The sequence below is a fragment of the Pseudomonas asiatica genome (assembly GCF_009932335.1).
Lineage (GTDB): Bacteria > Pseudomonadota > Gammaproteobacteria > Pseudomonadales > Pseudomonadaceae > Aquipseudomonas > Aquipseudomonas asiatica.
This window is the reverse complement of sequence record NZ_BLJF01000001.1, coordinates 628,981-858,049: the sequence shown is the minus strand read 5'-3', so window position 1 is coordinate 858,049 and position 229,069 is coordinate 628,981. Positions and strand designations below refer to the sequence as shown.

Genomic DNA, 229,069 nt, shown 5'->3' with positions numbered 1-229,069 from the left:
ATCACCGACGGTGCCAACAACGGCGGGCAGATCCACCCGCTGACCGCCGCCCGCCTGGCAGCCCAGGAAGGCGTGCGCATCTACACCATCGGCATCGGCGCCAACCCCGAAGCCAGCGGCACCCCCGGCCTGCTCGGCCTGAACCCGAGCCTGGACCTGGACGAAGCCTCGCTCAAGGAAATTGCCGATATCACCCACGGCACCTACTTCCGCGCCCATGACGGCGCCGAACTGGACGCCATCGGCGACACCCTCGACCAGCTCGAACCGGTGGCCCAGCAACCGACCCAGGCGCGCACGGCCAAGGCCCTGTATGCCTGGCCCCTGGCCCTTGCCCTGCTGCTGAGCGTGCTGCTGGTGCTGGCCGTGCAATGGCCCGACAACCTGCTGCACCGCCTGCTGCGCAAGCCGCGCTTCCTGCAACCGCACCCAGAATGGCGCCAGCGCCTGAAGCGCCTGCGCCTGAGGAGGCGGCGATGATCGAACTGTGGCCCGAATGGTTGCGCCCGCTCTGGCTGCTGGCCGTACCCCTGCTCGCCTGGCTGCTGTACAAACTGTGGCACCGGCGCAAGCGCGCCGGGCGCTGGCAGATGATTCTGCCACCGGCGTTCCATGGCGTCCTGCTCGGCGGTGGCAGCGGCAGCACCAGCAAGCTGCCGTGGGTGGCGCTGGGCCTGGCCTGGGTGCTGGTGATCCTGGCGCTGCTCGGGCCGAGTTGGCAGCGCGTGGAAGAAAGCCGCCAGCGCCCGGCCGACCCACTGGTGATCCTGCTCGAACTGACCCCGCAGATGCTCGCCGAGGACAGCCCGCCCAACCGCCTGGAGCAGGCGCGGCGCAAAATCCTCGACCTGCTGGAGCACCGCCGCGACAGCCAGACCGCGCTGGTGGTCTACGCTGGCTCCGCACACACCCTGGTGCCGCTGTCCGATGACTTGGCCACCAGCCGCAACCTGCTCGAGGCGGTCGACCCATCGATCATGCCCAAGCCCGGCCAGCGCGCCGACCTGGCCGTGCAAAAAGGCCTCGCCCTGCTTGCCCAGAGCGGCCTGGGCCAGGGCCGCCTGCTGCTGATCGGCTCGTCGCTCAGCGCCCCGGAGCGCGAAGGCATCGCCCAGGCCCTCGGCCGGCAGGGCCCGAGCCTGTTGATGCTGGGCATCGGCAGCAGCGAAGGCGCACCGGTGCGCCAGGCCAATGGCGAATACCTGAAGGACGACCAGGGCGGCATCCTGTTGCCACGCCTGGACAGCGCCAGCCTCAAGGGCTTCATCAACGGCACCGGCGGGCGCTACCGGCATGCTCGCATCGACGACCTCGACCTGCGAGGCCTGGGCCTGTTCGACAGCCCGCGCACCGGGCGCAATGATGGCCAGACCCTGCAATTGGACAGCTGGGCCGACCAGGGGTACTGGCTGCTGCTGCCGCTGTTGCTGCTGGCCGCCTGTGCCGGCCGACGCGGCTGGCTGTTCTGCCTGCCGCTGCTGCTGGCCCTGCCCCAGCCCAGCCAGGCCTTCGAGTTCAACGACCTGTGGCTGCGCCCCGACCAGCAAGGCCAGCGCCTGCTGGAGCAGAACCGCCCGGCCAGCGCCGCGCGCCAGTTCCAGGACCCGCAATGGCGCGGCATGGCCCTGTACCAGGCCGGCGACTATGCCGGCGCTGCCGAAGCCTTTTCCCAAGGCGACACCGCCGCCGCACACTACAATCGAGGCAACGCCCTGGCCCGCAGCGGTGAGCTGGAAGCCGCGCTGGACGCCTACGAACAAGCCCTGGAACGCCAACCCGACCTGCAAGCGGCGCTGGACAACCAGGCACTGGTGCAGCAACTGCTGCAACAGCGCGAGGCCACTGCCGAGGAACAACCGGCCAGCAGCGATACCCAAGGCACGCCCGGCAGCGAAACCGAAGGCAACAGCAGCTCGGCCAGCAGCCCGGCCCAGGGCACGCCCGGCAACGACGAACAGGCCAGCGCCGAACAGCCCGGCGAAGGCAGCAGCAACAGCCAGGTAACGCCCGGCAACCAAGCCGGCGCGGACGACAGCGTCACCCAGCCGCCGCAGCGCCCGGTATCGACCAGCCTTGATACCGAACAGCGCCAGGCCCTGGAACAATGGCTGCGGGAGATCCCCGACAACCCGGCGGAGCTGCTGCGGCGCAAATTCTGGTATGAACAGCAATTGCATCAGGAAACCTCACGATGAGTCGCTTCGGCGTCTTTCTCCTCTGTCTGCTGTGGGCCGTGCTGGCCCAGGCCGAACCGTTGCTGCGCGCCAGCGTCGACCGTACCCGCCTGGAAGCCGGCGAAAGCCTGGAGCTGACTCTGGAAAGCCAGGACGTCACCCAGTTCGGCAAGCCCGACCTGCGCGCGCTGGAGGGTGACTTCGAAGTGCGCGGCACGCGCCAGCTAAACAGCCTGCACAGCCTCGACGGCGAAACCCGCGCCAGTACCCGCTGGATCATCACCCTGCTGCCGCGGCGCAGCGGCAGCCTGCGCATCCCCGAACTGCAACTGGGCCAGTCGCACAGCCAGGCCATCGAACTGCAGGTGCTGCAGGCCGATGCCAGCCGCCAGGACAGTGCCTCGCAGGTGTTCATCGAAGCCACGCTCGACAGCAGCGAGGTCTACGTCCAGGCCCAGGCCGTGCTCACCCTGCGCATCTACCATTCGGTGGCACTGTACGACGACAGCAGCCTCAGCCCGCTGCAACTGGAAAACGCCAAAGTCGAACCGCTGGGTGAATCGCGCACCTATGAAAAGGAAATCAACGGCGTCCGCCACGGCGTGATCGAAACCCGCTATGCCGTGTATGCCCAACAAAGCGGCACCCTCGACATCCCACCGTTGACTTTCACCGCCACCGCCGCCGCTAGCCAGGACGAGGCCCCGCAAGCCAACGGCACGGCCCGGGCCGGCCACCAGGTGCAGGTCAGCTCGTTGCCATTGCGCCTGGCCGTGCGGCCGATTCCGGCGGCCTGGCCTGCTGGCGTGCCCTGGCTACCGGCCCGCAGCCTGACACTTGAAGAGCACTGGAACCCCGACCCTGGCAACCAGCAGGTGCAGATTGGCGACTCGCTGACCCGCAACATCACCCTGCGTGCCGAAGGCTTGTCCAGCACCCAGCTGCCACCGCTGCCAGCCACAGAAATCACCGGCCTGCGCCGGTACCCCGACCAGCCATTGCTGCGCAACGAAATCAGCGAACGAGGGATGATTGCCAACCGCGAAGAGCGCGAAGCCTTGGTGCCGACCCACAGCGGCGCGCTGGCCCTGCCGGCGCTGGAAGTGGCCTGGTGGAATACCCGAGAAGACCACCTGGAGCACAGCAGCCTGCCGGCGCGCACGCTGAACGTGCAGGACAACCCGGCGCTGAGCGCCGACACCCCGGTCGGCGACAACAGCAGTGCCAGCAGCTTGCTGTGGCCCTGGCAGCTGGCCACCCTGGTGTTCGCCCTCACCACCGTGCTGGGCTTTGCCCTGTGGTGGCGCGCCCGCTCGCAGCCAGCGGTGCTGCGTGCCGCGCAGGCCGGGCCGAGCCCGCGTACCTTGCTGGATGATCTCAAGCGCGCGTGCCAGGCCAACGACCCACAGGCAACCCGCCAGGCGCTGGACGCCTGGGCCCGCCAGCAGCCGGAGACCCTGGCCGAGATGGCGGCGCGGTTCGTGCCGTTGTCGGATGCACTGGATGGGTTGAATGGGGCGCTGTATAGCGAGAGCGGGCAGTATTGGCAGGGTGAAGATTTGTGGCGGGCGATCGGTACGATTCCCCCGGCTGAGCAGGTATTGCTGCCGACCGGCGAGAACGGCAGCCTGCCGCCGCTCTATCCCAAGTGATGTGCTGCCTGTGCAGGCCTCTTCGCGGGCATGCCCGCTCCCACAGTGACCGCGCCGGCCTGTAGGAGCAGCCTTGTGCTGCGAAGAGGCCATGACTGCCACAGACAGTCTTCTGTCATACCGGCCTCTTCGCAGCACAAGGCTGCTCCTACAGTCATTGGCTGCTTACACCCCCCCTGTGGGAGCGGGCGTGCCCGCGAACACCGGCGCAGCCGGTGCCACCGTAAGATATTTCTGAACCTGCCCCCCAATGCTTCAGGATCAACCCGCTTAGGAATTATCCTACGCGCGCTGCCGAACTATCACTGTTGTCGGGGAAACACCTCACGGATAAAGCTTCCGGGGCGCTTCGGTGACCGGGTGTGAGAACCCGACGATAAGCAAATTCCGTCAGCTTTCATGGCGGCCGCGCGCGGGCAGACTTCGGTCTGGCCGAGTTTTCCTTTGCTTCCTCGGTTTCTCACCCCGCGCACGGCTGCCACCTAAACCCGTGAGAAGGTTGCGGTGGTGGCATTCTCTGATCAAGCAAAGGGTTTGAATCATAAAAAAGGATCGTCCCCGATCCACCCGTAAAACTAACGGCCCGTCCCTTCTACACCATCAACCAGGACACACCCTCGGTTGACGCCCTGATCCACACCCTCCAGCTGATGGCCGGCATCGAAGACTCGCTGGACGAATACATCTGCGCCAATGCCGGCGAGCCCGGCATCAACATGCTGGTCAACGCGGTGCATCACGTACAGATGACCAAGGCCTTGGCCGAGTTGCTGTTGCACCGGCAAACCGGGGATATCACCCGGCACTGACTACACAGCCCCAAGACATGCGCGACCCCTGCAGGAGCGGCCTTGTGTCGCGAAAGGGGTGCGAAGCGCCCCCAGGATCTGCGCATCACCGCAAAATCGCCGGGGCCGCCTTGCGGCCCTTTCGCGACACAAGGCCGCTCCTACAGAGACCGTGATCAGGGCTTCATCAACCTGCGAGCACCGGTTGAACTGGCTGACGGCTCAGATGAACCGCTGCCCCTCGAACGGGTTCCAGCTCTGCTGCCCTTTGGTCTGCTTCAGGTAGTAGGCACGGTTGGTCAGGAAGCTGTACAGAAACGCAAACGCCATGCTGATGCCGTTATCCACCGGGCGCGGGATCTCGCTACCCGTCGCGATCTCGTAGTAGCTCAGGAGAACGCCGATGGCGATCATGATGGCCAGCATGACCAGGTTCTTCTTCCACAGCCCCAGCACGAACCAGTAGATCGGGCCGAAGAAAAAGGCGATGAAGTTGTTGTTGATCAGCAGCTTCTTGCCAAATGGCAAGGCGCGGAAAGCGGCTTTGTAGGGCTCGGAGGTGGGTGCGCCGTACTGATCGAAGAAAGCGAAACGCTCCCGCCATTTTGGCTTGAGGTTATCTGGGGTGGATTGGGTTTGTGGGATGCCTTCCATTGGTGACTCCTGTGATCGTCGTCCGTGAGTGTCGAATAGCCATGATCATGGCCGGTTCGGAGGGTAAATCAGCATGCCTTTGAGGGCAAGCTTGATACCTCCCGCAAAGCGAGAGCCAAGTCACGAAACACTCAAGGCTTCCAGATCGGCGCGATCAGAAATTCGTTGTTCACCAATTGATGTCGGTCAGGCGACCCAGCGGGTGGTCGTAGTGCAGGTGTACGCGGGTGCCGCCGGTGGCGCTGATGTCGGTCAGCGTACCGTCAGGCGTGCGGGTGAAATGCAGGAAGTGGCCGAGAACGTTCTCGATGCGTTGCAGCGGCACTTCGGTGTTGGTGTCTGGCACTTCGCCGAAGTAGAAGAACAGGTTGTCCCGCGTTTGCAGGATGTAGTGGCCGCCCTCGGTGCACACCAGGTACACCTGCTCGTGCGGGTTGCGCTGACCGTATTTGCCCTAAAAATATTTGGCTCCGCCAGCAATTTGGCAGAGCCAGTCTATTTTAACTGTTAAAGATCACGCCATCAAAGTCGTACAACAAAAAATTTACACAGAAAATAACTCTCGGGAAAACTCGACGGCACAGGCATCTAATCCTTAAACTGCACCCCGCGCACCAAGCCATTCTCCAAAACAGACTTGACGCGAGCAGTCACCACAATCGTAGGGCTGTCCTCTTCAGCCCTAACGACATCACTAGAAAGCACCGCCTCATTATCCAAAACTATCTTACTGAACCACCTCGGACCATCTGGCATATAGCTAAGTAACGGCTCACTAACAGATTCTTTCAAGTTAAAGGCTGGTGATTTACCTATAACATTGAATATCTTGTAACCAGTATAGGAAGCCTCACCTATCAGTAGATCCGCATCCACAAACTGAACACCAGAAATACTTTCTCTCCTCATTAGTTCGTAGAGCCGCGGCGAAATCAAATTGGGCCCATCACTGAAAAAAAAATCATAGCTAAGGAGCTTGGAAGTACTGACCCTTTTCGGCCCCTCGAAACAGACTTTTATATCCTTGCTTACAACCACGCACTCTTTGAAAATCCCAGAATCCTCACCAGACAACATCTTTGTCTTCAGCCAATAACTTTCAGGATAGTCATCTGAAATAGAAAGTATAAAATTTTTAGCCACAAGTCGCTCCCCGAACAGAGTTTTTATTCAGCATCGTTTTACCTGCACGCAGACCTTTTCTCTCATCAACCATGACTCCGTGAATAGCCTTCTGGTAGTCCGCTTTGGTCCAGCCATTTTTCTTGCCGTATTCGTGAATAATATCCAGTTTCTTCTCTACAGCCGAATTATATTGCGCGTGAGAGCCACGATGCACCGTTCGCACCGGATGGTTCTCCTCATACTTAGGCAGATAAATAATATTGGACAGCTTATGAATATTCACCTCGCCCGCCTGCATGGCCGCATGATTAGATAGCTGCTGCGGGATAATATGATGCTTCTGGAAACCATCTATCGCAGGCATCGTATTATAGGTAATCCATCCCAAAGGATCCAGCCAGCTAACAGGGTTCGGCGCATATTGATATAAGTTTATTCCGCCTAACAAGCCTATTGGGTCATGCGATATATATTTACCGACCTCCGAATCATAGTAGCGGAACGTGTTGTAGTGCAGTCCCGTTTCGCTATCAAAGTACTGACCTTGGAAACGCAAATTCTGCTCGATCTCATTGATCGGCAGACCCTCTATTGCCCCCCACGAGCGATACGTCGCCTGCCAGACGATCTTACCGTCACTGTCCGTGACCTCCAGCGGCGTACCAATCTGGTCAGTATGGAAATAATAAAGCTTCTGCTCCTCTCCTTCCGCCTGATCAACCCGCGCCAACGGCGCATAGCTACCCGGCTCATACAGGTACAGGATGCTCTGCCCGGGCGTTTCCTCGCGCAGCATCCTCAGCCCTTGCCAGAGGAAGCGCTTCTGCTCGACCTGCCCATTGATCTCAGCCAGCTTGGCCACCCGCCGCCCCAGGCTGTCATAACGGTAGTGCCCGGCACTCTCCAGCTTGCCATTGCCCCATGTCTCCGCCCGCACCAGCCGGTTTTCACCGTCATAACCGAAGCGCTGCAACCGGTTGCCATATTCCGAGCATTTTTCGATCAGGTTGCCCCACGGGTCGTAACGGTACTCCTGGTCCCGCCAGTGTGTGATGCGGTTGTCCCTGGACTTGGCAAATTGCCGGGCATTGAAATCCAGGCGGTTGCCCGCAGGGTCGTAACGAAACTCTTCGCTGCCAACCAGCGAGCCCGTATCGCGGCTGCGCAACTGGCCTTCGCTTCGTACTCGTACTTGATCTCGCCACACAGCTTGTCGAGCGTACGCACCAGTTCACCTGCCGGGTCGTACTGATAACGGCGGTGAATCGGGTTGTAGGCATGCTCCACCAGCAGCGAGGTATTAATGCCAGTGTTGTGCACTTGCGACAGCTTGTCGGCCGGCAGCATCGATGCGTATTGCCACGCCTTGCGCCCCATCGCGTCATAACCGAAACAACTGGTGAGCTTGCCCTGGGTCCGGTAAACCTCGCGGTGCAGGTCATCACGCTCCATGTCGCTGATCACCTGACCGTCCAGGTTCAGTTGGTGCAGATGCCCACTGCCGTAGTACAGGTGATTGACCTTACGACCATCCGGCAGGGTCAGCGTAGTCAGGTTGCCGAGCGGATCGTACTCGTAGCCGAGCGTGCCGTCGGGGGTGATTTCTTTGGTCAGCCGCCCCAGCAGATCGTAGGCGTACTCCAGCTTCTCTTCCGTGATCCCTAGCTGCTTGCCGATCCCGGTCGGCTGCCGCTCGATGCTCAGCAACCGGTCTCCGTCGTCGTACGCGAAGGTCTGGCTCGCATCGCGGTTGATCTTGGCGACCAACCGGCCAATGCTGTCACGCTCGAACAGCGTATGCCGCTCCGGCCGCTCGGCATTTTCGCCATAACCAATCTCATCCAGCCGGGTCAGATGGCCGCCGAGGTTGTAGCTGAAACGCCGGGTCAGGTTATCCACCCGCACTTCTTCAGTCAGGCGGTCCGAGGCGTCATAGGCAAAGCGGTACGTGGCGTTGTTCTCGTTCACCAACCCGGTCAGGCGCCAAGCCTTGTCGTACTCGTAACGAACCACACCTCCTTTCGGGTCCCGGCGGTTACTCGGCAAACCACGGGAAGTGCGTAGCAGGCGGGTGATCTGGCCTTTGCCATCGGTGTGGTCGAGCACCTGACCAAGGTCGTTGTAGGTGAAAGTTTCCGCCGTGCCGTCGGGATGGCTGATGCGCAGCACCTCACCGTCGGGCTTGCGCTCCAGCGTGGTGGTCTGGTTCAGCGCATCGGTTACCGCGACGAGGTGCTGGCGTTCGTCGTAGCGGTACCAGGTGTTCTTGCCCGAACAATCCTGGTAACGCTCGACCTGGGCCAAGGTGTTCCACCACAGGTACTTGGACTTGTAGGTCGCGTCGATGATGGTGTGCGGCAGGCCGTCATCGCTGTTCAGGTATTCGGTCATTTGACCCAGGGCATCGAATTCGGCGAGCAGGTTGCCCTTGGCGTCGTAGCGCGCCCGCCAGGTGCTGCCATCCGGGTAACTGACCTGGGTCACCAGCGTGGTCAGGTGGTGATATTCGTAGGTGGTCTTGCGGCCCAGCGGGTCGGTCTCTTCGAGCAGACGGGAGAATTCGTCGTACTTGAATTGCAGGCAGCTACCGTCCGCCAAGGTCAGGTCGACCATGTTGCCATTGTCGTCTAGCTCGGCGGCGTAGCGTTCGCCGCCGTAGTCGCGGCTGGCGATCACCCGGTGGTCGGGGTTGTACTGCACTTCCAGCTCGCGGCCGAGCACGTCGGTGGCCCAGCTGGTACGGGCATCGAGGTCGTAGCGGAAGTGGTAGTGTTCGCCATCGGTGGTCCAGTGCTCGACCACCCGCGGCTGGCCGCCGAGGGTTTCCCAGCGGTAATGGCAGCCCAGGCCCAGCGCATTGCTGTGGGTCACCATCAGGCCTTCGGCGTAGCTGAAACTGCGCACGGTGTGGCCGTTGCGGTTGATCACCGCGCTCAGCTGGCCGTGTTCATCGTAGCGGTACTGGGTGAGCGTTTCGACGGCCTGGTCGTTCACCACGCGCTTGATGTCGGTCAGGCGGCCCAGCGGGTGGTCGTAGTGCAGGTGCACGCGGGTACCGCCGGTGGCGCTGATGTCGGTCAGCGTACCATCGGGCGTGCGGGTGAAATGCAGGAAGTGACCGAGAACGTTCTCGATGCGTTGCAGCGGCACTTCGGTGTTGGTGTCTGGCACTTCGCCGAAGTAGAAGAACAGGTTGTCCAGCGTTTGCAGGATGTAGTGGCCGCCCTCGGTGCAGACCAGGTACACCTGCTCGTGCGGGTTGTAGATCCGTTCGCCCGGTTGCAGGGTCACGAACGGAACTTTGCGGCCTTGGTTGTCGGTGAGGTAAATGAATGAGCCCCGCCGACGCAGACTTTGCTCCCAGGGCAGCACCCAGCCGCGCCCGAGCACGCTGTCGACGGTAAGGTCGCTGGCGTAGAAACGTGACCACTCGATCGGCATCAGCCCGGGCAGGCTGAAGTCGATCTCGTCGGGGATCAGCTTGCGACCGGTGGTGAGGTCGACCGGGTTGCCAACCAGTCCACCCAAAACCCTGCGTGCCACGGGTTCGACCATGTAGCGGGCGGCCACTTCGCCGGCAATGAAGCCGGCCGTGAATTTCAGGGCACAAGGTAGGGCGGCCTTCATACCGGCCTGGGTACCCATCTTGAGCACATTCGCGAGGCCACTGGCTGCGCCAGCAATCGCCATCAGCACATCCACGGTGGTGCGCAGCCACTCCGGGACTTCGTCATCCACGGGCAGGTAGCGGTAAGTGCCACCGCCGATGAAGACGTTGTTCGAACCCCCGGAAATGGTCGCGCCGCAGGTCAGCTTGTCGCCCTTGCGCGCCGCCGCGACGCCATTGATGAAGACATTGGTCGAGCCTTCGGCGATCTGCACCGGGCCAGGATGTTTGTCGCAGGTGCCGATGCTTTTTTCGACGCGGGCGGCCTTGCGGCTGTTGATGAACACGTTGGGTGAGGCAGTCGTTATCGTCCCTGAGGGGGATGAGAACAGACTTCCCAGTGCCTCGCCGGCAGCGGTCAGCAAGCTGCCCCCGAGACCTGCTGCGAGGCCGGCCAGCAAAGCCACGCCTAACCCGCAGGTGAAGGTGGCGATGGCCACCGTGGCCACCAGTGCGATACCCAGGGCAGCGCCCAGCAGAAAGCCGCCCAATGCGCCGGTGTGTGAAATCTCGTCGCCAAACCTGGCCGCTTCGAACATGAGGGGTTACTCCTGTTCGGCCAAGTTGTGCAACGTGAATGAACGACAAGACTGAAGCAGCGAGCGCTCGGTCAGATCCTTGATCATTGTTGCGTCCTTGAGGCTTGAAACCCAAGGACGCTAGGAAAACGCCGTTAGGCCGTCAATGAACAAGGCGTTCAGTGCGCGGACCTGCTTGTAGGAAAGCACTTACCCGCCAGGAGCGACTGCCTTGCCGCATAGGCTTGGGTTACCATACCGCCCTTGCGGAACACCCATCACCCAAGCCAAGCCCCCGCTTGCTCGACTCGACACCAACAGGTCATCCATGCGTCTGTTTCATACCTCCGACTGGCACCTGGGCCAAAGCCTGCACGGCCAGGAACGCGACTTCGAACACGCCTGCTTCCTCGACTGGTTGCTCGGCCAGCTGCGCCTGCGCCAGCCGGATGCGCTGCTGATCGCCGGCGATATCTTCGACACGGTCAACCCGCCGGTCAAAGCCCAGGAACGTCTCTACGACTTCATCGTCCAGGCCCACGAGCAACAGCCGAAGCTGGACATCGTGATGATCGCCGGCAACCACGACTCCGGCTCGCGCATCGAGCTGCCCGCGGCGCTGATGCGCCGCCTGCGCACCCATGCCCTGGGCCGTGTGCACTGGCTGGACGAGGGCCAGCTGGACGCCGAGCGCCTGCTGATTCCGCTGACCAACGGCCGCGGCAAGGTCGCCGCCTGGTGCCTGGCCCTGCCCTTCCTGCGCCCGGCCGAGGTGACCGGCCCGCAATTGGGCGACGACTACCTGCAAGGTATCACCCAGGTGCACCAGCAGCTGATCGCCGCCGCGCAAAAGAAGCGCAAGAAGGACCAGGCGCTGATCGCCATCAGCCACGCGCACATGGCCGGTGGCGCGGTGTCGGAGGACTCCGAGCGCAGCCTGATCATCGGCAACGCCGAGGCGCTGCCGGCCAAGCTGTTCGACAAGGCCATCAGCTACGTCGCCCTGGGCCACCTGCACAAGCCGCAGAAGGTCAACCGCGAAGAACGCATCCGCTACAGCGGCTCGCCGATCCCGCTGTCGTTCGCCGAAATCAACTACCCGCACCAGGTGCTGGAAGTGGAGCTGGACGGCACTGGCCTGGTCAGCGTCGAACCGCGCCCGGTACCGCGCGCCGTGGCCCTGCAACGGGTCGGCCCGGCACCACTGGGCGAACTGCTGGAGCAGTTGGCCGAGCTGCCAGTGATCGACCTGCTCGAAGACCCCAACCGCCAGCCCTGGCTGGAGGTGCGGGTGATACTGGATGAGCCGCAACCCGACCTGCGCCAGCAGATCGAAACCGCACTGCAAGGCAAGGCCGTGCGCTTGATCCGCATCAGCGCCGAATACGCCGGCCGCAACAATGCCGAAGACGATGACCTGGCCTTTGTCGAACTGGCCCAGATGACCCCGCAGGACCTGTTCAGCCGCGCCTGGGAGCAGGCCTATGGCAACCCCGCCGACGAACAGGCGCTGGCCGACTTCGCCCTGCTGTTGCAGGACGTGCAGCAGGAAGAGGAACAGCCATGAAGATTCTCGCCATCCGCCTGAAGAACCTGGCATCCCTGGCCGGCCCGGTCGATATCGATTTCACCGCCGAACCGCTGGCCAGCGCCGGCCTGTTCGCCATCACCGGGCCTACCGGGGCGGGCAAAAGTACCCTGCTCGACGCCCTGTGCCTGGCGTTGTTCGGCACCGTGCCACGGCTGAACGACATTGGCCGCGAGGCCAAGGTGCCGGATGCAGACGGTGAAATCCCTACCTCCGACCCGCGCAACCTGCTGCGCCGCGGCACCGGCAGCGGCTTTGCCGAAGTCGATTTCGTCGGCATCGATGGCCGCCGCTACCGCGCCCGCTGGGAAGCCAACCGCGCCCGCGACAAGGCCAACGGCAAGCTGCAGCACAGCCGCCAGAGCTTCTACGACCTGGACAGCGAGCAGGTACTGGGCAGCGGTAAGAACGAGTACAAACAACTGGTCGAAGCCCGCCTGGGCCTGAACTTCGAACAGTTCACCCGCGCGGTGATGCTGGCCCAGAGCGAATTTGGCGCCTTCCTCAAGGCCGACGACAAAGAACGCAGCGAGCTGCTGGAAAAGCTCACCAACACCGCCATCTACACCCGCCTGGGCCAGCGGGCCTTCAGCAAGGCACGCGAAGCCGGCGAGGCCCACAATGCCCTGAAGGACCGTGCCAGCCACCTGCTGCCGATGGCCACCGAAGCCCGCGCCGAGCTCGACCAGCGCCTGGAACAGGCGCAGCAGCAATTCAAGGCCGACCAGGCCGGCGAGCGCCAGCTGGAACAGCAACGCAACTGGCTGAACGAGCAGCGCCAGCTGCAGGCCCAGCACGCCGAAGCCGGTACCGCGCTGCAGGCCGCCGAACAGGAATGGCAACAACTGGCTGACCAGCGCCTGGACCTCGTGCGCCTGGAGCGCCTGGCCCCGCAGCGTCACCAGTTCCACCGCCAGCAGACACTGACCGCGCAACTGGCACCGCTGGCAGCGAAGATCGCCGAGCAACAGCAGCAGCAAGCCGAGCTGCAAGTGCGCACCAGCGAGCTCGAACAGGCGCTGGACGCCGCGCGCCAGGCGCTTGCCGTCAGCCAGGCCCAACACAGCGAGAACGCCCCTCGCCTGCGCCAGGCCTTTGCCGCCCAGGACAACCTGGCCCGCCTGGACCAGGAGCTGGCAGCACAGCGCAGTGCCAGCCAGCAGGCCGAGCAGCAGGTCGCCGAAGGCCAGCAGCACCTGCAGCAGCTGGAAGACAACCAGCAGCGCAGCCTGCAGCAACTGGCGCAGATCGACACCGCGCTCGCCGACAGCCAGCACCTGGCGGGCCTGGCCAACGCCTGGCACGCCTACCTGCCGCAACTGAAGCAAGTGATGCTGATCGGTGGCCGGCTGGCCAAGGGCCGTGAAGAGCTGCCCGGCCTACAGGCCCAGGCCAGCCAGGCCAATGCGCACTTGCAGGCCGAGCGCGATGCCTTCGAGCTGCTGTTCCGCGAAGCCAAGGCCGAACCCCAGGCCCTGGCAGAACAGATCGACCTGCTGGGTGGCATGCTGCAGGACAACCGCAAGCAGCAGCGCGCCGTGGAAGAACTGTCACGCCTGCATGGCCGTGAACTGGAACTGCGCCAGCAGCTGGAGGCCGTGCGCCTGCGTCAGCAGCAGGCCATGCAGCAGCGCCAGCAGCTGATTACCGAAGGCACCGCCGCCAAGGCCGAGCTGGAGGCCGCCGAGCAAGCGCTCAACCTCACCCGCCAGTTGCTGGAACGCCAGCGCCTGGCACGTAACACCAGCGTCGAAGAGTTGCGCGGCCAGTTGCGCGACGGCGAACCCTGCCCGGTGTGCGGCAGCGCCGAGCACCCGTTCCACCAGCCTGAAGCGCTGCTGCAAAGCCTGGGTCGCCATGACCAGGCCGAGGAAGACGCCGCGCAGAAGCAGGTCGAAACCCTCAACAGCAAGCTGGTGGAGCTGCGCACCCAGCTGGGCGTGGTCAACGCCCAGCTCAAGGATTATCAGCAGCAACAGCAGCAACTGGGCGAACAGCTACAACCGCTGGTGGCCCAGGTGCAGGCGCACAGCCTGTGGCCCGCCCTGGCACCGCAGGACGACAATGCCCGCAGTGCCTGGCTCGACAGCCAGCTGCGACGCCTGGACGAAGAAATCGGCCAGGACGAGAAACGCCAGAGCGCCCTGCTCGCCCTGCAAAAAGATGCAGCCCGTCTCAACCAGCAATTGCAGGCCGCCCAGCAGGCGCAACAGCAGGCCCAGCGCCACCTGGAGCAACAGCACCAGGCCCTGGTCAGCGACGAGCAGCAGTTGCAGCAAGGCCTTGAGGACCTTGCCGGCGTGTTGCCCGAAGAAGCCCTCAAGGCCTTGAACGACGACCCGGCCAATGCCTTCCTCGCCCTGGACCAGCAGATCGCCCTGCGCCTGCAGCAACTGGAGCAGCGCAAGGACGAACAGGAAGAACAGCAAGCCCGCCAGGCCCAGCTGGACAAGCTGCGCGACCAGCAACAGGCACGCGTGCAGACCCAGCAGCAGTTGCAGCAGAAACTTGCCGCCCTCGACGAGCAGCGCCAACAGGCCCAGGCTTCGCTTGGCGAACTGCTTGGCGGGCATGCAAGCGCCGAGGCCTGGCAACAGCATATGGACGCCGCGCTGGAGCAGGCCCGCGCCCTCGATGCCGACACTGCCCAGCGCCTGCAGGACTTGCGTACCCAAGGCGTGCAACTGGCCAGCGAACTCAAGGCCAACACCCAGCAGCAGCAGGCGCTGGACGCCGAGTGCCAGCAGTTGCAGGGCCAGATCGCCCAGTGGCGCGCAGAACACCCGGAACTGGACGACGCCGGCCTGGATCGCCTGCTGGGCATGGAGGACGCGCAGGTAAATGAGCTGCGCCAGCGCCTGCAAGGCGCCGAAAAGGCCATCGAACAGGGCCGCGTGCTGCTGCAAGAACGTGAACAACGCCTGCAGCAACATGCCGCGCAAATGACTGTGGACACCTCGGCCGACGCCCTGGAACAGGCCCTGACCGAACTGCGCGAACGCCTGGCCGGCCATGAGCAGCAATGCGCCGAACTGCGTGCACAGCAGGCCGATGACCAGCGTCGCCAACAGGCGCACCAGGCGCTGGCGGCGGAAATCGAACAGGCCCACCAGCAGTGGCAACGCTGGGCTCGCCTGAACGCCCTGATCGGCTCGGCCTCGGGCGATGTGTTCCGCAAGATCGCCCAGGGCTACAACCTCGACCTGCTGCTGCACCACGCCAACGCCCAGCTGCGCCAGCTGGCCCGCCGTTACCGCCTCAAGCGCGGCGGCAGCGCCCTCGGCCTGCTGGTGCTGGACACCGAGATGGGTGACGAACTGCGTTCGGTGCACTCGCTGTCTGGCGGGGAAACCTTCCTGGTGTCGCTGGCCCTGGCCCTGGGCCTGGCCTCGATGGCCTCCAGCACGCTGCGCATCGAATCGCTGTTCATCGACGAAGGCTTCGGCAGCCTCGACCCCGAGTCGCTGCAACTGGCCATGGACGCCCTCGACGGCTTGCAGGCCCAGGGCCGCAAGGTGGCGGTGATTTCCCACGTGCAGGAAATGCACGAACGCATCCCGGTGCAGATCCAGGTGCGCCGCCAAGGCAATGGCCTGAGTGACGTGGAGGTGTGCGGGTGATCCTCTACTCGTTCCGCCGCTGCCCCTGGGCCATGCGCGCGCGCCTGGCCCTGCGCTATGCGGGGTGCGAGGTGGAGATTCGCGAGGTAGCGATGAAGAACAAGCCGGCAGAACTGCTGGCCCTGTCACCCAAGGGCACGGTGCCGGTACTGGATACCGGCGCCGGCGTGCTCGAAGAAAGCCTGGACATCATGCGCTGGGCGCTGGCGCAAAACGACCCGCAGGACTGGCGGCTGCAGGCCGACCCTGCGGCGGCGCAGCAGGCTGAAACACTGATTGCGCGCAACGACAGCACGTTCAAGGCGCAGGTGAACCTGTACAAGTATGCCGAGCGCTACCCCGAGCATACCCGCGAGCATTACCGCCAGCAGGCCGAGGCCTGGCTGGCGGAGCTCGAAGGCCTGCTGGCGGGCAGGCCCTACTTGCTGGCCACGCACCCGAGCATTGCCGATGCCGCGTTGCTGCCCCTGATGCGCCAGTTTGCCGGGGTCGAACCGCAGTGGTTCGCCGAGGCGGCTTATCCGCGGGTGCGGAGCTGGCTGGAGGGGTGGTTGGCTTCGGAGCTGTTCAGGTCAGTCATGGCCAAATGAACGCTGTTTCCTGTACTGGCCCTATCGCCGGCAAGCCAGCTCCCACAGGTACGGCGCTGGACCTGAGGCCTGCTCAACCCCTGTGGGAGCTGGCTTGCCGGCGATAGGGCCAGTACAGGATTCAGTGGTTGTGTTTGCCACTCAATGCCGCATGGAAGTTGGCACTCTGGCGCAGGTACTGTTCGGTGTAGCTATGGGTAGCAGACGCCTTGCCGCTGCTGTCGGCATGGGCATGCGCCGGCAATACGACCGAAGCGGAAATGGCGGATGCGGCAATGACCGGGAAGAGATTGAAGTTCATCTGGGCTGACCTCGACGGCGGTGGTTTGACGTTGGCCCGTTTGGGCCTTGGGTCAAACTTACGCCGCCGAAGCCGCAGGCAAAAATTCATTGCGGCAGTATCGATTATCACGCCGATCGATATCACTCGATGAACTTCAGGTCCGACGGTGCCTCCTGCTTCAGCTTCTGCACCGTCTCCAACAACTTGCCGCTGCGCGGATCGCGGCGTATCACCACGATCTGGTTGCTCTTCTGGTTGGCCACCAGCAGGAAGTTGTCACTCGGATCGAGGGCGAACTCGCGGGGATGATCCCCCTCCACCGAACGGCGCTGCAGGAACGTCAGTTGGCCATCCTGCTTGCCCACGCTGAACGCCACGATCTCGTTGGCCGTGCCGCGGTTGCTCACATACAGAAAGCGCCCGTCTGCCGACAGGTGCAAGCCACCTGCCGCTTTCGCCGCAGCTTCCTTGCTCTCGGTCAGGGGCAGGCGCTGGCGTTCGACCAGGTTGCCCTCCTGCACGTCGAACATCACCACTTCGGCACTCATTTCCAGGGTCAGGTAGGCGTGCCGACCCTTGGCGTCGAACAACAGGTGGCGCGGCCCGCTGCCCGGCGGCAGGTCCACCGACGCGGGGATCGCTGGCGTCAACGGGTGGTCTGCGCTGGCACCGTCGTAGCGGTAGATGAACACCTTGTCGGCCCCCAGGTCGCTGGCATACAGGTGGCGGCCGTCCGGTGACAGCACCAGCGAATGCACATGGGCGCCAGCCTGGCGCTCGGGGTTGACCCCGCTCGCCTTGTGCCGGGCCTGTTGCACCACCGGCTTGAGCTTGCCGTCCTTGGCCACCGGGACTACCACCAGGCTGCCGCCGGGATCGGGCTTGACCGCGTAGTTGGCCACGAACAGATAACGCTGGTCCTGGCTGAGGCTGGCGTGGGTCGGTTCGTCACCTTGGCTGGTCACCTGGTTGAGTGCCTTGATCTCGCCTTTTGCACTGACGACGAAACTGCTGACATTGCCGTTCGGGGTTTCGTTGACCGCGAACAGTTGGCGTTGATCGGCCGACAGCACCAGCCATGAAGGGCTGACACTCTCCACCACCTGCTGCGGCGACGGGTCGATATGACCGGTCTTTTCGTCGAACCCGTAGCGGTAGATGCCCTCGCTGGCGCCATCGGTGTAACTGCCCACCAGCAAGGTGGCGGCGTGGGCATGGATGGTCAGGCTCATCAGGCTAGCGGTCAGCAGGCTCGTCCAGATCCGATTCATCTTCGTCATCATCCGGGGCGCGAAAGGCACTCATACAGACTAGTCGATGCGCGCCGTCGGCATCGTCGAGTTGCCACTCGTCACCCACGGCGATGGCAGCTGTGATCTGCTCGGGGGTGAAGGACCAGCGGCGGAGCTGGCGGCCGTCCATGCATTCGATGGTGAGGCCGGATTCATCGGAGGTGAAGTCGAAGGCGTGCAGGCCGTCGATCAGGAGCATGTCGCAGGACTGCAGGGCGGTGGCGAGGGGGGACATGGGGGTACCAATCTGAAATGAGTCGGCATTATAGCCCTGGGGCTGCTTTGCAGCCCATCGCGACACAAGGCCGCTCCTACAGGGATCGCATCAGCCTGCCGATACGCGTTCCCCTGCAGGAGCGGCTCCCTGCGGTCAATGAGCGAAAATGGAGCCCCCCTCCTTGCCCACCATCTTCTCAGGCTTGATCAGGAACCTTGCCAGCGCCGGCAGCAGCCACAGCGCCCCGAACATGTTCCACAGCAGCATGAAGGTCAGCATCAACCCCATGTCCGCCTGGAACTTGATCGCCGAGAAAATCCAGGTGCACACGCCGATGGCCAGGCACAAGCCGGTGAACAGCACTGCCTTGCCGGTCGAGCGCAGGGTCTCGTAATACGCCTCCTGCAACGGCAACCCGGCGCGCAGGAAGCTTTCCAGCCGGCTGTAGATGTAGATGCCATAGTCCACGCCAATGCCCACACCCAGCGCCACCACCGGCAAGGTCGCCACCTTGACCCCGATGCCCATGTAGGCCATCAGCGCGTTGCCCAGCACCGAGGTCAGCACCAGCGGCAGGACGATACACAGGGTGGCGGCGAACGAGCGGAAGGTAATCAGGCACATCACCGCCACGCAGATGTACACCAGGATCAGGATGGTCAGCTCGGCCGACTTGATCACCTCGTTGGTCGCCGCTTCGATCCCGGCGTTGCCCGCCGCCAGCAGGAACTGCAGGCCTTCCTTGTTGTGGCTGTCGGCAAACGCCTTGGCCACGGCGGTGACCCGCTCCAGGGTTTCGGCCTTGTGGTCGTTGAGGAACACCAGCACCGGTGCCAGCGAGCAGTCGCCGTTGTACAGGCCATCGGCGCGGGCGATGGAGTTGTTGAGGATGTCCGGGTTGCGCGACAGGGTTTCCCATTTCAGGCTGCCCTCGTTCATGCCCTTGATCACCTGCTTGGACACGGTCACGAGGGAAATTGCCGACTGCACGCCCGGGGTGTTCTGCATGGTCCACATCAGCTCGTCGATCGGCGCCATGGTCGAGTGGATCGAGCAGCTTTCCGGCGGGGTCTTGACCATGATCACCAGCACATCGGAACTGGTCGAGTAGTTACTGATGATGAAGTTGTTGTCCTGGTTGTAGCGCGAATCGGGGCGCAGCTCCGGTGCGCCCTGGTCGAGGTCGCCGATCTTCAGGTTCTGGCTGTACCACAGGCCACCGGCGAAGGCGACCAGCGCCAGGGCCACCGATACAGGCGCCACCTTGGCACTGGCGAAGTTCGACAACAGGCGCCAGAACGGGTGCTCGCGGGTGGCGTCCTGCTTGCTGCGCTCGACGGCCTTCTTGCTGATGCCGACGTAGGAGATGGCTACCGGCAGCAGGATGAGGTTGGTGAACACGATCACCGCCACACCGATGGAAGCACCGATGGCCAGTTCACGAATCACGCCGATGTCGATGATCAGCAAGGTGATGAAGCCCACGGCGTCGGCGAGAATGGCGATCATCCCAGGCAGGAACAGCTGGCGGAAGGTGCGCCGGGCAGCGGTCAGGGCGTTGTCGGCATCACTCGACTGCAGGGCGATACCGTTGATCTTCTGCACCCCGTGGGAAATGCCGATGGCGAAGATCAGGAACGGCACCAGCATCGAGTACGGGTCCAGGCCAAAGCCCACCGCATGCATCAGGCCCAGCTGCCAGACCACTGCCACCAGGGTGGTGATGAGCACGGCGATGGTGCTGCGGATGCACCAGGTGAACCAGTACAGCAGCACCCAGGTGATTGCCAGGGCGACGCCGAAGAACATCGCCACCATCACCAGGCCGTCGATCAGGTCGCCGACCTTCTTGGCGAAGCCGACGATGTGCACCTTCACGTTGGGGTTCTGCGCCTGGAACTTGTCACGGATCTTTTCTTCAAGCTGGTGCGAGAACTGCTGGTAGTCCAGCTTCACCTGCTTGCCCGGGTCCTGCGGGTCGGGGTAGCTCTCCAGCAGTGGCACATCGACGATGCTGGACTTGAAATTGTTGCCCACCAGGCGCCCCACCTGGCCCGACTTGAGCACGTTGTCGCGCAGGGTGTCGAGGCTGTCCTGCGAGCCGTTGTAGGTGTTGGGAATCACCTCGCCACCCGAGAAGCCTTCCTCGGTGACCTCGCTCCAGCGCACGCTGGGGCTCCACAGCGACTTCAACCCGGCACGGTCGACGCCCGGGATGTAGAACACCTCGTCATGGATCTGCCGCAGGGTCTCCATGTAGTCCTTGTCGAAGATGTCGCCATTCACCGCTTCCACCGAGATGCGCACGGTGTTGCCGAGGTTGGCCAGGTCGTTGCGGTGCTCCATCATCTGCTCGATGAACGGGTGCTGCAGCGGGATCATCTTCTCGAAGCTGGTGGACGGGCGAATCTGCGTGGCCTGCCAGAACAGGAAGATGCTGACCAGCACGCACAGGGCGATGACCACGGGGCGATTGTTGAAGATCAGGCGTTCGAGCAACGTGGCCTTGTCCTGGTGATGCGGATGCATGGTGATGCTCTCCCTGCTGGTCATGGACGCACCTCTTGGTCAGCACCCTGCGGGTCAGCCAGGTGCACGCCACCCTGCCCTACCAGCAGCAGGCCGCCATCGGCCAGGCCGCTGACGCCGGCCAGGGCAATGCGGTCGGCGCGGTTGTAGACACTGAAGGTCTGGCCGTCATCGGTACTGCGCAGCACGCTGCCGCCATTGCCGACCAGCACCAGGCTACCGTCCTCGACAAGCGTAGCGCCTGCCAGGCCGAATTCGAGGGTGCCACGTGCGGCCTTGAGCTCGATCGGTTGCCAGCTGTCACCGAAATCGGTGGAGCGGAACAGGTTGCCGCGCAGGCCGTAGGCCAGCAATGTGCGCGGCTGTGCAGTGCCGATCACGCCGAACAGCGAGCCCTCGTAGGGGCCTTGAACCTTGGCCCAGGTCTGGCCGTTGTCGGCTGAGCGGAACATGCCGCCCTGCTCGCCGACAATGAACAGGCCCGCGTCACGCACCTGGGCGATACCGTTCAGGTGCAGCTGGTCGGGGTTGTCCAGGCGCTCGGCCACGTCCTGCCAGTGCTGGCCGCCGTCGGTGGTTTCCAGCAAGGCGCCGTAGGCACCTACGGCAAAGCCGTGCCGGGCGTCGAGGAAGGCGACATCGAGCAAGGGTGCTTCGCGGGGCAGGTCTTCGAACTGCTTGCTCCAGGTGGCACCACCATCGCTGCTGGCGAGCACCAGCGCATCGTGGCCGACGGCCCAGCCGCGCTTGTCGTCGAGGAAGAACACCGCGGTCAGCAGTTGCCGGGTGGGCACCCGCGCCTGGGTCCAGGTTCTGCCCTGGTCGTCGGAGAACAGGATATGACCGCGATCGCCCACCACCACCAGGCGCTTGCCGGCATGGGTGGCGTCGATCAGCAGGCTTTGGCTGGCCTTGGCCGATTCGGTGGAATATTCGTCGGCGGCAGCGGCTTGCACGTTGTCAGCCCACACGCCGAGCCCCAGCGCCAGTACCGCGCTGGCTGCCAATGGCCAGGCAAAGCGCCTGTTCTGTTCCCTCATGACTGTCCCCCTGTTGTGTTCTTGTCTGGTGGGTCAATGCACTGCAGGTACTGCGAAAAGCCTGATCTAGAGGCCCGCAATAGCTTGAGGGGATCGTAGCGGGGATATTTGCGGGAACACAACGGGCGGGGTGTTATGTTTTGTTGTCGGCTGTAAAAAGCCGGGGGCCGCTGTGCGGCCCATCGTCGGCAAGCCAGCTCCCACAGGGACAGCACATGCCTTGACGGCAGTGGAGTACCTGTGGGAGCTGGCTTGCCGGCGATGGGCTGCAAAGCAGCCCCCTTCGCCCTTAAGCCAGGCTCTTGCTCACCACTTCATACACATCACTGGACAGCTCACCAGAAGCCAGAATCCGCTCCAGCTCGCCCTTCATCAGGGCCTGACGCGCAGCGTCATACTTGCGCCAGCGGGTCAGTGGTGCCAGTTGCCGCGAAGCGATCTGCGGGTTCAGCGCATTCAGCTCGATCACCAGGTCCGCCAGGAAGCGGTAGCCCGAGCCATCCGCCGCATGGAAGTTGACCAGGTTCTGCCCGGCAAAGGCGCCGATCAACGCACGTACCTTGTTCGGGTTCTTCAGGGTGAACGCCGGGTGCTGCATCAGCGCCTTGACCCGCGCCAGCCCGCCCGGCAGCGTACTGGCCGCCTGCACGCTGAACCACTGGTCCATGACCAGCGGGTTGTCCTTGAAGTGCTCGGCAAAGGCTTCCAGCGCCTTGGCCCGCTCGGCCTCGAACGGCGAGTTGACCAGCACGGCCAGGGCGGTAAGGCGCTCGGTCATGTTGTCACAGTGCTCGAACTGCTCCAAAGTCGCCTGCAGCACCTGCGGCTTGCCGCTCTGCATCAAGTACGACAGCGCGATGTTCTGCAGGCTGCGGCGAGCGAAATGCTCGGCCGAGGCCACGTAGGCGGTGCTGCGCGACACTTCGCGGTTGGCCTGGTAGCGCGCCCACAGGGCGTCGAACAGCTTCTCGGCGATCTGCTGGCGGGCGAACTCGCGGGCGGCGTGGATGGCGTCCACGTCGGCCACCTGGCTGATCTCGGTGAGGTAGGCCTCACCCGGCAGCGAGAGCATTTCGGCAACCATGGCCGGGTCCAGCGACTCGTTACCGAGCACAGTGCCCAGGGCAGTGATCAGACGCTGGTCGAGCTTGAGCGTTTCGCCGCGCTGATGCTGACCGATCAGCTCCTGCAGCACCTGCACCGACAGCTGCTGCCCCGCCTCCCAGCGGTTGAAGCCGTCGCTGTCGTGCTGCATCAGGAACATCAGCTGGTCACGGTCGTAGGGGAAGCTCAGCTTGACCGGTGCGCTGAAACCACGCAGCAGCGACGGCAGCGGCTTGGCCTGGATACCCTGGAAGGTGAAGGTCTGCTCGGCCTCGGTCACCGACAGCACGCGGCTGGTGCCCTGCGCCGTATCTTCGCCGGCCAGTTGCAGCGGCAGGTCGTTGCCTGCAGCATCCAGCAGGCCAAGCTCCACCGGGATCACAAACGGCAGCTTTTCGGCCTTGTCCGGGGTCTGCGGGCAGCTTTGGCGGAAGGTCAGGCTGTAGGTTTGCGCGGCCGCGTCATAGGCCTCGCTGGCTTCCAGGCGCGGGGTGCCGGCCTGGTTGTACCAGCGCTTGAACTGGGTGAAGTCGACGCCGTTGGCGTCTTCCATGGCCTTGATGAAATCGTCGGTGGTCACCGCCTGGCCATCGTGGCGTTCGAAGTACAGGTCGCTGCCCTTGCGGAAGCCGTCGGCGCCCAGCAGGGTACGAACCATGCGCACCACTTCGGCGCCCTTCTCGTACACGGTCAGGGTGTAGAAGTTGGAGATCTCGATGAAGCTGTCCGGGCGCACCGGGTGGGCCATGGGGCCAGCGTCTTCGGCGAACTGGTGAGTACGCAGGTAGGCCACGTCTTCGATGCGCTTGACCGTGCGCGAGTTCATGTCGGCGCTGAACTCGGCATCGCGGAACACCGTGAAGCCTTCCTTCAGCGACAGCTGGAACCAGTCACGGCAGGTGACGCGGTTGCCCGACCAGTTGTGGAAATACTCGTGGGCAACCACGCCTTCGACGCGCTGGTGGGCGGCATCGGTGGCGGTTTCGGCACGGGCCAGCACACAGCTGGAGTTGAAGATGTTCAGGCCCTTGTTTTCCATGGCGCCCATGTTGAAGTCGTTGACCGCGACGATCATGAAGATGTCCAGGTCGTACTCGCGGCCATAGACTTCTTCGTCCCAGCGCATGGACTTCTTCAGGCTGACCATGGCGTGGTCGCACTTGTCGATGTTCTCGGGCTCGACATAGATGCGCAGGGTCACGTCACGGCCGGACTGGCGGGTGAAGCTGTCCTCGACGCACCACAGGTCACCGGCCACCAGGGCGAACAGGTAGGCCGGCTTCATGAACGGGTCTTCCCAGGTCGCCCAGTGGCGACCATCGTCTGCCGGCCCGCTGCCGATCGGGTTGCCGTTCGACAGCAATACCGGGTAGCGATGCTGCTCGGCGATCACCGTGGTGGTGAAGGTGCTCATCACATCCGGACGATCGAGGTAGTAGGTGATCTTGCGGAAGCCTTCGGCCTCGCACTGGGTGCAGAACATCTTGCCCGACTTGTACAAGCCTTCCAGCGCGGTGTTGCTCTCGGGGTGGATCTTCACGCTGGTGTCGAGGGTGAAGCGCTCGGCCTTGGGCTGCACGGTCAGGCTGTCGGCGTCGAGCTGGTAGTCGCCCGGCTGGAGTTCCTGGTCATCCAGCGAGGCGCGCAGCAGCTCAAGCTGCTGGCCATCGAGTACCAGTGGCGGCAGGCCGGCACCGCGTGCCGGGTTGCGGCGCATGACCAGTTGCGCGTGAACCAGGGTATGGTCCTCGAACAGCTCGAAGGTCAGGTGCGTCTCGTCGATCAGGTACTCGGGCGCCTGGTAATCCTTGAGGTAGATCACTTGCGGTTGTTCGGTACGCATGTGCAGGTCCTTTTTACTGGAGTACGGCCAACTGGTAGGCCGTGTACTTGCGAATATTGATCACACCGGTGTCGAAGATCAGGTACTGGCCCTTGATGCCCAGCAGCGTGCCTTCCACTACCGGGTCCTTGTCGAGGTTGAAGCTGACGATCTTCGATGGGTAGGCCTCGACCGGGTACTTCATCTGCACCACTTCGGCATCGGCCAGCGGCTGAACCGCCTGCAGGCCGAAACGCCCCTGCAGCTCGCGCAAGCCATCGGCACAGGCGTCGAAGACCTGTTCACGAATGGCCACCAGGTCGAGCTCCTCGGCATCGCCCTTGAGCAGGGCGCGCCAGTTGGTGCGATCCGGCACCTGGCTGCGCAGCAAGTCTTCGACCAGGCCGGACTGCTGGCGGGTGGCCACGCGCACGATCGGCAGGGCCTGGCTGGCGCCCTGGTCGAGCCAGCGGGTGGGCAGCTGGGTGGCGCGGGTGATACCGACCTTGATCCCCGACGAGTTGGCCAGGTAGACCACATGGTCGGTCATGCAGAACTGTTCGCCCCACGACGGTTCGCGGCAGGTGCCGGCGTCGTAGTGGCACTTTTCCGGCGCCATGATGCACACGTCGCACTGGGCCAGTTTGGTCATGCACGGGTAGCAGTAACCCTGGCTGAAGCTGGTCTTGGTGCGCTTGCCACAATGGCTGCAGTGAATGGCGCCAAGGTACTCAAGGCGCAGGCGCTGGCCGATCAGCGGGTTGACCGGCACCTGCGTGTCATCCAGGCGAAAGCTGTACTGCACCACTGGCGCCTGCAGGCTTACCGCCATCTTGCTCAACGAGCCACGAGCGAGTTCGATCAATGTACCGAGTCCGACTTGAACAGAATGTTGGCGATCGGCGCGGACTTCGAGGCGCATTCCTGCGGGCCCATGTAGCCGGTACGCTGGTCTTCGGGCAGGTTTTTCATCTCCCAGGCGATTACCGCCTGCAGCGACAGCTCTTTCTGCTCGGCAGTGAGCTTGCGGCCATCCGACCATTTGCCGATTTCCACGGCCAGTTTCAGGCTCTCGTAGATTTCCGGGGTGATGTTTTCGATCATTTGCGCGAAAGTGGACATAGTGTCTCCTGATTCAAGCCGACAGTTTACGCCGGGCAAGCGCCCCACCCAAGAGCCCGGTCAGGCATCCGATGAGCAGCCCGCCGACGTGGGCGGCGTTGGCGATCTGGCCAAGGCCCAGGGTGTCGATCACGCCGCTCAGGCACACCACCAGCCAGATCAGCATCATCACCAGCACGCCCTTGGGCAGGTTGAAGTAACGGTCGGGTGCCAGCCACTGGTACAGCCAGATGTGCCCGAGCAGGCCGTACAGCACGCCGGACAGGCCGCCGAACAGGCTCGGCCCGCTGCTGTAATGCTGGGCCAGGTTGGACACCAGGCTGAACAGCAGGGTCAGGCCCAGCAGCGCCCACGGGCCCTGGCGCAGTTCGATGCGTTTGCCCAGCTCCCAGTACCACAGGCTGTTCATGGCCAGGTGCAGCACGCCGAAATGCAGCAGCATGGGCGATACCAGGCGCCACCACTGGCCTTGGTCCAGGCTTTGCGCCAGCGGGTTGAAGTACAGGTAGTCGCCCTGGACGCGGAAATCGAGGAAGGTGAACCAGCTGATGGTGGTGAAATTGTCGCCAAGGCCGGTGAGGCCGGCGACGATGAAGCACAGCAGCAGGGTGATAGTGGTGACTTTGCAGGCTTTGGCCTGTTCTGCCAGGGAGGGTTGTGTGGGGCTATTCGCGGGTAAACCCGCTCCCACAGGGTCCTGTGCAAGTTCGAGGTCGGCGTTGCCGTCGGGGTAGCGCTGGTAGAGTTCGCGGACGTCCGCTGCCAGGGTGTCGGGGGCCCACAGCACCTGGGCATCGCCCTCCTCGCTGACCCGGTGCGGCACCTGCAGGCGCTGCAGCAGGTGAACGAAGCCGCTGAGGTCGACCGACAGCGGCAGGCGCATCACTTCGATAATGTTCATTGGTTGGCCTGTGGGCGGTCGACGTCGACCCAGACGAACTTGTGCGGGTCGATGCGGGTTTCATCATCCAGCCGGTAGGCTGCCAGCTTGCCGTAGAGCACGGCGCTGTAGTCCAGGCAGGCCAGGTTGGCGCGGATCGGCGCCGGGCGGCCGCTGCGCCAGTAATGGCCGACGAACAGCATGGGCTCGTCTTCGGCATAGCGCAGCAAGGCGTTCTTCTGGCTGTGACTGAGCGGGGTGCTGGCCACTTCCGCGGGCAGGGCGTCTGGCTGGAACACGATGTCACCGTAGGTTTGCGGGTCTTCTTCCCAGAACTTGGTACGGAAGAAGGCACGGGTCAGGCCGTCGCCACCGGTGAGGGTCAGGCCGTCCGGCAGGCGCATGTCGGTACCGCGCAGCAGGCGGTTGCACACGGTGGCGGCAAAGCTGCCGTTCACCGCCGAGGCCTGGATGAAATGCTCGTCGATACGCCCGTCGGGGTACTGCTGGCGCAGCGGCTCGATCAGCCGCGGGTCCCAGCAGGCATGCACCAGGCGGAAACGCCCGGCGTCGACGAACAGCGGCAATTCGTAGAACCAGTTGACGAAGTCGTGCCAGTCAGCGGGGTGGTGGGCGAACTGGGTCAGGGTTTCGTCGATCAGCCGGGCGTGGCGTGGCGTATGCTCGCGCACAAAGGCCTTGCCGCTGCCAGGCAGTGCCGGGGTGACCCAGCCCAGGGCGTTGTACTCGTGGTTGCCCATGATGCAGAACGCCTGGCCGGCCTCGACCATGTCGTGGACGATGTGCAGCGCCTCGCGGATGCGTGGCCCGCGGTCGACGATGTCGCCAAGGAACAGCGCCTGGCGCCGCGGGTGGCGCCACACGCCTGCCACACGCTTGTAACCGAGGGCGTCGAGCAGGCGTTCAAGGGTCAGCGCACAACCGTGCACGTCACCGATGATGTCGAAACTACGCGCCGGATCGAGCATCAGTCGTCCCTGCTTCCCAGCCGGCTGCCCCAGCCGAGCTTGGTGCGGCAGACCTCGTAGTAATTGTGGTCCAGCGGGTGGATCAGGCGCAGCTTCTGCGGTTTCTTGCTCACCGTGATGGTGTCGCCGGGGGCACAGGTGAAGTGGTTCTGGCCGTCACAGGATACCTGCGGGTAGATCTGCAGGTCCTTGGACACCACGATCTTCAGTTCGCTGTTGCCGTCGACCACGATCGGCCGGCCTGACAGGGTGTGCGGGTACATCGGCACGATGACGATGGCGTCGAGCTTGGGGTGCATTATCGGGCCGCCGGCCGACAGCGCGTAGGCGGTGGAGCCGGTGGGGGTGGCGACGATCAGGCCGTCGGCCTTCTGGCTGCAGACGAACTGGCCATCGATGTAGATCTCGAACTCGATCATGCGCGTGGACTTGCCCGGGTGCAGCACCACATCGTTCAGCGCATCACCCTGGCCGATGGCTTCGTTGTGGCGGCGTACCTCGGCCTGCAGCAGGAAGCGGTTTTCCACCAGGTAGTGGCCGTCGAGCACTTCGGCGACCTTCTCTTCCAGCTCGTCGGGGCGGATGTCGGTGAGGAAGCCCAGGTTGCCACGGTTGATGCCCAGCACCGGAATGTTGTGCCGGGCCAGGGCGCGGGCGGCGCCCAGCAGGCTGCCGTCGCCGCCGACCACGATGACCAGGTCACAGACCTCACCCAGCAGCTTGCGGGTGGAGGTTTGCAGGCCATGGCCAGGCAACACTTCGGCGATGGTGTCCTCGAGGATCACGTGCAGGTGGCGCTCGATAAGAAATTTTTTCAGTCGGCGAATGGTGTCGAGCACCTGGGAGCTGCCAAGGCGGCCAATGATACCGATATTGCGAAATTGCTCCATGGGGCTCCTGCGAGGCTCTGCGGCGGGTGACTATGCCGCGATTATGGGCGAAACCACCGGGTAGCGGCAAACCGGCTATGCTCGCAGGATGATGCCATTCGCCCTGCTCCACGACCTGCCCCGGCAGCTACGCCGCCCCAACGTGCGCGACCTGGCCTGGGCCCTGCTGTCGCCCCCGTTGCTCAGCGCCCCGCCCTGCCCCCAGCGCCACCCGCTGGCGGGTAGCCTGTGGGCGGACCAGCCACAGCGCCTGGCAGACTGGCTGCGGGCGCTGGATGACGATGATCGCCCACTGCGCGACTGGCTGGCGCAGCTAGGCAGCCGGCGCCTGGGGCACTACTACGAACGGCTGTGGCAATTCGCCCTGGGCCAGGCCCCGGGCATCGAACTGCTGGCAGCCAACCTGGCGATTCGCGAAGGCGGGCGCACCCTGGGCGAGCTGGATGTGGTGCTGCGCGACCGCGATGGTGTGCACCACCTGGAACTGGCCATCAAGCTGTACCTGGGTCCGGAACACCCCGGGCACGACCCCGACACCTGGCTAGGGCCAGGCTGCCATGACCGACTGGGAAGCAAACTGGCGCACCTGGCACGGCACCAGTTGCCCATGTCGGCGGGGGCGCACAGCCGCGAGGTGCTGGCCCGGCTGGGGGTGGAGCAGGTGCAGGCGCATGTGTGGCTGGGTGGCTATCTGTTCTACCCGTGGCCCGGGCATGCGCAGCCACCACAGGGCGCCAACCCGCAGCACTTGCGCGGGCGCTGGCTGCGGCGGCGGGACTGGGTCATGGGCGAAGGTGAGCAATGGCAGCCGCTGCAACGGCATGCCTGGCTGGCGCCGGCGCGGGTCGAGGCGCATGAGTGCTGGGCGGTGGAGCAGTTTGCGGCGTGGCTGCATGTGCTGGAACGGCAGGCTCCGGCGCAGTTGCTGGTGAGGTTGGAGCAAGAGGCTGACGGGGCGTGGCAGGAGGCCGAGCGGGTGTTTCTGGTGGCTGACAGTTGGCCATCTACACCCGAGGCATGATGCCAGCTGTACCGGCCCTTTCGCGGGCTTGCCCGCGAAGAGGCCGGTGCAGACAACACAATTTTCACAGACCTGGCGCAAAGATTTGTTCCCCCGCAGCCATTACAGTACTTCCTGAGCGCCGGCAAGAGCGCCATTCCGACCTGATGACGAGGACCGATCATGGTTTCATCCACCCCCGCGACCCATTACGCGCGCCTGTCCATTGCCCTGCACTGGCTGATGCTGGTGCTGCTGGCCGCTGTCTACGCCCTAATCGAACTGCGTGGCCTGTTCCCCAAGGACAGCGTCGAACGCAACCTGATGAAGGACCTGCACTTCATGCTCGGGCTCAGCGTGTTCGTGCTGGTCTGGTTGCGCCTGGCCATCCGCCTGAGCCGCCCGACCCCACCCATCGTGCCCAAGCCTGCGGCCTGGCAGACCGGCCTCGCGCACCTGATGCACCTGGCGTTGTACCTGCTGATGATCATCCTGCCGCTGGCCGGCTGGCTGATCCTCAGCGCCGCCGACAAACCAGTGCCGTTCTTCGGCCTGGAGCTGCCGCACCTGATCGGCCCGAACCCGGATCAGGCCAAGTTCATCAAAGGCTGGCATGAACGCATCGGCAGCTGGGGCTACTGGCTGATCGGCCTGCACGCGCTGGCCGGGCTCTATCACCACTATGTGCAGCGCGACAACACGCTGCTGCGCATGCTGCCCTACAAGTAACCGCGCCGGCCCTGCAGGCCGCCGGTGTGCACCACGATCAGGCGGGTGCCGGGCGCGAACAGCCCGGCCTCGACCTGCTCACGCAGGGCCAGCAGGGCCTTGCCTGTGTAGAGGGCTTCGAGCGGCACGCCGGTGTGCCGCTCGCAATCAGCGATGAACGCCAGCAGATCAGCGTCGAATTTGCCGAAACCGCCACGGCAGGCGTCGTGCAGCTTGTAGCCATGCGCGCCGGCCAGTGCTGCTACCGCCTCCGGCACGCCATGGTCCCTGGGTACCGCCAATGCACCATGCACCACATGTGCGCCCGCCTCGGCCATTACCAGACCGGCCAGGGTAGTCCCCGTTCCGGCAGCCAGCCACCAGGCGTCGTAGCCCGACCAGCCCAGTGCCGCGATCTGCGCCCGTGCCTGCTGCATGATCAGCGCGCAGCCCTGTGCACCGGCAAGCCCGCCTCCCCCTTCGGGGATGCAGTGCCAACCCGGATAGCGTGCCTGCCAAGGGTCCCAGAAACCCGCTTGGTTTCGTGCGCGGTAGCCGCCATAGCCCAGCCAGTGCAGTTCCATACCCAGCGCCTGCAGGTCACGCACGGTTGGCGTGTCCTGGGCGTGACCACGCAGCAGGCCGGCGGTGGCGAAGCCGAAGCGCTTGCCGGCAGCGGCCAGGGCGTGCAGGTGATTGGAATGGTTGCCGCCGAGGCTGATCAGGCCCGAGGCGTTGCTGGCGCTGGCCTGTTGCAGGTGATGGCGTAGCTTGAACCATTTGTTGCCGCTGATCAGCGGATCGATCAGGTCCAGGCGCAGGATGGCGGCTTCTACCTGGGCTTGTTGGAGCCAGGGCAGGATCAGGGGCTGCAAGGGGGGTTGGGGGAGGTCAAATTGCATCGCGCGAGTTTACCAGTGAAGGCCTGGGGGCTGCTTTGCAGCCCATCGCCGGCAAGCCGGGCTCCCACGGGTACAGCGCCAACCTCAAGCATCACGCTGTACCTGTGGGAGCCCGGCTTGCCGGCGATGGGCCGCAAAGCGGCCCCGGCGATCTCAGAGCTCAGCCGCCAATCTCGAACCCTGGTTGATCGCCCGCTTGGCATCCAGCTCGGCCGCCACATCGGCCCCACCAATCAGGTGCACCGACTGCCCCGCCGCCACCAGCCCGTCCTGCAGCTCGCGCAGCGGTTCCTGCCCGGCACAGATCACTACGTTGTCCACCGCCAGTACCTGCGGCTCGCCATCGGCCACGCGAATGTGCAGGCCCGCATCGTCGATGCCCAGGTACTCGACGCTGTTGAGCATCTGCACCCGCTTGTTCTTCAATCCGGTGCGGTGAATCCAGCCAGTGGTCTTGCCCAGGCCGTCACCCACCTTGGATTTCTTGCGCTGCAACAGGTACACCTGCCGCGCCGGGGCATGCGGCTCGGCCTTGATCCCGGCCACGCCACCACGCGCCTGCAGATGGGTGTCGATACCCCACTCCTTCCAGAACGCCTCACGGTCCTGGCTGGTGGCAACGCCCTGATGCACCAGATACTCGGAAACGTCGAAACCGATGCCACCCGCGCCAATCACCGCGACAGCCTTGCCCACCGGCTTGCGCTCGAGCAGCACGTCGAGGTAGCTGAGCACCTTGGCATGCTCGACACCGGGGATGGCCGGTGTGCGCGGGGCGATGCCGGTGGCCAGGATGATCTCGTCGTAGCCACCGTCCACCAGGGACTGCACATTGACCCGGGTGTTCAGGCGCAAGTCCACGCCCGTGCTTTTGACCTTGTTGCGGAAGTAACGCAGGGTTTCATGGAACTCTTCCTTTCCCGGTACCCGCTTGGCCACATTGAACTGCCCGCCGATCTCGCTGGCGGCATCGAACAGGGTCACCGCGTGGCCGCGCTCGGCCGCCACCGTGGCCGCCGCCAGGCCGGCCGGGCCTGCGCCGACCACGGCAATGCGCTTCACGGTGCGCACAGGCAGGTAGTTGAGCTCGGTCTCGTGGCAGGCACGCGGGTTGACCAGGCAACTGGTCAGCTTGCCGCCGAAAGTATGGTCCAGGCAGGCCTGGTTGCAGCCGATGCAGGTGTTGATCTCGTCGCCGCGACCGGCAGCGGCCTTGTTGACGAAGTCCGGGTCGGCCAGGAACGGGCGTGCCATCGAGACCATGTCGGCATCGCCTTCGGCCAGCACCGCCTCGGCCACCTCCGGAGTATTGATGCGGTTGGTGGTGATCAGCGGAATGTTCACCACGCCGCGCAACTTGGCGGTGACCTTGCTGAATGCCGCGCGCGGCACCTTGGTGGCAATGGTCGGTATACGCGCTTCGTGCCAGCCGATGCCGGTATTGATCAAGGTCGCGCCGGCCTTCTCGATGGCCTTGGCCAGCAGCTCGATTTCGTCCCAGGTGCTGCCGCCCTCGATGAGATCGAGCATCGACAGGCGGAAGATGATGATGAAGTTCGGCCCGACCGCGCCGCGCACCCGGCTGACGATCTCCACCGCCAGGCGCATGCGGTTTTCATAACTGCCACCCCAGCGGTCGGTGCGGTGGTTGGTGTGGGCGGCGAGGAACTGGTTGATGAAGTAGCCTTCCGAACCCATGATCTCGACGCCGTCGTAACCGGCGCGCTGGGCCAGCACCGCGCAATTGACGAAGTCGGCGATCTGCTTCTCGATACCCGCCTCGTCCAGTTCCTTGGGCTTGAACGGGTTGATTGGCGCCTGGATCGCGCTGGGCGCCACCTGGCGCGGGCTGTAGGCGTAGCGCCCGGCATGCAGGATCTGCAGGCAAATCTTGCCGCCGGCAGCGTGTACCGCCTCGGTGACGATGCGGTGCTTGTCGGCTTCTTCCTCGGTGCTGAGCTTGGCCGCCCCGGAATACACCCCACCCTCATCGTTGGGCGCGATGCCGCCGGTAACCATCAGGCCGACACCACCGCGGGCGCGCTCGGCAAAGTACGCCGCCATGCGCTCGAAGCCGCCCGGGCGCTCTTCGAGGCCGGTGTGCATCGAGCCCATCAGGGTGCGGTTGCGCAAGGTAGTGAAGCCCAGGTCCAGCGGTGCGAGCAGGTGCGGGTAGCGGTCGGCGGCCATGGAAAGGTCCCCAGGTGGCGTATTCACGGAATGCGGGTGCCTCACCGGCTGGCGGACCCCGTCGTTTGTCTGCCTGCGACATTAAACAGACGTTTGAACGGGCTCAATGATCGAAACTGACAAGTTATTGATCCTCGCGCACAGCGCGACTACCCTAGGAAACTCTTGTTTCCAAGGCGCTGTCCTGCTTCATGCGAAAACTCCTGGCAAGCGCCCTGGCGCTGGTGATGATCGCCGCCCTCTGCGGCTACGGTTTCTGGACCCAGCAGCGCCCGGAAGGCCATTACCTGTCCGACCTGCGCATCGAACTGGCGCTGAACCATGGCGTGCCGGGCGAGCACGGCAACCTGCTTGGCGTCGAACCGCTGCTGTTCCCGGGCGACTACCAGAACCTGCAGCGCCTGCACCGCAAGCTCGCGGCCTACCTGGAGCAAGCCCGCACCCAAGGGCTGGTCGGCCCGCGCACGGTGGTGGTGCTACCCGAGCACATCGGCACCTGGCTGTGGGCGCGTGGCGAAAAAAACGAGCTTTATCAAGTCACGCAAAGCCGCGAAGCTCTGCAATGGCTGGAACTGAGCAACCCGCTGCGCTATGGCCTGGCCATGCTCCGTGCCGACGGGGACGACTGGCGCGCCGACGCGCACCTGCGCATGAAAGCCGAGCAGATGGCTGCGGACTACCAGCAACTGTTCGGTGGCCTGGCCAAGGAATTCAATGTCACCCTGGTGGCCGGCTCTATCGTACTGCCCGCCCCCTACGTGAAACAGGGCGTGCTGCATGCCGGCAGCGGCCCGCTGTTCAACAGCAGCGTGGTGTTCGCCGGCGACGGCTCGCTGCTGGGCCAACCGCAACGCCAGCAGTTCCCCGACAGCGAAATGCGCCGCTATGTACATGATGGCCGCCAGCACCCGCTGCAGGTATTGCAAACCCCTGCCGGGCGCCTGGGCGTGCTGGTGGGCAGCGACAGCTGGTACCCGGAAAACCACCAACAACTGGCCCAACAGGCAGTACAACTGATCGCCAACCCGGTGTTCCTCAGCGGCAAGGGCAGCTGGCAAGCGCCCTGGCGCGGCAATCGCCATCAGGATGCCAGCGCCGGGCTGCCCTTGCGGCGCGGCGAAGTCAGCGAACAGGCTGCATGGCAGCGACTGACCCAATCGGCCGGAACCAGCGTCAGCAGCATGAGCGTGTTCATGCGTGGGCAGTTCTGGGAACAGGGCAGCGACGGCCAGGGCTTTGCCCGCCAGGCGGGTGAATTGCTGGCAGGCCCCCCCAGCCCTGGAGCCCGCCTGTTGAACCTGTGGTTGTAAGCCCATGGCCCGCCCCCGCGTGCGCCTGGGTGACCTGTCGGTTGGTTTTGTCCAGCCGCTGACCGAGGCCCTGCGTGAACTGGGCCACGACCCCGAGCCGCTGCTGCGCCGCTATGGCCTGGACGCGGCACGCCTGGGCGAAGCCGGTGCGCGCTTGTCGATCCCGCGCTACATGCACCTTGGGCACGCTGCCATCGAGCTGTGCGGCGAGGCCGCACTGGGCCTGCACATGGGGCGCCTGAGCCGCCTGGCGCATGCCGGCCTGGCCGGGGTCACCGCTGCCCAGGCACCGAACCTGGGCGAGGCGGCACGTACCCTGTTGCGCTTTGAGCCGCTGTATGCGGCCAACTACCGAGGCCACTCCAGTTTTCAGGAAGATGCCCAGGGCGCCTGGCTGCGCTTCTACTCCATCAGCCCCTACAACGCCTACAACCGTTTCGTGGTCGATTCGCTACTTGCCGGCTGGCTCGCCCAGCTTGCCGACCTGGCCGGTACGGCGGTGCAGGCCGAACATATGGACATCGAGTTCGCCGCACCCGCTTATGCCGCGCGCTACCAGCCGCTGTGCAGCACGCCCGTGCAGTTCGCGGCCGCTGGTAACCAGCTGCGCCTGAGCCGGGCCACGCTGCAGCTGGCCAACCCCAGGCATTGCCCGAGCACCTGGCAGCACCTGCTACAGCTGTGCGAGGCGGAAATGCTGCAGCGTACGCGGGTGCGCAGCCTGGGTGAGCGCATTACCCACCTGCTGGGCCCGTTGCTCAATGGTGGCCGTGAACCGGACCTGGAAGAAGTGGCGCTGCACCTGCAACTGCCGACCTGGACCTTGCGCCGCAAACTGGCCGAGGAAGGCACGCGCTTTCGCGACCTGCTCAGTGAAACACGGCGCGACCTGGCCGAGACCTATATTCGCGATACGGAGTTGGCCTTCGGCGAGATTGCCTATCTGCTGGGGTTTGCGTCGGCCGAGGCCTTCCAGCGCGCGTTCAAGCGCTGGACGGGCCTTACACCGGGAGAGTTTCGCCGCAGCCAGCGGCGGGCAGGCTAGAGCTCTGTAGCGTCGTCAGCCGGTTCCGGGGTGTCCAGTTCATAAGCCTGGAATTCGAGAAGTTCTTCTTGGTATTCGTCCATAGCCCTAAGCCCTCTTCATTCATTTTTCCTGGTAACTGTCGCCTCACCCTAGGCAGGAAGGATGAAGGAATCATGACAAGCTTATGATCCGGTGCCCAGCAATCGTTAGCCCCGTGCTACTTGATATTAGCCGTTTGTAGGTCATGCAGGCTTTAGACGGCAGGCCCAAGCCGAACTACGCGTGCGCAGTGCTGGCTGCGCTCCCCGTGCGGTGCGCGAGCATGCCGTAGCCATTTCTGTCGCAGGTGTGCCCCATGACAAGCTCAGCCTGGCACTAAGTGCTCTGGCGACTGCGCACTCAGCGCCCTTTTCAACACTTCGTAGAGTTTGCCGTCACCCGATTGAGCAACGTTGAAGCGCAGGAAATCCCCCGCCGTCATGGATTGGCTGAACGCATTACCGGGCGCCAGCACTACACCTTCATTCAGGCAGGTCCTGGCCAGCGTTGCTGCATCCTTGCCTTGAGGGAGCTGGCACCAGAGGTACATGCCTGCCTGGGGAATTATCCACGGCTTGATACCAATGGCCTGAAGCCTCGGCACCGTTCTGTCCATTGCCTCGCCTAACCGGTGGCGGACACCTTCCATGTGTTTTCGGTACCCGCTATCCGTAATCGCTTGATAGATGATGTCCGCGGCCAAGCGTCCGCCGCCGAAGGTGGTCGCGATCTTCAGGTCGACCAGGCTCTCGATCCATTCACCACGGGCGGCGATGTAGCCGCATCGGATTGAAGCAGAGATGGTCTTGGAAAAGCTGCCTATCTGAATCACACGCGAGAGGCCGTCGAAGGCAGACAGCCGTGGCGCGGGCGTATTCTCGAAATCCGCGAAGATGTCGTACTCCACGATCACCAGGCTAGAGGTGTCGGCCAGCTTCAGCAGCCTGTGCGCGGTGACCGGGGACAGGCTGGCCCCGGTTGGGTTGTGGATGCCGGAATTGGTGATGTACAACCTGGGTGCGTGCCTGAGCAGGGCTGCGCCGAACGCCTCGATGTCCGGGCCTGTCTGCGTGTAGGGTACCCCGACAATGTTCACCCTGTGGGCTTTGAGCAGTGCGTGAAAATTGAAATAGCAGGGGTCGTCGACCAGGACCGTGTCCCCCGGTTCCAGCAGAAAACGGCAAATCAGGTCGATGGCGTGGGTGCCCGATTCGGTGAGCATGATCTGTTCCAGCGGGGCTTCGATGCCGATGCCAGCCAGCCGTCGCGACAGGAACTGCCTGAGCGGCGGATGCCCGAGCGGCGACGCGTACTCGGCCAGTTTTACCGTGTCGGAACGGGCAGCGACTCGCAGCGCTTTACGCATGCCGGCTTCGTACATCCAGGAGGCAGGCAGCCACCCGCACCCTGGTTTCAGCGCATCGCTGGAGGTTTCAAGAGACTGGCGCGAGATCCACAGCGGGTCGACCTCACGATCGAGCCTGGGGCCGAGTTCGGTCAGTGCCAAGGGCGCCACGGGCCCTGCCACGTAGTAGCCAGAGCCAGGGCGGGCGCTGAGCACCCCCTCTGCCATCAACCGTTCATAGGCCTCAAGTACGGTAGAAACCGATACCTGCATGGCCTGCGCCATTGCCCGGACCGAAGGGATCCGCGTACCGGGTGTGTAGGTCCGGGAGGCTATCCTCGCCTGCACCTCACCCATGACGGTCCGAATCAGCGTTCCACTGCGTTTCATCGCACCCTCAACTGTGCTGGATTAATGTGCATAACAGTTCGGTCAAACTGTATTGGATTGTACATGGCCTTGGTGAGCGCGTCAGTGATGTACTGAACCCAGACTTATCGAGGACTGGGCGATGGAAAAATCAACAAGCGGATGGATCAACGGCTTTATAGGCGTCGCCATCTTCGCCGGCTCGCTGCCGGCCACCCGTGTGGCAGTGACGGCCTTCGAACCGACGTTCCTGACCTGTGCCAGGGCAACGATTGCCGCTCTGTTGGGGGCGCTTTTCTTGCTTGTGCTGCGCCAGCCTCGCCCTGAACGCGGTGACCTGTGGTCATTGGCGGTAACAGCGTTGGGCGTGGTAATCGGTTTCCCGCTGCTGACGGCACTGGCCCTGCAGCATGTAACCTCTGCGCATTCCATTGTCTTTGTCGGGCTGCTGCCGCTGTGTACCGCAGGGTTTGCCGTGCTGCGGGGCGGTGAGCGACCTCGGCCACTGTTCTGGTTGTTCTCGTTGACGGGTGCCGGAATCGTCGTTGGTTATGCGCTTATGAATGGTGGGGAGGCATCGGCGCTGGGCGATTTACTGATGATGGCGGCGGTCATCGTCTGTGGGTTGGGTTATGCCGAAGGGGCGCGGCTGTCGCGGACGTTGGGGGGTTGGCAGGTGATCAGTTGGGCGTTGCTGGTGGCGTTGCCGCTGATGCTACTACTGACAATCACTAATCTTCCGACACCAGATGCCTTCGCCAAAGTAAGCGCCCCTGCGTGGTTCAGCCTCGGCTACGTTTCACTGTTCAGCATGCTGATCGGTTTTGTGTTCTGGTACCGAGGGCTGGTCCAGGGTGGCATTGCAGCAGTGGGCCAGTTGCAACTCTTTCAGCCGTTCATGGGGCTTGGGCTGGCAGCGTTGCTGCTGCACGAACAGGTCAGCTGGATGATGCTTGTGGTGACGCTGGGGGCTGTCATCTGTGTTGCCGGGGCCAAGAAGTACGCCTTGTAGATGTCGATCCAGAAAAAAGCGCATTGGGAAGGCTTCGCCAAGCCGCAGCGCGCCTTGGGGACCTCCGTAAGCTGTTCGCACCGGGGCAGTTGCACAGCACAGGGCCAAGTTCATGGGCACGGAGGATTTTGCCCCATGGCGGTACTGCGCAGATGTTGAGAACTGCGTAGTACCTGTGGGAGCGGGTTTACCCCTACAGGCAAGCCATCAGAGGGCGGGGGACGCGGGCTCAGCGGCCTCGGCAGGCTGTGCTTGCTGTTGTACTTCAATAGGCGCAGCCTCAGCCGGCGGTGCCACTGGCTGCGAGCCCTGGCTGTCATCCAGCACCGGCGCTGCTACCGCCTCGCTGGCCGGGGCTACAGGGGCCGGGGCTGGCGCCGCATCAACCAAAGGCTCAGCAACCGGGGCCGGTGCCACCGGCGCTGCGGCGGCCGGCTCCGGCAGCCCCAAGGCAGCCGCTGGCGCGTCGACCTGCGGTGCGGGCTCCTCGACCTTGGCCTTGCTCTCCTGCCTAGCCTTGGGCTTTGGCAAGTAGCTCTCAACCAAGGCGAAATAGCGATCATAGAACTGCGCCGCTGTCACAGTCTCGCTGGCCACCTTGACCATCGAGTCGTCGCTGGAGCCGATCGGCATCGATACCGACCCCAGTACACCAACCCCCAGGCTGGCGGAGGTGTTGGACTTTTTCAGCGCGTAGCGGTCCTGCAAGGCGTTGGCGAACATGGTCGAACGCTGCTCGTCGCTCACATCCGGCGCACAGGTGACGTTGAAACTGATCTGCAGGTGGTTCTCGCTGTTCTGCTGGAAGCTCTTGTTGCCCACCACCTGGTTGGCGCCGCTGCTGGTGATGATGTAACCCTGGCTGAGCAAGGCGCGTCGGGCGGCCTCGCAGGAGCCGGCATCGCTCACCGGGAAGCTGCGCGAGAAGGTGCCCGAGTCATCGAAGTTCTCGTGCTCGTAGACGGCGGCTTTTTTCGAGGAACAACCGGTCACGCCCGCCAGCACCAGGGCCAGCCCGAGCGCACCAAAGACGGAAGATCTGGTCATTGCGAATTCCGGGTAAGTCAAGAAGGTGCCTATTGTGCAACACAGCAGGCAGGCACAGGAACCGCTGATCGGTGAAGAGTCTGTCAGGTTCGTGTAAATCTGGGTCAAGGGCGGCAATTGCCAGACGCAGAAACGAAAAAAGCGACCCTAAGGTCGCTTTCTCGTTGCTTCGAGACGTTCAAGGGGCCTCGAAGCGAAGATGGCGCAGCGGACGGGACTCGAACCCGCGACCCCCGGCGTGACAGGCCGGTATTCTAACCGACTGAACTACCGCTGCGTATCATTCAGGCTTGCGCCCGATTGAAACCTGGGTCTACCCTTCCGGCGTGATGGCCTCAGGACAGGCACAAAAAAAGCGATGACGTGATCGCTTCTTTTGTGTTTGCTTCAAGGTGTTCAAGGACCTTGAAACGAAGATGGCGCAGCGGACGGGACTCGAACCCGCGACCCCCGGCGTGACAGGCCGGTATTCTAACCGACTGAACTACCGCTGCGTATCGTTCAGGCTTTCGCCCGATTGAAACTGGGATCAGCCTAAGGCGTTTACCTTGTGGCTTCAGACCGGTGCCAGGCACCCATCTGATACTGAAAAATGGCGCAGCGGACGGGACTCGAACCCGCGACCCCCGGCGTGACAGGCCGGTATTCTAACCGACTGAACTACCGCTGCGCAGTGCGTTCCTCTCTGGCTATCGGTTTCTTGCGAAACCTGAAGCACCAGGAACATCTCAGGAAGTGGTGGGTGATGACGGGATCGAACCGCCGACCCTCTGCTTGTAAGGCAGATGCTCTCCCGGCTGAGCTAATCACCCTCGCGATGTTGCTTGTTGCGTTTGCTTCGCTGAGGCCGCGAAATTTACGCAGGTGGCGAAGCTAAGTCAATAGCCCCATTGAATTTTTTTCAGAAAAGCGCAAAAGCGGTGCGGTTGCCTGTGGCGGCCTCTTCGCGGGTAAACCCGCGAAGAGGCCGGTACAAGATATGCACAAGGCTCAGGTGTAGATCATCTTGCGGGTCATGCCGCCATCGACCACGAACTCCTGGCCGGTGACGAACGCCGCTTGCCGAGACAACAGCCAGGCAACCATGGCCGCCACGTCTTCCACCGTCCCTACCCTGCCCGTCGGGTGCTGGGCATGGTCCGCCTCGGTCAACGGCTCGGCACGGCGCTGCGACGGATCACGGGCATCGATCCAGCCCGGGCTCACCGCATTGACGCGAATCTCCGGGCCCAGGCTCATGGCCAAGGCATGGGTCAAGGCCACCAGCCCGCCCTTGCTCGCTGCGTAGGCCTCGGTATCGGGTTCGGATTGCCGCGCCCGGGTGGACGTGAGATTGACGATCGCCCCATTGTGCGCACGCAGGTACGGCGCACAATGCTTGGCCAGCAGCATCGGGCCGTTGAGGTTGACCGCCAGCACCCGGTTCCACTGCGCCAGGCTCAGGCTTTCCAGGGTCTGGTTGTGCGGGTTGGCGATGGCCGCATTGCACACCAGCGCGTCCAGGCGACCAAACTGCCCCAGCACCTCCGACACCCCGGCGCTGACCTGGGCCTCGTCGGCAACGTCCATGGTGATGAACCAGGCATTGTCACCCAGCGCCTTGGCCGCCTTTGCGCCGCGCTGGCGGTCAAGGTCGCTGAGCACCACCTGCCAGCCTTCGCAGATCAACCAGGCGGCAATACCCAGGCCGATGCCGCGTGCGGCACCGGTCACCAGGGCTACCCGGCCGTTATGGCCGGGCGTACCGCCGCGGATTTCAATCACAGTGCCGCCAACCCGCGCGCCAGGTCGGCCTGCAGGTCGGCCACATCTTCCAGGCCCACGGCAACCCGGATCAGGCTGTCGCGGATACCCGCGGCTTCACGCTCCTGCGGCGTCAGGCGACCGTGGGAGGTGGTGGCCGGGTGGGCGATGGTGGTCTTGCTGTCACCCAGGTTGGTGGTGATGGAAATCACCCGGGTAGCGTCGATGAAGCGCCAGGCGCCTTCTTTGCCACCCTTCACCTCGAAGCTGACCACCGCACCGAAGCCACTCATCTGGCGCTTGGCCAGTTCGTGCTGCGGGTGGCTCGGCAGGCCGGCGTAATGCACCTTCTCCACGCCCTCCTGCTGCTCCAGCCATTCGGCCAGCAGTTGGGCGCTTTCGCAGTGCGCACGCATGCGCAGGCGCAGGGTTTCCAGGCCCTTGGTGAAGATCCAGGCGTTGAACGGGCTGAGGGTGGGGCCTGCGGTACGCAGGAAGCCCACCACTTCTTTCATCTGCTCGGCACGGCCGGCAACCACGCCACCCATGCAGCGGCCCTGGCCGTCGATGAACTTGGTGGCCGAGTGGAACACGATGTCGGCACCCAGCTTCAGCGGCTGCTGCAGCGCCGGGGTGCTGAAGCAGTTGTCCACCACCAGCATGGCGCCGTGGGCATGGGCGATTTCGCTGAGCGCGGTGATATCGACCAGCTCTGCCAGCGGGTTGGACGGCGATTCGACGATCAGCAGCTTGGTATTGGCCTTGATGGCCTTTTCCCAGCCGGCGAGGTCGACCAGCGGCACGTAGTCCACCTGCACGCCAAAGCGCTTGAAGTACTTCTCGAACAGGCTGATGGTCGAGCCGAACACACTCTGCGACACCAGCACATGGTCACCGGCACTGCACAGCGACATCACCACGGCGAGGATCGCCGCCATGCCGGTGGAGGTGCCCACAGCCTGCTCCGCGCCTTCCATGGCCGCCAGGCGCTCCTCGAAGGCACGCACCGACGGATTGGTGTAGCGCGAATAGACGTTCCCCGGCGTTTCGCCGGCAAAGCGTGCGGCCGCATCGGCAGCCGTGCGGAACACATAGCTGGAGGTCAGGAACAGCGCTTCGCTGTGCTCGGCCTCCGGTGTACGGTTTTGACCAGCGCGCACCGCCAGGGTGTCGAAACCGACACCCTCGAGGTCACTGTCCAGTCGTCCGGCATCCCATTGATCCGTCATGCCGTCGCTCCCGAAATCAGTTGTTGTAGAGGTCGATGATCGCACTGACCGCCTGGTTCTTGGCCTTGGCCAGGTCGTTACGAGCCTGCTCGATGCGGTCGAGGTAGGCTTCGTCGATATCGCCAGTGACATACTCACCGTTGAACACGGCACAATCGAACTGATCGATCTTGATCTTGCCGCCACCGACCGAGTCGATCAGGTCCGGCAGGTCCTGGTAGACCAGCCAGTCGGCGCCAATCAACTCGGCCACCTGTTCGGTGGTACGGTTGTGGGCGATCAGTTCGTGAACACTCGGCATGTCGATGCCGTAGACGTTGGGGTAGCGCACGGCAGGAGCTGCGGAGCAGAAGTAGACGTTCTTGGCACCGGCTTCACGGGCCATCTGGATGATCTGCTTGCAGGTGGTGCCGCGCACGATCGAGTCGTCCACCAGCATCACGTTCTTGCCGCGGAACTCCAGTTCGATGGCATTGAGCTTCTGGCGTACCGATTTCTTGCGCGCGGCCTGGCCTGGCATGATGAAGGTACGGCCGATGTAGCGGTTCTTGACGAAACCTTCGCGGAACTTCACGCCCAGACGGTTGGCCAGCTCCAGGGCCGCGGTGCGGCTGGTGTCCGGGATCGGGATGACCACGTCGATGTCATGCTCGGGACGTTCGCGCATGATCTTGTCGGCCAGTTTTTCACCCATGCGCAGACGGGCCTTGTACACCGACACACCATCCATGATCGAGTCCGGACGGGCCAGGTAGACATGCTCGAAGATGCACGGCTGCAGCTTTGGTGCTTCGGCGCACTGCTTGGTGTACAACTGGCCTTCTTCGGTGATGTACACCGCTTCGCCCGGCGCCAGGTCGCGGATCAGGGTGAAGCCGAGGACGTCCAGGGCCACGCTTTCCGAAGCAATCATGTATTCCACGCCTTCGTCGGTGTGACGCTGGCCGAACACCACCGGGCGGATGCCGTTGGGGTCGCGGAAGCCGACGATGCCGTAGCCGGTGATCATCGCCACCACGGCGTAACCGCCAACGCAGCGGCTGTGCACGTGGGAAACCGCGGCGAACACGTCTTCTTCGGTCGGCTGCAGCTTGCCACGCACCGCCAGCTCATGGGCGAACACGTTCAGAAGTACTTCCGAGTCGGAGTTGGTGTTGACGTGGCGCAGGTCGGACTCGTAGATCTCCTTGGCCAGCTGCTCGACGTTGGTCAGGTTGCCGTTGTGTGCCAGGGTGATGCCATACGGCGAGTTGACGTAGAACGGCTGCGCCTCGGCAGAGGTCGAGCTGCCCGCCGTCGGGTAGCGCACGTGGCCGATACCGATGCTGCCGACCAGGCGCTGCATGTGGCGCTGCTGGAACACGTCGCGCACCAGGCCATTATCCTTGCGCAGGAACAACCGGCCGTCATGGCTGGTCACGATACCGGCAGCGTCCTGGCCGCGGTGCTGGAGGACCGTAAGCGCGTCATACAGCGCCTGATTGACGTTCGACTTACCGACGATACCGACGATGCCACACATGCGACGCAACCCCTACTTTGACGAAACTTGAGTGAATAGTGCTCAGGGCTTTGCCGGCCCGAGCAACTGTTCCTTGAACGGAAGATCAGCTGGAGTGCCGATCAGCCCACTGGGTGTCCACTGGCCGGTAAAACCCAGGATCAGGTTTTTCGACCAGTCGGCAACCAAGAGAAATTGTGGTATCAGGCGTGATTCCTGCCACCAGGTGTCTTGTTGAACCGGCCCCAGGCTGATCAGCCCGATGGCCACCACCACCAGCAAGGCCCCGCGCGCGGCGCCGAAGGCCATGCCCAGGAAACGATCGGTGCCGGACAGCCCGGTCACGCGAATCAGCTCGCCGATGAGGAAGTTGATCATGGCCCCCACCAGCAAGGTGGCGACGAAAAGAATGGCGCAGCCGGCGATGACGCGCATCGACGGCGTCTGGATGTAGCTTTCAAGATACACCGAGAGCGAACCGCCGAACATCCAGGCAACCGCGCCGGCAATGATCCAGATGAGCAAGGACAAGGCTTCCTTGACGAAGCCGCGCTTGAGACTGATCAGTGTGGAGACGGCGATGATCGCGATGATCGCCCAATCAACCAAGGTAAATGCCACGGTGCTGCCTGCAGACGTTTGAGGCGGCGCATTTTAACAGAGCGGCGGGCTGGGAGTAAGCAGAATGTCGGGTGGATTAGCATGCGCACTTCTGTAGGAGCGGCCTTGTGTCGCGATCGGGCCGCACAGCGGCCCCAAGGGTCTCGGACACAGCCAAAATCGCCGGGGCCGCCATGCGGCCCGATCGCGACACAAGGCCGCTCCTACAAGGGTCCGAGTCAGCCAGACTCAGCTGCGCTCAGGCTGGAAGCGCACCACGAAGCCCTTGAGGCTGTTCTGGCGGTTGATGGCGTCGCGCACGCGCTCGGCCTCGGCCCGCTCGATCAGCGGCCCCACGTACACGCGGTTCATGCCACCCGCCGAGCGGATATAGGCGTTGTAACCCTGGCTACGCAAGGTTTGCTGCAGCTTTTCGGCCCCGGCACGGTTGGACAGGCTGGCCAACTGGATCGACCAGCTGACCGGCAGGCCATTGACGTCGATCTTCGATGGCGCCGTCGGCGCGGCCGGCTTGGCTGCCGGCTGAGGCTCGACCTTGGCCACAGGCGCCTGCGGCTTGGCAGGCTGAGGCTGGGGCTGCACCTGCACTTGAGGCTGGGTCTGCGGTGACGGTGCAATCGGCTGGCTGGGCGTGCTCGCCGGCGCGGTGGACTCGTCCACCACCACCGGTGGCTGTTGCGGCTCTTGCGCAATGGCCTGCGGCTCCGGCACGGCGACCGGCTCCACCTTCACTTCCGGCAGGCTTGGCATGGCCGGCGCCTGCGGGGCATCGACGCGCACCTGACGCATCTCGTCCTCGCGGGTGAACAGCATCGGCAGGAAAATCACCGCCAGCGCCACCAGCACCAACGCACCCACCATGCGCTGTTTCATCCCTTTATCCAGCACTGCCATCTACTCCACCCTCCTGGGCGTGCCGCTCCAGCCATTCCAGTGCCTGGGCAACACAGAAAAACGAACCGAACAGCAAGATCTGGTCATCCGCCGTTGCCTGCGCGCATTGCCCTTCAAGGGCAGCATCGACGCTGGCATAAGACTTCACCGCGGCGCCGACGTTCGTCAAGGCCGTGGCCAGCTCCGCAGCCGGGCGGCTGCGCGGGGTATCCAGTGGCGCCACTGCCCAGTCGTCGACCAGCCCCTGCAGCGGCGCGACAACACCGTCCAGGTCCTTGTCGGCGAGCAGGCCGAACACCGCCAGGCGGCGCCCCTTCAGCGGCCGGGCCGCCAGGCGCCGGGCCAGGTACTCCGCGGCGTGCGGGTTGTGCCCGACATCCAGCAACAGTTCCACCGGCTTGCCCTGCCAGCTCAGCTGGCGACGGTCGAGGCGACCCGTGATTCGGGTATCCAGCAGCGCCTGGCGAATCTGGCCGGCGTCCCAGGGCAGCCCCATCAGCAGGTAGGCCTGCAGGGCCAGCGTGGCGTTTTCCATGGGCAGGTCGAGCAAAGGCAGGCCAAGCAGCTCTACCGGCGCTCCATCAGCCGCAGTACCCCGCCAGTTCCAGCTGCCATCGGCAATGGCCAGGTCGAAGTCACGACCACGCAGGAACATCGGCGCAGCCAGTTCGGCGGCCTTGTCCAGCAGCGGCTGAGGCGGATCCAGGTCACCGCACAGTGCCGGCTTGCCCTGACGGAAGATGCCTGCCTTCTCGAAGGCCACCAGCTCGCGGGTATCACCCAGGTAATCGACATGATCGACGCCGATGCTGGTCACCAGGGCCAGGTCGGCATCCACCACGTTCACGGTGTCCAGGCGGCCACCAAGCCCCACCTCCAGTACCACGGCATCCAGCTGCGACTGGAAGAACAACCAGAACGCGGCCAGAGTGCCCATCTCGAAGTAGGTCAGGGAAATTTCGCCCCGCGCCGCCTCGACGGCGGCGAAGGCTTCGCACAGGCGCCCATCGCTGGCCTCTTGGCCATCGATCAGCACCCGCTCGTTGTAACGCAACAGGTGCGGCGAGCTGTACACGCCAACCTTCAACCCCTGGGCACGCAGCAGCGAGGCCACGAAGGCACAGGTCGAGCCCTTGCCGTTGGTGCCGGTCACCGTCACCACACGTGGCGCCAGCTTGCCTAGCGCCAGCCGGGCAAGCACCTTCTGCGACCGCTCCAGGCCCATGTCGATGGCCGAGGGGTGCAACTGCTCGAGGTAGGCGAGCCATTCGCCCAGGGATCGTTGTTTCATCACGCGACGGCAGCCGCCTCACGCGCTTGCTCCGGGGTTTCCTGGCCAGTCATCTGCGCCAGCAGGCGGGCCAGACGCGGGCGCAGCTCGCCACGAGAGATGATCAGGTCGATGGCGCCGTGCTCCAGCAGGAACTCACTGCGCTGGAAGCCTTCCGGCAGCTTCTCGCGCACGGTCTGCTCGATCACGCGCGGGCCGGCGAAGCCGATCAGTGCCTTCGGCTCGCCGACGATCACGTCACCGAGCATGGCCAAGCTGGCGGAGACACCACCGTACACAGGGTCGGTCAGTACCGAGATGAACGGGATGCCTTCTTCGCGCAGGCGCGCCAGCACGGCCGAGGTCTTGGCCATCTGCATCAGCGAGATCAGCGCTTCCTGCATGCGTGCACCGCCCGAGGCGGAGAAGCAGACCATCGGGCAGCGGTGCTCCAGGGCATAGTTGGCCGCGCGCACGAAGCGCTCGCCGACGATGGCACCCATGGAGCCGCCCATGAACGAGAACTCGAAGGCGCTGACCACGATCGGCATGCCCATCAGGGTGCCGCTCATGGAGATCAGGGCGTCCTTCTCGCCGGTTTGCTTCTGCGCGCCAGCCAGGCGGTCCTTGTACTTCTTGCCATCACGGAACTTCAGGCGATCGACCGGCTCCAGGTCGGCGCCCAGTTCGGCACGGCCATCGGCGTCGAGGAAGATGTCGATGCGCGCACGTGCGCCGATGCGCATGTGGTGGTTGCACTTGGGGCAGACATCCAGGGTCTTTTCCAGCTCCGGACGATACAGCACGGCCTCGCAGGCCGGGCATTTGTGCCACAGGCCTTCAGGCACCGAGCTCTTCTTCACCTCGGAACGCATGATCGAAGGGATCAGTTTGTCGACTAACCAGTTGCTCATGCTTTCTTTCTCCAGTATTGGCAGGCGTGGTCCGGTGTCGCCGGCCCTACCCTGCCCTTGAGCTCAAAATCTTTATGAAACGATGATGGACCGGCCGCCGGGACTACCAGCGCGCCACCCCACCGCTAATGTGTTGTGTTGCCGCCACAGGCGCAGGCGGCTGCCCCACAGGGCTGCGAAAGCTATGGACGATGGCGCGCAGCCAGCCGTCACATCTGCCATCACGCCTGTTTCACCGCACGCATGAAGGCCTCGATCTTCGCCGCATCCTTGATGCCCTTGGCTTGCTCCACGCCGCCACTGACATCCACCGCGTACGGCCGCACCTGGGCGATGGCCTGGCCGACGTTGTCGGCAGACAGCCCGCCCGCCAGAATGATCGGCTTGCTCAGGCGCGCAGGTACCAGCGACCAGTCGAATGCTTCACCGGTGCCTCCGGGTACGCCCGGCACGTAGGTGTCCAGCAGAATGCCGCGGGCACCAGCGTAAAGCCGGCAGGCCGCCTCCAGATCGTCGCCCGGGCGTACGCGCAGGGCCTTGATCCAGGGGCGGTGGTAGCCTTCGCAGTCCTGTGGGGTTTCGTCGCCGTGGAACTGTAGCAGGTCCAGCGGAACCACTTCGAGGATCTCGTTCAGCTCGCAGCGCGAAGCATTGACGAACAAACCGACCGTGGTCACGAACGGCGGCAGCTCGGCAATGATCGCCCGCGCCTGGCGCACGTCCACGGCGCGCGGGCTCTTGGCATAGAAGACGAAGCCGATGGCATCGGCCCCCGCTTCGGCAGCGGCCAGTGCGTCTTCGATGCGGGTAATCCCGCAGATCTTGCTGCGAACATTGCTCATGGACAGCGAACCCTGCTTGTTACGGTGAAAGGCCGGATGTTAGCAAATGACTTTTCGCCCGTCAGTCTGCCAATGCTTCGTAACCGGTCAAAAAGTGTGGACCGATGTAACGCTTGGGCAGCGCGTACTCCTCGGGGTACTCCACCTGCACCAGGTAGAGGCCGTATGGGTGCGCCGTGACCCCACCTTCGCGGCGGTTGCGCCCTTCCAGCACCTCACGCGCCCAGGTGACCGGGCGCTCTCCGGCACCGATGGTCATCAGTACACCGGCAATGTTACGCACCATGTGGTGCAGGAAAGCCGTGGCGCGCACGTCCAGCACGATCATCTGGCCATGGCGGGTGACGCGCAGATGGTAGATGTGCTTGATCGGCGACTTGGCCTGGCACTGGCTGGCGCGGAAGGCACTGAAGTCATGGGTACCAAGCAGGTACTGCGCGGCTTCGGCCATGCGTTCGACATCCAGCGGGCGGTGGTTCCAGGTGACTTCCTCGGCCAGATGGGCCGGGCGGATCGGGTCGTTGTAGATGACGTAGCGGTAACGCCGGGCGCAGGCCTTGAAGCGGGCATGGAAGTCGGCCGGCATCGGCCGCGACCAGACCACGCTGATGTCATGGGGCAGGTTGAAGTTGGTGCCCATGGTCCAGGCGCGCTCATCGCGCACGGCGCGGGTGTCGAAGTGCACGATCTGCCCGCAGCCATGCACACCGGCGTCGGTGCGCCCGGCGCAGATTACCGAGATGGGCTCGTTGGCCACCTTGGACAGCGCCTGCTCCAGGGCCTGCTGGACACTGGGCACGCCACTGGCCTGGCGCTGCCAGCCACGGTAGCGCGCGCCTTTGTATTCCACGCCCAGGGCGATGCGGGAGTAGCCTTCGGCCGCGGACTCGGCGGCGGCGGTGTCGATGATGTCCAAGAGCATGAAACCTGTGGGGGTGTACGGAATGGCGGGGATTATAACGACAACGGCAGCCGTGTAGGGCTGCCGTTGAATATGCACTGCCTTTCAGGGCCTCTTCGCGGGTAAACCCGCTCCCACAGGGCCCGCACAGAATTCGGACCTGTGATGAACCTGTGGGAGCGGGTTTACCCGCGAAGAGGCCGGAGCAGGCAACCTCAGACCAGCCGGGAGAGCATGTCCTCGGCCTCCTGACGCTGGCTGTCGTCGCCATCCTTGACCACTTCATCGAGAATGTCGCGTGCGCCCTGGTTGTCGCCCATGTCGATATAGGCGCGGGCCAGGTCAAGCTTTGTGGCCACTTCGTCGCTTCCGGAGAAGAAGTCGAAGTCCAGGTCGTCCAGTGGCTCGGGCTCGGGCTGGGCAGCCGCATCCTCGCTGGTGAAATGCGGCTCCAGCGACGGCGACTCGAGGCTCTGCGACAGCTTGTCCAGCTCAGCGTTGACGTCGTCCAGCTCCGAGGTAAAGCTCTTGGCTGCCGGCGAATCGTCTTCCAGCGACAGCGAAAGATCGAAGTCGGATGGCAGATCGAACTCGGAAAGCGGGTCGAACGCTGGCTCGCTGTCGAAGGCAGCCAACTCGGCGGCGACATCCACCGGGGTTTCGTCGACCGCAGCCGGGGCTGCCGGGGCAACCGGCTCGCTGATGTCGAGGTCGAAGTCGGACAGGTCCACAGCGGGCTGTGGCTCGGCCTGCGCCAGCATGGCCTCGAATTCGGCGTCAGCGTCGGCCTGTAGCTCGGCGTCCACCGCAAACGGCTCGTCTTCGGGCTGAGCCGATTCCAGCACGGGTTCATCCAGTACCGGCTCTTCGACTACAGGTTGCTGGGCCACAGATTCGTCCAGCAGCGGCGCTGCCAGCGGGTCTTGCTCGGGCAGGTCGTCACCCAGGCTCAGGTCGAAGGCACTGTCCAGGTCCTGCTCGTCCAGGCCCGGCGCATCGAGGGTCGGCACTTCATCGAAGGCATCCAGCTCAGCATCCAGGTCAACTTCGGGTTCGAGCGCTGCTTCAGGTTCCGCCAGAGCAACGGCCTCTGGTTCAATCGCCACCTCTGGCTCGACCGCCGGCACTTCCTCCGGCGCTACATCGGCAACCACTGGCGTATCAGGCTGATCCTGCAACAGCTCCTGCACGTACTGCTCATCCATCTCGGCAGCCAGGGCCGCCGCGCCCAGGCCGGCAGCAGCCAGGCCGAGCATGGCCGGGTAGCGCTCTTTCAACCCGGCAACCGCTGCACTGTTCTGCTCACTGGCCGGCAACTTGCGCTCCTGCTCGACGAACGCGCTCTGGTCACCCTGGCGGGCGTACACATCCATCAGTTTCAGGCGCAGGTCGTCACGCTGCGGCGCGGCGGCCACGGCAGGTTCCAACAGGTCGGTAGCGCGGTTCAGGCGGCCTTCGGCCACGCACTGCTCGACTTCCGCCAGCAAAGCGGCGTGGGGGTCGGCTTGCGGTTCAGGTTGCGCTTCGACAGCGGGTGCCGCCGTTTTTTCCGCGGCGGTGGCGGCGGCAGCCGAAGCGGCGACCACGGCCGGCGACAGGGTTACGCTCGGCGCCGAGACTTCTACGCCATCGAAGCTTGCGCTATCGCTGTCAAAGCCTGCGCCCTGCTCTTCTTCCAGCGCCCGCGCCATGCGCAGGTGCTTTTCAGCCTCCTGCTGGGCCTTGCGCTTGCGCGCCAGCAACAGCAGCAGAAGCAGCAGTACGAGGAAGGCGCTACCGGAAATCAGCCCGAGCAGCAGCGGGTTGCCCATGATTTCGTCGATCACGCTGTCAGGCTGACCGGCAGGTGCGGCCTCGGCGGCGGGCACCGGCTTGGGTGCGGTATCGACGGCGGCAGGCGCAGGCTTGGCGACCGGTTCGGCCGGTGCAGCCGCCCCCTGGGCTTCAAGGCGGGCCAGCTGGTTGTTCTTCAACTCGATCAGACGCTGCAGCTTGTCCAGCTGGCTCTGCAGGTCGGCCATGCGGCTCTTGAGCTCTTCGTTGTCGCGACGACTGGTGTCCAGGCTTTCCTGGGCCACCGCCAGCTTGTCATTGAGGGCCTTGGCCTGGTCGGCACCGGCCTGGTTGCCCGGGCTGACCAGGCGCAGGTTGTCGCCCTGGGCGATACGCGCCGGAGCTGCCTCGGCGGTACCGCGGCGAGTGGCGTCCAGCTGGCGGGCACGCGGGCCCAGGCGACGACCTTCACGCCAGGCAGCATACTGCTCGGCCACCTCGGCGGTCGCCTCGCTCTGCGGGATGTTCTGGATCTGCTGCTGGTCGGGCAGGCGCAACACCTGGCCAACCTTCAGCTGGTTGATGTTGTTGCCGATGAAAGCGTCCGGGTTCAGGGCCTGGATCGCGATCATGGTCTGCTGGATCGAGCCGCCCTGGGTATTGCGCGCGGCAATCTGCCACAGGGTGTCCCGGCGCTGGGTGGTATAGCTGCCGGCAGCGGTCACCGCTGGCGCGACATTGCCTGCCGCAGGCTTGTCGCCCTGGGCCTTGGCCTGGTCGAGCAGCACGCTGTAGTCACGCAGCAGGCGGCCCTGCGGCCACATCACCTGGACCAGGAACTTTACCACCGGTTCCGGCAGCGGCTGGCTGGAGGTAACACGCAGCACGCTCTTGCCGTTGGGGTTGATCACCGGCGTGAAGGTTAGGTCTTCGAGGTAGGTTGGGAATGCCACCCCGGCCTTGCTGAAATCTTCCGGCGGCGCCAGGCTCGGTGCCACTTCGGCAGCGGTGAGGTCGCGCACGTCGAGCAGTTCGATCTCGGCGTCCAGGGGCTGGTTCTGTGCCGATTTGAGGGTCAGTTCCCCCAGGCCCAGGGCATTCGCCATGCCCGACGACAGCGCCGATGCTGCAGCCATGGCCAGAACCAGTTTGCGAATTCGAAGCATGACCTCTTCCCTTGTATGAAGCGTCCTGAAACCTGCATGCAGAGCAGGACAATAGTGCTCGCCAGTATCTTTTACAGCATGTGTTTAATCAACAATTGCGCCACTTGCACAGCATTGAGCGCGGCGCCTTTGCGCACGTTGTCGGTGGTCAGCCAGAGGTTGAGCTGCTGGTCTTCATCAACACCATGCCTTACACGACCAACATAGACCACGTCCTGGCCTACTGCGTCGCCTACCGGAGTCGGATAATCGTCGCGCTCCACCAGTTCGACGCTGTCAGCCGCCTCGAGGGCCTGGTTGACCGCCTCCAGGTCGACCGGGCGACGGCTCTGTACCGCCACACTGAAGCTATCGCCGAAAAATACCGGGACTTGAACGCAGCTCACGGAAATCTTCAGTTCAGGCAGGCCCAGCAGCACACGCAGCTCACCGACCAGGCGGCGCTCCAGGGCGGTGTGGCCTTGCTCATCGGCGGCACCGACCTGGGCCAACACGTTGAACGCCACCTGGCGATCGAAGAAGCGCGGCTCCAGGGGCCGGGCATTGAGCAGCTCGGCAGTTTGCCGGGCGAGTTCGTTGACAGCTTCCCGACCTTGTGCGGACACCGCCAGCGCGGCCATCACCTGCACCCGCTCGATATCCAGCAGGCGCTTGAGCGGTGCCAGAGCAACGGCCAGGGCAACCGCGGCCGAGCACGGGCTGACGATGCGCGCGGGCAATGCCAGGTCAATCAGGCGTTCGGCGTTGGCTTCGGGCACCAGAGCCAGGGCGTCGTCCAGACCAGCGGACAGGTCGATGACCGTGCAGCCTGCCTGCAGCGCCTTGCTGGCAAAGCTTCGGCTGACTGCGGCGCCTGCGGCGAAAAAGGCCAGCTTGACCTGGGCAAAGTCGAAGCTGTCCACCTCACGTACCTTCAGCTTCTTGCCGGCGAACATCACGCTACTGCCCGCCGATTCCATGCTGGCTAGCAGGTGCAGGGTGGCGACCGGGAAATCCAGCTCTTCGAGGATCTGCACCAGGGCTTCACCGACGCTGCCGGTGGCGCCGACGACGGCGATGTCCAAAGGGTGTGTCATGGAAGGGATCCTTTTGCTGAAAACGGCGGGGGGCGGCACTTTACTCGGATTGTAGAGTTTTGTCTGTGCTGGCCCAAACCTAGAGCTGCGCTGCTCTTGATCTTGATCTTGATCTTGATCTTCGCGACTTCAGGAGGCCGAGCAGAGGTCTTGCGGAGGGAGGTGACGGGCATGGATGCCCGTCAAGCGCTGAGGCCCCATGGATGGGGCCTGCAGCGCGTGCTCCCGGGAGCAAGACCGGCGCGAGGGAACCCCGTAGCGTAGCGGAGGGGCCGGATGATGGGAGCGCAGCGTTTTTTGGTTACTTTTTGTCGCGTTTGACAAAAAGTGACTCGCCGTAAGGGCGAAAAGGTGAATCAGCGTCGCCATCGCAAACGGACTGTTCGCCATATCAAAACCGTCGCTTAAGCTTTTTGGCTTTTTGGCTTTTTGGCTTTTGGATGTGGGCATTCGCATCGAGTAGACATTCATTCGCGATGGTGGCGCCAAGTCACCTTTCCGCCCTTACGGCGGGTCCCTTTTTGTCGTGGCAAAAAGTAACCAAAAACCGTCGGCTCCCATCATCCGGCCCCTGCGCTACGCTCCGGGGTCCCCTCGCTACGGGCTTGCTCCCGGGAGGACGCGCTGCAGGCCCCATCCATGGGGCCTCAGCGCTTGACGGGCATCCATGCCCGTCACCTCCCTCCGCAATCCCTTCGCTCGGCCTCCTGAAGTCGCAATCGGCGGCGCCTGAACTATCGCGCGCCTAGAAGCAAAAGCAAAAGCGAAAGCGAAAGCAGAGAAGAGCCGGGCCGGCCGGGATGGATCGGAAATAAAAAAACCCGCGCTGTCGCCAGCGCGGGTTTTCGGTCAGGCCGGAGCGATCAACGCTCCAGCAGAATCCGCAGCATGCGGCGCAGCGGCTCGGCCGCGCCCCACAGCAGCTGGTCACCTACGGTGAACGCGCCCAGGTACTGGGACCCCATGTTCAGCTTGCGCAGGCGGCCAACCGGGATGTTCAGGGTGCCGGTAACCTTGGTCGGGCTCAGCTCCTGCATGCTGATTTCACGCTGGTTAGGTACCAGCTTCACCCAAGGGTTGTGCTGGCTGATCATGCCTTCGATGTCGGCCAGCGGCACGTCCTTGTTCAGCTTGATGGTCAGCGCCTGGCTGTGGCAACGCATGGCGCCGATGCGCACGCAGATGCCGTCGACCGGGATCGGGCTCTTGAAGCGGCCGAGGATCTTGTTGGTCTCGGCCTGGGCCTTCCACTCTTCACGGCTCTGACCGTTCGGCAGTTCCTTGTCGATCCACGGGATCAGGCTGCCAGCCAGTGGCACGCCGAAGTTCTCGGTCGGGAACGCTTCGCTGCGCATGGTCTCGGCAACCTTGCGGTCGATGTCGAGGATGGCGCTGGCCGGGTTGGCCAGGTCATCGGCGACGGCAGCATGGGTAGCACCCATCTGCTTGATCAGCTCGCGCATGTTCTGCGCACCGGCACCCGAGGCCGCCTGGTAGGTCATGGCGCTCATCCACTCGACCAGGCCGGCTTCGAACAGGCCACCCAGGCCCATCAGCATCAGGCTGACGGTGCAATTGCCGCCGATGTAGTTCTTGGTACCCGCGTCCAGCTGCTGGTCGATGACCTTGCGGTTGACCGGGTCGAGGATGATCACCGCGTCATCCTGCATGCGCAGGGACGAGGCGGCGTCGATCCAGTAACCCTGCCAGCCGGCTTCACGCAGCTTGGGGAAGACCTCGTTGGTGTAGTCGCCGCCCTGGCAGGTCAGGATAACGTCGAGGGTCTTGAGTTCTTCGATCGAATAAGCATCCTTGAGCGGTGCTGTATCCTTGCCCACGTTCGGGCCTTGGCCGCCAACATTGGAGGTGGTGAAGAACACCGGCTCGATGAGGTCGAAATCCTGCTCCTCCAGCATCCGCTGCATGAGCACGGAACCGACCATACCGCGCCAACCGATCAGACCTACACGTTTCATCGCAACTACACCTTTGCTAAAAGTGGGCCGCCACCGGGAATTTTGGGTGGCGGGCCAGAGAGATTACAGATTCCGCAGCGCTGCGACTACTGCGTCGCCCATTTCCTGCGTACCAACTTTGCGGCAGCCTTCCGAGAAGATGTCGCCGGTGCGCAGGCCCTGGTCCAGGACCAGGCTCACGGCCTTCTCGATCGCCTCGGCGGCAGCCGACTGATTGAAGCTGTAACGCAGCATCATCGACACCGACAGGATGGTCGCCAGCGGGTTGGCGATGCCAAGGCCTGCGATGTCCGGCGCCGAGCCGTGGCACGGCTCGTACATGCCCTTGTTGTCGGCATCCAGCGACGCCGAAGGCAGCATGCCGATGGAGCCGGTCAGCATGGAAGCTTCATCCGACAGAATGTCACCGAACATGTTGTCGGTCACCATCACATCGAACTGCTTGGGCGCACGCACCAGCTGCATGGCGGCGTTGTCGACGTACATGTGGCTCAGTTCAACATCCGGATAGTCCTTGGCCACGTCCTCGACCACTTCACGCCACAGCTGGCTGGAAGCCAGGACGTTGGCCTTGTCTACCGAGCACAGCTTCTTGCCGCGCACGCGGGCCATGTCGAAGCCGACACGGGCAATGCGGCGCACTTCGCTTTCGCTGTACGGCAGCGTGTCGTAGGCCTGGCGCTCGCCGCCTTCCAGCTCGCGCTGGCCACGCGGGGCACCGAAGTAGATACCGCCGGTCAGCTCACGGACGATGAGGATGTCCAGGCCGGAAACGATCTCTGGCTTGAGCGACGAGGCATCGGCCAGTTGCGGGTAGAGGATGGCCGGGCGCAGGTTGGCGAACAGGCCCAGTTGCGAACGGATTTTCAGCAGACCGCGCTCGGGACGGATGTCCCGTTCGATCTTGTCCCACTTCGGCCCGCCCACGGCGCCCAACAGCACGGCATCGGCCTTGCGCGCACGTTCCAGGGTCTCGTCGGCCAGCGGCACACCGTGCTTGTCGATGGCGGCGCCACCGATCACGTCGTGCTCCAGGTTGAAACCGAGCTGGAACTTGTCGTTGGCCAGCTCCAGCACCTTGACCGCCTCGGCCATGATTTCCGGGCCGATACCGTCACCTGGGAGAATCAGAATCTGCTTGCTCATGCTTTCCTCTATCCATTCACGCGGCGCGGCCAAGCGGGCCCCACCGAAAAGTTCTTAACGCTCGGCCCACAACACCAGCACATCGGTGCTGAACGAACCATCGGCCTCGATCTGGTAATACTGCCGTACTTCTTCGCCCATGGCTTGCTGCAATTGGCGAATTGCCACGCGCATTGGCTCGGGGGTGCGCATGCGCTCGACCCAGCTGGAAAACTCCAGGCGCAGCGGCTGGCGGGTGTGGCTGCGTACATGCAGGCCAGCCTCGCTGACCTGGCGTTGCCATTCGGCAGCGGAATAATCGCGCACGTGGCTGGTGTCGCGCAGTACTTCGACCGTTTGCAGGTAGGTGTCGAGCAGCGGGCTGCCCGGCGACATGACGTCGATGAACGCCGCCACGCCACCCGGCTTGAGCACTCGGCGCACTTCGCGCAGGGCCAGACCCAGGTCGCTCCAGTGGTGGGCCGAGTAGCGGCTGAAGACGAAGTCAAACGAGGCGTCGGCGAACGGCAGGCGTTCGGCGGCACCGCGTTCGGTGGTGATATTGGCCAGGCCGCGCTCGGCGGCGGCACTGGCGACCACGTCGAGCATGGCTTGCGAGAGGTCGTAGGCGACCACTTCGGCAACCAGAGGGGCGACGTGGAAACTGACATGACCGGCACCGCAGCCAAGGTCGAGCACGCGGGCATGGCCCCGCCCTGCCAGCGCGTCTTGCAGCAGGCCGAATTCACTGCCTTGGGCGTGCACGGCGCTGCTGAGGTAGGCGCTGGCCTGTTCGCCGAACTGGCGTTGGACCACATCGGTGTGCTGGGTGCTGGTCATGTCTCGATCCTTTTGGTTTTGGGTTGTCTCTACTGGCCCTATCGCCGGCAAGCCAGCTCCCACAGAGAACCCACAGTCTTCAGACCTGTGGAGTTCCTGTGGGAGCTGGCTTGCCGGCGATGAGGCCAGCAAACCCAACTACATCATTCAGGCATCACGGAACAGCCAAGGCTGCCCGGCGCGGTGCTTGCCTTCGAAGGCCTTGATCGCATCGCTGTCCTGCAGGGTCAGGCCGATGTCGTCGAGGCCGTTGAGCAGGCAGTGCTTGCGAAACGCATCGATCTCGAAGTGCAGCACCTTGCCATCCGGACGGGTCACCGCCTGCGCCTGCAGGTCGATGGTCAGCTGATAGCCCGGGATGGCTTCGACCTGCTTGAACAGCTCGTCGACTTCCTCGTCGCTGAGGATGATCGGCAGCAAGCCGTTCTTGAAGCTGTTGTTGAAGAAGATGTCGGCAAAGCTCGGCGCGATCACGCTGCGGAAGCCGTACTCGTCCAGCGCCCATGGGGCGTGCTCACGGCTGGAGCCGCAACCGAAGTTCTCCCGCGCCAGCAACACGCTGGCACCCTGGTAGCGTTCGTGGTTGAGCACGAACTCCTTGTTCAGCGGGCGCTTGCTGTTGTCCTGGTAAGGCTGGCCCACGTCCAGGTAACGCCACTCGTCGAACAGGTTGGGGCCGAAGCCGGTGCGCTTGATCGACTTCAAAAACTGCTTGGGGATGATCTGGTCGGTGTCGACGTTGGCACGGTCCAACGGCGCGACGAGGCCAGTGTGCTGGGTAAAGGCTTTCATGCTGCGCTCCCTTGGATCAACTCGCGGACATCGATGAAGTGGCCGGTCACCGCGGCGGCGGCGGCCATGGCCGGGCTGACCAGGTGGGTGCGGCCACCGGCCCCCTGACGGCCTTCGAAGTTGCGGTTGGAGGTAGACGCGCAATGCTCGCCGCTCTCCAGGCGGTCCGGGTTCATCGCCAGGCACATCGAGCAGCCTGGCTCACGCCATTCGAAACCGGCCTCGAGGAAGATCTTGTCCAGGCCTTCGCGCTCGGCCTGGGCCTTGACCAGGCCCGAGCCCGGCACCACCAGCGCCTGCTTGACGTTGGCAGCGACCTTGCGGCCCTTGGCGATTTCGGCGGCAGCGCGCAGGTCTTCGATACGCGAGTTGGTGCACGAACCGATGAACACGCGGTCGAGCTTGATATCGGTTATCGCCTGGTTGGCGGCGAGGCCCATGTACTTGAGGGCACGCTCGATCGAACCACGTTTGATCAGGTCAGGCTCGGCAGCCGGGTCCGGCACGCGCTGGTCGACAGCGAGGACCATCTCCGGCGAAGTGCCCCAGCTGACCTGCGGCTTGATTTGCGCAGCGTCGAGCTCGACCACGGTGTCGAACACCGCGTCAGCGTCGGAGACCAGGCCTTTCCAGGCTTCGACCGCCTGCTTCCACTGCTCGCCCTTCGGCGCGTACGGGCGGCCTTCGACATAGGCAACAGTGGTGTCGTCCACCGCCACCAGGCCTACGCGGGCACCGGCTTCGATGGACATGTTGCAGATGGTCATGCGGCCTTCCATCGACAATTCGCGGATGGCGCTGCCAGCAAATTCCATGGCGTGGCCGTTACCACCGGCGGTACCGATCTTGCCGATCACGGCCAGGACGATGTCCTTGGCGGTTACGCCGGCAGGCAACTGGCCTTCCACGCGCACCAGCATGTTCTTCATTTTCTTGGCGACCAGGCACTGGGTAGCAAGCACGTGCTCCACTTCGGAGGTGCCGATGCCGTGGGCCAGGGCACCGAAGGCGCCGTGGGTGGAGGTGTGCGAGTCACCGCAGACCACAGTCATGCCAGGCAAGGTGGCACCCTGCTCCGGGCTGATGACGTGGACGATGCCTTGACGCTCGTCATTCATCTTGAATTCGACGATGCCATATTCGTCACAGTTCTCGTCGAGGGTCTGCACCTGCAGGCGCGACACCTGGTCGACGATGGCCTCGATACCGCCCTTGCGCTCTGGCGTGGTCGGCACGTTGTGGTCAGGCGTGGCGATGTTGGCGTCGATGCGCCAAGGTTTGCGGTTGGCCAGGCGCAGGCCTTCGAAGGCCTGGGGCGACGTCACTTCGTGGATGATGTGACGGTCGATGTAGATCAAGGACGAGCCGTCATCACGGCGCTTGACCTCATGGGCTTCCCAGAGTTTGTCGTAGAGCGTTTTGCCAGCCATCAGACTGTTCCTCATCAGCGTCTTTCTATGCCAAAGACCCCTTGGCTTGTGCGGTCGATGCTAGGGGGTTAGATTGAATAACTCAAATTCATAATTTTTATGCTTTGGATAACCAACAGGAATGCGACCCCATGGATCTGGCCAACCTTAGCGCCTTCATCGCAATTGCCGAAACCGGTAGTTTTTCCGGGGCGGCCGACCGCCTGTTCCTGACTCAACCGGCCGTCAGCAAACGCATCGCCGGACTGGAACAGCAACTGGATGTGCGCCTGTTCGACCGGCTGGGCCGCGAGGTGACCCTGACCGAGGCGGGCCGCGCCCTGCTTCCCCGCGCCTACCAGATCCTCAACGTCCTCGATGATACCCGGCGCGCGCTGACCAATTTGACCGGGGAAGTGAGTGGTCGGCTGACCCTTGCCACCAGCCACCATATCGGCTTGCACCGCCTACCCCCGCTGCTGCGGGCCTTCACCCGGGAATACCCTGCAGTGGCGCTGGATATTCAGTTCATGGATTCGGAAGCGGCCTACGACGAAATCCTCCATGGCCGCGCGGAGATTGCCGTTATCACCTTGGCACCCGAGCCGCACCACCTGGTCAAGGCCGTGCCGGTATGGGACGACGCCCTGGACTTCGTCGCCGCTCCCGAGCACCCGCTGGCCAACAACAACACGGTCAGCCTGGCCGACGTCGCCCGCCACCCGGCCGTGTTCCCGGGCGGCAACACTTTTACCCACCACATTGTTCAGCGCCTGTTCGAAAGCCAGGGCCTGACGCCGAACATCGCCATGAGTACCAACTATCTGGAAACCATCAAGATGATGGTGTCCATCGGCCTGGCCTGGAGCGTGCTGCCGCGCACCATGCTCGACGAACAGGTTGCACCCATCGCCTTGCCGGGCATACAGCTGTCTCGCCAGCTAGGCTACATTTTGCACACGGAGCGTACGCTTTCGAACGCGGCCAGGGCATTCATGGCCCTGCTCGACAGCCACGCAGGGCCCGCCTGACCGGTCGTCAGCCCGGTATTGCCACCTCCAAGGACGCGTCATACGCCAAAGGTCTGGTACCGATGCCCAAATCAGCGAATCGCTTTTTGCGCCTGCCGCGCATACCAGCGGCCGACCCTCAGGAGTCGGAACAGGCCTGGCAGAACGCCCCACAGTTGCTGGCCGCACTCAACGGCGCACGGCTGGGAGCCTGGCTATGGGATATCGACAGCGGCCGGGTGAGCTGGTCACGGGGCACCCAGGCTCTGTTCGGCTTCGACCCGCAGCGCCCGCTCCCCGCAGATATCGACTACCTCGACCTGCTGCCGGAGGAAGACCGTGCGCGCACACGCCAGGTGTTCCAGGCAGTGTTCAACGGCGAACCGGTGGAGCAGGCCATGCGCCACCGCATCCGCTGGCCGGACGGCAGCCTGCACTGGCTGGAGATCAACGGCAGCCTGACCCACGACCCGAACGGCCGGCCGCAGATGATCGGGGTGATCCGTGAAATCACCCGCCAGCGCGAGCGGGAAACGGCGTTGATCAATTCGGAAAAACGCTTCGCCACCCTGTTCCACCTCAGCCCCAATGCCATTTTGCTCACCCGACGCCACGACGGCATGATCTTCGAGGTCAACCAGCACTTCGAAGACATGTTCGGCTGGCCCGGTAGCCAGGTGATCGGCAAGACCAGCCTGGAGCTTGGCCTGTGGGCAAACCCCGAACAGCGCCACCAGTTGCTGGAGTCGACCCGTGGCAACACTGGCCCTTTGATAATGGAAGTCCAGTTCCGCGCTACCAGCGGCAAGGTACATGACGGCATCCTCTGTACCCAGGGCATCGAACTGGAGGGCGGAACCTTCCTGCTCAGCACCTTTATCGACACCACCGAGCGCAAACGTGCCGAGCAGGCCTTGAAGGACAGCCAGGAGCGCCTGGACCTGGCCCTGGATTCGGCACAGCTGGGCACCTGGGACTGGCATATTCCCAGCGGCATGCTCTACGGTTCGGCGCGCGCCGCGCAGCTGCACGGCCTGCCGCCCATCCCGTTTCACGAATCGTTCGACGCGTTTTTCGAAGGGGTCCCGGAGCAAGAGCGCAATTCCATGCGCCAGGCCTACCGCAGCCTGCGCGAAGGACCTGCCGGCAACTACCAGATCACCTACCGGGTACAGCTGGAAAACGGCATCTCGCGCTACATCGAAAGCCGCGCCCGGCTGTACCGCGACGAGCAGGGCAACCCGCTGCGCATGGCTGGCACTTTGCTCGACATCACCGACCAGGTGGAGCGCGAACAGCGCCTGAGCGCTTCGGAAGAGAAGTTCGCCAGCCTGTTCCAGGTAAGCCCCGACCCAATCTGTGTCACCCGCCAGGACACCGGGCAGTTCATCGAGATCAATCCGGCGTTCACCCAGACCTTCGGCTGGAGCACCGAGCAGGTGATCGGCCGCACCGCCGAGGAAATCGGCCTGTGGGCGGAGTCCATCGAGCGCGCGCAACGCATCGAGCGGGTAATCCGCGAGCAGGCCCTGAGCAACGTCGCCGTAGTGGTCAACCACCGCAATGGGGCACCGCTGACCTGCGTGATTTCCAGCCGCCTGATCACCGTCGATGACCAGCCTTGCAGTGTTACCACCCTGCGCGACATCACCCAGCAGCAGCGCGCCGAGGCGGCGCTGAAGTCCAGCGAGGAGAAGTTTGCCAAGGCCTTCCACTCCAGCCCTGACGCCATCACCATCACCGAACGCTACAGCGGTCGCTACCTGGAAATCAACGACGGTTTCTGCCGCCTGACCGGCTACAACGCCGCCGACGTGGTCGGCCGCACGGTGTACGAGATCGGCATCTGGGCCGACGACAAGCAGCGCAGCGCCCTGCTGGCCGAGTTGCGCGAGCGTGGCCGGGTGCATCATCGCGAGATGCTAGGGCGCAACAAGCGCGGCGACATCCTCACCGTGGAAGTGTCGGTGGAGCCGATCACCCTCAATGAGGTGGACTGCCTGCTGGTAACCGCCCGCGATGTCAGCCAGCTGAAAAACGCCCAGGCACAGATTCGCCACCTGGCCTACCACGACCCGCTGACCAACCTGCCCAACCGCGCCCTGCTGATGGACCGCCTGAGCCAGCAGATCGCCCTGCTCAGGCGCCACAACCTTCGCGGCGCCCTGCTGTTCCTCGACCTCGACCACTTCAAGCACATCAACGACTCGCTGGGCCACCCGGTGGGCGACACGGTGCTGAAGATCATCACAGCGCGGCTGGAAGCCAGTGTGCGCCTGGAAGACACCGTGGCGCGCCTGGGTGGCGATGAGTTCGTGGTATTGCTCAGCGGCCTGGAAGGCAGCCGCGAGCTGGTCGAAGAGAAAGTCCGCGGGCTGGCCGATACCCTGCGCGAACTGCTGGCCGAGCCGATGTCGCTGGATGGCCAGCGCCTGCAGGTAACACCCAGCATAGGCGTGGCGCTGATCCCTGACCACGGCGCCACCCCGGCAGACCTGCTCAAGCGTGCCGATATCGCCCTGTACCGTGCCAAGGATTCCGGGCGCAACACCACCCAGCTGTTCCATACCACCATGCAGAAGGCTGCCAGCGAGCGCCTGCGCATGGAAAACGACCTGCGCCTGGCCCTGGCCCGCGGCGAGTTGGCGCTGCACTTCCAGCCACAGGTGGATGCGCGCGACAACCGCATCGTCGGTGCCGAGGTGCTGCTGCGCTGGCATCATCCGCAACTGGGTCAGCAGCCACCGGCGCAATTCATTCAGGTGCTGGAAGAAAGCGGCCTGATCCTGGAGGTTGGCAGCTGGATACTCGACGAAGCGTGCGATGCCTGCGCACGCATGCTCGGCGACGGGCTGATCGACGCCGATGATTTCAGCTTGTGCGTGAACATCAGCCCACGGCAGTTCCGCCAGAACGACTTTGTCGGGCGGGTGCTGCGCAGCCTGGACGATTACCGCCTGCCACGGCAAATGCTGACGCTGGAAATTACCGAAGGCATCGTCATCCAGAACCTGGAGGACACCATCAGTAAGATGCGCGAGCTGAAGCGCTACGGGGTGAGCTTTGCCATGGATGACTTCGGCACCGGTTATTCCTCGCTGACCTACCTGAAACGCCTGCCAGTGGACGCGCTGAAGATCGACCAGACCTTCGTGCGCGATGCGCCGGAAGACCCCAACGACGCCGAAATCGTCCGCGCTATCGTCGCCATGGCTCGCAGCCTGGAGTTGACGGTGATTGCCGAAGGGGTGGAACTGACCGAACAACTGGAGTTTCTGGAACGGCTGGGGTGCCACCTGTACCAGGGGTACTTGCACAGCCGGCCGCTGCCGTTGCCGGAGTTCCGGCAGATGTTGCTGGAGGCGCCGGCGGATTACTGAAACCGCTCCCACAGTGATCGCGCCAGCTTCTGGATGTTGTGCAAGACAGCCGCCACAAAAAAGGGCACCCCTAGGGGTGCCCTTTTTCACATCTACACGATCAGTTCAGCGCTGGCTTGTCGCCGTTGATCGGAATGCGCTTGGCCTTGGCCTCTTCAGGCACGATGCGCAGCAGGTCGATGCTGAGCAGGCCATTGGCCAGGCCGGCGGCCTTGACTTCAATATGGTCGGCCAGGCGGAACGACAGCTTGAAGGCGCGCTGCGCGATACCCTGATGCAGGTAGGTCACTTCAGCAGGGCCATTGTCGCGCTTGCCACCGGTCACGGTCAGGACACCTTTTTCAACCTGCAGGTCGAGGTCCTCTTCCTGGAAACCGGCTGCAGCAACCACGATACGGTAGTGGTCATCGCCATGCTTTTCCACATTGTAGGGCGGGTAGCTGCTACCGGCCTCGTTACGTGCCGCGGATTCGAACAGGTCGTTGAAACGGTCGAAACCAACGGAATGGCGGAACAGTGGAGCGAGAGAGAAAGCGGTAGTCATGGTCATGAACTCCTGAGATTCAGCAAGTAAGTCATTACGCGACCCGACTTCGGCATCGCGTACTCAAGAGATATGGCCGGGGGAAATGCTTTCAAGGGGGGAGCAGAAAAAATCTGGATTCCTGCACTGGATTTGATGGCCTCTTCGCGGGCACGCCCGCGAAAGGGCCGGATCAGGCAACACAAGCCTCCAAGGTAACCGCCTCAACCCCCAGCAACCGGCTGATCCGCGCACAGTCATCTTCCCGCCGCAATTCGGCAAACAGCACAACCGCTTCGGGATAACTGCGGGTCAGCATCGCCAGCCACTGCTTCATCCGCCCCGGTGCATAGCGCGGCGACAACTTGGCCTGGGCCTGACGCCAGAACTCGCGAAGCAACGGCAGCAGGTCGTCCCAGCTCATCGGCTGGTACTCCCGCCCGTCACGCGCCGCGGCAATCTGCAGCCCAAGATCGGGGCGCGAAACCAGCCCACGGCCCAGCATGATATCTTCGGCGCCACTGACCTCACGACAGCGCCGCCAGTCATCCACGGTCCAGATCTCGCCGTTGGCGAACACTGGCACCTTGACCACATCCTGCACCCGCGCCACCCACTCCCAGTGGGCCGGGGGCTTGTAGCCCTCGACCTTCGTCCGCGCATGTACCACCAGGTGCGCCGAACCGCCTTCGGCCAGCGCCATGGCACACTCCAGCGCGCCATCGGGGCTGTCGAAACCCAGGCGCATCTTCGAGGTGACCGGGATATGTGCCGGCACGGCATGGCGCACTTCACGCACAATGGCGTGCAGCAGCTCCGGCTCCTTGAGCAGCACCGCTCCACCGCGCGACTTGTTCACGGTCTTGGCCGGGCAACCGAAGTTCAGGTCTATCACCGGCGCGCCCAACTGGCAGGCCAGCGCGGCGTTTTCCGCCAGGCACACAGGGTCCGACCCCAACAACTGCACGCGCATTGGTACCCCTGCAGCGGTCCGTGCGCCATTGCGCAACTCGGGCGCCAGCTTGTCGAACGAGGAAGGCGGCAGCAGGCGGTCGCACACGCGAATGAACTCGGTGACGCACCAGTCGATACCGCCCACGCGGGTCAGCACGTCGCGCAGGATGTTGTCGACCAGCCCCTCCATGGGGGCCAGGGCAATTTGCATGTCGGGGTCTCGGCGGAAAAAGCCGGCAGTTTAACAAAAATTGCCGGTGTTTCAGGCGCCGATCAGCGCCGGGCCGTAACCGTCGAGGAACTCCGCCGGCATGCGCTTGGGCTTGCCGCTGGACAGCTCGATGCAGGCAAAGGTGGTCTGGGCGCGCAGCAAAGTCACGCCGTCGCGCGGGCGCTTGAGCTGGAAGCGCCGGGTCATGCGCAGGCGCTGGTCCCAGTCGATGATCCAGGTGGCCAGTTGCAACTCGTCATCCTCGTAGGCAGCAGCCAGGTAGTCGATTTCGTGGCGCACCACCGCCATGGCCCGGTCCAGCCGGCGATATTCGGCCAGGTCCAGGCCCAGGCGCTGGGAATGGCGCCAGGCGCAGCGCTCCAGCCAGGTGACGTAGACCGCGTTGTTGGCGTGGCCGAGGCCGTCGATATCCTCGCTACCGACGCGCAGGTCGATGACGAAGGGTGTTGCCAAGTCCCAGCTCATGTTCGCTTCCTTGGAGCAAAAGTGGATTTAGCAGGGACCGCCGAGGGAAAGTCCAGCCCTTCTGCACTTGCCTGCGGGGCTACGCGGTCCCTGTAGGAGCGGCCTTGTGTCGCGATGGGGCGCGCAGCGGCCCCAAAATCTCAGTCCCGACACAGATTGCCGGGGCTGCTGCGCAGCCCATCGCGACACAAGGCCGCTCCTACAGGCACCGCGCCAGCCCGGGCCAGCAGCTCCAGCACCGCTTCACTCAGGCGCGGATCGGACAGCACGCGCTGGTGGCCACCCGCCTCCAGCAGCATCAGGCGGCTATCGAACCAGGCCTTGTGGATAACCCGGGCCTCATCGGCTGCGACCAAGGCATCATCGGCGGCATGCACCACCAGCCCGGGTAACTCCAACTGGTAACCCGTCACATCCAGCCGCGCAATCTGCATGCCCACATCCCGCTCCACCTGGCGAATGAATGCAGCCCGCGCCCGCGCCGGCAGACCCAGACGATGGGCAAAGCCACGCAGTACGCCCAATAGCCGCGCCGGGGCAGCGATGCTTACCGCTGCCTCGGTACGCAGCCCCATCTGCAAGGCCAGCAATACACTGGCGCCGCCCATGGAATGGCCAATAACCGCGCGCAGCGGCGGCAGCTCGGCGGCAGCTTCCAGCAGCGCTCGGGCAAACAACACCACATTTGCCTGTTCGCCAGGCGAACGGCCATGCCCCGGCCCCTCCAGCGACACCACCGTGTGCCCCGCCTGGACCAAGGTTTCGATCAACGCGGCAAACTGGGTCGGGCGCCCCTCCCAGCCGTGCATCATCAGCACGGTCGGCCCCTTGCCCCAGCGCAAGGCCGACAAGCCGAAGCGCAAAGTGATGCGCTCGGCGCTGGCCAGCACGGGCAACTCCCAATCCCGTGGCGGCAGGTTGCGAGGAGTCATGAAGGCACGGCGCATCTTGCCCGCGACATGCTCGGGGGCCAGGCGGCCCAAGGTGCCATTGACACCACGAATCCAGCTCAGGGTAGTCATCGCCATGCTCCAGGCTCAAAGCACCGCCGATTTGGCGGCGCGCAGAATACGATCGGACAGTTCGCTGGTGCCCAGGGCACGGGCAAGCGCCAGGCCACCAACCATCAGGGCCAGGTCGGCCAATGCCTTGTCGGCGTCCTCGGGGCGGTCGACCATGGCGGCAGCCATCAACTCGATGTGCTCGGCCAGAACCTCGCGGAAGGCCTCTGGCAGGCGCTGCATCTCGCCCAGCGAATTGGGCAGCGGGCAGGCATGCACTTCGGCATCACGGTGCTTGCGCGACAGATAGAACGCACTGGCCAGCGCCCGCCGCCCGGCGCCATCGAGGCTGGGGTCGATCTGCGCGAGCAAGGCGCGGCGCTCGCCCAGCAACTGGCGGAACGCTTCGAGCATCAACTCGTCCTTGCTGTCGAAGTGGGCGTAGAAACCACCGACGGTCAGGCCTGCCGCACCCATGACCTGGCTGACGCTGGGCTCGGCCGGGCCGTGCTGGATCAGCGCACTTCGCGCCGCCTCGAGAATGCGCTCGCGGGTTCTGCTCTTCTTGTCGCTCATCAGGCCACTCGCCAACAAAAATATGATGATCAAAATATTATTCGCATAATATTTTTTGGCAAGCAGAATCTGCAGCCGCCTGTCGGTCGCGAAATTTTGATTAGGGGAGAAAAACAAAAGGCCCATTCAATAATCGAATGAGCCTTCAAAGTCCCGCAAAACGCGGGTAAACGTGGCGTCCCCTAGGGGACTCGAACCCCTGTTACCGCCGTGAAAGGGCGGTGTCCTAGGCCACTAGACGAAGGGGACGTAACCTTCGTGCCGATCCGCTTACGCGAACCGCGGCAGAAATGGTGGAGCTAAGCGGGATCGAACCGCTGACCTCCTGCATGCCATGCAGGCGCTCTCCCAGCTGAGCTATAGCCCCGAAACAAAAGGCTCATCAGTAATCGACGAGCCTTTAAAGCCCTGCAAAACGCAGGAAAAGTGGCGTCCCCTAGGGGACTCGAACCCCTGTTACCGCCGTGAAAGGGCGGTGTCCTAGGCCACTAGACGAAGGGGACGTAACCTTCGTGCCGATCCGCTTTCGCGAACCGCGGCAAATTGGTGGAGCTAAGCGGGATCGAACCGCTGACCTCCTGCATGCCATGCAGGCGCTCTCCCAGCTGAGCTATAGCCCCGGATTTCTAGCCTCTCGGCCCAGCGACATCCTGAAACATCGCTTGTGCAAAACTGGCGTCCCCTAGGGGACTCGAACCCCTGTTACCGCCGTGAAAGGGCGGTGTCCTAGGCCACTAGACGAAGGGGACTAACCTTCTTACCTTCAAGACCCGGTTGCTGGACCCGGTCTTGCCCGACAGCCTTGGCTGCCAGACGGAATTTGGTGGAGCTAAGCGGGATCGAACCGCTGACCTCCTGCATGCCATGCAGGCGCTCTCCCAGCTGAGCTATAGCCCCACAATGTCGCCTTGAACCGAAGCGCTGGCTGGGTGCCTGGCGTTTCGTTTTCGTTCATCGCTGTGGACGGGGCGCATATTAAGATCGGATTGCAGGGCTGTCAAACGAATTTTTCAAAATATTCAAAAAATTTTTCACAGATAACAATCACTTACCGCCCTCCCCTTGCCAAAACTGAACACTGAGCCCCGTGGGAGCGGGTTTACCCGCTCCCACAAGTTCGGCTTATGGCCTCGGGACCACTGTCAGGCGATAGAGGCCAGCAGCTTTTCCCACTCTTTGTTTTCTTTCTTCGACACACCACCCAGCAGGTCCAGGGCCTGGCGCAGGCGGTAGCGGGTCAGGTCCGGGCCAAGGATTTCCATCGCGTCCAGCACCGAAACCGAGCTGGCCTGGCCGGTAATGGCGGCAAACATCAGCGGCATGGCATCACGCAGCTTCAGCTCCAGCGCCTCGACCACCGCCTGGATGCAACCGGTGATGCGCTCTTTTTCCCACTGACGCAGGCTTTCGAGCTTCCACAGGATCAGCTGGATCACCTGGCGTACCTGGTCGGCCGACAGCTTCTTGCTTTCGAACAGCTTGGCGTCCAGCTTCAGCGCGCCTTCGAAGAAGAACCCGCCCAGCGGGGCAACCTGGCTGAAGGTTTCCACCCGGCCTTGCACGTGCGGGGCGATCTTCATCATGTAGTCGCTGTTGAACGCCCACTTCTGCAGGCGCGCGGCGAACTCCTCGACCGACAGTTCGCGCAGCCACTGGCCGTTCAGCCAGGACAGCTTCTCGATGTCGAAGATCGGGCCGCCCAGCGAGATACGCGACAGGTCGAAGTGCTCGACCATCTCGGCCAGCGAGAACTTCTCGCGCTCGTCCGGCATCGACCAGCCCATGCGGCCCAGGTAGTTGAGCATCGCCTCGGGCATGAAGCCCATGCGCTCGTAGAAAGTCACCGAGGTCGGGTTCTTGCGCTTGGACAGCTTGGACTTGTCCGGGTTACGCAGCAGCGGCATGTAGCACAGCTTGGGCTGTTCCCAGCCGAAGTATTCGTACAGTTTGATCAGCTTGGGTGCCGATGGCAGCCACTCTTCGCCGCGCAGCACGTGGGTGATGCCCATCAGATGGTCGTCGACCACGTTGGCCAGGAAGTACGTCGGCAGGCCGTCGTTCTTCATCAGCACCTGCATGTCCATGCGGTCCCACGGGATCTCGACATCACCACGCAGCATGTCCGGTACCACGCACACGCCTTCGCTCGGCACTTTCATGCGGATCACGTGCGGCTCGCCAGCGTCCAGGCGGCGCTGCACTTCCTCGGCGCTCAGCAGCAGCGCGCGGCCGTCGTAGCGCGGGGTTTCGCCACGGGCTTGCTGCTCTGCGCGCATCTGCTCCAGCTCTTCGGCGGTGCAGAAGCAGTAGAAGGCATGGCCGGCGTCAACCAGCTCCTTGGCGTACCTGGCGTAGATTTCGCCACGCTCGCTCTGCCGGTAAGGGCCGTGCGGGCCGCCGACGTCCGGACCTTCGTTCCATTCGATGCCGAGCCAGCGCAGGGCATCGAAGATCTGCTGCTCCGACTCGCGCGTGGAGCGCAGCTGGTCGGTGTCTTCGATGCGCAGGATGAACTCACCGCCGTGCTGCTTGGCAAAGCAGTAGTTGAACAGGGCGATGTAGGCAGTGCCGACATGGGGGTCGCCGGTAGGCGATGGCGCGATACGCGTGCGTACGGTGGTCATGGAGAGTCTCGAACGAAAGATGAAACAAAGGCGGGATGTTAGCAGGAGGCAGGCACCGGGCTCCAGCAATGGCGCGAACGTCACTTGTCGACCGGCCATGTGCCGCTGTTAAATTTATTTACATTTCTGGAACGATAGTCCTCATGCCTGCCCAACTCAAACGCCGCCTGCTGGTCTTCTTCACCTTGGTGGCCGTCATCGCCCTCACCTTCCTGGGCCACTGGTACTTCAAGGGCCGCTTCTACGAAAGCACCGACAACGCCTACGTACAGGGCGAGATCACCCGCATTTCCAGCCAGTTGGGCGCACGCATCGACGAGGTGCGGGTCGAGGACAACCAGCACGTCAGGAAAGGCGACCTGCTGGTGCGCCTGGAGGCCGCCGACTTCGAACTGGCCGTGCAACGCGCCCGCGCCGCCCTGGCCACCCGCGAAGCCGAGCAGGTGCAGGCGCAAAGCCGCCTGACCCAGCAAGCCAGCCTGATCGCCGCCGGCCAGGCCCAGGTGGCGGCCAACCAGGCCACCTTCGACCGCTCGCGCCTGGACCTGAGCCGTGCCGAGAAGCTGCGCAAACCAGGTTTCGTATCGGAAGAACGGGTCACCACCCTGTCCGCGGACAGCCATGTCGCCGGCTCGCAGGTCGACAAGGCCCGTGCCGACCTGCAAAGCCAGCGCCAGCAAGTCAACGCACTGACCGCCGAACTCAAGCGCCTCGACGCGCAGATCGCCAACGCTCGCGCCGACCTGGCACAAGCCGAACTGAACCTGACCCGCTGTGAAATCCGTGCACCGATCAGCGGCAGCATCGGCCAGCGCAACGCGCGCAATGGCCAGGTGGTACAGGCCGGTGCTTACCTGCTGTCGATCGTGCCGGATGAAGACATCTGGGTGCAGGCCAATTTCAAGGAAACCCAGATCGGCCGCATGCAGCCCGGCCAGCGTGCCGAGCTGCTGTTCGACAGCTACCCCGACACACCGATAGAAGGCCGGGTCGACAGCCTTTTCGCCGCCTCCGGCGCGCAGTTCAGCCTGCTACCGCCCGACAACGCCACCGGCAACTTCACCAAGGTGGTGCAGCGTATTCCGGTCAAGCTGACCTTCCGCGCTGACAACCCGCTGCACGGGCGCATCCGCCCTGGCATGTCGGTGACCGCCACCGTCGACCTGCGCAGCGAAGACGAAGGCCACAATGGCCGGTGACCAGCTGCTCAGGCCAACCGCGGAGCCGACACGGCGGGACTGGATCGCGGTGATGAGCGTGATGCTCGGCGCCTTCATGGCGGTGCTGGACATCCAGATCACCAACTCGTCGCTCAAGGACATCCAGGGCGCACTGTCGGCGACGCTGGAGGAAGGCTCGTGGATTTCCACCTCTTACCTGGTCGCGGAAATCATCATGATCCCGCTCACCGCCTGGCTGGTGCAGCTGCTGTCGGCGCGGCGCCTGGCCGTGTGGGTGTCCAGCGGTTTCCTGTTGTCGTCGCTGTTATGTTCGATGGCCTGGAACCTGGAGAGCATGATCCTGTTCCGCGCCCTGCAGGGTTTTACCGGCGGTGCGCTGATCCCGCTGGCCTTCACCCTGACCCTGATCAAGCTGCCCGAACACCACCGCGCCAAGGGCATGGCCATGTTCGCCATGACCGCCACCTTCGCCCCCTCCATCGGCCCCACCTTGGGCGGCTGGCTGACCGAGAACTGGGGCTGGGAGTACATTTTCTACATCAATATCCCACCGGGCCTGGTGATGATCGCCGGCCTGCTGTACGGGCTGGAAAAGAAGGACGCGCACTGGGAGCTGCTGAAAAGCACCGATTACGCCGGCATCGTCACCCTGGGCCTGGGGCTTGGCTGCCTGCAGGTGTTCCTGGAGGAAGGCCACCGCAAGGACTGGCTGGAATCGCAGCTGATCGTCGGCCTGGGCAGCACCGCCCTGGTCAGCCTGATCACCTTCGTCATCCTGCAGTTTTCCAAGCCACACCCGCTGATCAACCTGCGCATCCTCGGCAACCGCAACTTTGGCCTGTCGAGCATCGCCAGCCTTGGCATGGGGGTGGGCTTGTACGGGTCGATCTACCTGCTGCCGCTGTACCTGGCGCAGGTGCAGGGCTACAACGCCTTGCAGATCGGCGAGGTGATCATGTGGATGGGTATCCCGCAGCTGTTCCTGATCCCGTTGGTGCCGCAACTGATGAAAGTGGTGTCGCCCAAGGTGTTGTGTGCCCTGGGGTTCTGCCTGTTCGGCGCCGCCAGTTTCGGCTCGGGGGTGCTCAATCCGGATTTTGCAGGGCCGCAGTTCAACCATATCCAGATCATCCGTGCCATCGGCCAGCCAATGATCATGGTGACCATTTCGCTGATCGCCACGGCGTATATACAGCCGCAGGATGCGGGTTCGGCGTCGAGCCTGTTCAATATCCTGCGTAACCTGGGCGGTGCGATCGGCATTGCGCTGCTGGCCACCCTGCTGGATGCACGGACCAAGGTGTATTTCGATTACCTGAGGGAGGCGGTGGTGCCGAGCAACCCGCAGGTGGCGGAACGGTTGGCGCAACTGGCGGAGCGGCTGGGCAATGACAATGCGGCGCTGGGCAAGTTGAGCGAGATCACTCACCAGCAGGCGTTGATCATGGCCTATAACGATGCGTTCCACTTTGTGGGGATCGGGTTAGCGGTGAGCATGGTGGCGGTGTTGTTGACCCGCAAGTTGCCGGAGGGGCTGAAAGCGGGAGAAGCACATTGAGGCTATTTCAAACTGTATGCGGTCCCTGTGGGAGCGGGCGTGCCCGCGAACACCGGCGCAGCCGGTGCCAGCCACCGCGTTGAATTCTTCGCGGGCACGCCCGCTCCCACAAGGCCCGCGCCAGGCTTCAGCTGGTAATCAACCGCTCGCGCAGCTGGGCAATCTCGTCGCGCAATTGCGCCGCGGCCTCGAACTCCAGGTCGCGGGCGAACTGCATCATCTTCTCTTCCAGTTGCTTGATGCGTTTGGTGATCTCGCCCGGCGTGCGCAGCTCGGCCTCGTAACGGGCGCTCTCCTCCGCTGCCTTGGCCATGCCCTTGCGCTTCTTGCTGCGCGCGCCGGGCACGGTGGCGCCTTCCATGATATCGGTGATGTCCTTGACCACACCTTTGGGCACGATGCCATTGGCCTGGTTGAATGCGATCTGCTTCTCGCGACGACGCTCGGTTTCGTCGATGGCGCGCTGCATGGAACCGGTGATGTTGTCGGCATACAGGATGGCCCGACCATTGAGGTTACGCGCAGCACGGCCGATGGTCTGGATCAGTGAGCGCTCGGAGCGCAGGAAACCTTCCTTGTCGGCATCGAGGATCGCCACCAGCGACACCTCGGGCATGTCCAGGCCCTCACGCAGCAGGTTGATGCCCACCAGCACGTCGAAGGTACCCAGGCGCAGGTCGCGGATGATCTCCACCCGCTCGACGGTGTCGATGTCCGAGTGCAGGTAACGCACCCGCACGTCGTGGTCGGCCAGGTAGTCGGTGAGGTCTTCGGCCATGCGCTTGGTCAGCGTGGTGGCCAGCACCCGCTCGCCCTGTGCCACGCGCTTGCGGATTTCCGACAGCAGGTCATCCACCTGGGTAAGCGCCGGGCGTACTTCCACCTGAGGGTCGACCAGGCCGGTGGGGCGCACCACCTGCTCTACCACGCGCCCGGCGTGCTCGGCCTCATAGGGGCCCGGGGTGGCGGATACGAAGATGGTCTGCGGGCTGACGTCCTCCCACTCGTCGAAACGCATCGGCCGGTTGTCCAGCGCCGAAGGCAGGCGGAAGCCGTACTCGACCAGGGTTTCCTTGCGCGAGCGGTCGCCCTTGTACATGGCGCCGACCTGCGGAACGCTGACGTGGGATTCGTCGATCACCAGCAGCGCATCGGGCGGCAGGTAGTCGTACAGGGTGGGCGGCGGCGCCCCGGCCGGGCGCCCGGACAGGTAGCGCGAGTAGTTCTCGATGCCGTTGCAGTAGCCCAGCTCCAGGATCATCTCCAGATCGAAGCGGGTGCGTTGCTCCAGGCGCTGGGCCTCGACCAGCTTGTTGGCCTTCTGCAGGTATTCCAGGCGGTCCTTGAGCTCTTCCTTGATGCCTTCCACCGCCTCCAGCAGGGTTTCCCGCGGGGTGACGTAGTGGCTCTTGGGGTAGAAGGTGAAACGCGGCAGCTTGCGGAAGACCTCGCCGGTCAGCGGGTCGAAGGCGGCGATGTTCTCCACCTCGTCATCGAACAGTTCGATGCGGATGGCCTCGAGGTCCGATTCGGCCGGGAAGATGTCGATCACATCGCCGCGCACGCGGAAGGTGGCGCGGGCGAAGTCCATCTCGTTGCGGGTGTATTGCAGGTCGGCCAGGCGGCGCAGCAACGCGCGCTGGTCGAGCTTGTCGCCACGGTCCACGTGCAGGACCATTTTCAGGTAGGTCTCGGGGCTGCCAAGGCCGTAGATGCACGACACGGTGGTGACGATGATCGCGTCACGCCGCTCCAGCAGCGCCTTGGTCGCCGACAGGCGCATCTGCTCGATGTGGTCGTTGATCGAAGCGTCCTTCTCGATGAAGGTGTCGGACGACGGTACGTAGGCTTCAGGCTGGTAGTAGTCGTAGTAGGAAACGAAGTACTCCACCGCATTGTTGGGGAAGAATGCCTTGAATTCGCCATAAAGCTGCGCGGCCAGGGTCTTGTTCGGCGCAAGCACCAGGGTAGGCCGCTGCACCTGCTGAATGACGTTGGCGATGCTGAAGGTCTTGCCCGAGCCAGTCACCCCGAGCAGCGTCTGGTGCGACAGCCCCGCCTCGATACCTTCGACCATCTGGCGGATGGCCTCGGGCTGGTCGCCGGCCGGCTGGAAACGGGTGACGAGCTGGAACTCGGACATGACAGACCTCGCGGTGTTGCAGCAACTGTAAATTTAGCCAGTAGTCTATACCCAAATGCGCCCGCAGGGGGGCGCTTTCAAGGCACAGCTGTGAGCGCTTGTTGCAGTGGACCCGGCAATTAGACCAATGGTCGAAAAATATTTGCGCAAATGACCTGAAAAGCGATGCCGGACTGTCGCGGTGACCGGTCGGTATCACTATACTGACTCCCCGTTTGTGCACCGCTTCAGTGCATTCGGGCTGGAGCGTGTACGTCCTATCACACTCCAATCAGAGCCAAGGTAACAATGAGCCTGTTTTCCGCTGTCGAGCTGGCACCCCGCGACCCTATTCTGGGCCTCAACGAAGCATTCAACGCCGACCCACGTACCGACAAGGTCAACCTGGGCGTGGGCGTATATTGCAATGAGGAAGGCCGAATTCCGCTGCTGCGCGCCGTGATCGAAGCCGAGACCCAGCGTGCCGCCCAGCACGCCTCGCGCGGCTACCTGCCGATCGACGGTATCGCCACCTACGACCAGGCTGTACAAAAGCTGCTGTTCGGCGCCGAGTCGCCACTGCTGGCCGCCGGCCGCGTGGTTACCGTGCAGGCCGTCGGCGGTACCGGCGCACTGAAGATTGGCGCCGACTTCCTCAAGCGTGTGTCGCCGAACGCCGTGGTTGCCATCAGCGACCCGAGCTGGGAAAACCACCGTGCGCTGTTCGAATCGGCCGGCTTCCCGGTGCAGAACTACCGCTACTACGACGCGCCGACCAACGACGTCAACCGCGCCGGCATGCTCGAAGACCTGAACAACCTGCCGTCCGGCTCGATCGTGGTGCTGCACGCCTGCTGCCACAACCCGACTGGCGTCGACCTGAGCCTGGACGACTGGAAGAACGTCCTGGAAGTGGTCAAGGCCAAGGGCCACGTGCCGTTCCTCGACATGGCCTACCAGGGCTTCGGTGACGGCATCGCCGAAGACGCCTTCGCCGTGCGCCTGTTCGCCGAGTCGGGCCTGGAGTTCTTCGTGTCCAGCTCGTTCTCCAAGTCGTTCTCGCTGTACGGCGAGCGCGTCGGTGCGCTGTCGATCGTCACCGCCTCCAAGGACGAGAGCACCCGCGTGCTGTCGCAGGTCAAGCGCGTGATCCGCACCACCTACTCCAACCCGCCGACCCACGGTGCAACCATCGTTGCCACCGTGCTGAACAGCGCCGAACTGCGCCAGATGTGGGAAACCGAGCTGGCCGAAATGCGCGAGCGCATCCACGGCATGCGCAAGCAGATGGTTTCGCTGCTGGCCGAATATGGCGCCAACCGCGACTTCAGCTTCGTTGGCCGCCAGGTTGGCATGTTCTCGTACTCGGGCCTGACCGTCGAACAGGTCGCCCGCCTGAAGAACGAGTTCGGCATCTATGCGCTGGACACCGGCCGCATCGCCGTGGCCGCGCTGAACAAGAGCAACATCCACGTAGTGACCAAAGCTATCGTGCAGGTACTGTAACTCATTGTTTTGCCTAGGGGTGGCTTGACTTCCCCTGGGCAATCAGTAAGATACGCACAGATTCCGCGATAGCTCAGTCGGTAGAGCAAATGACTGTTAATCATTGGGTCCCTGGTTCGAGTCCAGGTCGCGGAGCCAAACATTGAAAACCTCCAGATGCGCAAGCACTGGAGGTTTTTTGTTGCACTTATCCCCTCATGCCAGCGCACGGCTGCTGTATCGTCCGAGATCCCTCGACGAGCACAGGCAAGCATGAAAGCCAACGATTTCACCCAGAACGCTCAGCAAGCGGTAGCAATCGCCGCCAACCAGGCCCTCCTGGCAAGCCGACAAGCAACGTTCGCCGTGGGTGGCTGCATCATCGAAAATGCCACTGGAAAGGTACTGATCGCCCTGCACAATCGCGTGCTGGAGCCCTCTGCCAGCCAGGCGCAACCCGCATTCAGGCTCCGCGACCCAGCGGGGCATGGTGAGCGCCGGCTGGTCGACTGGTATTTCGACAACCAGCAGCGCCTTGCCCTCCCCCCCACGCATGAACTGACCGTCATCACCACGCTCGACCCCTGCGCCATGTGCGCAGGCGCCTTGCTGACTGCCGGCTTCAATGTTGCCGTAAGTGCGCTCGACACCTTTGCCGGCGTCAATCATGACGGCCGTTTCGAATTCCCCGGCCTGCCGGCCGCACTTCGTCTGCGCGCGCAAGCCACGTGGGGCTACTATGCTGTCGGCAGCCCTTTTGATCGCGACTATGTCGGGCCGCCGCAAGGGCCGGTCTACGCTGGCGAACGCATCGACGCCGCAACGATGTGCCTTACCCGTTCGTTGTTCGAGGCCAGCGTGAACCATGTGCACGACGAAAGCAGCAACGCCGGCCTCCCGCCATCTGCCCTGAAGGACCCGATCACCCTACCCAGCCGGAGCCTGGTACGCCAGGCCCTGGCGGGCTTGAGCCCATGGAGCCTGCGCAGCAAAAGTGCAGACCCTCGGCTGCCCGGCATCGAACTGGCCGAGCCATTGGTCGACACAGCGCTCGCGGCAGATACGTGCAATGCCGTAGCCTTGCTGGACCCATTCGGCAATCTGCTGGCCTGCCTGAGCGGTGACGAAACGCGCTCCCCCATTCGCACTGCATTCATGGAGACCACTCGCAGCTACGCCGCGTTGCGCTGGAACCTGATGAACCATGACGACCCACAGGTCCGCCACGAAGCACACCAGCATCTCACCCACCCCCGTTTCTGCACATTCGTCCTGCTCCGTTTTCCGGACCCGGCCGACAGCGAGGCGGTCATGACCCTTGGCGCGTATGGCTCCACCATGGAACGGCACACCGCGCCGTCCTTCCCCTCAAGCCTGCAATATGTATTGCTGCCAACAGGCTGCACTGCCAAGGATGTTGCTCGACTGGCGCAAAATCTGCCGCCGTTCTACACGAGCAACGTGCAGGTTGCGCCTTGCCAGGTACTGGACCCGAACCTGATGCAGGAAGTTACAACCCGGCTGGGGCAGGCTCAGCGCTCCGAGCCTGCTGCCGGATAGGGCAATGTGACCGCACTGCCTTCATCCACCAGGCTCCAGACCAGCAACCTGGCTGACTGCTTCTGACTGGCGTTGCGTGACACGCTGTGCACGGTACCCGGGGCTTCGTACCAGTATTCACCGGCCTTGTAGGTTTTCTCCGGCTCGTTATCGAGCTTCGATACCACTGCCCCTTCCAGCACGTAGGCCATCACTGCGCCCGGGTGCTGATGCGCAGGTGATGCCTGGCCGGGGGCGTAGCTGACGGTGAGCATCACGGCGCTCTTGCCGGGGGCGTTCGAGGGTTGTTGCTGCTGCAGCACCTTGACCTGGTCGGCAGCATCGCCGTGCGCCCAGGCAGGGGTTTGAGCGGCGAGCAGGGCGAAAAGGATGATGCTAAACGGTTTCATGGGGGCTTCTCCTGGATGGCAATTGCCTGCAGGTTAGGCCTGTGGGGCAGAGAGACAAATGACCAATTCGGGGAAAAACCAAGAGGCCGATCATTGCCTGTGCCGACCTCTTCGCGGGCAAGCCCGCGAGGAAGCCGGTGCAGGCACCAGATATCTCAGCTGCTACGTCCGATCGGATAAAACTCACCGTGGCTCCAGACCCCAAGCCACTCTTCCCCGTCGATCTCGCGCGGCACCGCCAGCTCTACCAACTGGTAGAACACATTGCGATTAATCAGCGCCTCGAGGTTGCTGCGTATCAGCACATACGGCGATGGCTCCTGCGTGACAGCGTCGATCACCACGCGCAGCGGGTTGGCCGGCCCGGCTTCGACCTGGTCCTCGACATTGCTGGTGAAGTGCAGCACCTGCTGCTCACCCTCACCTTCCACGTCAAGCGCCACGGCCACGAACGGCGCATCGTCGACGCGGATGCCCACCTTCTCTACCGGGGTAATCAGGAAGTAGTCATCGCCATCGCGGCGGATGATGGTGGAAAACAGCCGCACCATCGGCTTGCGACCGATCGGCGTACCCAGGTAATACCAGGTGCCATCACGGGCGATGCGCATGTCGATGTCACCGCAGAAGTCCGGGTTCCACAGATGTACCGGCGGCAGGCCCTTGGCCTTGGGAATCTGCGCCAGAAGATCATTGGCCTTGCCGGAATCGCTCATCACGCTTGCCTCATTTACTCACACCCAGAAGGCTACGAGCGTACTCGCGCATCGGCGCGCCAAGCAAATCCTCCGGGGTTTTATCGTGGAACGTCAACAAACCGCCACGGCTCTTGATACGTGCAGTGTCGATCAGGTAGCGGGTACTGGTTTCGATGAGCATCATCTGCACCACGCCGGTGTCCCAGCCCAGGCGGTCGACCGCTTGTTCGTCATACCACTCGTCGCCATTGCCGATGCGGTCGTCGGTGCGCGCGAAGCGGGTGTACAGCACGTAGTCGGCACCCACCGAACGGGCCTGGGCGATGGCCTCTTCCAGGCCCAATGGCCCTTGGGCACGCCGTACCAGCGGGAAATATTCGACGAAGCTCTTGTAGGCCTGCTCGGCCACCGCGTTCTGCCGCGGCACCGGTCCCTTGCCCGGAGGCACGAACGCGCCCTGGCCGATGAAGATGAACGAATCGGGCTGCAGGCGGATCGACAGGGTGCGACGGGTATCGCTGTGGTCCAGCAGACCGGCATCGCTCATGTGGTAACGGACGCCCTCGCCCATATCGCTGACATTCATGCAACCGCCCAACGCCATCAGCGCCAGCAGCAAAACCAGGCTACGCATCTTTCCTCCAGTGGCCGGCGACGAAAAACCGGCGAATAGCTGGCGGATGCAGCTTTTGCGCCAGCTTCAGCCGCCAATCACCTTCATCACCATCACATCGCCGGAAAACGCCAGGTCCTGTTTGTCTGCCAAGGCCTTTACCAGCAAGCGCTGCAGCGCCGGCAGCGCCTGATGGCGCGGTTTTTCCAGAAGGTCGCCGACGAAATGGCGATTGCCCGACGACAGGCAGCCATGCAGCCAGCCCGTGGAGGACAGGCGCAGCCGCGAGCAGGTGCGGCAGAATGGTACGCTTTCGTTGGCGATCACGCCGAAGTGGCCTCTGCCGGGCACCTGATAACGCAAGGCAGTGGCGTCCAGCGGCGCATCGACCTGAACGTAGGCATGCTTGCCAGCAATCAGTGCGAGCAGTTGGTCGAGGCCGACGAACTGCTGCAGGAAGACGTTTTGGTCACGGGCCAGGTGGCCCATGCGCATGAGCTCGATGAAGCGCAGTTCGAAGCCGCGCTCAAGGCAATAATCCAGCAGCGGCAGCACCTGATCGAGGTTGTGCCCGCGCATCGGCACCATGTTCACCTTGATCTGCATGCCCATGGCGCTGGCCCGCTCCATGCCCGCCAGCACGCTGGCCAAGTCGCCGCCCCGGGCAATACGGCGGAACGCCTGAGGGTCGAGGGTGTCGAGGGAAACGTTCAATCGGCGGATACCTGCCGCCTGCAACTGGGGCAACTTGCGCGCCAGCAACTGGCCATTGGTAGTCATCGAGATATCGTCAAGGTCGAGCTTGGCCACGGCGGCCAGGAAAGCATCCAGGCGCGGACTGACCAATGGCTCACCGCCGGTGATGCGCAAGCGTTCGATGCCGGCGGCTTCGATCAGGTAGGCCACGCCACGAGCCAGGGCCTCCGCCGACAGTTCGTCCTGTGCTGCCACCAGGCGCTTGCCGTCTGGCACGCAGTAGGTGCAGGCATAGTTACAGGCAGCCGTCAGGCTGACGCGCAGGTTGCGAAAACGCCTGCCTTGACGATCGACGATCATGAATGACTCCGGCATGGATGATGGGGGCTGGCAAAACCTGACTCATAAATCAGGTTTTTGCAAGCCCTGCACATCGCCGAAATAGGTAAGAGCAGCCTTGTGCTGCGAAAGGGCCAGTACAGCCATGCAGATGTGTGCTGGCTGTACCGGCCCTTTCGCAGCACAAGGCTGCTCCTACAGGTACTGCGTATTGCCTGAACGCGGATGCTTCAGTTCGAAGGTTCCGGGTCGCGCTTGCGCTTGTTGCCCATGCGCACGCCAATGTCCATCAGGAACTGGAAGAAGCCTTCCTGGTCCTCCAGCACATTGCTCCAGAACGGCGAGTGGTAAAGCGCCACGGCGCCGTGCACCAGCGCCCAGGCGGCGCAATAGTGGAAATACGGCGGCACGTCTTCGAGCTTGCCTTCGCTGATACGGCCCTTGATCAGCTGGGTCAGGCGGTCGAAGTTGGAGGCACGGATGCTGTGCAGCTGTTCGACCATTTCCGGTACCTGGTTGCCCTTGACCACCTTTTCTTCCAGGCGGTCGAACAGCCGGTAACGCTGCGGATCGCGCATGCGGAACTCGAAGTAGGCTCGCGACAGGGCTTCCTTGTCGCGATCGACGTCGGCCGAATGCAACAGCGCGTTCAGGTCGCGCTCGTAGTCGAGCATCAGGCGCAGGTAGATCTCCGCCTTGGACTTGAAGTGCTTGTAGATCGTGCCTTTGCCGATGCCCACGGCGTCGGCGATCATCTCGACGGTGACGCTGTCTTCTCCCTGTTCGAGAAAAAGCTTGAGCGCGGTGTCGAGGATTTCCTGTTCGCGACGGCGAAACTCACGGACCTTACGAGGTTCTTTCTGCATAGGAAGGACTGGATGACAATCGAAGCGGTTTATTATGCCTAACTTGCAAGAAATTGCACGGATCATCCAAGCATGTCTGTGTTTCACGATGCTTATGGCCATGCGCTGCGGGAGGAATGAAACGTGGGCGTATTCCAAATTTGTTTAAAAATCGATCAATATGCACTGGCACTGCGCCAAAGCTGACTAATACTTGAAGTGTTGGCGCGGCGCATCCCCCCCAAGTGGCGCGCCGATAAAGGTGCTCAGGGACCGCGTACCTTTGTTTTACTCCTAATGGTCTTAACCCGGATTCCCCCCCCAGAACCCGGGTTTTTTTTGGGTGTTTCGAGGGGGGCGTTGGGGGCATTTTTGGGATTACGTGTGGGCTGCTAGGTGCCCTCACCCGCAACCCTTCGAGTCAGGCCACCCGCGCCAACGGGAACAAACGCTTGAAGTTGGCAGTGGTCTGTTCGGCCAACTGCTCATAACTGGCCCCGCGCAACGAAGCCACGTACTCCGCCACCTCACGCACATACTGCGGCAAATTCGGCTTGCCGCGATACGGAATCGGCGCCAGGTACGGCGAATCCGTTTCCACCAGCAAACGATCGACCGGCACCTGCCGCGCCACTTCACGCAGGGCATCGGCATTGCGGAAGGTAACGATGCCAGACAACGAAATGTAATACCCCAGGTCCAGCGCCGCCTTGGCCATGTCCCAGTCTTCGGTGAAGCAGTGCAGCACGCCGGCCTGCGGCAGATTGGCCTCGCGCAGCAGTGCCAGGGTATCGGCACGCGCCGCACGGGTATGCACGATCACCGGTTTGCCGGTCTGCCGCGAGGCCTCCAGGTGCAGGCGGAACGAGGCTTGCTGCAACTCGGCTGCTTCCGGCTCGTAGTGGTAATCCAGCCCGGTTTCTCCAATCGCCACCACATGTGGGTGAGCCAGTTCGCGCAGCAGCCATTCCAGCGCCGGCGTTTCGCCCGGCGCCAGGTCCAGCGGGTGCACGCCCACCGAGCAATCGACATCGGCGTAACGCTCGCTCAGCGCCTTCACCGCACCAGCATTCTCGGCACTGACGCCAATACACAGGAAATGCCCGACCCCGCGCTCACGCGCCGCCTGCAGGGCAGCATCGAGGGAGCCCTGGTGGGCGCTCAGGTCCAGACGGTCGAGGTGGCAATGGGAATCTACGAGCATGGGATAACGACACACATGAAAAAATGAAAATCAGCGGGCGCCCGGCAACTGCAGCCAATGGGCCAGCAGCGATTCAAGCAGCAGGGCGCGGTTGAGGTTGGCCTTGCCCAGCACCTTCTGGCGCTGTTCCAGGATCCATGCCTGCACCTCCAGCACCTTGGCCTGGCGGCTCTTCTGCGCCAGGTACTGCACCACCTTGCGCATATCGGCCAAGCCTAGCCCTTCCTCGTCCTGGGTCAATTGGTAGCGCAGGATCAGGTGCGCCCAATCGCAGAACCAGTCGAACAGCAGCAGCAGCGGTACACCGTTCCAGGCATCGGCCAGCTGGCTAGGCGATTGCTGCTGCTTGAGCAGCTTCTTCACCCCGTCGGTGACCAGCGCACGCTGCTCTCGCACGCCTTGCGCCTGCAAGCTGACCGCCATCAGCGGCGAACCGGCAGCCAGGGTCAGCAACTCGTCGCGCTCGGTCTCATCACTGTCGGGCAGCGCGCCGGCCAGCCAGGCTTGGCTCTGGGCCAGGCTGGGCTGCGGGCAGGCGACCTGCTGGCAACGGCTCTTGATGGTCGGCAACAGACGGCTGGGCTGGTGGGTGACCAGCAGCAACACGGTATCACCGGAGGGCTCTTCGAGGCTCTTGAGCAGGGCGTTGGAGGCGTTGACGTTCATCGCCTCCACTGGCTCGATCAGTACCACCTTGCGCCCACCCAGCTGCGCGGTCTGCACCACGAAGGCCACCAGCTCGCGTACCTGATCTACCTTGATAGGCTTGTCAGCTTCTTCGGGCTCGAGTACGAAGTTGTCCGGGTGGCTGCCGGCCTTGAGCAGCAGACAGGACTTGCACGCGCCACAGGCCTCCAGGCCCTGGGGCTGCTGGCACAGCAGGCGGGCCATCAGGCGCTCGGCCAAGGCCCGCTTGCCGATACCCTGCGGCCCATGCAGCAGGTAGGCGTGAGCGTGCTGGCTGCGGCCGGCCAGTTGCTGCCAGAGGGCCTGCTGCCAAGGATAGGCCTCAGCCACGGCAACGCTCCACGATGCCTGGTAGCAACGCATCGATGGAGCGCTGCACCGCCTCCAGAGACTGGGCGGCATCAAGCAGGGTATAGCGCTGTGGTTCGCGACCGGCGCGCTGCAGGTAGGCCTGGCGCACTGCTTCGAAGAACGCCTGGCCTTCCTGCTCGAAACGGTCCAGGCGGCCGCGGGCGGCGGCGCGGGCCAGGCCCACTTCGACTGGCAGATCGAAGACCAGAGTCAGATCCGGGCGCAGGTCGCCCTGGACGAATTGCTCCAGGATGGCGATACGCTCGACTGGCAAACCACGCCCGCCGCCCTGGTAGGCGTATGTCGCATCGGTAAACCTGTCACACAAGACTACGGCCCCGCGGGCCAGCGCCGGCCGGATCACCTGCGCCAGGTGCTGGGCACGCGCAGCGAACACCAGCAACAGTTCGGTGTCGGCCACCATGCTTTCATCGCTGGGCGCCAGCAGCAGCTCACGCACCTTTTCGGCCAGCGGCGTGCCGCCGGGCTCACGGGTCAGCACTACGTCCAGGCCCTGCTCGCACAGGCGCGCAGCCAGGTAGTCGCGGTTGGTGCTCTTGCCCGCGCCTTCGGGGCCTTCCAAAGTAATAAACAAGCCGCTCACAGGCAGTCCTTAATGTTGTTCGTCAGACATCGGCCGTTCGGCCGCTTGCGCGCCGCCGGCTGGGGCGTCCTGCACAGGCGGCTGGTCGGGCGCTGGCTGCACGGTAGACTCGTCGGCAGGGGCTTCGGGTTGTTCGGCCTCGTCGGCACCTGGTTGCGTCTGTTGCTCTGGCTGCGATTGCGGCGCGGGGCTGGAGCGGTAGTCCGCACGGCGCTTGAGCTGGAACTCGCGCACCGCCGAGTTGTGGTCGTCGAGGTCGTCGGAAAACACATGGCTGCCATCGCCACGGGCGACGAAGTACAGGCTGGTGCCATCGGACGGGTTGAGCGCCGCGTGAATCGCTTCGCGACCGACCATGGCGATCGGGGTCGGCGGCAGGCCGGTGATGGTGTAGGTGTTGTAGGGCGTCGGCTCGCGCAGGTCGGCGCGGGTGATCTTGCCGTTGTAGCGCTCACCCATGCCGTAGATCACCGTAGGGTCGGTCTGCAGCATCATGCCCAGGCGCAGGCGCCGCACGAAAACGCCGGCGATCTGCCCGCGCTCCTGAGGAATGCCGGTTTCCTTCTCCACCAGTGAAGCCATGATCAGCGCCTGGTACGGGTCGCGGTATGGCAGGTCGGTGGTGCGCTCGGCCCACTCCTTGGCCAACACTTCGTCCAGGCGCATATAGGCCTGCTGCAGCAACTCGACGTCGGTCATGCCGCGCACGAAGCGATAGGTGTCCGGGAAGAAGCGCCCTTCAGGGAACACCCCGGTATGGCCGAGCTTGTCCATCACTTCCGAATCGGACAGCCCGTCCAGGGTGTGCTTGATCTTTTCATGCTTGGCCACGGCCGCGCGCACCTGGCGGAAGGTCCAGCCTTCGACCAGGGTGAGGTTGTACTGCACCACGTCGGCTCGACGCCAGGCATCGAACAGCTGCTCCACGGTCATGCCGGGGGTCAGGCGATACTCACCGGTGTGCAGAGGGGTGCCGGCCATGTTGAAACGCCAGTACAGGCGCAACCAGACGGCGTCGTCGAGCAACCCTTCGTTCTGCATGCGATAGAACATGCGGTTGGGGGTGGTGCCATTGGGCACGTCCAGCAGGCGCTCCTGCGTCACGTGCAGAGGCTGCTCCAGGACCGAGTTGACTTTCCAGGCGGACCAGCCCACGGCAAGGCCGGCGAGGATCAAGCCCATTTCCAGCAGCAGCAGGAATTTACGTCTCACGAATTCAGGTTTCCAGTAACGTACGGGCAACGGCCTGCAGTTTACGGGTGAGCGGGCCCGGCGACCAGTTTAGCTCGGCAACGCCTCGCACGGGCCAGACACCGTAGACGCTGTTGCAGACAAATACTTCATCTGCCTGCTCCAGAGCGTCGAACGGCAGGTCGCAGACCTGCACCGGGATGCCCTGCAGCGCTGCCTGTTCCAGCAACGCGCCCCGCATCACGCCAGCGACGCCACAGCGGCTGAGGTCAGCCGTGAACAGCACGCCATCGCGCACCAGGAACAGATTGCTGTACACACCTTCGATCACCCTGCCCTGCCCATCACGCATCAGGCCTTCGGCATGTTCGCTGTCCTGCCATTCGGCACGGGCCAGCACCTGCTCCAGGCGGTTGAGGTGTTTGAGGCCGGCCAGCAGCGGTTGTTCCCCAAGCCGGGTCTGGCACGGAAACAGTTGCACGCCCTGCTCGGCATTGTCGACAGGATAGCTGGGCAACGGGCTGCCCTGCAGAATACGCCGCGGCGCGGCACCGGCAACCGGTGCGTAACCGCGCTGGCTGCCACCACGAGTAAGGATGAGTTTGGCTACGCCATCACCGAGCTGGCTGGCATAGCGCAGGAGTTCGTCGCGTACCAGCGCCAGGTCGGTACTGATCGCCAGGCGCTGGCAACCCAGCGCCAGGCGTGCGAGGTGGCCGTCCAGCAAGCTGGGCCGGCCGTCGCGCACGGCGATGGTCTCGAATAGCCCATCGCCGTAGGCCAGGCCGCGGTTCTGCAGGTTGACTGCAGCCGCCGGCTGGCCATCGATCCAGCTTTGCATCAACCGGCGAACCGGCGGAATACCAGCGAACCGTTGGTACCGCCAAAGCCGAACGAGTTGGACAGCACCACATCGATCGGCATGCTGCGCGCCTGGTGCGGCACGAAGTCGAGGTCGCAGCCTTCGTCCGGCTCGTCCAGGTTGATGGTGGGCGGAGCCATCTGGCTGTTGATTGCCAGTACGCTGAAGATCGCTTCTACGGCACCGGCGGCGCCCAGCAGGTGGCCGGTCATCGACTTGGTCGAGCTGACCGCCAGCTTGTAGGCATGCTCACCGAACACGCGCTTGATCGCCGCCACTTCGGCCACGTCGCCAGCAGGGGTCGAGGTGCCATGGGCGTTGATGTAGCTGACCTCTTCCGGCTGGATGCCGGCATCGCGCAAGGCGTTGGCCATGCAACGGGCAGCGCCTTCACCGGTGTCGGGTGGCGAAGTCATGTGGTAAGCGTCACCGCTCATGCCGAACCCGACCAGTTCGGCATAGATGGTCGCGCCGCGGGCCTTGGCATGTTCCAGTTCTTCGAGCACCAGGGCACCAGCACCGTCGGACAGCACGAAGCCGTCACGGCCCTTGTCCCACGGGCGGCTGGCCCGGGTCGGCTCGTCGTTGCGAGTGGACAGTGCGCGGGAGGCGCCGAAGCCGCCCATGCCCAGGCCGCAGGCAGCCATTTCGGCGCCGCCGGCGATCATCACGTCGGCTTCACCGTAGGCGATGTTGCGCGCGGCCATACCGATGCAGTGGGTACCAGTGGTGCACGCGGTGGCGATGGCGTAGTTCGGCCCTTGCAGCCCCAGGTGGATCGACAGGAAGCCGGAGATCATGTTGATGATCGAGCCTGGCACGAAGAAAGGCGAAATACGACGCGGCCCCGAGTCGTGCAGGGTGCGGCTGGTTTCTTCGATATTGGTCAGGCCGCCGATACCCGAGCCCATGGCCACGCCAATACGCTGGCGGTTGGCGTCGGTGACTTCCAGACCGGCATTACGCACTGCCTGGAACCCGGCCGCCAAGCCGTACTGGATGAACAGGTCGAGCTTGCGGGCCTCTTTGGCCGACAGGTATTGCTCGACCTCGAAGCCTTTCACCGAGCCGCCAAAACGGGTGGAGTAGGCAGACAGATCCGTGTGTTCGATCGGACCGATGCCACTGCGGCCAGCCAGAATGCCCTGCCAGGTGCTCGGTACATCAGTACCCAGTGGCGACAGCATACCCATACCGGTGACCACGACGCGTCTACGCGACACAGTACTCTCCTTTTCTAATGACAGAGTTTCTTGCCATTGCATTCAAGCGATGGAATGAAATGGCAACAAGCTCTTGATACCCGGTGAACGAGACCGACTTGCAAAACGCAGGGTGCTCGCAAAGAAAAAACCGCACGCCGGCAAAGGCAGTGCGGTTTTTCCCGACAAGAAGCGTCGACTACAGCGTCTTAGGCCTGGTGGGCTTTGACGTAGTCTACGGCAGCTTGAACGGTAGTGATCTTCTCGGCTTCTTCGTCAGGGATTTCGGTCTCGAATTCCTCTTCCAGAGCCATCACCAGCTCAACGGTGTCAAGCGAATCGGCACCCAGGTCATCGACGAAGGACTTCTCGAGAGTCACTTCCTCTTCCTTGACGCCCAGTTGCTCGGCGACGATTTTCTTGACGCGTTCTTCGATGGTGCTCATACCTAGTTTTCACTCCTAATGGACATATGTCAGGCAGCTGGCCGGTGGCTAATTTTATAGAAAGACGTTCGCTTTTCAAGCTAAACACGCCTTCACACCAACCCCCACACCCGCTGCCTGGAATCTGGTTGCAGCTTTATAACGGATTTTAGGCTCGCAGTATGACTCTTTTTTTACGAAATCCGTCACATTGAGTTGCAGTGTTACATGTACATCCCGCCGTTGACCGGCACGGTAGCGCCGGTTACGTAGGCTGCGCCGTCAGATGCCAGGAACGAAACAACCTTGGCAATTTCGTCGGCCTGGCCCAGGCGGCCCAGCGGGATCTGGGTCTGCAGCGCTTCACGCTGCGCTTCTGGCAGCTCGCGGGTCATGTCGGTGTCGATGAAGCCCGGGGTCACCGAGTTGACGGTGATGCCACGCGAGCCCACTTCACGCGCCAGGGCGCGGCTGAAGCCTTCCAGGCCGGCCTTGGCGGCCGCGTAGTTGGCCTGGCCGGCGTTACCCATGGCACCGACGACCGAGCCGATGCTGATGATACGGCCCCAACGTGCCTTGGTCATGCCACGCAGCACGCCCTTGGACAGACGGTAGAGGCTGTTCAGGTTGGTATCGATCACGTCGAACCACTCGTCGTCCTTCATGCGCAGCATGAGGTTGTCACGGGTGATACCGGCGTTGTTGACCAGGATGGCCGGTGCGCCGAATTGCTCGCCGATGGCGGCCAGCACAGCTTCAACCGATTCGGCGCTTGTCACGTTCAGTTCCATGCCGGTACCGGTGATGCCGTGTTCTTTCAGCGTGGCAGCAATGCGCTCGGCGCCGGAGGCCGACGTGGCGGTGCCGATCACGGTCGCGCCCTGGCGGCCCAGCTCGAGGGCGATGGCCTGGCCAATGCCACGGCTGGCGCCGGTGACCAGTGCAACTTTACCTTGCAGGCTCATGCAAGCTTCTCCAAATCAGGCCAGTGCCGCGCGGGTGGCGGCGACGGCGTCAGGGGTATTGAGGTTGTAGGTGGTCACGCCATCGGCGCAACGCTTGTTCAGGCCGGCCAGGACCTTGCCCGGGCCGCACTCGACCAGGTTGACCGCACCGTTAGCGGCCAGGGTCTGCACGCATTCGACCCAGCGCACTGGCTGGTACAGCTGCGCCAGCAGGTCGTGCTTGAGGGCATTAAGGTCAGCGGCAACGGCAGCGGTGACGTTCTGCACCACGGGAATTTGCGGGGCGTGCCACTCGATGGCGTTGACCGACTCGGCAAAGCGCTCGGCAGCCGGCTTCATCAGCGCGCAGTGCGACGGCACGCTGACCGCCAGCGGCAGGGCGCGCTTGGCACCCTTGGCCTTGCACAGCTCGATGGCGCGATCGACGGCGGCCTTGTTGCCAGCGATAACCACCTGGCCTGGCGAGTTGAAGTTGACCGCGCTGACCACCTGGTCTTCGGCCGCTTCGGCGCAGACTTCCACGACCACGGCGTCGTCCAGGCCAAGAATGGCGGCCATGGCGCCATGACCGGCCGGCACGGCTTCCTGCATCAGCTGGCCCCGGCGCTCGACCAGGCGCACGGCATCTTTCAGGCTCAGGCTGCCGGCGGCAACCAGGGCGCTGTATTCACCCAGGCTGTGACCGGAGACGAAGGCCGGCCTGGCACCGCCCTCTTCCAGCCACAGGCGCCACAGTGCGATGGACGCGGTGAGGATGGCCGGCTGGGTCTTGTCGGTCTGGTTGAGTTGCTCTTCCGGGCCTTCCTGGACCAGCTTCCACAGGTCGTAACCGAGTGCCTCGGACGCTTCCTTGAAGGTTTCGATGATCACTGGCTTCTCGGCGCCGAGCTCGGCGAGCATGCCCAGCGACTGGGAACCTTGACCGGGAAAGACGAATGCGAGAGATGCAGACATTGAACAAGCCCTTATGATCTTGTCGTCGGATAGGGTGCGCCGGACATTAGCCAGACGCGGAATCTGAAAACTTGGATGGAGACGCGGACCAAGCGGTCACATTTAAGCACTTCAGCGGCGATATGCCTAAGGTCTTTATTCCTTCAGCACCGGCCTCTTCGCGGGTAAACCCGCTCCCACAGGGTTACCACAGACCTAAAGGTTATGGGGCACCTGTGGGAGCGGGTTTACCCGCGAAGAGGCCGGCACAGGCTACAACAGCAAATCTTCCAGCCGCCCATGCAAGCGCTGCGGCAGGTTTTCCTGAATCTCGATCAACGCCCGCTGGATGGCACTCTGGAAGCCCTGCACCCCCGCCGAGCCATGGCTCTTGATGACGATGCCCTGCAACCCCAGGAAACTCGCACCATTGTGCCGCGCCGGTGCCAGGTCGGCCTGCAGGCGTTTGAGCAGCGGCATGGCCACGGCCCCGGCTGCCCGCGACAATACGCCACCCTTGAACAACTGCTCTATGCGCGCACCGATCATCGTCGCCAGCCCCTCGCTCGACTTGAGCAGGATGTTGCCGACGAACCCGTCGCACACCACCACATCGGCTTCGCCGCGATACAACCCGTCACCCTCGACGAAGCCTATGTAGTTGAGCCCGCGGGCGTTCTGCAACAGGCTGGCCGCCAGCTTGACCTGCTGGTTGCCCTTGATGTCCTCGGTACCGATGTTAAGCAGCGCCACGCGCGGCCGCTGCACACCCAGCGCCTGGGCGGCCACCGAGCCCATCACGGCGAACTGGTAGAGGTTCTCGGCGCTGCAGTCGACGTTGGCGCCAAGGTCGAGCAACTGGCAGTAACCGGTCTGGGTCGGGATCGCCGCCACCATGGCCGGCCGATCGATACCTGGCAGTGTCTTGAGCACGAAACGCGAGAGCGCCATCAGCGCCCCGGTATTGCCGGCGCTGACGCAGGCCTGAGCCTTGCCGTCGCGCACCAGTTCGAGGGCGATGCGCATCGACGAGTCCGGCTTGCCGCGCAGCGCCTGGGATGGCCGCTCGTCCATGCCGACCACCTCGCTGGCGGCCACGATTTGCAGGCGCGCGCGATCCGCAGCCGCAAGGCCGCTGACAAGATCTTCGAGGAGGGAGGGTTGACCGACGAGGGTCAGGTGCAGCGAGGGGGTAGCCGAAAGGCAGGCAATGCTAGCCTGGACAATGCTGCGGGGACCGAAGTCCCCGCCCATTGCGTCGATCGCGATGATCTGAGCGGACAAGGATTACTCGTCAGCGCCCTTGTCGACCACTTTGCGACCACGGTATACGCCTTCTGGCGAAACGTGGTGACGCAGGTGTACTTCACCGGTGGTTTTCTCTACCGACAGCGCGTTTTCCGACAGGGCGTCGTGCGAACGGCGCATGTCACGGGCAGAGCGGGATTTTTTGTTCTGCTGAACAGCCATAATTGATTAACTCCTAAACGTTTGGGTCACGCTTTAACTGCGCCAAAACACTGAACGGGTTGGACCGCGATACCTCGTCCTTGCTCGATTCGGGCTCGTCTGCGCCCGCCGGCTGCTGGCATTCTTCCGGATGATGAGCAGGCACGATTGGCAAGGCGAGCAGAAGCTCCTCCTCGATCAATGCCTGCAGATCCAAAGGATCTTCGCCCAGTTCCAGCACGTCATAGCCTTTCGGCAACGACTGGGTATTCGCACCCTCCTTCACCACGGCGTATGTACATTCGCTGTGGATCGGCAGGGTGACCAGCTCAAGACAACGCTGGCAAACCATCTTGACCTCGACGTCCAGCTCGCTGTGGATAACCACCACGTGCTGTTCATCTCGTTCAAAATCGAACTTCGCCTGCACCGTACCGACATTGTCGGAAAGCGGGTCGCAGAGTCTTTCCAAATCAGCGAGCTGCAGCGAACCGTTAAGGGTTACGCCACGATCGGCTAATTTGCGCGGGTCAACGTGAGGTGGAATCGGGTCATTCAACATAGGCGCAGCATTCTAGGGATGCCCCCCGCCCCTGTCAAAGGAAATTCGGCGGCATCGTGCGTGATAGAATTTGTTCAACCGATTCAGGAGTCTACCATGCTTCCTCTGTTACTGGCTTCCAGCTCTGCCTACCGCCGCGAACTGCTTGCACGCCTGCGCCTGCCCTTCACCTGGGCAAGCCCCGATATAGACGAGCGACGCCTGGATGACGAACCGGCGGTGGAGCTGGTGCAGCGGCTGGCCAGGCAAAAAGCCGAGGCCCTGGCAGGCAGCCACCCCGGGCAGCTGATCATTGGTTCGGACCAGGTTGCGGTGCTGGGCGAGCAGGTACTGGGCAAGCCGCACACCTTCGAGCGGGCTTGCGAGCAACTGCTGGAGTGCAGCGGGCAGCAGGTGAGCTTCCTGACCGGGCTGGCGCTGCTGAACAGCGCCACCGGGCACTGCCAGGTGGACTGCGTGCCGTTTACCGTGACCCTGCGCGAACTGGACCGGGAGCGAGTGGAGCGCTATGTGGCGGCGGAACAGCCGCTGGACTGCGCCGGCAGCTTCAAGGCCGAGGGCCTGGGAGTGAGCCTGTTCCAGAGCACGCACGGGTGCGATGCGACCAGCCTGATCGGACTGCCGTTGATTAGACTGGTGGATATGTTGACCAAGGAAGGGGTGGTGATTCCCTGAGACTTTGAGGCCGCGCTGCGCCACCCCACAATCCCGGATCAGCGCAACTGCGGCCCCTGGAAGCCCATCCACATCGCCAAGCGTTCAGCCACGCTGGCGCCAACGCGCTTGGAGAAGCGATCGAGCGCCGATTCCTGCACGGTGAAGTCCACCAACTCCTTTTCACCCACGATCTCGCGCGCCACATAGCTGGCACTGCCCAACCCATCCACCAAGCCCAGCTCCTTGGCCTGCTCGCCCGACCAGACCAGGCCACTGAAGAGCTCCGGATGCTCCTTGTCCTTCAGGCGCTCACCCCGCCCCTGCTTGACCATGGCAATGAACTGCTGGTGCGTGGTATTCAGTACGCCCTGCCAGAACTCGGTCTCTTCCGGCTTCTGCGGCGAGAACGGATCGAGGAAGGCCTTGTGCTCGCCTGCAGTGTAGGTACGCCGCTCCACACCTAGCTTCTCCATGGTGCCGACAAAGCCGTAACCGGCCGCCGTCACACCAATCGAGCCCACCAGGCTGGCCTTGTCGGCATAGATCTCGTCCGCCGCACTGGCGATGTAGTAGGCACCGGAAGCGCCAAGGTCGGCGATGACCGCATACAGCTTGATGGCCGGATATTCAGCCCGCAGACGGCGAATTTCGTCATACACGTAACCCGACTGCACCGGGCTGCCTCCCGGGCTGTTGATGCGCATCACCACAGCCTTGGTCTTGCTGTCCTTGAACGCCTCGCGCAGGCTCTTGACGATATTGTCGGCACTGGCTGGCTCCTGGTCGGCAATCACCCCGCGCACCTCGACCAGCGCGGTATGGCTGGCACTGCGCGACGCTGCATTGTCCATGTCCATCAACGGCGTGAACAGGATCAGGATGCCGAACAGGTAGACGAAGGTCAGCAACTTGAAGAAGATCCCCCAGCGTCGCGCCCGGCGCTGCTCCTGAACGCCCGCCAGCAGGGTCTTTTCCAGCAGCTTCCAGCTCTTGTGCTCTTCGCGCCCCTCGTCGGGTTCGGCCTCAGGGGCTTTCCATTCGTCTGCCATGCTTACCTACCTTGGAAATGGAATTGCGGAACCACCCAGCCACTCACGCAACTGGGAAAAATGATCGATGCACACCTGCGGACCAAACTCGGCCAGTGCCTGCAGCGACATGGCACCATAGCCCACGGCCACCGAATGCATGCCGGCATTGCTGGCCATCTGCAGATCGAATGCCGAATCGCCAACCATCAGCGCACGCCCTGCTTCGACACCGCAATGCCGGAGAATTTCCTCGAGCATCAGCGGGTGCGGCTTGCCGCGGGTCTCGTCGGCGGCGCGAGTGATGTCGAAGAACTGCTCCCAGCCATTGGCCTTGAGTACCCGATCCAGCCCGCGACGCGCCTTGCCGGTGGCCACCGCCAGGCGGTAACCCTCGGCACGGAAGGCATCCAGCGACTCGACCACACCCTCGAACAGCGGCGAGGGCTGCTGGTCCAGGGCCATGTAGATATCGGCATAGTGCTGACGAAAGCTTTCGACCTGAGCAGGCGCCAGGTGCGGGTACAGGGTGTGGATCGCCTCGCCCAGGGCCAGGCCGATGATGCCCTTGACCGCGTCCTCGCTGCTTTGCGCCTCACCGGCACGCTCGGCGGCGGCGTTCATGGCCTCGACGATACGCCCGATCGAGTCGGCCAGGGTGCCATCCCAGTCGAAGATCAGTAGCTCATAGCCTTTTTTCATAGGTCAGGACGCACTCAGACGTTCAACGGTTTTCGCCCAGACTTCATCCACCGGCGCCTCGAGCTTCAGCTCGCCACCGTCCGGCAGCGGCACGGTCAGCGCATAGGCATGCAGGAACAGGCGCTTGCCGCCCAAGTCGCGAATTTCACGACTGAAGTCTTCGTCACCGTACTTGCTGTCGCCAGCGATCATATGCCCGGCATGCAGGGTGTGCACACGGATCTGGTGGGTACGGCCAGTGATCGGGCGCGCCTCGACAATGGTGGCGAACTCGCCGAAGCGGCGCAGCACGCGGAACAGGGTCAGCGCCTCCTTGCCCTCGTCGTTCACCTCGACCATGCGCTCGCCGGAGCGCAGGTTGCTCTTGAGCAACGGCGCGCTGACCTGCTTCTTCGAGGTCGGCCAGTGGCCGCGCACCAGCGCCATGTAGCGCTTGTCGACACCGTCGCCACGCAATGCGGCGTGCAGGTGCCGCAGCATGCTGCGCTTCTTGGCGATCATCAACAGTCCGGAGGTGTCGCGGTCCAGGCGGTGCACCAGCTCCAGCTCCTTGGCGTCCGGGCGCAACTGGCGCAGCGCCTCGATCACGCCGAAGCTCAGGCCGCTGCCGCCATGCACGGCGATGCCGGCCGGCTTGTTCATCACGATCAGCGCCTTGTCTTCGTAGACAATGGCCGCTTCCAGGCGCTGCAACAGGCCCTGGGCCACCGGCGCGGGCTCGTCACGTTCCGGCAGGCGGACGGGCGGTACCCGCACGATGTCCCCGGCCTGGATCTTGTACTCCGGCTTGACGCGCCCCTTGTTGACCCGTACCTCACCCTTGCGCAGGATGCGGTACACCAAGGTCTTGGGCACGCCCTTGAGGGCCGTGATGAGGAAATTGTCGATGCGTTGGCCGGCAAGCTCCGGCGCGACTTCGATCAGCTGAACGCCGGAAGTCGGAGGGGTATTGGTCGTCATGGCGGGATCATAACAATTTTTTATGGAATTGAAGCACTTAATCATTGCTGCTATAGTCGCGAACGCCGCCAAAAGCGGCAGGCCAGCGGCACCAGGCTCCGAGCCGGTCCCTGACCAACGCAATTCTCCAGGACGCGAGGCCGTCCTACGGGGTTTTCGCCAGTTTACCGAATTGCCTGGAATCGCCACCAGCGCTGTGTAGAGAAGACCGAAAAAAAACGACAAGTGCGGTGTTTCACCTGCTTACCCGATTCTTTTCGCTGCACCTCTGCCCGCCCCGTCGCTTCCACGCAACGCCCGGCGAATGCTTCGGAAATACCTGCCTTGGACATGAATGGCGCCAGCGCAGTACCTGCGCTGGCGAAAAATGCAACCCGTTGCGGATTCAGCGCGCGGCAGCACCCGAATTATCAGGGATACGTGCAGGGTGGAGATGCACAGCCCTCGGACCGTGTAGCACCGCGTCCGGCCACCAGCCCACTGAGCGGCTGGCGAGCGGATAAGGTCCTGAACAGATGCCCCCGGGCGTCCACGGCTGACGGTTGATTCCTCCTCCTGACTGAGTGCACAAGGCCCGCTTGGTTGATTCGGATTCCAATTCGAAGCCACCGGGGCCTTGTTGGCACCGCAGCAAACAGGACGCGTCGTCGCGACAACGGCAGGCTGGGCAACCGGCTGGTGCCGAACGTCGCTCGACACGGGGGTGGCCCGGCCACCCTTTGCGCACCTTGGCACCGACCATGAGACGTCGTGTGTGCCGAACGCCGTTTCCGGCAGCCCGGAAACCGACGGTACAACATGAAAAGAATGCTGATTAACGCGACTCAACCCGAAGAGTTGCGTGTAGCCCTGGTGGACGGCCAACGTCTCTACGACCTGGACATCGAGTCCGGCGCGCGCGAGCAGAAAAAGGCCAACATCTACAAAGGCAAGATCACCCGCATCGAACCCAGCCTCGAAGCCGCCTTCGTCGACTTCGGCTCCGAACGTCACGGCTTCCTGCCGCTGAAAGAAATCTCCCGCGAATACTTCAAGAAAGCCCCCGAAGGGCGGGTCAACATCAAGGAAGTGCTGAGCGAAGGCCAGGAAGTCATCGTCCAGGTCGAGAAGGAAGAGCGTGGCAACAAAGGCGCCGCCCTCACCACCTTCATCAGCCTGGCCGGCCGCTACCTGGTGCTGATGCCGAACAACCCGCGTGCCGGCGGCATTTCCCGCCGCATCGAAGGCGAAGAGCGCAACGAACTGCGTGAAGCCCTGAACGGCCTGACCGTGCCGGGCGACATGGGCCTGATCGTGCGCACTGCCGGCCTTGGCCGCAGCAGCGAAGAAATGCAGTGGGACCTCGACTACCTGCTGCAACTGTGGACCGCCATCAAGGAAGCGTCCCAGGACCGCGCCGCGCCATTCCTGATCTACCAGGAAAGCAACGTCATCATCCGCGCCATCCGCGACTACCTGCGCCAGGACATCGGCGAAGTGCTGATCGACAGCATCGATGCCCAGGAAGAAGCCCTGACCTTCATCCGCCAGGTCATGCCGCAGTACGCCAGCAAGGTCAAGCTGTACGAAGACAGCGTGCCGCTGTTCAACCGCTTCCAGATCGAAAGCCAGATCGAGACCGCCTTCCAGCGCGTGGTCGACCTGCCGTCCGGCGGTTCGATCGTGATCGACCCGACCGAAGCCCTGGTGTCGATCGACATCAACTCGGCGCGCGCCACCAAAGGCAGCGACATCGAAGAAACCGCCCTGCAGACCAACCTGGAAGCGGCCGAGGAAATCGCCCGCCAGCTGCGCCTGCGTGACATCGGTGGCCTGATCGTCATCGACTTCATCGACATGACCCCGGCGAAAAACCAGCGCGCCGTCGAAGAGCGTGTTCGCGAGTGCCTGGAAGCCGACCGCGCCCGCGTCCAGGTCGGCCGCATCTCGCGCTTCGGCCTGCTGGAAATGTCCCGTCAGCGCCTGCGCCCTTCGCTGGGCGAAAGCAGCGGCATCGTCTGCCCACGCTGCTCCGGCACCGGCATCATCCGTGACGTCGAATCGCTGTCGCTGGCCATCCTGCGCCTGATCGAAGAAGAAGCCCTGAAGGACCGCACCGCCGAAGTTCGCGCCCAGGTGCCGATCCCGGTGGCTGCCTTCCTGCTCAACGAGAAGCGCAACTCGATCACCAAGATCGAACTGCGCACCCGTGCGCGCATCATCATCCTGCCGAACGATCACCTGGAAACCCCTCACTTCGAAGTCCAGCGCCTGCGCGACGACAATCCGGAAGTGCTGAGCAACCAGTCCAGCTACGAGATCGCCGCCGCCGAAGCCGAAGAAGCGCCGCAGCCGACCGCCACCCGCACCCTGGTTCGCCAGGAAGCCGCAGTCAAGACCGCCCCGGCCCGCGCCAACGCGCCGGTACCGGCCACTGTCGAAGAACCGCAGCCTGCCGCACCGGTCGCCCCTGCCCCGGTCGCTCCGGAGCCAAGCCTGTTCAAGGGCCTGGTGAAGTCGCTGGTAAGCCTGTTCGCCGGCAAGGAAGAGCCTGCCGCAGCGCCGGTTGTCACTGCCGCCGAGAAGCCGGCCGCCGAGCGCAGCCCACGCAACGAAGAACGCCGCAACGGCCGTCAGCAGAGCCGCAACCGCAACGGCCGTCGCGACGAAGAGCGCAAGCCGCGTGAAGAGCGTGCCGAACGCGCACCTCGTGAAGAACGTGCCCCGCGCGAAGAGCGTGCACCACGTGAAGAACGCGCACCACGTGAAGAACGCGCCCCACGCGAAGAGCGTGCACCGCGTGAAGAACGTGCCCCACGCCAGCCACGCGAAGACCGCCGTGGCAATCGTGGCGAAGAGCGTGTGCGCGAACTGCGTGAGCCACTGGACGCCACCCCTGCCGAGCGTGAAGAACGTCAGCCGCGCGAGGAACGTGTAGCCCGTGAAGAACGTGCCCCACGTGAAGAGCGTGCACCTCGCGAGGAACGCGCACCTCGTGAAGAACGTGCTCCACGTGAAGAACGCGCACCTCGCGAAGAACGTGCTCCTCGTGAAGAGCGTGCACCTCGTGAAGAACGTGCTCCACGCGAAGAACGTGCCCCTCGCCCACCACGCGAAGAGCGTCAGCCACGCGTAGCCGAAGAAGCCGCCGAGCAGGCTGCCGAGCTGGCCGAAGAGCAACTGCCGAACGAAGAACTGCTGCAGGACGAACAGGAAGGCACCGATGGCGAGCGCCCGCGCCGCCGTTCCCGTGGCCAGCGTCGTCGCAGCAACCGTCGTGAGCGTCAGCGCAACGCCAACGGCGAGCTGATCGATGGCAGCGAGGAAGAAGGCAGCGAAGAGCAGCCACAACAGCACCAGGCCACCGAGCTGGGTGCCGAACTGGCCGCCGGCCTGGCCGTGACTGCCGCTGTCGCCAGCAGCAACATCAGTGCCGACGCCGAAGCCCAGGCCAACCAGCAGGCCGAGCTTGCCACCGCCGAAGTCGCCCAGCCGGTCGAGCAGGCTGAGAAGTTCGAGCAGGTAGAAGCTGCTGCCGAGGCTGAACAAGTGGCTGTGGCTCCTGTGGTCGAGCAGCCGGTCAGCGAGCCTGTGGCCGTGGTCGAGGCAACTGCCGAGCCAGTGGTCGAAGTCACTCCGCAGCCAGTGGTCGACGAAGCACCTGCTGCCGAACCGGTAGTGGTTGCCGAAGCACCGGTCGAAGCGCCTGCCGTCGAAGCCGGTGAAATCGAGCAGGCCCCGACCGTGGTCGAAGCCGCTCCGGTCGCCGAGCAACCTGCCCCGGTTGTCGAAGCCCAGCCAGAAGTGGTGGCCGAGCCTGCACCAGTGGCCGTCGAGCCTGCACCGGTCGAAGCCCCTGCGGTGGTGGAACCTGCCACTGTCATGCTGGCCAACGGCCGTGCGCCGAACGACCCGCGTGAAGTGCGTCGCCGCAAGCGTGAGGCCGAGGCTGCAGCCAAGGCCGCGCAGGAAGCTGCTGCTGCCGAGGAGCCAGCCCTGGAAGCCAGCGATGAGCAAAAGCCTCATCACGGTTGATAGCCAAGGCTGAATGAAAAAGCCCCGCCAGTGCGAACTGGCGGGGCTTTTTCTTGGCTGGGCGTTTTTCCTGTACCGGCCTCTTCGCGGGTAAACCCGCTCCCACAGGCCCCCACCACCCTCAAGCCCTATGACGTCCCTGTGGGAGCGGCTTCAGCCGCGAAAGGGCCAGCCCAGGCACTGAATCAGTAGAGGTTAGGCTCCATCTCCAGCTCGACCCCGAACCGCTCGAGGATATCGGCCTGGATCCGGCACGCCAGTGCATGCATCTGCGCCCCGCTCGCCTGGCCGTAGTTGACCAGCACCAGCGACTGCAAACGATGCACCCCGGCATCCCCCTCGCGGTGGCCCTTCCAGCCTGCCTGCTCAATCAACCAGCCTGCCGCCAGCTTCACCTGGCCATCGGCTTGGGGATAAGCCACTACCCCCGGGTACTGCGCACGAATACGCTCGACCAGTTCCGCCGAGACCACCGGGTTCTTGAAGAAGCTCCCGGCATTACCCAGCTCTGCCGGGTCTGGGAGCTTCTCGCGGCGAATGTTGCAGATCGCCTCGCTGATCGCCTGCGCGGTCGGCTCGGTCACGCCCTGCTCCGCCAGGCGCTGGCGCACCGGGCCGTAGTCCAGGTGAGCCTGTAGCGTACGGCTCAAGGCAAAGCGCACACGCAGGATCAACCAACGCCCAGGGTTGCGCTTGAACAGGCTGTCGCGATACCCGAAGGCACATTCAGCCAGGCCGAAGTCACGCAACTCGCCGGTCTCGCGGTCCAGGGCGGTCAAGCCGACAAATACGTCCTTGATCTCCACGCCATAGGCGCCCACGTTCTGCATCGGCGCGGCGCCCACGGTGCCGGGGATCAGGCTGAGGTTCTCCAGCCCGCAATAGCCCTGCGCCAGTGTCCACTGCACGAACGGGTGCCACGGCTCACCGGCCTCGGCCTCGACCACGATACGTTCGCCATCGTCGCCGAGCACGCGCCGACCACGGCTGGCCATATGCAGCACCAGCGCATCGATATCGCGGGTGAGCAGCAAGTTGCTGCCACCGCCAATCACCAGCACCGGCACGCCGCCTTGCTGCGCCTGGGCCAGCGCCAGGCGCACCTCCTGGTCATCATGTGCCTGGGTGAAATACCGCGCCTTCACGTCGATGCCAAAGGTGTTGTACGGCTTGAGCGATACCTGCTCCTGCCACTGCACTGTCATATCCGCCCCTTGATTTCCAGGACCAGCGCCTGGCAAGCCGCTTCAACCAGGTCGAGCACCTGCTCGAAGCCGTCGGCGCCACCGTAGTACGGGTCCGGCACTTCATCCAGCGCTGCGCCATAACGGCGCAGGAACAGGTCGAGCTCCCCCACTGCCGTGTGCGGGCGCATCGCACGCAAGTGGCCAAGGTTGCTCTCGTCCATGGCCAGGATCAGGTCATATTCGGCAAAGTGCGCCGCCTTGACCTGCTGGGCGCGTTGCTGCGAGAGGTCATAGCCACGCGCCAGCGCTGCCTTGCAGGTGCGGCTGTCGGGCGCCTTGCCGACGTGCCAGTCGCCGGTGCCGGCCGAGGCTACATGCACCCGGTCGGCAAGCCCGGCAGCCTGCAATTGATGGCGCAGCACGCCTTCGGCGGTGGGCGAGCGACAGATATTGCCGAGGCAGACGAACAGGACGCGCATCAGGCCTCCAGCAAGCGCCGTACGCGCTCCAGATCTTCAGGGGTATCCACGCCCACGGCAGGCGCCTCGATGGCGTCTTCGACGTGGATGCGCACGCCATGCCACAGGGCACGCAGCTGCTCCAGCGCTTCGGTCTGCTCGAGCCAGCATGGGCCCCAACTGACGAAGTCCTGCAGGAAGCCGACGCGGTAGGCGTACATGCCAATGTGGCGGCGATATGGCACGCCTTCTGGCAACAGGTTGCGATCCTTGGCAAAAGCATCGCGAGCCCAGGGCAGCGGCGCACGGCTGAAGGTCAGGGCCAGGCCGTTCTTGTCGCTGACCACCTTGACCGCATTGGGGTTGAACACCGTTTCCGGCTCATGGATCGGTTCGGCCAGGGTGGCGATGCCGGCTTCCGGATGCGCCGCCAGGTTGGCTGCCACCTGGTCGATGATCACCGGCGGGATCAGCGGCTCGTCGCCCTGTACATTGACCACGATGGCATCGGCAGACAGGCCTAGGTGTACGGCCACTTCGGCCAGGCGGTCGGTGCCGGACTCATGGTCGGCACGGGTCAGCAGCACTTCGGCGCCGAAGGCCTTGCAGGCCTCTACGATGCTGGCGTCGTCGGTGGCGATGACCACGCGGCTGGCGCCGCTCTTGCGGGCCTGTTCCCACACATGCTGCACCATCGGCTTGCCGGCGATCGACAGCAATGGCTTGCCCGGCAGGCGCGTGGAGCGCAGCCGGGCGGGGATCACCACGGTGAAATCCAGGCTCATTTGTCCAGACGCTCTTCATCGGTCAGGGTGCGTGCCTCGCTTTCCAGCATGACCGGGATGCCGTCGCGGATCGGGTAGGCCAGGCCAGCCCCCTTGCTGATCAGCTCGGTCTTGTCGGCACTGAGCTTGAGCGGGCCCTTGGTGATCGGGCAGGCCAGGATATCGAGCAGTTTGGTGTCCATTTGAGGCTTCCTTTAGGCCAGGTGGCCGGGAATTGAAAAAGGGCTCAGGGCTTGCGCAGCAAGCGTTGCAACTGGTTGTCGAACCAGGCGCTGAAAGCCGGCGTGGGCTGCGCCTCGACGGCCAGGTACCACCAGTCGTCAGCGGCGAAGGCCCGGCATTTCACCGCATCCTTCTCGGTCATGACCAGCGGCAGCGGCGGGCTGAAGGCCAGGCTCTGGGCGCTGAACTGCGCATGGTCGGCAAAGGGATGCGGCACCGGCTGCCAGTTTAGCCCCAGCAGGGTATTGAAGAAACGTTGCGGGTTGCCGATACCGGCCACCGCGTGCAGGCGCTGGCCTGCGGGGAAATGGTCAAGCGCACGGCGCTCGCCACTGCGCAGGTTGACCAGGGCGGACGGCTGCAGGCGGAAGCCGAAACCATCGGCGCGGTCTGCGCTGGCGCCGTTGAACAGCACTGCGTCAGCCTCGTGCAGGCGCTCGGCGGGCTCACGCAGTGGCCCCGCCGGCAGGCAGCGGCCATTGCCCAGGCCGCGTGCGGCATCGATCAGCACCAGCTCCAGGTCGCGCGCCAGGCGATAGTGCTGCATGCCGTCGTCACACAGGATCAGGTCGAGGGGTTCGCTGGCCAGCAATGCCTGCACGGCCCGGGAGCGGTCGGGGTCGATCATCAGCGGCACGCCGGTGCGCTGCACGATCAGCAGCGGTTCATCGCCGGCCTGCCCGGCCGCCTGATCGGGCTGCACGCGCCAGGGTAGCTGCGGCGGCTTGGCGCCATAGCCACGGCTGACCACGCCCACTTTCAACCCCTGCTTGCGGCAGTGCTCGATCAGCCAGAGGATCATCGGCGTCTTGCCGGTACCACCCACGGTAATGTTACCCACCACGATGACCGGCACCGGGGCCCGGTAGCTGGCACTTTCGCCACTGAGAAAACGCGCCCGCTTGCGCGTGACCACGCGGCGATACAGCGCCTCCAGCGGGCGCAGCAGCGCCAGGGCCGGGTGCCCGGCGTACCAGGCGGCGAGCAGACGGTCGGCGAAGGCCATCAAGGTGTGCCCTGGGCCGCCTCGACAGTGGTCATGCGCAACTGGCTGAAACCGAGCTTGCCGGCGGCATCCATCGCAGTGACCACGGCCTGGTGCGGGGTCTTGCCGTCGGCGCTGATGGCCAGCGGCAGCTTGTTGTCGCCGCCCGACTCACGCTCGATCGCTTCGCTCAGGGTGGCCAGGTCGCTCTTTGGCAGCAAGTGGTTGTTCACCGAGTACACGCCTTCGGCGCTGATGGTGATTTCCACCAGCTTGCCCTGGTCGGGCGCCGCCGGCTCGGCGCTGGCAGCTTCAGGCAGCTCGACGCGCAGCTGGGTCTCGCGGGTGAAGGTGGTGGTGACCACGAAGAACAGCAGCAGGACGAACACCACGTCGATCAGCGACGCCAGGTTGATGTCGACGTTCTCCCGCTGGCGATTGCGCCGGAACTTCACACCTTGCCTCCGGCCACTTCCACTTCGCGGTCGCCCTGGATCACCTCCACCAGCTTGATCGCTTCCTGCTCCATGCCCACCACCAACTCATCGATGCGGCGCTGCAGGAAGCGGTGGAAGAACACCGCCGGGATACCAACCATCAGGCCGGCCGCGGTGGTGACCAGGGCTTTGGAGATACCACCGGCCAACACCGCGGCGTTGGCGGTCATCTGCGAGCCCATGAAGGCGCTGAAGATGTCGATCATGCCCAGCACGGTGCCCAGCAGGCCCAACAGCGGAGCCATGGCGGCGATGGTGCCGAGGGTGCTGATGTAGCGTTCCAGTTCGTGGATGACGCGCGAAGCGGCCTCCTCGATGCATTCCTTCATGATTTCGCGGCCATGGCGCGAGTTGGCCAGACCGGCGGCAAGGATTTCGCCCAGTGGCGAATCGGCGCGCAGGGCCTTGAGCTTGTCACTGGTCAGTTGCTTGTCCTTGATCCACATCCACACCTGACCCAGCAGGTGCGGCGGGGTGACGCGACTGGCGCGCAGGGTCCACAGGCGCTCGACGACGATAGCCATGGCAGCGATGGAGCTCAGAATGATCGGCAGCATCATCCAACCACCGGACTTGACCAATTCCCACACAGTAAACGCCCCTTCGGAAAAAGGCCGCCACTCTACCATAGGCGCGCCGGGGGCTCATCTGCCGGAGGTCAGGGAATTGGGTTGTGTGGGGGTTGCGGAGGGGGTGGGGGGTGGGGGGGTGGGGTCGCCATGACAGTTGCAGCGCCTGCGAGATCGAGCGCCGCCCGCGCGGCGCTTCGCAGCGCAAGGCTGCTCCTACATCTGTTTCGGGCCAGTAACGCCTGTGCCAATGCGCGCGACCGCCTTGTTTGTCCGGCCCGATATCGAGGTGGACGCCAAGGGGCCGCGCGCCTTTGCCTCAGGAATAATTGGCCCGAAACAGATGTAGGAGCAGCCTTGCGCTGCGAAGCGCCGCGCGGGCGGCGCTCAATCCCACAGGCACTGAAAATGTAACGGCAAGCACCTGCAAGCCACTACACCTCACTGCACCCGAACCCGCCAAAACCGCCTCTGCCCCCGCACACCCTCCACCTCCCCCAGCCTCCCCAGCACCAACCGCAACGCCCCCTGCTCCGCCGTGTCATGCATCACCACCCCATGCCGCCGATAACGTTCGACCACCTGCGCATGCGGGTGCCCGAAGCTGTTGTTGCGCCCCCGCGAAATCAGTACCCCGCGCGGCGCCGTGGCGCGGATGAAGGCCTCGCTGGACGAACTGCGGCTGCCGTGATGCGGCGACTGCAACCAGTCGATCCGCGGTGCTTCCGTGGCCGCCAGCCAGGCCCGTTCGGCACCGGCCTCCATGTCTCCCGCCAGCAACAACCGCTCACCCTGCGCCTCGACCAACAACACACAGGAGCGGTCATTGCTGCTCTGCCCATCGGCCCAGCGCCACATCGAAAAGCGCACGCCATCCCACATCCACTGCTCGCCACTTACGCAAGGTTGCAGTTGCAGGTCATCCAGCAATTCGCCGCCGATCACCCGTTCGACCGGCAGGCCACGCATGATTGCGCCAGCACCACCGGCGTGGTCGGCATGGGCGTGGCTGACCAGCATCAGGTCCAGGCTGCCCACCCCCAGCTTGCGCAAGGTCGGCAACACCACCCGCTCGCCCAGGTCGCTCTCGCCCCTGGCCGGCCCGGCGTCGTACAGCAGGTTGTGATGCCGGGTGCGCAAAAGCACTGCCAGCCCCTGGCCGACGTCCAGCTGCCAGACCTCGACCTGGCCGAACGGCACCGTCTCCCGGGGTACCCACAGCGCCAGCAGCATTACGCCACCCAACCCGCGCAGTGGTACGCCACGGGGCATCAAAACCAGCAACGTACCCAGGCACACCAGCAGCCAGGCCCACAACGGCAGAACTGCTGGCAGCCACGCCGACTGCTGTTGCGCCACCAACTCCAGCAGCCGGAAAAGCACATCGAGCAAACCACCCGCCAGCCAGAGCAGCGCCTCCCCTACCCCGCCCAACGGCAGCAGCAAAGTGCCCAGCAATGCCAATGGCAGCACGGCCAGGCTGACCCAGGGCACCGCAACAAGGTTGGCCAGCGGCGCACTCAAGCTCACCGGCAAGCCCGTAGCCAGCAGTACCGGCAGCAAGCCGATCGCAATCACCCATTGCGCCCGCGTCCAGGCCTGCCAGGGCCGCCAGCTGCCCAGGCGGGCACTGAAGCAATAGACAAGCGTGGCCACGGCCGCGAACGACAGCCAGAACCCGGGCAGCAGCGCGGCCAACGGCTCCACCAACAGTACGGCAATCAGCGCCAGCAACAACGGCAAGGTCGCACCCAGTTGGCGAAAACGCAGGCGCCAGAGCAACACCACGGCCAGCATCAGGCAGGCACGCTGCACCGGTACACCGCCACCAGCCAACCAACCGTAGGCCAGTGCCGCAGCCATGGCCAAGCCACACGCCCAGGGCAGCCACGGCAACCGAGCGGGCCACAGCCCCCAACGCGCCAGCCCGGCAACCAGGCCATACAGCAAGCCGGCAACCAGGCCGATGTGCTGGCCAGAGATCACCAACAGGTGCACCGTGCCGGTGGCCTGCAACGTTTGCCAGTCCTCCCGGGCCAGGCCCGCCCCGTCGCCAAGCACCAGCGCCACCAACGCTGCCTGCCGGCCATTGGCCTCGACTGCCAGCAGGCGCTGGCGCAGCGTGTCGCGCCAGCCGCCGACAACCGGCGCCAGCAACTGCCCGGCCTTGACCGTACCGGTCGCACCGACCCGCCGCGCCAGCAATTGCGCCTCACGGTCCGGTCCATGCGGGTTGAGCAGCCCGGCCGGGCGCTGCAAGGTCACCGCCAGCCGCCACTGCTCGCCCGCGCGCAGCGGCGGGCCGTCGAACCAGCTCAGTTGCAGGCGCTGCGGCAGCTCTGCCCGCCGCGAGCGGGCCGCGTCCAGCTCGAAGCGCACACCCTGCGCAGTCCGGGTCGGCAGGCCGACCACCCGGCCCTCAAGCCACAAGGTGCGGCCATCCAGCCCGGTTGCCAGGCGGTCATCCAGCGCCTGCTGCGCAGACCAGCAGGCCCAACACAGGCCCAACAGAAAACAGCCCAGCGGCCACAGACGGGTGAACAGGCCGAGGCCACCGGCTACAGCCAGCAGCACCAGCCATCCGACCGATGGCAATGCGGGAAGAAAGCCCAGGCACAACAGCCCGAGCGCGAGCGCAAACATCCCTGTGCGCATGAAGTAGAGCTCCAGAAGCGAAATCACCTCCTGAGGCATAGCCCAATTGCCGGCAGCGCTTGCTCAACAATTGTCACAAACTCTAAACGAGGCTGAGCGGGAATCAGGGCATACTGCCCGGATCAACGCTCCGGGAGCCTACATGCCGCGCCGACTTTTCAAACGCTACATGCCGGACCCGATCAGTATTCGGGAACACAAGTCCTTACGCTTTTTCGGCAAGTTGCTGCATGACCCGAACCTCTGGCACCTGAACCGCCACTCGGTGGCGAGGGCCATGGGCGTTGGCCTGTTCGCGGCGCTGATCCCGATGCCGGCGCAAATGCTGCTGGCTGCCGCGCTGGCCATTCCGCTGCGCGGCAACCTGCCGATCGCGGTAAGCCTGGTTTGGCTGACCAACCCGCTGACCATGCCACCGGTGTTCTTCGTCACCTACATGACCGGCGCCTGGCTGATGCAGGTACCGCCGCGCACCCTGCCCGACGAGCTGACTTTCCAGTGGATAACCGACCAGCTGTCGACGTTGTGGCAACCTTTCCTGCTCGGCTCGGTAGTGTGTGGTGTGGTGCTGGGCATCCTTGGCTACTTCACCACCATGCTCTACTGGCGCTGGTGGGTGGGCCGGCAGTGGCGTCTGCGCCAATGCCGGTGCAAGGCTTCAGGCACGCATGCCGCGGCCGCTGACCAGCAGGCGAACGCACACCAGGTAGAGCACCGCGGTGGCGACCAGCATGAAGGTAATCGCCGTACCAATGCTGATATCCGACACCCCTAGGATGCCGTAGCGGAACGAGTTGACCATGTGCAGCACCGGGTTGGCCAACGACACGGTCTGCCAGAACGGCGGCAGCAGGTTGATCGAATAGAACACCCCGCCCAGGTACGTCAGCGGCGTCAGCACGAAGGTCGGGATGATCGAGATATCGTCGAAGTTGCGTGCGAACACCGCGTTGACGAAGCCCAGCAGCGAGAAAATGGTTGCGGTCAGCAGTACCACGACCACGGTCACGCCTAGGTGGTGCACCTGCAAATGGGTGAAGAACAGCGACAGGAAGGTCACGATCACGCCCACCGCCAAGCCGCGCAGCACGCCACCCAGCACATAACCGACGAGGATGGTGTGTGGCGAAACCGGCGACACCATCAACTCCTCGATAGAACGCTGGAACTTGCTGCCGAAGAAGCTCGACACCACGTTGCCGTAGGAGTTGGTGATCACCGACATCATGATCAACCCCGGCACGATGTACTCCATGTAGCTGAAGCCACCCATGTCGCCGATCTGCCGACCGATCAGGTTACCGAAGATGACGAAGTACAGAACCATGGTGATCGCTGGCGGCAGCAGGGTCTGCGGCCAGATACGCAGGAAGCGCCGCACTTCGCGGTAGACGATGGTATTCAGGGCGACCCAGTTGGTGCGCAGTTCCACACTCATACGGCCACCTTCGACAGGTTTTTTTCCACCAGGGACACGAACAGCTCCTCGAGTCGGTTGGTCTTGTTGCGCAGGCTCTGCACCTCGATGTTCTGCAGCGCCAGCTGGCCGAACAGCGCAGTGATGCCGATGTCCTTGTCCACCTGCACTTCCAGGGTGTGCGGGGTCAGCAACCGGCACGGGTAGCCCTGCAGCACCGGTGCAGTGGCCAGGTCCTGCCTGAGGTCGAGCACGAAGGTTTCGACATGCAGCTTGCCCAGCAACTGGCGCATGCTGGTGTTCTCGACGATGGTGCCGTGGTCGATGATGCCGATGTTACGGCACAGCTGCTCGGCCTCTTCCAGATAGTGGGTGGTGAGGATGATGGTGATGCCCTTCTGGTTCAGCTCGGTGAGGAAGCTCCACATCGAACGACGCAGTTCGATGTCCACACCGGCGGTGGGCTCGTCGAGAATCAGCAGGCGCGGTTCGTGGATCAGCGCGCGGGCAATCATCAGGCGGCGCTTCATGCCCCCCGACAGCGAACGCGACTGCACGTCACGCTTGTCCCACAGGCCGAGCTGGGTCAGGTACTGCTCGGCACGCTCCTTGGCCACCTTGGGCGGGATGCCGTAGTAACCGGCCTGGGTCACGACGATGTCGAAGGTTTTCTCGAACTGGTTGAAGTTGAACTCCTGCGGCACCACGCCCAGGCAGCGTTTGAGCGCCGACGGCTCGCGGTCCAGGTCGTGGCCGAACACGTTGACCGTGCCGCTGGTCTTGTTCACCAGGGTGGAGAGGATGCCGATGGTGGTGGACTTGCCCGCGCCGTTGGGGCCGAGCAAGGCGAAGAAGTCGCCTTCGGCAACATCCAGATCGATGCCCTTGAGGGCCTGGAAGCCGTTGCCGTAGGTCTTGGTCAGCTGTCGGATGGACAGGGCGGAACTCATAGCGGGTCACTTACCGAGAAAAAGGTGCAGGACACGCCAGGTAAAGGCACTGGCGCAGTGAGTGCGGCCAATGGTGCTTGGCCTGGCCGCACAAGTACAGTCATGTGTATTGATAATGACTATCGAAGTGGCCGTGGCGTTCGATCAGGTCAGCGCAGTCATTACCGCTGCCTGGTAGGCAGGGCGGGCCTTGAGGCGCTCGTACCAGGCCTCCAGGTGACGCATGGCCGGGCGCTCGATGGGCATTTCGAACCAGGCATAGATGAAGCTACCCAGTGGGATGTCGCCCATGCCGATCTGGTCACCGGAAAGGTACGGTTGTTTGGCCAGGGCTTCGTCGGCAATGGCCAGCAACTGGGCGCATTGCTTGTGCGCAGCGTTGATCGCCACCCAGTCGCGCTGGTCTTCCGGGGTGCGCAACAGGCCCCAGAACAGTGGGCGGAACGGCGTGGCGAAGGACGAGGTGGTCCAGTCCATCCACTTGTCCGCCAGGGAGCGCTGACGCGGGTCTTCCAGGTACCAGCCTTGCTCCGCACCGTACTCGGCGCACAGGTAGCGGACGATGGTGTTGGACTCCCACAGGGTCAGGTCGCCGTCTTCCAGCATCGGCACCAGGCCATTGGGGTTGCGCGCGCGGTAGTGCGGCTCGTTGACCACGCCGAAGGCGCCGCCGGCGTCGATCGACTCGAAATCCAGGCCCAGTTCGTGGGCGATCCATAGCGCCTTGCGCACATTGCTCGAATTCTTGCGACCCCAGATCTTCAGCATGGCAACGTCCTAATGAATGCGGAGGTGGTGCAGTCTACTCCAGACTTTCGTCGCCTGTACCGGCCTCTTCGCGGGTAAACCCGCTACAGGGTTCTGCGCCAGACCTGAGAGTGATGCAGTACCTGTGGGAGCGGGTTCACCCGCGAAGAGGCCGGTACAGACAAGCAATGCCCTGAAACTCCCGCCGCCATACCCTGTCACTGTTCTGACCCGGCCGTTCGCAGCGTTGCGTCTAAGCTGTCTGGGACGGCTTACCCCCCTGGTTCCAAGGAGGACCGATTATGTTGCTGTTGTGGTTGGTAGTGCTGGTGATCGGCGCGGCGTACCTCACGCACCGGCGCCTGGCGCCCTTGCAGATTCTTGGCATCATGGCGGCTTATGTACTGCTGATGGGCATTTTCAGCAGTGCTCCCGGCTGGCTGCTGACCCTGATCTGGATAGTGCTGGCCCTGAAAGTCGCCCTGGTGGCGCTGCCGGAATGGCGCCGCAAGGTATTCACAGGCCCCGTGTTCAAGTGGTTCCAGCGCACCCTGCCGCCGATGTCGCAGACCGAGCGCGAGGCGATCGACGCCGGCACCGTGTGGTGGGACGGCGAACTGTTCAGCGGCCGTCCCGATTGGCGCACCCTGCTCGCCTACCCGGCTCCACAGCTGACCGAAGAAGAACAGGCATTCATCGACGGCCCGACGGAACAACTGTGCGCCATGGTCAGCGACTGGCAGATCGGCCAGGACATGGACCTGCCGCCCGAAGCCTGGGCGCATATCAAGCAGAATGGCTTCTTCGCCCTGATAATTCCCAAGGAGTACGGCGGCAAAGGCTTTTCGGCATACGCCCACTCCCAGGTGGCGATGAAACTGGCTACCCGCAGCGGCGACCTGGCTTCCACCGTGATGGTGCCCAACTCGCTCGGCCCGGCCGAACTGCTGTTGCATTACGGCACTGACGAACAACGCAACCACTACCTGCCACGCCTGGCGCGTGGCGATGAAATCCCCTGCTTCGCCCTCACCGGCCCGCTGGCAGGCTCCGACGCAGGCGCCATGCCTGACACCGGGGTGGTCTGCAAAGGGCAATGGAACGGCGAAGAGGTCATCGGCCTGCGGCTGAACTGGGAAAAGCGCTATATCACCCTCGGTCCCGTCGCCACCCTGCTGGGCCTGGCGTTCAAGGCCTACGACCCGGACCACCTGTTGGGCGAGCAGGAAGAACTGGGTATCAGCCTGGCGCTGATCCCTACCGACACGCCCGGCGTCGAAATCGGCAAGCGCCACCTGCCACTGGGCGCCGCGTTCATGAACGGCCCCAACAGCGGCAAGGACGTATTCGTGCCGCTGGATTTCCTCATCGGTGGCCAGGCCATGCTCGGCAAGGGCTGGATGATGCTGATGAACTGCCTGTCGGTAGGCCGCTCCATCTCCCTGCCGGCCGTGGGCACTGGCGCTGCCAAATACACCAGTCTGGTCACCGGCCAGTACGCCAACATCCGCGAACAGTTCAATGTTCCGCTGGCTGCCTTCGAAGGCATCCAGGAGTCGCTGGCACGCATCGGCGGCAACGCCTGGCTGATGGACAGCGCGCGGCTGCTGACCGCCAAGGCCGTGGACCTGGGCGAGAAGCCTTCGGTGCTGTCGGCGATCCTCAAGTACCACCTCACCGAGCGTGGCCGCGAGTGCATCCAGCACGCCATGGATGTACACGGCGGCAAGGCCATCATCATGGGCCCGAACAACTACCTGGGCCGTAACTGGCAAGGGGCGCCGATCTTCATCACCGTCGAGGGGGCGAACATTCTTTCGCGCAACCTGATGATCTTCGGCCAGGGCGCCATCCGTTGCCACCCGTTCGTGCTCAAGGAAATGGCCTTGGCCGGGCGCGAGGACCGCGATCAGGCATTGAGGGAATTCGATTACCTGCTGATGAAACACATCATGTTCGCCGCCGGCAATGCGGCCAGCACACTCATACTCAGCCTGGGGCTGGGGCGACTGGAATCCGTGCCCGGCGATGCCCTGAGCCAAGGCTACTTCCGTGCACTCAACCGCCAGGCAGCGGCCTTCGCCATGCTGGCTGACCTGTCGATGATGCTGCTGGGCGGCGCACTGAAACGCCGCGAACGGCTGAGCGCAAGGCTGGGGGATGTGCTGAGTTACCTGTACCTGGCCAGCGCCGCGCTCAAGCGCTATCACGACCTGGGCTCACCGGAACACATGCAGCCCTTGCTGCGCTGGGCGATGGAGGAAAGCCTGGGCCAGGCGGAAACAGCCCTGGACCGGCTGCTCGACAACTTCCCTAACCGCTTTGTCGGCTGCGCGTTGCGGATACTGGTGTTCCCCTTCGGCCGCCGTCATACCGGGCCGAGCGATGAACTGGATGCAGAGGTGGCGGCGCTGATCGGCCGCAGCAAGGGCGACCCGGCGCTGGAAGAGCTGCTTGCTGGTTGCTTCAGGCCGCAGGGCGAGGGCGACCCGGTGGCAGCGCTGCAACGGGCTTGCGACTTGCTGGATGAAACCGTGCCACTGTACAAGGCACTTCATCAGGCGATCAAGGAGGGCAAGGTGCAGCCGGCACCAGGGCAGTCGCTGATCGATGCGGCAGTCGAGCATGGTGCACTGCAGCCGACCGAGGGGCAACGATTGCGTGAAGCCGAGCAAGCCCGCCGCGCGATCATCGATGTGGACGCCTTCGACAAAACGCAGTTGCTACTGGGGCAGGGCAAGGTACGTTGACCTGCTGATTGCCAGACGCGATTTTGGAGTACAGCGGTCTTGTGTTTCGACGGGGCGCAAAGCGGCCCCGTCTCTTGGGAAATGTCCCACACCTTGGCAACACGTAATACAGCGCGTGTGCCTGAGGGCTGCTCAGGCACTGGGTGGGAACTTGGAAAGCTGAACTTCACAATCTATTTGATGGTTCGCTTTCATATCAGCCTGGAGGAGAGCTGAGCCCGTTTTGGCAATCACCTTCAGGCCCAGGCCTTCGCTGACGAAGTCGCCAACGGAATAGGTTCCCTGCAGATAGCTGTATTGGGTCCGGTCGAGCGACGCTGGCCTGTGAGTGGTCAAGAATGTGATGGATGAGTGCACAACCCAATCGTCTGGGGCCTTTCTATACTTCAACGTAATGGTCGAGGCAGAAGGGATGTCGCTCATCGCAATACCGCTGTTGGTCGCATCAACCGTCTTGTTGGCCCTTTCGCCACTGCCCTCTGCTGGCAAGGTCAGGCCATGGCTGACGTTGGACTCGTGCCAGAAGATGATGGCACCGTTCTGTGCCGGGGTGTTGCCCTTTTCCATGATACGCACCTCGCGTGGAAGATTGAGTGCCCTGAACGCCTATCACCGCCAGCAACGGTGCAGTGTCATTGTGTGGGCTTGAATCTAGATCAATACCCGTGCGTGCGCACCTGGCAGAATTGACAGGTCCATGGTTCGCACGCGGTGCTCGCCGACCATGCCGCATCGGGTAATCACAAGGCGCAATGGAGCGGAGCAGCCACCACCGTCCCCAACCCGCCCTCAACCGGCGTATACTCCGCCCCCGTTTCAACTACCCCGAGGACCGCCCCCATGGCCAACCCCCACCTGGAATACCACCTGCAACTGCTGAACCACCTGCGTACCATTCTGGTGGCTCTGGGTGAAGCCGAGCAGGTACCGGAGGAAAGCCACACCCTGTTTCTCGAGCGTTTCGACGAATTGCTGACCCTGCTACCGCAGGACCCGCTGGAAAGCCAGTACCTGGGCCAGGACCTGATCTGCCAGGTGATCCAGCGCTACCCGCAAATCGCCCACCTGGTGCCACGCGACCTGCTGTGGTTCTTCGGGGGTGACTGCCTGCACTACATGCCCGACGAAGAGCTGGACCTGTACCAGCAGCTGGAAGAACGTCGTTACGAAGCCGAGCAGAGCGGCGAAGCGTTCGACTGGCACCAGCAGAAGCGATTGATGAGCCAAGCTCATGGCGACAATACCCAGCACTGATATGCACAGCACATCACACGCTTGCGAGCGCGCCTTGCAATGTCTCCAATTACCTCACCAAAGGTAGACTTCGCCTACAGCTTCACCCCGCCCCCCTTTCTATCCTGCACGCCGAACAGTTTTTGTCTGTTCGGCCCGTTTTTTCGCCCCCAGGATCAGAAAATGAAAAAAACCCTTCTCGCCATCGCCTTTGGCCTGGCAAGCAGCACAGCATTTGCAGATACAGGCACGATCACCTTCGCCGGCTCGATCAAACCCGGTGGTACCTGCCCTATCGACCTGGTCATCCCAGGAACCGGAACCAGCATCCCCAGGCTTGAAATGGGCAGCCTGCGAGCGGAGGACTTCCCAGCTACAGGTAGCAAGTCCAAGCTGGTTCGTTTCGCCTTGAAGGTCACGCCAGGTGCCGGCTGTGTGGTCGGCACTCAAGATGGCTATGTCACGTACAAGCCCGTTTACGATACAGCAGGTACAAAGCTATATGGCCTTGACAGAATCGACCCGGATGCCGCGAAAGGAATAGCGCTTGCCATCCTGGATAGAGCACAAAACTACGTGGAGCCCAATAAGGAATCCATCGCGTATCCGCTCGACGATACCCTGCCCTCGGAGATGGACTTCTTTGCACACTACGAGTCCACCGCCAACACCGTAGAGCCTGGCCACGCAAACGTCCTGGTCGAATACACGTTCGCGCTCAAGTAGCAACAAGCCCCCAGGCTCGATCAGGGCCTGGGGCGCATGCAACGACCCCTGTAGAGACTCCCCATGCGCCATCCGACTTCAAGCAAGTTCAACCTGACCTCGGCCTATGCCCTGGCCATCTGCATGCTCCTGCTCGCCCCCTTCAGCGCCAATGCCGCCCTGACCATCAGCTCCACCCGTATCATCCAACCCAGTGACCGACAAAGCACCAGCATCGTCGTGGCCAACCCAAGCAACCGGGCTTATGCCGCACAAGCCTGGATCAATACTGAAGCCGATGACAGCACCACTGCGGTCCCCTTGATTGCCTCGCCAGCGCTATTCCGCATCGACCCGGGCAGCGAGCAGACCGTGCAGCTCAACCGCCTGCCGAATGACTTGCCAAAAGACCGCGAGTCACTGTTCTTCTTCAACCTGCAGGAAATCCCGCAAGCCAACGATAAACCTGACAATGTGCTGAACATCGCCCTGCGCACACGCATCAAGGTTTTCTTCCGCCCCAGCCAGCTAAAGGGTCGCCCACAGAATCATCTAAAAAACCTCACTTGGTCCGTGCAATCCATAGACGGCAAGCCGCACCTGGTGGTGGACAACCCTTCTCCCTACTACTTCACCTTCAACCAGCTGACCCTCATCAGCCCCAAGGGCAGCGAAAAAATCGATGCCAGGAAAATGGCCATCCCGCTGGGTAGGCAAACCTATCCGCTGAAAACACTGTCAGCCCAGGGCAACCTGAAGGTCGATTTCACCACCATCAATGACTACGGCGCCATAACGCCAGCAATGTCCAGCCCGGCAAGGCGCTCATGAGCCTGATCAGGCTCTCAGCACAGGGTGATATTCCGGGAAGTCGACCCAATGCGCCCCGTCATCGAAACTCACCTGCACATGCAGGGTGAACTGGGCGTCACGTTTGAGGGTGGCGAGAAACGTCTTCGGCACGGTGACGTCCTGGTTTGCCCCAACGCCCTGACGCACCTGCATTTCGTTTATGGCATGCGCGGTCAGGACATGATGCGGTCCAGCCTCGGCACCGCTCTGCAACACCCCCGTCACCCAGATACTGATGCGCTGCCCAACCGCAATCAATCGCCACGGAGCCAGCTGTACGGGCACCTTGGCCGGTGCACTTGCTAGACTGAAGCCATCGCCGATGACACCTATCAGTTCGATAAGAGGCAGTTTTTCTGTGAGAGCCGTGACTTTGAGATTGCGCGGGGTGGAGGGAAACTCATCGATGCCGTCATCAACCTTGTATGAAACCTTGAGTATCTGGTTACTGTAAGCCAGCAAATTCTTCTCAGGGATCAAGAACCGTTTATCTGTACCCGGCAACACTTCGGATGTTGTGAAATAACCCGCATCACCTGGCTCTCCCCAAATGACGGTCACCCGCTCCTCCGGATAAATCACGGCCTCTTCGGGAACGATGACCACCATCGGAGGCCGGTAGTCATTCAACTGCAACGACAACGCTTCTCCAGAGCCTGTTGCCTGGGGTATTTCAAGCCAAGGCAAGGTCCGGGGAATTGGAGCGGCAGCTATCTGCAACGGCACAGGCCTGGACCGGGCGCTGAGATTGCCCGCGCGGTCACGTATCTGATAGTGGACATAGCGCTCACCATCGCCTCGCGATCTTATATCGTCGCCTTCGATCGGCAGGAAAATCGGCTGAGAAGTGTCCTGCCTGTTAATCGTATATTCGCCAAGCTTGTCATTGGCAAAGGGGCGATCGTCCCAGTAGTAGATAATTACATCGCCTACCGCAACCTTCTGGTAAACAGGTACCTCAGCGAGTAAGCGATCTTCATGTTTTTCCAGATAGCGCGCCGTCACCCCCTCGCGCCCGACTTCCTCATCAAACAGCAAAAGCCCCTCATCGCCGCCGAGTACCGGGGGGACGGTGTCAATCGTAAGGGTCAGCGGACTGGAGTGTGTGACAACACCATTGAACCCATACACTTCATAAGTGACTTCCTGGGTGCCGTGCAGCAGCACTGCTACAGGGGCTTCCACGAAAAGATCGTCCTCGGGAATCTTATCCTCCCAACGCTTTGGCTCACCAACCGCCACTCCGTTCCAGTACAGCGTCAATACCTCTGGAAGACCAGGCATCGGGTTGGACTCTTGCCAGATGGGCACGTCGATCCTCAACGGCCGGCCAAGGGCCGCAACCGGCAACAAATTCAGCTCACCCTCAGGGATGTTCGCGAGCGCCGCCGGCGCAGAAGGAGGGTCGAGCAGGCGCTTGCGAAACAGGCTCGCTAACTTCTTTTGCAGCCAGAACAGAAAGCCCGCGGGTTTGATGTACATATCACCTCCTCTTTGAATCCGACCCACAAAAAAGGAAGGCCGAGGCCTTCCTTCCTTAGTGATCACCAGCTGTACCGGAACCCGACATTAGCCCCCCACGGCTGCTCGATCTTTTCTCCGTTGGCGTAATCGAAATCGGCATGCAGTTGCATGCGCTCGTTCAAACTGATGGCGACACCCATGCCGAATTCGGCGCGCGAGCCCGACAGATCGTTATCGAACCGATTGTCGTTGACCTTGACCTCATTGCTGCCGACGAATTCGTGGGCGTAGGCAAGACGTACGTAGGGCTGCACCTGCCGCCCTTTGCCAAGCTGCACGGTACGCCCCACTGTTGCCCCGGCCTTTCCAAGCAGCGAACGGGTATCGTCACCCTGAGCCTTCAGGCCATTGTCCAGGTGATAATCCTTACCCTGGATCGTGACCATGGCCCATTGGGTGTAGGGCTCGACAAAGTAACCCTGTCCCAGGTCGATGTTGCGCCCGAACTCTGCGGACATGCCCAGGCCCAGGTTGTCATAGTCACCTTTGCTGCGCTGGCCATCACTGAGAGCAACCTTGGCACTGTTATCGAAACGGTTGGCCTTCATCACACCATCGAAGTAGTAGCCACTTTGTGCATCGAGCCAGGTGGCGTAAAGCCCCAGATAATAGCTCTTGACCTCAGCGGAGCTGCCGCGAATCAGGTCCAGGTCAGATGAGCTGTGGCCCGCCATTACACCGGCCAGCCACTGGCCGTCACCGAATGGAAGTGGCGCATCAACCCCGATCGAGAACCCACGCTGCACCTGGCTGTAGGGGCTGCCCGCATTGTCCGAAACCTGGTACTTGTTGCCATAAGCCCTCGCCCATCCCCCTGCCTTGCGCTCATCCAGGCGTAATTCGCCCATACGGCTGCGCAAGGTGGTCAATTCACCGTACCAAACGGTGGGCGCGGTATTGAACAGCGCCAGCACCGATGCAGTGCCAGGGCTGATCACTTTACGCGTACCATCAAGGAACCAATCGTTACCACGCTGTACCAACTCGTAGGAAAATGCACCGAGATCCACCGGGCCATTAACCAGAGAGAAGCTGGCATCACCTGCTGCCGCATGCACCAGGTGAAGGGCGTTCTCACTCACGGGGTCCGCACCACTGCTACCCACCAGCAGGCTATGGCTACCGGTAGCGTTGCCTACTTCAAGGAAGTCTGTCGCACCGGTTGTGAAGTCAGCATCCATGATGAAGGTACCGCTACCGGCCAGCGTACCCAGCGTCAAGCGCTGGTACTGCCCTGGCTCACCGAAACGGACCACGCCACCATTCATGGCCAGGCTGCCAACCTGACTGCTCTGTACCATGTTCCAGCGCGCCTGGTTGTTCAAAGTCAAACCGGCCACGTTCTCCAGGTGCCCGGTCAGGCTGGCCTGATTGTCCAGGATCAGGGCCGCACTGGAACCTGCCTCGACCCGTACATCCCCTACCAGGTGGCTATTGTCCACAGTCATGGTGGCCTCGGACCCTCCCACCACTTCAAGCAGGTTACCGTTGCTCGCCACCAGGCTCGAACCACTGGCAACGACGATGTCCGCCTTGGTCGGGCCGATCAGGGAGTGCCCCACGACAATCGCCGAACCATCCTGGCCCTCGACCCGCGAGCCAACCAAGTTGATCCTGGCGGCCCCCGAGAACGTGGGGTCGGCAAGTACCAGCAAGCCGTCAGTGGCGCCAACCACCGAGCTGCCCTGTGCCGAAAGCTCGGCGTTGCCAAACAACTGGGCTGCCGGTGCCGTGCCGTTGCCAACCAGCGTGCTGCCCTGCAGCACCAGACGTGATGCGGCGGACACCAGAGCCCCGGCCCTGCCACCCTCGACATGGCTGTCGGAGACCAAGGCCGAAGCACCTGTGCTGCCATCATGCTGCAAGCGTAAGCCAAAGCGGTCACTGACCACCCGAGAGTTGCCGGCGATGCTGGCAGAGGCGCCCGCCACCAGATCGACACCATCCGCCCGTTGGGCCTCGATCGTGCTGGCTTGCATGTTCAGGTGCGCACCAGTACCGACAGCAACATCATTCATTGAAGCGCCCACCGCATTGAGCCTGGCGTTGGGGTACCTTGGCAACCGCCGTAGCCGACTGGAAGCTTCGGTCTACCAGAACGTAGGTGACCGCAGTTCGCTGAGTCTGACCTTCTCCCAGGACACCTACTGGCAAACCAATTACCAGCGCCGCCAGTACCAGTTGCAGTACAACACGCAACTGGGCAAGGTGGGGGTCAACCTGTTCGCCACCCAAGCCCTGGACACCAGCAACCACGCTAGCCGCTCTTTCGGCCTGAGCCTGAACCTGCCGCTGGACTTTCGCCGCCAGCAACAGGCCAGCTTCGACCTGCGCCATGAGAATGGCCACTACAGTGAACGGGCCAGCCTGAACGGCGGCTTGCTGGACAGCCGGCTCAGCTACAACACCGCACTGACCAATGATAACCAAGGGCGCAAGAGCGCCGCGCTGTCCATGGCCTATCAGGGCAGCCAGGCCAGTATTGGCATGGGCTATACCGAAGCCAGCGATTATCGCAGCCTGTCGTTGAATGCCAGTGGTGCCGTGCTGCTGCATGACGAGGGTGTGGCCTTCGGTAGCCATCTGGGGGAAACCATGGCGCTGGTTCATGTACCCGGCGTGCCAGGCGTTGGTGTACAGAACACCCCGGCGGCGCGTACCAATGCCGAAGGCTATGCATTGATCCCGTACCTGCGCCCCTACCGGCTCAATAATCTGGTGCTGCAGACCGACGACCTTTCACCAGAGGTGGTGATTGGCAATGCCAGCCAACAAGTCGTGCCACGGCGCGGTGCGGTGATGAAGGCATCGTTCAATGCCGAGCATGTATCCCGCCTGGTGCTTACGCTGCTACAGGCCAATGGCGCCCCCGTGCCATTCGGTGCCCAGGTAGTCGATGCCGATGGCGTGACGCTAGGGGTCGTCGGCCAGGCAGGCCAGGCCCTGGTGTCGGCGCGCAGGGCCGGTCACCAGCAGATACAGGTGATCTGGGGCGGTGCCGGTGACGACGTCTGCCAACTGAGCATCGACCCGCAAGCCCTCGAACAGGACGGCGGTTACCGCCTGAAAACCTTGAATTGCCCACTTCCCCAGGCGGGCGCAAGCGCAGCCCTGCCTGACGAAAAACCCCAGGAAACTCTTTTATGAAACTGCTCAGACTCACCCTGGACCGCAACCTGTGGCTCGCCGGTTGCAGCCTGGCCCTTGGGTTATGGACGACCGCCGCACAGGCAGGCTGCGCGTTTGATGCGGGCGGCAGCTACATGACCTACGAGCGCGACATGGGCACATTCTGGGTACCACGCGATGCGCCTGTCGGTACCGTCATCGCCCGCGGCGCAATGGACACGACAAACAATGAGGGCGCAGTCATCAATTGCTTCTGGAACGACCTCGACATACCTACCGCCCGCTTGCCCAACACCGCTCCGGTATTTTCTGGCAGCCTGCCACCTATAGATGGCAGGAACGTCGACGGCTATGTCATGCAGACCAATGTGGCGGGGGTGGGCGTGTACTTGGAATTGTTCGACCCTTTCGATGGCAGCGCCCCCAACACCTTTCGCCCGGACCATGGCAGGCCGACCATCCCTTATACCGGCACCATGGCCAGCGCCGGGCCATTCAACCTGAGAATTTCCAGGCTGTACGGCCAGGCATGGCTCATCAAGACAGGCCCGATCGCCTCAGGGACACAACGCATCGACGGTGAACTGTTCCATGGGTCCATCCATCACCTGGGCAAGGTCCTGGAGTATCGCCTGAGAGCGGAAGTCAACCAGGCACAATGCTCGCTGAAAGCCGATGCAGTCAGTGCCGACCCCGTACACTTGGGCGACTACAAGGCCGATGATTTCAAAGGGGTTGGCACAACGACGAAACCCGTCCCCTTCCACATCAACCTCGTTGACTGCAAAGATGCCAGCGCGCCCCTCCCCGGTACCGCCAATGTGTACATAGAGCTGGATGGTATCGATGGTTCGAAACCCACCGTACCCGCGCAAGGGCGCTTCAGCCTGACCAGCGCCTCGGACGCCGACGGGGTCGAAATCCAGTTGCTGCGCGGCGACACAAGCAACCCCATGCCCCTGCAAGCGGAAGTGCGCATGAAGCCCGTGGAAATCGGCATCACCCGCCTGGACTTTTACGCCCGCTACTACCAGAGCTCGCCGATAGTGAAGCCAGGTTCGGCCGAGGGAGCACTGAGCTTTACCGTAAGCTACAAATGACAGGCAAAAAAAAGACCGCAGGGCTAATACCCTGCGGTCTGGATGGCGAAGAAAAACAAACGACAAAAACGAAGAAAGGGACTTGCGTCCCTTTCTTCGTTCTTCGATTTGGAGCGGGAAACGAGACTCGAACTCGCGACCCCGACCTTGGCAAGGTCGTGCTCTACCAACTGAGCTATTCCCGCATTGTGAAACCTTACCGCTATCGGCGTGAAGCGCCTTTAAGACATTCACCACCACTGCACCGCATAGACGCCACAGTATTTAAACTGGAGCGGGAAACGAGACTCGAACTCGCGACCCCGACCTTGGCAAGGTCGTGCTCTACCAACTGAGCTATTCCCGCAAATGGCGTCCCCTAGGGGACTCGAACCCCTGTTACCGCCGTGAAAGGGCGGTGTCCTAGGCCACTAGACGAAGGGGACACACGACACTTTTCAGTGCACCAGGTTTGAACCTCACGATTCAGCCTGGATTTTCTTTTCCTGCCTCGCCGAAGCGCTGCCGGAGAAACTGGAGCGGGAAACGAGACTCGAACTCGCGACCCCGACCTTGGCAAGGTCGTGCTCTACCAACTGAGCTATTCCCGCAATTTGGCGTCCCCTAGGGGACTCGAACCCCTGTTACCGCCGTGAAAGGGCGGTGTCCTAGGCCACTAGACGAAGGGGACACGCTGCTGGCATTACTGCCTGCTTTCACTCCCTGCCGCGTTTCGCTGTGTGCTTTACGCTGCAAGTGGCGCGCATTCTATGGATGGTTCGTACAGGCGTCAACCCCTTTGTAGAAATTTATTTAAATCAATGACTTCCGGGTGAGTTGGGGTGCAGATGCGGGATGGGGTGCCGATATAGAGAGAAGCAATCCTGTGCCGGCCCTTTCGCGGCTAAAGCCGCTATTCGCCCCCCGGCAAACTCACTACACTCAAAGCTGTAATTCTTCTTCAATGAGGCATTAACGGTGACACCACTTCTGATCACCCTGCTCATCGTGGCGGGTATCGCGTTGCTGATCGTGATCGGCTACCTAAACAATGTGGTCGAGAACGGTAAGCTCGAGCGCGCCCGGATGAAGGTCGAGCTGGCCGACCGCCTGCGCCGCTGTGGCGAAATCACCGAGACCTTCCCCGGCCAGTTCATGACCCCGGCCTTGAAGTTGCTGCTGACCCGCCTGGAGCTCAACCTCAACCAGCGTCAACTGGCGATGGACAAGCACAATGCCGAGATCAAGGCGCGCATCGCCGAACTGGAGAGGCTGATTGCCCTGGGTGCGCAAATCCCGGTGAACAACCCGCCCAACCCGATCCAGACCGAGATCAAGGCCAAGGATGTGCGCTTCCTGCTGGAGGCGTTGCACAACCAGGTGACCCGCGCCGCCCAGGAGGGCTTCCTGCCCACGCCCGAGGCCAAGCAATGGATCAAGGAAATCCGCCATATCCTGGTGCTGCTGCATATCGAGTTCTTCAACAACCTCGGCCAGCAGGCCCTGCAGAAAAACCAGCCAGGCCAGGCGCGCCTGGCCTTCGAGCGCGGCGTGCAGTACCTGCGCAAGCAGCCGGAACCGAAGGTGTATGAAGAGCAGCTGACGTACCTGGAGAAGCTGCTGGCCCGGGCCAACGCCCAGGTGCTGGACCGCATGGCCCCGGCGGAGGACGAGCAGAATGAACTGACCCAGGGGCTCAAGACCGATGAGGAAGAGACCTGGAAGAAGAAGGTGATGTACGACTGATGCATTAACCTGTACTGGCCTCTTTACGGCTAAAGCCGCTCCCACAGGGACCGCATCGCCCTCAGGCTTGGTGCGATCCTTGTAGGAGCGGCTTTAGCCGCGAAGAGGCCGGTACAGGCAACAAATATCAGCAGTCGGTCAACTCCAGAAAAATCGCCGCCAACCGCTCCAGCCCCACCTGATCCGCCTCGCTGAAGCGCCCAAACTTCGGGCTGTCCAGGTCCAGCACACCAATCAACCTGCCCTCCTTCACCAGCGGGATCACCAGCTCGCTGTTGGACGCGCTGTCACAGGCAATGTGCCCCGGGAACGCATGCACGTCCTCTACCCGTTGGGTCTGCCGGGTGGCCGCTGCCGCCCCGCACACGCCTTTGCTGAACGGGATGCGCACGCATGCCACCTGGCCCTGGAACGGGCCCAGCACCAGTTCTTCGTTGCGGTTGAGGTAGAACCCCGCCCAGTTCAGGTCATCCACCTGGTTATAGAGGAACGCCGAAAACTGCGCGGCATTGGCGATGAAGTCACGCTCGTCGGCAAACAGCGCCTGCACTTGCGCCGCCAGCAGGTTGTAGCCGTCGAGGCCGGCGCCACTGGCATTGAGGTCGATCATTTACTTTTGCTCCAGCAATTGCAGCCCGACCCAGTAGCGGGCGAACTGATAGGCACAACGGCCATTACGGTTACCGCGGCCGGTGGCCCAGCGCACGGCGAGGATGTCGAGTTCTTCGCTGCGCTGCCAGGCCAGGCCGGCAGTTTGCGCAAGCTGGCCGATCCAGTGCTCGACCACGTTCAGGAAGTGTTCCTGGGTGAAGGGGTAGAACGACAGCCACAAGCCAAAACGGTCGGACAGGGCAATCTTGTCTTCCACCGCTTCACTGGGGTGCAGCTCGCCGTCCACGCGCTTCCAGTTCTCGTTGTCGCTCTCCTTTTCCGGCACCAGGTGGCGGCGGTTGGAGGTGGCGTACAGCAGCACGTTGTCCGGAGCCTGCTCGAGCGAGCCGTCGAGCACGCTCTTGAGCACCCGGTAGTCGCCCTCCCCGGCTTCGAACGACAGGTCGTCGCAGAACAGGATGAAGCGCTGCGGCAGCTTCTGCAGCTGCTCGACCACCCGTGGCAGGTCGGCCAGGTGGTCGCGTTCGATTTCGATCAGGCGCAGGCCGGCACCGGCGTGCTCGGCCAGCAGGGCACGTACCAGCGACGACTTGCCGGTGCCGCGCGAGCCCCACAGCAGTGCATGGTTGGCCGGCATGCCGTTGATGAACTGATGGGTGTTGCGGCCCAGCTGGTCACGCTGCAGGTCGACGCCGATCAGGTCGCTGAGGCGAATGTCCAGGCTGACCTCCAGCGGCAGCAGGTAGCCGCTGCGGCCATCGCGCTGCCAGCGCGCGGCCAGGGTGGTGGCCCAGTCGATGTTCGGGCGCTGGGCCGGCAACAGGGGTTCGAGGCGGGCCAGGACCGATTCGGCGCGGTCCAGGAAAGCAATCAAGCGAGCGTCCATGACGACTCCTACGAATTTCAGTTTTTTGGGGCCGCTTTGCGCCCCTTCGCGGGCTTGCCCGCGAAGGGGCGCAAAGCGGCCCCCGCTTGGCAATCAACTGAAATGAACAGACAGACCCACCAGCAGCCGGGGCTATTCGGCTATGCTTGCGCAGCGCAAGGGACGTGAAACCGGCTCGGGACACATGGATATAAAGTTCACCAATCGCCTGTCATACAAGCAAGCCCGGTTGACAGTCCTGGTCGGCTTCATCCTGGGAACATTGCTCAGTCTCATCCAGATCGGCATCGATTATGCCAGCGAAGACGCGTCCATCAACCGTGAAGTACGCGCCTTGCTGCAAATCAGCCACAACCCGGCCTCGCGCATCGCCTACAACATCGACTCGGAACTGGCGCTGGAGCTGACTCGCGGCCTGCTGGAGTCGCCGGCCATCATCCGTGCGCGGCTGATCGACAACAACGAAACGGTACTGGCCGACGTCGAACGGCCGCGCCTGGAGGACCGCTACCGGCCACTCAGCGACTTCCTGTTCGGCGATCAGCGCCAGTTCAAGGAACGCCTGTATCTGACCCACATGCCCGAGGAAAACCTCGGCACCCTCTACCTGGAGGTGGACACCTACGCCTTCGGCAGCCGCTTTCTCGACCGTGCCGGGATCACCCTGCTCAACGGCTTCGCCCGTAGCCTGGTGCTGACCGGCATCCTCCTGGCGCTGTTCTACATGATGCTGACCAAGCCGCTGGTGACGGTAATTGGCGCGCTCAGCGGCAGCGACCCGCGCAAACCCACGCAAAGCCGCCTGCAATGCCCACCCGGACATGAACATGACGAGATCGGCGTACTGGTAAGGGTCGCCAACCAGCAGTTCGTCAGCATGGCCACCGAGATCGATCAGCGGCGCACCGCGGAAAACCGCCTGACCCAGTACCTCAACGAGCTGGAAGATATCGTCTCGGCACGCACCAACGAGTTGAAGGCCAGCAACAGCAGCCTGAGCCAGTCCAACCAGGAGCTGGAAGAAGCCCGCCGCCGGGCGCTGGACATGGCCCAGGCACGCGCTGCCTTCCTCGCCAACATGAGCCACGAAATCCGCACCCCGCTCAACGGCATGCTCGGCATGATCGCCCTCGCCCTGGACAGCCCGCTGCCCAGCGAGCAACGCCAGCAACTGGCGATTGCCCATGACTCGGGCAAGGTGCTGGTGGAGTTGCTCAACGATATTCTCGACCTGTCCAAGTTCGATGCAGGCCAACTGGAGCTGGAGCGCATTCCGTTCGACATGGGCTCGATGGTCGAGGACACTGCCAACCTGCTGTCGCAGAACACCGCGCAAAGCGTGGAGCTAACCTGCCTGATCGCCCGCGACTTCCCCAGCAGCGTGCTTGGCGACCCGACGCGGGTACGGCAGATCGTCAGCAACCTGCTGTCCAACGCCCTCAAGTTCACCCGCTTCGGCCGCGTGGATGTGCGCCTGGCGACCATTGTCGGTGGTGTGCGCCTGGAAGTGCGCGACACCGGCATCGGCATCCCCGAAGAAGCCCAGGCACGGATCTTCCAGCCATTCACCCAGGCCGGCGCCGGCATCACCCGCCAATACGGCGGCACCGGCCTGGGCCTGGCGCTGACACGCAACCTGTGCAAGGCCATGCAGGGCCACCTGCATATCAAGTCCGACCCTGGCTTCGGCAGCCGCTTCACCGCCGAGCTGCCGCTGGCCGTGCACACCGAGGCCATTGCGCCGGCACCGTTGCACGGGCGCGTGGTGGCGCTGAGCACGGCCGGCAGCGGCCTCGATGAACTATTGCAGGACCTGTTGCCCGCCTGGGGCCTTGCCTACCAGCACCATGACAGCTGCGCGGGGCTCGACGCCACGGCCATCGACCTGCTGATCACCGACAGCCTGGACCACCTGTTCGAACTGCGACCGGCATTGAAAACACCGATCTTGCTGGTGACCGCCTACGGCAACTTCCTGCCCAGCGAACAGTCGGTCGCCCTCGCCCCCCTGCACCAGCTGGCCCGGCCGCTGGCGCGCAACGCCCTGTACCAGACCTTGCGCCGCACCTTGCAGGGCCATGAGCCCGAACACCCGCTGGCGACCCCGACCATCATCCTGGAACAAGGCCGCGCGCGCATCCTGCTGGTGGAGGACAACCCGGTGAACCAGCTGGTGGCCAAGGGCATGCTGGTCAAGCTCGGCTGCCAGGTACAGCTGGCCACCCAAGGCGCCGAGGCCCTGGAGCTACTGGAACAGGACGAATTCGATCTGGTCCTGATGGACTGCAACATGCCGGTGATGGACGGCTACGAGGCCAGCCGGCGTATCCGCCAAAGCGGTCGCTGGCCCGACCTGCCAATCGTCGCCCTCACCGCCAACGCCATGCCCGAAGAGCGCGAGCGCTGCCGGGCAGCCGGCATGAACGACTACCTGGCCAAGCCGTTCCGCCGTGAAGAGCTGCTGGCGCTGGTCGAGCACTGGGTGCCTGTCAACGGCTGAGCAGGCGCTCGATGTCCGCTTCCAGGGCCTGCGGCTTGGTGGTGGGGGCGTAGCGCGTTACCTGGCCAGAGGCCGGGTCGACCAGGAACTTGGTGAAATTCCACTTGATCTTCTGGCTGCCCAGAATGCCCGGGGCGCGCTGCTTGAGTTCGACGAACAGCGGGTGGCTGCCGGGGCCGTTGACCTCGACCTTGCGGAACAGCGGGAAGCTCACGCCGAAATTGCGCTCGCAGAACTGGGCAATTTCCCGTGCATCGCCCGGCTCCTGCTTGCCGAACTGGTTGCAGGGGAAGCCCAGCACCACCAGCCCGCGCGCGCGATAGGCCTGCCACAGTTGCTCCAGGCCCTTGTACTGCGGGGTAAAGCCGCACTGGCTGGCGGTATTGACCACCAGCAGCGCCTTGCCGGGGAAGTCGCCGAGCTTCTTGTGCTCGCCGCCCAGGGTCACGCAGGGGATGTCCAGTATCGATCCAGCCATGGTCGGGCTCCGGTCAGTCGCGCGGGCGCAGGTCGATGCACACCGAGTTGATGCAGTAGCGCAGGCCGGTCGGTGGCGGGCCATCGGGGAACACGTGGCCCAGGTGCGCATCGCAGCGGGCACAGGTGACTTCGGTGCGGATCATGCCGTGGGAGGTGTCGCGAATCTCGATCATCGCGCTTTCCTCGATGGGTGCGTAGAAGCTCGGCCAGCCGCAGCCGGAATCGAACTTGGTCTGCGCATCGAACAGCGGCAGGCCGCAGCAGATGCAGTGGTAGATGCCGTCGCGGCGCTCGCTGTTGTACTTGCCGCTGAACGGCCGCTCGGTGCCCTTGAGGCGGCACACCTGGTACTGCTCGGGGTCGAGCATCGACCGCCATTGTTCCAGGGTTTTCTCGATCTTTTGCATGTAGGGACCTCGGCAGGCTGAATTTCACAGCGCACCGTCTTTTCCGGGGCGCGGGTGGCACGTATATTAGTTGGCTTCGTGTGCCAGGCGTTCAGTCTGGCACCCGCTTCCTGCCCTTTCAAACCTTTCGGCGGGGCGTAGCGCGTTTTCTCAATCGGGATCCCATCATGCAGTTCAGCAAATCGAACAAGCTCGCCAATGTCTGCTACGACATTCGCGGCCCAGTGCTCAAGCACGCCAAGCGCCTGGAAGAGGAAGGCCACCGCATCCTCAAGCTGAACATCGGCAACCCGGCGCCGTTTGGCTTCGAGGCGCCTGACGAAATCCTCCAGGATGTGATCCGCAACCTGCCCACCGCGCAGGGCTACAGCGACTCCAAGGGCCTGTTCAGCGCGCGCAAGGCGGTGATGCAGTACTGCCAGCAGAAGCAGATCGAAGGTGTCGGCATCGAGGACATCTACCTGGGTAACGGCGTGTCCGAGCTGATCGTGATGTCGATGCAGGCGCTGCTCAACAACGGCGATGAAGTGCTGATCCCCGCCCCCGACTACCCGCTGTGGACCGCCGCCGTGAGCCTGGCCGGCGGCAAGCCGGTGCACTACCTGTGCGACGAGCAGGCCGACTGGTTCCCCGACCTTGAGGACATCAAGGCCAAGATCACCCCGAACACCAAGGCCCTGGTGATCATCAACCCGAACAACCCGACCGGCGCGGTGTACTCCAAAGAGCTGCTGCTGGGCATGCTGGAACTGGCCCGCCAGCACAACCTGGTGGTGTTCTCCGACGAGATCTACGACAAGATCCTGTACGACGAAGCCGTGCACATCAGCACCGCCTCGCTGGCCCCCGACCTGCTGTGCCTGACCTTCAACGGCCTGTCCAAGTCGTACCGGGTGGCGGGCTTCCGTTCCGGCTGGCTGATCATCTCTGGGCCCAAGCACCACGCGCAAAGCTACATCGAAGGCATCGACATGCTGGCCAACATGCGCCTGTGCGCCAACGTGCCGGCCCAGCATGCCATCCAGACCGCGCTGGGCGGCTACCAGAGCATCAACGACCTGGTGCTGCCACCGGGCCGCCTGCTGGAGCAGCGCAACCGCACCTACGAGTTGCTGAACGACATCCCGGGCGTTAGCTGCGTGAAGCCGATGGGTGCGCTGTATGCATTCCCGAAGATCGACCCGAAGGTTTGCCCGATACACAACGACGAGAAGTTCGTGCTCGACCTGCTGCTGTCGGAGAAGCTGCTGATCGTTCAAGGTACGGCGTTCAACTGGCCGTGGCCGGACCACTTCCGCGTGGTCACCTTGCCGCGGGTGGATGACCTGGAGGCGGCGATTGGCCGGATCGGGAATTTCCTGAAAGGTTATTCGCAGTAAGTGATGGCCTCCTCGCAGCGCAAGGCTGCTCCTACAGGAGAACGCATGCCCCTGTAGGAGCAGCCTTGTGCTGCGAATGGGCTGCAAAGCAGCCCCAAAAACCCCACAGGATGTTTCTTACATCCTGCAACGCTCTATCCCACAGCCCCTGCGCCATCCTCTGCCATACTCCGCCGTACACAGTTTGAAATAGTCGCCCGATTGAATCGGCACGGCCGGCCCCTTATATACCCCGCAGTAAGCGACAACTCATCCGTCAGGAGAACGTAACAACCATGATGCGCATTCTGTTGTTTGTAGCCACCAACCTCGCGGTGGTGCTGGTTGCAAGCATTACCCTGAGCCTGTTCGGTTTCAACGGGTTCATGGCCGCCAACGGGGTCGACCTGAACCTCAGCAGCCTGCTGGTGTTCTGCGCCGTGTTCGGCTTTGCCGGCTCCCTCGTTTCGCTGTTCATCTCCAAGTGGATGGCGAAGATGACCACCGGTACCCAGATCATCAGCCAGCCGCGCACCCGCCACGAGCAGTGGCTGCTGCAAACGGTCGAAGAGCTGTCCCGTGAAGCGGGCATCAAGATGCCCGAGGTGGGTATCTTCCCGGCGTACGAGGCCAACGCCTTCGCCACCGGCTGGAACCGCAACGACGCGCTGGTCGCCGTGTCCCAGGGCCTGCTGGAGCGTTTCTCGCCCGATGAAGTACGCGCAGTGCTGGCCCACGAGATCGGCCACGTGGCCAATGGCGACATGGTCACCCTGGCGCTGGTGCAAGGCGTGGTGAACACCTTCGTGATGTTCTTCGCACGCATCATCGGCAACTTCGTCGACAAGGTGATCTTCAAGAACGAAGAAGGCCAGGGCATTGCCTACTACGTGGCGACCATCGTTGCCGAGCTGATCCTGGGCATTCTGGCCAGCATGATCGTGATGTGGTTCTCGCGCCGCCGCGAATACCGCGCCGACGAAGCCGGTGCACAGCTGGCCGGTACCGCGGCGATGATCGGTGCGCTGCAGCGCCTGCGCGTGGAGCAAGGCCTGCCGGTGCACATGCCCGACACCATGAAGGCCTTCGGCATCAATGGTGGCCTGAAGCATGGCCTGGCCGGGCTGTTGATGAGCCACCCGCCGCTGGAAGACCGTATCGAGGCCCTGCGCCGTCGCGGTTGATCCAACCAGTAAAACAAAAGGGCGACTTCGGTCGCCCTTTTTTATGCTTGCCTGCACCGGCTGACCCGGTAAACCCGCTCCAACAAACTCGATACCCCGGCCTGCAAAAACTTCGGGCTTTCCTCAATCACCTCCTCAGCCTCCAGCTCATCCACCTGCCACCCGGCAAACCCTTGCCGCAGCTCCTCATCCCCCACCGAAAACGGCGGCCCGCCCAGCAAAACCTGGTCATAGTCCAGAGTCACCACCACCCCCTGGCAACCCGCCGGCAGCAAGCTCGACAACAGCTGCATGTACGCCCCACGCATCTGCGGCGGCAATGCAATCACCGCCGCCCGGTCATAAAGCCCCGCGCAGTCACCGACATCCCCTGCCTGCAACGCAAAGAAATCCCCACACCAAAGCTCAACGTCACCACTGCGCCAAACTTCGAAAAACCCGCGCTGCTGCACCTCGGCTTCAAGCCCATGCTCACAGAAGAATGCCTCCACCGCTTGCCGCGACAACTCTACGCCCAACACGCGATACCCCTGCCCGGCCAGCCAGGCCAGGTCCAGGCTCTTGCCGCACAACGGCACCAGCACGCGGCTGCCCGGCGCCAGGCCAAGCGTTGGCCAGTACCTCTGCAGATAGGGGTTCACCTGCGCCTGGTGAAAGCCGATCTGGTTGTCGGCCCACCGCTGCTGCCAGAACGCTGGCTCCATGATCACTCCTGATTTTTAGATGGTTTGTCGGTAAAAGTTGGTTTGGATTTCGATCTGTAGTTGATCGAAGATGATTGCATCTTAACCGTCAGGACCCCGCCATGCTGCCCAGCCTGTTCATTTCCCATGGTTCTCCCATGCTTGCCCTGCAACCCGGCGCCAGCGGGCCTGCGCTGGCAGGGCTTGCCAACGCCCTGCCCCGGCCGAAAGCGATCGTGGTGGTGTCGGCGCACTGGGAAAGCCGCGAACTGCTGGTTACCGGCAGCGCACAACCAGAGACCTGGCATGACTTCTACGGCTTCCCACCGGCGCTGTATGCGGTGCAGTACCCGGCGCCGGGTGATCCCACCCTTGCTGGCCAGGTCAGTGAATTGCTGCAGGCTGCCGGGCTGACAGCCCGGCTGGACGCGCAGCGGCCGTTCGACCACGGCGCCTGGGTACCGCTGTCGCTGATGTACCCGGATGCGAATATTCCGGTGGTGCAGGTTTCACTGCCCAGCCATATGGGGCCGGCACTGCAGGTCAAGGTAGGCCAGGCGTTGGCGGGCTTGCGCGACCAGGGCGTGCTGTTGATCGGTTCGGGCAGCATTACCCACAACCTGGGCGAACTGGACTGGCATGCCGGGCCGGATGTGATCGAGCCTTGGGCACTGGCGTTCAGGGATTGGGTGGTGGAAAAGCTTCGGGCGAATGACCAGGAAGCGTTGCTGGGTTATCGGCAGCAGGCGCCGTTTGCGGTGCGCAACCATCCCAGTGATGAGCATTTCCTGCCGCTGTTCTTTGCCCTGGGGGCTGGCGGCAAGTTCGGGGTGGTGCACCAAGGGTTTACCTTGGGGGCGTTGGGGATGGACATTTATCGGTTCGACTGAAGATAGCCGGGGGCGCTTTGCGCCCCTTTCGCGACACAAGGCCGCTCCTACAGGGGTTACGCGTCACCTGTGCACAGGCAAAAAAATCCCCAGCCAAAGCCGGGGATTTTTTCATTGCGCCAGGATCAATCCTCGCGGTAGCGACGCAGCTTCAGCTGCTTGCCAGCCACGCGGGTGTCCTTGAGCTTGGACAGCAGCTTCTCCAGGCCATCTTCCGGCAGCTCGACCAGGCTGAAGCTGTCGCGCACCTGGATGCGGCCGATGGCGTCACGAGCCAGACCACCCTCGTTGAGGATCGCGCCCAGCAGGTTCTTGGCAGCGATGCCGTCACGGGCACCCAGAGCAGTACGGCAACGCACGCGGCCTTCGGCCAGCGGCATCGGCGCACGGCGCTCGCGGTCACCACGCTCAGAGCGTTCGCCACGCTCACCACGCTCGGTACGCTCACCACGCGGGGCGAAGCTCGGCACCAGCGGCTGCTCACGCTCTACCGCAGCCAGGTCCAGCGCCTGGCCATTGGTGGCCTTGCGCAGCAGGGCGGCAGCCAGGGCACGCGCGCTGCAACCCAGGTCGGCGGTCAGGCGGTCGAACAGATCGCCGTGGGTGGCTTCTGCTTCGGCAACCAGTGGCGCCAGGCTCGAGGTCAGCTTCTTGATGCGGGCATCCAGCACGGCCTGGGCATTCGGCAGGCGGGCTTCGGCAACTTTTTGCCCGGTTACACGCTCGATCACCTGCAGCATGCGGCGCTCACGCGGGGTGACCAGCAGCAGTGCACGGCCATCGCGACCGGCACGGCCGGTACGGCCGATACGGTGTACGTAGGACTCCGGGTCGTACGGCATGTCGACGTTGAACACGTGAGTGATGCGCGGTACGTCCAGGCCACGGGCAGCGACGTCGGTAGCGACAACGATGTCCAGGCGGCCATCCTTGAGCGAGTCAATCACGCGCTCACGCTGGTTCTGGGCGATGTCGCCGTTCAGCGCGGCAGCCTTGTAACCCTTGGCTTCCAGCGCGGAGGCCAGGTCCAGGGTGGCTTGCTTGGTACGCACGAAGGCGATCAGCGCGTCGAACTCTTCCACTTCCAGCAGACGCAGCACAGCCGGGATCTTCTGGTCGGCGTGGACCATCAGGTGAGCCTGCTCGATCGCGGTAACGGTCTGGGTCTTGCTCTGGATCTTGACGTGCTTGGGCTCGCGCAGGTGGCGTTCGGCGATCGAGCGGATCGACGACGGCAGGGTGGCGGAGAACAGCACGGTCTGGCGGCTGGCCGGGATGGCATCGAAGATCACTTCGAGGTCGTCCATGAAGCCCAGCTTGAGCATCTCGTCGGCCTCGTCCAGTACCAGGTACTGCACGGTCGACAGGACTTTTTCGTCACGACGCAGGTGGTCGCACAGACGGCCAGGGGTGGCCACGACGATTTGCGCGCCGTTGCGGATCGCACGCAACTGTGGGCCCATCGGGGCACCACCGTAGACGGCGACCACGTTCACGCCCGGCATCTGCTTGGCGTAGGTTTCGAAAGCGGTAGCAACTTGCAGCGCCAACTCACGGGTTGGCGCCAGGATCAGGGCTTGCGGTTCGCGCTTGCTCACATCGATCTTGTTGAGGATCGGCAGGGCGAAGGCAGCGGTCTTGCCGGTGCCAGTCTGCGCCTGGCCGATCATGTCGTGACCGGCGAGGATGATCGGGATCGATTGTTGCTGAATGGCGGACGGCTCTTCGTAGCCGGTCGCCAGAACGGCAGCAACAATATTCGGATTGAGATCGAGAGCGGCGAAGCCGCCGGTTTCCTGGGTCATGGGTCTGCCTCTAGGTGCATCCGCAAAGACCCATGCTCCAAAGCTGCACAAGCCATGAAAGACCGACAGGTCACCCAGGCAGCTTTGGCGGCGGGGATTTGCGAAAACGATTGAAAAAGAAAACGTGGGAAAGTCCGCCTAGCGGACGTGCAGCCGAAGCTGGACTCGGAGGGTTTGCACCACCTGATTTTGCGGTCCGCTAAAAGACCGGCGCGTACTATACCCGAAATCGTGCGCAGACGTGAGGAATATTTTCAGGGTGCTTGGCCAGTGTCGGGCCATCAATCACAGCAAGCTGAATCGATAATCCCCTGGAGCCTGTCGCGGTCCGTGTAGGAGCGGCCTTGTGTCGCGAAAGGGCCGCAGAGCGGCCCCGGCAATATTTGCATTGACGCTGGAATCCGGGGCCGCTACGCGCCCCTTTCGCGACACAAGGCCGCTCCTACACGAACCGCTACAGCCATCAGGTCTCGCATAGGCCGCGCCAGCCATTCAGGTAGCCGGCCGAATCTCGCGGATCAGCCCCTCGAGGCTGTACCCAAGGCGCGGCGCCAGCGCCTGGGCCCGGGCTTTCAGCCCATCCAGGTCCAGCGTCTGCTCCAGGTCCGCCGGCACCAGCAGGATCACATTGCCCTCCTTCACCGGCAGCTCCCAGTAATGCCGGTGGTACAACCCGCGCAGCAACGCCGCGCCCAGCGGCTTGCCGTCGTCGGTGGCCCACTGGTTGATCACCAGCCAACCACCCGGGTTCAGTTGCTGCTGGCAGTTCTCCAGGAAGTTCCACGCCAGGTGGCCCACCCCCGGCCCATGGTCGGTGTACAGGTCGACGAACAGCAGGTCGGCCTTCTCCGCCGTGGGCAACAGCTCCAGCGCATCGCCGATGCGTACATACAGCCGCGGATCGTCATCCAGGCCCAGGTACTCCATGGCCAGGCGCGGTACGTCCGGGCGCAGTTCGATGGCCTCGATGTCGTCCAGCGGCAGGAACTTCATGCAGGCCTGGGTCAGCGTGCCGGCACCCAGGCCGAGAAACAGCGCGCTCTCCGGCTGCTCGTGGCACAGCGCCCCCACCAGCATGGCGCGGGTATAGTCGTACTCAAGCCAGCTGGGGTCGGCCGTGAACACGCAGCTCTGCTCGATCGCATCGCCGAATTCCAGAAAGCGGTAGTCGTCGACTTCATACACGCTGATGACGCCAAAGGCGTCCTGCACCCGTGCCAGTAGCCGCTCTTCCCGTTCCGCCGCCATGCTCACCACCTACCCGCACAAAAACGCGCATTGTCCGCCAACACCCTCGATGCAACAAGCGCAGCGCCAACTGTTACCATGGCCCATAGCCTACAACCGACAAGACCGAGCCCGAGATGAACCAACCGTGGAGCCCCGACAGCTGGCGCGCCCTGCCGATCCAGCAGCAACCGACCTACCCCGATGCCGCGCACCTGCTGAAGGTCGAACAGACCCTGGCCAGCTACCCGCCGCTGGTGTTCGCGGGCGAGGCGCGCGAGCTGCGCCGGCAGTTCGCCGAGGTCACCGAAGGCCGCGCCTTCCTGCTGCAGGGTGGCGACTGCGCCGAGAGCTTCGCCGAGTTCTCGGCGGCGAAAATCCGCGACACCTTCAAGGTGCTGCTGCAGATGGCCATTGTCATGACCTTCGCCGCCGGCTGCCCGGTGGTCAAGGTCGGGCGCATGGCCGGGCAATTCGCCAAGCCGCGCTCATCGGGCGATGAAACCATCGGCGACATCACCCTGCCCGCCTACCGTGGCGACATCGTCAACGGCATCGGCTTCGACGCGAAAAGCCGCATCCCCGACCCGGAACGCCTGCTGCAGGCCTACCACCAGGCCACCGCCAGCCTCAACCTGCTGCGCGCCTTCGCCCAGGGCGGGTTCGCCGACCTGCACCAGGTGCACAAGTGGAACCTGGACTTCATCGCCAACTCGGCGCTGGCCGACAAGTACCACCAGCTGGCCAACCGCATCGACGAAACCCTGGCATTCATGCGCGCCTGCGGCCTGGACAGCGCGCCGCAGCTGCGCGAAACCAGCTTCTTCACCGCCCACGAAGCACTGCTGCTGAACTATGAAGAAGCCTTCGTGCGCCAGGACAGCCTGACCGGCGACTACTACGACTGCTCGGCGCACATGCTGTGGATCGGCGACCGCACCCGCCAGCTGGACGGTGCCCATGTGGAGTTCCTGCGCGGCGTGCACAACCCGATCGGGGTCAAGGTTGGCCCCAGCATGAACGCCGAAGAACTGATCCGCCTGATCGACACGCTGAACCCGGCCAACGACCCCGGGCGCCTGAACCTGATCGTGCGCATGGGTGCCGGCAAGGTCGGCGACCACCTGCCGGGGCTGATTCGCACGGTCGAACGCGAAGGGCGCAAGGTGCTGTGGAGCTCCGACCCGATGCATGGCAACACCATCAAGGCCAGCAGCGGCTACAAGACCCGCGATTTTGCGCAGATCCTGGATGAGGTGAAGCAGTTCTTCCAGGTGCACCAAGCTGAGGGTAGCCACGCCGGCGGCATTCACATCGAGATGACCGGGCAGAACGTCACCGAATGCATCGGCGGCGCCCGGCCGATCACCGAGGATGCGCTGTCCGACCGGTATCACACCCACTGCGACCCGCGGATGAATGCCGACCAGTCGCTGGAGCTGGCGTTCCTGATTGCCGAAACCCTCAAGCAGGTGCGGCGCTGAGGTTGGGGCATGCCTTGGGATTTTCAGCGCCTGTGAGATCGAGCGCCGCGCGGGCGGCGCTCGATCTCACAGGCGCTAAAAACCTCCAGCCAAACACCTCTGCGCCCCAACTCACCTCCTCAGCGGATCATCCCAGAAATGCCGCTCGGCCTCCTGCTGGATATCCGCCCGGCTCAGCCCCAGGTCGTGCAGGGTCGCATCACTCAGGCTGGCCAGTTCCTGGCGCTGGCGGTATAGCTGCAGCCATCGCGCCGGGCGCTGCAGGGCGGCATGCCACAGGTGGTTCAGGGAAAAGGCAGGTTGCTGGATGCTGCTGACATGACCTTTCATCGTGAAGCCCTCCGTGTTGATGGCTCCAGTCTCCTGCCAGGCATAAGATCAATCCAACGAATGTTTCTGATGCCATGCATCTCGGAGATTGATGCAATGTCCCAGTACCAGAGCCTCGATGCGGACGTACTGCGCACGTTCGTGGCCATCGCCGAGCAGGGCGGCTTCACCCGCGCCGGCGAGGTGGTCAACCGCACCCAGTCGGCGGTGAGCATGCAGATGAAACGCCTGGAAGAGGACATCCTCCAGCGCCAGCTGTTCGAGCGCGATGGCCGCCAGGTGCGCTTGACCGCCGAGGGCCAGGTGCTGCTCGGCTATGCGCGGCGCATCCTCAAGTTGCATGGGGAAGTGTTCAACACCCTGCGCATGCCGCACATGGTCGGGGTAGTACGCATCGGCACGCCGGACGACTATGCCATGCGCTTTTTGCCGACCATCCTGTCGAGCTTTGCCCAGGCCTACCCGCTGGTGCAGGTGGAGGTGCATTGCGACTCCTCCAAACAACTGATGCTGCGCCAGGACCTGGACCTGACCATCGTCACCCGTGAGCCGGGTAACGAGATTGGCCAGCTGCTGCGCCAGGAACGCCTGGTCTGGGCCGCCGCGGAAGGCTTCTGCCCGCAGGAGCAACGCCCCATGCCGGTAGCCTTGTTCAACACCGACTGCTTCTGCCGGGCCTGGACCTGCAATGCCCTGGAGGCCCAGGGCATCGACTACCGCATCGCCTATACCAGCCCGAGCCTGGCAGCGATCTTTGCCATCGTCACCGCAGGGTTGGCGGTGACCGCACAGTTGCAGAGCCTGATTGGCGGGAATATCCGCATTCTGGGCGAAAACGAAGGGTTGCCGCAGTTACCGGTGGCCAATGTGATGCTGGTGCGCAGTACCCAGAACCCTTCGCCGATTACCGATTGCATGGCCGACTACATTGTCGAAGGGTTCAAGTGAGCCGCAGCGGGCATGTCCCCCTGTAGGAGCAGCCTTGTGCTGCGAATGGGCCGCAAAGCGGCCCCAAATTTCAAAGCTCGAACCCGAGCATCACCGCACAACCCACCAAAAACACACAGAACATCGCCCGCAACACCTTCTCCGGCAACGCATGGGCCAACTTCACCCCCCAGCTGATACTCAGCAAGCCGCCCACCGCCAATGGGATCCCCACCCCCCAGTCAACACTGTGGTGCACCCCGTAGGTGACCAGGGTTACCAAGGTACTTGGCGCCGCAAGCGCCAGCGACAGCCCCTGCGCCACCACCTGGGTGGTACCGAACACACTGGTCAGAATCGGCGTGGCTACCACGGCCCCACCAACTCCGAACAAGCCGCCCATGGTCCCGGCAAAGCTGCCCAGTACACCCAGCCAAGGCCAGGCATAGCGCAACTCGGCGCTGGGCGGCGTTACCTTCATGAACATCCGCGCAACGTTCCACACCGCCAGGGCCACCAGGAAGCCGACGAAGCCCAGGCGCATGGAATGCGCATCCAGCCCGACCGCCCAGATCGACCCCAGCCAGGCGAACACGAAGCTGCACAGCGACAGCGGTACCGCATGGCGCAACTCGATGCGGTTACGCTGGTGATAACGCCACAGCGCCAGCAGCACATTGGGCACTACCATCACCAGCGCAGTGCCCTGCGCCAACTGCTGGTCCAGGCCGAACAGCACGCCCAGCGCCGGAATCGCGATCAGCCCGCCGCCAATGCCGAACAGGCCACCCATGGTCCCCAGGGCTGCGCCCAACACGATATACAACAACCACTCGATCATCAGGGGCCTCATCCGCCTGTACACATAAAGCGAGCATGCTATCGATTGCGGGCTGGTGGGGAAACGCACAGCAGCGCACAATGGCTGTGCGTTTTTCGCAAAAGCAAGGCAGCCATGAGCCCCGATACCCTCACCGACCAGCTAAGCCTGTTCCTCGATGTGCTGGAAACCGGCAGTTTTTCTGCCGCCGCCCGCCGTCACCCGCTGACGCCTTCCGCCGTGGCCCGCCGCATCGACAACCTGGAAAGCGCCGTGGGCAGCCGCCTGTTCACCCGCAGCACCCACGCCGTGCGTGCCACGCCTGCAGGCAACGCCTTTGCCGAACGGGCCAGGCGCATCATCGAGGAACTGCGCCTGGCCCGCGCTGAAGCGGTGTCGCTGAGCAATGCCCCCGAAGGCCTGATCCGCATCGACGCCCCCGCCGCATTCGGCCGCCGTCACCTGGCCCCTGCCATCGCCGACTTTCTGGTCGCCTATCCGGGCCTGGATGTGCAACTGCGCCTGATCGACAGCTTCGTCGACCTGCATGGCAGCCACCTGGGCGAGGTCGACCTGGTGCTGCGCGCCGGCCCCCTGGCCGACACCCGGCTGGTCGCCACGCCACTGGCCTACATGGTGCGCATCGCCTGCGCCAGCCCGGCTTACCTGGCCAGCCGCGGCATGCCCAGCTGCCCCAGCGAGCTGCCAGGGCACGACGGCCTGGACTGGGACGGCCTTGCGCCACCATTCGCCTGGCGTTTCAACGTGGCCGGGCAAACCCGCCTGTACCGCCCCTCACGCATGCGCATGGCCGCCAACAACGCCGAAACCCTGCTGTTCGGTGCGCTCGCAGGCTTAGGCATAGCCCACCTGCCTACTTGGCTGATCAGCGAATACCTGCTGCGCGGCGAGTTGATACCGTTGTTTTGCGACGGTGGCTTGCCCAAAGCGGAAACCAGCGGTATTTACGCACTTCGCCTGGAACATGAAACGAACTCTCGCAGCCGTTTGCTGCTCGAATTTCTCAAGAGCCGCTTCAGCCCGATTCCACCCTGGGACCTGGCCTTGCGCAGTGAGCTGCGCGAATAAAGCGCGCACTAACGATCCGCGTGCCAGACTTTCCCATTGATTACCTTCAAGGACCTGCATGAACGCCGACACCCAAGCCTCCTGTGACGAGCTGCTGCTGGACAACCAGGTCTGTTTCGCCCTGCACTCCACCTCGTTGCTGATGACCAAGGTCTACAAACCGCTGCTGCAGGCCCTGGGCCTGACCTACCCGCAGTACCTGGCCATGCTCGTGCTCTGGGAGCACGATGGCCTGACCGTAGGCGAGATCAGCCAGCACCTGCTCACCGACCCCGGTTCGCTGACACCGCTGCTCAAGCGTCTGGAGAGCGAAGGCCTGCTGCAGCGCAACCGCAGCCGCGAGGACGAACGGGTGGTACTGGTGCAGCTGACCGACAAGGGCCGCGCCTTGCAGCAGCAGGCCAAAGAAGTGCCGCAGTGCATCCTCAAGGCCAGCGGGCGCAGCCTGGAACAGCTGCAACAACTGCAGGCCGACCTGCTGGCGCTGCGGGAGAACCTGCAGAAAACCCTCTGACAGCTATGCTGTGCGATGGCCGTTCAGATGAACGGTGATGATTTATCTTGCGCACTAACTAATTGCGCGCTAATTTAAATCCCACACCAACCCGCGCCCTCCTCCAGACGGGGAGCGCACAGCACATTAGCGAGGCTCAAGATGCAAAAGGTCACTCCGCTGTACATCGCAGAAGCTACCTCCACCGGTGGGCGCGATGGCAAATCCCGCTCCAGTGACGGCAAGCTGGTGGTCAGCCTGAGCACCCCCAAGGAACTGGGTGGCGCTGGCGGTGACGGCACCAACCCCGAGCAGATGTTCGCCGCAGGTTACTCGGCGTGCTTCATCGGTGCCCTGAAGTTCGTGGCCGGGCAGGAGAAAAAAGCCCTGCCGGCGGACGCCTCGATCACCGCGAAAGTGGGCATTGGCCAGATTCCAGGTGGTTTCGGCCTGGACATCGACCTGCACATCAACCTGCCGGGTCTGGCTCAGGCCGATGCCGAAGGGCTGGTGGAAAAGGCCCACAAAGTGTGCCCGTATTCCAACGCCACCCGCGGCAATGTGGATGTGCGCCTGCATGTGACCGTGTAAGCCACAGGCATAAAAAAACCCGGCCTAGGCCGGGTTTTTTGCGTTTCACAAGAAGGATTACTTCTTGGAACGGCCTTTGAAGCTGTTGTCGCGAGTGTCGATATCGATCCACTCGTCGATCTGGATGAAGTCGGCAACCGAGATCTCGGTACCGTTCTTCAGCTTGGCAGGCTTCATGACCTTGCCCGAGGTGTCGCCGCGTGCAGCGTTCTCGGTGTAGACAACCTGGCGGCTGATGGTGGTCGGCAGTTCAACCGATACCAGGCGGCCTTCGAAGAACACGGCTTCGCAGACGTCTTCCATGCCTTCTTCGATGTACGGCAGAACGGCTTCGATGTCCTCGGCGTTCAGTTCGTACATGGTGTAGTCGGTGGTGTCCATGAAGGTGTATTCGTCACCGTTGATGAACGACAGGGTCGCTTCTTTGCGATCCAGGATCACGTCGTCCAGCTTGTCGTCTGCACCGTAGACGGTTTCGGTCTTGTAGCCGGTCAGCAGGTTCTTCAGCTTGGTCTTCATGATCGCGCTGTTACGGCCCGACTTGGTGAACTCAGCTTTTTGAACCAGCCACGGGTCGTTGTCGATCCGCAGGACGGTACCGGGTTTCAGTTCTTTACCAGTTTTCATTACGAAGTATCCGAATCTGGATGGATTTATAAAAATCGAGGCCGCGTATCATAGCGAATTTCGGTAAAAGTGTACTAGCGCTGTGGCAAGGTCCGGCTGAGCGGCCTGTCGCGCCGCCCAAAGCCGGGCATGCTGCTGCAGTTCCGGCCAGTGCTGACGGGCTGCCTGCCAGGCCTGGCCCATGTCGCGGTCCATGTTCCAGGCACGCCACAGGCCAAGCAGGGCGGCATCGGCATCGCCTGACAACCCCTGTCGATAATGCGCGAGAAACGCTTCGAGCTTTTCCCAATGGGCATTCTCGTCCTGCACGTAAATGTGCCACAGCATCGGCTGCCCGGCCCACTGCGCGCGCACGAACGAGTCTTCGCCGCGCACGGCATTGAAATCACAGCTCCACAGCAATCGGTCGTAGTCGTCCTGGCTGACGAAAGGTAGCACCTGCAGGGTCAGCGCCCCTCGCTTGCGCACGCTGCCCACTTGCAGTACCGCCTCGCCAAGCCACTGGCCGAGCCCCGCGACAACGCGCCCTTGCGGCACCAGCAGGTGGCAAGGTTGCTCGCCTGAGGCCAGGGCCTCAAGCCAGTTGCCCAATTGCGGGTTTTCGTAGGCGAACAGGGAAATCAGCAACGCCCCCGCTTCAGGGTTCACGCCAAGCCCGTGCAAGAAGGCCTGCCGTGCGCCTTGCTGGAACGCATCACGCCGTGCCAGCAGCGAGCCCTCGCGCAGCAGGCCACCGGTTTTTTCAGTGAAGCCTGGAAAGAAAAATACCTTGCGCAAGCCATTGGGCTGCGGCGAAGGCAAGCCATGGCAACCTTCCACCCAGTCCTCGGCACTGAGGTATTCGAGGTTCAGCCACAGCGGCGGCGTGACACGAGCACGCATTGCCTCCACATAGGCTGCTGGCAATTGGCAGGCGAAGGCACCGATTACCACATCAGCCGGCGCCACCGGCAACCAGGCTACCGGCCATTGGCGCACATCCACACCGTGCTGCCACTGCTGCGGGGCGGTGGCATCGGCCCCGGGGCACATGGGCGTGAATGCATTGAGGTCATCCACCCACAGGCGCACAGCCAGGCCGTGCTCGGCCACCAGCTGCCGGGCCAGGCGCCAGGTCACGCCTATATCGCCGTAGTTGTCGACGACGCTGCAGAAGATGTCCCAAGTGGCTTTCATGTGCCCTGCCCTCGCCCAGCGGAAAAACCGCGCATTCTGCGTATAAATTGTCGCTGACAAAAGCACCTGCGCGGAAAAATGCCCAGGCGCATGCGACAATGCCCCCCGAACACCCTGCCAGGAGGCTGCCATGGCGCGCCACCGTGAACTGAAGATCACCCTCAAGCCGCTGCCGTTGATCGTGTGCGTTGCCTTTGGCCTGTGGCTGGGCGCCGTGGCGATCGCCGCAAGCCTGTGGCTGGCCCTGCAACTGTGGCCACAGCAGGTACAGCCACTGGCCCAAGCCGTGGCCCCCGCCGCGTACCGGCCTGCCGCGCCGCCAGCGCCAGCCCCTGCGGCGGATGCCCAGGCGGAAATGTTCGAACGCTACAAGGACATCCTGCACAAGCAGGAGCTGCAACAGGCCGCCGAGGCCGCCCAGGGCAACCCGCGCAACCTCAACAGCCCCAAGTGCCAGTTCTGGCTGCAGCAGAACCGCACCGCGCCCACCGACAAAAGCCAGGCCAACGTGCTGGAGTTCTGTTACTGACCATGGACAAGCCCAGCCTGCTGGCACAGATCGTCGCCACCCTCGAACATGACCTGGATGTGCTGACCCGCGCAGCGCAAACTGCGTACGAAGTCGCCACTGCCGAAGAGAACATCGCCGAGAACAAGTACGACACCCTGGGCCTGGAGGCCTCGTACCTGGCCACCGGCCAGGCCCGCCGCAGCGCCGAGATCCGCAAGGCGCTGCTGACCTACCAGCAACTGCTGCTGCGCGATTACGACCCGGCACGCGGGGTGCAGGTGAGCAACCTGGTGACGCTGGAGGATGAAGATGGCGGGCAGCGCCGACTGTTCCTCGGCCCCGAGGCGGCGGGGTTGAAGATTGGCGAGGGGGATGGGCTGGTGACGGTGATTACCCCGCGCTCGCCGCTGGGGCAACAACTGGTCGGCAAGAAGGTTGATGATGAGGTAAACCTGGGGGCACAGACATTGGTCATCGTCGATATTGCCTGAACCGGCCTCTTCGCCCCTCAGGCCAGTGATACCCCTTGTAGGAGCAGCCTTGTGCTGCGAAGGGGCCATGAGCAACACAGAAGATCTTTTGCCTTACCGGCCCCTTCGCAGCACAAGGCTGCTCCTACACGGATTGCAAGGCATCGAACCGCCGCGCCAACCCCTGCTCTGCGAACTGCTCCACCACAAAATCGACAAACGCCCGGGTCTTGCCCGGCAACAGCTTGTGCTCGGCGAAATACAGGCTGATATGCCCATCGTCCACATACCAGTCCGGCAGCACCCGCCGCAGCCGTCCGCCTTCCAGGTACGGCACGGCAAACGGCAGGCTCACCAGGGCGATCCCCAAGCCCTGCTCGGCCACCGCGCAAGCCGCATCCGAATCGCTCATGGTCATCGTCTGGCGCAACTGCAATGGCTGCTGCACCTGCCAGCGGCTGGTCAACGGCCATGACCGCACCCGCCCAGTCTGCGGCGAGCGGATCAGGATACCGTCATGCCGTTGCAATACCTGCGGGTCGTCAATCGGCGCGTGCCGCCCCAGGTACGCCGGCGCCGCCACCAGCACCCTGTGCGCCGGGGTCAGCTTGCGCGCCACCACCCCCGGCGGCAGCTCGAAACCTCCGCCAATCGCCGCATCGAAGCCCTGGCCGATCAGGTCGACCTGGCGGTTGTCGAAATGCCAGTCCGGAGTAATGGCCGGGTAGCGACGCAGGAACTCACCCAGCAATGGCAACACATACAAGCGCCCGAATACCGTGCCCATGCTCACCCGCAACAACCCGGCCGGCTGGCCTTCGCTGCTGGCCAGGTTGGCCACGGCGTACTGGATGGTGCGGAAGCTGTCACTGACCTCCCCCAGAAATCGCTGCCCTGCCTCGGTCAGGGTCAGCTTGCGGGTACTACGCTGGAACAACCGCACCCCCAGGCGCGCTTCCAACTGGGCAACATGCTTGCCTACGGCAGCCGGGGTAATGCTGAGGCGCCTGGCGGCTTCGGCAAAGCTGCCGACTTCGGCACTGCGGATGAAGCATTCCAACGCGTTGAATGATTCCATGGCCATGATTGGCAACCAAAGGTTTACTCTGCTGATAGTGATTACCATCTTATCAGCAGGTAATCAAGCGCCGATACTGCGCCCATCCAAGGCATTCCGGCCTGGCTTCCAGCAGGAGATCAACATGTCCAAGCAACACTCACTCGAAGGCAAGGTGGCCCTGGTACAGGGCGGTTCCCGCGGCATTGGTGCAGCCATCGTGCGACGCCTGGCCCGCGAAGGCGCACAGGTGGCCTTCACCTATGTCAGCTCCGCCGGCCCGGCGCAGGCGCTGGCTGAGGAAATTACCGAAAACGGCGGCAAGGCCCTGGCCCTGCGGGCCGACAGCGCCGACGCGGCGGCCGTGCAACTGGCCGTGGATGACACCGTGAAGGCCTTCGGCCGGCTGGATATCCTGGTCAACAACGCCGGTGTGCTGGCGGTAGCGCCGGTGACCGAATTCGACCTGGCCGACTTCGACCACATGCTGGCGGTGAACGTGCGCAGCGTATTCGTCGCCAGCCAGGCCGCGGCACGCTACATGGGCCAAGGCGGACGCATCATCAACATTGGCAGCACCAATGCCGAGCGCATGCCGTTTGCCGGCGGCGCCCCTTATGCCATGAGCAAATCAGCCCTGGTCGGCCTGACCCGCGGCATGGCCCGTGACCTGGGGCCGAAAGGCATTACCGTGAACAACGTGCAGCCAGGGCCGGTGGACACCGACATGAACCCAGCCAGCGGCGAGTTCGCAGACAGTTTGATCCCGCTGATGGCGATCGGGCGCTATGGCGAGGCGGATGAGATTGCCAGCTTCGTGGCTTACCTGGCGGGGCCTGAGGCGGGGTATGTCACTGGGGCCAGCCTGACGGTCGATGGCGGGTTTGCTGCCTGATTGAAGGGTTGCCTGTGCCGGCCTCTTCGCGGGCGCGCCCGCTCCCACAGGTACTGCGCGATGCCTGTGGGAGATTACCCAGCCCTTTTGGGCTGCGCTGTCGCGCAGAGAACAAATATCGCTCGTCTGACGCGGCCTTTGTAGGAGCAGCCTTGTGCTGCGAAGAGGCCGGTACAAGCAACAGACAGGCTTTGTCAGTACCGGCCTCTTCGCAGCACAAGGCTGCTCCTACAGAACCTCGCCGAACCAATGAGTCATGTGTTGTTCTATGAGAGCGGGCATGCCCGCGAAGAGGCCGGCACAGGCTCTGCCGCACAATGCATTGATGTAAGGCCCGACACTTTCCGATAATCCCCCCTTTTATTCTGCCCGCCACGAGAACCGCATGAACGCCCCCACTCTCAGCCGTGCCCTGATTCTGCTGATGGCCACCGCTACCGGCCTGGCCGTGGCCAGCAACTACTATGCGCAACCGCTACTGCACAGCATCGCCCAGCAGTTCGGCCTGAGCACCGCCAGTGCCGGCAGCATCGTCGTTGCCGCGCAACTGAGCTACGGCGCCGGCCTGTTGCTGCTGGCGCCCCTGGGCGACCTGTTCGAGCAGCGCCGGCTGATCACCGTGATGACTGCCATTTCTACCCTTGGCCTGGTCATCAGCGCCTGCGCACCGAGCCTTCCCTGGCTGATCCTTGGCACCGCGCTGACCGGGCTGTTCTCGGTGGTGGCGCAGATCCTCGTGCCCATGGCCGCAACCCTCAGCGAGCCACACCAGCGCGGGCGAGCGGTCGGCACGTTGATGAGCGGATTGCTGCTGGGCATCCTGCTGGCGCGTACCGCCGCCGGGTTCATGGCCGAACTGGGTGGCTGGCGCAGCATCTACGTGCTGGCCGCGGTGCTGATGGCCATCACCGCCGTGGCGCTGTACCGCAGCCTGCCACAACACCACAGCCATGCCGGGCTGAAATACCCAGCGCTGATCGGCTCGGTGTTCCGCCTGTTCCTCGAAGAACCGGTGCTGCGCCTGCGTTCTCTGCTAGGCCTGCTGGCTTTCAGCCTGTTCGCCCTGTTCTGGACGCCACTGGCGTTCCTGCTGGCGAAAGGCCCGTACCACTATTCGGACGCGGTGATAGGCCTGTTCGGCCTGGCCGGTGCAGCGGGTGCACTGTCGGCCAATTGGGCGGGGCGCCTGGCCGACCGTGGCAAGGGTTCGCTGGGCACCACCGTGGGCCTGGTGGTATTGCTGCTGTCGTGGGTGCCGCTGGGCTTCGCCGAACAGTCGTTGCTGGCCTTGCTGCTGGGCGTGCTGATGCTCGACCTGGCAGTGCAACTGGTGCACGTGAGCAACCAGAATGCGGTAATTGCCCTGCGACCCGAGGCGCGCACGCGGCTGAATGCCGGGTATATCACCTGCTACTTCATTGGCGGGGCCTTGGGATCGCTGCTGGGCACGCAGCTGTTCCAACGCCAGGGCTGGATGGGGATTGTGCTGGCCGGGTTGGTGATTGGCGGGCTGGCGTTGCTGGCGTGGGGTTTGGCCGAGCGCAAGCGCAAGAACGCTTTGCAGATCGCCTGAAGCCCATTGACCTGAGCGACAATGCACCGCACGACCCTCCGTCGCATGGCCGTTGACTTGCCTGCCCGGGCAGCGCTCAGTAGGCGCTGGTCAATGCCCTTTCCCTGACAGGACGACGTTATGACAAGACTCACGGTGCAATCCGGCGATTTCTTGCAAGGCGAAGGCGAGTATCGCAACGGATCGCTCACACTCAAGACCCCGCGCAGCCCCTCCCCGGGCGAGCGGATTTCCCTGGCACGCATCAGCGACCTGCGGCTGGCCAGCCTGGAATCCAGCCGCAGCCTGGGCAGTGCCCTGGGCTGGGGCGTGGCCGGGGCACTGGTTGCCGGGCCGGTGGGGTTGCTGGCCGGGCTCTGGCTGGGTGGCAAGGAGGAGGAAGCCACCTTCCTGGCCACTTTCAAGGACGGGCGCAAGCTCATGGCCATTACCGATGGCAAGACCTGGTCGAAGATCGACGACAACTGGAAGCAGCACAGGCGGCCGGCCAGCAAAGGCTGACGGGATATCGCAGGGCCCGGATCGTTTTATGTTGAAGGCGGCTGTAAGATGCCGCCTTTTTTCATGGCCTGTACTGGCCTCTTCGCGGGCTCACCCGCGAAGAGGCCGGCGCAGGTGTCGCGCATCCAGGAGCCCCACCGCATGCCCCCGCGTCATCCCCGCCTGCCCCTGAGCCTGCTCAGCCTGGGCCTGGCCCTGCATTGCCCCCATGTGCTTGCCGAAGACAGCGTGCTACTGGCCCCGCTGCAGGTCTCCGATACCTACACCAACGACGGCTATCAGGCACGCCAGGCAGCAGTAGGCGGCTTCCAGCCCGCGCCCCTGCTCGACACCCCGGCCTCGATCAGCGTGTTCAGCCAGCAACTGCTGGAAGACCGCCAGGTACGCCAGCTCAGCGAAGTGCTGCAAAGCGACGCCTCGGTGGGCGAAAGCTACGCCCCCATCGGCTACTACGAAAACTTCAACGTGCGCGGCTTCGAGCTGAATGCCGCCAGCAGCTACCGCATCAATGGCCAGACCATCGCCGGCGAGCAGAACGTGGCCCTGGAAAACAAGCAGCAGGTGGAGCTGCTCAAGGGCCTGTCCGGGCTGCAGAGCGGCGTATCGGAGCCGGGCGGCCTGATCAACTACGTGACCAAGCGCGCCGAAGACGTGCGCAGCGTCACGGTGTCGACCAACGAACAAGGCGAGCGCTACCTGGCCACCGACCTGGGTGGCTGGTTCGGCAGCGAGCGGCAGTTCGGCCTGCGGGCCAACCTGGCTCATGAAGACATCCGCTCCTACGTCGACCACGCCGACGGCAAGCGCGACTTCGCCTCGCTGGCCTTCGACTGGCAGATCAACCCAGATGCCACCCTGCAGCTGGATGCCGAATACCAGCACCGTGAACAGCGCTCGGTGCCGGGTTACCAGCTGCTCGGTGGCAGCGAAGTACCCCATGGCATCGACCCGGACGACCGCCTGGCCTACCAGCACTGGGCCAAGCCGGTGCAGAACGATTCGCTGAACCTGGGCGGGCGCTTCGAGTACCGTTTCAACGAAGCCTGGACCGGGACTTTGAGTGCCTCGCGCAGCAAGGTGGTGATCGATGACTACAGCTCGTTTGCCTGGGGCTCGAGCGAAGGCGCGTTCTTCGGCAGCAACGGCGACTACGACATCTACGACTTCCGCAGCCCGGACGACACCCGCCGTACCGACGAGGCGCAGGCCATGCTCAACGGGCGTTTCGATGCGCTGGGCGTGGGGCATGAGCTGACCGTGGGCACCAGTGCGCAGCGGCGCACGCTGGATCAGCGCCCCAGCTATATGGAATGGGTAGGTACAGGCAACATCTACACGGGCGCACCGGCCTTTGATCCATCCGACAAGCCCATCAGGACTAGCGAACGTCGCCTGGACAGCCGCCAGTACGGGTTGTTCGTGAGCGACCGCATCAGCTTCAACGAGCACTGGCAGACCGTACTGGGTGCCCGTGAAGTACGCCTGGACGAGAAAACCTGGAATGAGGACGGCGTTGCCGGTCGCCATACCCGGCAGTACGAGTTGCTGCCCAACGCCGCGCTCATCTACAAGCCGCAGCCGCATACCACGGTATATGCCAGTTATTCCAAAGGCCTGTCGGCAGGTGGTACCGCACCGTGGTTCGCCGAGAACAGATTCGAAATCCTGGCACCGACGACCTCACACCAACTGGAACTAGGCCTCAAGCATGACTGGCAAGGCCTGAGCTTCAGTGCCGCACTGTTCCAGATACGCCAGGCGTACCAGTACGCGCGCCCGGACGACGCCGGCACTTTCACCTACGTGCAGCAAGGCCAGCAGAAGAACACCGGCCTGGAACTGGGCGCCAGCGGCTGGGTGACCTCGAACCTGCAGGTGCAGGCCAGCGCTGCAGCGATTCGGGCGCGGGTGCAGAACAGCGATACCGATGCCTATGAGGGCCACCAGGCGATCAACGTGCCCAGGTTCCGGGCGGCGTTGCAGGCGGAATACACCCTGCCGGTACCGGGATTGGCACTGCTGGGTGGGGCGCGCTACAGCGCCAGCAAATATGCGAGCCAGGCGGAGAATGTGGAAGTTGGTGGGTATACGGTGTTCGATGTGGGTAGCCGCTACCGCACGCGCATTGGTGGGTATGACACGGTGCTGCGGCTGACTGTGGATAACGTATTCGACAAGCGTTATTGGCGTGATGTGGGGGATTACCTGGGGGATAACTACCTGTTCCAGGGAGCGCCGCGGACGGCTCGGCTGTCGGCTTCGGTCAGCTTCTAGATTTTTTGGGGCTGCTTTGCAGCCCTTTCGCGACACAAGGCCGCTCCTACAGGGGTCCGCGCACGCTTGTAGGAGCGGCCTTGTGTCGCGAAAGGGCCGCAAAGCGGCCTCCAAAGGCGCCAAAAACAAAAAGCCCCCGGCTTTTCAGCTCGGGGGCTCTTCGTAGAATGTGGCGGTGAAGAAGGGATTTGAACCCTTGATACGATTTCTCGTATACACACTTTCCAGGCGTGCTCCTTCGACCACTCGGACACTTCACCGTTTCTCTTCAAGCCTTGCAGCCTGTCGAGGTGCGCTAATTTAGTGAAAGACCTTCCCTTTGGCAAGCATTTTTTTCAATTTTTTCATGCATTTGCATTTGAGCCCTGGCGAACGCTGACCGACCAGTCAGCCTTACTGCTTTACCTCGCCCCTGCCGCTGGGTAACGTCGTCGCCACGCCAACAAAAGGACTCTGCCATGAGCGAGCTGATTACCTACCACGCCGAAGACGGCATCGTCACCCTGACCCTGAACAACGGCAAGGTCAACGCCATCTCGCCAGACGTCATCGCCGCCTTCAACGCCGCGCTCGACCGCGCCACCGAAGAGCGCGCGGTTGTGATCATCACCGGGCAGCCCGGCATCCTGTCTGGCGGCTACGACCTCAAGGTGATGACCAGCGGCCCCAAGGAGGCGATCAGCCTGGTCACCGCCGGCTCCACCCTCGCCCGCCGCCTGCTGTCGCACCCGTTCCCGGTAGTGGTCGCCTGCCCGGGCAACGCCGTGGCCAAGGGCGCCTTCCTGCTGCTGTCGGGCGACTATCGCATTGGCGTCGAAGGGCCGTACAAGGTGTGCCTGAACGAAGTGCAGATCGGCATGACCATGCACCATGCCGGTATCGAACTGGCCCGCGACCGCCTGCGTCGCTCGGCCTTCCACCGCTCGGTGATCAATGCCGAGGTGTTTGACCCGCAGGGCGCGGTGGACGCAGGCTTCCTCGACAAGGTGGTGCCGGCCGAGCAGTTGCAGGATGCGGCACTGGCGGCTGCGCGGGAGCTGAAGAAGCTGAACATGCTGGCGCACAAGAACACCAAGCTGAAGGTGCGCAAAGGGCTGCTGGAAGCGTTGGACAAGGCGATCGAGCTGGACCAGCAGCATATGGGTTAGCCGGGCCGACCTCTTCGCAGGCAAGCCCGCGAAGAGTCCGCAACAGGCTTGCACCAGGGTTTGCCCCGACCAGTGCACATCCGTACACTGCCCGGCGACTGTCTGGTGTGAGTCGTACCATGCTTTATTCATTGCGCATGCTCCTGCTGGCGCTGCATTTCCTTGTGGTTGGGGCCCTGGGCCTGGTCATTGGCCTGTGCCGCCCCTTCAACCCCGACAACAGCCGCGTGTTCGCCCGCCTCTACAGCCTGCCGGCCACCTGGCTGATGCGCATCAGGGTCAAGGCCGAAGTCGGCCCGCTGTGGGACCAGCCGCCAGGCTGCGTGATCGTCGCCAACCACCAGTCCAACTTCGACCTGTTCGTGCTGGGCCAGGTGGTGCCGCAGCGCACCGTCGCCATCGGCAAGAAAAGCCTGGGCTGGATCCCGCTGTTCGGCCAGCTGTTCTGGCTGGGTGGCAACGTGCTGGTCGACCGCAAGAATGCCTACCAGGCACGCAAGGCCATGCAGAAGACCACCCGGGTACTGCAGGACGACACCTCGATCTGGATTTTCCCCGAAGGCACGCGCAATCCCGGCGAGCACCTGCTGGCCTTCAAGAAGGGCGCGTTTCACATGGCCATCGAGGCCGGTGTGCCGATCGTGCCGGTATGCGTCAGCCGCTATGCCGGGCGCCTCAGCCTGAACAGCTGGCGCCAGCGCACGGTGATCGTGCGCTCGCTGCCACCGATCGCCACGGCGGGCATGACCCTGCAGGACCTGCCGGCGCTGATCGAACAGTGCCGCGGGCAGATGCAGCAATGCATCGACCGCATGGAAGGGGAACTGGCCAAGCGCTAGGTTGCTCTTGAGCCCACTACAGCCCAAGCTGTAACCCGTGTCCAACCGGAATAAGCGAACAACCATGGGTCGAGTCGTGGCATCGGCGGTATACAGCGCCGGCAGAAAGGTCACCAACATCAGCATCGACGAAGGCAGCGAATGGGCACGCAAGCCAGGGCATTTTGTGTGGATTGGCCTGGAAGAGCCCAACGCTGAGGAACTGGCCAACCTGCAATGCCAGTTCAATTTGCACGAACTGGCCATCGAAGACGCCCTGGAAAAGCACAGCCGGCCCAAGCTGGAAACTTTCGGCGACGCCCTGTTCATCGTCACCTATTCGCCGGTGCGCCACGAAGGCAAGCTGGAGTTCATCGAAACCCACATCTTCGCCGGCAACGGCTACATCATCACCTGCCGCAACGGCCACTCCAAATCCTATGCCCTGGTGCGCCAACGCTGCGAGGCGCGGCCGTTGCTGCTGGAGCACGGCGAAGACTTCGTGCTGTACGCCCTGCTCGACTTCGTCACCGAGAACTACCAGCCGGTCAGCGAGGCCATTCATGGCGAGATCGAAGAGCTGGAGCAGAGCGTGCTTGGCGGGTCGCTGCAAGAAGACGATATCCGCCGCTTGCACAGCCTGCGCCGCGACATCCTGCGCCTGCGCCGCTACGTGGCACCGATGGTGGAAGTGAGCGAGGAACTGCAGCGCCTGAGCTTCCCGTTCATCGACAAGAACATGCGCCCGTACTTCCGTGACGTGCAGATCCACGTGACGCGGCAGATGGAAGACCTGGCCGGTATCCGTGACATCGCCAGCCAGACCATCGAGATCGGCATGCTGCTGGAGTCGTCACGGCAGAGCATCGTGCAGCGCAAGTTTGCAGCCTGGGCGGCGATCCTGGCGTTCCCCACGGCAATTGCAGGGGTTTACGGGATGAACTTCCAGAACATGCCGGAGTTGGGGTGGCACTATGGGTACTTCGGGGTACTGGGGGTAATCGGGCTGGGCTGTACCGCGTTGTATGCCAGCTTCAAGAAATCTGGCTGGCTTTGAGATTGTCGGGGCCGCTTTGCGGCCCATCGCGACACAAGGCCGCTCCTACAGGGGGTCGCGCCAGTCAGGTTATTCGCGATCCCTGTAGGAGCGGCCTTGTGTCGCGATGGGCTGCACAGCAGCCCCCAGCCATCACGCTGCGGTATCTTTGCTCACCGGCTGCTGGATAAACCGCAACATCCACTCCCCCACCAGGTCGCCCTGGTGCTCGGTGGCCAGGCTGGCCACGGCCTTGTGGTACACCTCATCACCCAGATACTCCTGGCGCGCATCGAGCAGCGCGCGGGAGTAGTCGTGCACGAACTCGGGGTGCCCCTGGAAGCACAGCACCTGGTCACGAATGTGGTACGCAGCGTTCGGGCAGAAATCGCTGGAGGCGATCACCGTGGCGCCTTCCGGCAGCTCGGTCACCTGGTCCTGGTGGCTGATCAGCAAGGTCAGCTCCGACACCTCCGGGTCCATCCACGGCGCATGGGCCGCCAGCGAATAGCGGTGGATACCCACGCCCCAGCCCTGCTCGGCACGCTCGGCCTTGCCACCCAGGGTCAACGCCAGCAACTGGTGGCCGAAACATACACCCAGCAACTTCTCGCCACGCTCGTACAGCTTCAGCAGGTAGGCCTTGAGGGTCTGGATCCACGGGTCGGTACCAAACGAGTCGGCCTTGCTGCCCGTCACCAGATAGGCATCGAACACTTCGTTGTCGGCGGGGTAATCGCCGTTCATCACGTTGTACACACGAAATTCGGCGGCGATCGGCTGACGCGAGAAGAGCTGCTCGAACATCCTGCCGTAGCCCTGGTACTGCGCGGTCAACTCCGGTCGCAGGACATCGGTTTCAAGGATGCAGATGCGTAACGACATAGGGATAGTCCTGAACGACATGGGTGGGAATCTGCTGTAGAGACTGACGCGAAAGGCACGTACAAGCAAGTAGGCCGCACTGACGAACGGTCACATTTCATCGGTGCCCTGCTGGCACTTGCGCCACCGTCTAGCGAGAGCATGCCAGCCGGCTGGCACTTGGCCTCATAGCCCGAAGAAATTAATGACCGACAACATTAGAACAAAGGGTTCTCAAACATGGATGACGCACACCCTACTGTTGGTTGTATATCCACTTTCAAGAGGCAGGCAGTTCAGGCGTCACGCAACGCCACTGCGATCGACCCGAAGCGCGACAGGGAAGCCAACGGGTATTCAGGAATAACAACAAGAAGGCGGTCCGCCATGTTCAGACAATCGAAAATTCGCCAAGCTGGGCTCATTCTCTTCGCCACGACTTTGCTGCTGATCCTGCCGAACCTCACACGTTTGTTCGGTTGACTGCCGCTGTGGCGCCAACAGGCAACGCACAGGTAACCTGCTGGCCTTGATGGTCGGAGATTACCCATGCGCCACTGCCTTGCACTGTTAGTGTTGCTCCTGAGCCTGCCGCTATCGGCGGCGCAACTGCACCTTGAACTGGGCGCCACGACGCGCCAATGGAGCAGTGCAGAACTGCTCGACCACCCGCAGGCCCGGGACATCAGCATCGACCAGGACGTTTCCTACAAGCAGCCCATGCGTTATCGGGCTGTGCCGCTGGCCGCGCTGCTGGACGGCGTCAGCGCCAGCGACCACCTGCAGGCAGTGGCGCTGGACGGTTTTGCCGCCGAAATGCCCGCGGCGCCACTGTTGCAGCAGGGGCCGGCACAGGCCTGGCTGGCGGTGGAGGAACCTGACCGGCCATGGCCACCACTGGGCCAAGGCAAGCCGAGTGCAGGACCGTTCTACCTGGTGTGGACTGCACCGCAGGCCAGCGGTATCCGCCCGGAGCAGTGGCCGTTCCAGATTTCCACGATTCGCAAGCTGGCCTCCGTCGAAGCGCGTTTTCCGGCGCTGCTGCCCGACCCCAAGTTGCCGGCCGACAGCCCGGTGCGCCGAGGCTTTGCCTTGTTCCAGCAGAATTGCCTGGCGTGTCATAGGTTGAATGGCGCAGGGGATGCACAGGTGGGGCCGGACCTGAATATGCCGCACAACCCGACCGAGTATTTTCGGCCTGAATATCTGCGCCAGCTGATTCGTGACCCGCAAAGCCTGCGGCAGTGGCCGCAGGCGAAGATGCCGGGGTTTGCAGAGAGTGTCTTGGGTGAACCGGAGCTGGATGAATTGCTGGCTTACCTGGGGCATATGGCTGGGCGCAGGCCTTGAGAACCTGGGGCGCTTTGCGCCCCTTTCGCGACACAAGGCCGCTCCTACAAGGGTACGCGCACGCCTGTAGGAGCGGCCTTGTGTCGCAATGGGCCGCAAAGCGGCCCCAAATTCCCGAAATCTCAGGCTATGGGCCGCTCCTGCTTGACCCCCCACCCTTCCACCTCACCGCCATAAGGTGTCACCAGCTGCTCGAAGGCCTCTTCAAAGTCGCCAATTCCGCCATGGGTGGCATACATGACCTTGCTCAGTTCCAGATGCCATGCACCGTCGCCCAGTTCCTTGACCTGGGCATTCAGCGATTCACCGCGAAACTGCCCGGCCGCACGGCGGGCCCCTGCTTCGTCGGGGAATATGGCGTAGAACTCGATGGGATGGATCTGGGTGAAGTCGAAACCGCCTGCCTTCATCTGGCGCAGGACGTTGCTGCTGATATCGTCGTTCTGGCTGCTCATGAAACGTCCTCCTGAATAATGCGATGGATAGACTTTCCGTGCACTACGCACCTGCCGGCAGCGGCCGGGCAGTTCGAGCTGATGCAAGACGCGAAGGGGTGCGGTGCCGACCCGCAGAATAGGCCGGCACCTTCATGCAGCGTAGTGCCTGCCAGGGCACCACGCAAACGTGTGGTTCAGGGCGTTTCGTGGATGCTGGTGATGGTCACGCCACTCTGCTCCTTCAGCCAGCGTGCGGTGGGGGAAATGGTGCGGTCCTGGAAGTCGTTGAGGTCCAGCTCGTCCATCACCGGGAACAGGTGCGAACGGATGGCCCGCGCGGCGTCCTCTTCGCTGGGGCACTGGTCGCCGCGCAGCGTCAGCGTGGTGAGCACGCCTTTCTGGTCGGCAAAGATGACTTCCCACTCTTTCATTGAACGAACCCTCTCAGTCAACGAACACCAAGGTGTGTGATGCCTGAAACAAGTGACCTTGAGGTGGGGAGAATGTTCAGTCGGAGGGATTTGTGTTGGGCCCATTCGCGGGCACGCCCGCTCCCACAGGCCAACACAAGGTCCGAAACCTGTGCTGTACCTGTGGGAGCGGGCGTGCCCGCGAATGGGCCGTGAAACGGCCCCGACCTACTTCGGCGTGCCGTGCACTACACCGGCAGTGTTATCCAGCAAGCTCTTGGTCGCAGTCTGGATATACGCTTCCAGCTTCTTCAGCATTTCCGGCTGGTCCGGGCTTTCGATCAGCTCGGCCTTGAACTCGCTGCCCAGCTGGTAGCGGTACATGCGCGGGGTCATGTCCTTGGACTCGATCAGGATACGGTCGCCCTGTACCAGGCCGACGATCTGCTCGCTGCCCGATGGCTTGATCATGCCCATGCCCTGGTCGCCCTCAGGCAGGTTGAGCAGGTCGCGGCCCCAGCACTGGTGACGGGCCTGGCCACCCAGGCGGCCCATGATGGTCGGCACGATGTCGACCTGGGTGCCCACGGTGTGGTTGACCGCACCGAACTTCTCCTGGATGCCTGGGGCAATCAGCAGCAGCGGCACGTTGAAGCGGCCCAGGTCCAGCTCGGTGACCTGCTGGTGGTTGCCAAAGCCATGGTCGCCAACGATGACGAACAGGGTTTCCTTGAAGTACGGCTCCTTGCGCGCCTTCTCGAAGAACTGCCCCAGCGCCCAGTCCGAATAGCGCATGGCAGTGAGGTGCTCGTCCAGGCGGCCCTGGCCGGTTACCGGCTCTACCGGCAGGTCTTTGGGCAGCGCGTACGGGGTGTGGTTGGACAGGGTCTGCAGCAGCGCGTAGATCGGCTTCTTGCCATCGTGCTTGGCCAGCTCTTCGGCGCCGCGGTCGAACATGTCCTGGTCGGACACGCCCCAGGTCGGGTCGGAGAACACCGGGTTGACGAAGTCGTTACGGCCAATGAAGGTGGTCATGCCCTGGTTGCCGAAGAACCCGGACTGGTTGTCCCAGGCAAAGTCGCCGTTGTAGACGTAAACGTCGTCGTAATCGCGGGCGCTGAGCAAGGCTGGCAGGCCAGAGAGCTTGTGGCCGCCTTCCGGGGTCTGCATCAGGTACTCGAAGCCTGGCAGGTTGGGGAAGCAGGCCATGGTGGCGAACATGCCCTGGTGGGTATGGGTGCCGTTGGAGAAGAAGCGGTCGAACAGCAGGCCTTCTTTGGCCAGCTTGTCGAAGTACGGGGTGATGTTGTTGGGGCTGCCCAGCGCGCCCACCGAGTGGCCGGCGAAGCTTTCCATCAGGATCACCACCACGTTCTTGATCGGCAGGGTGCGCTCGGCCGGCGGCACGAAGTCGCGGCGGATTGCAGCCTCGTCGGCATCGACCAGGGTGTCGTGGGCGGTCAGCAGCTGCTCGCGCACGCTCTGCGTGGCCACGTCCTGCTCCAGCACCGGCTTCCAGATGTTGGCGCGGTCTTCGCCGAAGCGGCTCTTGGCAGCATCGATCAGGGTCAGGGTGCCGTTCAGGCCCAGCTGGTTGACGAAGTTGGAATCGGTGGTGAAGGCATCACCCCAGCGCATCGGCGGGCCCTGACGCAGGGTGCCACGGGCGGCGACCACGGCCACCAGCAGGATCACCATGAACACCGCCAGGCGGTTGTACCACGGCGCTGCACGGCGCTGCAGGGTGACCTCGCCGGCACCGTTGCCACGGGTCATGCGGTCGATGCCCTTGAACAGCAGGCTCAGCAGCCAGGTGCCGAACAGCCAGGCCAGCAGGTAGCGCACCACCGGGAAGCCGTACCAGAGCATGCTCAGCACGGTCTTCGGGTCTTCCTTGATGTACTGGAACACCAAACCGTTGAGGCGCTGGTGGAACTCGCGATAGAAGTCCATTTCCATCAGGCCGAGGAACATCACCACGCTCGAGGTGATGGTCAGCCAGAAACGGAACAGGCCACGCCGGGCCATGGCCCAGGGACTGAGGATGGCCAGCAGCAGCGGAATGCTGATGTACACCACTACCCGCAGGTCGAAGCGCAAACCGTTGAGGAAGCCTTCTGCGACGGTCGCGCTGGGGGTATCGCCGATCATGTCGCTGTTGTAGACCAGCAGCGCCAGGCGCACGAGGCTGAGCATCAGCATGATCACCAGGCCACTGAGCAGGGTGTAGGCCAGGTGGGATTTCAGAGTGGGCGAGAACGACGCTCGCGCGCCCCGTTGCTTCAAGGCGTCCAGGTTAGCCATGAATGGGAAGGTCCTAGGATTGCGGGTTTGCGGATATGGCGCAGGTGTATACCAACGCAGCATTGTGCGGGTGCGGATTCTGTTTAAACCAATGTGAAAATTTTGTCACGGGGGTGTTGCGGGTTTTGTCTGTTCCGGCCCTATCGCCGGCAAGCCAGCTCCCACAGGATCACCACAAGCCCTGGCATTGTGGAGTACCTGTGGGAGCTGGCTTGCCGGCGATAGGGCCAGTATAGGCATTCAGATCCGCACATTCCCCCGCGGCCCGGCGATCGCCCAGATCACCAGGCCCACCACCGGCAGCAAGGCGATGAGCAGGATCCACAACACCTTGATGCCCACTTCACTGCCACTTTTGATCACATTCAGGATGGCCCAGATATCCAGCGCCAGGATGATCAGCCCGACCAGGCTGTTGAACGTCGACCCCATGCCAAAACTCCTGTCAAAGGCTTTGCTGCACAGCATAGTCAGCTATCAAGGCGATAGAAGGGAATCCTTGGCGGTTGGCACAGGTCCCTGAGTAGACTGCCGTTATTCACTGATTCGAGGTTCACATGCCCCCCGCCCACACTCAAAGCGCCGCCCCAACCTCGCTGCTGAACGCCTGGCGCCGACAGGCCGTGAACACCCCGTGGCTCAGCGCCGGCCTCGGGTTGAGCCTGCTGGCGGTGTTGCTACTGCTGGCCGCCAGCCTGTGGAACGCAGTGAACGGCGACCATGCCGACAACCTGCACCTGGCCATGCTGGGCGGGTTGTCCGGCTTTGGCGCCACGGCGCTGGGCGCAGTGCTGGCAGTGGTGCTGCGCGATGTCAGGGCCCGCACCCAGGATGTGATGCTGGGTTTTGCCGCCGGCATGATGCTGGCGGCCAGTTCGTTTTCGCTGATTCTGCCGGGCCTGGATGCCGCCCGCGAAATTACCGGCAACGGCCCGGCCGCGGCCTTTACCGTGGTGCTGGGCATGGGCCTGGGCGTGCTGCTGATGCTGGGCCTGGACCGCTTCACCCCGCATGAACACGAAAGCACCGGCCCTTGCGGCCCGGAGGCCGAGCGCATCAGCCGGGTGTGGTTGTTCGTGCTGGCGATTACCCTGCACAACCTGCCTGAAGGCATGGCCATTGGCGTGAGCTTTGCCAATGGCGACATGAACATCGGCCTGCCGCTGACCAGCGCCATCGCCATTCAGGACATCCCCGAGGGGTTGGCCGTGGCGCTGGCCTTGCGCGCTACCGGGTTGTCGAACCTGAAAGCCGCGCTGGTGGCGATCGGGTCGGGGCTGATGGAGCCGCTGGGTGCGGTGATCGGCCTGGGGATTTCGACCGGCTTTGCCTTGGCCTACCCGGTCAGCATGGGGCTGGCGGCGGGGGCGATGATTTTTGTGGTGAGCCACGAGGTGATTCCCGAAACCCACCGCAATGGGCACCAGACGGCGGCGACCCTGGGGTTGATGGGTGGGTTTGCGGTGATGATGTTCCTGGATACCGCACTGGGCTGAAGTTCTGGGCTGACTGTACCGGCCCTATCGCCGGCAAGCCAGCTCCCACAGGTACAGCACAGGTTTCGAACTCTGTGGTGATCCTGTGAGAGCTGGCTTGCCGGCGATAGGGCCATCAGCCTTTAGATGTGTACAGCCACTTTCAATGCCTCCAGGGCCGGCTCGACCTTGATCCCCACCTCAGCCCCCAGCTCCAGCACCCGCGCCAGGTCGTTCTGCCCTACCATCACCATCTGCAGCTCGTCATCCAGCAACTGGCTGAAGTTGAGCAGCACATACCCGCCCGCCTCCTTGTTCAGCGCCCCCATCTGCACCTGAATGCGATTGAGCGCGGTCAGCGGCTCGGTGCGGGCCAGTTGTTTGGGCTTGAGGGTGAACGGCACGCTCTGGTCGAACGAATCGCTGATCTGCTGGAACAGGTCCTGGTAGCTGTCGGCCTGGAACACCACGGTGTCCGGCAGGCTGCCCAGCACCACCCATTCGCCCAGCGGAATGGGGAAGCTGTCGTCGTAGTTGATGTCGGGGTTGGCGGCCAGGAAGGCGGCGGGGTCGGCGTAGGCCTGGGCGGCCTCGTCGGCGATGCGCTCGATGTCTTCCTCGCGCATGCAGCCAGCGCCAATGAGGCTGATGAATTCGAGCAACTGAGTTTTCATGAAAGGGGGCCTGCGACGGGTGAAAAGTCGCCAAGGATAGCCGCAAATGCCCCCTTGCGGTTAGCCGGCCAGCACTTGCAGGCGCGCTGCGGCGTCCACGGCCCCCATGGTTTGCGCCGCCATCAGCGCGGTGGCACCGCGGGCATCCTGGCGCGCCGGGTCGGCGCCCTGGGCCAGCAGGTAGTCGAGGATTTCGCTACGGTTGAACATGGCCGCCAACATCAGTGCGGTGCGGCCATCCTGCGCGGCGGCGTCCACCGGTACTCCGTGCTCCAGCAACAGGCGAATCATGGCCAGGTCCCCCTTGAACGCAGCGCCGGCGATGGGCAGTTGGCCGTTATCGTTGGCAATCAGCGGGTCGGCGCCATGCGCCAGCAGCACACGCACTGCGTCGTGGTGGCCGTGGTAGCTGGCCAGCATCAGCAGGGTGTCGCCCTTGTGGTTGCGCAGGTTGGCCGGCAGGCCGCTGGCCAGCAGGCGCCCGAGCATCTCGGCATCGCCCTGGCGGGCACGTTCGAACACCTGCTCGGCAAAGGCGGCGGTCTCGTCGTCGGTCATGGTGGTGGGCGTGGGTTGGCTGGACATTTGGAACCTCCTGGCAGAAATCGTTGCCCAAGTCTTTGTCAGGCAAGGCTGCCGGGTCAAAGGTTCAGATTCTATCGGGGCGATAGCTGGCCATGGGTCGTGCAATATGCACTGTGCAAAATGCACGACCATGCAGGCTGCACGATAGCGCTTCGGCAAAAAACACATAACTAACTGAATTTTAAGGATTTTTTCAGAAAAAGCTTCCTGGCACGGTCACTGCAAGCATCAACTCACGTCTGCCACGCAACAGCCAGGAGTTGATATGGACCTCATCCAGGAAAAGTTCGTTTCGGTATTTTCTGCCTACCAGGTGAATACCCAGGCCCGCCCAGACGGCGGTGTGCTGCTGACCCTTCGCGCAGCTGATGGCAAGGTCACCCGCCGCGTGCTGACCTACGCGCAATTGCACAGTGCCGAGCAGCTGTCCTGGGCAATCAGTGCGATTCGCCGCGATTTGGCCGAGCAGGCCAGTGAATTGCCGGTGATTTCGATGCTGCAGAGCCAGCAGCGGTTTGCCCTGCCGACTTATCGCTGAGTTTTTTGTTGGTTGATCTGGCCTCTTCGCAGCACGAGGCTGCTCCTACAGGGCCCGCGCTGGCCTCAAGCGTCGCGTTTTACTTGTAGGAGCAGCCTTGTGCTGCGAAGAGGCCGGCAAAGCCATCACAACTCATCAATGCCCAGAAACGCCCGCGCAGTCACATCCCCGGTAAACCTCGGCTGCATCCCTTCCTCGCTGCCGTACAACCGCAACGCCAGGCAAAACGGCGCATCGCCCAGCTCGACCCAGCGCCGAGTCCCCGCCGGCACCACCAGCTGGTCACCCTTCTCGCACAGCACCGAATACACCCAATCCCCCAAACGCAGGCCAACCTGAGCCCGCCCGCTGACCACGGCGAACACCTCGTCGGCGTCATGCACATGCTCATCGCGAACGTCCACCTGCGCAGGGGCCTCACCCTCACGGTTGAGTACCACGAAAGCCTTGCTGCCATGCGCCGTCATCAACTGGTCAAGGTGCTCGCGACAGGCCTCCAGTACCTCCTCCTGGGCAGTGCCAGGGCGCACACGCAGGCCATGCTCGGCATGGGCAAAGCGCACGTCCTGCTCGGCCAGGGTGGCAACGATATCGTCGTGGTGGGTCAACACCTTGTTCGGCAGTTCCGGGCTGGAGGGGTGGAAAACGCTGAGAATGCTCATCAGGGGCGGGTCCTGGTCGGTTGCGAACAAAGGGCAATGATAACGGCTGCAGCCAAGGCTGCGGCACTGGCCATACCAAAGGTGAAGGTGGGCCCCAGCAGTTTCCAGCTGTAACCCGAATACAACGCCCCCAGCGCACCGCCAGTGCCCGACAGCGCCGCATACAGCGCCTGGCCCTGGCCCTGCTGGCGGGCGCCGAAACTCGCCTGGACGAAAGCGATGCTGGCGGCATGGAAGCAGCCGAAGGTGGCCGCGTGCAACACCTGGGCAAACACCAGCACCGCCGGCTCGCCGGCCAGGTTGCCCAGCAACAGCCAGCGCAGCGCCGCCAGCACGAAGCTGGCCAGCAGCACCCGCTGCACCGAAAACCGCGCGAAGATACGGCTCATGGCCATGAACACCAGTACTTCAGCCACAACCCCCAGTGCCCACAGCAAACCGATGGCCCCCCTGGCATAACCCAGATGCTCCAGGTGCAGGGTGAGGAAGGTGTAGTACGGCCCGTGGCTGAGTTGCATCAGTGCCACGCAGGCGTAGAACGCGACCACCCCGGGCGCCCGCAGCTGCTGCAGGAAACCGCCCGCGCCGCTGCGCTCGCCCTGCTCCACCGGCTGGGCATTGGGCACCCACAGGCTGGCGGCGACGATGCCGGCCATGATCGTGACCAGCGCCACCGGATAGATGTCCAGGCTCAGCCACTCGAACAGCCGGCCCAGGCCGACCACGGTGAGTATGAAGCCGATCGAGCCCCACAGGCGCACCTGGCTGTAGCGCGCGGTTTGCCCGTGCAGGTGGGCCAGGGTGATGACCTCGAACTGCGGCAGCACCGCATGCCAGAAGAATGCGTGCAGGGCCATGACCAGCGCCAGCCAGGCGTAGCTTTTGCCAAGGAAGATCAGGGCGAAGGTGGCCAGGGTAGATAGCGCGCCCAGGCGCACGATCAGCAAGCGCTGGCCAGTGCGGTCACCCAGCCAGCCCCACAGGTTGGGGGCGATGCAGCGCATGAGCATGGGGATGGCCACCAGCTCGCCGATGCGTGCCGGAGAGAAGCCCAGGTGGTCGAAGTACAGCGCCAGGAACGGGGCGGTGGAACCGAGCAGGGCGAAGTAGAACAGGTAGAAGCTGGACAGGCGCCAGTAGGGGATCGGTTGCATGGGGTGGCCTATGGGGTTGCCGGTACTGGCCCTATCGCCGGCAAGCCAGCTCCCACAGGTACCCCACAATGTTCAGGCTTGTGGTAATCCTGTGGGAGCTGGCTTGCCGGCGATAGGGCCAGTGCAAGCGAATCAGAGCTGGCCCAGCACCGGGGTATTCACCTTCACATCGGCATTCTGCGCGCGGTGGCGCAGCAGGTGGTCCATCAGCACGATGGCCATCATCGCCTCGGCGATCGGCGTGGCGCGGATGCCCACGCACGGGTCGTGGCGGCCTTTGGTGATGACGTCCACCGGGTTGCCGTCGATGTCGATGGAGCGGCCCGGGGTGGTGATGCTGGAGGTCGGCTTCAGCGCCAGGTGGGCAACGATCGGCTGGCCCGAGGAAATACCGCCGAGGATGCCGCCAGCGTTGTTGCTGAGGAAGCCTTGCGGGGTCAGTTCGTCACGGTGCTCGGTGCCGCGCTGGGCCACACTAGCGAAGCCGGCGCCGATTTCCACGCCCTTGACCGCGTTGATGCTCATCAGCGCGTGGGCCAGTTCGGCATCGAGGCGGTCGAAGATAGGCTCGCCCAGGCCCGGCATCACGCCTTCGGCGACCACGGTGATCTTGGCACCCACCGAGTCCTGGTCACGGCGCAGCTGGTCCATGTAGGCCTCCAGCTCCGGCACTTTGCTCGGGTCAGGGCTGAAGAAGGCGTTCTGCTCCACCGACTCCCAGGTCTTGAACGGGATTTCGATCGGGCCCAGCTGGCTCATGTAGCCGCGCACGGTGATGCCTTGGGTGGCCAGATATTTCTTGGCGATGGCACCGGCGGCCACGCGCATGGCGGTTTCGCGCGCCGAGCTGCGGCCACCGCCGCGATAGTCGCGAACGCCGTACTTGTGGTGGTAGGTGTAGTCGGCGTGGGCCGGGCGGAACAGGTCCTTGATCGCCGAGTAGTCCTTGGACTTCTGGTCGGTGTTGCGGATCAGCAGGCCGATCGAGCAGCCGGTGGTGCGGCCTTCGAACACGCCGGAGAGGATTTCCACCTCGTCGGCTTCCTGGCGCTGGGTGGTGTGCCGGCTGGTGCCGGGCTTGCGCCGGTCAAGGTCGTGCTGCAGGTCGTCGAGAGAAATCTCCAGGCCCGGTGGGCATCCATCGACAATGGCGACCAACGCCGGGCCATGGCTCTCGCCAGCGGTGGTGACAGTGAACAGCTTGCCGTAGGTATTGCCGGACATGGACGCTCCGCGAGATCTGCCTGAAGTGAACGAAAGCGGCAGTATACAGATGGATTGATCGCCTGTGCTGGCCTCTTCGCGGGCTCGCCCGCTCCCACAGGTACCCCACACGACTCAGGCCTGTGGTAAACCTGTGGGAGCGGGCGAGCCCGCGAAGAGGCCGAACCTGCCAGGCAAGGCCCAAGAACCTTCCCGCAAACACTGGGTCAAACCCTCATCTCCCCATGTAGTACCGAATGATGTCGCGCCTCGTCGCCCTCTTCTTCCTGCTGTGCACCGGCCTGGCCCAGGCCGCCGCCCCCACCGTGCTGCAACGCCCGATCGACCTCGACACCGGCCAGGGCGTGCTGCACGGCAGCCTGCTGCTGCCGCAACAGCCAACCCCGCCACCGGTGGTGCTGATCATCGCCGGCTCCGGCCCCACCGACCGTGACGGCAACAACCCGGCGTCAGGCCGGGTCGACAACCTCAAACGCCTGGCTCTGCTGCTGGCCAACGAACACATCGCCAGCGTGCGCTACGACAAACGCGGGGTGGCCGCCAGCCAGCCGGCCACGCCCGACGAGCGTGACCTGAGCGTGGAGCGCTATGTAGCCGACGTGGTCGCCTGGAGCCGCAAGCTCAAGGCCGACCCGTGCTTCGGCCCGTTGATCCTGATCGGCCACAGCGAAGGCGCGCTGATCGCCAGCCTGGCCGCCGAGCAGGCCGGCGCCAGCGCGGTGATTACACTGGCTGGCAGCGGCCGACCGCTGGCCGACGTGCTGCGCGAACAGCTGGCACAGCGCCTGCCGCCGGCACAACTGGCCGGCGGCAGCGCCCTGCTCGACCGCCTGCAGGCCGGGCAGACCAGCCTGGAGGTACCAGCGCCGCTGCGTCAGGTGTTCCGCCCTAGCGTGCAGCCCTACCTGATTTCGCTGTTCCAGCAAAACCCGGCGGCGGCCTTCGCCCGCCTGCCCATGCCCGCGCTGATCGTGCAGGGGCGCAACGACGTGCAGGTGGGCGTGATCGACGCCGAACGACTGAAGGCGGCTAAGCCGGATGCCCAACTGGTGCTGATCGATGGCATGAACCACATGCTGCGCATCAGCCCCAAGGCAATGAGCCAACAGCGCGACAGCTACCTCAACCCTGAACTGCCGCTGGCAAGGGAGCTTGGCGAGCAGATTGTGACGTTTATCCAGCATTTGCCTTCTGCCTGACCCTCAGGTCTTGGCCGGTACGGCCGATATTTCAGTATTAGCGGAACTTTGGGGCCGCTGGCGCGCCCCATCGCCGGCAAGCCAGCTCCCACAGGAACACGATAGGCCTGAATGCCCTGCGGTCCCTGTGGGAGCTGGCTTGCCGGCGATGGGCTGCGCAGCAGCCCCTGCCGCATGCCCGTACCCAAGGACAAGCCCTGATGACAACCGCCCCCGCCGCCGTAGAGCCAGCCGAAGAGCCCGAGGAAAGCCCTGCCCTGCCCTGGGCCGATCTGGCCGCCGAACATTTCCAGCTGTTGCGCCTGGCCGCCCTGCCCACCGACCGCAACACCGGCGCGCGGCCCCTGCGCTTCGTGCAGTTCGGCTATGCCGAGCGCCACGACAAGGCCCACAGCCTGCTGCGCATGGAAATCCAGCTGCCCGGGCAGAAGGTGCACAAGGAACAGAACCGCCTGGACATTCGCGTCGACCACTCCGCGCGTCTGGTGCGCATTGGCAATGAACATGGCCTGCAACTGGAGCCGCTGAACCGTGGCATCGGCCGCTTCCTGCTGGCCCAGGCCGCGCAGTGGCTGCAGCGCAAGTGGTCGCACTACCGGATCGAGGGCATGGCGCTGCCGAGCAAGGATGCGCTGAACGAAGACTCACGCCTGCGTCGTGACCACTGCCTGCGCGCGATGGGTATCGGGGTGGAGTACGAGGACAGCCAGCATCTGAAGGGCCGTACCGTGGAAATGACGGTGGGCGAGCTCAAGGGGGCGTGGAACAGCGAGCGCTTGCAGCGAGTGGGGATACTGGATGCTGCCGGCCTGCTGCAGCAGGCTGACCAGCAGTTGCAGGAGAAGGAAGGGCAACTGCGTGAGCGGGATGAACGGGTTGCCAAGTACCAGCGTGAAGACAGCGGGTTGCGCTTTACCATTACCTGCCTGGTGGCGTTTGCGGTGTTCCAGGCGGGGTTGCTGATCTGGATTGCCACGCGCTGAGACCGCGTCGCCTAATTCGCGGGTAAACCCGCTCCCACAGGGTCCGCGTCGCACCTGAGGGCAACGCTATACCTGTGGGAGCGGGTTTACCCGCGAAGAGGCCCTGGAATCAGACCCGGGCCTTGAACAGTTCCTGATGCTGCCGGCACTGCTCGGCGGTCAGCATGAACACCCCGTGCCCACCGCGCTCGAACTCCAGCCAGGCAAAGTCCACCTCGGGGTACAGCGCCTCGACATGCACCTGGCTGTTGCCCACCTCGACAATCAGCAAGCCCTTGTCGGTGAGGTGGTCCGCCGCCTCGGCCAGCATGCGCCGCACCAGGTCCAGGCCATCGTTGCCACAGGCCAGGCCCAACTCGGGCTCGTGGTGGTACTCGGCCGGCATGTCGTCGAAATCTTCGGCATCGACATACGGCGGGTTGGACAGGATCAGGTCGAAACGCTGCCCCGGTAAACCGCCAAAACCGTCGCCCTGCACGGTGTACACGCGCCCGTCCAGGCCGTGGCGTTCGATGTTCTGGTTGGCCACTTCGAGCGCTTCGAACGACAGGTCGGCCAGCACTACCTCGGCCTCGGGGAACACGTCGGCGGCAACGATGCCGATGCAGCCAGAACCGGTGCACAGGTCAAGAATGCGCGCCGGCTCGCTCGCCAGCCACGGCTCGAAGCGTTTCTCGATCAGCTCGCCAATCGGCGAACGCGGCACCAGCACGCGCTCGTCGACGATGAACGACATGCCGCAGAACCAGGCTTCGCCCAACAGGTAGGCGGCCGGCACGCGTTCTTCGATACGGCGCTTGAGCAGGTGCTGCAGGCGTACCCGCTCGTCGTCCTCGAGCATGCAGTCCAGATAGCTGTCGGCCACCTCCCACGGCAGGTGCACCGCCCCCAGTACCAGCAGGCGGGCCTCGTCCCAGGCGTTGTCGGCACCGTGGCCGAAGAACAGGTCGTGCTCGTGGAAGCGGCTGACCGCCCAGCGGATGTAGTCGCGCAGCGTGCGCAGGCGGGATGTGATCACGGGGTACTCCTAATTCAGACCGGACAAAAGTCTAACAGCCCCACCCGCACATTTGTTCCTTTGCCTTACCCAATGGCTAGCCACAAGCCAGTAACCATGCCGCTTGCGTTGTCAACCATTCCCATTGGCGCCAAGGCAGGGGAGAATAGGTATACAAAAGCCCTATCCAAGGAGCCCTTGATGTCCGTTCCAACCACGATGTTTCGCCTCACTGGCCGCGACTACCCGCCGGCCAAGCTGAGCCACGCCAGCCTGATCATCATCGATGCGCAAAAGGAGTACCTCAGCGGGCCCCTGGCGCTGTCGGGCATGGACGAGGCCGTGGCCAACATCGCCAGGTTGCTCGACGCCGCGCGCAAGAGCGGCCGTCCGATCATCCACGTTCGCCACCTGGGCACTGTCGGTGGCCGCTTCGACCCACAAGGGCCGGCCGGCCAGTTCATTCCGGGGCTGGAGCCGCTGGAAGGCGAAATCGTCATCGAAAAACGCATGCCCAATGCATTCAAGAACACCCAGCTGCATGAGACCCTGCAGGCGCTGGGCCACCTGGACCTGATCGTCTGCGGTTTCATGAGCCACTCCAGCGTCAGCACCACGGTACGCCGCGCCAAGGACTATGGTTACCGCTGCACCCTGGTGGAAGACGCTTCGGCGACCCGCGACCTGGCATTCAAGGATAGGGTGATCCCGGCCGCGCAGATCCACCAGTGCGAAATGGCCGTGATGGCCGACAACTTCGCTTGCGTGGCCCCCACCGCCAGCCTGATCTGAGCGGCTGAGTACAACCGCCCGGCAGCCGGGCGGAACCCGATGGGCGGCCCCAGGTCGAATTCCGGATATCCACAGAGGAGAGCGGAATGAAGCTCAAAGGCAGTTTAGACGCCAAGCGCCTGCGCCCGCGCGAACCGCGTAACTGGGGTGCCCGCCTGGCGGCAGGCCTTTCGGCCATGCTGGCGACCCTTGGCGTGCTGCTGGCGATGGCCGGCGTTGCCGGCCTGCTGGGCAACTACCCTGCCCTGGCGGAGCTCAACGCCAACAAACCACTGGCCGGCATCCTCACCGTTGCCGGTTTGCTGCTGCTGTGGCTGGGCGTGCGCTTCTGGCGGCGCAGCCGCATTCGCCTGCGCCGCGGGCGGGAACTGAACCTGTCGCCGCACCTGATGAAGAAGCATGACTGAAACCTGTACCGGCCCTATCGCCGGCAAGCCAGCTCCCACAGGTACCCCACAAGTCCTCAGGCCCTTGGTAATCCTGTGGGAGCCGGCTTGCCGGCGATAGGGCCCACACAGGCTGCACAAGGCCCCACAGTCGCGTAAACTACGCCGCCCACGTGGAGGCATCATGCAAGACGACGATTTTTCCCTGTTCAAGGCCGAAGTGCGCGGTGTCAAACCGATCAGGCACGACCGCGCCGAAGTCGGCAAGCCCAAGGCCGACCGCCAGAAGCTGGCCGGCCTGCGTCAGGCGGCGACCGTGCGCAGTGACAAGGCGCTGGTGATCGACGGCATGTCCGACCAGTTCGTCATCGACGTTGGCGCCGAAGACGAGTTGCTGTGGCGCCGCGATGGCGTGCAGGAAGGCCAGCTGCGCAAGCTGAAGCTGGGGCAGATCCCGTTCGAGGGCAGCCTCGACTTGCATGGCATGACCGTGGAAAAGGCCCGCGAAACCCTGTGGGATTTCATCGCCGAGGCCACCAGACTGGAAGTGCGCTGCGTGCGAGTTACCCACGGCAAGGCCGCGCGCCTGGACGGCAAGCGCCCGATGATCAAGAGCCACGTCAACACCTGGCTGCGCCAGCACCCGCAGGTGCTCGGTTTTGCCTCGTGCAGCGCCCGCCACGGCGGCACCGGCGCGGTGTATGTGATGCTTAAGCGAACCATGCTCGAAGGCCGCGACGAGTAACGCCGCGCTTGCAGCGCCGCCCTCACCGCCGTACCCTTCGTTTTTGCGATTTTTTCCCACAGGTAGATCCATGTCCCTGGAACAGAACTACACCGAGATCCTCAGCCAGATTGGCGAGGACGTCTCCCGTGAGGGCCTGCTCGACACGCCCAAGCGGGCTGCAAAGGCGATGAAGTACCTTTGCCGCGGTTATGAGCAAACACTGGAAGAAGTCACCAACAACGCGCTGTTCAGCTCTGACAACAGCGAAATGGTGCTGGTCCGGGACATCGAGCTGTATTCGATGTGCGAACACCACATGCTGCCGTTCATCGGCAAGGCGCACGTGGCCTACCTGCCCAAGGGCAAGGTACTGGGCCTGTCGAAGGTGGCGCGCATCGTCGACATGTACGCTCGCCGCCTGCAGATCCAGGAAAACCTCAGCCGCCAGGTTGCCGAGGCCGTGCAGCAGGTAACCGGTGCCGCCGGCGTTGCCGTGGTCATCGAAGCCAAGCACATGTGCATGATGATGCGCGGTGTCGAGAAGCAGAACTCGACCATGATCACCTCGGTGATGCTGGGTGAGTTCCGCGAAAACGCCGCCACCCGCAGCGAGTTCCTCAGCCTGATCAAGTGATTGGCTGCTGACCCCGAGCCGACCCTGCCGGGTCGGCTTTTTCATTTCAGGAGTTGCCCATGATCGTCAAAGCCCTGCGGGTTGGCCTCGGCCAGCTCATCGTGTTCGGCGACTGGATCAGCCGCCCGGCCAAGCGCAAGCGCGACGCCGCCGCCCAGGCCCGCGTCGAGCAAGCGGCCCAGAGCCTGGCGCTGTACCAGTTCCACGCCTGCCCGTTCTGCGTCAAGACCCGCCGCACCCTGCACCGTTTGAACGTGCCGGTGGCGCTGCGCGATGCCAAGAACGACCCAGTGCACCGCCAGGCCCTGCAGGAAGGTGGCGGCCGGGTGAAAGTACCGTGCCTGCGTATTGAAGAAGCGGGCAAGGTGACCTGGATGTATGAGTCCAAGGCGATCATTGCCTACCTGGATGAGCGGTTCGCTTCGGCCTGACCGTTTGCCGGCGGCCTGTGCCCGCCTCTTCGCGGGCACGCCCGCTCCCACAGGTTCACCACAGGGCTGAATATTGTGGAATACCTGTGGGAGCGGGCATGCCCGCGAAGAGGCCGGCGAAGGCTATAAACTAGCCCACCATCGGCACATGCCGCGGGTGGCTGCTGACCCGCTCCAGCCAGGCCCTCACTGCCGGGTAGTCGGCCAGGTCGAACCCGCCCTGCTGCGCCACGTGGGTGTAGGCATACAACGCCACATCGGCAATCGAATACTGCTCGCCGACCAGGAACGGCGTCATCTGCAGCTGCCGCTCCATCACCTTCAGTGCCTTGTAACCGCCCTTGTGCAGCTTGCGGTACTCCTCCAGTCGCTCGTCCGGCAACCCCAGGTAGAACTGGATGAAACGCGCCACTGCAATGTACGGCTCATGGCTGTACTGCTCGAAGAACTGCCACTGCAACACCTGGGTGCGCAGGCGTGGCTCGGTGGGCAGGAACTCGCTGCCATCGGCCAGGTAGTTGAGAATGGCATTGGACTCCCACAGGTAGCTGCCGTCTTCCAGCTCCAGCACCGGTACCTTGCCGTTGGGGTTCATCGCCAGGAACTCGGGCGTTTCGGTCTCGCCCTTGAGGATGTCCACCGGGTGCCATTCATATGGCCGGCCCAGCAGGCTCAACATCAGCTTGACCTTGTAACAGTTGCCCGACTGGTAGTCGCCGTAGACCTTGTACATCGCCCCTCTCCCCCTCTATGCCAAAGATCTCGCCTGGCCCTGTAGGAGCAGCCTTGTGCTGCGAAGAGGCCGTTACAGGCGCAGCACCTGCATGGGCTGAAACGGCCTCTTCGCAGCACAAGGCTGCTCCTACAAAAGCGGGCACCATTCTTGTGGCTGCCTGTGCAGTTCTGCATTTGCGCCCAATAGTTGGCGACTGTACGGCTAAAAGCAATGGCCGCTGTATGGCAAGGATCAACCTTGCTCGCTGTAGTCTGAAAAAACTGCTTACACCTTTACAAGGATTTTGTTCATGACCGATGCCACTTCCGTACGCCTGCGGCCCCTGGCAGACAGCTCCCCGTCGGCGGTGGTCGCCGGCTTCATCGCCATGCTCACCGGCTATACCAGCTCGCTGGTGCTGATGTTCCAGGCCGGCCAGGCAGCCGGGCTGACCACCGCGCAGATTTCCTCATGGATCTGGGCGTTGTCGATCGGCATGGCGGTGTGCAGCATCGGCCTGTCGCTGCGTTACCGCACACCGATCACCGTGGCCTGGTCCACCCCCGGCGCCGCCCTGCTGATCACCAGCCTGGGCGGGGTCAGCTATGGCGAAGCGATCGGCGCCTACATCACCTGTGCCGTGCTGGTGCTGATCTGTGGCCTGACCGGCAGCTTCGAGCGCCTGGTCAAGCGCATCCCGGCCTCGCTGGCCTCGGCGCTGCTGGCGGGTATCCTGTTCAAGATCGGCAGCGAAATCTTCGTTGCCGCCCAGCATCGCACCCTGCTGGTACTGGGCATGTTCTTCAGCTACCTGCTGGTCAAACGCCTGTCGCCGCGTTACTGCGTGCTGGCCGCGCTATTGGTGGGTACGGCGCTGTCCGGCGCCCTGGGCCTGCTGGACTTCAGCGGCTTCCGGCTGGAGATGGCCACGCCGGTGTGGACCACGCCAAGCTTCTCGCTGGCGGCGACCATCAGCATTGGCATTCCGCTGTTCGTGGTGGCGATGACCTCGCAGAACATGCCGGGTGTGGCCGTGCTGCGCGCCGACGGCTACCAGGTGCCGGCTTCGCCACTGATCTCGGCCACCGGTTTTGCCTCGCTGCTGCTGGCGCCGTTTGGCTCGCATGGGGTCAACCTGGCGGCGATCAGCGCGGCGATCTGCACCGGGCCACATGCCCATGAAGACCCGGCCAAGCGTTATACCGCGGCGGTGTGGTGCGGGATTTTCTATGGTATTGCCGGGGTGTTCGGCGCGACCTTGGCGGCGCTGTTTGCGGCGCTGCCAAAAGAACTGGTGCTGTCGATTGCGGCGCTGGCGCTGTTCGGCTCGATCATGAACGGGCTGACCGTGGCCATGAGCGAAGCGCGGGAGCGGGAGGCTGCCGTGATCACCTTCATGGTTACGGCTTCGGGGCTGACCTTGTTCTCGATTGGTTCGGCGTTCTGGGGGATTGTGGCGGGGGTACTGGCCTTGGTGATTTTGAACCCACGTAGGGTATGACGATAGATTGGGGTGGGGTTGAGATCGAGCGCCGCCCGCGCGGCGCTTCGCGGGGCAAGCCCGCTCCCACATTTGTTGCAACGTGACCATGCCTGTGGGAGAAGCGTTGTCAGCCCTGGTGCATGGCTTGAGACAGGAAAGGCGGCAACAGTGCCAACTCAGAAATCCAGCCAGCCCACCAAGGCTGGCAACCATGGCTTGTCAGGTTCGGCACGTTGCAACAAATGTGGGAGCGGGCTTGCCCCGCGAAGCGCCGCGCGGGCGGCGCTCGATCTCAACACCAACGAAAATCCCACGCCAGGCACCTAAAGCCTGAAATGCCCCACCATCCCCTTCAGGTCGGTACCCAACTGCGCCAGCTCGATACTCGACCGGGCATTATCCTGCATCGCCAACGCCGCCTGATCGGCACTACCACGGATCTGCGTGACGCTGCGGCTGATCTCTTCTGCCACCGAGCTCTGCTGCTCGGCCGTCGCGGCAATCTGCTGGTTCATCTGCTGAATCAATGACACCGCAGCCGCAATGCTGCCCAGCGCGCTTTCGGTCTGCAGTGCATCAGCCACCGCCAAACGCACCAGCTCGGTACTGCCGCGAATCTGCGCCACCGACTGCTGGGCATTGCCGCGCAGGCTGGCGACCAAGGTCTCGATCTGCTCGGTAGACTGCCGGGTACGCCGCGCCAGCGCACGCACCTCGTCAGCGACCACGGCAAAGCCACGCCCCTGCTCACCAGCCCGGGCTGCTTCGATAGCAGCATTCAGCGCCAGCAGGTTGGTCTGTTCGGCCACGCTCTTGATCACTTCCAGCACGTCGCCAATGGTGTGGATCTCGGCACTGAGGTTGTCGATACCGGCGCTGGCCGTCTCCGCCGCCGACGCCAGTTGCTCGATGCGCTGCATGCTCTGGCGCACCACCTGCTGCCCGGAATCAACCTTCTCATCCGCAGCCTGGGCCGCCTGCGCCGCCTCCTCGGCATTACGCGCCACATCGTGCACGGTGGCGGTCATCTGCTGCATGGCGGTGGCCACCTGCTCGGTCTCTTCCTTCTGGCTGCCCACCTCGCGGTTGGTCTGCTCGGTCACCGCCGACAGCGCCTGCGCATTGCCGGCCAGTTGCTCGATGCCCTGCTGCAAACCGCTGACAATGCCCGACAGGCCCGCCGCCATCTGCTGCATGGCCTGCATCAACTGCCCTACTTCGTCACGGCGTGGTGCCTGGGCGTCGAAGCTCAGCTCGCCGGCAGCGATGCGCTGGGCGCGGGCAATCACATGCTTGAGCGGGCCGACCACGGCGCGGGTGATCAGCCAGGCTGCCAGCACACCTACCAGCAGCGCCAATGCGGTAGCCAGGCCGATGGCCACGGCATTGCGTTGCAATTCGCCCTGCAGGGCCTGCTCCTGCCCCAGGTAAGCCTGGTCGACCCGGTTGGTGACTTGCTCGGCACTGGCCTGCAACTGCGCCTTCAAGCCCTGCTCGCGGGCCAGTTGGTCCGTGTATTCGTTAAGCTTTTCCGAGAAGCTGCCAATGTGCCCCGCCACTTCGCCCAGCACACTCTGGTAGCCGGCATCGCTGACAGCGCCCTGCAACTGGCTGACCAGGCTGGCGGCTTCGACGGTCTGGGCAATGCGCTCCTGGCTGACGCCCTCTTCGCCCTTGCGGCTTTTTTCCAGGCGTACCCGCGCTTCGTCCATGGCCTGCAGCATCAGCCGCGACACCTGCGCCACCTGCGTGGCCTGCTCGAGGAACGCGCCGCCCTGCTGGCCCTGGGACTGCTTGAGGGTATACACGCCGTCATCGGCCAGGCCGGCCTGCAGTACATCGAGGTTATTGGCCACGCTGGACACCGACCAACTGGCCATGTCCAGCGCCAGCTCCTTGGCCTGCACCGCCTCGACAAAGGCCTCGAACGCCTGGCCATAGGCTGCCAGGTCGGTTTCCACCGCCGCCAGCGCCGGCAGGCCACGGGCGCGTTCGACCAGGCCCTGCAAGCCGCTGCGCAAGGCCTCGGCCTGCTGCAGGTCGGAGCGCAGGGCAAATGCCTGCTCGTGCTGGCGCAAGCGCAGCAGGTCAGTATTGAACTGGGCCAGCTGGCGCAAGCTGTCGAAGCGCTGGCCAACGCTGTGCAGCGCGGCAATGCCAATGCCGGCCACCGCCAGGGTCAGCACCAGCACCAGGGCAAAGCCCAGGCCGAGTTTGCGTGCCATGCCCAGGTTCGCCAGCACACCGTGCTTGCTCGTGCCCATGCCGATTCCCCTTCTGCGTGCGAGGTTATCCCGAAGGCCAAGGGTGGCAACGTTGCCAGCCGATGAACAAGGGCCTGACGTCAGAATAGTGTCAAATAGCTATGAGCGTGTCGCTATCAGCTTGGCAGAGGTCGCCCTGCGTGCTGAAGGAAGGCCTGGGCGCGGGAGTCCTGCCCGTAAGCGACATTGATGCGCAGCCAGGCGCTGGCCGCGCCCTGGTAATCGAAGGCGCTGCCGGGGGTTAGCAGCACGTCGTGTTCCAGTGCAAGGCGCTCCAGGCTGGCAAAATCGCGGCCTGGCACCCGGGCCCAGACGGTTGTAGTAGCCGGGGTTTTCCACAAGGACCGTGTCGCCCGGACGCAGCAGGGTGCGCACCAGCAGGTCCAGGCCGTGGCTGGCGCCGTGGGTGGTGAGGATACGTTCGGGGCCGGCGGCGATGCCCAGCTGCGCCAGGCGCTTGTGCAGCTGTTGGCGCAGGCTGGCCAGGCCAAGGGGTGGGCAATAGTCGAACAGGTCCTGCGGGTTGCCACGGCTTACCTGGCGCACTGCCTGGGCCAGCTCGGTGGCCGCGCGCCAACTACGACGCACTGACCGCCTGGCTGCGGGCCAAGGCCCGAATCGACGGCAGGCGCGCGCCGGGCGCAGGCGTTGCTGGTCGATCCAGGTTTGCAGGTGGTCGGTGAGTTGCTGCACCAGCGGGGTGGGGCTGGTGCGGTCGAGGGGCAAGTGTTCGCTTGTTTTGAGCGAACAGTTAAGCATAAAGGGTTGGCGGTGTGTCTGGTGATGGGGGTGGGCTGGCATCAGAGTGGGCAGGCCCGACCCTTTCGCGGGTGAACCCGCTCCCACAGAGATCGCACCCAACCCGAGAGCGGTGCAGTACCTGTGGGTTTACCCGCGAAGAAGGCCACATCGATATCGGCTCAGATCGCCGTAGCCCCACCATCCACTGCCAGGCAATGCCCTGTGGTAAACGCCGCGCCATCACTGCACAGGTACAGCACGGCGCTGGCAATTTCCTCGACCTTGCCAATGCGCCCCACCGGATGCATGGCAGCGGCAAACTCGGCCTTGCGTGGGTCGGCCTCATAGGCGCGGCGGAACATGTCGGTGTCGATCACCGCCGGGCACACCGCATTCACCCGGATGCCCTTCTTGGCGTATTCGATGGCCGCCGACTTGGTCAGGCCGATCACCGCGTGCTTGGAGGCGCTGTAGATGCTCATCTTCGGCGCCGCGCCCAAGCCCGCCACCGAAGCGGTATTGACGATGGCCCCACCGCCCTGGGCCAACAGCAACGGCAGCTGATACTTCATGCACAGCCACACACCCTTCACGTTGACGCCCATGATGGCATCGAACTCCGCCTCGCTGCCCTCGGCCAGGCGGCCCTGCTCTATCTCGATACCTGCGTTGTTGTAGGCATAGTCCAGCCGGCCGTAGGCAGCGATCAGGCGCTCGTGCAGTTGGCGCACCTCGGCGTCACGAGTAACGTCGCAGGCAATGAACAGCGCCTCCCCTCCCGCGGCGTGGATCAGGGCTACAGTGGCCTCGCCGCCGGCCGGGTCGAGGTCGGCCACCACCACCTTCAGGCCCTCCTGGGCGAAAGCCAGGGCGGTTGCCCGGCCGATGCCGGCGCCGCCGCCGGTGACCAGGGCAACCTGGCCGGAAAAGGTCATGCTCATCGCGTGCTCCAAAGCGTGCTTGGTGGGGTTCAGAGCATAGTCAGCCACCGCTCGCCCGGGCAGCATCATCACCCCACCGGTTGGGCTACCATGCTTGTCAGTGATGTTAAGGACCTGCCTACATCAACAGGGTAGATTTGACGCCTCCCCCTTCCATTGCCCACAAGGACCCGCCATGACCAACACCAACCGCCGCTTCCTGCTCGCCAAACGCCCGGTCGGCGCCGTGCGCCGTGACGACTTCAGCTTCGAGACCGTGCCCGCCGAACAACCCGGCGAAGGCCAGGTGCTGGTGCGCAACCTGTACCTGTCGCTGGACCCGGCCATGCGCGGCTGGATGAACGAAGGCAAGTCCTACATCCCGCCCGTGGCCCTGGGCCAGTTGATGCGCGCGCTGGGTGTTGGCGAGGTTGTTGCCTCCAACCATCCCAGTTACAAGCCGGGCGACCATGTAAGCGGCGCCCTTGGCGTGCAGGACTACTTCACTGGCGAACCCCAGGGCCTGCACAAGATCGACCCCAACCTGGCGCCCCTGCCCCGCTATCTGTCGGCGCTGGGCATGACCGGCATGACCGCCTACTTCGCCCTACTGGACGTCGGCCAACCCAAGGCCGGTGACACCGTGGTGATTTCCGGCGCGGCTGGCGCGGTGGGCAGCATTGTCGGGCAAATTGCCAAGATCAAAGGCTGCCGCGTGGTCGGCATTGCCGGCGGCGCCGAGAAGTGCCAGTACCTGAAGGACGAACTGGGCTTTGATGGGGTGATCGACTACAAGGCCGAAGACGTGCTGGCCGGCCTGAAGCGCGAATGCCCCAAAGGCGTGGACGTGTACTTCGACAACGTCGGCGGCGACATCCTCGACGCCGTGCTGACCCGCATCAACTTCAAGGCACGCATCGTGATTTGCGGCGCGATCAGCCAGTACAACAACAAGGAAGCGGTGAAAGGCCCGGCCAACTACCTGTCACTGCTGGTGAACCGCGCGCGCATGGAAGGCTTCGTGGTGATGGATTACGCCAAGGATTACGGCAAGGCCGCGCTGGAGATTGCCGGGTGGCTGGCCAGCGGGCAGGTGAAGAGCAAGGAGGATGTGGTGGAAGGGCTGGAGACCTTCCCCGAGACCTTGCTGAAGCTGTTCAGTGGGGAGAACTTTGGCAAGTTGGTGCTGAAGGTTTGAGATTGAGGTAGCCAACACTGGCCTCATCGCCGGCAAGCCAGCTCCCACAGGTACAGCGCCACCGTTGAGCCCGACGCTGTACCTGTGAGAGATTACCCAGCCCTTTTGGGCTGCGCTGTCGCGCAGAGAACAAATATCGCTCGTCTGACGCGTCCTTTGTAGGAGCAGCCTTGTGCTGCGAAGAGGCCGGTACAAGCAACAGACAGGCTTTGTCAGTACCGGCCTCTTCGCAGCACAAGGCTGCTCCTACAGAACCTCGCCGAACCAATGAGTCATGTGTTGTTCTATGAGAGCTGGCTTGCCGGCGATTGGGCCGCACAGCGGCCCCGGCGATAACTGCAGCACCGCGTTCGCAGCGCGTCAGACTTTCCTGAACCTTGCCCCCACCGCTTCAGCTTGAAGCAGCAAGCGAACTATCCTACGCAGCGGTCGGAAGCAGCTGAATTGTCGGGGAAATCCCTCAGGGATAACTTCACCGGGTCGCCATGTTGGCGACCGGGTGTGAGAACCTGTTATGCACTGCTGCTCCACTGTTCAATGGCAGCCATTCGCGGGCAGGCTTCGGCTTGGCCGGCGTCAGTGCACCGGTTTCTCACCCCGCGCAATGGCTGCCACCTTTGTCCGTGAGAAAGATCCGGGTGGTTGCTCCTCATCACGCACTGGATTTTCACCATGAAAAAGTACACCCCCTCCCCCATCCTCACCGCAGGCCTGGAAACCTTCCTCGAAGCCGGCAACCCCACCCTCGACCTGCTCCGCGTACAGCCCGGCGTGCCCATCGATGATGCCTACGAGCACGTGTCAGTCCTGCTGGGCTACATCAAGCACCTTGTGCGCGAAGGCGACATGGAAGATGACCACAAACTGCTGGGCTCCGCCGATTACCTGCTGGCCATGGCCAAGGCCCTGATGAACGACATCGAACTGGCCAAGAACAAGCTGCACTGACAGGGCAACGCAGCCCCTTGTGGAAGCGGCCGGCACAGCAGACGCTTCCACACCGTTACAACCCCACACAAGTCTTCGCACCGTCGCTCTGGTAGCATCCGGCGCGCGCCAACATCTTTGCCGCCTCAACCGGCAATCATAGGTAAATCAAGAGCATGGGCCCTGCAAGCAGCACGGCTCTAACGGGGGATCTATGGATTTATGGACTGCCTTCCAGGCAATCATCCTGGGAGTGGTTGAAGGGCTCACGGAGTTTCTACCAATCTCCAGTACCGGGCACCAGATCATCGTTGCCGATTTGATAGATTTCGGCGGTGAACGCGCAATAGCGTTCAACATCATCATCCAGTTGGCGGCGATCCTGGCGGTAGTTTGGGAGTTTCGCGGCAAGATCCTGGAAGTGGTGTTCGGCCTGACCAGCCAGCCCACGGCGCGGCGCTTCACCGGCAACCTGCTGTTGGCGTTTCTGCCGGCGGTGGTGCTGGGCGTGCTGTTCGCCGACCTGATTCACCACTACCTGTTCAACCCGATCACCGTGGCAACGGCCTTGGTGGTTGGCGGGGTAATCATGCTCTGGGCCGAACGCCGTACCCACCGTGTGGCGGTCGACCACGTCGATGACATGCGCTGGAGCCATGCCCTGAAGATCGGTTTCGTCCAGTGCCTGGCAATGATCCCGGGCACGTCGCGTTCCGGGTCCACCATCATCGGCGGCCTGCTGTTCGGCCTGTCGCGCAAGGCGGCCACCGAGTTCTCGTTCTTCCTGGCGATGCCGACCATGGTCGGTGCGGCGGTGTATTCAGGTTACAAGTACCGCGAGCTGTTCCAGCCCGGCGACCTGCCGGTGTTCGCCATCGGCTTCGTGACCTCGTTCATCTTCGCCATGATCGCCGTGCGTGCGCTGCTCAAGTTCATCGCCAACCACAGCTACGCAACGTTCGCGTGGTATCGCATCGCCTTCGGTTTATTGATCCTGGCTACCTGGCAGTTCGGCTGGATCGACTGGTCGACAGCTCAGGGCTGATATCACGACACACGAAAATGAAAAAGGGCTGCATCGCAGCCCTTTTTCATTGGTCAGGTTCAGCCGCGTATTTCAGCAACTACCGCAGCCAGCGCTTGCGCCGGGTCGGCAGCCTGGCTGATCGGCCGGCCGATCACCAGGTAATCCGAACCCGCATCCAGTGCCTGGCGCGGGGTGAGGATACGGCGCTGGTCATCCTGCGCACTGCCCGCCGGGCGAATACCCGGGGTCACCAGTTGCAGCGACGGGTGCGCAGCCTTCAGTGCCGGGGCTTCCAGAGCCGAGCACACCAAACCGTCCATGCCAGCCTTCTCGGCCAGCGCCGCCAGGCGCAGCACCTGCTCTTGCGGGTCGACATCCAGGCCGATACCGGCCAGGTCTTCACGCTCCATGCTGGTCAGCACAGTCACGCCAATCAGCAACGGCTGCGGGCCGCTGCGCTTGGCCAGCTCTTCGCGGCAGGCCGCCATCATGCGCAGGCCACCGGAGCAATGCACGTTCACCATCCACACACCCATCTCGGCCGCAGCCCTCACCGCCATGGCGGTGGTGTTGGGGATGTCGTGGAACTTGAGGTCCAGGAACACTTCGAAGCCCTTGTCGCACAGGGTTTCGACAATGCCCGAAGCACTGCTGGTGAACAGCTCCTTGCCAACCTTCACCCGGCACAGCGCAGGGTCAAGCTGGTCAGCCAGCTTCAGGGCGGCCTCACGGGTAGGGAAATCCAGGGCGACGATCAGGGGCGTCTGGCAGGCGGACATGGGCAGGGTCTCTTGGCAAGTCGAAAACGGCGCGCATTGTAAACGAAGTGGCGCAGGCTTTGGGGCCCGCGGGTCACGGAATTGGCCCGGCAGTGGCTGGCTCCTATAATTGAACCAACGGAACGGGCAATTGCTCAACATTTGTACAAGCGCTGCCCATCACCAGCAAAGGAGAACGACAATGCCCTGGTATGCCTGGCTGATACTCATCATAGCCCTCGGCTCGATCGTCGGCGGGCTGATGCTGCTGCGCGACACCGCAAAAAAACTGCCACTGACCGAAGAACAGCTGCGCAAGGTGCATGAGCGCAATGCCGAAGCGGATGCCAAGGATGCGCAGGACCGCTAGCCTGCCTGTCGGCGCTGGCACGGTCTGACCGGCTGATACATAACTCATTGGGCCCTGTGGGAGCGGCTTTAGCCGCGAATACCGGCGCAGCCGGTGCCATGCACCGCGTTTGGTTCTTCGCGGCTAAAGCCGCTCCCACAGGGTACGCGGACCGCTTTTGGATTAAGTTCTCTGAATTGAATCTTCATGAAAGGCAGGGCCAGGACACAACCCCCGGCCCCCTCCCCCTTATTCCACCATCACCTTGTCCCGGTTACGTTCCAGCAACGCATTACCAATCCCCTTGATCTCCAGCAGCTCATCCACCGAAGCAAACGGCCCATTGGCCTCCCGGTAGGCCACTATGGCCTCAGCCTTGGCCTTCCCTATCCCGTTCAGCTCCTTCTGCAAAGTAAGCGCATCAGCCGTGTTCAGGTCCAGCCGCTGCGGCTGCTGGGCCTGCTGCTGGGTTACCACCGGCACCGGCTCGGCCACCGCCGTGGTGCTGGCCGGGGCAGCGCTGAGGGAAAAGGACAGGCTGGCGAACAGCGGCAGCAGCAGGTACGACAGAACGTTGTTACGCATGGTGAATACTCCTGGGTTGGTCATTTTCCAGCAGCCGGTTTCCTTCAGCTGCGCAATCAACCCTAGCGGCAAACCCGACATCGAAACAGCTACCATCATCGGCGAATGGTTACCAAATCGATCAATCACCCAGCCAACTTCGCCAACCCAAAAAACAATCGCCTTTTCCCTCCACCACCCCAGCCCGAGAGCATTGGCGCCATGCATCACGGCCTGTAGCCGAATACCCGTTTGTCCGATGCCGCATTCACAGCAAAACCTGCCTACATTCCTACAACCTCCGGTGAACAAGGCCTGAGCAGGAACAACCTCACTCTCCAGCGGACCATCCCCCCCTACGCCAACTGGCATCACATGAACCAACTGCTAGATTTTTTGAGCAATGGACAGCCGTTTGCTTGAAGGACCCAAGCTGCATGCCCTCACCCACCCGCCGCTTGCCCTCGCTCCCGGCCCGTCCACAAGGCCAGTCTCCGCGCGCCTGCCCGGCCCCTTTTGGCCCACCCGTACCAGCCCGTCCAGCAAGAGGATCACCGCCGTGCCCCTCAAGACCCTCACCGTATTTGGCACCCGTCCAGAAGCCATCAAGATGGCCCCCCTTGCCCTGCAACTCGCCCAGGACGCCCGCTTCGAGTCGCGCGTGTGCGTCACCGGCCAGCACCGGCAAATGCTCGACCAGGTACTGGAACTGTTCGATATCACCCCCGATTACGACTTGAACATCATGAAACCCGGCCAGGACCTGACCGGCGTGACCACCGGGATTTTGCGGGGTATCCAGCCGGTACTGGCCGAATTCAAGCCCGATGTGGTGCTGGTGCATGGCGACACCGCGACCACTTTTGCTACCAGCCTGGCAGCCTACTACCAACAAATACCCATAGCCCATGTAGAAGCCGGCCTGCGCACCAATAACCTGTATTCACCCTGGCCAGAGGAAGGCAACCGGCGCCTTACCGGCACCCTGGCCGCCCTGCACTTCGCCCCCACCGCCACCTCGCGTGACAACCTGCTAAGGGAAGGCATCGACCCGGCGAGCATCTTCACCACCGGCAACACTGTGATCGACGCCCTGCTGGAAGTGGTGCACAAACTGGAGAACCCGGCGCTGAGGGCACAGTTCGAGCGCCAGTTCGATTACCTGGCTGCCAACCGCCGCATGGTTTTGGTAACAGGCCATCGTCGCGAGAACTTTGGCGGTGGCTTCGAACGCATCTGCCAGGCTTTGGTACAGACGGCGCGCCAGTTTCCGGAGGTGGATGTAGTGTACCCGGTGCACCTCAACCCCAACGTGCGCGAGCCGGTCAACCGGCTGCTGGCGGATGTGGGGAATATCTACCTGATCGAACCACTGGATTACCTGCCGTTCGTTTATCTGATGAGCCGGGCGTATGTAATTTTGACCGACTCGGGGGGCATTCAGGAGGAAGCGCCGGCGCTGGGTAAGCCGGTGCTGGTGATGCGCGATACCACGGAGCGGCCAGAGGCGGTGGCAGCGGGGACGGTGAAGCTGGTGGGTACGGAAGTTGAGACTATTGTCGGAGAGTTGGCTCGGTTGCTGACGGATGAGGGGGCGTATCGGGAGATGAGCGTGGCGCATAATCCGTATGGGGATGGGGAGGCGTGCGGGCGCATAGTGGAGGCGCTTGTTGATTTTGCCGTTGCACTGGATGATGAGAAGGCCCCCAAGGCTAACTAATCGATCCATACACTCCATCAACCACTAGATGGAATTCTCTGGCGAACAATTCCATAACAGCAACGGCACGGTTTGCCACTGACGGCATTGGCAGGTGCTCCAAATACGTTGGCGCAGCTACGAAGCCCTCCCTTGCCAATTCCCCTGACCAAGCTGGAAGATTGTGTTGAGCGTGAAGCGGTTACATGCACTCTCAATAAACCTTATCCTGCACCAACCTCTTCAGATACTGCCCATACCCATTCTTAGCCAACGGTTCAGCCAGCTTGAGTAGCTGCTCCGCCCCAATCCACCCCTGTCGGAACGCCACCTCTTCCGGACAAGCCACCTTCAACCCCTGCCGCCGCTCAATTGTTGCGATATACCCACTAGCCTCCAGCAACGAATCATGCGTCCCGGTATCCAGCCAGGCATACCCGCGCCCCATGATCTCCACCGACAACCGGTGCTGCTCTAGGTAGGTGCGGTTCACATCAGTGATCTCCAGCTCGCCCCGCCCAGACGGTCGGACCCCCTTGGCAATCTCGATCACGTCGTTGTCATAGAAGTACAACCCGGTCACGGCATAGTTAGACTTGGGTTTCGCCGGTTTCTCTTCCAGGCTGATCGCATTGCCCTGCCCGTCGAACTCAACCACACCGTAACGCTCAGGGTCTTGCACATGGTAGGCGAATACACTAGCGCTCCCTTTACGCTCCATGGCATTGCGCAGCAACTGCTGGAAGTCATGGCCGTAATAGATATTGTCACCCAACACTAGCGCCGTGGGTGCCTTGCCGATGAAGCCTTCGCCAATCAAAAAGGCCTGGGCCAACCCATCTGGCGAGGACTGCACGGCGTAACTGATGTTGATGCCCCACTGGTGGCCATCGCCCAGCAGTTGCTCGAAACGCGGGGTGTCCTGCGGGGTGGAGATGATCAGGATGTCCTGGATACCCGCCAGCATCAGGGTGGTCAGCGGGTAGTAGATCATCGGCTTGTCGTAAACCGGCAGCAGCTGCTTGGAAATAGCCAGGGTCGCGGGGTGCAGACGGGTACCCGACCCGCCCGCCAGAATGATGCCTTTACGCTTCAGAGTGGTCATTTCTCGTGTATTTCCGTAAGCATGCGAGCCACACCCAGGCGCCAGTCTGGCAGGGTCAGGGCGAAGGCTTGCCGCAGTTTATGGGTGTCCAGACGCGAGTTGGCCGGCCGCTTGGCCGGGGTCGGGTAGGCTTCGGTGGTCAACGGGTTGACCTGTTCGGGGTGAGCTTTCAATGGCACACCCAGGGCCACTGCCTGCTCCAGCACGTAACGGGCGTAGCCGCACCAGGTGGTTTCGCCGGCCGCCGCCAGGTGGTACAGGCCGGCCAGGGCCGGGTCGCGGCGGGTGGCGGTGATGGCGTGGGCGGTGATGTCGGCGATCAGTTCGGCACCGGTCGGGGCGCCGTACTGGTCGTCGATCACGCCCAGGCTGTCGCGTTCCGCAGCCAGACGCAGCATGGTCTTGGCGAAGTTGTTGCCGCGTGCGGCATACACCCAGCAGGTTCGGAAGATCAGGTGCTGGCAACCGGCGGCCTGGATGGCCTGTTCGCCGGCCAGCTTGCTTTCGCCATAGGCATTCAGTGGGCCGACGCTGTCGTCTTCGCGCCAGGCTTGAGTGCCCTGCCCTGGGAACACGTAATCGGTGGAGTAATGCACCAGCAATGCTCCGCAGCCGGCGGCGGCGCGGGCCAGCACGCCGACGGCTTCGGCGTTTACCTTGAAGGCTTGTTCGCGGTCGCTCTCCGCCTTGTCCACGGCAGTGTAGGCGGCGGCGTTGACGATTACATCGGGGGCGTAGGCGCGCACGGTTTCGGCCAGGCCCGGCAGATTGGCCAGGTCGCCGCAGTGCGCCTGGCTGCGGGAATTGAGTGCCAACACCTGGCCCAGCGGGGCCAGGCTGCGTTGCAGCTCCCAACCTACCTGGCCGTCTTTGCCCAGTAGCAGAATCTTCATGCCGAGCGCCCTGCGTAGTTTTTCTCGACCCAGTCGCGGTAGCTGCCGGACTGTACGTTCTGCACCCACTCCTGGTTGTCGAGGTACCAGGCCACGGTCTTGCGAATGCCGGTTTCGAAGGTTTCGGCAGGCTTCCAGCCCATTTCGCGCTCGAGCTTGCGGGCGTCGATGGCGTAGCGGCGGTCATGGCCTGGGCGGTCGGTCACGTAAGTGATCTGCTCGGCGTAAGGCTTGCCGTCGGCGCGAGGGCGCAGTTCGTCCAGCAGGGCGCACACGCGGTTGACGATTTCCAGGTTGGGCTTTTCGTTCCAGCCGCCCACGTTGTACACCTCGCCGGTCTTGCCGGCTTCCAGCACGCAGCGGATGGCGCTGCAGTGGTCCTTGACGTACAGCCAGTCGCGAATCTGCTGGCCGTCGCCGTATACCGGCAGCGGTTTGCCGGCCAGGGCGTTGACGATCATCAGCGGGATGAGCTTTTCCGGGAAGTGGTAAGGGCCGTAGTTGTTCGAGCAGTTGGTGGTCAGCACCGGCAGGCCGTAGGTGTGGTGGTACGAGCGCACCAGATGGTCGCTGGCGGCCTTGCTGGCCGAGTACGGGCTGTTGGGCTGGTACTGGTGGGTTTCGGTAAAGGCCGGTTCGCCGGCGGCCAACGAACCGTAAACTTCGTCGGTGGACACATGAAGGAAGCGAAAAGCCTTGCGCGCCGGCTCATCCAGGCCCCCCCAATACGCGCGTACCGCTTCCAGCAGGCGGAAGGTGCCGACGATGTTGGTTTCGATGAAGTCTTCCGGGCCGTGAATCGAGCGGTCGACGTGCGACTCGGCGGCAAAGTTGACGATGGCGCGCGGCTGGTGGGTTTTCAGCAGCTGTTCAACCAGCGCGGAATCACCAATGTCGCCATGCACGAAAATGTGCCGCGCGTCGTCTTGCAGGCTGCTAAGGGTCTGCAGGTTGCCTGCGTAGGTGAGTTTGTCGAGATTGACCACGGGCTCGTCATTGCCGGCCAGCCAGTCCAGCACGAAGTTCGCGCCGATAAAGCCTGCACCGCCGGTTACCAGAATGGTCATATTTGTCTGCTTCCGCTGTCGTCTTCTGTTCCCCCACCTTCTGGATTCTAGCCTGTCGGCGATTGATCAGAGAGCGAGAGGTGATATCAATATGGCACCCGACCATGGCCGCGCGGGTTACTTCGCTCAATCGAAGCAGTCCAGCTCTTGCAGCGCTTTGCCCAATTGGTCCTTGCCTGACAGGAATGGATGCTCGATAGGCCATTGAATGCCGACCGCTGGGTCATTCCAGGCTAGGCAACGTTCGAATTTGGGGGCGTAGTAAGCCGTGGTCTTGTACAGGAATTCCGCATGGTCGGACAACACTACGAAGCCGTGCGCGAAACCTTCCGGGACCCAGAGTTGATGCTTGTTGTGTGCTGAAAGGTGGGCACCGACCCAACGGCCGAAGGTACGCGATGAACGGCGCAGATCTACCGCGACATCGAACACTTCACCAGCCACTACCCTTATCAGTTTCCCTTGGGGTTGGTGTATCTGATAGTGCAAGCCACGCAGGACGTGCTGGCGCGAGCTGGAGTGGTTGTCTTGGAGGAAGTTGACGGGACGTCCTACGGCACGTTCGAAAGCTGCGTGGTGGAAGCTTTCGAAGAAGAATCCACGTTCGTCAGTGAATACGTTTGGCTCGAGCAGGAGTACTTCGGGTATTGCGAGAGGGGTTGCTTTCATTCAACGGCCTTGAAAGTTAAAGCATGGGGCAGGAGATTGCTGGGGTAGGCATTCACTATCCCTGTGGGAGCGGGTTTACCCGCGCAAATACGGCGTCGCATTATTCGCGGGTAACCCCGCCCCACAGGGAAAGCGCATACCTCTAAGCCTTAAGCAAGACTAACCCGCGCACTGCAGCTGAATCAGGGTTCCAGCCGTCGCTGCTGGTAAATCCAGTCGACAATCTCACCTTCCGGCGAATAGCCGCTCACAGTTTCGCGCAACAGCTGTCGTACCCGCACAAAATCATCTTCAGCCACCGCCGCCAGCAATTGCCGCAGCGCTTCCTTGAGCATATCCCAGGCTAGGAAATCTTCGTTGGCGCTCATGATCATCGGGTGGCGTGTGGCGATCACGTTATCGCCAATCAGCAGCTCCTCGTACAGCTTTTCACCTGGCCGCAGACCGCTGAACTCGATGGCAATATCGCCCATTGGGTTACGTTCGGAGCGCACGCTGAAGCCGGACAGGTGAATCATCTTCTCAGCCAGCTCCACAATCTTCACCGGCTCGCCCATATCCAGCACGAACACATCACCACCCTTGCCCATCGAGCCGGCCTGAATCACCAGCTGCGCCGCTTCGGGGATAGTCATGAAGTAGCGAGTGATCTTCGGGTGGGTGACAGTCAGCGGGCCACCCGCCTTGATCTGTTTGTGGAAAAGCGGAATCACCGAGCCCGACGAGCCCAGCACATTGCCGAAGCGAACCATGGTGAAGCGTGTCTTGTTCACCTGCGAGACATTGCTGCTGTCGCCGAACAACACTGGCGCCATTTCCCGGCTAAGGGCTTGCAGGGTCATTTCCGCCAAGCGTTTGGTGCTGCCCATCACGTTGGTAGGACGCACAGCTTTGTCGGTAGAAATCAGCACGAAGTTGGCAACGCCAGCCTGCAGCGCAGCCTGGGCGGTGTGCAGGGTGCCGATGACGTTGTTCATCAGGCCTTCGGCGATGTTGTGCTCCACCATCGGCACGTGCTTGTAGGCGGCGGCGTGATAGACGGTGTCGACCCGCCAGGTTTTCATTATATCGAACAGTTGCGGCTGGTTGCGGACCGAACCCAGGATTGGTACCAGGCACACCGACAGCGATTCGCGCGCTATGCGCTGCTCGAGTTCGGAGAGGATGCTGTACAAGTTGAACTCGCTGTGCTCGAACAGCAGCAAGGTTTTCGGCGCCTGGCCCAGAATCTGTCGGCACAGTTCCGAGCCGATCGAACCACCGGCACCGGTCACCATCACGGTCTGTTCGACAATGCAGCGTTCCAGCAGGTCTGATTGCGCAGGCACGGCATCACGGCCCAGCAAGTCAGCAATGTCCACTTCCCGGATGTCGTCCACCGTCACCCTGCCGCTAGCCAGGTCCATAAAGCCGGGAACTGTGCGGACATGCAGCGGAAAGCCCTCCAGGAAGTTAAGGATCTCCCGACGACGTGTACGCGTGGAAGAAGGGATTGCCAAAAGGATTTCCTGAGCACCCGTTACATCGATCAGGCATTGCAATTGCTCCGGGTGATATACCTGCAGGCCAGCGATCACACGGTCGGTAAGACTAGAATCATCATCGATGAACGCGACCGGGCGCATGACTTTGTCCATGCGCAGCGCCGCTACGAGCTGATTGCCTGCTGTACCAGCGCCATAAATGGCAACCTTAGGCAGGCCATCGTCACGACTGGCGAATGGAACATGCTGAACTGCGGCGGTGAACCAGTCGCCGAGAAAATACTGTCGCATGGCTAAACGTAGCCCGCCCACAAGGATCAGGCTAAGCCACCAGTAGTTGAAAGTAATCGAGCGTGGCACCACATTCTGATGGTTGCTCGCCCAATAGATGATGAAACCGAGAATCAAAGCTGAAAGTGTGACGGCTTTGATGATGGCAATCAGCGCATCGTTACCGAAGTAACGCATTACGGCGCGATAGAGGCCGAAACGGATAAACAGCGGGATCGCAACCACGGGCGCGCACGCGAAGAGCCATGAGTGATCAATGATCGGGTTGGCCATCTCGTCGAGGCCCAGTCGCACGACAAAAGCCAGCCACAAGGCAACCCATATCAGCACGATATCAGTTATCACCTGCAACAGCCTTTTATGCCGCCGTGGCAGAGCTAGCAGCTTTGTACGCACCTTATCCATAATTCCTCTGAAGGCTTCCACATTACCTAAGCGAAACGCTATACCCAACGCTAGCGTTGGTCTTCCAGGTCGCCCGCACGATATCGAACCGCAAGGGCGACCAACGGTACATAGGCGATGACCACACCCAATGCGCCATCCAAGCCAAACTGCACAACGCAATACGCAACCGGCAATAGCCAGCAAAGGTTGAGCACTGCCACGGTAAGCGTAACAGGCAAGTGCTTGCCATACTTGCGGGACGCAAACTGATAAGCATGGCTGCGGTGCGCCTCGTATACCTTATCACCCCGCAACGAGCGTCTGACCAGCGTGTAGGTAGCATCGACGATGAATACGCCGAGCAAAATCAGCCAACACCAGAACATCGGCGGCGAAACCCAGGCGGCCTGTAGCGACAGCCCGCCCAGAACGATGCCAATGAAGCCACTGCCAGCGTCGCCCATGAAAATTTTTGCCGGTGGGAAATTCCAGTACAGGAAGCCTGCCACAGCAGCCGCCAACAGCAACGGCAGCATAGCGGCACCACTGAGGCCACCGAGCCAGTAAAGCCACGCAGCGCCCAAGCAAGCGGTAATGGCTTCGATGCTGGCGATGCCATCGATGCCATCCATGAAGTTGTACAGGTTAAGCAACCACACCAGGTAGAACGCAGCCAACGCGCCGCCCAACCACCCCAAGTCCAGCGTCCAGCCGAACAGCAGCAGAGGGGGCAACCCACCCAACCAGCCAAGCATCCAGGCTGCGGCGATGAAATGCCCAAGCAGTCGCCAGCGGGCAGCAATGTGACCATGGTCATCCATGAAGCCGATAACCGCGATCAATGCTCCAGCCCCACCGAGCGCCAAGAGTATCCTGATCTGCTCTGCACCTGACAGCATGAGGCCAACCATGGCCAGCAGGAATGTCAGGACGATAGCCACGCCACCGCCCCTTGGTGTAGGGACCGTATGCGAGCTCCGCGCATTGGGCACATCGATCACACTACGCGCCAGCGCATAGCGGCGCAGACCCGCGGTCATTACGAGTGACATAATCAAAATGGCTGGAAGAAACCACAAAAGCATCATTTCCTATCGTATTCCTGGTAGTGCCTAGCGGCAGCTCGAAGCGCAGCATCCACCTTTACCGGCGGACACCAGCCGAGCAAATCGCGCGTTTTCTTGATATCCACCTGCAATGACCCGCACAGGCGCTGGGACAAACTGCCTTTGCCGAGCGCTTTGGCACCGGCACTCAGCAGGCCCTCCGGAACAGGCAACAAGCGCGCAGGCTTGCCGAGCGCCATCCCCATTCGACGCAGTAGTTCGGTGGTAGACAGGTCCTCCCCATCGCTGACCAGAAATACCTGGTTGGCTGCTGCTGCGTGGCCAATGCAAGTAACCACCAGATCAACCAGATTCTCCAAGGCTACCAGGCTTCGTCGATTGTTTATGGCACCAAATGGTAACGGTATACCCCGATCGAGCCAGCGCATCATGTTAAGGAAATTGGCCTTCACGCCTGGTCCGTATACCAGCACTGGGCGCACGATTACCACCTCAAGGCCAGATTCCCGGGCCAATGCCTGCAATGCTGTCTCAGCTTCCAGTTTGGAAACGCCATACGGATCTTGCGGCCGAGGGGTGTCACTGGCGGAATAAGGCCTGCCAGGCTGGGTACCTTCACCGTTCACCTTGATCGAACTGATGAACACAAACCGTTTGACTCCAGCAGCAATGGCCTGGCGGGCCAGCGCCAGTGTCCCTTCTACGTTAACTCGGCGAAAGGCTGCCAAGGGGTCGGTCTCGGTGTCGTTCATGACATGAACACGCGCCGCACTATGGACCACGACGTCGCATTCAGCCAGCGCTCCACCCCAGTCGTTGTCCTGCTCAAACGACTGGAACATTACGCTTCGTACCAGCGCCGACGGCGCCGCGCCCCCCTGCCTGACAGCAGCAATCACTGGCGTCCCGTCTGCCACGAGCCTGCGCAGAATCGCACTCCCGACGAAACCGCTGGCACCGGTAAGAAAAACCTTGTGGCTCATCGTCCTGACCTTCTCAAAGTGGCACTGCTAAAAAGGCGTTCCAGGCGCGCCAATAGTGCGGGCCGGGCAAATTCCTGTTCGTAATATTGCCGCCCCGCCGCTCCCATCTGTTGGCGTTGCGCAACAGGCAACTCAGCCAGTTGCCGGGTGATACTGGCCAACTCGCGGCCATTGCCTGACTCGCACGCAAACCCAGCCCCCGATGCCTCGATCACTCGCGCGGCCTCGCCGTTGATCATGCCGAGTATCGGGCGGCCGGATGCCAGGTATGCCTGAACCTTGCCGGGGATAGTCTTCTCGAAGACGTCATTGGTACGCAGGGACACCAACAAGGCATCAGCCTGTGCGAACAGCGGCGGCATTTCTTCTAACGGATGACGTCCGAGCAGCAATATGTTGTCCAACCCCCGGCTGCGTACCTGCTCTTCGAGCCAGCTACTCATACGACCATCCCCAACGATCACCCAGCGCACCGAAACCTGGCCGCGCAACGCCTCTGCGGCATCGAGAATTGCCGGAAAATCCTGTGCTTCCCCGAGGTTACCGGCAAACACCACGGTGAAGGTCGCATCATCGGGTTTAACCAGCTTCGAAGGCTCAAGCAGCTGCACCGAAAAATCATCTTCCGCCCAGCTTGGGAAGTACACCAGGCGATCTGCATCGATGGGCTTTGTGCAGTAACGGCGCACGTTGTCGAAAAAGCCGTGAGACTGCAACAACAGGTAATCGGTGCGGTTGTAGATCCAGGACACAGCCAAACCCACCAGCTCCAACACTTTGGGGTTATGGATGACATTCACCGCGCGCAGCGTTTCCGGCCACAAGTCGAGCACCCAGATAAACAACGGCGCGCGCTTCAGGCGGCGGAGCACCACTGCCGGAATCGCGGCAAGGATCGGCGACACCGCATAAACGAATATGGCATCGAACTGTTTGCCTCTGAGCTTGAGTGGCCCTAGCACAGATGCCGAAAGTACGAATGAAAGGTAGTTGAGTACTAACTGGATACTGCGCTTGCCACGGGGTACCAGTGGCACCCTGACGACTTCAGCTCCTTCGTAGTTAGAGAACTGCCCTGGATTATCCTTGTATCGCTGGAAAACCCTGCCCTCGGGGTAGTTTGGCCAAGCCGTCAGCACTGTGACTTCGTGGCCCTTTTCCGTGAGGTCACGGACCATATCATTGATACGCATGTTCTCTGGCCAGAAATACTGGCTGACCACCAACACTTTCAGTTTCTTCTCAGGCATACCTTCCACGGGTTCAGTACCGTTTCCATACTGTGCGGTTAACGTAGTCGGTGTAGCTGTGAACGATGCGGACCACCTTGTCCGAAACGTTCGGCATGCTGTAGTCAGCCACCAATCGCAGGCTGCGCTGCTCGCCGCGCAATTGACTTTCGAGAATGCTCAGCCCCTGCATGACCCGCTCGGCCTCAAGCCCGACCATCATCGCAGCCGTTTCTTCCATGCCTTCCGGGCGCTCATGAGCCTCGCGGATGTTCAAGGCCGGGAAGTTGAGGATCGATGCCTCTTCGTTGATGGTGCCGCTATCGGACAGCACCGCCTTGGAGGTGAGCTGCAGCTTGTTGTAGTCCTTGAAACCCAGGGGCTTCAGCAAGCGTACATTGGCATGGAAAGTAACCCCCATCGCATCGACGCGCTTTTGGGTGCGAGGGTGGGTAGAAACAATAACCGGCAGATCGAATTGTTCGGCAACAGTATTGAGTGTGTCGACCAACTTGAGGAAGTTTTTGTCGGAATCGATATTTTCTTCGCGGTGCGCACTGACCACAAAGAACTTACCCGCCTCAAGCCCAAGCCGCTCAAGCACATCGGACGCCTCTATGCCGTCGCGGTAATGGTTGAGCACTTCGAACATAGGGCTGCCGGTCTTGATCACGCGATCGGCTGGCAATCCTTCGCGTAACAGGTAGTCACGCGCGATGGTGCTGTAGGTAAGGTTGATGTCAGCAGTGTGATCCACGATACGGCGGTTGATCTCTTCGGGCACGCGCATGTCGAAACAGCGGTTGCCAGCCTCCATGTGGAAGGTAGGGATCTTGCGGCGCTTGGCCGAGATCACAGCCATGCAGCTGTTGGTGTCGCCCAGTACCAGCAAGGCCTCGGGATTCACCTCGGCCAGCACGCGGTCCACTGCAATAATCACATTACCGATGGTTTCGGCGCCGGAAGCGCCGGCAGCGTTCAGAAAGTGATCCGGCTTGCGAATGCCAAGATCCTGGAAAAAGATCTCGTTCAGTTCGTAGTCGTAATTCTGCCCGGTGTGCACCAGCACATGTTCACAGTGTTCATCGAGCGCACTCAAGACCCGGGACAAGCGAATGATTTCTGGGCGTGTTCCAACAACGGTGACGATTTTGAGCTTTTTCATACAATTCTCATTCCTGGGCCAGCCGGCTCAAGGGCAGACCGGCAGTGCATAGGTGTCCGGGTGTTCACGGTCAAAGATTTCATTGGCCCAAAGCATGACGATCATCTCGTCATCACCGATATTGGTGATGTCGTGGGTCCAGCCTGGTACCGTCTCGACAATGGTCGGTGATTCACCGCTGGTCTGAAGCTCGTAAAACTCGCCTGTCACTACCTGACGGAAGCGGAAGTTGGCTTTGCCTTTGATGACCAGAAACTTCTCGGTTTTCGAGTGATGATAATGACCGCCACGAGTGATGCCCGGGTGCGCGGTGAAGAAGGAAAACTGCCCGGCTTCGGGGGTTTTCAGCATTTCCACGAAAACGCCACGCGGGTCGCCGTACTTGGGCACTTCATAGGTGAATGCTGCAGGTGGCAGGTAGCTCAAGTACGTGGAGTACAACGCCCTGACCAGGCCAACACCCACGTTCTCGGTAACCAGCGTAGAGCGGCTGGCACGGAAGCGGCGTACCTGCTCGGCCAGTTCGCCTACGGTGGTGCTGTAAACTGGCTCGACATCCACCAGGCCGCTGCTTACTACCTCACCATCCATGATGGCGAGGAACTTTCTGACCACATCGTCTACGTAGACCAGGTTCAATGCCGCAGATTCGTCGTGAATCTGGATGGGTAAGTCGTGAGCAATGTTATGGCAGAAGGTCGCAACGGCCGAGTTGTAGTTCGGTCGCGCCCATTTCCCGAATACGTTGGGCAGCCGGAAAATGTAAACAGGGCTTTCGTTCTGCTGGCCCAAGGTCGTCAAGGCCCGCTCAGCCGCGAGCTTGCTGACACCATATGGGTTATCACGCTCCGCCTGGACGGATGACGAATACACCACCGGTATCTTGCGGCCGGAAGCCTTGACCGCATCACACAGCTGCTGGGTAAGTTCGCTGTTGCCGCTATCGAACTCCGCGGGGTCCTGGGGGCGATTCACACCTGCCAGATGGAAGATGCAATCCGCTTCGGCGACCTTGCGGTTCAAGGTGCCCAGGTCATCGCCACGGACAAACAGGCTCACCTCAATGTCCTTACGTTCCTTGAGATGAACCAGCAGGTTGCGTGCGATAAAGCCATTGCCGCCAGTAACCAGAACCTTCATCAGTCACTCCTCCGGAGTAGCATGTTCGCCACGCTGGATGGCCTGGATGAATTCGAGCTTGAGCAGCAGTTCCTGCATGCCTGTAACATCCAGGCGTTCGGTGTTGTGCGAATTGTAATCTTCAGTTCGGGAGATCTTTTCTTCACCTTGCTCAACGAACTTGCTGTAGTTCAGATCGCGCAGGTCTGGCGGTACACGGAAGTAGTTGCCCATGTCATCGGCACAGGCCATCTCTTCGCGACTGAGCAGGGCCTCGTATAGTTTTTCGCCATGACGGGTACCGATAACCTGCACAGGGTGCTCGGGCTTGCCAAGCAGCGAGGTCAATGCAATGGCCAAGGTTTCGACCGTCGCAGCAGGTGCTTTCTGTACGAACAGGTCACCGTTGTTACCGTGCTCAAAGGCATACAAAACCAGATCGACAGCGTCAGCCAGCGTCATCATGAAACGAGTCATGTTCGGGTCTGTGATCGACAATGGCTTGCCTGCGCGAACCTGCTCGATGAACAGCGGAATCACCGACCCGCGCGATGCCATGACGTTGCCGTAGCGCGTTCCGCAAATGACCGTCTTGGTCTGGTCGAGGTTACGCGACTTGGCCACCATGACCTTTTCCATCATGGCTTTGGAAATACCCATGGCATTGATGGGGTATACCGCCTTGTCGGTACTGAGGCAGACCACACGCTGCACTTCGTTCTGGATCGCTGCTTCAAGGACGTTCTCGGTGCCGAGGACGTTGGTCTTCACAGCCTCCATCGGGTGGAACTCGCAGGAGGGCACCTGCTTCAACGCGGCCGCATGGAAGATGTAGTCGACCCCTCGCGTGGCATTGAGCACGCTCTGGTAGTCGCGGACATCACCGATGTAGAACTTCAGCTTGGCACTGTCATAGCGCTTGCGCATGTCGTCCTGTTTCTTCTCATCGCGGCTGAAAATACGGACTTCAGCAATGTCACTATCGAGAAACCGCTTTAGGACCGCGTTGCCGAAAGACCCGGTGCCGCCTGTGATGAGAAGTTTCTTACCTTTAAACATATGATCTGACCCTTGCAACGCGGGTTGGAAATTAGCGCGCTCGTAGAGCGGAATAAATGATGTCGTCTTTCTGCTGGGCACTGGGGTAGCTGATCAGCACGGCTCGATAGGCGCCCTTGAACACAAAGAAGCTGCCTGCCGCCACACCGACTACACCGCATGTCTTGACCACGCTGGCCATATCTTCGAGCGAGCCACCGCCGCCCAGGATGGTGATTGGGATATGTACGGCGGCACGCAGCTTGCTGGCCAGATCGAGGTCATAGCCCTTCATCTTCCCGTCGTTCTCGATGGAGTTGAGGACGATCTCCCCTGCGCCAAGCTTTTCCAGCTCTTGTGCCACTTCGACGACATTGCGCTTGGTGTTGCGCGTGCCGTTGTGAGTCCACACTTCCTGGTGCTTGCTCAACAGGCGCGACTTGTGGTCCAACACCACCACCACGCTCTGACTGCCAATCTCCTCGGCAATCTGGGTAACAAGCTGAGGGTTTTCGAGCGCGGCTGAACTGATCGCCACCTTCTCGACACCCAACTGGATGATCTTCTTGGCTTGTTCTGCGGTGCGGATCCCCCCGCCGTAGCACAGTGGCATGCGGCACTCGGCTGCAAGCTTGGCGATCTGGATATAGTTGGGCTCGACGCCATTAGCAGTGGCGTCGATATCAATCACGATCAGTTCATCGGCTTCCTTTTCATTGAAGATCTTCACCGCATTGATGGGATCTCCGACGTATTTCGGGTCCTTGAATTTGACCGTCTTCACCAGCCCACCGTCTTGGATGAGCAGGCATGGAATGATCCGGGGTCTTAGCATTTGTCAGTTTCCGCTCACAGTTCCGCGAAGTTTTTCAGCAAGCCGACACCGAAGTGGTGACTCTTCTCAGGGTGGAACTGAACGCCATAGACGTTCCCCGCCTGAACGGCACAGCTGAACTCAAGCCCGTAGGATGACGTCGCTGCTCGGTGCTGCTCCTGTTCGCACTCAAAGAAGAATGAATGCAGGAAATAGAACCGTGCCTCCTCCTCGAAGCCTTTGAACAAGGGGTTGTCGTTGAGCGCAGCCACGTCATTCCAACCCATGTGAGGCAACGGCAGGTCCTTGAGATTCGGGACGGATTTGAAGGAGCGAACGCGCCCCGGCACCCAACCCAGGCCTGCCAGGTGCCCTTCTTCACTGCTGTTGGCAAGGATCTGCATACCCACGCAAATGCCAAGCACGGGCACTTTATGCTGCTGTACCAACTCCTCGATGGTGGGACGCATGCCCGAGGCATCCAGCCGTTCGATCGCATGGTCGAAGGCACCGACGCCGGGGAGGATCAGTTTGGTTGCGCCATCCAGCTGTGCGGCCGTTTGCGCGACCGCCACCGGAATGTGCAAGCGTCGATAGACGTTAACGAAGGCCTGAATGTTGCCCAAGCCGTAATCAATGATGGTAATCATCTGAACAGCCTTCTTTCCAATCCGATTGCGCTAAGCACTCGCGCCCCGATGCCGATCAAGAAACGCTTGTTTTTGTAGGCACGGAAGGTCTTGTTCTGACCCTCGAAAATGCCTTGAAGCTCTGGCACAGTCAAGTCCAGCTTGTGCGCTACGTACTCGAACTCGGACTTAAGGAAGTTTTCGTCCATCTCAGGCTTGGCAATGCGCTCGAGCGCCGCCTCGCGTGTCAACTGACCTGTCATGATCAGGCTGGAAAAATGCGCGCGGCGTTTTTCGTAGCCAAACTTGCGCGGCATCCAATAGTCTTCGTAAAAACGTGTGAAGCGGGACTCATGATGCTTATGTTTGAACCGCTTCCAGCCGAACAGACGCTCCAGCGTGGCCTCTGCGTCAGCTTTGACATAGGGCACGAGGTTCAGAGGTTTTACAATCTGCATCCCCAGGATACGCTGGTAGTAAACCTTGTAAGTCAAAATATCAACCAAAGGGAAGCTCTTCAGTGCCCTCTTGCCAAATTGACCATGAATGTCGTTGAACAGCGTTTTATCGATACCCGGATAGCCGCCCCACTCCTCCGGCTCTCGGCAGCACTCAGTCGAGTAATTCCCACCGGTCAAGACGTATTTGATCTTGTGCTTTCGCGCAAACTTGTAGAGTGAGGAGAAGAACGCAGCATCCTGCGGCAAGTCTTGGTCCGAAATCTGCGAGCGCAGGAAGGCCACCTGCAGGTCTTTCATTTCTTCCCAATTGATCACATCGGTATAGAGATCCAGACCAAGCCCGTCGACCAGACGTTCAATGTTGCCCACGGCCTGGTCAGTATTCCATCCCGCATCAACGTGAAATAGCAACGGTCTCAGGCCCATGACATTCTTGGCGATATAGGCGGCATACGAGCTGTCCAGACCGCCACTCAAACCGATAATGCAATCGAAATCCTTGCCTTTACCGTGCTGCTTGATTTTTTCTGCAAGTGCCATCAATTCCGATTCGCCACGGGCGCCGGTATCCCAATTGGGCTTGATTACACTGTTGAAGTTTGCACAGTACTCGCATACGCCATGCTGGTCAAAGCGAATGTTCGGGTCACTGGTATCCATGATACAGCGCGTACAAATTTTGTAATCTTTCATAATAGCTTCCAGCAATTAGGTCAACAGGCGCTTTGCCATGCGGCGATAGTCCAACAGACTCGAAGCAATTTCATAGGATCGCTTCGAGTAAGTATCCAGTATTCCGGGGTCTGCCTCAATCTTCGCAAAGGTGTTGACCAAGTCATTCTCATTGCGAACGGCCCATCCGTTACCCTGCACGAACGGAACATGACTGGGCACGTCGGCAACAATAACCGGCCGCCGGGCGCAAAGGCTCATTTGCATTGTCGCTGATTGACTCCCAGGCTGGACATAAACATCAGCCGCGCACAACAAGCCATATAACTCATCGGCAGGCTTCCAGCCTAAAAACGTAACACGTGAATCCTGTGCAATCAGTTCGCGCAGCCCCTCGGCAATAGAATCATGCAATTGACCAACGATCAAGAATCTGAAACATTCGGACTGCGTCTGTGAGAAGGCCCGAAGGCTTTGATCCAGCTTCTTTTTAGCGTCGAATTTTCCAGATTGTATAAATACTGTGTGCTGAGCTTCTAAACCCAAGACTGCGCGCGCTTCAGTTCGAAGTTTCAAATAGCTCGAATCATCGGCAACTTTACCGCCCAGTGGGAAAAACTCCATCATTGCATCATCGATGCCGTACTGTCGACGACAAAAATCCAGCGTCTCCTGAGAAATACACAGCACTTTATCAATATCTGGCAAAGCGGCTCTGATAACAGGCCGATAATAGAAATTATGCAAGAATTTCGACAAAGTGCTCACAGCACTATTATTCGCATCTTCATGACTATCGACATAAAATTTTACATGCGGATTTTTACGCTTGTATCGCGCAGCGGTGCGCAGTTCCCAGCCACATAGCCCGTGAAACATGATAACGTCTGGAGAGAACGTTTCAAGGATGCCCTTAACTTCTTTATGCATCCTGAGCTTCTTTTTCAAAAAAAATGGACCAAGGCCGCTATATGGCAAACGTATAACGCGAGCACCATCCGTCCCGAGATAATCACCTGACTTCGTATAACCCAACGTCAGATTATCCAAATAGGTTTCTGTCGACGCCACCACCAATACATCGTGGCCAGTAGATACGTGCTCACGCACGAGTTCATTTTCCTGATACCTATAACCATCAATATAAAAGCACGACACACACAGGTGAATGATTTTCATAGCAAATTCTGACTTTTCAAAAAGGCTTCTGGGTCGGTGAAATGCTCAGCCGCCAACCTCAACTGATCTTCCGAGAGTTCCCACCATCGGCTGCGCAGAAGCCCTTCCACTATCGGCGGAGCAAACCGGTAACGTATCAAGCGTGCTGGGTTACCCGCGTAGATTGCATAAGGAGGGACGTCTCTGGTAACCACGCTGCCCATGCCAATCACCGCCCCGATACCAATTGTAACCCCACCCTTGATCAGAACACCCTCACCAATCCAGACATCATGCCCTATTGTGGTAGAGGGCTCCCAGCGGTACTCGTGCCTAGAGAACTTTTTCTTAATACTCTCTTTGTGTGCGAGAAACACAGGGCTAGTCGAAACGTATTCAATAGGATGTCTCGCCCCTCCAACAACAACATTATTGGCAATAGAGCAAAATGACCCAACAGTAGTCTTTATGAATGTACAGTCATACCCGCAAAAACTGTGCTTCCCAAAACGCGTGGAGAACAAGGTACTGCCAGACTCCACCTTTGAACTACGCGGAACATGCGACTCGATCAACGCAGATCCTCGTGACTTTTTAAGTATTCGCGAGATGACATATCCAATCACAGCCGATGTCCCCATACTTTTATTCTGAACCTATCAAACCATAGCACTGCGACCCACAACGCTCCGCCAAATGACGCCAGCGTGGTGAAAAAAGGGCCATTGGTAGTCACAAAAACGAGAGGGAAAAGCGCCGTAAGTAACAGCACTCTGTTCCACCCTCGTGCAACCCAATCCACTGCAACCAACCAAGCGGTGTAAAGCACAAAGATGATCAGCACCCCTGGCCCACCGGCAGCCGCGACGCCATCAGTAGCAACAAAGCTGGCATTTGACTGGCTCTGCACACCAAGCACACGCTCAGCAAGAATTTTTCCAAGAAGCGGCCATTTATCATCACCTACGAACGCTGCCGGGACCTCGGCCAACCGCCCAATGAGAGAGACATGAGACCAGTTGGTAAAGCCTTGCACAGAGAAAAGATCATAATATTGCGTGACAAATAGCCCCGGATAAGCAATTAAACGTGTGTAAAAGTAGAAGCCCAATTCCCTGAAAAGGCCAATTTGATCATAAAGCGCTGCTATCAGGAAAACCATAACCCCACCGCCCGCAAAGAGGTATGATGGATTATTCGGGTTGTCGAAACGCCGTTTGAATATGGCGGCCATTAAAAACATTGCAAAGGGCATTAAAAATACGGTTCGTTCAGCGGTGATCATGAACACAAAAATGAACCCGACAAAACCCAGAAAACCAATCAGATAGCGCCTTGAAACCAAGCCAGCCGCAAAAAGTAACGGAGAAAAGAAGTAAGCCAAATAAACTTGACAATAACCTATAAATAGGGATGTAGCAGCACCCTTCTCTCTTTGCGCATAAATATCATCCACACCTGAGAATGACAGGATATCCCGATAGGTAAGAAACAACACAAAAAAACAAACAAGCGAGCCCAGCACGCACATATACACAAGCGGCCTCGAAAAGCACCTGGAATAAGTACTCCGCAGAGGAACACAACGCACGGTCAAACAACAACCAACCAGCCCAATACAAAACACAAGAAAATCCAAAAATATCTATCAATTGAATCTTCATGATTGAGCATTCCGATGACGACGGACGGCAGGTACACACAGAAGACCAAGGCATAGATAAACAGTGTGGAAGGTCTTGTCAGGTACAAGGGCATGACGAATATAGGAACTATCGCCAACACGACAACGAACAGTATACTACCCAAGTTGAAATGAGGCGAATTGAACCCCCAAAACGCTTGCTCCACCGAGAGATATCTATCATGACCATAGGCAAGCGCGGAAACATAAAACACCACAGCCGCCAATAGCTTTATGCGTGCCACATTAATAAATACCAGGGAACCTGGCAACACTGAAGTTGCCCGCCCCTGAAAACGACCCGCAATTTCATTTTCCATTATGACCTACCGCTCTTGGTTAGCAGACGCATAGTCAACCCACCCTTTCTAGTTACATGCCAAGGGTTTAACTGCGTCTATTTTCACATCACACCTCTTCTACCATCGCAGCACCTTTCCTAAGCGCGTGGGCAATCAAAAACCTAGCCAATAACAAATCGAGAAGATAAACCACAGAAACCTGCACAACATAGCATAACAAGAACCCTTTGAAATCAAGGGCAAAATGAGAGACGACTATAAGTAGCACACCCGTCGCCATCAACCTGAACATGTGCAGTGTGGGCATATACCAATTATATCGAAGAACCAACGATACACGGTCCAAGGGTGTGCTAATGAATGAACTGAACGCAGCAACTACCAAGATTTGCGCGTATAGACCCGCATCATGCCATTGCTCCCCCAGAACGAATGGGTAAAGCCAAGGGGACAAGATGCCGGCACACAAATAAATTGGAACTCCGAATAACGCCAGTTTTCGTACGGTCATGCTCCACAGCCCTCTGAGGACTAGGGGCTCCCCGGCGTACGACGCTGCACGCTGGTAAAAAACCTGGCCAATGGCTGCGCCTATCAACCCAGAGGGTAGAAAAATGGTTGCCATGACCATCGAAAACTGCCCAAGTATTTCGGTGCCGTACACCGCCGATATGTAAAAAATAGGGGCAGCACTACTGACAGTAACCAAGACATGCGACATCACTAGCGCGTGAGCGCCACTGGCATGTTTCTTCAGAGGATTTACAGCATCCGCCGCATATGCCCGAGACCCAAAAATAAGTTTTTTCGAGTAAGGTAGAAGGGCGCCAAGCTTACCCAGCGCACTAAACAATGTGGTAAAGATCAGACCACTTGTAGTCACGGCCGCCAATAGTGCACCCGATGCAATGTAGGCTGACTTGCCAAATACCTCCGACATCGCAGACCCCTTGTACGCACCTGAGCGCTGGGCATTGTGTTGGAACGCCAACGAAAGGGATACCAGAAATGCACTAAGGGGGGCGACAACCAGCATATTAGCGTCTTGCTCAACCGACAGAATCCGCGCAATCTCTGACGAGAAGGCATACATCGCAACGGTAAGCACCACTCCTGTAATGACACCAAGCTTTACCACCCCAGAGAAGAGCCGACGTGCTTGCTGGTCATCTTTAAGCATCTGGAAAAAATATTCGTATCTCCAAGTCATGAGCCCTGCAAAAAAAATGACAAGTTGAAGAAAAATATTCTGAACCGCAAATTCTTGAGGCGCATAGAGTCGAGACAAGAGGGGAATACCAAGCACCCCGATCACTTGCGCAATAGTATTCCCTGAAGCTTGCAAAAAGATGTCTCGCCAATAAGACGAGACATATTGCAAAACCTTCATTTACCAGCACCGCAAGCCGCTACCACGGCGTCCGCTACGGCTTTGAGCTCAGCTTCACTCAGATAGGGATGCATCGGTAGACTCAAAACTCTAGTCGCCAGAGCGTCACCAACCGGAAGATAAGAATCAGAGGCAACGGCAGCCTGTTTGTTAAGAGGAATAGGATAGTGAACAACACTAGGCACACCTCGATACTTCAATTCAGCTTGGACTTTCTCCCGGTCATCTACTTGGATAGTGAATTGAGCATACACAGAGGTATTGCCCTCAACAACAAAGGGGAGTTTGATTGAATCCTGCTCCCTCAACAGTTCAATGTAACGCTTCGCTACCTGTTCACGCAGCGCTATTTCGCTATCAAAAATATCGAGTTTTGCCAGGAGTATTGCGGCCTGCATTGTATCGAGCCGACTATTCACGCCAACTCTGACATGGTGATAGCGCTTTTCCTGGCCGTGCCGAGCAATCTGTCGAATAACAACAGCAAGGTTTGGATCATTGGTAAAAATCGCACCACCATCACCATACCCACCGAGCGGTTTACTTGGGAAGAAGCTAGTACATGCGACAGTGGTTAACCCACAGGAACGACGCCCTTTATAAGTAGCCCCGAAGCTCTGCGCTGCATCCTCAATAACCGGAATATTATACTTTTGAGCAATCATATTGATCGCATCAAAATCGGCACATTGTCCATAGAGCGACACAGGCACTATCGCTTTCGTACGTGGTGTGATGGCAGCCTCAAGCTGCGTAACATCCAGATTGCATGTCCGCTCATCGACATCCACGTAAACAGGCTTTGCGCCAAGCAGCGCAACAGTTTCAGCCGTCGCAATATAAGTAAACCCTGGCGTGATGACTTCGTCACCAGGGCCGATGCCCAAAGCCATCTGAACAATTTGTAAAGCATCAGTACCATTAGCACAAGTGATGCAGTGGCCTACCCCGACATAAGAAGCCAGGCGTTCTTCTAACTCAGATACTTCAGGCCCCAGTATATACTGGCCGTGGTCCAATACGCGCTGAATACTAGCATCAATATTTTCCTTGATACGTGCTTGCTGCTTCTTCAGATCAATGAATTCAATCATGGTCAAACATCCAACTTGCCAAGGGAATCGCCGCGCAGCACATACCGCGCCCCCGTATGCGAACAAATGGCTTCGCCTTTTACATTCACATCCAGTTGCTCGCCAAACTCACTCATCCAGCCGATCTGCTTGGCCGGAACACCGACCATCAGCGCATACGCCGGCACATCCTTGTTGACGACCGCGCCAGCACCTATAAAAGCGAACTCGCCAATGGTGACTCCGCAGACAATAGTGCAATTGGCCCCCAGTGTCGCGCCCTTCTTCACCAAGGTGTCCCGGTACTGGTCTTTGCGCTCGATAAGCGAGCGCGGATTGTAAACGTTGGTGAAGACCATGCTTGGCCCGCAGAACACGCCTTCCTCCAGTGTAACGTTGTCATACACCGATACGTTGTTCTGAATCTTGCACCGGTCACCGATCACGACCTTGTTACCGACAAAGACGTTTTGCCCGAGAGATACGCCTGCGCCGATCCGAGCGCCGCTACACACATGGACGAAATGCCACACGCGCGAATCTTTGCCAATCTGAGCGCCTTCATCGACGATTGCACTGGGATGCTGATAATGATTCATTGCTTGAGACTCACGCTGGATTGAGTTTGATCGAACAACCGTTGTAGCTGCCCGCCTGCAAAGTGCCCGTAGCGACGCGCGCCGATTTCATTCAGATGGTGGGTATCCTGGTAGATAAGCTCTCCATGCTCATAGGGTGCGTCAGCAAAAAAGCCTGAATTGGAGAAGTCCACAAAGTGCACACCAGCCCTACCCGCAGCGAGCATTTCCACCTGCTGGTTGGCAACCCGCCACTCATCATTGAAGGCCAGGGTGGCCGGTAACCCAAGCTCCCTGAACCTGCGTACCCTTTGAACATCAGAACGGAACATGGGCACCTGCCCCAAGATCACGACCTGCTTGTGAGCTGTTGTAGCATCATCCAGGAACGCCTGAAGCGCTTTTACAAATGCCGGGCTTGGCATCTGGTATTGCCACATGCCTGCGATGATCACTTTGTCCATTGTCACCAGTGCCTGTTTCACCGCAATGATCTGCGAGCGACAAGCTTGTTGGGCGTAATCAGGGAGGCGCTCCACGTCGAAGCCCGGGATGGGTACACAACTGCTTGCAGTAAGGACGCGATCTGCGAGCGACAAGCTTGTTGGGCGTAATCAGGGAGGCGCTCCACGTCGAAGCCCGGGATGGGTACACAACTGCTTGCAGTAAGGACGCGATAAGCAACGCCCTGTTCGGTGCCGGCCTGATCAAAGAAGTAGTTCAACTGAGCGGCGTGGCTGTCACCAATTACCAGAATCGAAGGGACGGCGCCGGCCAGGCCCCGCTTGCATTCGCCCACCTGCTGCCCATGGCAAATCAGTTCAGGTGCTGCATAGCGAGCCTGCTCGACCGGCACCGGGCCAACCATCAGCGGGTTGTACCTGGCACTCAGCAGGGCAACCAAAGCGATGCCGACCACTCCGAGCGCAAAGCTCGGCGCCAAGCGTCGTACACCAACCAATCTGCGCGCCGGCTGCTCTACAAATCGATAGGAAAGCCAGGCCAGGGCAAACGAAGCTACCAAAGCGACTGGTAGCCACTGGCCGCTTAGTTCGTACTGTCCTATGTAATAGCGAATGAGCGCCAAGACCGGCCAATGCCACAGGTACAGGGAGTAGGAAATGCCACCAACCCATACCAACCCAGGGATGGACAGGAGGTTGTTGATCGGCCCCCGCCGCGCCGCGATCACCAGAGCCGTACCAATGCAGGGTGCAAGCGACCATAAACCCGGGAATTGAGTTTTATCGATCAGTACAAAGCTGGCTGCAAGCAAGCCCAAGCCCAGCAAGCCGAAAAGCGCCGAAACAGGTGCGGGTATTTCACGGTTTCGCAGGCCAAGGGCCACTACCCCCCCCACCAGGAATTCAGGCACACGAGCAAGGAGCAAGAAGTACTCGCTGCCCTGCCCGCCCGCCAGCACTTTCTTGCTGCTCCACACGAACAGAATGGCCGCTAATAGCGAGAGGCCGGGCAGACGCCAAGAGCGTGGCAAACACAGCAACAGGAGGGGGAAGAACAGATAGAACTGCATCTCTATCGCGAGCGACCAGGTATGCAGCAGCGGCAGCTCTTCTGCACGAGGCGCAAAATAGCTACCAAAATCCGCGAAATAAAGGTTGCTGGCAAAGATGGCTGCCGACTTCAAGCTCTGATGGAAAAACTCGAAGTCCGCTGTCAGAAACAGCATTGACGACACCACGCTGACAAGCGCCAGCATGACGGCGTACGCGGGAACAATGCGTTTGATACGGTTCAGGTAGAAGGCTGCCAGGTGGATCTTCTGCCCCGGCTCCGTCAGTAGCGCCGTAATGATGAAACCCGAGATGACGAAAAACACATCGACGCCGACGAACCCCGCCGGCAGCCATGTGCTATTCATGTGGTACGCAAGAACGGCCAGGACCGCTACCGCACGCAAACCTTGAACGTCCAGCCGCATGTCCTTACGCGAGCGTAACGAGTTCAAGTTCTGCGACAATGTTTCATTGTTGTTAGACAAGCTGGCCAAGACCTTGCAGGAATATTACGCGAGGAAAGGCGGCCTGCAGGCCGCCCGGTATCACTGCTGTGTCAGCGGGACAGGCCCAGGACAAAAGGATGTGCCTCGTTGTCCTTGGCCTGAGCAATAGCGGCACTGCGGATGACATCCACGGTCTCCACGCAATGGCGAGCATCCTCTATGCCGTAGCCGCGCCCTGCCAGAATTTCTTCATAGCTGGTAGTGTGCAGGTCGGTAAAGCCTTCGGAAAACTCCATCTCGTCACCATTGACAGTGATCGAACGGTACGTTGGCTTCTTGCCCTTCACCGACTCAGGCAGGTCATTGGCGTCGACCGACAGGAACCAACGTACGCGTGCCTTTTCGTACTCCAGGTAGCCAGAAGCCTTGTGTTCGGAGGTGAAGTGCACAACGTTGCGCTGCAGCTTGCCGAAGATGAAGTGCAACATGTCGTAGAAGTGCACGCCGATGTTGGTGGCCACACCGAACGACTTGCGTGGGTCACCTTTCCAGCTTTGCAGGTACCACTTACCACGGGAAGTGATGTAAGTCAGGTCAACTTCATACTTGTGTGGGTTGTTCTCGCGAGCAACCTTGTCTTTCAGGGCAATGATTGCCTGGTGGTGGCGCAGTTGCAGGATATTGAACAGGCGCTTACCGGTTTCCTGTTCGATCAGGGCCAACTCGTCCAGTTGCTGCGGGGTTGGTACCAGCGGCTTTTCGCAGATCACGTCACAGCCCAGGCGCAGGCCTGCGGCAATGTGCGGGTAATGCAGGTAGTTGGGCGAGCAGATCGAGACGTAATCCAGGGCGGTAGCCGGGTCACGCTTCAGGCCGTGGGCGTGGTCGAGGAAGAACTCGAACTCGGTGAAGAACTCGCTCTGCGGCGAGATACTGTCGATGATACCTACCGAATCATTGATGTCGTACGCAGAGACCAGGCGGTTGCCGGTGTCCTTGATGGCGCGCATGTGGCGAGGGGCGATGTAGCCTGCAGCACCGATGAGAGCAAAGTTTTTCATGAGGCTTCCTTTGAAAACGAATGAATCCGCCTGCCCCTTGAGGGCCAGGCGGATCAATTTGCTGGCGACGCCAATCAGGCCTTGATGATGTGCGCGGTTGGCGTACGGTACTTACCACGGCTATCGACGATCAGCTTGGCTTTGGCCTCGATCAGGGCGTAATCGAACTTGTCGTGATCGGTGGCCAGTACCACGGCGTCAAAGCTTGCCAGGTTCTCAGCGGTGAGCGGCTCGCTGCTCAGCTCGAAGTGGTGCTCGCGCATCTTTGGGAACACCGGCACGTGCGGGTCGCTGTAGGCAACCACGCCACCTTTGGCTTCGATCAGTTCCATGATTTCGACAGATGGCGACTCGCGCATGTCGTCGACGTTCTTCTTGTAGGCGATGCCCAGGACCAGCACGCGGCTGCCCTTCAGTGCCTTGCCGGAATCGTTCAGGCCATCCATCAGCTTGCTCAGTACGTACTCAGGCATGGCCTGGTTGACTTCACCGGAAAGCTCGATGAAGCGGGTGTGCAGGCCGTACTCGCGCGCCTTCCAGGTCAGGTAGAAGGGGTCGATTGGAATGCAGTGGCCGCCCAGGCCCGGGCCCGGGTAGTAAGGGGTGAAGCCGAAAGGCTTGGTCGCCGCGGCATCGACTACTTCAAAGATGTCGATACCCATGCGGTCGGCGACGATCTTCATTTCGTTGACCAGGCCGATGTTCACCGCACGGTGAATGTTCTCCAGCAGCTTGGTCATTTCAGCGGCCTTGGTGGAGCTGACCGGTACGACCTGGTCGATGGCCTGCTCGTACAGGGCGATACCCACTTCCAGGCATTTTGGGGTGTGGCCACCAATGACCTTGGGAATGGTACGGGTTTCGAAGTTCGGGTTGCCCGGGTCTTCACGCTCTGGCGAGTAGACCAGGTAGATGTTCTCACCTACTACCAGGCCACCCTCCTGTACACGTGGCAGCAGTTCTTCTTCGGTAGTACCAGGGTAGGTGGTGCTTTCCAGCGAAACCACCTGGCCTGCACGCAGGTAGGGGCTGAGGGCGTCGGTGGTGTTGATCACGAAGCTCATGTCCGGCTCGCGATACTTGTTCAGCGGGGTGGGCACGCACAGGATCAGCGCGTCGCACTCACTGGCACGCGTGAAGTCGACGGTAGCCTCAAAGCCGGTTTCACGTGCTTTGCTGATATTGGCCGCTGGAATGTGCTCGATATAGCTCTGGCCTGCATTGAGTTTATCGACTTTCGATTGATCGATATCAATACCCAGCACATTAAAACCAATGGCGTTATAACGCAGCATCAGCGGCAACCCGACATAACCGAGACCCACGATACCAATCAAGGCCTGCCGGTTTTTGAACTTCTCTACCACCGCTTTCATATCTGTCATGCTTCCCAACTCACCTTGAATATACCTGCCCGTTTCCGCGACTGCATAACGGGTTATTGGACCTTCTTCGACTCATTCGCCAGCCGAATGAATCCATTCGGCGGCAGCGTGCATTAGGCTCACTGCCGAGCAAAAAGCGCCCACTCACATTCGCCCAGGGAGCGGCCCAGTGGCTGCCATCAATGAAAGGAGCCACAATCATAGGCGGTTAGGCTGCGGCAATCCATCGGAGTTTTCCGGGGGCGTGCTACAGCCAAAATGCTATTAAAACAGCATCATGCAAATAGGGCTCAAGCTTGGGCCTCACCCACCCGGATATGGCTCTGCTCCGCCAAACCCTCAGGCAGGATGCGATGCGCCGAACCCTCGACTTCAAGAACTCGCAGCTGTCTTACATGATCCTTGAAAGCGCTCCGCAGCAGGGCAGCGACCGTTCCGAGCAACAAGCCGCCGACAAATGCAATCAGCACGATGAGTGCTTTGCGTGGCTTCAGCGGCTTGATGGAGGGTACCGCACGCTGATCAATATTCACCAGGTGCAGCCCCTGCAACTGGGTATCGATGGCTTGCAAGCGCGCACGCTCCACGCGAAGCGCTTCGACCCCCTCCAAAAATGCTGCTTCGCTCGCCCGAGCCTTGATTGCCTGGACTTCGCGGTTGGTCGAAAGCAGGATGAGCTCCTTGCGAATCTGCCCGACCCTCGGCTCGACGAAGTCATCTGAACTACGCTTGCGCAATGCAGCACGCTCGGCTTCGAGCACTTCGGTCCCCATGAAATACAGCGGCACCGGCCTACCGTTTACTTCGGTACGGATAATGTTGCCATTTACCGAGCCTTCATCAGCCATCAGGGAGGGGGTCGAAGGTTTTTTCAAACCGAGCCCTCGTGCAACGGTGATAGCCTCCTCAAGCTTGGCCAGGCGCGCTTCGCGGCTCAATTTCAACTGAACGCGCAAGGCCTTAAGCTCATCACTGAGCTGCGCACGCTTGATCGCATCTGCCTCTTCGAGGCGGGCGATACGGCTTTCATTCCCAGCCTCATATTCCAACACTGCGGAATTCAGCTTCTTGTCTACCTCTGCCAAGCGGTTGGCCAAAATAATCTGCATATCCTTGGACAACTGGCTGCGCTCTCGCTCAATGGCATAATCGACGAAGTCGTTGAGAATGGCCGCGCCATTTACGCCTTTCTCATAGAGCATTTTTAACCCGATAAAATCGCTCATTACATCGTTTTTTTTCGGGTCGGCCAAAGCTACGCCGAGAGCTTCACGATTGAAGTCCTCAAACGCCTGTTCGATACTTTGACCTTCATCCTGAAATGTATTGATGAGATCCGGCCTGGAACGAAAGAAGTCCAGCCGAGCACTGTAAGAGTTCAGCGCTGCACCGACTCTCTTGAGTGCTTCCGCCGGCGGCAACGAATAGATTTCTGACCGATTCAAGGCGTCCAGCTGATTAAGGGCGACTGGCCTCAAACTAGTGGACGCCTCGTACACAGGCGTGATGGTGTAGGCGACTGCAGCACCGACGAGGGCGCAGACTCCCCCAATGGCAACAATTAGCAAACGCCTATGCCAGATAGTGCGCAAAACGCCGAAAAGGTCGATTTCGCCTGAAACAGCCATGGAGGAGGGGCGTGCAACGCTATTCACAATAATTGCCTGTCTGTAACGGTGGGTTAACCAAGACAGGCAGGACGGATCAGCGTGTCGTGCTCGCTCTTCCAGCTTTCCATGTCATCGGCGACGAAAGGCTATTGTTACACCTTCCGCAAGCAGCAACAACACTTAGCGATGCTTTCCTATCAGGGAAGTTCCCTACCACTCGTCGCCCTGCGCCTGCACCACATGTCCCGCCCCAGGGCCACCACCACACCAAGACCAACACCCACCAAAGCCGATAGCAGCATGATGATGGCTTTTCGCGGCTTAATCGGCTTGTCAGGCTGGGAAACAGCGCCATCCTGCTGATACATTGCAACCAAGGAAGGGTCGACCTTCAACGTGCGTAAGAAACTGAGTTTCTCCTGCTTTTCACGCAAATTCTGTATGAAAGGGTCGTTCGATGAGCGCGATTCCAGGTTGGCGATTTCTGCCTCCAGTGCTTTGGTCCCGCGCATGTAAGTGAGAGCCCCGTTCATACCGGCAGACACTTCATTGGACAGAGTATCGGAAATGATCGGTGGCTTTTCCAGGCCAATCGACCGGGCAACTCGCAGCGCCTCCTTGAGCTGGGCAATCTGATCCACACGCTGATTGCTGGCAGTGGCCCGCGCAGCCCTAATCTGCTGATCAAGGTTATCGGCCATGATCGACATGTCACTACGAGCGCCGCTCAGCAACTCGTTTTTTGCTCGCTCCGCAGCCATTTCGGCATAATTCGAAACCCAGGTCGCCGCAAGGCGCGGGTCTTCCAGGCTCGCCGTCAGCACATAACGATCAGGCATGTCCTTGCCAGCCAGGGCTACTTTCAGCATGCCGTTGAACTGAGCATACAAGGCGTCGCGAGAACCACCCCGCTCTTCTTCGGTCAGCATAGGAAGAAAGGCGCTGCGGAAAAATTTGTCTCGTACTGCTTCAGACTGAAGGGCTTTGAGATAGATGCTGTACACCTCCTTGGCACTGAGCGGCGCGAGACCTGTTCCCTCCCCACGACCGTAGTTGAGTTGGGCAATCTCGTTCTGGGAAGGAGGTTGAATATAAAGCTTCGCCTCATACACCGGCGAAACCAGCATGACATAAGCCAACCCCAAAGCAATCACCGGCACCGCAACCAGCCCCACCCAGATCTTTTGCCGCCAAACCCCCTGTACAAGTTCAATCAGGTCAATGTCGTCGCTACTACTCAGGCGCTCGCGTTCATTGCGCATTTAGTCTTTTTTTCCTTGGGTCCGTCTGATTACTTCAACACAAGGGGCGTCACCTCCAGGCTCAAGAAAAAGCCGCCCCACCCCCTCGAATCAAGCGTAGCGGCAATTTGCCATTCTGCTCGCCACCTTTCAATCACTTGGAATTAACCATTAATAGAGGGGATCTGACCACGGAAGTTCCTTATTTTTTTACAGACTGCGAGCCTCCCGCCCAGCGGTCACTCAGCAATTGTAACGACCACCTCATTTCCCGCCTGCGCAAACGTTTCCCGCAGCACTCGAGCCAGTGCCTGCTTCGCCTTCCTCTCCCCATGCACCAACACTACTCGCCGCGCATTACAACCTTGCGCAAACCTGACCAACCCTACCTGATCCGCATGCCCCGAATACCCACCCAAGGTCACCACCTTCGCACGAACCTCATACATACCCCCATCCAGATCAATCTGCACAAACCCTTCCGCTCCTTCGCTAGCCTGGATCACAGCCCCCGGTGTGCCTTTGGCCTGATACCCGACAAACACCACCTCGTGCCGCGGATCCACCAACATCGCCTTGAGATAACCGACAATGCGCCCACCCGAGCACATGCCATTGCCGGCAATGACAATCGCCGGCCGCCCGGTGCTTTTAAGGTAATTCACCACCTGCCGATGGCGGGCATGGGTATCGACGCACACCAACTGGCCAAACCCAAGCGGGTCGCGCCCCTGACTCAGCCGCGCCTTGGCTTCGTCATTCCAGTAACCATGCAACTGCCGGTAGACGGCAGTTATGCGCTGGGCCAACGGCGAGTCGAGGATGATTGGCAGCTGTGACCAGGCGAAGGCATCATCGCCCGGCACCACGCCCGGGTCGCCCAGCAATGCCTTGCGGTGGAGGATGTCTTCGAGCTCGAACAGCAACTCCTGGGTGCGACCCAAGCTGAACGCTGGAATCAGGATGGTGCCACGGTCCTGCAGGGCGCGGTCGATAACCTGCTCCAGCAACTGCTGGCGATTGCTGCGATCCGGGTGCAGGCGGTCACCGTAGGTGCTTTCAAGCACCAGCACATCTGCCCGCTCGGGCGACTGTACCGACTGCAGGAGTGGATTACCCTGATGACCCAGATCGCCAGAAAAGACGATGCGCTGGTTGAGCCCCAGTGCCTCGATATCACACTCCACGTAAGCAGAGCCCAATAAATGCCCAGCGCGCTGCAGACGGATCTGGCACTTGAGGTCGGACTTGTCGACCACTCGATGCCACTGCCCAAAGGGAACCGGCACTATCAGGTCGTCGATGAATTCGAGGTATCGCGCCACATGGGCAGGCTCGCTGCTGATAGCCAGCTTGTAGGCATCCTCCAGTATCAGCGGCAGTAGCTTTGCCGAAGGCTCACTGCAAAGGATGGGGCCGCGATAACCTGCGGCAAGCAGTGCCGGTATGCGCCCGACATGGTCAAGATGCACATGCGTGATCACCAGGGCCTGGATACCCTGAACCTCAAAACCGAGAGGCAGTGAGCCTGCGCCCGGAGCCGCCTCGGCACCCTGCTCCAGGCCGCAATCCACCAGCAAGCTGGTGTTTAAATCCAGATGGAGCTGGTGGCATGAGCCGGTTACGCCGCGGGTACCACCGTGATGGGAAATGCTGGGGAATTGCATAGTGCTGCACGCTCGCCTGGGCCGCTGAATGGATGCCTATTACTCCATCTCACTGGCTGCGTGCATAGATGACGCCGCCCTACAGTTTGTAGGCGCTTTCATTAATTGCCGTTTAACGCGGCCTGGCGTGCCGATGCGCGAATCTTGCGCTTGCTGCGCTGCACGCCGTAGGCACCCAGCAACGGCCCGATAGCCAGGCCAATAACCAAGGCAGCCAGGACCAGCACGGCGACCGGCATGGCCGGGGCTGCCCAACCGAACAGGACCAACGAGACGGTTTGCTGGTTCTCCAGCACGAAGAACAGCACCACAGCCGCCAACAGCAGCACGAACAGCGCCGCCAGGGCACGCTTGAGGTTACGCATCAGATTGCTCCTTGTGGAATCAGGTGTGGGCCTCATGTTCTTCTTCATTGACCCGATCGCGCAACTCCTTGCCGGGCTTGAAGTGCGGCACGAACTTGCCTTCAAGGCTGACCGACTGGCCGGTCTTCGGGTTACGGCCTACGCGAGGGGCACGATAGTGCAGCGAGAAGCTGCCAAAACCGCGGATCTCGATGCGATCGCCGGTGGCAAGGCATTGTGACATCTGCTCAAGCATGGTCTTGATGGCCAGCTCCACGTCCTTGGACGAGAGCAGCCCCTGATGGGTGACAATACGTTCGATCAGCTCCGACTTCGTCATATTTTTCCCTTCGTTATCAAGCAGCTAGATCATTGCTTAATCAGGTTGTAGCACGCTCGGAGAGATTTGAACAGGGTGGTTCTTGACTTAAGAAAAAAATTCAAGATTGGATTATCACGAAACAAGCCTCACAACCACGCTCTGCGGCGCCGGGCCACCCCTCGTTGCAAGTGCCGGGCATGTCACAAAGCGGAAAGGTGCTTGGCGTATAACTGAAAATCGCCACCGTGACACACCTAAGCCTTGTAGGATTTGTCATAATCGCGAGTAGGACGCACCTGCTTTGATCCAACCCAAAGCGGATTGCAAAATGCCTATTTACCTTGCTCGTTGAGTCGTACTCACAAGGATCGTTTATGCGGATAATCCCCCTTTCGCTCGCTCTGGCGACCCTGGTGGCAGCCCCTGGCGCCTTCGCTCAATCCTCTCCCCAGGCCCAATCCTGGGACAATGAGCCCTCTGGGTTTCTAGGCGTTCCGTTTCAAGGCGACTTCAAAGCCCAAGTCGCCGAATGCCCCGACAATAGCCCTCGCCAATCGACACTATGCCGGACCAGCACTTCGGACCCGGAGCGGTATGAGATCCATGGGCTGCCCTACATTCCGATCAACTCGGGATATCAGCTCTTCGCGGCGCTGAAGAACGGTGCAATCAGCCAGCTTATGTTGACCGGCAATGCCAGCAGCCTGGAACTGGTCGATGATTTCCTGACCGACACCCTCGGGCAGCCCAGCTCAAGCCTGAGCCGTCGAATTCAGTTAAGCTCTGGCGCTTCTTATGAGATGAAGACCATCTCATGGGAAGGCAAGCGAGTCGCAGTGCATTTTCAGCGAAACGAAAGTGACCTGAGCCGCTATACCGTGACCTTCACCCCTTCGGCAGCCGACGTCAAAACACTGGGGATGAGCTCGGCAGTCGATACTTCGCGCGAGGCATCGGCTGTTCGGTAGGGTCGGTGCAGGCTTGCCGGCAGAGGGGTGGCGCCTGGAGTTCGAGCGCGGCCCGCGCGACGCATCGCGTGCTGCTTTCGCCCCTACGTTTGTTTCGGGCCACTTATTCCTGCCCTGCGATACACCACTTGCCTAAAGGCCAACACCGGCGTAGCCAGTGCCATCCATCGCGTCGCCTGCTTCGCGGGCCGCTCTCATAGAACAACACATGACTCATTGGTTCGGCGAGGTTCTGTAGGAGCAGCCTTGTGCTGCGAAGAGGCCGGTACTGACAAAGCCTATCTGTTGCTTGTACCGACCCCTTCGCAGCACAAGGCTGCTCCTACAAGGAACGCGTCAGACGAGCGATAATTGTTCTCTGCGCGACAGCGCAGCCCGAAAGGGCTGGGCAATCTCCCACAAGAGATGCTGCCTGCTTCGAAGCCAGGTACCGGCCTGTTGAGAGCAGGCTTTTCGCGACACAGGGCCGCTTCACAAGGGGATCGTGCAAGTACTGGCAACATGGGCCAGACCACAGCCCCCCCCCCCCCCCCGCATGGACATCACCCGCCTTGAGGCCAGCACAGCCCATGTGGGAGCGGGCGCGCCCGCGAACACCGGTGTAGCCGGTGCCATCCATCGCGTCGCCTGCTTCGCGGGCACGCCCGCTCCCACAGGGGATCGCGCCAGTTTCGGGAGAGTTGGGCACACCGTTATACCGCTGAGGTAGCACATGCACTGAAGGCTACACCACCTTCTGTGGGAGCAGGCGATGCCATGGATGGCACCGGCTACGCCGGTGTTCGCGGGTGAACCCGCTCCCACAGAGGGATCGCGCCAGTTTCCGGAGAGGTGGACACACCATTATCCCACTGAGGGGGGGGCGGACACGCCAGCTGCTGGAGCCCGGACGCCTATGCCAATTGCTGCCGTGAGCCCGCTCGGGAAAAGCGTTTGCGCATCGCCAAGGCAGGCTTCTCTACCAGCCCCCACGACACATACCCCGCCAACCAGGACGCCGGCACGGCCGCCAACATCAGCCAGTAAGGCCCGGCCCATGGCATCGCCCACGCCAACACTTGCTGGATCGGAAATGCATACAGGTAGATACCGTACGAGTAATCCTCCACAAACGAAGGAAGCTTCAACTGCGGGCAATAAGCTACATACAACGTGCCGTACATCGTCAGAACGGCAAACGCAAAAACCTCAAGGCGCCCACCCTTGGCCAACACGAACAACGCAACAAAGGCAAAACACAGCCAGCCGGTATACGGGATCACCGCCCGGTACGAATAGAACACCGCCCCTGCCAGGAAGCACACCACCAGCTTGAACGGGTACTCCGCAAAGGCTGGATGCAGGGTATGCAACCCCAGGGCAACCACCAACGCGGCAAGCGTCAAACCTGTCATCGGCCACCGGCAAACCTTGGCCACCAGCACCAATAGCCACAGCACCACGTACATGCGCATTTCCAAAGGGATGGTCCACAGGCTGCCATTGACCGAAGCCCCATAGGGGCGCGGGGTAAAGCTCACCCCAGGCAAGAGGAACTGGGCATCCTTGAAAACCAGCAATGGGCTATAGACGTACCTGTAAACTTGACGCTGGGAAAGATACTCACCAAGCGGCAGCGAGGTAATGACAGGCCCTAGCACAAAGGCCATGAGCAGCAGGCACACGAGCAAGCCAGGCAAGATCCGCAATGCGCGGGCCAGGTAGAAATCCCGGGTGCTATTTTTTTCACCACTGGCCGCGATCAGGAAACCGCTGACCATGAAGAATACTTCCACGCCCAGACTATGAACGGGCACCGGCATGCCCAGCAGCAGCCCAGGGTCGGTGCAACCCAGGCACTCCAGATAGGAGAGCGCAAACGAATGCCCCACTACGACGGCAGTTGCCGCCAGCAGCCTGATGATCAGGAAATTGTTATCGCGCCCGCGACCTTCCATGACGTCGCCAAACATCAACATCGCACAATCCCCCGACATGGCCTTCTTTCAGCATAAAAAAAAGGCGACCCGAAGGTCGCCTTTTTTTACCGATCAAACAGAACTCAGTTCTGCTTGGCCATTGCTTCGCGCAGCAGCGCAGCCATGGTGGTGTCGGCAGCCGCTTCCGGAGCGTTTTTCAGGCTCTGGATGGCTTCGCGCTCTTCAGCATCGTCCTTCGACTTGATGGACAGGCTGATAACGCGGGACTTGCGGTCAACGCTGATGATCTTGGCTTCGATCTCTTCGCCTTCCTTCAGGACGTTACGCGCGTCTTCAACGCGGTCACGGCTGATTTCGGAAGCTTTCAGAGTAGCTTCGATGTCGTCGGCCAGAGTGACGATGGCGCCTTTGGCGTCAACTTCTTTCACGATGCCCTTGACGATAGCGCCCTTGTCATTGACAGCAACGAAGTTGGAGAACGGATCGTCTTCCAGCTGCTTGATGCCCAGGGAGATGCGCTCGCGCTCTGGGTCGACCGACAGGATGACGGTTTCCAGCTCGTCGCCCTTCTTGAAACGACGTACGGCTTCTTCGCCGGTTTCGTTCCAGGAGATGTCGGACAGGTGAACCAGACCGTCGATGCCGCCGTCCAGGCCGATGAAGATACCGAAGTCGGTGATCGACTTGATGGTACCGGTGATCTTGTCACCCTTGTTGAACTGGCCGGAGAAGTCTTCCCATGGGTTGGACTTGCACTGCTTGATGCCCAGGGAGATACGACGACGCTCTTCGTCGATGTCCAGAACCATGACTTCCACTTCGTCGCCAACCTGAACGACTTTCGACGGGTGGATGTTCTTGTTGGTCCAGTCCATTTCGGAAACGTGTACCAGACCTTCAACGCCTTCTTCCAGCTCAGCGAAGCAGCCGTAGTCGGTCAGGTTGGTAACGCGAGCCTGTACGCGAGTACCTTCTGGGTAACGGGCAGTGATAGCTACCCACGGATCTTCGCCCATCTGCTTCAGACCCAGCGAAACGCGGTTGCGCTCACGGTCGAACTTCAGAACGCGTACGTCGACTTCGTCGCCAACGTTAACGATTTCCGATGGGTGCTTGATGCGCTTCCAAGCCATGTCGGTGATGTGCAGCAGGCCGTCGATACCGCCCAGGTCCACGAAGGCGCCGTAGTCGGTGAGGTTCTTGACGATACCCTTGACCTGTTGGCCTTCCTGCAGGGTTTCCAGCAGGGCTTCGCGCTCGGCGCTGTTCTCGGCTTCCAGCACGCTGCGACGGGAAACGACAACGTTGTTGCGCTTCTGGTCCAGCTTGATGACCTTGAATTCCAGCTCTTTGCCTTCCAGGTGGGTGGTGTCGCGCACAGGGCGGACATCAACCAGGGAGCCCGGCAGGAACGCACGGATGCCGTTAACGTCGACAGTGAAGCCGCCCTTAACCTTACCGTTGATAACGCCCTTGACCACTTCTTCGGCGGCGAAAGCTGCTTCCAGAACAATCCAGCACTCGGCGCGCTTGGCTTTTTCACGGGACAGTTTGGTTTCGCCAAAGCCGTCTTCGACCGCGTCCAGCGCAACGTGAACTTCGTCACCGACCTTGATGGTCAGCTCGCCAGCTTCGTTGTAGAACTGCTCGAGCGGGATGACGCCCTCGGACTTCAGGCCAGCGTGTACGGTAACCCAGTCGCCGTCGATGTCGACAACGATACCGGTGATGATGGCACCCGGCTGAAGATTGAGGGTTTTCAGGCTTTCTTCAAAGAGTTCTGCAAAGCTTTCGCTCATTTTAATTCCTGTAGATTCGGGCGAAACAGACGCCCATAGCCACATTCCAGACAATGTGGGTTTGTTTTAAGTAAAGGAAAGCCGGCAGGACGTTGACTGGTGCCCCTGCCTGCTTTCCTGGCTATCAGAGAAGGTCGCGCAGTGCGATCTCGCTCCTGATATGTTGCAACACCTGCTCGATGGACAACTCGGTAGAGTCCAACTGAATGGCATCGACCGCTGGCTTCAGCGGGGCCACTGCACGTTGGGTGTCGCGCTCATCACGCGCACGAATCTCATCCAGCAGACTCGACAGACTAACATCTTCACCCTTGCCCTTCAACTGCAGGTAGCGGCGACGCGCCCGCTCCTCCGCGCTGGCGGTGAGGAAGACTTTCAACGGCGCGTCCGGGAACACCACGGTGCCCATGTCGCGGCCGTCGGCGATCAGGCCCGGCGCCTCGCGGAATTCGCGCTGGCGCACCAGCAGCGCATCGCGCACGGCCGGCAGCGAAGCAACCATCGAGGCACCGGCGCCGACGGTTTCGGTGCGGATGACGTTGCTGACGTCCTCGCCCTCGAGGATGATCTGTTGCAGCTTACCGGGCTCGGCGGCGATGAACTGCACATCCAGATGGGCGGCAAGCTTGGTCAGCAACTCTTCGTTGGTCAGGTCGACGCCGTGGTTGCTGGCGTTGAACGCCAGCAGACGGTACAGCGCGCCAGAGTCCAGCAACTTCCAGCCCAGCTCGCGGGCCAGCAGCCCGGCGACCGTACCCTTGCCCGAACCGCTTGGCCCGTCAATGGTGATGACTGGCGCCAGGGCACTCACGACTTGCCCTCTTCCGCCACGCGGATGCCCACTTCGGCGCACAGCGCCAGGAAGTTGGGGAACGAGGTGGCGACGTTGGCGCAATCGTGGATGCGGATCGGTGCGCTGGCGCGCAGCGAGGCAACGCTGAAGGCCATGGCGATACGGTGGTCACCGTGGCCATGCACTTCGCCGCCACCCAACTGGCCGCCGTCGATGATGATGCCGTCCGGGGTCGGCTCGCACTTGATGCCCAGGGTGATCAGGCCGTCGGCCATGACCTGGATACGGTCGGATTCCTTCACCCGCAACTCTTCGGCACCACGCAGCACGGTACGCCCTTCGGCGCAGGCAGCGGCGACGAACAGCACCGGGAACTCGTCGATGGCCAGTGGCACCAGCTCTTCAGGGATGTCGATACCCTTCAGCTTGGCGCCGCGCACACGCAGGTCGGCCACCGGTTCGCCGCCGACTTCACGCTGGTTTTCCAGGGTGATGTCGCCGCCCATCAGGCGCAGGATGTCGATCACGCCGGTACGGGTCGGGTTGATGCCAACGTGCTCCAGCACCAGCTCGGAGCCTTCGGCGATGGACGCTGCTACCAGGAAGAACGCCGCCGAGGAGATGTCGGCCGGCACTTCGATACGGGTAGCAGTGAGCTTGCCGCCGGACTGCAGCGAGGCCACCGGGCCGTTGCTTTCGACGCTGTAGCCAAAGCCGCGCAGCATGCGCTCGGTGTGGTCACGGGTTGGTGCAGGCTCGGTGACGGTGGTCTTGCCTTCGGCGTACAGGCCGGCCAGCAGCAGGCAGGATTTGACCTGGGCACTGGCCATCGGCAGCGTGTAGGTCAGCGCCTTGAGCTTGTGGCCGCCACGGATGGTCAGCGGCGGGCGGCCTTCAGGGCCAGTCTCGACCACGGCACCCATTTCGCGCAGCGGGTTGGCCACGCGGTTCATCGGGCGCTTGGACAGCGAAGCGTCGCCGGTCATGGTCACGTCGAACGGCTGGCCGGCCAGCAGGCCCGAAAGCAGGCGCATCGAGGTACCCGAGTTGCCCACATACAGCGGCCCGGGTGGTGGCTTGAGGCCGTGCAGGCCGACACCGTGAATGGTCACGCGACCGTGGTTCGGGCCTTCGATGACCACACCCATGTCACGGAATGCCTGCAGGGTCGCCAGCGCGTCCTCACCTTCGAGGAAGCCTTCGACCTCGGTGGTGCCTTCGGCCAGCGAGCCGAGCATGATCGAGCGGTGGGAAATCGACTTGTCGCCCGGTACGCGGATTCGCCCGGACAGGCGGCCACCCGGTTGGGCCAGGAAAATCAGATCGTTGGCGTTCATAGCGTCCACATAGGCCCGGCGGGCCAGGATTTTACTGAAATGCTCGCGGGCAACGCGTGCGCGGGTGAATACACCCAGCAGCTGGTGCCCGTCCCCTTCAGCGATCGCGTCGCGCAAGGCGTCGAGATCGCTGCGATATGTATCAAGCGTGCGCAGGACAGCGTCGCGGTTGGCGAGAAAGATGTCGTGCCACATGGTCGGGTCGCTGCCAGCGATTCTCGTGAAATCGCGGAAGCCTCCCGCAGCGTACCGGAAGATTTCGAGGTTTTCATTGCGCTTGGCCAGTGAATCGACCAGGCCGAAGGCCAGCAGATGCGGCAGGTGGCTGGTGGCGGCAAGCACTTCGTCGTGGCGTTCGACCGACATGTGCTCCACATCGGCGTCCAGCGCGCGCCACAAGCGGTCGACCAGGGCCAGGGCGGCCGGGTCGGTTTCGGCCAGCGGCGTGAGGATGACCTTGTGTCGGCGGAACAGGGCAGCATTGGAGGCCTCTACCCCGCTCTGCTCGGAGCCGGCGATGGGGTGGCCGGGGACGAAGCGCGGCAAGCGCTCCCCAAAGACGGCCCGCGCCTCACGCACGACGTTGCCCTTGGCGCTGCCGACGTCGGTGATGACGGCAGCGCCAAGGTCGAGCTTGGCCAGGCGGGCCAGGACTTTTTCCATGGCCAGGATCGGCACGGCCAACTGGATGACATCGGCACCGACACAGGCGGCGGCAAGGTCTTCTTCGCAGCGATCGACCACGCCCAGGGCCACGGCCTGCTTGCGGGAGGGGGCGTCCAGGTCGACACCGACCACTTCGCGGCACAGGCCGCTTTCACGCAGGCCCTTGGCGAACGAGCCACCGATCAGGCCGAGGCCGACCACGACCAGGCGGTTGATGATTGGCGCGGCTTTGGTTGTTACTGCTTTTACCACTGGTGCGAACCCTGTTCAGAAATCTAGACAGCCTGTGAGGGCCATTGGGGCTGCCTTGCAGCCCATCGCGACACAAGGCCGCTCCTACAGGGGCCAGTACAGTTTCGAGGCCTGCACAATACCTGTAGGAGCGGCCTCGTGTCGCGATGGGCCGCGCAGCGGCCCCAACCATCTCAAATCAAAGCACCGCCTTCGGATACGAACCCAGCACCTTCAGCGCCACAGCCTCCTGGCTGATCTGCTCGAGCACCGCCTTGATCAGCGGGTCGCGGTGGTGACCGACGAAGTCGATGAAGAACACGTAGGTCCACTTGCCGCTACGCGACGGGCGGGTCTCGATGCGAGTCAGGTCGATGCCGTTCTGGTGGAACGGTACCAGCAGCTCGTGCAAGGCACCCGGCTTGTTGCTCATCGAAACGATGATCGAGGTCTTGTCGTCGCCGGTCGGCGGCACTTCCTGGTTACCGATCATCAGGAAGCGCGTGGAGTTGTCCGGGCGGTCTTCGATCTTCTCGGCCAGGCGGGTCAAACCGTACAGGTTGGCCGCCATGTCGCCGGCGATCGCCGCCGAATTCCACTCGCCCTTGACCCGCTTGGCGGCCTCGGCATTGCTCGACACGGCCACGCGCTCCACGTTCGGGTAGTGCGCGTCCAGCCACTTGCGGCACTGGGCCAACGACTGGGCGTGGGAGTAGATGCGGGTGATGCTGTCGGTCTTGGTGTTCTCGCCCACCAGCAGGTGGTGGTGGATGCGCAGCTCGACCTCGCCGCAAATCACCATGTCGTGCTCGAGGAAGCTGTCCAGGGTGTGGCTGACCGCGCCTTCGGTGGAGTTTTCCACCGGCACCACGCCGAAGTTGACGGCACCGGCCGCCACTTCGCGGAACACTTCGTCGATGGCCGCCATCGGCCGGCTGATCACCGCGTGGCCGAAGTGCTTCATGGCCGCAGCCTGGGTGAAGGTGCCTTCAGGGCCGAGGTAGGCGATTTTCAGCGGCTCTTCCAGGGCCAGGCACGACGACATGATTTCGCGGAACAGCCGCGCCATCTCTTCGTTGTCCAGCGGCCCCTTGTTGCGCTCCATCACGCGCTTGAGCACGGCGGCTTCACGCTCGGGGCGGTAAAACACCGGTTTTTCGCCTTCCGCCAGCGAGGCGGTCTTGACCTTGGCCACTTCCTGGGCGCACCGGGCGCGCTCGCTGATCAGCTCGAGGATCTTCTCGTCGAGGCTGTCGATGCGAACGCGCAACGCCTTCAGTTCGTGCTCGGACATCAGCCGTGCTCCTTCTCGAATTCGGCCATGTAGGCCACCAGAGCTTCGACCGCTTCAAGGCCCAGGGCGTTGTAGATGGAGGCGCGCATGCCGCCTACCGAACGGTGGCCCTTGAGGTTGAGCAGGCCACGGGCATCGGCGCCGGCGAGGAAGGCCTTGTCCAGGCGCTCGTCAGCCAGGCGGAACGGCACGTTCATCCACGAACGGGCGTTGTGGCTGATCGGGTTGGTGTAGAACTCGCTGCTGTCGATGAAGCCGTACAGGCGGTCTTTCTTGGCGCGGTTGCGCTGTTCCATGGCATCGACACCACCCTGCTCTTTCAGCCACTCGAACACCAGGCCCGAGAGGTACCAGGAGTAAGTGGCCGGGGTGTTGTACATCGAGCCGTTGTCGGCCGATACCTTGTAGTCGAGCATGGTCGGGCAGCTGCTGCGGGCGCGGCCCAGCAGGTCTTCGCGCACGATCACCACTACCAGGCCGCTCGGGCCGATGTTCTTCTGCGCGCCGGCGTAGATCAGGCCGTACTGCGACACATCGATCGGGCGCGAGAGGATGTCGGACGACATGTCGACCACCAGTGGCACGTCACCGGTTTCCGGCACCCAGTCGAACTGCAGGCCACCAATGGTCTCGTTGGACGCATAGTGCACGTAGGCAGCGTTCTTGGTCAGCTTCCACTCGTTCTGGCCCGGAATGGCCAGGTAGTCGTAAGGCTTGGCGCTGGCGGCGACGTTGACGTTGCCGAAGCGGCGCCCTTCCTCGATGGCCTTTTTCGACCAGATGCCGGTCTCGATGTAGTCGGCGGTGCCGTTTTCCGGCAGCAGGTTCAGCGGGATTTCGGCGAACTGCTGGCTGGCGCCGCCCTGCAGGAACAGCACCTTGTAGTTGGAGGGGACGGACAGCAGGTCACGCAGGTCCTGCTCGGCCTTTTCGGCGATGGCCACGTAATCGTCGCTACGATGGCTCATTTCCATCACCGACAAGCCCTTGCCACGCCAATCCAGCATCTCGGCCTGGGCGCGCTGCAGAACAGCGTCAGGAAGCGCGGCAGGGCCTGCGCAGAAGTTAAAGGCTCGTTTGCTCACATCCACTCTCGCTCTGCCAAATGGTACAAATTCGTTTCTTGCAGGCCTCGCATCGCTCTTGTAGGAGCAGCCTTGTGCTGCGAATGGGACGCGTAGCGGCCCCGGCTATCCATGCGTTGACGCTGAAATCCCGGGGCCGCTTCGCGTCCCATTCGCAGCACAAGGCTGCTCCTACAAAAACAGCCTGCCCCTTCAGGGCCTGCCATTGCCTGCTGTAATCAGTCAAACGGGGCGACCTTGGTCGCCCCGTTCGGGTTTTACGCTTGCTTACTCCTGCGGGGCCTCTTCGGCACCAGCAGCTTCTTCGTTGTCTGGCACTTCGGCCTCGACACCCTCTTCGTCCGCCTCGATCCCATCATCGAGTTCGTCCTCGGAAGGCTCCTGGATACGCTCCAGGCCCACCAGTGTCTCGTCGGCAGCCAGCTTGATCAAGGTCACGCCCTGAGTGTTGCGGCCCAGGCTGGACACCTCGCCAACGCGGGTACGCACCAGCGTGCCCTGGTCGGAGATCAGCATGATCTCCTCACCTTCCTGCACCTGGATGGCACCGATCAGCAGACCGTTGCGCCCCTTGGTGCCCATGGCGATCACACCCTGGCCACCACGGCCGCGACGCGGGAACTTGGACAGCGGAGTGCGCTTGCCGAAGCCACGCTCGGAGGCGGTGAGGATCTGCGCGCCGGATTCCGGGATCAGCATGGAAATGATCTGCTGGCCCTTGCCCAGCTTCATGCCGCGCACGCCACGGGCGTTACGGCCCATCTCGCGCACCACGCTTTCAGCGAAGCGGATCACCTTGCCGGCGTCGGAGAACATCATGACCTCCTTGGCACCATCGGTGATGGCCGCGGCGATCAGGGTGTCACCTTCCTTCAGCTTCAGGGCGATCAGGCCGTTGGAGCGCGGACGGGCGAACTGCACCAGCGGGGTCTTCTTCACGGTACCCGAAGCGGTGGCCATGAAGATGTAGGCGCCGGTCGGCTCGGCCACCCACTCTGGGGTGTCGCCGTCTTCCTCGTCCACTTCCTCGGCCTCGACCACTTCGCCTTCGAGCACGGTGTCTTCCGCGTCCTCCAGCTCTTCGTCGGCGTCAGCGTTCTGCTGCAGGGCCTCGAGGTCGATCTGCAGCATGGCGGTGATGCGCTCACCTTCCTCCAGCGGCAACAGGTTGACCAGCGGGCGGCCTCGGGCGGCGCGGGACGCTTCAGGGATGTCGTAGGTCTTCAGCCAGTACACCTTGCCCTTGCTGGAGAACAGCAGCAGGGTGGCATGGCTGTTGGCAACCAGCAGGTGCTCGACGTAGTCCTCGTCCTTCACCCCGGTAGCCGACTTGCCTTTGCCGCCACGGCGCTGGGCCTGGTAGGCGGACAGCGGCTGGGTCTTGGCGTAGCCGCCGTGGGAGATGGTCACCACACGCTCTTCTTCCGGGATCATGTCGCCGTAGTTGAGGTCGTGGCGCGCATCGAGGATTTCGGTACGACGGGCATCGCCATATTCGGCGCGGATGGCTTCCAGCTCTTCGCGGATCACTTCCATCAGGCGCTCGGCGCTGCTGAGGATGCGGATCAGTTCGCCGATCTGCTCGAGGATTTCCTGATACTCGGCCAGCAGCTTCTCGTGCTCCAGGCCGGTCAGGCGGTGCAGGCGCAGGTCGAGAATGGCCTGGGCCTGTTCCGGCGACAGGTAGTACTTGCCTTCACGCAGGCCGTACTGCTCCGGCAGGTCCTCGGGGCGGCAGGAATCGGCGCCGGCGCGCTCGACCATGACCTGCACGGCACTGGATTCCCAGGCAGTGGAGACCAGGGCTTCCTTGGCTTCGGACGGGGTCGGCGAGGCCTTGATCAGGGCGATGACCGGGTCGATGTTGGACAGCGCGACCGCCTGGCCTTCAAGGATATGGCCGCGTTCGCGGGCCTTGCGCAGCTCGAACACGGTACGACGGGTCACCACTTCACGACGGTGACGCACGAACGCTTCGAGCAGGTCCTTGAGGTTGAGCAGGCGCGGACGCCCGTCGACCAGGGCCACCACGTTGATGCCGAATACGCTCTGCAGCTGGGTTTGCTGGTAGAGGTTGTTGAGCACCACCTCCGGCACCTCGCCGCGACGCAGCTCGATGACGATGCGCATGCCGTCCTTGTCGGACTCGTCGCGCAGCTCGGTGATGCCTTCGATCTTCTTCTCTTTGACCAGCTCGGCGATCTTCTCGATCAGGCGAGCCTTGTTCAGCTGGTACGGCAGCTCGGTAACCACGATCTGCTGGCGGCCACCGACCTTGTCGATGTCTTCGATCTCGGAGCGGGCGCGCATGTAGATGCGACCACGGCCGGTACGATAGGCCTCGATGATGCCCTGGCGGCCGTTGATCAGGCCGGCAGTCGGGAAGTCCGGGCCAGGGATGTGCTGCATCAGCTCATCGATGGTGACTTCGGGGTTGTCGATGAGTGCCAGGCAGCCATCGATGACCTCGCCGAGGTTGTGCGGCGGGATGTTGGTCGCCATGCCCACAGCAATACCGCTGGAACCGTTGACCAGCAGGTTGGGAATACGGGTCGGCATGACCGCCGGGATCTGCTCGGTGCCGTCGTAGTTGGGCACCCAGTCGACGGTTTCCTTGTGCAGGTCGGCCAGCAGCTCGTGGGCCAGCTTGGCCATGCGCACTTCGGTGTATCGCATGGCTGCGGCGTTGTCGCCGTCCACCGAACCGAAGTTGCCCTGGCCGTCGACCAGCAGGTAGCGCAGCGAGAACGGCTGGGCCATACGCACGATGGTGTCGTAGACCGCGGTGTCGCCGTGCGGGTGGTACTTACCGATCACGTCACCGACCACACGGGCGGATTTCTTGTACGGCTTGTTCCAGTCGTTGCCCAGTTCGCTCATCGCATAGAGAACGCGACGATGCACGGGCTTCAAGCCGTCACGCGCATCGGGCAGCGCTCGCCCGACAATCACGCTCATCGCGTAGTCGAGGTAAGACTGTCTCAGTTCGTCTTCGATATTGACCGGGAGGATTTCTTTGGCCAGTTCGCCCATGAGAAGCCTGATTCCTTTTTCTGGTGAAACTTCGCAGCTCCATCAAGGGCCGAACGAAGCTCGCCGCCGCAGCGCATAAGGGTGCGACGACTTACGACAAATCAATGAGTTGTGCCATGGATCTGCGCAATGAAGGCCGCCGTGGTGGGCGGTCTTGGAAACTGCCGGATGTTATCACAAAGGCAGGAGCGGTGGGGAGATGTGGCACAAGGGTGCCTGCCGTGAAATTTGTGGTGCCTGGGAGATCGAGCGCCGCCCGCGCGGCGCTTCGCGGGGCAAGTCGGATCGCCGCACCGCCGCTCCCACATTTGTTGCAACGTACCGAACCTGACAGGTCATGGTTGCCAGCCTTGGTGGGCTGGCTGGATTTCTGAGTTGGCATTGCTGCCGCATCACCTGTCTCAAGCCATGCACCTAGGCTGACAACGCCTCTCCCACAGGCATGGCCACGTTGAAACAAATGTGGGAGCGGCGGTGCGGCGATCCGACTTGCCCCGCGAAGCGCCGCGCGGGCGGCGCTCGATCTCACAGGCGCCACATCTCTACCGCCTTACACCCTCAGTGCAGCCGCTTGCGGCAGATCAATTGCGCCAGCTTGGTGGCATCCGGCCGCTCGACGATGCCGCGCTCGGTCACGATCACGTCGATCAGGTCGGCAGGGGTCACGTCGAATACCGGGTTGAACACCTCGACATCCGGCGCCACGCGGGTGCCGCCAATGTCCAGCAACTCGTCGGCAGCGCGCTCTTCCAGCGGGATGTCCTCGCCCGTGGCCAGGTTCAGGTCGATGCTGGTGCTCGGCGCCACCACCATGAAACGTACGCCGTGGTGCATGGCGCTGACCGCCAGCTGGTAGGTGCCGATCTTGCTGGCCACGTCGCCGTTGGCGGCGATGCAGTCCGCGCCCACCACCACCCAGGTGATGCCCTTGCTTTTCATCAGGTGGGCAAGCGCCGAGTCGGCGCACAGGGTCACCGGGATGCCTTCGTTGGCCAGCTCCCAGGCAGTCAGGCGCGAACCATGCAGCCAGGGGCGGGTCTCGCCGGCGTATACACGCTCGACCATGCCCTCCAGGTAACCGGCACGGATCACCCCCAGCGCGGTACCGAAACCACCACAGGCCAGAGCACCGGCGTTGCCATAGGTGAGCAGGATCTGGGCGTTGCCCTGGTGGCGGCGGATCAGCTCGATACCGTGCTGGGCCATGGTCAGGTTGGCCTCGCGATCGCTCTCGTGGATGGCCACCGCCTCGGCCTCCAGTGCAGCCAGCACGTCTTCCTCCGGACGCAGGCGCTGCAGGCGCTCACGCATGCGGTTCAGCGCCCAGAACAGGTTGGCGGCGGTAGGGCGCGCTTCAGCCAGGACAAGGAAGTCTTCCTCCAGGTCCATTTCCCAGTCGCCGCCCTCGGCCAGCCGCTCTTCCAGGGCCAGCACCAGGCCATAGGCCGCGGCAATGCCGATGGCCGAGGCGCCGCGCACGGCCATGTCGCGGATCGCCGCTGCTACCTGCGCGACATTGTCGCAGGCCAGCCAGCACTCTTCCGACGGCAGCAGGCGCTGGTCGAGCAGGTGCAGGACGCCGCCCTGCCAGCGGATCCCGGTCACCTTCTCCGCCGCCAAAAGTCGCTCGCGCATCGCCTCTCCCCGTCGTTCGGATATCAAAAGCCG

201 protein-coding genes, 17 tRNA genes and 6 pseudogenes (1 of these 224 cut by a window edge) are annotated in these 229,069 nt (G+C 62.3%); 64 read left to right on the top strand and 160 right to left on the bottom strand.

What is annotated here, in order from left to right:
* From GYA95_RS03970 to GYA95_RS27545, 4 genes are all read left to right on the top strand, one after another.
* A protein-coding gene (locus GYA95_RS03970) for a vWA domain-containing protein (protein ID WP_015269460.1) crosses the window boundary here: on the top strand, positions 1-480 show its 3' end. 597 nt of this gene lie to the left of the window's left edge; the window shows 480 of its 1,077 coding nt (coding positions 598-1,077); its start codon lies beyond the left edge, outside the window; its stop codon occupies positions 478-480.
* Positions 477-2,195 carry a vWA domain-containing protein gene (locus tag GYA95_RS03965; protein ID WP_015269459.1) on the top strand — a complete coding sequence of 573 codons (1,719 nt, stop codon included), beginning with the start codon at positions 477-479 and terminating at the stop codon, positions 2,193-2,195. The genes GYA95_RS03970 and GYA95_RS03965 overlap by 4 nt, the downstream gene beginning before the upstream one ends.
* Positions 2,192-3,826, top strand: a complete 1,635-nt coding sequence (locus GYA95_RS03960; protein WP_015269458.1) for a BatD family protein — start codon at positions 2,192-2,194, stop codon at positions 3,824-3,826. Before GYA95_RS03965 ends, GYA95_RS03960 begins: the two co-directional genes overlap by 4 nt.
* A gap of 650 nt (positions 3,827-4,476) precedes the next feature.
* Positions 4,477-4,635, top strand: coding sequence for a hypothetical protein (locus GYA95_RS27545; RefSeq protein ID WP_015269457.1), 159 nt, complete (start codon positions 4,477-4,479; stop codon positions 4,633-4,635).
* 201 nt (positions 4,636-4,836) lie between these two features.
* Here GYA95_RS27545 and GYA95_RS03955 read toward each other — a convergent pair whose 3' ends face one another.
* From GYA95_RS03955 to GYA95_RS03940, 4 genes and pseudogenes are all read right to left on the bottom strand, one after another.
* Positions 4,837-5,268, bottom strand: coding sequence for a DUF2628 domain-containing protein (locus tag GYA95_RS03955; protein WP_015269456.1), 432 nt, complete (start codon positions 5,266-5,268; stop codon positions 4,837-4,839).
* A gap of 178 nt (positions 5,269-5,446) precedes the next feature.
* A pseudogene (locus tag GYA95_RS03950) lies at positions 5,447-5,713 on the bottom strand (hypothetical protein); the annotation flags it as partial.
* Positions 5,714-5,856: 143 nt separating this feature from the next.
* Positions 5,857-6,411, bottom strand: coding sequence for a hypothetical protein (locus GYA95_RS03945; RefSeq protein ID WP_043935448.1), 555 nt, complete (start codon positions 6,409-6,411; stop codon positions 5,857-5,859).
* Positions 6,404-10,599: pseudogene (locus GYA95_RS03940) on the bottom strand (RHS repeat-associated core domain-containing protein). Before GYA95_RS03940 ends, GYA95_RS03945 begins: the two are co-directional and overlap by 8 nt.
* A gap of 307 nt (positions 10,600-10,906) precedes the next feature.
* On the opposite strand from GYA95_RS03940, the gene GYA95_RS03935 reads away from it, so the two are divergent.
* Genes GYA95_RS03935 through GYA95_RS03925 form a run of 3 tightly spaced genes read left to right on the top strand, consistent with a single transcriptional unit; the run spans position 10,907 to position 16,376 of the window.
* Positions 10,907-12,145 (top strand): exonuclease SbcCD subunit D C-terminal domain-containing protein, encoded by a 1,239-nt coding sequence (locus GYA95_RS03935; protein ID WP_013971635.1) that lies wholly within the window; start codon positions 10,907-10,909, stop codon positions 12,143-12,145.
* Entirely contained in the window at positions 12,142-15,786 is a 3,645-nt protein-coding gene (locus GYA95_RS03930; protein ID WP_015269453.1) for an AAA family ATPase, read from the top strand. Before GYA95_RS03935 ends, GYA95_RS03930 begins: the two co-directional genes overlap by 4 nt.
* A complete protein-coding gene (locus GYA95_RS03925; protein WP_047932973.1) occupies positions 15,783-16,376 on the top strand; it encodes a glutathione S-transferase in 594 nt (197 codons plus the stop codon). The genes GYA95_RS03930 and GYA95_RS03925 overlap by 4 nt, the downstream gene beginning before the upstream one ends.
* 121 nt (positions 16,377-16,497) lie before the next feature.
* On the opposite strand, the gene GYA95_RS03920 is transcribed toward GYA95_RS03925, so the two are convergent.
* The 11 genes from GYA95_RS03920 to GYA95_RS03870 all read right to left on the bottom strand — a co-directional run bounded on the left by GYA95_RS03920 (position 16,498) and on the right by GYA95_RS03870 (position 28,544).
* Complete coding sequence (locus tag GYA95_RS03920; RefSeq protein ID WP_012271225.1) at positions 16,498-16,677, bottom strand: hypothetical protein; 180 nt, start codon at positions 16,675-16,677, stop codon at positions 16,498-16,500.
* A 122-nt stretch (positions 16,678-16,799) separates the two neighbouring features.
* Positions 16,800-17,930 carry a lactonase family protein gene (locus GYA95_RS03915; protein ID WP_224765876.1) on the bottom strand — a complete coding sequence of 377 codons (1,131 nt, stop codon included), beginning with the start codon at positions 17,928-17,930 and terminating at the stop codon, positions 16,800-16,802.
* Entirely contained in the window at positions 17,896-18,186 is a 291-nt protein-coding gene (locus GYA95_RS03910; RefSeq protein WP_015269450.1) for a DUF5629 family protein, read from the bottom strand. Before GYA95_RS03910 ends, GYA95_RS03915 begins: the two co-directional genes overlap by 35 nt.
* A gap of 135 nt (positions 18,187-18,321) precedes the next feature.
* The gene (locus GYA95_RS03905) at positions 18,322-20,697 is read right to left on the bottom strand and encodes an efflux RND transporter permease subunit (protein ID WP_024086538.1); all 2,376 of its coding nucleotides are present in this window, start codon (positions 20,695-20,697) and stop codon (positions 18,322-18,324) included.
* Positions 20,698-20,717: 20 nt separating this feature from the next.
* Positions 20,718-21,737: a WD40/YVTN/BNR-like repeat-containing protein gene (locus GYA95_RS03900; protein WP_015269449.1), complete on the bottom strand. Its 1,020-nt coding sequence runs from the start codon at positions 21,735-21,737 to the stop codon at positions 20,718-20,720.
* A gap of 289 nt (positions 21,738-22,026) precedes the next feature.
* The gene (gene pepN / locus GYA95_RS03895; RefSeq protein WP_015269448.1) at positions 22,027-24,684 is read right to left on the bottom strand and encodes an aminopeptidase N; all 2,658 of its coding nucleotides are present in this window, start codon (positions 24,682-24,684) and stop codon (positions 22,027-22,029) included.
* Between the two features lie 13 nt (positions 24,685-24,697).
* Positions 24,698-25,528 (bottom strand): DUF2797 domain-containing protein, encoded by an 831-nt coding sequence (locus GYA95_RS03890; RefSeq protein WP_015269447.1) that lies wholly within the window; start codon positions 25,526-25,528, stop codon positions 24,698-24,700.
* Entirely contained in the window at positions 25,525-25,785 is a 261-nt protein-coding gene (locus GYA95_RS03885) for a YeaC family protein (protein ID WP_003260154.1), read from the bottom strand. Before GYA95_RS03885 ends, GYA95_RS03890 begins: the two co-directional genes overlap by 4 nt.
* A gap of 13 nt (positions 25,786-25,798) precedes the next feature.
* Positions 25,799-26,686, bottom strand: a complete 888-nt coding sequence (locus tag GYA95_RS03880; protein WP_015269446.1) for a rhomboid family intramembrane serine protease — start codon at positions 26,684-26,686, stop codon at positions 25,799-25,801.
* On the bottom strand, positions 26,683-27,654 hold the full coding sequence (locus GYA95_RS03875; protein WP_013971625.1) for a metallophosphoesterase: 972 nt from the start codon (positions 27,652-27,654) through the stop codon (positions 26,683-26,685). Before GYA95_RS03875 ends, GYA95_RS03880 begins: the two co-directional genes overlap by 4 nt.
* Positions 27,654-28,544 carry an NAD(+) kinase gene (locus tag GYA95_RS03870; protein WP_013971624.1) on the bottom strand — a complete coding sequence of 297 codons (891 nt, stop codon included), beginning with the start codon at positions 28,542-28,544 and terminating at the stop codon, positions 27,654-27,656. Before GYA95_RS03870 ends, GYA95_RS03875 begins: the two co-directional genes overlap by 1 nt.
* 88 nt (positions 28,545-28,632) lie before the next feature.
* Between GYA95_RS03870 and GYA95_RS03865 the strand changes: the two genes are divergently transcribed.
* Positions 28,633-29,565 carry a DUF1853 family protein gene (locus GYA95_RS03865; protein WP_043935444.1) on the top strand — a complete coding sequence of 311 codons (933 nt, stop codon included), beginning with the start codon at positions 28,633-28,635 and terminating at the stop codon, positions 29,563-29,565.
* A 162-nt stretch (positions 29,566-29,727) separates the two neighbouring features.
* Positions 29,728-30,273 carry a cytochrome b gene (locus GYA95_RS03860; RefSeq protein ID WP_003260150.1) on the top strand — a complete coding sequence of 182 codons (546 nt, stop codon included), beginning with the start codon at positions 29,728-29,730 and terminating at the stop codon, positions 30,271-30,273.
* Here the strand turns inward: GYA95_RS03860 and GYA95_RS03855 are convergent.
* Complete coding sequence (locus tag GYA95_RS03855; RefSeq protein WP_015269444.1) at positions 30,264-31,154, bottom strand: 1-aminocyclopropane-1-carboxylate deaminase/D-cysteine desulfhydrase; 891 nt, start codon at positions 31,152-31,154, stop codon at positions 30,264-30,266. The genes GYA95_RS03860 and GYA95_RS03855 overlap by 10 nt on opposite strands.
* 153 nt (positions 31,155-31,307) lie before the next feature.
* Positions 31,308-33,344, bottom strand: a complete 2,037-nt coding sequence (locus GYA95_RS03850; protein ID WP_015269443.1) for an NADPH-dependent 2,4-dienoyl-CoA reductase — start codon at positions 33,342-33,344, stop codon at positions 31,308-31,310.
* A 191-nt stretch (positions 33,345-33,535) separates the two neighbouring features.
* Here GYA95_RS03850 and GYA95_RS03845 point away from each other — a divergent pair, with 191 nt between their 5' ends.
* Together GYA95_RS03845 and GYA95_RS03840 are read left to right on the top strand one after the other, a co-directional pair.
* Complete coding sequence (locus GYA95_RS03845; RefSeq protein WP_015269442.1) at positions 33,536-34,654, top strand: nitrilase-related carbon-nitrogen hydrolase; 1,119 nt, start codon at positions 33,536-33,538, stop codon at positions 34,652-34,654.
* A gap of 4 nt (positions 34,655-34,658) precedes the next feature.
* A complete protein-coding gene (locus GYA95_RS03840) occupies positions 34,659-35,699 on the top strand; it encodes an AraC family transcriptional regulator (protein ID WP_015269441.1) in 1,041 nt (346 codons plus the stop codon).
* Between the two features lie 346 nt (positions 35,700-36,045).
* On the opposite strand, the gene GYA95_RS03835 is transcribed toward GYA95_RS03840, so the two are convergent.
* Positions 36,046-37,455: an aminotransferase-like domain-containing protein gene (locus tag GYA95_RS03835; RefSeq protein WP_161551236.1), complete on the bottom strand. Its 1,410-nt coding sequence runs from the start codon at positions 37,453-37,455 to the stop codon at positions 36,046-36,048.
* A 121-nt stretch (positions 37,456-37,576) separates the two neighbouring features.
* Between GYA95_RS03835 and GYA95_RS03830 the strand changes: the two genes are divergently transcribed.
* Positions 37,577-38,446, top strand: a complete 870-nt coding sequence (locus tag GYA95_RS03830; protein WP_013971616.1) for a DMT family transporter — start codon at positions 37,577-37,579, stop codon at positions 38,444-38,446.
* A gap of 207 nt (positions 38,447-38,653) precedes the next feature.
* Here GYA95_RS03830 and GYA95_RS03825 read toward each other — a convergent pair whose 3' ends face one another.
* The 21 genes from GYA95_RS03825 to leuC all read right to left on the bottom strand — a co-directional run bounded on the left by GYA95_RS03825 (position 38,654) and on the right by leuC (position 59,586).
* Positions 38,654-39,493: a DUF2242 domain-containing protein gene (locus GYA95_RS03825; protein WP_015269439.1), complete on the bottom strand. Its 840-nt coding sequence runs from the start codon at positions 39,491-39,493 to the stop codon at positions 38,654-38,656.
* Positions 39,494-39,693: 200 nt separating this feature from the next.
* Positions 39,694-39,770 (bottom strand) — tRNA-Asp (locus GYA95_RS03820).
* Positions 39,771-39,910: 140 nt separating this feature from the next.
* Positions 39,911-39,987 (bottom strand) — tRNA-Asp (locus GYA95_RS03815).
* 99 nt (positions 39,988-40,086) lie between these two features.
* Positions 40,087-40,163 (bottom strand) — tRNA-Asp (locus tag GYA95_RS03810).
* Between the two features lie 66 nt (positions 40,164-40,229).
* Positions 40,230-40,305 (bottom strand) — tRNA-Val (locus GYA95_RS03805).
* Between the two features lie 178 nt (positions 40,306-40,483).
* On the bottom strand, positions 40,484-41,257 hold the full coding sequence (locus GYA95_RS03800) for an SDR family oxidoreductase (RefSeq protein ID WP_013971614.1): 774 nt from the start codon (positions 41,255-41,257) through the stop codon (positions 40,484-40,486).
* Positions 41,254-42,465: an O-succinylhomoserine sulfhydrylase gene (locus GYA95_RS03795; RefSeq protein ID WP_003258500.1), complete on the bottom strand. Its 1,212-nt coding sequence runs from the start codon at positions 42,463-42,465 to the stop codon at positions 41,254-41,256. The genes GYA95_RS03800 and GYA95_RS03795 overlap by 4 nt, the downstream gene beginning before the upstream one ends.
* 16 nt (positions 42,466-42,481) lie before the next feature.
* Complete coding sequence (gene purF / locus GYA95_RS03790) at positions 42,482-43,987, bottom strand: amidophosphoribosyltransferase (protein ID WP_013971613.1); 1,506 nt, start codon at positions 43,985-43,987, stop codon at positions 42,482-42,484.
* 42 nt (positions 43,988-44,029) lie between these two features.
* Complete coding sequence (locus GYA95_RS03785) at positions 44,030-44,587, bottom strand: CvpA family protein (protein WP_013971612.1); 558 nt, start codon at positions 44,585-44,587, stop codon at positions 44,030-44,032.
* 228 nt (positions 44,588-44,815) lie between these two features.
* Positions 44,816-45,481: an SPOR domain-containing protein gene (locus tag GYA95_RS03780; RefSeq protein WP_015269438.1), complete on the bottom strand. Its 666-nt coding sequence runs from the start codon at positions 45,479-45,481 to the stop codon at positions 44,816-44,818.
* Positions 45,465-46,772, bottom strand: coding sequence for a bifunctional tetrahydrofolate synthase/dihydrofolate synthase (gene folC / locus GYA95_RS03775; RefSeq protein ID WP_015269437.1), 1,308 nt, complete (start codon positions 46,770-46,772; stop codon positions 45,465-45,467). Before folC ends, GYA95_RS03780 begins: the two co-directional genes overlap by 17 nt.
* Positions 46,772-47,665 carry an acetyl-CoA carboxylase, carboxyltransferase subunit beta gene (accD, locus tag GYA95_RS03770; RefSeq protein ID WP_013971609.1) on the bottom strand — a complete coding sequence of 298 codons (894 nt, stop codon included), beginning with the start codon at positions 47,663-47,665 and terminating at the stop codon, positions 46,772-46,774. The genes folC and accD overlap by 1 nt, the downstream gene beginning before the upstream one ends.
* Before the next feature lie 221 nt (positions 47,666-47,886).
* Positions 47,887-48,507, bottom strand: a complete 621-nt coding sequence (locus tag GYA95_RS03765; protein WP_013971608.1) for a phosphoribosylanthranilate isomerase — start codon at positions 48,505-48,507, stop codon at positions 47,887-47,889.
* A 61-nt stretch (positions 48,508-48,568) separates the two neighbouring features.
* Positions 48,569-49,429, bottom strand: coding sequence for a tRNA pseudouridine(38-40) synthase TruA (truA, locus tag GYA95_RS03760; protein WP_025338241.1), 861 nt, complete (start codon positions 49,427-49,429; stop codon positions 48,569-48,571).
* A gap of 194 nt (positions 49,430-49,623) precedes the next feature.
* Positions 49,624-52,347 (bottom strand): FimV/HubP family polar landmark protein, encoded by a 2,724-nt coding sequence (locus GYA95_RS03755; RefSeq protein WP_015269435.1) that lies wholly within the window; start codon positions 52,345-52,347, stop codon positions 49,624-49,626.
* Positions 52,348-52,418: 71 nt separating this feature from the next.
* Complete coding sequence (locus GYA95_RS03750; protein WP_015269434.1) at positions 52,419-53,423, bottom strand: aspartate-semialdehyde dehydrogenase; 1,005 nt, start codon at positions 53,421-53,423, stop codon at positions 52,419-52,421.
* 863 nt (positions 53,424-54,286) lie between these two features.
* Positions 54,287-55,399: an aspartate-semialdehyde dehydrogenase gene (asd, locus tag GYA95_RS03745; protein WP_003260268.1), complete on the bottom strand. Its 1,113-nt coding sequence runs from the start codon at positions 55,397-55,399 to the stop codon at positions 54,287-54,289.
* A gap of 63 nt (positions 55,400-55,462) precedes the next feature.
* Positions 55,463-56,545: a 3-isopropylmalate dehydrogenase gene (gene leuB, locus GYA95_RS03740; protein WP_015269433.1), complete on the bottom strand. Its 1,083-nt coding sequence runs from the start codon at positions 56,543-56,545 to the stop codon at positions 55,463-55,465.
* A 54-nt stretch (positions 56,546-56,599) separates the two neighbouring features.
* Positions 56,600-57,364: a class I SAM-dependent methyltransferase gene (locus tag GYA95_RS03735; RefSeq protein ID WP_015269432.1), complete on the bottom strand. Its 765-nt coding sequence runs from the start codon at positions 57,362-57,364 to the stop codon at positions 56,600-56,602.
* A gap of 147 nt (positions 57,365-57,511) precedes the next feature.
* A complete protein-coding gene (gene leuD, locus GYA95_RS03730; RefSeq protein WP_015269431.1) occupies positions 57,512-58,156 on the bottom strand; it encodes a 3-isopropylmalate dehydratase small subunit in 645 nt (214 codons plus the stop codon).
* On the bottom strand, positions 58,153-59,586 hold the full coding sequence (gene leuC, locus GYA95_RS03725; protein ID WP_013971600.1) for a 3-isopropylmalate dehydratase large subunit: 1,434 nt from the start codon (positions 59,584-59,586) through the stop codon (positions 58,153-58,155). Before leuC ends, leuD begins: the two co-directional genes overlap by 4 nt.
* Before the next feature lie 131 nt (positions 59,587-59,717).
* Between leuC and GYA95_RS03720 the strand changes: the two genes are divergently transcribed.
* Together GYA95_RS03720 and GYA95_RS03715 are read left to right on the top strand one after the other, a co-directional pair.
* The gene (locus tag GYA95_RS03720) at positions 59,718-60,596 is read left to right on the top strand and encodes a LysR family transcriptional regulator (protein WP_015269430.1); all 879 of its coding nucleotides are present in this window, start codon (positions 59,718-59,720) and stop codon (positions 60,594-60,596) included.
* A gap of 62 nt (positions 60,597-60,658) precedes the next feature.
* A complete protein-coding gene (locus GYA95_RS03715) occupies positions 60,659-63,955 on the top strand; it encodes a PAS domain S-box protein (protein WP_015269429.1) in 3,297 nt (1,098 codons plus the stop codon).
* 100 nt (positions 63,956-64,055) lie between these two features.
* Here the strand turns inward: GYA95_RS03715 and GYA95_RS03710 are convergent, their stop codons facing one another.
* The 12 genes from GYA95_RS03710 to gltX form a co-directional block, all read right to left on the bottom strand.
* Positions 64,056-64,499 (bottom strand): Hsp20 family protein, encoded by a 444-nt coding sequence (locus tag GYA95_RS03710; RefSeq protein ID WP_003260273.1) that lies wholly within the window; start codon positions 64,497-64,499, stop codon positions 64,056-64,058.
* Between the two features lie 172 nt (positions 64,500-64,671).
* Positions 64,672-65,643, bottom strand: coding sequence for a tRNA dihydrouridine synthase (locus GYA95_RS03705; RefSeq protein ID WP_015269428.1), 972 nt, complete (start codon positions 65,641-65,643; stop codon positions 64,672-64,674).
* A 51-nt stretch (positions 65,644-65,694) separates the two neighbouring features.
* Complete coding sequence (locus tag GYA95_RS03700) at positions 65,695-66,129, bottom strand: acyl-CoA thioesterase (protein WP_015269427.1); 435 nt, start codon at positions 66,127-66,129, stop codon at positions 65,695-65,697.
* Between the two features lie 140 nt (positions 66,130-66,269).
* Positions 66,270-67,151, bottom strand: coding sequence for an alpha/beta fold hydrolase (locus GYA95_RS03695; protein ID WP_015269426.1), 882 nt, complete (start codon positions 67,149-67,151; stop codon positions 66,270-66,272).
* 15 nt (positions 67,152-67,166) lie between these two features.
* A complete protein-coding gene (locus GYA95_RS03690; RefSeq protein WP_013971594.1) occupies positions 67,167-67,706 on the bottom strand; it encodes a TetR/AcrR family transcriptional regulator in 540 nt (179 codons plus the stop codon).
* A gap of 173 nt (positions 67,707-67,879) precedes the next feature.
* Positions 67,880-67,955, bottom strand: a tRNA-Glu gene (locus GYA95_RS03685).
* 42 nt (positions 67,956-67,997) lie between these two features.
* Positions 67,998-68,073, bottom strand: a tRNA-Ala gene (locus GYA95_RS03680).
* A gap of 60 nt (positions 68,074-68,133) precedes the next feature.
* Positions 68,134-68,209: transfer RNA gene (locus GYA95_RS03675), tRNA-Glu, on the bottom strand.
* 41 nt (positions 68,210-68,250) lie between these two features.
* Positions 68,251-68,326, bottom strand: a tRNA-Ala gene (locus tag GYA95_RS03670).
* Positions 68,327-68,379: 53 nt separating this feature from the next.
* A tRNA-Glu gene (locus GYA95_RS03665) sits at positions 68,380-68,455 on the bottom strand.
* Between the two features lie 72 nt (positions 68,456-68,527).
* Positions 68,528-68,603, bottom strand: a tRNA-Ala gene (locus tag GYA95_RS03660).
* Positions 68,604-68,848: 245 nt separating this feature from the next.
* Positions 68,849-70,330, bottom strand: coding sequence for a glutamate--tRNA ligase (gene gltX, locus GYA95_RS03655; RefSeq protein WP_015269425.1), 1,482 nt, complete (start codon positions 70,328-70,330; stop codon positions 68,849-68,851).
* 143 nt (positions 70,331-70,473) lie between these two features.
* On the opposite strand from gltX, the gene GYA95_RS03650 reads away from it, so the two are divergent.
* A complete protein-coding gene (locus tag GYA95_RS03650) occupies positions 70,474-71,529 on the top strand; it encodes an HlyD family secretion protein (protein ID WP_015269424.1) in 1,056 nt (351 codons plus the stop codon).
* Positions 71,530-71,578: 49 nt separating this feature from the next.
* On the top strand, positions 71,579-73,069 hold the full coding sequence (locus tag GYA95_RS03645; RefSeq protein ID WP_170976291.1) for an MDR family MFS transporter: 1,491 nt from the start codon (positions 71,579-71,581) through the stop codon (positions 73,067-73,069).
* Between the two features lie 127 nt (positions 73,070-73,196).
* Here the strand turns inward: GYA95_RS03645 and uvrB are convergent, their stop codons facing one another.
* On the bottom strand, positions 73,197-75,212 hold the full coding sequence (gene uvrB, locus GYA95_RS03640; protein WP_015269422.1) for an excinuclease ABC subunit UvrB: 2,016 nt from the start codon (positions 75,210-75,212) through the stop codon (positions 73,197-73,199).
* 288 nt (positions 75,213-75,500) lie between these two features.
* On the opposite strand from uvrB, the gene GYA95_RS03635 reads away from it, so the two are divergent.
* The 3 genes from GYA95_RS03635 to GYA95_RS03625 all read left to right on the top strand — a co-directional run bounded on the left by GYA95_RS03635 (position 75,501) and on the right by GYA95_RS03625 (position 78,236).
* Entirely contained in the window at positions 75,501-76,697 is a 1,197-nt protein-coding gene (locus GYA95_RS03635) for an amino acid aminotransferase (protein ID WP_015269421.1), read from the top strand.
* 62 nt (positions 76,698-76,759) lie between these two features.
* Positions 76,760-76,835 (top strand) — tRNA-Asn (locus GYA95_RS03630).
* 114 nt (positions 76,836-76,949) lie between these two features.
* Positions 76,950-78,236 (top strand): cytidine/deoxycytidylate deaminase family protein, encoded by a 1,287-nt coding sequence (locus GYA95_RS03625; protein WP_015269420.1) that lies wholly within the window; start codon positions 76,950-76,952, stop codon positions 78,234-78,236.
* Here the strand turns inward: GYA95_RS03625 and GYA95_RS03620 are convergent.
* From GYA95_RS03620 to GYA95_RS03540, 17 genes are all read right to left on the bottom strand, one after another.
* The gene (locus GYA95_RS03620; protein ID WP_015269419.1) at positions 78,209-78,625 is read right to left on the bottom strand and encodes a cupin domain-containing protein; all 417 of its coding nucleotides are present in this window, start codon (positions 78,623-78,625) and stop codon (positions 78,209-78,211) included. The genes GYA95_RS03625 and GYA95_RS03620 overlap by 28 nt on opposite strands.
* A 155-nt stretch (positions 78,626-78,780) precedes the next feature.
* Positions 78,781-79,341, bottom strand: a complete 561-nt coding sequence (locus GYA95_RS03615) for a DUF1285 domain-containing protein (RefSeq protein WP_015269418.1) — start codon at positions 79,339-79,341, stop codon at positions 78,781-78,783.
* A gap of 10 nt (positions 79,342-79,351) precedes the next feature.
* Positions 79,352-79,957 carry a DUF4823 domain-containing protein gene (locus tag GYA95_RS03610; protein WP_015269417.1) on the bottom strand — a complete coding sequence of 202 codons (606 nt, stop codon included), beginning with the start codon at positions 79,955-79,957 and terminating at the stop codon, positions 79,352-79,354.
* Between the two features lie 66 nt (positions 79,958-80,023).
* On the bottom strand, positions 80,024-80,992 hold the full coding sequence (locus GYA95_RS03605; protein ID WP_015269416.1) for a GTP 3',8-cyclase MoaA: 969 nt from the start codon (positions 80,990-80,992) through the stop codon (positions 80,024-80,026).
* Positions 80,993-81,201: 209 nt separating this feature from the next.
* Positions 81,202-81,837 (bottom strand): TetR/AcrR family transcriptional regulator, encoded by a 636-nt coding sequence (locus GYA95_RS03600; RefSeq protein ID WP_003260720.1) that lies wholly within the window; start codon positions 81,835-81,837, stop codon positions 81,202-81,204.
* Positions 81,838-82,237: 400 nt separating this feature from the next.
* The gene (locus GYA95_RS03595) at positions 82,238-83,020 is read right to left on the bottom strand and encodes a TatD family hydrolase (RefSeq protein WP_013971582.1); all 783 of its coding nucleotides are present in this window, start codon (positions 83,018-83,020) and stop codon (positions 82,238-82,240) included.
* Between the two features lie 30 nt (positions 83,021-83,050).
* Positions 83,051-84,037, bottom strand: coding sequence for a DNA polymerase III subunit delta' (locus tag GYA95_RS03590; protein ID WP_015269415.1), 987 nt, complete (start codon positions 84,035-84,037; stop codon positions 83,051-83,053).
* Positions 84,030-84,662 (bottom strand): dTMP kinase, encoded by a 633-nt coding sequence (gene tmk, locus GYA95_RS03585; protein ID WP_015269414.1) that lies wholly within the window; start codon positions 84,660-84,662, stop codon positions 84,030-84,032. The genes GYA95_RS03590 and tmk overlap by 8 nt, the downstream gene beginning before the upstream one ends.
* A gap of 9 nt (positions 84,663-84,671) precedes the next feature.
* Positions 84,672-85,874: an endolytic transglycosylase MltG gene (gene mltG / locus GYA95_RS03580; RefSeq protein ID WP_015269413.1), complete on the bottom strand. Its 1,203-nt coding sequence runs from the start codon at positions 85,872-85,874 to the stop codon at positions 84,672-84,674.
* 4 nt (positions 85,875-85,878) lie between these two features.
* A complete protein-coding gene (pabC, locus tag GYA95_RS03575) occupies positions 85,879-86,694 on the bottom strand; it encodes an aminodeoxychorismate lyase (protein WP_015269412.1) in 816 nt (271 codons plus the stop codon).
* Positions 86,694-87,938 (bottom strand): beta-ketoacyl-ACP synthase II, encoded by a 1,245-nt coding sequence (gene fabF / locus GYA95_RS03570; protein WP_015269411.1) that lies wholly within the window; start codon positions 87,936-87,938, stop codon positions 86,694-86,696. The genes pabC and fabF overlap by 1 nt, the downstream gene beginning before the upstream one ends.
* Before the next feature lie 188 nt (positions 87,939-88,126).
* Entirely contained in the window at positions 88,127-88,363 is a 237-nt protein-coding gene (acpP, locus tag GYA95_RS03565; RefSeq protein WP_013971576.1) for an acyl carrier protein, read from the bottom strand.
* Between the two features lie 203 nt (positions 88,364-88,566).
* The gene (gene fabG / locus GYA95_RS03560; RefSeq protein WP_003247160.1) at positions 88,567-89,307 is read right to left on the bottom strand and encodes a 3-oxoacyl-ACP reductase FabG; all 741 of its coding nucleotides are present in this window, start codon (positions 89,305-89,307) and stop codon (positions 88,567-88,569) included.
* 15 nt (positions 89,308-89,322) lie between these two features.
* Positions 89,323-90,261: an ACP S-malonyltransferase gene (gene fabD, locus GYA95_RS03555; protein WP_080604850.1), complete on the bottom strand. Its 939-nt coding sequence runs from the start codon at positions 90,259-90,261 to the stop codon at positions 89,323-89,325.
* Between the two features lie 252 nt (positions 90,262-90,513).
* Complete coding sequence (gene plsX, locus GYA95_RS03550) at positions 90,514-91,524, bottom strand: phosphate acyltransferase PlsX (RefSeq protein ID WP_075044133.1); 1,011 nt, start codon at positions 91,522-91,524, stop codon at positions 90,514-90,516.
* A gap of 3 nt (positions 91,525-91,527) precedes the next feature.
* Entirely contained in the window at positions 91,528-91,710 is a 183-nt protein-coding gene (gene rpmF, locus GYA95_RS03545) for a 50S ribosomal protein L32 (RefSeq protein WP_003247154.1), read from the bottom strand.
* 13 nt (positions 91,711-91,723) lie between these two features.
* On the bottom strand, positions 91,724-92,251 hold the full coding sequence (locus tag GYA95_RS03540) for a YceD family protein (protein WP_012313431.1): 528 nt from the start codon (positions 92,249-92,251) through the stop codon (positions 91,724-91,726).
* Between the two features lie 96 nt (positions 92,252-92,347).
* Between GYA95_RS03540 and GYA95_RS03535 the strand changes: the two genes are divergently transcribed.
* Positions 92,348-92,926: a Maf family protein gene (locus GYA95_RS03535; RefSeq protein WP_015269408.1), complete on the top strand. Its 579-nt coding sequence runs from the start codon at positions 92,348-92,350 to the stop codon at positions 92,924-92,926.
* A 38-nt stretch (positions 92,927-92,964) separates the two neighbouring features.
* Here GYA95_RS03535 and sppA read toward each other — a convergent pair whose 3' ends face one another.
* The 3 genes from sppA to rluC are packed head-to-tail and all read right to left on the bottom strand — an operon-like array spanning position 92,965 to position 95,598.
* The gene (sppA, locus tag GYA95_RS03530) at positions 92,965-93,957 is read right to left on the bottom strand and encodes a signal peptide peptidase SppA (protein WP_015269407.1); all 993 of its coding nucleotides are present in this window, start codon (positions 93,955-93,957) and stop codon (positions 92,965-92,967) included.
* A gap of 6 nt (positions 93,958-93,963) precedes the next feature.
* Complete coding sequence (locus tag GYA95_RS03525) at positions 93,964-94,638, bottom strand: HAD family hydrolase (protein WP_015269406.1); 675 nt, start codon at positions 94,636-94,638, stop codon at positions 93,964-93,966.
* A gap of 3 nt (positions 94,639-94,641) precedes the next feature.
* On the bottom strand, positions 94,642-95,598 hold the full coding sequence (rluC, locus tag GYA95_RS03520; RefSeq protein WP_013971570.1) for a 23S rRNA pseudouridine(955/2504/2580) synthase RluC: 957 nt from the start codon (positions 95,596-95,598) through the stop codon (positions 94,642-94,644).
* A gap of 798 nt (positions 95,599-96,396) precedes the next feature.
* Here rluC and rne point away from each other — a divergent pair.
* Complete coding sequence (gene rne / locus GYA95_RS03515; protein ID WP_174824246.1) at positions 96,397-99,612, top strand: ribonuclease E; 3,216 nt, start codon at positions 96,397-96,399, stop codon at positions 99,610-99,612.
* 185 nt (positions 99,613-99,797) lie between these two features.
* On the opposite strand, the gene murB is transcribed toward rne, so the two are convergent.
* The 8 genes from murB to GYA95_RS03475 all read right to left on the bottom strand — a co-directional run bounded on the left by murB (position 99,798) and on the right by GYA95_RS03475 (position 106,970).
* Positions 99,798-100,817, bottom strand: a complete 1,020-nt coding sequence (murB, locus tag GYA95_RS03510) for a UDP-N-acetylmuramate dehydrogenase (protein ID WP_015269404.1) — start codon at positions 100,815-100,817, stop codon at positions 99,798-99,800.
* Positions 100,814-101,278, bottom strand: coding sequence for a low molecular weight protein-tyrosine-phosphatase (locus GYA95_RS03505; protein WP_015269403.1), 465 nt, complete (start codon positions 101,276-101,278; stop codon positions 100,814-100,816). The genes murB and GYA95_RS03505 overlap by 4 nt, the downstream gene beginning before the upstream one ends.
* Positions 101,278-102,042, bottom strand: coding sequence for a 3-deoxy-manno-octulosonate cytidylyltransferase (kdsB, locus tag GYA95_RS03500; protein ID WP_015269402.1), 765 nt, complete (start codon positions 102,040-102,042; stop codon positions 101,278-101,280). Before kdsB ends, GYA95_RS03505 begins: the two co-directional genes overlap by 1 nt.
* On the bottom strand, positions 102,039-102,224 hold the full coding sequence (locus GYA95_RS03495) for a Trm112 family protein (RefSeq protein WP_011532874.1): 186 nt from the start codon (positions 102,222-102,224) through the stop codon (positions 102,039-102,041). Before GYA95_RS03495 ends, kdsB begins: the two co-directional genes overlap by 4 nt.
* Before the next feature lie 44 nt (positions 102,225-102,268).
* The gene (gene lpxK / locus GYA95_RS03490; protein ID WP_015269401.1) at positions 102,269-103,270 is read right to left on the bottom strand and encodes a tetraacyldisaccharide 4'-kinase; all 1,002 of its coding nucleotides are present in this window, start codon (positions 103,268-103,270) and stop codon (positions 102,269-102,271) included.
* Positions 103,270-103,704: an ExbD/TolR family protein gene (locus GYA95_RS03485; protein ID WP_013971564.1), complete on the bottom strand. Its 435-nt coding sequence runs from the start codon at positions 103,702-103,704 to the stop codon at positions 103,270-103,272. Before GYA95_RS03485 ends, lpxK begins: the two co-directional genes overlap by 1 nt.
* Complete coding sequence (locus tag GYA95_RS03480; protein ID WP_015269400.1) at positions 103,701-104,336, bottom strand: MotA/TolQ/ExbB proton channel family protein; 636 nt, start codon at positions 104,334-104,336, stop codon at positions 103,701-103,703. The genes GYA95_RS03485 and GYA95_RS03480 overlap by 4 nt, the downstream gene beginning before the upstream one ends.
* 420 nt (positions 104,337-104,756) lie before the next feature.
* Positions 104,757-106,970: a DNA internalization-related competence protein ComEC/Rec2 gene (locus tag GYA95_RS03475; RefSeq protein WP_043936088.1), complete on the bottom strand. Its 2,214-nt coding sequence runs from the start codon at positions 106,968-106,970 to the stop codon at positions 104,757-104,759.
* A gap of 142 nt (positions 106,971-107,112) precedes the next feature.
* On the opposite strand from GYA95_RS03475, the pseudogene GYA95_RS03470 reads away from it, so the two are divergent.
* Positions 107,113-107,619, top strand: a pseudogene (locus GYA95_RS03470) (DUF2062 domain-containing protein); the annotation flags it as partial.
* 9 nt (positions 107,620-107,628) lie between these two features.
* Here the strand turns inward: GYA95_RS03470 and GYA95_RS03465 are convergent.
* The 3 genes from GYA95_RS03465 to GYA95_RS03455 all read right to left on the bottom strand — a co-directional run bounded on the left by GYA95_RS03465 (position 107,629) and on the right by GYA95_RS03455 (position 110,105).
* The gene (locus GYA95_RS03465; protein ID WP_015269397.1) at positions 107,629-108,408 is read right to left on the bottom strand and encodes an ABC transporter permease; all 780 of its coding nucleotides are present in this window, start codon (positions 108,406-108,408) and stop codon (positions 107,629-107,631) included.
* A complete protein-coding gene (locus GYA95_RS03460) occupies positions 108,405-109,337 on the bottom strand; it encodes an ABC transporter ATP-binding protein (RefSeq protein ID WP_013971560.1) in 933 nt (310 codons plus the stop codon). The genes GYA95_RS03465 and GYA95_RS03460 overlap by 4 nt, the downstream gene beginning before the upstream one ends.
* Positions 109,338-109,481: 144 nt before the next feature.
* Positions 109,482-110,105: a glutathione S-transferase gene (locus GYA95_RS03455; protein ID WP_015269396.1), complete on the bottom strand. Its 624-nt coding sequence runs from the start codon at positions 110,103-110,105 to the stop codon at positions 109,482-109,484.
* Between the two features lie 281 nt (positions 110,106-110,386).
* Between GYA95_RS03455 and GYA95_RS03450 the strand changes: the two genes are divergently transcribed.
* On the top strand, positions 110,387-112,834 hold the full coding sequence (locus tag GYA95_RS03450; RefSeq protein WP_015269395.1) for an acyl-CoA dehydrogenase: 2,448 nt from the start codon (positions 110,387-110,389) through the stop codon (positions 112,832-112,834).
* A gap of 132 nt (positions 112,835-112,966) precedes the next feature.
* Here GYA95_RS03450 and GYA95_RS03445 read toward each other — a convergent pair whose 3' ends face one another.
* A complete protein-coding gene (locus GYA95_RS03445; protein ID WP_015269394.1) occupies positions 112,967-113,401 on the bottom strand; it encodes a hypothetical protein in 435 nt (144 codons plus the stop codon).
* 273 nt (positions 113,402-113,674) lie between these two features.
* Between GYA95_RS03445 and GYA95_RS03440 the strand changes: the two genes are divergently transcribed.
* From GYA95_RS03440 to GYA95_RS03430, 3 genes are all read left to right on the top strand, one after another.
* A complete protein-coding gene (locus GYA95_RS03440; RefSeq protein ID WP_015269393.1) occupies positions 113,675-114,088 on the top strand; it encodes a PA2817 family protein in 414 nt (137 codons plus the stop codon).
* A 162-nt stretch (positions 114,089-114,250) separates the two neighbouring features.
* Positions 114,251-114,793, top strand: coding sequence for a fimbrial protein (locus tag GYA95_RS03435; protein ID WP_015269392.1), 543 nt, complete (start codon positions 114,251-114,253; stop codon positions 114,791-114,793).
* Between the two features lie 63 nt (positions 114,794-114,856).
* Positions 114,857-115,603 carry a fimbrial biogenesis chaperone gene (locus GYA95_RS03430; protein ID WP_161551235.1) on the top strand — a complete coding sequence of 249 codons (747 nt, stop codon included), beginning with the start codon at positions 114,857-114,859 and terminating at the stop codon, positions 115,601-115,603.
* A gap of 6 nt (positions 115,604-115,609) precedes the next feature.
* Here the strand turns inward: GYA95_RS03430 and GYA95_RS03425 are convergent, their stop codons facing one another.
* Positions 115,610-117,106: a hypothetical protein gene (locus GYA95_RS03425; protein WP_015269390.1), complete on the bottom strand. Its 1,497-nt coding sequence runs from the start codon at positions 117,104-117,106 to the stop codon at positions 115,610-115,612.
* A 62-nt stretch (positions 117,107-117,168) separates the two neighbouring features.
* Entirely contained in the window at positions 117,169-119,166 is a 1,998-nt protein-coding gene (locus GYA95_RS03420) for an autotransporter outer membrane beta-barrel domain-containing protein (protein WP_015269389.1), read from the bottom strand.
* A gap of 16 nt (positions 119,167-119,182) precedes the next feature.
* Here GYA95_RS03420 and GYA95_RS03415 point away from each other — a divergent pair, with 16 nt between their 5' ends.
* Positions 119,183-120,295: a fimbria/pilus outer membrane usher protein gene (locus GYA95_RS03415; protein ID WP_015269388.1), complete on the top strand. Its 1,113-nt coding sequence runs from the start codon at positions 119,183-119,185 to the stop codon at positions 120,293-120,295.
* Complete coding sequence (locus GYA95_RS03410; protein ID WP_015269387.1) at positions 120,292-121,377, top strand: fimbrial protein; 1,086 nt, start codon at positions 120,292-120,294, stop codon at positions 121,375-121,377. The genes GYA95_RS03415 and GYA95_RS03410 overlap by 4 nt, the downstream gene beginning before the upstream one ends.
* A gap of 109 nt (positions 121,378-121,486) precedes the next feature.
* Here GYA95_RS03410 and GYA95_RS03405 read toward each other — a convergent pair.
* The 5 genes from GYA95_RS03405 to GYA95_RS03385 all read right to left on the bottom strand — a co-directional run bounded on the left by GYA95_RS03405 (position 121,487) and on the right by GYA95_RS03385 (position 122,047).
* A tRNA-Gly gene (locus tag GYA95_RS03405) sits at positions 121,487-121,562 on the bottom strand.
* An 85-nt stretch (positions 121,563-121,647) separates the two neighbouring features.
* Positions 121,648-121,723 (bottom strand) — tRNA-Gly (locus GYA95_RS03400).
* A gap of 3 nt (positions 121,724-121,726) precedes the next feature.
* A tRNA-Glu gene (locus GYA95_RS03395) sits at positions 121,727-121,802 on the bottom strand.
* An 89-nt stretch (positions 121,803-121,891) separates the two neighbouring features.
* Positions 121,892-121,967: transfer RNA gene (locus GYA95_RS03390), tRNA-Gly, on the bottom strand.
* A 4-nt stretch (positions 121,968-121,971) separates the two neighbouring features.
* A tRNA-Glu gene (locus GYA95_RS03385) sits at positions 121,972-122,047 on the bottom strand.
* 287 nt (positions 122,048-122,334) lie between these two features.
* On the opposite strand from GYA95_RS03385, the gene GYA95_RS03380 reads away from it, so the two are divergent.
* Positions 122,335-123,102: a hypothetical protein gene (locus GYA95_RS03380; protein WP_015269386.1), complete on the top strand. Its 768-nt coding sequence runs from the start codon at positions 122,335-122,337 to the stop codon at positions 123,100-123,102.
* Between the two features lie 127 nt (positions 123,103-123,229).
* Here GYA95_RS03380 and GYA95_RS03375 read toward each other — a convergent pair whose 3' ends face one another.
* Together GYA95_RS03375 and GYA95_RS03370 are read right to left on the bottom strand one after the other, a co-directional pair.
* A complete protein-coding gene (locus tag GYA95_RS03375) occupies positions 123,230-123,712 on the bottom strand; it encodes a GAF domain-containing protein (protein WP_015269385.1) in 483 nt (160 codons plus the stop codon).
* On the bottom strand, positions 123,713-124,600 hold the full coding sequence (locus GYA95_RS03370) for an ATP-binding protein (RefSeq protein WP_015269384.1): 888 nt from the start codon (positions 124,598-124,600) through the stop codon (positions 123,713-123,715).
* Positions 124,601-124,742: 142 nt separating this feature from the next.
* On the opposite strand from GYA95_RS03370, the gene GYA95_RS03365 reads away from it, so the two are divergent.
* Positions 124,743-127,100: a hybrid sensor histidine kinase/response regulator gene (locus GYA95_RS03365; protein WP_015269383.1), complete on the top strand. Its 2,358-nt coding sequence runs from the start codon at positions 124,743-124,745 to the stop codon at positions 127,098-127,100.
* Here the strand turns inward: GYA95_RS03365 and GYA95_RS03360 are convergent.
* Positions 127,090-127,578 carry a glutathione peroxidase gene (locus GYA95_RS03360; RefSeq protein ID WP_015269382.1) on the bottom strand — a complete coding sequence of 163 codons (489 nt, stop codon included), beginning with the start codon at positions 127,576-127,578 and terminating at the stop codon, positions 127,090-127,092. The two genes, GYA95_RS03365 and GYA95_RS03360, sit on opposite strands and share 11 nt — an antisense overlap.
* Positions 127,579-127,591: 13 nt before the next feature.
* Positions 127,592-127,987 carry a peptide-methionine (R)-S-oxide reductase MsrB gene (gene msrB / locus GYA95_RS03355; RefSeq protein ID WP_015269381.1) on the bottom strand — a complete coding sequence of 132 codons (396 nt, stop codon included), beginning with the start codon at positions 127,985-127,987 and terminating at the stop codon, positions 127,592-127,594.
* Between the two features lie 167 nt (positions 127,988-128,154).
* On the opposite strand from msrB, the gene GYA95_RS03350 reads away from it, so the two are divergent.
* Both GYA95_RS03350 and htpX read left to right on the top strand, forming a co-directional pair.
* Positions 128,155-129,366 (top strand): pyridoxal phosphate-dependent aminotransferase, encoded by a 1,212-nt coding sequence (locus GYA95_RS03350; protein WP_013971543.1) that lies wholly within the window; start codon positions 128,155-128,157, stop codon positions 129,364-129,366.
* A gap of 275 nt (positions 129,367-129,641) precedes the next feature.
* Complete coding sequence (gene htpX, locus GYA95_RS03345; RefSeq protein ID WP_003259721.1) at positions 129,642-130,529, top strand: protease HtpX; 888 nt, start codon at positions 129,642-129,644, stop codon at positions 130,527-130,529.
* A 41-nt stretch (positions 130,530-130,570) separates the two neighbouring features.
* On the opposite strand, the gene GYA95_RS03340 is transcribed toward htpX, so the two are convergent.
* Positions 130,571-131,233, bottom strand: a complete 663-nt coding sequence (locus GYA95_RS03340; RefSeq protein WP_015269380.1) for a thiopurine S-methyltransferase — start codon at positions 131,231-131,233, stop codon at positions 130,571-130,573.
* 101 nt (positions 131,234-131,334) lie between these two features.
* On the opposite strand from GYA95_RS03340, the gene GYA95_RS03335 reads away from it, so the two are divergent.
* The gene (locus GYA95_RS03335; protein WP_015269379.1) at positions 131,335-132,102 is read left to right on the top strand and encodes a DODA-type extradiol aromatic ring-opening family dioxygenase; all 768 of its coding nucleotides are present in this window, start codon (positions 131,335-131,337) and stop codon (positions 132,100-132,102) included.
* Between the two features lie 125 nt (positions 132,103-132,227).
* On the opposite strand, the pseudogene GYA95_RS03330 reads toward GYA95_RS03335, so the two are convergent.
* Together GYA95_RS03330 and GYA95_RS03325 are read right to left on the bottom strand one after the other, a co-directional pair.
* Positions 132,228-133,941, bottom strand: a pseudogene (locus tag GYA95_RS03330) (DEAD/DEAH box helicase).
* A gap of 458 nt (positions 133,942-134,399) precedes the next feature.
* The gene (locus tag GYA95_RS03325) at positions 134,400-135,155 is read right to left on the bottom strand and encodes a spermidine synthase (protein ID WP_015269377.1); all 756 of its coding nucleotides are present in this window, start codon (positions 135,153-135,155) and stop codon (positions 134,400-134,402) included.
* A 116-nt stretch (positions 135,156-135,271) separates the two neighbouring features.
* Here GYA95_RS03325 and GYA95_RS03320 point away from each other — a divergent pair, with 116 nt between their 5' ends.
* On the top strand, positions 135,272-136,618 hold the full coding sequence (locus tag GYA95_RS03320; RefSeq protein ID WP_015269376.1) for a class II 3-deoxy-7-phosphoheptulonate synthase: 1,347 nt from the start codon (positions 135,272-135,274) through the stop codon (positions 136,616-136,618).
* 111 nt (positions 136,619-136,729) lie between these two features.
* Here the strand turns inward: GYA95_RS03320 and GYA95_RS03315 are convergent, their stop codons facing one another.
* A complete protein-coding gene (locus GYA95_RS03315) occupies positions 136,730-136,948 on the bottom strand; it encodes a DUF1127 domain-containing protein (protein ID WP_015269375.1) in 219 nt (72 codons plus the stop codon).
* A 96-nt stretch (positions 136,949-137,044) separates the two neighbouring features.
* Here GYA95_RS03315 and GYA95_RS03310 point away from each other — a divergent pair, with 96 nt between their 5' ends.
* The gene (locus GYA95_RS03310; protein ID WP_015269374.1) at positions 137,045-137,896 is read left to right on the top strand and encodes a LysR substrate-binding domain-containing protein; all 852 of its coding nucleotides are present in this window, start codon (positions 137,045-137,047) and stop codon (positions 137,894-137,896) included.
* A gap of 70 nt (positions 137,897-137,966) precedes the next feature.
* On the opposite strand, the gene GYA95_RS03305 is transcribed toward GYA95_RS03310, so the two are convergent.
* A complete protein-coding gene (locus GYA95_RS03305) occupies positions 137,967-138,716 on the bottom strand; it encodes a sulfite exporter TauE/SafE family protein (protein WP_015269373.1) in 750 nt (249 codons plus the stop codon).
* 114 nt (positions 138,717-138,830) lie between these two features.
* On the opposite strand from GYA95_RS03305, the gene GYA95_RS03300 reads away from it, so the two are divergent.
* The 3 genes from GYA95_RS03300 to GYA95_RS03290 all read left to right on the top strand — a co-directional run bounded on the left by GYA95_RS03300 (position 138,831) and on the right by GYA95_RS03290 (position 140,868).
* On the top strand, positions 138,831-139,784 hold the full coding sequence (locus tag GYA95_RS03300) for a LysR family transcriptional regulator (RefSeq protein ID WP_013971533.1): 954 nt from the start codon (positions 138,831-138,833) through the stop codon (positions 139,782-139,784).
* A 58-nt stretch (positions 139,785-139,842) separates the two neighbouring features.
* Positions 139,843-140,298: a MarR family winged helix-turn-helix transcriptional regulator gene (locus tag GYA95_RS03295; protein WP_003260416.1), complete on the top strand. Its 456-nt coding sequence runs from the start codon at positions 139,843-139,845 to the stop codon at positions 140,296-140,298.
* Between the two features lie 141 nt (positions 140,299-140,439).
* Entirely contained in the window at positions 140,440-140,868 is a 429-nt protein-coding gene (locus GYA95_RS03290; RefSeq protein WP_013971531.1) for an organic hydroperoxide resistance protein, read from the top strand.
* A 57-nt stretch (positions 140,869-140,925) separates the two neighbouring features.
* On the opposite strand, the gene efp is transcribed toward GYA95_RS03290, so the two are convergent.
* Together efp and earP are read right to left on the bottom strand one after the other, a co-directional pair.
* The gene (gene efp / locus GYA95_RS03285; protein WP_013971530.1) at positions 140,926-141,495 is read right to left on the bottom strand and encodes an elongation factor P; all 570 of its coding nucleotides are present in this window, start codon (positions 141,493-141,495) and stop codon (positions 140,926-140,928) included.
* Positions 141,496-141,543: 48 nt separating this feature from the next.
* On the bottom strand, positions 141,544-142,671 hold the full coding sequence (gene earP / locus GYA95_RS03280; protein WP_015269372.1) for an elongation factor P maturation arginine rhamnosyltransferase EarP: 1,128 nt from the start codon (positions 142,669-142,671) through the stop codon (positions 141,544-141,546).
* 130 nt (positions 142,672-142,801) lie between these two features.
* On the opposite strand from earP, the gene GYA95_RS03275 reads away from it, so the two are divergent.
* Entirely contained in the window at positions 142,802-143,200 is a 399-nt protein-coding gene (locus tag GYA95_RS03275; RefSeq protein ID WP_013971528.1) for a hypothetical protein, read from the top strand.
* Between the two features lie 2 nt (positions 143,201-143,202).
* Positions 143,203-143,673, top strand: a complete 471-nt coding sequence (locus GYA95_RS03270) for a GreA/GreB family elongation factor (protein ID WP_015269371.1) — start codon at positions 143,203-143,205, stop codon at positions 143,671-143,673.
* 124 nt (positions 143,674-143,797) lie between these two features.
* Here the strand turns inward: GYA95_RS03270 and GYA95_RS03265 are convergent, their stop codons facing one another.
* Positions 143,798-144,736 carry a LysR family transcriptional regulator gene (locus GYA95_RS03265; RefSeq protein ID WP_043935432.1) on the bottom strand — a complete coding sequence of 313 codons (939 nt, stop codon included), beginning with the start codon at positions 144,734-144,736 and terminating at the stop codon, positions 143,798-143,800.
* A gap of 118 nt (positions 144,737-144,854) precedes the next feature.
* Here GYA95_RS03265 and GYA95_RS03260 point away from each other — a divergent pair, with 118 nt between their 5' ends.
* The 4 genes from GYA95_RS03260 (at position 144,855) to GYA95_RS03245 (ending at position 149,952) form a co-directional block, all read left to right on the top strand.
* Positions 144,855-145,604 (top strand): 3-oxoacyl-ACP reductase family protein, encoded by a 750-nt coding sequence (locus GYA95_RS03260; RefSeq protein ID WP_015269369.1) that lies wholly within the window; start codon positions 144,855-144,857, stop codon positions 145,602-145,604.
* A gap of 385 nt (positions 145,605-145,989) precedes the next feature.
* Positions 145,990-147,177 (top strand): MFS transporter, encoded by a 1,188-nt coding sequence (locus GYA95_RS03255; protein ID WP_015269368.1) that lies wholly within the window; start codon positions 145,990-145,992, stop codon positions 147,175-147,177.
* 120 nt (positions 147,178-147,297) lie between these two features.
* Positions 147,298-147,678, top strand: a complete 381-nt coding sequence (locus GYA95_RS03250) for a hypothetical protein (RefSeq protein ID WP_015269367.1) — start codon at positions 147,298-147,300, stop codon at positions 147,676-147,678.
* 141 nt (positions 147,679-147,819) lie between these two features.
* Entirely contained in the window at positions 147,820-149,952 is a 2,133-nt protein-coding gene (locus GYA95_RS03245) for a TonB-dependent siderophore receptor (protein ID WP_015269366.1), read from the top strand.
* Positions 149,953-150,122: 170 nt separating this feature from the next.
* Here the strand turns inward: GYA95_RS03245 and GYA95_RS03240 are convergent.
* Positions 150,123-150,212: transfer RNA gene (locus tag GYA95_RS03240), tRNA-Ser, on the bottom strand.
* Between the two features lie 198 nt (positions 150,213-150,410).
* On the opposite strand from GYA95_RS03240, the gene GYA95_RS03235 reads away from it, so the two are divergent.
* The 3 genes from GYA95_RS03235 to GYA95_RS03225 all read left to right on the top strand — a co-directional run bounded on the left by GYA95_RS03235 (position 150,411) and on the right by GYA95_RS03225 (position 152,975).
* Positions 150,411-151,100: a crotonase/enoyl-CoA hydratase family protein gene (locus GYA95_RS03235; protein ID WP_015269365.1), complete on the top strand. Its 690-nt coding sequence runs from the start codon at positions 150,411-150,413 to the stop codon at positions 151,098-151,100.
* 119 nt (positions 151,101-151,219) lie between these two features.
* Positions 151,220-151,939, top strand: a complete 720-nt coding sequence (locus tag GYA95_RS03230; protein WP_015269364.1) for a lysophospholipid acyltransferase family protein — start codon at positions 151,220-151,222, stop codon at positions 151,937-151,939.
* A gap of 64 nt (positions 151,940-152,003) precedes the next feature.
* On the top strand, positions 152,004-152,975 hold the full coding sequence (locus GYA95_RS03225) for a magnesium and cobalt transport protein CorA (RefSeq protein WP_015269363.1): 972 nt from the start codon (positions 152,004-152,006) through the stop codon (positions 152,973-152,975).
* 132 nt (positions 152,976-153,107) lie between these two features.
* On the opposite strand, the gene GYA95_RS03220 is transcribed toward GYA95_RS03225, so the two are convergent.
* A complete protein-coding gene (locus tag GYA95_RS03220; RefSeq protein WP_015269362.1) occupies positions 153,108-153,839 on the bottom strand; it encodes an amidotransferase in 732 nt (243 codons plus the stop codon).
* Positions 153,840-154,367: 528 nt separating this feature from the next.
* Between GYA95_RS03220 and GYA95_RS03215 the strand changes: the two genes are divergently transcribed.
* Positions 154,368-155,168, top strand: coding sequence for a c-type cytochrome (locus GYA95_RS03215; RefSeq protein WP_015269360.1), 801 nt, complete (start codon positions 154,368-154,370; stop codon positions 155,166-155,168).
* A gap of 122 nt (positions 155,169-155,290) precedes the next feature.
* On the opposite strand, the gene GYA95_RS03210 is transcribed toward GYA95_RS03215, so the two are convergent.
* The 4 genes from GYA95_RS03210 to GYA95_RS03195 all read right to left on the bottom strand — a co-directional run bounded on the left by GYA95_RS03210 (position 155,291) and on the right by GYA95_RS03195 (position 158,751).
* Entirely contained in the window at positions 155,291-155,623 is a 333-nt protein-coding gene (locus tag GYA95_RS03210; RefSeq protein ID WP_003260395.1) for a ribonuclease E inhibitor RraB, read from the bottom strand.
* Positions 155,624-155,799: 176 nt separating this feature from the next.
* On the bottom strand, positions 155,800-156,036 hold the full coding sequence (locus GYA95_RS03205) for a hypothetical protein (protein ID WP_015269359.1): 237 nt from the start codon (positions 156,034-156,036) through the stop codon (positions 155,800-155,802).
* 207 nt (positions 156,037-156,243) lie between these two features.
* Complete coding sequence (locus tag GYA95_RS03200) at positions 156,244-158,319, bottom strand: LTA synthase family protein (protein ID WP_015269358.1); 2,076 nt, start codon at positions 158,317-158,319, stop codon at positions 156,244-156,246.
* Positions 158,320-158,559: 240 nt separating this feature from the next.
* A complete protein-coding gene (locus GYA95_RS03195; protein WP_012271091.1) occupies positions 158,560-158,751 on the bottom strand; it encodes a PLDc N-terminal domain-containing protein in 192 nt (63 codons plus the stop codon).
* A gap of 125 nt (positions 158,752-158,876) precedes the next feature.
* Between GYA95_RS03195 and GYA95_RS03190 the strand changes: the two genes are divergently transcribed.
* A complete protein-coding gene (locus tag GYA95_RS03190; RefSeq protein WP_015269357.1) occupies positions 158,877-159,815 on the top strand; it encodes a ZIP family metal transporter in 939 nt (312 codons plus the stop codon).
* 122 nt (positions 159,816-159,937) lie between these two features.
* Here the strand turns inward: GYA95_RS03190 and GYA95_RS03185 are convergent, their stop codons facing one another.
* Both GYA95_RS03185 and GYA95_RS03180 read right to left on the bottom strand, forming a co-directional pair.
* Positions 159,938-160,468: a hypothetical protein gene (locus tag GYA95_RS03185; protein ID WP_015269356.1), complete on the bottom strand. Its 531-nt coding sequence runs from the start codon at positions 160,466-160,468 to the stop codon at positions 159,938-159,940.
* A 60-nt stretch (positions 160,469-160,528) separates the two neighbouring features.
* Entirely contained in the window at positions 160,529-161,053 is a 525-nt protein-coding gene (locus GYA95_RS03180) for an ankyrin repeat domain-containing protein (protein ID WP_015269355.1), read from the bottom strand.
* 265 nt (positions 161,054-161,318) lie between these two features.
* Here GYA95_RS03180 and GYA95_RS03175 point away from each other — a divergent pair, with 265 nt between their 5' ends.
* Entirely contained in the window at positions 161,319-161,591 is a 273-nt protein-coding gene (locus GYA95_RS03175; RefSeq protein WP_013971511.1) for a DUF3509 domain-containing protein, read from the top strand.
* A 125-nt stretch (positions 161,592-161,716) separates the two neighbouring features.
* On the opposite strand, the gene GYA95_RS03170 is transcribed toward GYA95_RS03175, so the two are convergent.
* The 3 genes from GYA95_RS03170 to aroC form a co-directional block, all read right to left on the bottom strand.
* Positions 161,717-162,253, bottom strand: coding sequence for an oxidase (locus GYA95_RS03170; protein ID WP_015269354.1), 537 nt, complete (start codon positions 162,251-162,253; stop codon positions 161,717-161,719).
* A complete protein-coding gene (locus tag GYA95_RS03165) occupies positions 162,253-163,407 on the bottom strand; it encodes an MFS transporter (RefSeq protein ID WP_015269353.1) in 1,155 nt (384 codons plus the stop codon). The genes GYA95_RS03170 and GYA95_RS03165 overlap by 1 nt, the downstream gene beginning before the upstream one ends.
* Positions 163,408-163,539: 132 nt before the next feature.
* Complete coding sequence (gene aroC, locus GYA95_RS03160; protein WP_054572725.1) at positions 163,540-164,631, bottom strand: chorismate synthase; 1,092 nt, start codon at positions 164,629-164,631, stop codon at positions 163,540-163,542.
* A 236-nt stretch (positions 164,632-164,867) separates the two neighbouring features.
* Here aroC and GYA95_RS03155 point away from each other — a divergent pair, with 236 nt between their 5' ends.
* Both GYA95_RS03155 and GYA95_RS03150 read left to right on the top strand, forming a co-directional pair.
* The gene (locus tag GYA95_RS03155) at positions 164,868-165,830 is read left to right on the top strand and encodes an alpha/beta hydrolase (protein ID WP_015269352.1); all 963 of its coding nucleotides are present in this window, start codon (positions 164,868-164,870) and stop codon (positions 165,828-165,830) included.
* 200 nt (positions 165,831-166,030) lie between these two features.
* Positions 166,031-166,813 carry a hypothetical protein gene (locus GYA95_RS03150; protein WP_015269351.1) on the top strand — a complete coding sequence of 261 codons (783 nt, stop codon included), beginning with the start codon at positions 166,031-166,033 and terminating at the stop codon, positions 166,811-166,813.
* 109 nt (positions 166,814-166,922) lie between these two features.
* Here GYA95_RS03150 and prmB read toward each other — a convergent pair whose 3' ends face one another.
* Positions 166,923-167,831, bottom strand: a complete 909-nt coding sequence (gene prmB, locus GYA95_RS03145; protein WP_015269350.1) for a 50S ribosomal protein L3 N(5)-glutamine methyltransferase — start codon at positions 167,829-167,831, stop codon at positions 166,923-166,925.
* 180 nt (positions 167,832-168,011) lie between these two features.
* Between prmB and GYA95_RS03140 the strand changes: the two genes are divergently transcribed.
* From GYA95_RS03140 to GYA95_RS03120, 5 genes are all read left to right on the top strand, one after another.
* Positions 168,012-168,602 carry a cysteine hydrolase family protein gene (locus tag GYA95_RS03140; protein WP_015269349.1) on the top strand — a complete coding sequence of 197 codons (591 nt, stop codon included), beginning with the start codon at positions 168,012-168,014 and terminating at the stop codon, positions 168,600-168,602.
* An 86-nt stretch (positions 168,603-168,688) separates the two neighbouring features.
* A complete protein-coding gene (locus tag GYA95_RS03135; RefSeq protein WP_015269348.1) occupies positions 168,689-169,009 on the top strand; it encodes a hypothetical protein in 321 nt (106 codons plus the stop codon).
* Positions 169,010-169,172: 163 nt separating this feature from the next.
* Positions 169,173-169,733, top strand: a complete 561-nt coding sequence (locus GYA95_RS03130) for a Smr/MutS family protein (protein ID WP_013971503.1) — start codon at positions 169,173-169,175, stop codon at positions 169,731-169,733.
* 70 nt (positions 169,734-169,803) lie between these two features.
* Complete coding sequence (gene folE, locus GYA95_RS03125; RefSeq protein ID WP_013971502.1) at positions 169,804-170,349, top strand: GTP cyclohydrolase I FolE; 546 nt, start codon at positions 169,804-169,806, stop codon at positions 170,347-170,349.
* Between the two features lie 59 nt (positions 170,350-170,408).
* Complete coding sequence (locus GYA95_RS03120; RefSeq protein WP_015269347.1) at positions 170,409-170,780, top strand: glutaredoxin family protein; 372 nt, start codon at positions 170,409-170,411, stop codon at positions 170,778-170,780.
* A gap of 130 nt (positions 170,781-170,910) precedes the next feature.
* Here GYA95_RS03120 and GYA95_RS03115 read toward each other — a convergent pair whose 3' ends face one another.
* On the bottom strand, positions 170,911-171,513 hold the full coding sequence (locus tag GYA95_RS03115) for a glutathione S-transferase family protein (RefSeq protein ID WP_015269346.1): 603 nt from the start codon (positions 171,511-171,513) through the stop codon (positions 170,911-170,913).
* Between the two features lie 292 nt (positions 171,514-171,805).
* On the opposite strand from GYA95_RS03115, the gene GYA95_RS03110 reads away from it, so the two are divergent.
* Positions 171,806-172,996, top strand: a complete 1,191-nt coding sequence (locus GYA95_RS03110) for a benzoate/H(+) symporter BenE family transporter (RefSeq protein WP_015269345.1) — start codon at positions 171,806-171,808, stop codon at positions 172,994-172,996.
* A 305-nt stretch (positions 172,997-173,301) separates the two neighbouring features.
* On the opposite strand, the gene GYA95_RS28235 is transcribed toward GYA95_RS03110, so the two are convergent.
* The 4 genes and pseudogenes from GYA95_RS28235 to GYA95_RS03095 form a co-directional block, all read right to left on the bottom strand.
* Positions 173,302-174,165, bottom strand: coding sequence for a methyl-accepting chemotaxis protein (locus GYA95_RS28235; protein WP_371053111.1), 864 nt, complete (start codon positions 174,163-174,165; stop codon positions 173,302-173,304).
* Positions 174,163-174,690, bottom strand: a pseudogene (locus tag GYA95_RS28230) (HAMP domain-containing protein); the annotation flags it as partial. The gene GYA95_RS28235 and the pseudogene GYA95_RS28230, both read right to left, overlap by 3 nt.
* An 867-nt stretch (positions 174,691-175,557) precedes the next feature.
* Positions 175,558-176,001: pseudogene (locus GYA95_RS03100) on the bottom strand (aminotransferase class I/II-fold pyridoxal phosphate-dependent enzyme); the annotation flags it as partial.
* A 161-nt stretch (positions 176,002-176,162) separates the two neighbouring features.
* A complete protein-coding gene (locus GYA95_RS03095) occupies positions 176,163-176,924 on the bottom strand; it encodes an SDR family oxidoreductase (protein ID WP_015269342.1) in 762 nt (253 codons plus the stop codon).
* Between the two features lie 175 nt (positions 176,925-177,099).
* Between GYA95_RS03095 and GYA95_RS03090 the strand changes: the two genes are divergently transcribed.
* From GYA95_RS03090 to GYA95_RS03080, 3 genes are all read left to right on the top strand, one after another.
* On the top strand, positions 177,100-178,101 hold the full coding sequence (locus tag GYA95_RS03090) for an NADP-dependent oxidoreductase (protein WP_015269341.1): 1,002 nt from the start codon (positions 177,100-177,102) through the stop codon (positions 178,099-178,101).
* A gap of 672 nt (positions 178,102-178,773) precedes the next feature.
* Positions 178,774-179,049 (top strand): DUF3077 domain-containing protein, encoded by a 276-nt coding sequence (locus GYA95_RS03085; protein WP_015269340.1) that lies wholly within the window; start codon positions 178,774-178,776, stop codon positions 179,047-179,049.
* A 193-nt stretch (positions 179,050-179,242) separates the two neighbouring features.
* Complete coding sequence (locus tag GYA95_RS03080) at positions 179,243-180,073, top strand: undecaprenyl-diphosphate phosphatase (RefSeq protein ID WP_015269339.1); 831 nt, start codon at positions 179,243-179,245, stop codon at positions 180,071-180,073.
* Positions 180,074-180,132: 59 nt separating this feature from the next.
* Here the strand turns inward: GYA95_RS03080 and pyrF are convergent, their stop codons facing one another.
* The gene (gene pyrF / locus GYA95_RS03075; protein WP_015269338.1) at positions 180,133-180,834 is read right to left on the bottom strand and encodes an orotidine-5'-phosphate decarboxylase; all 702 of its coding nucleotides are present in this window, start codon (positions 180,832-180,834) and stop codon (positions 180,133-180,135) included.
* 181 nt (positions 180,835-181,015) lie between these two features.
* Here pyrF and GYA95_RS03070 point away from each other — a divergent pair, with 181 nt between their 5' ends.
* Complete coding sequence (locus GYA95_RS03070; RefSeq protein WP_010952850.1) at positions 181,016-181,183, top strand: DUF2897 family protein; 168 nt, start codon at positions 181,016-181,018, stop codon at positions 181,181-181,183.
* Positions 181,184-181,411: 228 nt separating this feature from the next.
* Here GYA95_RS03070 and GYA95_RS03065 read toward each other — a convergent pair whose 3' ends face one another.
* The gene (locus GYA95_RS03065) at positions 181,412-181,747 is read right to left on the bottom strand and encodes a ComEA family DNA-binding protein (RefSeq protein ID WP_024086485.1); all 336 of its coding nucleotides are present in this window, start codon (positions 181,745-181,747) and stop codon (positions 181,412-181,414) included.
* A 538-nt stretch (positions 181,748-182,285) separates the two neighbouring features.
* Between GYA95_RS03065 and wecB (GYA95_RS03060) the strand changes: the two genes are divergently transcribed.
* Positions 182,286-183,446 (top strand): non-hydrolyzing UDP-N-acetylglucosamine 2-epimerase, encoded by a 1,161-nt coding sequence (wecB, locus tag GYA95_RS03060; protein ID WP_015269336.1) that lies wholly within the window; start codon positions 182,286-182,288, stop codon positions 183,444-183,446.
* Between the two features lie 193 nt (positions 183,447-183,639).
* On the opposite strand, the gene rfbA is transcribed toward wecB (GYA95_RS03060), so the two are convergent.
* The 30 genes from rfbA to ihfB all read right to left on the bottom strand — a co-directional run bounded on the left by rfbA (position 183,640) and on the right by ihfB (position 214,294).
* Entirely contained in the window at positions 183,640-184,521 is an 882-nt protein-coding gene (rfbA, locus tag GYA95_RS03055) for a glucose-1-phosphate thymidylyltransferase RfbA (protein WP_043936075.1), read from the bottom strand.
* Positions 184,522-184,526: 5 nt separating this feature from the next.
* Complete coding sequence (gene rfbD / locus GYA95_RS03050) at positions 184,527-185,423, bottom strand: dTDP-4-dehydrorhamnose reductase (protein WP_015269334.1); 897 nt, start codon at positions 185,421-185,423, stop codon at positions 184,527-184,529.
* Positions 185,420-186,490: a dTDP-glucose 4,6-dehydratase gene (gene rfbB / locus GYA95_RS03045; RefSeq protein ID WP_015269333.1), complete on the bottom strand. Its 1,071-nt coding sequence runs from the start codon at positions 186,488-186,490 to the stop codon at positions 185,420-185,422. The genes rfbD and rfbB overlap by 4 nt, the downstream gene beginning before the upstream one ends.
* Positions 186,491-186,616: 126 nt before the next feature.
* Positions 186,617-187,159: a dTDP-4-dehydrorhamnose 3,5-epimerase gene (rfbC, locus tag GYA95_RS03040; protein WP_015269332.1), complete on the bottom strand. Its 543-nt coding sequence runs from the start codon at positions 187,157-187,159 to the stop codon at positions 186,617-186,619.
* 182 nt (positions 187,160-187,341) lie between these two features.
* Positions 187,342-189,339, bottom strand: a complete 1,998-nt coding sequence (locus GYA95_RS03035; protein WP_015269331.1) for a polysaccharide biosynthesis protein — start codon at positions 189,337-189,339, stop codon at positions 187,342-187,344.
* Between the two features lie 50 nt (positions 189,340-189,389).
* The gene (locus GYA95_RS03030; RefSeq protein ID WP_015269330.1) at positions 189,390-190,409 is read right to left on the bottom strand and encodes an MraY family glycosyltransferase; all 1,020 of its coding nucleotides are present in this window, start codon (positions 190,407-190,409) and stop codon (positions 189,390-189,392) included.
* A complete protein-coding gene (locus GYA95_RS03025) occupies positions 190,406-191,371 on the bottom strand; it encodes a UDP-glucose 4-epimerase family protein (RefSeq protein ID WP_015269329.1) in 966 nt (321 codons plus the stop codon). The genes GYA95_RS03030 and GYA95_RS03025 overlap by 4 nt, the downstream gene beginning before the upstream one ends.
* On the bottom strand, positions 191,368-192,621 hold the full coding sequence (locus GYA95_RS03020; RefSeq protein ID WP_015269328.1) for a glycosyltransferase family 4 protein: 1,254 nt from the start codon (positions 192,619-192,621) through the stop codon (positions 191,368-191,370). The genes GYA95_RS03025 and GYA95_RS03020 overlap by 4 nt, the downstream gene beginning before the upstream one ends.
* A 13-nt stretch (positions 192,622-192,634) precedes the next feature.
* Entirely contained in the window at positions 192,635-193,765 is a 1,131-nt protein-coding gene (wecB, locus tag GYA95_RS03015; RefSeq protein ID WP_015269327.1) for a non-hydrolyzing UDP-N-acetylglucosamine 2-epimerase, read from the bottom strand.
* 27 nt (positions 193,766-193,792) lie between these two features.
* The gene (wbjC, locus tag GYA95_RS03010) at positions 193,793-194,905 is read right to left on the bottom strand and encodes a UDP-2-acetamido-2,6-beta-L-arabino-hexul-4-ose reductase (protein ID WP_015269326.1); all 1,113 of its coding nucleotides are present in this window, start codon (positions 194,903-194,905) and stop codon (positions 193,793-193,795) included.
* A gap of 3 nt (positions 194,906-194,908) precedes the next feature.
* On the bottom strand, positions 194,909-195,943 hold the full coding sequence (locus tag GYA95_RS03005) for a polysaccharide biosynthesis protein (protein ID WP_015269325.1): 1,035 nt from the start codon (positions 195,941-195,943) through the stop codon (positions 194,909-194,911).
* 31 nt (positions 195,944-195,974) lie between these two features.
* On the bottom strand, positions 195,975-196,757 hold the full coding sequence (locus tag GYA95_RS03000; RefSeq protein WP_043935427.1) for an AglZ/HisF2 family acetamidino modification protein: 783 nt from the start codon (positions 196,755-196,757) through the stop codon (positions 195,975-195,977).
* Positions 196,758-196,771: 14 nt separating this feature from the next.
* Complete coding sequence (hisH, locus tag GYA95_RS02995) at positions 196,772-197,386, bottom strand: imidazole glycerol phosphate synthase subunit HisH (protein ID WP_015269323.1); 615 nt, start codon at positions 197,384-197,386, stop codon at positions 196,772-196,774.
* Complete coding sequence (locus GYA95_RS02990; RefSeq protein ID WP_015269322.1) at positions 197,383-198,519, bottom strand: N-acetyl sugar amidotransferase; 1,137 nt, start codon at positions 198,517-198,519, stop codon at positions 197,383-197,385. The genes hisH and GYA95_RS02990 overlap by 4 nt, the downstream gene beginning before the upstream one ends.
* A 15-nt stretch (positions 198,520-198,534) precedes the next feature.
* Positions 198,535-199,608 (bottom strand): glycosyltransferase family 4 protein, encoded by a 1,074-nt coding sequence (locus GYA95_RS02985; RefSeq protein WP_232874155.1) that lies wholly within the window; start codon positions 199,606-199,608, stop codon positions 198,535-198,537.
* Between the two features lie 65 nt (positions 199,609-199,673).
* Positions 199,674-200,297 (bottom strand): CatB-related O-acetyltransferase, encoded by a 624-nt coding sequence (locus GYA95_RS28125; RefSeq protein WP_158242113.1) that lies wholly within the window; start codon positions 200,295-200,297, stop codon positions 199,674-199,676.
* A complete protein-coding gene (locus GYA95_RS02975; RefSeq protein ID WP_238841714.1) occupies positions 200,279-201,181 on the bottom strand; it encodes a hypothetical protein in 903 nt (300 codons plus the stop codon). Before GYA95_RS02975 ends, GYA95_RS28125 begins: the two co-directional genes overlap by 19 nt.
* 68 nt (positions 201,182-201,249) lie before the next feature.
* Positions 201,250-201,660 carry a hypothetical protein gene (locus GYA95_RS27825; RefSeq protein WP_238841713.1) on the bottom strand — a complete coding sequence of 137 codons (411 nt, stop codon included), beginning with the start codon at positions 201,658-201,660 and terminating at the stop codon, positions 201,250-201,252.
* An 88-nt stretch (positions 201,661-201,748) separates the two neighbouring features.
* Positions 201,749-203,032, bottom strand: coding sequence for an oligosaccharide flippase family protein (locus tag GYA95_RS02970; RefSeq protein ID WP_015269318.1), 1,284 nt, complete (start codon positions 203,030-203,032; stop codon positions 201,749-201,751).
* Positions 203,029-204,126 (bottom strand): DegT/DnrJ/EryC1/StrS family aminotransferase, encoded by a 1,098-nt coding sequence (locus GYA95_RS02965; RefSeq protein WP_015269317.1) that lies wholly within the window; start codon positions 204,124-204,126, stop codon positions 203,029-203,031. The genes GYA95_RS02970 and GYA95_RS02965 overlap by 4 nt, the downstream gene beginning before the upstream one ends.
* 2 nt (positions 204,127-204,128) lie before the next feature.
* Positions 204,129-204,704: a UDP-2-acetamido-3-amino-2,3-dideoxy-D-glucuronate N-acetyltransferase gene (wbpD, locus tag GYA95_RS02960; RefSeq protein WP_015269316.1), complete on the bottom strand. Its 576-nt coding sequence runs from the start codon at positions 204,702-204,704 to the stop codon at positions 204,129-204,131.
* Entirely contained in the window at positions 204,701-205,222 is a 522-nt protein-coding gene (locus tag GYA95_RS28120) for an SGNH hydrolase domain-containing protein (protein WP_275101019.1), read from the bottom strand. Before GYA95_RS28120 ends, wbpD begins: the two co-directional genes overlap by 4 nt.
* On the bottom strand, positions 205,165-206,685 hold the full coding sequence (locus tag GYA95_RS02955) for an acyltransferase family protein (protein ID WP_269805910.1): 1,521 nt from the start codon (positions 206,683-206,685) through the stop codon (positions 205,165-205,167). Before GYA95_RS02955 ends, GYA95_RS28120 begins: the two co-directional genes overlap by 58 nt.
* A 71-nt stretch (positions 206,686-206,756) precedes the next feature.
* On the bottom strand, positions 206,757-207,707 hold the full coding sequence (wbpB, locus tag GYA95_RS02950; protein WP_015269314.1) for a UDP-N-acetyl-2-amino-2-deoxy-D-glucuronate oxidase: 951 nt from the start codon (positions 207,705-207,707) through the stop codon (positions 206,757-206,759).
* Between the two features lie 74 nt (positions 207,708-207,781).
* Positions 207,782-209,092, bottom strand: coding sequence for a UDP-N-acetyl-D-glucosamine 6-dehydrogenase (gene wbpA / locus GYA95_RS02945; protein WP_015269313.1), 1,311 nt, complete (start codon positions 209,090-209,092; stop codon positions 207,782-207,784).
* A gap of 290 nt (positions 209,093-209,382) precedes the next feature.
* The gene (locus tag GYA95_RS02940; protein ID WP_137137996.1) at positions 209,383-210,747 is read right to left on the bottom strand and encodes a Wzz/FepE/Etk N-terminal domain-containing protein; all 1,365 of its coding nucleotides are present in this window, start codon (positions 210,745-210,747) and stop codon (positions 209,383-209,385) included.
* Positions 210,748-210,899: 152 nt separating this feature from the next.
* Positions 210,900-211,964 (bottom strand): LPS O-antigen chain length determinant protein WzzB, encoded by a 1,065-nt coding sequence (locus GYA95_RS02935; RefSeq protein WP_015269311.1) that lies wholly within the window; start codon positions 211,962-211,964, stop codon positions 210,900-210,902.
* A 218-nt stretch (positions 211,965-212,182) separates the two neighbouring features.
* Positions 212,183-213,610, bottom strand: coding sequence for an MBL fold metallo-hydrolase RNA specificity domain-containing protein (locus GYA95_RS02930; protein ID WP_015269310.1), 1,428 nt, complete (start codon positions 213,608-213,610; stop codon positions 212,183-212,185).
* Between the two features lie 101 nt (positions 213,611-213,711).
* A complete protein-coding gene (locus tag GYA95_RS02925; protein ID WP_015269309.1) occupies positions 213,712-213,975 on the bottom strand; it encodes a lipopolysaccharide assembly protein LapA domain-containing protein in 264 nt (87 codons plus the stop codon).
* Between the two features lie 19 nt (positions 213,976-213,994).
* Positions 213,995-214,294 carry an integration host factor subunit beta gene (gene ihfB / locus GYA95_RS02920; RefSeq protein ID WP_013971456.1) on the bottom strand — a complete coding sequence of 100 codons (300 nt, stop codon included), beginning with the start codon at positions 214,292-214,294 and terminating at the stop codon, positions 213,995-213,997.
* Between the two features lie 356 nt (positions 214,295-214,650).
* Between ihfB and GYA95_RS02915 the strand changes: the two genes are divergently transcribed.
* Positions 214,651-215,244 carry a hypothetical protein gene (locus tag GYA95_RS02915; RefSeq protein WP_015269308.1) on the top strand — a complete coding sequence of 198 codons (594 nt, stop codon included), beginning with the start codon at positions 214,651-214,653 and terminating at the stop codon, positions 215,242-215,244.
* Positions 215,245-216,137: 893 nt separating this feature from the next.
* Here GYA95_RS02915 and GYA95_RS02910 read toward each other — a convergent pair.
* From GYA95_RS02910 to mtnA, 8 genes are all read right to left on the bottom strand, one after another.
* Complete coding sequence (locus GYA95_RS02910; RefSeq protein WP_015269307.1) at positions 216,138-217,202, bottom strand: acyltransferase family protein; 1,065 nt, start codon at positions 217,200-217,202, stop codon at positions 216,138-216,140.
* 83 nt (positions 217,203-217,285) lie between these two features.
* Positions 217,286-218,962, bottom strand: coding sequence for a 30S ribosomal protein S1 (rpsA, locus tag GYA95_RS02905; RefSeq protein WP_003252673.1), 1,677 nt, complete (start codon positions 218,960-218,962; stop codon positions 217,286-217,288).
* A 124-nt stretch (positions 218,963-219,086) separates the two neighbouring features.
* Entirely contained in the window at positions 219,087-219,773 is a 687-nt protein-coding gene (cmk, locus tag GYA95_RS02900) for a (d)CMP kinase (protein ID WP_015269306.1), read from the bottom strand.
* The gene (locus tag GYA95_RS02895) at positions 219,770-222,010 is read right to left on the bottom strand and encodes a bifunctional prephenate dehydrogenase/3-phosphoshikimate 1-carboxyvinyltransferase (protein ID WP_015269305.1); all 2,241 of its coding nucleotides are present in this window, start codon (positions 222,008-222,010) and stop codon (positions 219,770-219,772) included. Before GYA95_RS02895 ends, cmk begins: the two co-directional genes overlap by 4 nt.
* Before the next feature lie 178 nt (positions 222,011-222,188).
* A complete protein-coding gene (gene pheA, locus GYA95_RS02890) occupies positions 222,189-223,283 on the bottom strand; it encodes a prephenate dehydratase (protein WP_013971453.1) in 1,095 nt (364 codons plus the stop codon).
* Positions 223,283-224,368, bottom strand: a complete 1,086-nt coding sequence (gene serC / locus GYA95_RS02885) for a 3-phosphoserine/phosphohydroxythreonine transaminase (RefSeq protein WP_015269304.1) — start codon at positions 224,366-224,368, stop codon at positions 223,283-223,285. Before serC ends, pheA begins: the two co-directional genes overlap by 1 nt.
* 267 nt (positions 224,369-224,635) lie before the next feature.
* Positions 224,636-227,401: a DNA gyrase subunit A gene (gene gyrA, locus GYA95_RS02880; RefSeq protein ID WP_054572795.1), complete on the bottom strand. Its 2,766-nt coding sequence runs from the start codon at positions 227,399-227,401 to the stop codon at positions 224,636-224,638.
* 558 nt (positions 227,402-227,959) lie between these two features.
* Positions 227,960-229,036: an S-methyl-5-thioribose-1-phosphate isomerase gene (gene mtnA / locus GYA95_RS02875; RefSeq protein ID WP_015269302.1), complete on the bottom strand. Its 1,077-nt coding sequence runs from the start codon at positions 229,034-229,036 to the stop codon at positions 227,960-227,962.
* Positions 229,037-229,069 lie beyond the last annotated feature (33 nt).

Bases quoted from the DNA above. Each gene is read 5' to 3' on its own strand.
- GYA95_RS03965 (WP_015269459.1), top strand. From the start codon at position 477: ATGATCGAACTGTGGCCCGAATGGTTGCGCCCGCTCTGGCTGCTGGCC.
- GYA95_RS03960 (WP_015269458.1), top strand. From the start codon at position 2,192: ATGAGTCGCTTCGGCGTCTTTCTCCTCTGTCTGCTGTGGGCCGTGCTG.
- GYA95_RS27545 (WP_015269457.1), top strand. From the start codon at position 4,477: ATGGCCGGCATCGAAGACTCGCTGGACGAATACATCTGCGCCAATGCC.
- GYA95_RS03955 (WP_015269456.1), bottom strand. From the start codon at position 5,268: ATGGAAGGCATCCCACAAACCCAATCCACCCCAGATAACCTCAAGCCA.
- GYA95_RS03935 (WP_013971635.1), top strand. From the start codon at position 10,907: ATGCGTCTGTTTCATACCTCCGACTGGCACCTGGGCCAAAGCCTGCAC.
- GYA95_RS03930 (WP_015269453.1), top strand. From the start codon at position 12,142: ATGAAGATTCTCGCCATCCGCCTGAAGAACCTGGCATCCCTGGCCGGC.
- GYA95_RS03920 (WP_012271225.1), bottom strand. From the start codon at position 16,677: ATGAACTTCAATCTCTTCCCGGTCATTGCCGCATCCGCCATTTCCGCT.
- GYA95_RS03915 (WP_224765876.1), bottom strand. From the start codon at position 17,930: ATGAATCGGATCTGGACGAGCCTGCTGACCGCTAGCCTGATGAGCCTG.
- GYA95_RS03910 (WP_015269450.1), bottom strand. From the start codon at position 18,186: ATGTCCCCCCTCGCCACCGCCCTGCAGTCCTGCGACATGCTCCTGATC.
- GYA95_RS03905 (WP_024086538.1), bottom strand. From the start codon at position 20,697: ATGCATCCGCATCACCAGGACAAGGCCACGTTGCTCGAACGCCTGATC.
- GYA95_RS03900 (WP_015269449.1), bottom strand. From the start codon at position 21,737: ATGAGGGAACAGAACAGGCGCTTTGCCTGGCCATTGGCAGCCAGCGCG.
- pepN (WP_015269448.1), bottom strand. From the start codon at position 24,684: ATGCGTACCGAACAACCGCAAGTGATCTACCTCAAGGATTACCAGGCG.
- GYA95_RS03885 (WP_003260154.1), bottom strand. From the start codon at position 25,785: ATGTCCACTTTCGCGCAAATGATCGAAAACATCACCCCGGAAATCTAC.
- GYA95_RS03880 (WP_015269446.1), bottom strand. From the start codon at position 26,686: ATGAACATTATCGAAGTGATGCGCCTGCCGCTGTCGGTCGACCTCAGC.
- GYA95_RS03875 (WP_013971625.1), bottom strand. From the start codon at position 27,654: ATGCTCGATCCGGCGCGTAGTTTCGACATCATCGGTGACGTGCACGGT.
- GYA95_RS03870 (WP_013971624.1), bottom strand. From the start codon at position 28,544: ATGGAGCAATTTCGCAATATCGGTATCATTGGCCGCCTTGGCAGCTCC.
- GYA95_RS03865 (WP_043935444.1), top strand. From the start codon at position 28,633: ATGATGCCATTCGCCCTGCTCCACGACCTGCCCCGGCAGCTACGCCGC.
- GYA95_RS03860 (WP_003260150.1), top strand. From the start codon at position 29,728: ATGGTTTCATCCACCCCCGCGACCCATTACGCGCGCCTGTCCATTGCC.
- GYA95_RS03855 (WP_015269444.1), bottom strand. From the start codon at position 31,154: ATGCAATTTGACCTCCCCCAACCCCCCTTGCAGCCCCTGATCCTGCCC.
- GYA95_RS03850 (WP_015269443.1), bottom strand. From the start codon at position 33,344: ATGGCCGCCGACCGCTACCCGCACCTGCTCGCACCGCTGGACCTGGGC.
- GYA95_RS03845 (WP_015269442.1), top strand. From the start codon at position 33,536: ATGCGAAAACTCCTGGCAAGCGCCCTGGCGCTGGTGATGATCGCCGCC.
- GYA95_RS03840 (WP_015269441.1), top strand. From the start codon at position 34,659: ATGGCCCGCCCCCGCGTGCGCCTGGGTGACCTGTCGGTTGGTTTTGTC.
- GYA95_RS03835 (WP_161551236.1), bottom strand. From the start codon at position 37,455: ATGAAACGCAGTGGAACGCTGATTCGGACCGTCATGGGTGAGGTGCAG.
- GYA95_RS03830 (WP_013971616.1), top strand. From the start codon at position 37,577: ATGGAAAAATCAACAAGCGGATGGATCAACGGCTTTATAGGCGTCGCC.
- GYA95_RS03825 (WP_015269439.1), bottom strand. From the start codon at position 39,493: ATGACCAGATCTTCCGTCTTTGGTGCGCTCGGGCTGGCCCTGGTGCTG.
- GYA95_RS03795 (WP_003258500.1), bottom strand. From the start codon at position 42,465: ATGACGGATCAATGGGATGCCGGACGACTGGACAGTGACCTCGAGGGT.
- purF (WP_013971613.1), bottom strand. From the start codon at position 43,987: ATGTGTGGCATCGTCGGTATCGTCGGTAAGTCGAACGTCAATCAGGCG.
- GYA95_RS03780 (WP_015269438.1), bottom strand. From the start codon at position 45,481: ATGGCAGTGCTGGATAAAGGGATGAAACAGCGCATGGTGGGTGCGTTG.
- folC (WP_015269437.1), bottom strand. From the start codon at position 46,772: ATGAAACAACGATCCCTGGGCGAATGGCTCGCCTACCTCGAGCAGTTG.
- accD (WP_013971609.1), bottom strand. From the start codon at position 47,665: ATGAGCAACTGGTTAGTCGACAAACTGATCCCTTCGATCATGCGTTCC.
- GYA95_RS03765 (WP_013971608.1), bottom strand. From the start codon at position 48,507: ATGAGCAATGTTCGCAGCAAGATCTGCGGGATTACCCGCATCGAAGAC.
- truA (WP_025338241.1), bottom strand. From the start codon at position 49,429: ATGCTCTTGGACATCATCGACACCGCCGCCGCCGAGTCCGCGGCCGAA.
- GYA95_RS03755 (WP_015269435.1), bottom strand. From the start codon at position 52,347: ATGCTTCGAATTCGCAAACTGGTTCTGGCCATGGCTGCAGCATCGGCG.
- GYA95_RS03750 (WP_015269434.1), bottom strand. From the start codon at position 53,423: ATGACACACCCTTTGGACATCGCCGTCGTCGGCGCCACCGGCAGCGTC.
- asd (WP_003260268.1), bottom strand. From the start codon at position 55,399: ATGAAACGTGTAGGTCTGATCGGTTGGCGCGGTATGGTCGGTTCCGTG.
- leuB (WP_015269433.1), bottom strand. From the start codon at position 56,545: ATGAGCAAGCAGATTCTGATTCTCCCAGGTGACGGTATCGGCCCGGAA.
- GYA95_RS03735 (WP_015269432.1), bottom strand. From the start codon at position 57,364: ATGACCAGCACCCAGCACACCGATGTGGTCCAACGCCAGTTCGGCGAA.
- leuD (WP_015269431.1), bottom strand. From the start codon at position 58,156: ATGAAAGCCTTTACCCAGCACACTGGCCTCGTCGCGCCGTTGGACCGT.
- leuC (WP_013971600.1), bottom strand. From the start codon at position 59,586: ATGGCTGGCAAAACGCTCTACGACAAACTCTGGGAAGCCCATGAGGTC.
- GYA95_RS03720 (WP_015269430.1), top strand. From the start codon at position 59,718: ATGGATCTGGCCAACCTTAGCGCCTTCATCGCAATTGCCGAAACCGGT.
- GYA95_RS03715 (WP_015269429.1), top strand. From the start codon at position 60,659: ATGCCCAAATCAGCGAATCGCTTTTTGCGCCTGCCGCGCATACCAGCG.
- GYA95_RS03710 (WP_003260273.1), bottom strand. From the start codon at position 64,499: ATGACTACCGCTTTCTCTCTCGCTCCACTGTTCCGCCATTCCGTTGGT.
- GYA95_RS03705 (WP_015269428.1), bottom strand. From the start codon at position 65,643: ATGCAAATTGCCCTGGCCCCCATGGAGGGGCTGGTCGACAACATCCTG.
- GYA95_RS03700 (WP_015269427.1), bottom strand. From the start codon at position 66,129: ATGAGCTGGGACTTGGCAACACCCTTCGTCATCGACCTGCGCGTCGGT.
- GYA95_RS03695 (WP_015269426.1), bottom strand. From the start codon at position 67,151: ATGACTACCCTGAGCTGGATTCGTGGTGTCAATGGCACCTTGGGCCGC.
- GYA95_RS03690 (WP_013971594.1), bottom strand. From the start codon at position 67,706: ATGAGCGACAAGAAGAGCAGAACCCGCGAGCGCATTCTCGAGGCGGCG.
- gltX (WP_015269425.1), bottom strand. From the start codon at position 70,330: ATGACCACCGTACGCACGCGTATCGCGCCATCGCCTACCGGCGACCCC.
- GYA95_RS03650 (WP_015269424.1), top strand. From the start codon at position 70,474: ATGCCTGCCCAACTCAAACGCCGCCTGCTGGTCTTCTTCACCTTGGTG.
- uvrB (WP_015269422.1), bottom strand. From the start codon at position 75,212: ATGTCCGAGTTCCAGCTCGTCACCCGTTTCCAGCCGGCCGGCGACCAG.
- GYA95_RS03635 (WP_015269421.1), top strand. From the start codon at position 75,501: ATGAGCCTGTTTTCCGCTGTCGAGCTGGCACCCCGCGACCCTATTCTG.
- GYA95_RS03625 (WP_015269420.1), top strand. From the start codon at position 76,950: ATGAAAGCCAACGATTTCACCCAGAACGCTCAGCAAGCGGTAGCAATC.
- GYA95_RS03620 (WP_015269419.1), bottom strand. From the start codon at position 78,625: ATGAAACCGTTTAGCATCATCCTTTTCGCCCTGCTCGCCGCTCAAACC.
- GYA95_RS03615 (WP_015269418.1), bottom strand. From the start codon at position 79,341: ATGAGCGATTCCGGCAAGGCCAATGATCTTCTGGCGCAGATTCCCAAG.
- GYA95_RS03610 (WP_015269417.1), bottom strand. From the start codon at position 79,957: ATGCGTAGCCTGGTTTTGCTGCTGGCGCTGATGGCGTTGGGCGGTTGC.
- GYA95_RS03605 (WP_015269416.1), bottom strand. From the start codon at position 80,992: ATGATCGTCGATCGTCAAGGCAGGCGTTTTCGCAACCTGCGCGTCAGC.
- GYA95_RS03600 (WP_003260720.1), bottom strand. From the start codon at position 81,837: ATGCAGAAAGAACCTCGTAAGGTCCGTGAGTTTCGCCGTCGCGAACAG.
- GYA95_RS03595 (WP_013971582.1), bottom strand. From the start codon at position 83,020: ATGCTCGTAGATTCCCATTGCCACCTCGACCGTCTGGACCTGAGCGCC.
- pabC (WP_015269412.1), bottom strand. From the start codon at position 86,694: ATGCAAAGCTGGATCGATGGCCAGCCGGCGGCTGCAGTCAACCTGCAG.
- acpP (WP_013971576.1), bottom strand. From the start codon at position 88,363: ATGAGCACCATCGAAGAACGCGTCAAGAAAATCGTCGCCGAGCAACTG.
- fabG (WP_003247160.1), bottom strand. From the start codon at position 89,307: ATGAGCCTGCAAGGTAAAGTTGCACTGGTCACCGGCGCCAGCCGTGGC.
- fabD (WP_080604850.1), bottom strand. From the start codon at position 90,261: ATGTCTGCATCTCTCGCATTCGTCTTTCCCGGTCAAGGTTCCCAGTCG.
- rpmF (WP_003247154.1), bottom strand. From the start codon at position 91,710: ATGGCTGTTCAGCAGAACAAAAAATCCCGCTCTGCCCGTGACATGCGC.
- GYA95_RS03540 (WP_012313431.1), bottom strand. From the start codon at position 92,251: ATGTTGAATGACCCGATTCCACCTCACGTTGACCCGCGCAAATTAGCC.
- GYA95_RS03535 (WP_015269408.1), top strand. From the start codon at position 92,348: ATGCTTCCTCTGTTACTGGCTTCCAGCTCTGCCTACCGCCGCGAACTG.
- sppA (WP_015269407.1), bottom strand. From the start codon at position 93,957: ATGGCAGACGAATGGAAAGCCCCTGAGGCCGAACCCGACGAGGGGCGC.
- GYA95_RS03525 (WP_015269406.1), bottom strand. From the start codon at position 94,638: ATGAAAAAAGGCTATGAGCTACTGATCTTCGACTGGGATGGCACCCTG.
- rluC (WP_013971570.1), bottom strand. From the start codon at position 95,598: ATGACGACCAATACCCCTCCGACTTCCGGCGTTCAGCTGATCGAAGTC.
- rne (WP_174824246.1), top strand. From the start codon at position 96,397: ATGAAAAGAATGCTGATTAACGCGACTCAACCCGAAGAGTTGCGTGTA.
- murB (WP_015269404.1), bottom strand. From the start codon at position 100,817: ATGACAGTGCAGTGGCAGGAGCAGGTATCGCTCAAGCCGTACAACACC.
- GYA95_RS03505 (WP_015269403.1), bottom strand. From the start codon at position 101,278: ATGCGCGTCCTGTTCGTCTGCCTCGGCAATATCTGTCGCTCGCCCACC.
- kdsB (WP_015269402.1), bottom strand. From the start codon at position 102,042: ATGAGCCTGGATTTCACCGTGGTGATCCCCGCCCGGCTGCGCTCCACG.
- GYA95_RS03495 (WP_011532874.1), bottom strand. From the start codon at position 102,224: ATGGACACCAAACTGCTCGATATCCTGGCCTGCCCGATCACCAAGGGC.
- lpxK (WP_015269401.1), bottom strand. From the start codon at position 103,270: ATGGCCTTCGCCGACCGTCTGCTCGCCGCCTGGTACGCCGGGCACCCG.
- GYA95_RS03475 (WP_043936088.1), bottom strand. From the start codon at position 106,970: ATGCGCACAGGGATGTTTGCGCTCGCGCTCGGGCTGTTGTGCCTGGGC.
- GYA95_RS03465 (WP_015269397.1), bottom strand. From the start codon at position 108,408: ATGAGTGTGGAACTGCGCACCAACTGGGTCGCCCTGAATACCATCGTC.
- GYA95_RS03460 (WP_013971560.1), bottom strand. From the start codon at position 109,337: ATGAGTTCCGCCCTGTCCATCCGACAGCTGACCAAGACCTACGGCAAC.
- GYA95_RS03455 (WP_015269396.1), bottom strand. From the start codon at position 110,105: ATGCTGAAGATCTGGGGTCGCAAGAATTCGAGCAATGTGCGCAAGGCG.
- GYA95_RS03450 (WP_015269395.1), top strand. From the start codon at position 110,387: ATGTTGCTGTTGTGGTTGGTAGTGCTGGTGATCGGCGCGGCGTACCTC.
- GYA95_RS03445 (WP_015269394.1), bottom strand. From the start codon at position 113,401: ATGGAAAAGGGCAACACCCCGGCACAGAACGGTGCCATCATCTTCTGG.
- GYA95_RS03440 (WP_015269393.1), top strand. From the start codon at position 113,675: ATGGCCAACCCCCACCTGGAATACCACCTGCAACTGCTGAACCACCTG.
- GYA95_RS03435 (WP_015269392.1), top strand. From the start codon at position 114,251: ATGAAAAAAACCCTTCTCGCCATCGCCTTTGGCCTGGCAAGCAGCACA.
- GYA95_RS03430 (WP_161551235.1), top strand. From the start codon at position 114,857: ATGCGCCATCCGACTTCAAGCAAGTTCAACCTGACCTCGGCCTATGCC.
- GYA95_RS03425 (WP_015269390.1), bottom strand. From the start codon at position 117,106: ATGTACATCAAACCCGCGGGCTTTCTGTTCTGGCTGCAAAAGAAGTTA.
- GYA95_RS03420 (WP_015269389.1), bottom strand. From the start codon at position 119,166: ATGAATGATGTTGCTGTCGGTACTGGTGCGCACCTGAACATGCAAGCC.
- GYA95_RS03410 (WP_015269387.1), top strand. From the start codon at position 120,292: ATGAAACTGCTCAGACTCACCCTGGACCGCAACCTGTGGCTCGCCGGT.
- GYA95_RS03375 (WP_015269385.1), bottom strand. From the start codon at position 123,712: ATGATCGACCTCAATGCCAGTGGCGCCGGCCTCGACGGCTACAACCTG.
- GYA95_RS03370 (WP_015269384.1), bottom strand. From the start codon at position 124,600: ATGGACGCTCGCTTGATTGCTTTCCTGGACCGCGCCGAATCGGTCCTG.
- GYA95_RS03365 (WP_015269383.1), top strand. From the start codon at position 124,743: ATGCTTGCGCAGCGCAAGGGACGTGAAACCGGCTCGGGACACATGGAT.
- GYA95_RS03360 (WP_015269382.1), bottom strand. From the start codon at position 127,578: ATGGCTGGATCGATACTGGACATCCCCTGCGTGACCCTGGGCGGCGAG.
- msrB (WP_015269381.1), bottom strand. From the start codon at position 127,987: ATGCAAAAGATCGAGAAAACCCTGGAACAATGGCGGTCGATGCTCGAC.
- GYA95_RS03350 (WP_013971543.1), top strand. From the start codon at position 128,155: ATGCAGTTCAGCAAATCGAACAAGCTCGCCAATGTCTGCTACGACATT.
- htpX (WP_003259721.1), top strand. From the start codon at position 129,642: ATGATGCGCATTCTGTTGTTTGTAGCCACCAACCTCGCGGTGGTGCTG.
- GYA95_RS03340 (WP_015269380.1), bottom strand. From the start codon at position 131,233: ATGGAGCCAGCGTTCTGGCAGCAGCGGTGGGCCGACAACCAGATCGGC.
- GYA95_RS03335 (WP_015269379.1), top strand. From the start codon at position 131,335: ATGCTGCCCAGCCTGTTCATTTCCCATGGTTCTCCCATGCTTGCCCTG.
- GYA95_RS03325 (WP_015269377.1), bottom strand. From the start codon at position 135,155: ATGGCGGCGGAACGGGAAGAGCGGCTACTGGCACGGGTGCAGGACGCC.
- GYA95_RS03320 (WP_015269376.1), top strand. From the start codon at position 135,272: ATGAACCAACCGTGGAGCCCCGACAGCTGGCGCGCCCTGCCGATCCAG.
- GYA95_RS03315 (WP_015269375.1), bottom strand. From the start codon at position 136,948: ATGAAAGGTCATGTCAGCAGCATCCAGCAACCTGCCTTTTCCCTGAAC.
- GYA95_RS03310 (WP_015269374.1), top strand. From the start codon at position 137,045: ATGTCCCAGTACCAGAGCCTCGATGCGGACGTACTGCGCACGTTCGTG.
- GYA95_RS03305 (WP_015269373.1), bottom strand. From the start codon at position 138,716: ATGATCGAGTGGTTGTTGTATATCGTGTTGGGCGCAGCCCTGGGGACC.
- GYA95_RS03300 (WP_013971533.1), top strand. From the start codon at position 138,831: ATGAGCCCCGATACCCTCACCGACCAGCTAAGCCTGTTCCTCGATGTG.
- GYA95_RS03295 (WP_003260416.1), top strand. From the start codon at position 139,843: ATGAACGCCGACACCCAAGCCTCCTGTGACGAGCTGCTGCTGGACAAC.
- GYA95_RS03290 (WP_013971531.1), top strand. From the start codon at position 140,440: ATGCAAAAGGTCACTCCGCTGTACATCGCAGAAGCTACCTCCACCGGT.
- efp (WP_013971530.1), bottom strand. From the start codon at position 141,495: ATGAAAACTGGTAAAGAACTGAAACCCGGTACCGTCCTGCGGATCGAC.
- earP (WP_015269372.1), bottom strand. From the start codon at position 142,671: ATGAAAGCCACTTGGGACATCTTCTGCAGCGTCGTCGACAACTACGGC.
- GYA95_RS03275 (WP_013971528.1), top strand. From the start codon at position 142,802: ATGGCGCGCCACCGTGAACTGAAGATCACCCTCAAGCCGCTGCCGTTG.
- GYA95_RS03270 (WP_015269371.1), top strand. From the start codon at position 143,203: ATGGACAAGCCCAGCCTGCTGGCACAGATCGTCGCCACCCTCGAACAT.
- GYA95_RS03265 (WP_043935432.1), bottom strand. From the start codon at position 144,736: ATGGCCATGGAATCATTCAACGCGTTGGAATGCTTCATCCGCAGTGCC.
- GYA95_RS03260 (WP_015269369.1), top strand. From the start codon at position 144,855: ATGTCCAAGCAACACTCACTCGAAGGCAAGGTGGCCCTGGTACAGGGC.
- GYA95_RS03255 (WP_015269368.1), top strand. From the start codon at position 145,990: ATGAACGCCCCCACTCTCAGCCGTGCCCTGATTCTGCTGATGGCCACC.
- GYA95_RS03250 (WP_015269367.1), top strand. From the start codon at position 147,298: ATGACAAGACTCACGGTGCAATCCGGCGATTTCTTGCAAGGCGAAGGC.
- GYA95_RS03245 (WP_015269366.1), top strand. From the start codon at position 147,820: ATGCCCCCGCGTCATCCCCGCCTGCCCCTGAGCCTGCTCAGCCTGGGC.
- GYA95_RS03235 (WP_015269365.1), top strand. From the start codon at position 150,411: ATGAGCGAGCTGATTACCTACCACGCCGAAGACGGCATCGTCACCCTG.
- GYA95_RS03230 (WP_015269364.1), top strand. From the start codon at position 151,220: ATGCTTTATTCATTGCGCATGCTCCTGCTGGCGCTGCATTTCCTTGTG.
- GYA95_RS03225 (WP_015269363.1), top strand. From the start codon at position 152,004: ATGGGTCGAGTCGTGGCATCGGCGGTATACAGCGCCGGCAGAAAGGTC.
- GYA95_RS03220 (WP_015269362.1), bottom strand. From the start codon at position 153,839: ATGTCGTTACGCATCTGCATCCTTGAAACCGATGTCCTGCGACCGGAG.
- GYA95_RS03215 (WP_015269360.1), top strand. From the start codon at position 154,368: ATGCGCCACTGCCTTGCACTGTTAGTGTTGCTCCTGAGCCTGCCGCTA.
- GYA95_RS03210 (WP_003260395.1), bottom strand. From the start codon at position 155,623: ATGAGCAGCCAGAACGACGATATCAGCAGCAACGTCCTGCGCCAGATG.
- GYA95_RS03205 (WP_015269359.1), bottom strand. From the start codon at position 156,036: ATGAAAGAGTGGGAAGTCATCTTTGCCGACCAGAAAGGCGTGCTCACC.
- GYA95_RS03200 (WP_015269358.1), bottom strand. From the start codon at position 158,319: ATGGCTAACCTGGACGCCTTGAAGCAACGGGGCGCGCGAGCGTCGTTC.
- GYA95_RS03195 (WP_012271091.1), bottom strand. From the start codon at position 158,751: ATGGGGTCGACGTTCAACAGCCTGGTCGGGCTGATCATCCTGGCGCTG.
- GYA95_RS03190 (WP_015269357.1), top strand. From the start codon at position 158,877: ATGCCCCCCGCCCACACTCAAAGCGCCGCCCCAACCTCGCTGCTGAAC.
- GYA95_RS03185 (WP_015269356.1), bottom strand. From the start codon at position 160,468: ATGAAAACTCAGTTGCTCGAATTCATCAGCCTCATTGGCGCTGGCTGC.
- GYA95_RS03180 (WP_015269355.1), bottom strand. From the start codon at position 161,053: ATGTCCAGCCAACCCACGCCCACCACCATGACCGACGACGAGACCGCC.
- GYA95_RS03175 (WP_013971511.1), top strand. From the start codon at position 161,319: ATGGACCTCATCCAGGAAAAGTTCGTTTCGGTATTTTCTGCCTACCAG.
- GYA95_RS03170 (WP_015269354.1), bottom strand. From the start codon at position 162,253: ATGAGCATTCTCAGCGTTTTCCACCCCTCCAGCCCGGAACTGCCGAAC.
- GYA95_RS03165 (WP_015269353.1), bottom strand. From the start codon at position 163,407: ATGCAACCGATCCCCTACTGGCGCCTGTCCAGCTTCTACCTGTTCTAC.
- aroC (WP_054572725.1), bottom strand. From the start codon at position 164,631: ATGTCCGGCAATACCTACGGCAAGCTGTTCACTGTCACCACCGCTGGC.
- GYA95_RS03155 (WP_015269352.1), top strand. From the start codon at position 164,868: ATGATGTCGCGCCTCGTCGCCCTCTTCTTCCTGCTGTGCACCGGCCTG.
- GYA95_RS03150 (WP_015269351.1), top strand. From the start codon at position 166,031: ATGACAACCGCCCCCGCCGCCGTAGAGCCAGCCGAAGAGCCCGAGGAA.
- GYA95_RS03140 (WP_015269349.1), top strand. From the start codon at position 168,012: ATGTCCGTTCCAACCACGATGTTTCGCCTCACTGGCCGCGACTACCCG.
- GYA95_RS03135 (WP_015269348.1), top strand. From the start codon at position 168,689: ATGAAGCTCAAAGGCAGTTTAGACGCCAAGCGCCTGCGCCCGCGCGAA.
- GYA95_RS03130 (WP_013971503.1), top strand. From the start codon at position 169,173: ATGCAAGACGACGATTTTTCCCTGTTCAAGGCCGAAGTGCGCGGTGTC.
- folE (WP_013971502.1), top strand. From the start codon at position 169,804: ATGTCCCTGGAACAGAACTACACCGAGATCCTCAGCCAGATTGGCGAG.
- GYA95_RS03120 (WP_015269347.1), top strand. From the start codon at position 170,409: ATGATCGTCAAAGCCCTGCGGGTTGGCCTCGGCCAGCTCATCGTGTTC.
- GYA95_RS03115 (WP_015269346.1), bottom strand. From the start codon at position 171,513: ATGTACAAGGTCTACGGCGACTACCAGTCGGGCAACTGTTACAAGGTC.
- GYA95_RS03110 (WP_015269345.1), top strand. From the start codon at position 171,806: ATGACCGATGCCACTTCCGTACGCCTGCGGCCCCTGGCAGACAGCTCC.
- GYA95_RS28235 (WP_371053111.1), bottom strand. From the start codon at position 174,165: ATGGCGGCGGGCCTGTCGGGCATTGTCAGCGGTTTGCAGCAGGGCATC.
- GYA95_RS03095 (WP_015269342.1), bottom strand. From the start codon at position 176,924: ATGAGCATGACCTTTTCCGGCCAGGTTGCCCTGGTCACCGGCGGCGGC.
- GYA95_RS03090 (WP_015269341.1), top strand. From the start codon at position 177,100: ATGACCAACACCAACCGCCGCTTCCTGCTCGCCAAACGCCCGGTCGGC.
- GYA95_RS03085 (WP_015269340.1), top strand. From the start codon at position 178,774: ATGAAAAAGTACACCCCCTCCCCCATCCTCACCGCAGGCCTGGAAACC.
- GYA95_RS03080 (WP_015269339.1), top strand. From the start codon at position 179,243: ATGGATTTATGGACTGCCTTCCAGGCAATCATCCTGGGAGTGGTTGAA.
- pyrF (WP_015269338.1), bottom strand. From the start codon at position 180,834: ATGTCCGCCTGCCAGACGCCCCTGATCGTCGCCCTGGATTTCCCTACC.
- GYA95_RS03070 (WP_010952850.1), top strand. From the start codon at position 181,016: ATGCCCTGGTATGCCTGGCTGATACTCATCATAGCCCTCGGCTCGATC.
- GYA95_RS03065 (WP_024086485.1), bottom strand. From the start codon at position 181,747: ATGCGTAACAACGTTCTGTCGTACCTGCTGCTGCCGCTGTTCGCCAGC.
- rfbD (WP_015269334.1), bottom strand. From the start codon at position 185,423: ATGAAGATTCTGCTACTGGGCAAAGACGGCCAGGTAGGTTGGGAGCTG.
- rfbB (WP_015269333.1), bottom strand. From the start codon at position 186,490: ATGACCATTCTGGTAACCGGCGGTGCAGGCTTTATCGGCGCGAACTTC.
- rfbC (WP_015269332.1), bottom strand. From the start codon at position 187,159: ATGAAAGCAACCCCTCTCGCAATACCCGAAGTACTCCTGCTCGAGCCA.
- GYA95_RS03035 (WP_015269331.1), bottom strand. From the start codon at position 189,339: ATGGATAAGGTGCGTACAAAGCTGCTAGCTCTGCCACGGCGGCATAAA.
- GYA95_RS03030 (WP_015269330.1), bottom strand. From the start codon at position 190,409: ATGATGCTTTTGTGGTTTCTTCCAGCCATTTTGATTATGTCACTCGTA.
- GYA95_RS03025 (WP_015269329.1), bottom strand. From the start codon at position 191,371: ATGAGCCACAAGGTTTTTCTTACCGGTGCCAGCGGTTTCGTCGGGAGT.
- GYA95_RS03020 (WP_015269328.1), bottom strand. From the start codon at position 192,621: ATGCCTGAGAAGAAACTGAAAGTGTTGGTGGTCAGCCAGTATTTCTGG.
- wecB (WP_015269327.1), bottom strand. From the start codon at position 193,765: ATGAAAAAGCTCAAAATCGTCACCGTTGTTGGAACACGCCCAGAAATC.
- wbjC (WP_015269326.1), bottom strand. From the start codon at position 194,905: ATGAAGGTTCTGGTTACTGGCGGCAATGGCTTTATCGCACGCAACCTG.
- GYA95_RS03005 (WP_015269325.1), bottom strand. From the start codon at position 195,943: ATGTTTAAAGGTAAGAAACTTCTCATCACAGGCGGCACCGGGTCTTTC.
- GYA95_RS03000 (WP_043935427.1), bottom strand. From the start codon at position 196,757: ATGCTAAGACCCCGGATCATTCCATGCCTGCTCATCCAAGACGGTGGG.
- hisH (WP_015269323.1), bottom strand. From the start codon at position 197,386: ATGATTACCATCATTGATTACGGCTTGGGCAACATTCAGGCCTTCGTT.
- GYA95_RS02990 (WP_015269322.1), bottom strand. From the start codon at position 198,519: ATGAAAGATTACAAAATTTGTACGCGCTGTATCATGGATACCAGTGAC.
- GYA95_RS28125 (WP_158242113.1), bottom strand. From the start codon at position 200,297: ATGGGGACATCGGCTGTGATTGGATATGTCATCTCGCGAATACTTAAA.
- GYA95_RS27825 (WP_238841713.1), bottom strand. From the start codon at position 201,660: ATGGAAAATGAAATTGCGGGTCGTTTTCAGGGGCGGGCAACTTCAGTG.
- GYA95_RS02970 (WP_015269318.1), bottom strand. From the start codon at position 203,032: ATGAAGGTTTTGCAATATGTCTCGTCTTATTGGCGAGACATCTTTTTG.
- GYA95_RS02965 (WP_015269317.1), bottom strand. From the start codon at position 204,126: ATGATTGAATTCATTGATCTGAAGAAGCAGCAAGCACGTATCAAGGAA.
- wbpD (WP_015269316.1), bottom strand. From the start codon at position 204,704: ATGAATCATTATCAGCATCCCAGTGCAATCGTCGATGAAGGCGCTCAG.
- wbpB (WP_015269314.1), bottom strand. From the start codon at position 207,707: ATGAAAAACTTTGCTCTCATCGGTGCTGCAGGCTACATCGCCCCTCGC.
- wbpA (WP_015269313.1), bottom strand. From the start codon at position 209,092: ATGACAGATATGAAAGCGGTGGTAGAGAAGTTCAAAAACCGGCAGGCC.
- GYA95_RS02935 (WP_015269311.1), bottom strand. From the start codon at position 211,964: ATGCGCAATGAACGCGAGCGCCTGAGTAGTAGCGACGACATTGACCTG.
- GYA95_RS02930 (WP_015269310.1), bottom strand. From the start codon at position 213,610: ATGCAATTCCCCAGCATTTCCCATCACGGTGGTACCCGCGGCGTAACC.
- GYA95_RS02925 (WP_015269309.1), bottom strand. From the start codon at position 213,975: ATGCGTAACCTCAAGCGTGCCCTGGCGGCGCTGTTCGTGCTGCTGTTG.
- ihfB (WP_013971456.1), bottom strand. From the start codon at position 214,294: ATGACGAAGTCGGAGCTGATCGAACGTATTGTCACCCATCAGGGGCTG.
- GYA95_RS02915 (WP_015269308.1), top strand. From the start codon at position 214,651: ATGCGGATAATCCCCCTTTCGCTCGCTCTGGCGACCCTGGTGGCAGCC.
- GYA95_RS02910 (WP_015269307.1), bottom strand. From the start codon at position 217,202: ATGTTGATGTTTGGCGACGTCATGGAAGGTCGCGGGCGCGATAACAAT.
- rpsA (WP_003252673.1), bottom strand. From the start codon at position 218,962: ATGAGCGAAAGCTTTGCAGAACTCTTTGAAGAAAGCCTGAAAACCCTC.
- pheA (WP_013971453.1), bottom strand. From the start codon at position 223,283: ATGTCCGAGCACGAACTGAAGGCGTTGCGCGTTCGCATCGACAGCCTC.
- gyrA (WP_054572795.1), bottom strand. From the start codon at position 227,401: ATGGGCGAACTGGCCAAAGAAATCCTCCCGGTCAATATCGAAGACGAA.
- mtnA (WP_015269302.1), bottom strand. From the start codon at position 229,036: ATGCGCGAGCGACTTTTGGCGGCGGAGAAGGTGACCGGGATCCGCTGG.